Annotated in this window: 184 protein-coding genes, 2 tRNA genes and 1 pseudogene; 72 read left to right on the top strand and 115 right to left on the bottom strand. The window is 72.5% G+C overall.

Annotated features, from left to right (window positions below; translation table 11 throughout):
- The coding region (locus tag IRQ30_RS06705; protein ID WP_193612198.1) for a translation initiation factor IF-2 N-terminal domain-containing protein at positions 1-386 on the bottom strand (386 nt) is incomplete at its 3' end.
- Positions 387-510: 124 nt separating this feature from the next.
- Positions 511-819 (bottom strand): YlxR family protein, encoded by a 309-nt coding sequence (locus tag IRQ30_RS06710; RefSeq protein ID WP_338089596.1) that lies wholly within the window; start codon positions 817-819, stop codon positions 511-513.
- A 57-nt stretch (positions 820-876) separates the two neighbouring features.
- Between IRQ30_RS06710 and IRQ30_RS24140 the strand changes: the two genes are divergently transcribed.
- A complete protein-coding gene (locus tag IRQ30_RS24140) occupies positions 877-1,614 on the top strand; it encodes a family 16 glycosylhydrolase (protein WP_193612200.1) in 738 nt (245 codons plus the stop codon).
- 35 nt (positions 1,615-1,649) lie between these two features.
- Positions 1,650-2,249 carry a histidine phosphatase family protein gene (locus IRQ30_RS06720; RefSeq protein ID WP_193612201.1) on the top strand — a complete coding sequence of 200 codons (600 nt, stop codon included), beginning with the start codon at positions 1,650-1,652 and terminating at the stop codon, positions 2,247-2,249.
- A gap of 11 nt (positions 2,250-2,260) precedes the next feature.
- On the opposite strand, the gene nusA is transcribed toward IRQ30_RS06720, so the two are convergent.
- Together nusA and rimP are read right to left on the bottom strand one after the other, a co-directional pair.
- Complete coding sequence (nusA, locus tag IRQ30_RS06725; RefSeq protein ID WP_193609383.1) at positions 2,261-3,241, bottom strand: transcription termination factor NusA; 981 nt, start codon at positions 3,239-3,241, stop codon at positions 2,261-2,263.
- Positions 3,241-3,768, bottom strand: coding sequence for a ribosome maturation factor RimP (rimP, locus tag IRQ30_RS06730; RefSeq protein ID WP_193612202.1), 528 nt, complete (start codon positions 3,766-3,768; stop codon positions 3,241-3,243). Before rimP ends, nusA begins: the two co-directional genes overlap by 1 nt.
- A gap of 94 nt (positions 3,769-3,862) precedes the next feature.
- Between rimP and IRQ30_RS06735 the strand changes: the two genes are divergently transcribed.
- A complete protein-coding gene (locus IRQ30_RS06735; RefSeq protein WP_193612203.1) occupies positions 3,863-4,357 on the top strand; it encodes a hypothetical protein in 495 nt (164 codons plus the stop codon).
- On the top strand, positions 4,354-4,770 hold the full coding sequence (locus tag IRQ30_RS06740; RefSeq protein WP_193612204.1) for a ferritin-like domain-containing protein: 417 nt from the start codon (positions 4,354-4,356) through the stop codon (positions 4,768-4,770). Before IRQ30_RS06735 ends, IRQ30_RS06740 begins: the two co-directional genes overlap by 4 nt.
- A gap of 237 nt (positions 4,771-5,007) precedes the next feature.
- Here IRQ30_RS06740 and IRQ30_RS06745 read toward each other — a convergent pair whose 3' ends face one another.
- Complete coding sequence (locus tag IRQ30_RS06745; RefSeq protein ID WP_193612205.1) at positions 5,008-5,940, bottom strand: zinc metalloprotease; 933 nt, start codon at positions 5,938-5,940, stop codon at positions 5,008-5,010.
- Between the two features lie 150 nt (positions 5,941-6,090).
- Entirely contained in the window at positions 6,091-6,801 is a 711-nt protein-coding gene (locus IRQ30_RS06750; protein WP_193612206.1) for an HAD family hydrolase, read from the bottom strand.
- A 54-nt stretch (positions 6,802-6,855) separates the two neighbouring features.
- Here IRQ30_RS06750 and IRQ30_RS06755 point away from each other — a divergent pair, with 54 nt between their 5' ends.
- Positions 6,856-7,545, top strand: coding sequence for a DUF8091 domain-containing protein (locus IRQ30_RS06755; protein ID WP_193612207.1), 690 nt, complete (start codon positions 6,856-6,858; stop codon positions 7,543-7,545).
- Positions 7,546-8,409: 864 nt separating this feature from the next.
- Here the strand turns inward: IRQ30_RS06755 and IRQ30_RS06760 are convergent.
- On the bottom strand, positions 8,410-10,182 hold the full coding sequence (locus tag IRQ30_RS06760) for a proline--tRNA ligase (protein ID WP_193612208.1): 1,773 nt from the start codon (positions 10,180-10,182) through the stop codon (positions 8,410-8,412).
- 140 nt (positions 10,183-10,322) lie between these two features.
- Here IRQ30_RS06760 and IRQ30_RS06765 point away from each other — a divergent pair, with 140 nt between their 5' ends.
- Complete coding sequence (locus IRQ30_RS06765) at positions 10,323-11,294, top strand: hypothetical protein (RefSeq protein ID WP_193612209.1); 972 nt, start codon at positions 10,323-10,325, stop codon at positions 11,292-11,294.
- A gap of 26 nt (positions 11,295-11,320) precedes the next feature.
- On the opposite strand, the gene IRQ30_RS06770 is transcribed toward IRQ30_RS06765, so the two are convergent.
- On the bottom strand, positions 11,321-11,683 hold the full coding sequence (locus IRQ30_RS06770) for a DoxX family protein (protein WP_193612210.1): 363 nt from the start codon (positions 11,681-11,683) through the stop codon (positions 11,321-11,323).
- Between the two features lie 93 nt (positions 11,684-11,776).
- Between IRQ30_RS06770 and IRQ30_RS06775 the strand changes: the two genes are divergently transcribed.
- A complete protein-coding gene (locus tag IRQ30_RS06775) occupies positions 11,777-12,466 on the top strand; it encodes a DUF4328 domain-containing protein (RefSeq protein ID WP_193612211.1) in 690 nt (229 codons plus the stop codon).
- Here IRQ30_RS06775 and IRQ30_RS06780 read toward each other — a convergent pair.
- The 4 genes from IRQ30_RS06780 to IRQ30_RS06795 all read right to left on the bottom strand — a co-directional run bounded on the left by IRQ30_RS06780 (position 12,463) and on the right by IRQ30_RS06795 (position 17,878).
- Complete coding sequence (locus IRQ30_RS06780) at positions 12,463-13,311, bottom strand: GNAT family N-acetyltransferase (protein ID WP_338087835.1); 849 nt, start codon at positions 13,309-13,311, stop codon at positions 12,463-12,465. The genes IRQ30_RS06775 and IRQ30_RS06780 overlap by 4 nt on opposite strands.
- A gap of 52 nt (positions 13,312-13,363) precedes the next feature.
- Complete coding sequence (gene ispG, locus IRQ30_RS06785; RefSeq protein WP_193608389.1) at positions 13,364-14,515, bottom strand: flavodoxin-dependent (E)-4-hydroxy-3-methylbut-2-enyl-diphosphate synthase; 1,152 nt, start codon at positions 14,513-14,515, stop codon at positions 13,364-13,366.
- 901 nt (positions 14,516-15,416) lie between these two features.
- Complete coding sequence (locus tag IRQ30_RS06790) at positions 15,417-16,778, bottom strand: site-2 protease family protein (RefSeq protein WP_193612212.1); 1,362 nt, start codon at positions 16,776-16,778, stop codon at positions 15,417-15,419.
- Positions 16,775-17,878: a 1-deoxy-D-xylulose-5-phosphate reductoisomerase gene (locus tag IRQ30_RS06795; protein WP_193612213.1), complete on the bottom strand. Its 1,104-nt coding sequence runs from the start codon at positions 17,876-17,878 to the stop codon at positions 16,775-16,777. The genes IRQ30_RS06790 and IRQ30_RS06795 overlap by 4 nt, the downstream gene beginning before the upstream one ends.
- Positions 17,879-17,908: 30 nt before the next feature.
- Here IRQ30_RS06795 and gabT point away from each other — a divergent pair, with 30 nt between their 5' ends.
- The gene (gabT, locus tag IRQ30_RS06800) at positions 17,909-19,228 is read left to right on the top strand and encodes a 4-aminobutyrate--2-oxoglutarate transaminase (protein ID WP_193612214.1); all 1,320 of its coding nucleotides are present in this window, start codon (positions 17,909-17,911) and stop codon (positions 19,226-19,228) included.
- Between the two features lie 55 nt (positions 19,229-19,283).
- Here the strand turns inward: gabT and mctP are convergent, their stop codons facing one another.
- Positions 19,284-20,987, bottom strand: coding sequence for a monocarboxylate uptake permease MctP (gene mctP / locus IRQ30_RS06805; RefSeq protein WP_338089597.1), 1,704 nt, complete (start codon positions 20,985-20,987; stop codon positions 19,284-19,286).
- On the bottom strand, positions 20,984-21,262 hold the full coding sequence (locus IRQ30_RS06810) for a DUF3311 domain-containing protein (protein WP_193608393.1): 279 nt from the start codon (positions 21,260-21,262) through the stop codon (positions 20,984-20,986). Before IRQ30_RS06810 ends, mctP begins: the two co-directional genes overlap by 4 nt.
- Positions 21,263-21,331: 69 nt before the next feature.
- Here IRQ30_RS06810 and IRQ30_RS06815 point away from each other — a divergent pair, with 69 nt between their 5' ends.
- On the top strand, positions 21,332-23,152 hold the full coding sequence (locus IRQ30_RS06815) for an N-acyl-D-amino-acid deacylase family protein (protein ID WP_193612215.1): 1,821 nt from the start codon (positions 21,332-21,334) through the stop codon (positions 23,150-23,152).
- Positions 23,153-23,208: 56 nt separating this feature from the next.
- Positions 23,209-23,355, top strand: coding sequence for a hypothetical protein (locus IRQ30_RS06820; RefSeq protein WP_193612216.1), 147 nt, complete (start codon positions 23,209-23,211; stop codon positions 23,353-23,355).
- Positions 23,356-23,409: 54 nt separating this feature from the next.
- Here IRQ30_RS06820 and IRQ30_RS06825 read toward each other — a convergent pair whose 3' ends face one another.
- From IRQ30_RS06825 to IRQ30_RS06850, 6 genes are all read right to left on the bottom strand, one after another.
- A complete protein-coding gene (locus IRQ30_RS06825) occupies positions 23,410-24,387 on the bottom strand; it encodes a hypothetical protein (protein ID WP_193612217.1) in 978 nt (325 codons plus the stop codon).
- Positions 24,388-24,492: 105 nt separating this feature from the next.
- Positions 24,493-26,037, bottom strand: a complete 1,545-nt coding sequence (locus IRQ30_RS06830; RefSeq protein WP_193612218.1) for an ATP-binding cassette domain-containing protein — start codon at positions 26,035-26,037, stop codon at positions 24,493-24,495.
- Positions 26,034-27,068 (bottom strand): ABC transporter permease, encoded by a 1,035-nt coding sequence (locus tag IRQ30_RS06835; protein ID WP_193608397.1) that lies wholly within the window; start codon positions 27,066-27,068, stop codon positions 26,034-26,036. Before IRQ30_RS06835 ends, IRQ30_RS06830 begins: the two co-directional genes overlap by 4 nt.
- A gap of 35 nt (positions 27,069-27,103) precedes the next feature.
- Positions 27,104-28,258 carry a sugar ABC transporter substrate-binding protein gene (locus IRQ30_RS06840; RefSeq protein ID WP_193612219.1) on the bottom strand — a complete coding sequence of 385 codons (1,155 nt, stop codon included), beginning with the start codon at positions 28,256-28,258 and terminating at the stop codon, positions 27,104-27,106.
- 173 nt (positions 28,259-28,431) lie between these two features.
- Complete coding sequence (locus tag IRQ30_RS06845) at positions 28,432-29,319, bottom strand: SMP-30/gluconolactonase/LRE family protein (RefSeq protein ID WP_193612220.1); 888 nt, start codon at positions 29,317-29,319, stop codon at positions 28,432-28,434.
- A 118-nt stretch (positions 29,320-29,437) separates the two neighbouring features.
- Positions 29,438-30,724: a hydroxymethylglutaryl-CoA reductase, degradative gene (locus IRQ30_RS06850; protein ID WP_193612221.1), complete on the bottom strand. Its 1,287-nt coding sequence runs from the start codon at positions 30,722-30,724 to the stop codon at positions 29,438-29,440.
- Positions 30,725-30,932: 208 nt separating this feature from the next.
- Here IRQ30_RS06850 and IRQ30_RS06855 point away from each other — a divergent pair, with 208 nt between their 5' ends.
- Entirely contained in the window at positions 30,933-32,798 is a 1,866-nt protein-coding gene (locus tag IRQ30_RS06855) for a helix-turn-helix domain-containing protein (protein ID WP_193612222.1), read from the top strand.
- 53 nt (positions 32,799-32,851) lie between these two features.
- Here the strand turns inward: IRQ30_RS06855 and IRQ30_RS06860 are convergent, their stop codons facing one another.
- From IRQ30_RS06860 to IRQ30_RS06870, 3 genes are all read right to left on the bottom strand, one after another.
- On the bottom strand, positions 32,852-33,373 hold the full coding sequence (locus IRQ30_RS06860) for a Dps family protein (RefSeq protein WP_193612223.1): 522 nt from the start codon (positions 33,371-33,373) through the stop codon (positions 32,852-32,854).
- A 96-nt stretch (positions 33,374-33,469) separates the two neighbouring features.
- Positions 33,470-34,063, bottom strand: a complete 594-nt coding sequence (locus IRQ30_RS23970; protein ID WP_276592205.1) for a sugar O-acetyltransferase — start codon at positions 34,061-34,063, stop codon at positions 33,470-33,472.
- Positions 34,056-34,577, bottom strand: a complete 522-nt coding sequence (locus IRQ30_RS06870) for a cyclophilin-like fold protein (protein WP_338089598.1) — start codon at positions 34,575-34,577, stop codon at positions 34,056-34,058. The genes IRQ30_RS23970 and IRQ30_RS06870 overlap by 8 nt, the downstream gene beginning before the upstream one ends.
- Positions 34,578-34,745: 168 nt before the next feature.
- Between IRQ30_RS06870 and IRQ30_RS06875 the strand changes: the two genes are divergently transcribed.
- Entirely contained in the window at positions 34,746-35,621 is an 876-nt protein-coding gene (locus IRQ30_RS06875; protein ID WP_193612224.1) for an MmyB family transcriptional regulator, read from the top strand.
- 80 nt (positions 35,622-35,701) lie between these two features.
- Here IRQ30_RS06875 and IRQ30_RS06880 read toward each other — a convergent pair whose 3' ends face one another.
- Positions 35,702-36,310 (bottom strand): TetR family transcriptional regulator, encoded by a 609-nt coding sequence (locus IRQ30_RS06880; protein WP_193612225.1) that lies wholly within the window; start codon positions 36,308-36,310, stop codon positions 35,702-35,704.
- Between the two features lie 74 nt (positions 36,311-36,384).
- Here IRQ30_RS06880 and IRQ30_RS06885 point away from each other — a divergent pair, with 74 nt between their 5' ends.
- The gene (locus IRQ30_RS06885) at positions 36,385-37,788 is read left to right on the top strand and encodes a serine hydrolase domain-containing protein (RefSeq protein ID WP_193612226.1); all 1,404 of its coding nucleotides are present in this window, start codon (positions 36,385-36,387) and stop codon (positions 37,786-37,788) included.
- A 175-nt stretch (positions 37,789-37,963) separates the two neighbouring features.
- A complete protein-coding gene (locus IRQ30_RS06890) occupies positions 37,964-38,509 on the top strand; it encodes a M15 family metallopeptidase (RefSeq protein ID WP_338089599.1) in 546 nt (181 codons plus the stop codon).
- Between the two features lie 3 nt (positions 38,510-38,512).
- Here IRQ30_RS06890 and IRQ30_RS06895 read toward each other — a convergent pair whose 3' ends face one another.
- On the bottom strand, positions 38,513-39,691 hold the full coding sequence (locus tag IRQ30_RS06895) for an MFS transporter (RefSeq protein WP_338089600.1): 1,179 nt from the start codon (positions 39,689-39,691) through the stop codon (positions 38,513-38,515).
- A gap of 102 nt (positions 39,692-39,793) precedes the next feature.
- Here IRQ30_RS06895 and IRQ30_RS06900 point away from each other — a divergent pair, with 102 nt between their 5' ends.
- Positions 39,794-40,600: a hypothetical protein gene (locus IRQ30_RS06900; RefSeq protein ID WP_193612227.1), complete on the top strand. Its 807-nt coding sequence runs from the start codon at positions 39,794-39,796 to the stop codon at positions 40,598-40,600.
- On the opposite strand, the gene IRQ30_RS06905 is transcribed toward IRQ30_RS06900, so the two are convergent.
- Positions 40,591-41,391 (bottom strand): nucleoside phosphorylase, encoded by an 801-nt coding sequence (locus IRQ30_RS06905; RefSeq protein WP_338089601.1) that lies wholly within the window; start codon positions 41,389-41,391, stop codon positions 40,591-40,593. The two genes, IRQ30_RS06900 and IRQ30_RS06905, sit on opposite strands and share 10 nt — an antisense overlap.
- A gap of 155 nt (positions 41,392-41,546) precedes the next feature.
- Here IRQ30_RS06905 and IRQ30_RS06910 point away from each other — a divergent pair, with 155 nt between their 5' ends.
- Positions 41,547-41,843: a DUF4193 domain-containing protein gene (locus IRQ30_RS06910; RefSeq protein ID WP_193608409.1), complete on the top strand. Its 297-nt coding sequence runs from the start codon at positions 41,547-41,549 to the stop codon at positions 41,841-41,843.
- Positions 41,844-41,870: 27 nt separating this feature from the next.
- Here IRQ30_RS06910 and IRQ30_RS06915 read toward each other — a convergent pair whose 3' ends face one another.
- Both IRQ30_RS06915 and IRQ30_RS06920 read right to left on the bottom strand, forming a co-directional pair.
- A complete protein-coding gene (locus IRQ30_RS06915) occupies positions 41,871-42,245 on the bottom strand; it encodes a hotdog fold thioesterase (protein ID WP_193612228.1) in 375 nt (124 codons plus the stop codon).
- 43 nt (positions 42,246-42,288) lie between these two features.
- On the bottom strand, positions 42,289-43,587 hold the full coding sequence (locus IRQ30_RS06920; RefSeq protein WP_193612229.1) for an HNH endonuclease: 1,299 nt from the start codon (positions 43,585-43,587) through the stop codon (positions 42,289-42,291).
- A gap of 221 nt (positions 43,588-43,808) precedes the next feature.
- On the opposite strand from IRQ30_RS06920, the gene IRQ30_RS06925 reads away from it, so the two are divergent.
- Both IRQ30_RS06925 and IRQ30_RS06930 read left to right on the top strand, forming a co-directional pair.
- On the top strand, positions 43,809-45,617 hold the full coding sequence (locus IRQ30_RS06925; protein WP_193612230.1) for an AAA family ATPase: 1,809 nt from the start codon (positions 43,809-43,811) through the stop codon (positions 45,615-45,617).
- A gap of 563 nt (positions 45,618-46,180) precedes the next feature.
- Positions 46,181-46,885: an RtcB family protein gene (locus IRQ30_RS06930; protein ID WP_193612345.1), complete on the top strand. Its 705-nt coding sequence runs from the start codon at positions 46,181-46,183 to the stop codon at positions 46,883-46,885.
- A gap of 26 nt (positions 46,886-46,911) precedes the next feature.
- Here IRQ30_RS06930 and IRQ30_RS06935 read toward each other — a convergent pair whose 3' ends face one another.
- Positions 46,912-50,418 (bottom strand): ATP-binding cassette domain-containing protein, encoded by a 3,507-nt coding sequence (locus IRQ30_RS06935; protein WP_193612231.1) that lies wholly within the window; start codon positions 50,416-50,418, stop codon positions 46,912-46,914.
- Between the two features lie 169 nt (positions 50,419-50,587).
- On the opposite strand from IRQ30_RS06935, the gene IRQ30_RS06940 reads away from it, so the two are divergent.
- The 7 genes from IRQ30_RS06940 to IRQ30_RS06970 all read left to right on the top strand — a co-directional run bounded on the left by IRQ30_RS06940 (position 50,588) and on the right by IRQ30_RS06970 (position 59,340).
- Positions 50,588-51,235, top strand: a complete 648-nt coding sequence (locus IRQ30_RS06940; RefSeq protein ID WP_193612232.1) for a GntR family transcriptional regulator — start codon at positions 50,588-50,590, stop codon at positions 51,233-51,235.
- A gap of 74 nt (positions 51,236-51,309) precedes the next feature.
- The gene (locus IRQ30_RS06945; RefSeq protein ID WP_193608418.1) at positions 51,310-52,323 is read left to right on the top strand and encodes a 1-aminocyclopropane-1-carboxylate deaminase; all 1,014 of its coding nucleotides are present in this window, start codon (positions 51,310-51,312) and stop codon (positions 52,321-52,323) included.
- A complete protein-coding gene (locus IRQ30_RS06950; protein ID WP_193612233.1) occupies positions 52,323-54,674 on the top strand; it encodes a transketolase-like TK C-terminal-containing protein in 2,352 nt (783 codons plus the stop codon). The genes IRQ30_RS06945 and IRQ30_RS06950 overlap by 1 nt, the downstream gene beginning before the upstream one ends.
- Before the next feature lie 36 nt (positions 54,675-54,710).
- A complete protein-coding gene (locus IRQ30_RS06955) occupies positions 54,711-55,541 on the top strand; it encodes a class I SAM-dependent methyltransferase (protein WP_193612234.1) in 831 nt (276 codons plus the stop codon).
- Entirely contained in the window at positions 55,541-56,878 is a 1,338-nt protein-coding gene (locus tag IRQ30_RS06960) for an amidohydrolase family protein (RefSeq protein ID WP_193612235.1), read from the top strand. The genes IRQ30_RS06955 and IRQ30_RS06960 overlap by 1 nt, the downstream gene beginning before the upstream one ends.
- A gap of 146 nt (positions 56,879-57,024) precedes the next feature.
- Positions 57,025-57,591: a DUF308 domain-containing protein gene (locus IRQ30_RS06965; RefSeq protein ID WP_193612236.1), complete on the top strand. Its 567-nt coding sequence runs from the start codon at positions 57,025-57,027 to the stop codon at positions 57,589-57,591.
- Between the two features lie 9 nt (positions 57,592-57,600).
- On the top strand, positions 57,601-59,340 hold the full coding sequence (locus tag IRQ30_RS06970; protein ID WP_193612237.1) for an alpha/beta-hydrolase family protein: 1,740 nt from the start codon (positions 57,601-57,603) through the stop codon (positions 59,338-59,340).
- A 42-nt stretch (positions 59,341-59,382) separates the two neighbouring features.
- Here IRQ30_RS06970 and IRQ30_RS06975 read toward each other — a convergent pair whose 3' ends face one another.
- From IRQ30_RS06975 to IRQ30_RS06995, 5 genes are all read right to left on the bottom strand, one after another.
- Positions 59,383-59,799 carry a hypothetical protein gene (locus tag IRQ30_RS06975; RefSeq protein ID WP_193612238.1) on the bottom strand — a complete coding sequence of 139 codons (417 nt, stop codon included), beginning with the start codon at positions 59,797-59,799 and terminating at the stop codon, positions 59,383-59,385.
- 89 nt (positions 59,800-59,888) lie between these two features.
- Positions 59,889-61,358 (bottom strand): amidohydrolase family protein, encoded by a 1,470-nt coding sequence (locus tag IRQ30_RS06980; protein WP_193612239.1) that lies wholly within the window; start codon positions 61,356-61,358, stop codon positions 59,889-59,891.
- Positions 61,359-61,453: 95 nt separating this feature from the next.
- On the bottom strand, positions 61,454-62,677 hold the full coding sequence (locus IRQ30_RS06985; RefSeq protein ID WP_193612240.1) for a saccharopine dehydrogenase C-terminal domain-containing protein: 1,224 nt from the start codon (positions 62,675-62,677) through the stop codon (positions 61,454-61,456).
- 1 nt (position 62,678) lies between these two features.
- Positions 62,679-64,115 (bottom strand): gamma-aminobutyraldehyde dehydrogenase, encoded by a 1,437-nt coding sequence (locus IRQ30_RS06990; protein WP_193612241.1) that lies wholly within the window; start codon positions 64,113-64,115, stop codon positions 62,679-62,681.
- A gap of 70 nt (positions 64,116-64,185) precedes the next feature.
- A complete protein-coding gene (locus IRQ30_RS06995; protein WP_193612242.1) occupies positions 64,186-65,820 on the bottom strand; it encodes an amidohydrolase in 1,635 nt (544 codons plus the stop codon).
- 113 nt (positions 65,821-65,933) lie between these two features.
- On the opposite strand from IRQ30_RS06995, the gene IRQ30_RS07000 reads away from it, so the two are divergent.
- Together IRQ30_RS07000 and IRQ30_RS07005 are read left to right on the top strand one after the other, a co-directional pair.
- Positions 65,934-67,322: an aspartate aminotransferase family protein gene (locus tag IRQ30_RS07000; RefSeq protein WP_193612243.1), complete on the top strand. Its 1,389-nt coding sequence runs from the start codon at positions 65,934-65,936 to the stop codon at positions 67,320-67,322.
- Positions 67,323-67,353: 31 nt separating this feature from the next.
- Positions 67,354-68,139 (top strand): inositol monophosphatase family protein, encoded by a 786-nt coding sequence (locus tag IRQ30_RS07005; RefSeq protein WP_193612244.1) that lies wholly within the window; start codon positions 67,354-67,356, stop codon positions 68,137-68,139.
- Between the two features lie 124 nt (positions 68,140-68,263).
- On the opposite strand, the gene IRQ30_RS07010 is transcribed toward IRQ30_RS07005, so the two are convergent.
- From IRQ30_RS07010 to IRQ30_RS07035, 6 genes are read right to left on the bottom strand one after another with little or no spacing between them, the layout of a single operon-like run.
- Positions 68,264-69,775, bottom strand: a complete 1,512-nt coding sequence (locus IRQ30_RS07010; RefSeq protein ID WP_276592206.1) for a CoA-acylating methylmalonate-semialdehyde dehydrogenase — start codon at positions 69,773-69,775, stop codon at positions 68,264-68,266.
- Positions 69,772-71,175: an FAD-dependent oxidoreductase gene (locus IRQ30_RS07015; protein ID WP_193612245.1), complete on the bottom strand. Its 1,404-nt coding sequence runs from the start codon at positions 71,173-71,175 to the stop codon at positions 69,772-69,774. The genes IRQ30_RS07010 and IRQ30_RS07015 overlap by 4 nt, the downstream gene beginning before the upstream one ends.
- Entirely contained in the window at positions 71,172-71,963 is a 792-nt protein-coding gene (locus IRQ30_RS07020) for an ABC transporter permease (RefSeq protein ID WP_193608429.1), read from the bottom strand. Before IRQ30_RS07020 ends, IRQ30_RS07015 begins: the two co-directional genes overlap by 4 nt.
- Positions 71,963-72,823 carry an ABC transporter permease subunit gene (locus IRQ30_RS07025; RefSeq protein ID WP_193612246.1) on the bottom strand — a complete coding sequence of 287 codons (861 nt, stop codon included), beginning with the start codon at positions 72,821-72,823 and terminating at the stop codon, positions 71,963-71,965. The genes IRQ30_RS07020 and IRQ30_RS07025 overlap by 1 nt, the downstream gene beginning before the upstream one ends.
- On the bottom strand, positions 72,820-74,013 hold the full coding sequence (locus IRQ30_RS07030; RefSeq protein WP_193612247.1) for an ABC transporter ATP-binding protein: 1,194 nt from the start codon (positions 74,011-74,013) through the stop codon (positions 72,820-72,822). The genes IRQ30_RS07025 and IRQ30_RS07030 overlap by 4 nt, the downstream gene beginning before the upstream one ends.
- Positions 73,997-75,190 (bottom strand): polyamine ABC transporter substrate-binding protein, encoded by a 1,194-nt coding sequence (locus IRQ30_RS07035; protein WP_193608432.1) that lies wholly within the window; start codon positions 75,188-75,190, stop codon positions 73,997-73,999. The genes IRQ30_RS07030 and IRQ30_RS07035 overlap by 17 nt, the downstream gene beginning before the upstream one ends.
- A 161-nt stretch (positions 75,191-75,351) precedes the next feature.
- Between IRQ30_RS07035 and IRQ30_RS07040 the strand changes: the two genes are divergently transcribed.
- The 4 genes from IRQ30_RS07040 (at position 75,352) to IRQ30_RS07055 (ending at position 79,302) form a co-directional block, all read left to right on the top strand.
- A complete protein-coding gene (locus IRQ30_RS07040) occupies positions 75,352-75,825 on the top strand; it encodes an Lrp/AsnC family transcriptional regulator (RefSeq protein WP_193612248.1) in 474 nt (157 codons plus the stop codon).
- Entirely contained in the window at positions 75,810-77,195 is a 1,386-nt protein-coding gene (locus IRQ30_RS07045) for an NAD(P)/FAD-dependent oxidoreductase (protein ID WP_338089602.1), read from the top strand. The genes IRQ30_RS07040 and IRQ30_RS07045 overlap by 16 nt, the downstream gene beginning before the upstream one ends.
- Before the next feature lie 147 nt (positions 77,196-77,342).
- Positions 77,343-78,188, top strand: coding sequence for a serine protein kinase RIO (locus IRQ30_RS07050; protein ID WP_193612249.1), 846 nt, complete (start codon positions 77,343-77,345; stop codon positions 78,186-78,188).
- Between the two features lie 31 nt (positions 78,189-78,219).
- Positions 78,220-79,302 carry a Rossmann fold nucleotide-binding protein gene (locus tag IRQ30_RS07055; protein ID WP_193612250.1) on the top strand — a complete coding sequence of 361 codons (1,083 nt, stop codon included), beginning with the start codon at positions 78,220-78,222 and terminating at the stop codon, positions 79,300-79,302.
- Between the two features lie 4 nt (positions 79,303-79,306).
- Here IRQ30_RS07055 and IRQ30_RS07060 read toward each other — a convergent pair whose 3' ends face one another.
- A complete protein-coding gene (locus IRQ30_RS07060) occupies positions 79,307-80,467 on the bottom strand; it encodes a glycosyltransferase family 4 protein (protein ID WP_193612251.1) in 1,161 nt (386 codons plus the stop codon).
- 240 nt (positions 80,468-80,707) lie between these two features.
- On the opposite strand from IRQ30_RS07060, the gene IRQ30_RS07065 reads away from it, so the two are divergent.
- The gene (locus IRQ30_RS07065) at positions 80,708-81,349 is read left to right on the top strand and encodes a fasciclin domain-containing protein (protein WP_193612252.1); all 642 of its coding nucleotides are present in this window, start codon (positions 80,708-80,710) and stop codon (positions 81,347-81,349) included.
- A gap of 52 nt (positions 81,350-81,401) precedes the next feature.
- Here the strand turns inward: IRQ30_RS07065 and IRQ30_RS24145 are convergent, their stop codons facing one another.
- The 16 genes from IRQ30_RS24145 to IRQ30_RS07145 form a co-directional block, all read right to left on the bottom strand.
- Complete coding sequence (locus IRQ30_RS24145) at positions 81,402-82,178, bottom strand: GNAT family N-acetyltransferase (protein WP_193612253.1); 777 nt, start codon at positions 82,176-82,178, stop codon at positions 81,402-81,404.
- Positions 82,179-82,185: 7 nt separating this feature from the next.
- The gene (rlmN, locus tag IRQ30_RS07075; protein ID WP_193608439.1) at positions 82,186-83,313 is read right to left on the bottom strand and encodes a dual-specificity RNA methyltransferase RlmN; all 1,128 of its coding nucleotides are present in this window, start codon (positions 83,311-83,313) and stop codon (positions 82,186-82,188) included.
- A gap of 43 nt (positions 83,314-83,356) precedes the next feature.
- Positions 83,357-83,785: a hypothetical protein gene (locus tag IRQ30_RS07080; RefSeq protein ID WP_193612254.1), complete on the bottom strand. Its 429-nt coding sequence runs from the start codon at positions 83,783-83,785 to the stop codon at positions 83,357-83,359.
- Positions 83,782-84,255 carry a hypothetical protein gene (locus tag IRQ30_RS07085; RefSeq protein WP_193612255.1) on the bottom strand — a complete coding sequence of 158 codons (474 nt, stop codon included), beginning with the start codon at positions 84,253-84,255 and terminating at the stop codon, positions 83,782-83,784. Before IRQ30_RS07085 ends, IRQ30_RS07080 begins: the two co-directional genes overlap by 4 nt.
- A 36-nt stretch (positions 84,256-84,291) precedes the next feature.
- Positions 84,292-84,606 carry a hypothetical protein gene (locus IRQ30_RS07090; protein WP_227467131.1) on the bottom strand — a complete coding sequence of 105 codons (315 nt, stop codon included), beginning with the start codon at positions 84,604-84,606 and terminating at the stop codon, positions 84,292-84,294.
- Positions 84,603-86,186 (bottom strand): radical SAM protein, encoded by a 1,584-nt coding sequence (locus tag IRQ30_RS07095; RefSeq protein ID WP_338089603.1) that lies wholly within the window; start codon positions 86,184-86,186, stop codon positions 84,603-84,605. The genes IRQ30_RS07090 and IRQ30_RS07095 overlap by 4 nt, the downstream gene beginning before the upstream one ends.
- Positions 86,183-86,968: a prolipoprotein diacylglyceryl transferase family protein gene (locus IRQ30_RS07100; RefSeq protein WP_193612256.1), complete on the bottom strand. Its 786-nt coding sequence runs from the start codon at positions 86,966-86,968 to the stop codon at positions 86,183-86,185. The genes IRQ30_RS07095 and IRQ30_RS07100 overlap by 4 nt, the downstream gene beginning before the upstream one ends.
- A gap of 2 nt (positions 86,969-86,970) precedes the next feature.
- On the bottom strand, positions 86,971-87,285 hold the full coding sequence (locus IRQ30_RS07105; protein WP_193612257.1) for a hypothetical protein: 315 nt from the start codon (positions 87,283-87,285) through the stop codon (positions 86,971-86,973).
- A gap of 20 nt (positions 87,286-87,305) precedes the next feature.
- Positions 87,306-87,821, bottom strand: a complete 516-nt coding sequence (locus IRQ30_RS07110) for a TspO/MBR family protein (protein ID WP_193612258.1) — start codon at positions 87,819-87,821, stop codon at positions 87,306-87,308.
- On the bottom strand, positions 87,818-88,345 hold the full coding sequence (locus IRQ30_RS07115; protein ID WP_193612259.1) for a histidine phosphatase family protein: 528 nt from the start codon (positions 88,343-88,345) through the stop codon (positions 87,818-87,820). The genes IRQ30_RS07110 and IRQ30_RS07115 overlap by 4 nt, the downstream gene beginning before the upstream one ends.
- A complete protein-coding gene (locus tag IRQ30_RS07120; RefSeq protein ID WP_193612260.1) occupies positions 88,342-89,217 on the bottom strand; it encodes a phosphatidate cytidylyltransferase in 876 nt (291 codons plus the stop codon). Before IRQ30_RS07120 ends, IRQ30_RS07115 begins: the two co-directional genes overlap by 4 nt.
- A 21-nt stretch (positions 89,218-89,238) precedes the next feature.
- Positions 89,239-89,793: a ribosome recycling factor gene (gene frr / locus IRQ30_RS07125; protein WP_209021809.1), complete on the bottom strand. Its 555-nt coding sequence runs from the start codon at positions 89,791-89,793 to the stop codon at positions 89,239-89,241.
- Between the two features lie 45 nt (positions 89,794-89,838).
- The gene (gene pyrH / locus IRQ30_RS07130; protein ID WP_193612261.1) at positions 89,839-90,552 is read right to left on the bottom strand and encodes a UMP kinase; all 714 of its coding nucleotides are present in this window, start codon (positions 90,550-90,552) and stop codon (positions 89,839-89,841) included.
- A 116-nt stretch (positions 90,553-90,668) separates the two neighbouring features.
- A complete protein-coding gene (gene tsf / locus IRQ30_RS07135) occupies positions 90,669-91,481 on the bottom strand; it encodes a translation elongation factor Ts (RefSeq protein ID WP_134738618.1) in 813 nt (270 codons plus the stop codon).
- Positions 91,482-91,586: 105 nt separating this feature from the next.
- On the bottom strand, positions 91,587-92,633 hold the full coding sequence (gene rpsB, locus IRQ30_RS07140) for a 30S ribosomal protein S2 (RefSeq protein WP_193612262.1): 1,047 nt from the start codon (positions 92,631-92,633) through the stop codon (positions 91,587-91,589).
- Between the two features lie 271 nt (positions 92,634-92,904).
- Entirely contained in the window at positions 92,905-93,060 is a 156-nt protein-coding gene (locus IRQ30_RS07145; RefSeq protein WP_193612263.1) for a hypothetical protein, read from the bottom strand.
- A 153-nt stretch (positions 93,061-93,213) separates the two neighbouring features.
- Between IRQ30_RS07145 and IRQ30_RS07150 the strand changes: the two genes are divergently transcribed.
- The 7 genes from IRQ30_RS07150 to IRQ30_RS07180 all read left to right on the top strand — a co-directional run bounded on the left by IRQ30_RS07150 (position 93,214) and on the right by IRQ30_RS07180 (position 100,253).
- A complete protein-coding gene (locus tag IRQ30_RS07150; RefSeq protein WP_193612264.1) occupies positions 93,214-96,090 on the top strand; it encodes a Na+/H+ antiporter subunit A in 2,877 nt (958 codons plus the stop codon).
- Complete coding sequence (locus IRQ30_RS07155) at positions 96,087-96,581, top strand: Na(+)/H(+) antiporter subunit C (protein WP_193612265.1); 495 nt, start codon at positions 96,087-96,089, stop codon at positions 96,579-96,581. The genes IRQ30_RS07150 and IRQ30_RS07155 overlap by 4 nt, the downstream gene beginning before the upstream one ends.
- Positions 96,578-98,269: a Na+/H+ antiporter subunit D gene (locus tag IRQ30_RS07160; protein ID WP_193612266.1), complete on the top strand. Its 1,692-nt coding sequence runs from the start codon at positions 96,578-96,580 to the stop codon at positions 98,267-98,269. Before IRQ30_RS07155 ends, IRQ30_RS07160 begins: the two co-directional genes overlap by 4 nt.
- Entirely contained in the window at positions 98,266-98,826 is a 561-nt protein-coding gene (locus IRQ30_RS07165) for a Na+/H+ antiporter subunit E (RefSeq protein WP_193612267.1), read from the top strand. Before IRQ30_RS07160 ends, IRQ30_RS07165 begins: the two co-directional genes overlap by 4 nt.
- Positions 98,823-99,149 carry an MrpF/PhaF family protein gene (locus IRQ30_RS07170; protein ID WP_193612268.1) on the top strand — a complete coding sequence of 109 codons (327 nt, stop codon included), beginning with the start codon at positions 98,823-98,825 and terminating at the stop codon, positions 99,147-99,149. The genes IRQ30_RS07165 and IRQ30_RS07170 overlap by 4 nt, the downstream gene beginning before the upstream one ends.
- Positions 99,146-99,511: a monovalent cation/H(+) antiporter subunit G gene (gene mnhG / locus IRQ30_RS07175; RefSeq protein WP_193612269.1), complete on the top strand. Its 366-nt coding sequence runs from the start codon at positions 99,146-99,148 to the stop codon at positions 99,509-99,511. The genes IRQ30_RS07170 and mnhG overlap by 4 nt, the downstream gene beginning before the upstream one ends.
- A 136-nt stretch (positions 99,512-99,647) precedes the next feature.
- Positions 99,648-100,253, top strand: coding sequence for a M23 family metallopeptidase (locus IRQ30_RS07180; protein WP_193612270.1), 606 nt, complete (start codon positions 99,648-99,650; stop codon positions 100,251-100,253).
- Between the two features lie 11 nt (positions 100,254-100,264).
- Here the strand turns inward: IRQ30_RS07180 and IRQ30_RS07185 are convergent, their stop codons facing one another.
- Complete coding sequence (locus tag IRQ30_RS07185; protein ID WP_193612350.1) at positions 100,265-101,164, bottom strand: tyrosine recombinase XerC; 900 nt, start codon at positions 101,162-101,164, stop codon at positions 100,265-100,267.
- Positions 101,165-101,333: 169 nt separating this feature from the next.
- On the opposite strand from IRQ30_RS07185, the gene IRQ30_RS07190 reads away from it, so the two are divergent.
- A complete protein-coding gene (locus IRQ30_RS07190) occupies positions 101,334-102,572 on the top strand; it encodes a D-arabinono-1,4-lactone oxidase (RefSeq protein ID WP_338089604.1) in 1,239 nt (412 codons plus the stop codon).
- Positions 102,573-102,578: 6 nt separating this feature from the next.
- Here the strand turns inward: IRQ30_RS07190 and IRQ30_RS07195 are convergent, their stop codons facing one another.
- The 4 genes from IRQ30_RS07195 to IRQ30_RS07210 form a co-directional block, all read right to left on the bottom strand.
- On the bottom strand, positions 102,579-103,214 hold the full coding sequence (locus IRQ30_RS07195) for a hemerythrin domain-containing protein (RefSeq protein WP_193612272.1): 636 nt from the start codon (positions 103,212-103,214) through the stop codon (positions 102,579-102,581).
- A 70-nt stretch (positions 103,215-103,284) separates the two neighbouring features.
- Positions 103,285-104,418 (bottom strand): DNA-processing protein DprA, encoded by a 1,134-nt coding sequence (dprA, locus tag IRQ30_RS07200; RefSeq protein WP_193612273.1) that lies wholly within the window; start codon positions 104,416-104,418, stop codon positions 103,285-103,287.
- Positions 104,415-106,019 (bottom strand): YifB family Mg chelatase-like AAA ATPase, encoded by a 1,605-nt coding sequence (locus tag IRQ30_RS07205; RefSeq protein WP_193612274.1) that lies wholly within the window; start codon positions 106,017-106,019, stop codon positions 104,415-104,417. Before IRQ30_RS07205 ends, dprA begins: the two co-directional genes overlap by 4 nt.
- On the bottom strand, positions 106,019-106,387 hold the full coding sequence (locus tag IRQ30_RS07210; RefSeq protein WP_193612275.1) for a YraN family protein: 369 nt from the start codon (positions 106,385-106,387) through the stop codon (positions 106,019-106,021). Before IRQ30_RS07210 ends, IRQ30_RS07205 begins: the two co-directional genes overlap by 1 nt.
- Before the next feature lie 159 nt (positions 106,388-106,546).
- Here IRQ30_RS07210 and IRQ30_RS07215 point away from each other — a divergent pair, with 159 nt between their 5' ends.
- The gene (locus tag IRQ30_RS07215; protein WP_193612276.1) at positions 106,547-107,026 is read left to right on the top strand and encodes a DUF5956 family protein; all 480 of its coding nucleotides are present in this window, start codon (positions 106,547-106,549) and stop codon (positions 107,024-107,026) included.
- Here IRQ30_RS07215 and IRQ30_RS07220 read toward each other — a convergent pair.
- A complete protein-coding gene (locus tag IRQ30_RS07220; protein WP_134738610.1) occupies positions 107,023-107,331 on the bottom strand; it encodes a DUF2469 domain-containing protein in 309 nt (102 codons plus the stop codon). The genes IRQ30_RS07215 and IRQ30_RS07220 overlap by 4 nt on opposite strands.
- Before the next feature lie 69 nt (positions 107,332-107,400).
- Here IRQ30_RS07220 and IRQ30_RS07225 point away from each other — a divergent pair, with 69 nt between their 5' ends.
- Complete coding sequence (locus IRQ30_RS07225; RefSeq protein ID WP_338089605.1) at positions 107,401-108,177, top strand: YqjF family protein; 777 nt, start codon at positions 107,401-107,403, stop codon at positions 108,175-108,177.
- On the opposite strand, the gene IRQ30_RS07230 is transcribed toward IRQ30_RS07225, so the two are convergent.
- From IRQ30_RS07230 to rpsP, 8 genes and pseudogenes are all read right to left on the bottom strand, one after another.
- A complete protein-coding gene (locus IRQ30_RS07230) occupies positions 108,133-108,852 on the bottom strand; it encodes a ribonuclease HII (RefSeq protein ID WP_193612277.1) in 720 nt (239 codons plus the stop codon). The two genes, IRQ30_RS07225 and IRQ30_RS07230, sit on opposite strands and share 45 nt — an antisense overlap.
- Positions 108,853-108,856: 4 nt before the next feature.
- Entirely contained in the window at positions 108,857-109,696 is an 840-nt protein-coding gene (gene lepB / locus IRQ30_RS07235; protein ID WP_193612278.1) for a signal peptidase I, read from the bottom strand.
- Positions 109,697-109,735: 39 nt separating this feature from the next.
- Positions 109,736-110,086: a 50S ribosomal protein L19 gene (gene rplS / locus IRQ30_RS07240; protein ID WP_193608475.1), complete on the bottom strand. Its 351-nt coding sequence runs from the start codon at positions 110,084-110,086 to the stop codon at positions 109,736-109,738.
- Positions 110,087-110,319: 233 nt separating this feature from the next.
- On the bottom strand, positions 110,320-110,793 hold the full coding sequence (locus IRQ30_RS23280; protein ID WP_338089610.1) for a GNAT family N-acetyltransferase: 474 nt from the start codon (positions 110,791-110,793) through the stop codon (positions 110,320-110,322).
- Positions 110,794-110,811: 18 nt separating this feature from the next.
- Positions 110,812-111,489: pseudogene (trmD, locus tag IRQ30_RS23285) on the bottom strand (tRNA (guanosine(37)-N1)-methyltransferase TrmD); the annotation flags it as partial.
- Positions 111,486-112,034 carry a ribosome maturation factor RimM gene (rimM, locus tag IRQ30_RS07250; RefSeq protein ID WP_338089606.1) on the bottom strand — a complete coding sequence of 183 codons (549 nt, stop codon included), beginning with the start codon at positions 112,032-112,034 and terminating at the stop codon, positions 111,486-111,488. The pseudogene trmD and the gene rimM, both read right to left, overlap by 4 nt.
- Positions 112,035-112,103: 69 nt before the next feature.
- Complete coding sequence (locus IRQ30_RS07255; RefSeq protein ID WP_193608478.1) at positions 112,104-112,346, bottom strand: RNA-binding protein; 243 nt, start codon at positions 112,344-112,346, stop codon at positions 112,104-112,106.
- A gap of 5 nt (positions 112,347-112,351) precedes the next feature.
- Positions 112,352-112,864 (bottom strand): 30S ribosomal protein S16, encoded by a 513-nt coding sequence (rpsP, locus tag IRQ30_RS07260; protein ID WP_193612281.1) that lies wholly within the window; start codon positions 112,862-112,864, stop codon positions 112,352-112,354.
- Between the two features lie 298 nt (positions 112,865-113,162).
- Here rpsP and IRQ30_RS07265 point away from each other — a divergent pair, with 298 nt between their 5' ends.
- The gene (locus tag IRQ30_RS07265) at positions 113,163-113,609 is read left to right on the top strand and encodes a hypothetical protein (protein WP_193612282.1); all 447 of its coding nucleotides are present in this window, start codon (positions 113,163-113,165) and stop codon (positions 113,607-113,609) included.
- Positions 113,610-114,599: 990 nt separating this feature from the next.
- Here the strand turns inward: IRQ30_RS07265 and IRQ30_RS07270 are convergent.
- Both IRQ30_RS07270 and IRQ30_RS07275 read right to left on the bottom strand, forming a co-directional pair.
- Positions 114,600-115,670 (bottom strand): amidohydrolase family protein, encoded by a 1,071-nt coding sequence (locus tag IRQ30_RS07270; protein WP_193612283.1) that lies wholly within the window; start codon positions 115,668-115,670, stop codon positions 114,600-114,602.
- Between the two features lie 43 nt (positions 115,671-115,713).
- Positions 115,714-117,729 (bottom strand): glycoside hydrolase family 3 protein, encoded by a 2,016-nt coding sequence (locus IRQ30_RS07275; protein WP_227467134.1) that lies wholly within the window; start codon positions 117,727-117,729, stop codon positions 115,714-115,716.
- Positions 117,730-117,905: 176 nt separating this feature from the next.
- On the opposite strand from IRQ30_RS07275, the gene IRQ30_RS07280 reads away from it, so the two are divergent.
- Positions 117,906-119,075 carry an ROK family transcriptional regulator gene (locus tag IRQ30_RS07280; protein ID WP_193612285.1) on the top strand — a complete coding sequence of 390 codons (1,170 nt, stop codon included), beginning with the start codon at positions 117,906-117,908 and terminating at the stop codon, positions 119,073-119,075.
- 83 nt (positions 119,076-119,158) lie between these two features.
- Positions 119,159-121,180 carry a protein kinase domain-containing protein gene (locus IRQ30_RS07285; RefSeq protein WP_193612286.1) on the top strand — a complete coding sequence of 674 codons (2,022 nt, stop codon included), beginning with the start codon at positions 119,159-119,161 and terminating at the stop codon, positions 121,178-121,180.
- Positions 121,181-121,188: 8 nt separating this feature from the next.
- Here the strand turns inward: IRQ30_RS07285 and IRQ30_RS07290 are convergent, their stop codons facing one another.
- The 19 genes from IRQ30_RS07290 to IRQ30_RS07380 all read right to left on the bottom strand — a co-directional run bounded on the left by IRQ30_RS07290 (position 121,189) and on the right by IRQ30_RS07380 (position 141,391).
- Positions 121,189-121,557, bottom strand: a complete 369-nt coding sequence (locus IRQ30_RS07290; protein ID WP_193612287.1) for an NYN domain-containing protein — start codon at positions 121,555-121,557, stop codon at positions 121,189-121,191.
- 31 nt (positions 121,558-121,588) lie between these two features.
- Complete coding sequence (gene ffh, locus IRQ30_RS07295) at positions 121,589-123,175, bottom strand: signal recognition particle protein (protein ID WP_193612288.1); 1,587 nt, start codon at positions 123,173-123,175, stop codon at positions 121,589-121,591.
- A gap of 52 nt (positions 123,176-123,227) precedes the next feature.
- Positions 123,228-125,468, bottom strand: coding sequence for a [protein-PII] uridylyltransferase (locus IRQ30_RS07300; RefSeq protein ID WP_193612289.1), 2,241 nt, complete (start codon positions 125,466-125,468; stop codon positions 123,228-123,230).
- Positions 125,469-125,472: 4 nt separating this feature from the next.
- Complete coding sequence (locus IRQ30_RS07305) at positions 125,473-125,811, bottom strand: P-II family nitrogen regulator (RefSeq protein WP_193612290.1); 339 nt, start codon at positions 125,809-125,811, stop codon at positions 125,473-125,475.
- Between the two features lie 102 nt (positions 125,812-125,913).
- Positions 125,914-126,252 carry a P-II family nitrogen regulator gene (locus IRQ30_RS07310; protein WP_193610303.1) on the bottom strand — a complete coding sequence of 113 codons (339 nt, stop codon included), beginning with the start codon at positions 126,250-126,252 and terminating at the stop codon, positions 125,914-125,916.
- Positions 126,252-127,553, bottom strand: a complete 1,302-nt coding sequence (locus tag IRQ30_RS07315; protein ID WP_193610304.1) for an ammonium transporter — start codon at positions 127,551-127,553, stop codon at positions 126,252-126,254. The genes IRQ30_RS07310 and IRQ30_RS07315 overlap by 1 nt, the downstream gene beginning before the upstream one ends.
- A 209-nt stretch (positions 127,554-127,762) precedes the next feature.
- A complete protein-coding gene (ftsY, locus tag IRQ30_RS07320) occupies positions 127,763-128,911 on the bottom strand; it encodes a signal recognition particle-docking protein FtsY (protein ID WP_193612291.1) in 1,149 nt (382 codons plus the stop codon).
- Positions 128,912-128,954: 43 nt separating this feature from the next.
- A complete protein-coding gene (locus IRQ30_RS07325; protein ID WP_193612292.1) occupies positions 128,955-129,143 on the bottom strand; it encodes a hypothetical protein in 189 nt (62 codons plus the stop codon).
- Positions 129,144-129,222: 79 nt separating this feature from the next.
- On the bottom strand, positions 129,223-129,666 hold the full coding sequence (locus IRQ30_RS07330; RefSeq protein ID WP_193612293.1) for a thioesterase family protein: 444 nt from the start codon (positions 129,664-129,666) through the stop codon (positions 129,223-129,225).
- Complete coding sequence (gene smc, locus IRQ30_RS07335) at positions 129,663-133,211, bottom strand: chromosome segregation protein SMC (protein ID WP_193612294.1); 3,549 nt, start codon at positions 133,209-133,211, stop codon at positions 129,663-129,665. Before smc ends, IRQ30_RS07330 begins: the two co-directional genes overlap by 4 nt.
- Positions 133,212-133,500: 289 nt before the next feature.
- Entirely contained in the window at positions 133,501-133,707 is a 207-nt protein-coding gene (locus IRQ30_RS07340; protein ID WP_193612295.1) for a hypothetical protein, read from the bottom strand.
- A gap of 77 nt (positions 133,708-133,784) precedes the next feature.
- Complete coding sequence (mutM, locus tag IRQ30_RS07345) at positions 133,785-134,672, bottom strand: bifunctional DNA-formamidopyrimidine glycosylase/DNA-(apurinic or apyrimidinic site) lyase (protein WP_193612296.1); 888 nt, start codon at positions 134,670-134,672, stop codon at positions 133,785-133,787.
- A 1-nt stretch (position 134,673) separates the two neighbouring features.
- Positions 134,674-135,519, bottom strand: a complete 846-nt coding sequence (gene rnc / locus IRQ30_RS07350; protein WP_193612297.1) for a ribonuclease III — start codon at positions 135,517-135,519, stop codon at positions 134,674-134,676.
- Positions 135,440-135,625, bottom strand: coding sequence for a 50S ribosomal protein L32 (rpmF, locus tag IRQ30_RS07355; RefSeq protein WP_134738587.1), 186 nt, complete (start codon positions 135,623-135,625; stop codon positions 135,440-135,442). The genes rnc and rpmF overlap by 80 nt, the downstream gene beginning before the upstream one ends.
- 76 nt (positions 135,626-135,701) lie before the next feature.
- Complete coding sequence (locus IRQ30_RS07360) at positions 135,702-136,223, bottom strand: YceD family protein (RefSeq protein WP_338087998.1); 522 nt, start codon at positions 136,221-136,223, stop codon at positions 135,702-135,704.
- 135 nt (positions 136,224-136,358) lie between these two features.
- Complete coding sequence (gene coaD, locus IRQ30_RS07365; RefSeq protein WP_193612298.1) at positions 136,359-136,856, bottom strand: pantetheine-phosphate adenylyltransferase; 498 nt, start codon at positions 136,854-136,856, stop codon at positions 136,359-136,361.
- A gap of 9 nt (positions 136,857-136,865) precedes the next feature.
- Positions 136,866-137,459, bottom strand: coding sequence for a 16S rRNA (guanine(966)-N(2))-methyltransferase RsmD (gene rsmD / locus IRQ30_RS07370; RefSeq protein WP_193612299.1), 594 nt, complete (start codon positions 137,457-137,459; stop codon positions 136,866-136,868).
- Between the two features lie 7 nt (positions 137,460-137,466).
- Positions 137,467-139,710, bottom strand: a complete 2,244-nt coding sequence (locus tag IRQ30_RS07375) for a helicase-related protein (protein WP_193612300.1) — start codon at positions 139,708-139,710, stop codon at positions 137,467-137,469.
- A 10-nt stretch (positions 139,711-139,720) separates the two neighbouring features.
- Entirely contained in the window at positions 139,721-141,391 is a 1,671-nt protein-coding gene (locus IRQ30_RS07380) for a DAK2 domain-containing protein (protein ID WP_193612301.1), read from the bottom strand.
- Positions 141,392-141,541: 150 nt separating this feature from the next.
- Between IRQ30_RS07380 and rpmB the strand changes: the two genes are divergently transcribed.
- Positions 141,542-141,727 carry a 50S ribosomal protein L28 gene (gene rpmB, locus IRQ30_RS07385; RefSeq protein WP_134738582.1) on the top strand — a complete coding sequence of 62 codons (186 nt, stop codon included), beginning with the start codon at positions 141,542-141,544 and terminating at the stop codon, positions 141,725-141,727.
- A gap of 59 nt (positions 141,728-141,786) precedes the next feature.
- On the opposite strand, the gene IRQ30_RS07390 is transcribed toward rpmB, so the two are convergent.
- Positions 141,787-142,740 (bottom strand): thiamine-phosphate kinase, encoded by a 954-nt coding sequence (locus IRQ30_RS07390; RefSeq protein ID WP_193612302.1) that lies wholly within the window; start codon positions 142,738-142,740, stop codon positions 141,787-141,789.
- 116 nt (positions 142,741-142,856) lie between these two features.
- On the opposite strand from IRQ30_RS07390, the gene IRQ30_RS07395 reads away from it, so the two are divergent.
- A complete protein-coding gene (locus tag IRQ30_RS07395) occupies positions 142,857-143,093 on the top strand; it encodes an Lrp/AsnC family transcriptional regulator (protein WP_134738580.1) in 237 nt (78 codons plus the stop codon).
- 72 nt (positions 143,094-143,165) lie between these two features.
- Positions 143,166-143,651, top strand: a complete 486-nt coding sequence (locus IRQ30_RS07400; RefSeq protein ID WP_193612303.1) for a DUF3515 family protein — start codon at positions 143,166-143,168, stop codon at positions 143,649-143,651.
- Positions 143,652-143,661: 10 nt separating this feature from the next.
- Here IRQ30_RS07400 and IRQ30_RS07405 read toward each other — a convergent pair whose 3' ends face one another.
- Entirely contained in the window at positions 143,662-144,789 is a 1,128-nt protein-coding gene (locus IRQ30_RS07405) for a D-alanine--D-alanine ligase family protein (protein ID WP_193612304.1), read from the bottom strand.
- Between the two features lie 31 nt (positions 144,790-144,820).
- Between IRQ30_RS07405 and IRQ30_RS07410 the strand changes: the two genes are divergently transcribed.
- Complete coding sequence (locus tag IRQ30_RS07410) at positions 144,821-145,897, top strand: trans-sulfuration enzyme family protein (RefSeq protein WP_193612305.1); 1,077 nt, start codon at positions 144,821-144,823, stop codon at positions 145,895-145,897.
- 581 nt (positions 145,898-146,478) lie between these two features.
- On the opposite strand, the gene IRQ30_RS07415 is transcribed toward IRQ30_RS07410, so the two are convergent.
- On the bottom strand, positions 146,479-147,483 hold the full coding sequence (locus IRQ30_RS07415; protein WP_193612306.1) for an NAD(P)H-dependent glycerol-3-phosphate dehydrogenase: 1,005 nt from the start codon (positions 147,481-147,483) through the stop codon (positions 146,479-146,481).
- Entirely contained in the window at positions 147,480-148,244 is a 765-nt protein-coding gene (locus IRQ30_RS07420; protein ID WP_338089607.1) for a lysophospholipid acyltransferase family protein, read from the bottom strand. The genes IRQ30_RS07415 and IRQ30_RS07420 overlap by 4 nt, the downstream gene beginning before the upstream one ends.
- A gap of 71 nt (positions 148,245-148,315) precedes the next feature.
- On the opposite strand from IRQ30_RS07420, the gene cofC reads away from it, so the two are divergent.
- Positions 148,316-148,945, top strand: a complete 630-nt coding sequence (gene cofC / locus IRQ30_RS07425) for a 2-phospho-L-lactate guanylyltransferase (protein ID WP_193612307.1) — start codon at positions 148,316-148,318, stop codon at positions 148,943-148,945.
- Positions 148,946-149,000: 55 nt separating this feature from the next.
- Here cofC and IRQ30_RS07430 read toward each other — a convergent pair whose 3' ends face one another.
- From IRQ30_RS07430 to leuC, 4 genes are all read right to left on the bottom strand, one after another.
- The gene (locus IRQ30_RS07430; RefSeq protein ID WP_193612308.1) at positions 149,001-149,672 is read right to left on the bottom strand and encodes an HU family DNA-binding protein; all 672 of its coding nucleotides are present in this window, start codon (positions 149,670-149,672) and stop codon (positions 149,001-149,003) included.
- A gap of 240 nt (positions 149,673-149,912) precedes the next feature.
- Positions 149,913-150,734, bottom strand: coding sequence for an alpha/beta fold hydrolase (locus IRQ30_RS07435; RefSeq protein WP_193612309.1), 822 nt, complete (start codon positions 150,732-150,734; stop codon positions 149,913-149,915).
- A gap of 92 nt (positions 150,735-150,826) precedes the next feature.
- A complete protein-coding gene (gene leuD / locus IRQ30_RS07440) occupies positions 150,827-151,435 on the bottom strand; it encodes a 3-isopropylmalate dehydratase small subunit (RefSeq protein ID WP_193612310.1) in 609 nt (202 codons plus the stop codon).
- A gap of 1 nt (position 151,436) precedes the next feature.
- Positions 151,437-152,858: a 3-isopropylmalate dehydratase large subunit gene (leuC, locus tag IRQ30_RS07445; RefSeq protein ID WP_193612311.1), complete on the bottom strand. Its 1,422-nt coding sequence runs from the start codon at positions 152,856-152,858 to the stop codon at positions 151,437-151,439.
- A gap of 171 nt (positions 152,859-153,029) precedes the next feature.
- On the opposite strand from leuC, the gene IRQ30_RS07450 reads away from it, so the two are divergent.
- Positions 153,030-153,752: an IclR family transcriptional regulator gene (locus IRQ30_RS07450; protein ID WP_091021586.1), complete on the top strand. Its 723-nt coding sequence runs from the start codon at positions 153,030-153,032 to the stop codon at positions 153,750-153,752.
- Positions 153,753-153,756: 4 nt separating this feature from the next.
- Here the strand turns inward: IRQ30_RS07450 and IRQ30_RS07455 are convergent, their stop codons facing one another.
- A complete protein-coding gene (locus tag IRQ30_RS07455) occupies positions 153,757-154,236 on the bottom strand; it encodes a methylated-DNA--[protein]-cysteine S-methyltransferase (RefSeq protein ID WP_193612312.1) in 480 nt (159 codons plus the stop codon).
- 1 nt (position 154,237) lies between these two features.
- Positions 154,238-155,746: a DNA-3-methyladenine glycosylase 2 family protein gene (locus IRQ30_RS07460; protein WP_193612313.1), complete on the bottom strand. Its 1,509-nt coding sequence runs from the start codon at positions 155,744-155,746 to the stop codon at positions 154,238-154,240.
- A 127-nt stretch (positions 155,747-155,873) separates the two neighbouring features.
- Between IRQ30_RS07460 and IRQ30_RS07465 the strand changes: the two genes are divergently transcribed.
- Together IRQ30_RS07465 and IRQ30_RS07470 are read left to right on the top strand one after the other, a co-directional pair.
- The gene (locus tag IRQ30_RS07465) at positions 155,874-157,085 is read left to right on the top strand and encodes an LCP family glycopolymer transferase (RefSeq protein ID WP_193610631.1); all 1,212 of its coding nucleotides are present in this window, start codon (positions 155,874-155,876) and stop codon (positions 157,083-157,085) included.
- 46 nt (positions 157,086-157,131) lie between these two features.
- Positions 157,132-158,055, top strand: a complete 924-nt coding sequence (locus IRQ30_RS07470; protein WP_193610632.1) for an acyl-ACP desaturase — start codon at positions 157,132-157,134, stop codon at positions 158,053-158,055.
- Between the two features lie 64 nt (positions 158,056-158,119).
- On the opposite strand, the gene IRQ30_RS07475 is transcribed toward IRQ30_RS07470, so the two are convergent.
- The 5 genes from IRQ30_RS07475 to IRQ30_RS07495 all read right to left on the bottom strand — a co-directional run bounded on the left by IRQ30_RS07475 (position 158,120) and on the right by IRQ30_RS07495 (position 161,629).
- Positions 158,120-158,192 (bottom strand) — tRNA-Glu (locus IRQ30_RS07475).
- A 78-nt stretch (positions 158,193-158,270) separates the two neighbouring features.
- Positions 158,271-158,345, bottom strand: a tRNA-Gln gene (locus IRQ30_RS07480).
- A gap of 55 nt (positions 158,346-158,400) precedes the next feature.
- On the bottom strand, positions 158,401-159,342 hold the full coding sequence (locus tag IRQ30_RS07485; protein ID WP_193612314.1) for a CPBP family intramembrane glutamic endopeptidase: 942 nt from the start codon (positions 159,340-159,342) through the stop codon (positions 158,401-158,403).
- Positions 159,342-160,823: a glutamate--tRNA ligase gene (gene gltX / locus IRQ30_RS07490; protein ID WP_193612315.1), complete on the bottom strand. Its 1,482-nt coding sequence runs from the start codon at positions 160,821-160,823 to the stop codon at positions 159,342-159,344. Before gltX ends, IRQ30_RS07485 begins: the two co-directional genes overlap by 1 nt.
- Positions 160,820-161,629, bottom strand: coding sequence for a fumarylacetoacetate hydrolase family protein (locus IRQ30_RS07495; protein WP_193612316.1), 810 nt, complete (start codon positions 161,627-161,629; stop codon positions 160,820-160,822). Before IRQ30_RS07495 ends, gltX begins: the two co-directional genes overlap by 4 nt.
- Before the next feature lie 47 nt (positions 161,630-161,676).
- Between IRQ30_RS07495 and IRQ30_RS07500 the strand changes: the two genes are divergently transcribed.
- On the top strand, positions 161,677-162,546 hold the full coding sequence (locus tag IRQ30_RS07500; RefSeq protein WP_193612353.1) for a 3-methyladenine DNA glycosylase: 870 nt from the start codon (positions 161,677-161,679) through the stop codon (positions 162,544-162,546).
- The gene (locus tag IRQ30_RS07505; protein WP_193612317.1) at positions 162,536-162,745 is read left to right on the top strand and encodes a hypothetical protein; all 210 of its coding nucleotides are present in this window, start codon (positions 162,536-162,538) and stop codon (positions 162,743-162,745) included. The genes IRQ30_RS07500 and IRQ30_RS07505 overlap by 11 nt, the downstream gene beginning before the upstream one ends.
- 123 nt (positions 162,746-162,868) lie before the next feature.
- Here the strand turns inward: IRQ30_RS07505 and IRQ30_RS07510 are convergent, their stop codons facing one another.
- A complete protein-coding gene (locus IRQ30_RS07510) occupies positions 162,869-163,495 on the bottom strand; it encodes a TetR/AcrR family transcriptional regulator (RefSeq protein WP_193612318.1) in 627 nt (208 codons plus the stop codon).
- Positions 163,496-163,603: 108 nt separating this feature from the next.
- Here IRQ30_RS07510 and IRQ30_RS07515 point away from each other — a divergent pair, with 108 nt between their 5' ends.
- From IRQ30_RS07515 to IRQ30_RS07525, 3 genes are all read left to right on the top strand, one after another.
- Positions 163,604-164,383 (top strand): glucose 1-dehydrogenase, encoded by a 780-nt coding sequence (locus IRQ30_RS07515; RefSeq protein WP_193612319.1) that lies wholly within the window; start codon positions 163,604-163,606, stop codon positions 164,381-164,383.
- Positions 164,380-164,835, top strand: coding sequence for a nitroreductase/quinone reductase family protein (locus IRQ30_RS07520; RefSeq protein WP_193612320.1), 456 nt, complete (start codon positions 164,380-164,382; stop codon positions 164,833-164,835). Before IRQ30_RS07515 ends, IRQ30_RS07520 begins: the two co-directional genes overlap by 4 nt.
- Before the next feature lie 386 nt (positions 164,836-165,221).
- On the top strand, positions 165,222-166,535 hold the full coding sequence (locus IRQ30_RS07525) for a reverse transcriptase domain-containing protein (protein ID WP_193612321.1): 1,314 nt from the start codon (positions 165,222-165,224) through the stop codon (positions 166,533-166,535).
- A 104-nt stretch (positions 166,536-166,639) separates the two neighbouring features.
- On the opposite strand, the gene IRQ30_RS07530 is transcribed toward IRQ30_RS07525, so the two are convergent.
- Both IRQ30_RS07530 and IRQ30_RS07535 read right to left on the bottom strand, forming a co-directional pair.
- Positions 166,640-166,849 carry a hypothetical protein gene (locus IRQ30_RS07530; RefSeq protein WP_193612322.1) on the bottom strand — a complete coding sequence of 70 codons (210 nt, stop codon included), beginning with the start codon at positions 166,847-166,849 and terminating at the stop codon, positions 166,640-166,642.
- A 51-nt stretch (positions 166,850-166,900) separates the two neighbouring features.
- On the bottom strand, positions 166,901-167,479 hold the full coding sequence (locus IRQ30_RS07535) for a hypothetical protein (protein ID WP_193612323.1): 579 nt from the start codon (positions 167,477-167,479) through the stop codon (positions 166,901-166,903).
- A 227-nt stretch (positions 167,480-167,706) separates the two neighbouring features.
- On the opposite strand from IRQ30_RS07535, the gene IRQ30_RS07540 reads away from it, so the two are divergent.
- The 6 genes from IRQ30_RS07540 (at position 167,707) to mraY (ending at position 174,221) form a co-directional block, all read left to right on the top strand.
- Positions 167,707-169,173: a pyridoxal phosphate-dependent decarboxylase family protein gene (locus IRQ30_RS07540; RefSeq protein ID WP_338089608.1), complete on the top strand. Its 1,467-nt coding sequence runs from the start codon at positions 167,707-167,709 to the stop codon at positions 169,171-169,173.
- Positions 169,173-170,456, top strand: a complete 1,284-nt coding sequence (locus IRQ30_RS07545; protein WP_193612324.1) for a lysine N(6)-hydroxylase/L-ornithine N(5)-oxygenase family protein — start codon at positions 169,173-169,175, stop codon at positions 170,454-170,456. The genes IRQ30_RS07540 and IRQ30_RS07545 overlap by 1 nt, the downstream gene beginning before the upstream one ends.
- The gene (locus IRQ30_RS07550) at positions 170,453-170,992 is read left to right on the top strand and encodes a GNAT family N-acetyltransferase (protein WP_193612325.1); all 540 of its coding nucleotides are present in this window, start codon (positions 170,453-170,455) and stop codon (positions 170,990-170,992) included. The genes IRQ30_RS07545 and IRQ30_RS07550 overlap by 4 nt, the downstream gene beginning before the upstream one ends.
- Positions 170,989-172,770, top strand: a complete 1,782-nt coding sequence (locus IRQ30_RS07555; RefSeq protein WP_193612326.1) for an IucA/IucC family protein — start codon at positions 170,989-170,991, stop codon at positions 172,768-172,770. The genes IRQ30_RS07550 and IRQ30_RS07555 overlap by 4 nt, the downstream gene beginning before the upstream one ends.
- A gap of 10 nt (positions 172,771-172,780) precedes the next feature.
- Complete coding sequence (locus IRQ30_RS07560; protein WP_193610641.1) at positions 172,781-173,047, top strand: DUF2087 domain-containing protein; 267 nt, start codon at positions 172,781-172,783, stop codon at positions 173,045-173,047.
- Between the two features lie 88 nt (positions 173,048-173,135).
- Positions 173,136-174,221 carry a phospho-N-acetylmuramoyl-pentapeptide-transferase gene (gene mraY / locus IRQ30_RS07565; RefSeq protein ID WP_193612327.1) on the top strand — a complete coding sequence of 362 codons (1,086 nt, stop codon included), beginning with the start codon at positions 173,136-173,138 and terminating at the stop codon, positions 174,219-174,221.
- Positions 174,222-174,227: 6 nt separating this feature from the next.
- On the opposite strand, the gene IRQ30_RS07570 is transcribed toward mraY, so the two are convergent.
- The gene (locus IRQ30_RS07570) at positions 174,228-174,800 is read right to left on the bottom strand and encodes a TetR/AcrR family transcriptional regulator C-terminal domain-containing protein (RefSeq protein ID WP_193612328.1); all 573 of its coding nucleotides are present in this window, start codon (positions 174,798-174,800) and stop codon (positions 174,228-174,230) included.
- Between the two features lie 98 nt (positions 174,801-174,898).
- Here IRQ30_RS07570 and IRQ30_RS07575 point away from each other — a divergent pair, with 98 nt between their 5' ends.
- Genes IRQ30_RS07575 through IRQ30_RS07590 form a run of 4 tightly spaced genes read left to right on the top strand, consistent with a single transcriptional unit; the run spans position 174,899 to position 177,180 of the window.
- Positions 174,899-175,507: a biotin transporter BioY gene (locus IRQ30_RS07575; RefSeq protein WP_193612329.1), complete on the top strand. Its 609-nt coding sequence runs from the start codon at positions 174,899-174,901 to the stop codon at positions 175,505-175,507.
- Positions 175,508-175,535: 28 nt separating this feature from the next.
- The gene (locus tag IRQ30_RS07580) at positions 175,536-176,231 is read left to right on the top strand and encodes an energy-coupling factor ABC transporter ATP-binding protein (protein WP_193612330.1); all 696 of its coding nucleotides are present in this window, start codon (positions 175,536-175,538) and stop codon (positions 176,229-176,231) included.
- Positions 176,228-176,854 (top strand): CbiQ family ECF transporter T component, encoded by a 627-nt coding sequence (locus IRQ30_RS07585; RefSeq protein ID WP_193612331.1) that lies wholly within the window; start codon positions 176,228-176,230, stop codon positions 176,852-176,854. Before IRQ30_RS07580 ends, IRQ30_RS07585 begins: the two co-directional genes overlap by 4 nt.
- A 17-nt stretch (positions 176,855-176,871) precedes the next feature.
- A complete protein-coding gene (locus IRQ30_RS07590) occupies positions 176,872-177,180 on the top strand; it encodes a hypothetical protein (RefSeq protein ID WP_193612332.1) in 309 nt (102 codons plus the stop codon).
- Here the strand turns inward: IRQ30_RS07590 and IRQ30_RS07595 are convergent.
- Positions 177,171-177,437: a hypothetical protein gene (locus tag IRQ30_RS07595; protein WP_193610647.1), complete on the bottom strand. Its 267-nt coding sequence runs from the start codon at positions 177,435-177,437 to the stop codon at positions 177,171-177,173. The two genes, IRQ30_RS07590 and IRQ30_RS07595, sit on opposite strands and share 10 nt — an antisense overlap.
- Before the next feature lie 127 nt (positions 177,438-177,564).
- Between IRQ30_RS07595 and IRQ30_RS07600 the strand changes: the two genes are divergently transcribed.
- From IRQ30_RS07600 to IRQ30_RS07615, 4 genes are read left to right on the top strand one after another with little or no spacing between them, the layout of a single operon-like run.
- Positions 177,565-178,266, top strand: a complete 702-nt coding sequence (locus IRQ30_RS07600) for a response regulator transcription factor (protein ID WP_193612333.1) — start codon at positions 177,565-177,567, stop codon at positions 178,264-178,266.
- Positions 178,263-180,815: a DUF4153 domain-containing protein gene (locus tag IRQ30_RS07605; RefSeq protein ID WP_193612334.1), complete on the top strand. Its 2,553-nt coding sequence runs from the start codon at positions 178,263-178,265 to the stop codon at positions 180,813-180,815. Before IRQ30_RS07600 ends, IRQ30_RS07605 begins: the two co-directional genes overlap by 4 nt.
- 24 nt (positions 180,816-180,839) lie before the next feature.
- The gene (locus IRQ30_RS07610) at positions 180,840-181,163 is read left to right on the top strand and encodes a hypothetical protein (RefSeq protein ID WP_193612335.1); all 324 of its coding nucleotides are present in this window, start codon (positions 180,840-180,842) and stop codon (positions 181,161-181,163) included.
- Between the two features lie 60 nt (positions 181,164-181,223).
- A complete protein-coding gene (locus IRQ30_RS07615) occupies positions 181,224-181,439 on the top strand; it encodes a hypothetical protein (RefSeq protein ID WP_193612336.1) in 216 nt (71 codons plus the stop codon).
- Between the two features lie 23 nt (positions 181,440-181,462).
- Here IRQ30_RS07615 and IRQ30_RS07620 read toward each other — a convergent pair whose 3' ends face one another.
- Genes IRQ30_RS07620 through IRQ30_RS07630 form a run of 3 tightly spaced genes read right to left on the bottom strand, consistent with a single transcriptional unit; the run spans position 181,463 to position 183,690 of the window.
- Positions 181,463-181,792 carry a nucleoside triphosphate pyrophosphohydrolase family protein gene (locus IRQ30_RS07620; protein WP_193612337.1) on the bottom strand — a complete coding sequence of 110 codons (330 nt, stop codon included), beginning with the start codon at positions 181,790-181,792 and terminating at the stop codon, positions 181,463-181,465.
- Positions 181,793-181,807: 15 nt separating this feature from the next.
- Positions 181,808-182,422 carry a histidine phosphatase family protein gene (locus tag IRQ30_RS07625; RefSeq protein WP_227467142.1) on the bottom strand — a complete coding sequence of 205 codons (615 nt, stop codon included), beginning with the start codon at positions 182,420-182,422 and terminating at the stop codon, positions 181,808-181,810.
- A gap of 41 nt (positions 182,423-182,463) precedes the next feature.
- Complete coding sequence (locus tag IRQ30_RS07630; protein ID WP_193612339.1) at positions 182,464-183,690, bottom strand: HNH endonuclease signature motif containing protein; 1,227 nt, start codon at positions 183,688-183,690, stop codon at positions 182,464-182,466.
- Positions 183,691-183,764: the final 74 nt, after the last annotated feature.

Here is a 183,764-nt window from a genome sequence, read left to right on the forward strand (position 1 = left end):
GAGGGCGTCGCCGCAGCGGCGGGCGCCTCGGGCTGCGCGGGGGCGGCGGCCTCGACCGGGGCGGCCGGAGCGGCCTCCTCGACGACGGGCGCCGGCGTGGGCTCGGGGGTGGGCTCGGGAGCCTGCACCTCGGGCTCGGCGGCCTTCTTGGCCGGACCGGGCTTGCGCGGGGTCGGCTTCGGGGCGGCCTTCTCCTCGGCGGGAGCGGCGGGGGCGGCGGCCGCGAGGGTCGCGCCCACCTCCTTGCGGAAGCGCATCTCCGCGGGGAGCTCGACGGTCGAGCTCGCCGACTTCACGAACTCGCCCATCTCCTTGAACTTCTCGAGAACGAACTTGCTCTCGACGCCGAACTCTTTGGCGAGCTCGTGTACTCGGGTCTTAGCCACGTTTCTCCTTCTGGCCTCGACCCGCGTCATGCGGTGCTGCGAGACCTCTTAGTGGTGTTGCAAACTCATCGGGAGTTACTCATCGAGTGCTCATGAGCTGCTGCTCCAGTTTCTGGTCGGTTCGTCACTGTGGGTCTGCGCGTGAGGCGAGGTACTCCTCCACCGCGGCGGTGTACAGCACTCCCTCGTGCCGCAAGGCACGGGCGAACGCTCTGCGCCGCACGGCGAGCTCGTAGCACTCGACGGTGGGGTGCAGGTGCGCGCCCCGGCCGGGTGCGGTGGCGGTCGGATCGGGTACGACGGCCGGCTGGCCGTGCGCGTCCGAGCCGGCAGTCACCCGCAACAGCTCACGCTTGGCGGCCCGCTGGCGGCATCCCACGCACGTGCGGACAGGCTCTGTCGACATGAGGGGAGTGCTTCGGTGGACCACCATCGACAAGTCTAGCCAACTCCGGTCACATCACCGAACCGGGCGGGCTACGGTCGGGGCGTGGACCTCTCCACCTGGCACCCCCACTACCTCCCCGCCTGGTCCTCCCGGGCGGCCACCCGCGCCAGCCACCGGCTGGTCGACGGCGCGCTGGTGCTCGACATCCCGGTCGACCACCCACGGTGGTGCCCCGGCGACCACGAGCCGCCGCTGCGAGTCTCCGGGCTGCAGTCGGGCAGCTGGTCGGGCCCGGTGGGCAGCACCCTCGGCCAGCAGCGCTTCCGCGAGGGACAGACGGTGCAGGAGGAGCAGCCGCGCTTCGAGGGCTGGCTGCCCTCCGGCGGACGGGTGGCGATCCGGGCCTCCATGACGCTCTCGGCACGGTCCATGGCGGCGCTGTGGCTCAGCGGCCTCGAGGACGATCCCGACCAGCTGCGCTGCGGCGAGCTCTGCGTCTTCGAGGTCTTCGGCCACGCGGTCGAGGGTGGCGAGCACCCCTCGGCGGAGGTCGGGGTGGGCATCAAGGCCTTCCGCGACCCGGCTCTCACCCAGACCTTCGCGGCGCCCCGGCTGCCGATCGACGTCACCCGGCCCCACACCTACGCGGTGGACTGGGACGCCGACGAGGCGGTCTTCACCGTGGACGGCGAGGTCGTGCGCCGCTGCGCCGGCCCGCCGACGTACCCGATGCAGCTGATGCTGGCCGTCTTCGACTTCCCCGCGTGGTCGCGCGGCGACGACGACCACCTCGTGCCGGAGCTGGTGGTCGAGGACGTCGGGCCCACGGTCGGCGCCTGAGGGGCCACCGCCGGCGCGCGCGGCATGATCGGCGCATGTCCTCGCTGCAGTGTCCGACCACGCTCCTGCTCGTCCGCCACGGCGAGGCGGAGTACGAAGCCGACACCTGGGAGCGCGAGGGCGGGTCGCTGACGACGCTCGGCCGGCGCCAGGCCACGGAGCTCGGGGAGCGCCTGGCGGGGCGCCGCGTCGCCCACGTGTGGACCAGCACCCTGGCCCGCGCCGTGCAGACCGGTGAGATCGCGGCGGCCGCTTTGGGCGTCGCGGTCACGACCCGCGAGGGGCTCGTGGAGTTCGAGCCGGGCGACCTCGCCGGGACACCGCTGTCGGAGGACCCCTTCGCCGACACGTACGCCGCCTGGCTGGCCGGCGACCTGGAGCGGCGGGTCCCGGGGGGCGAGTCCGGCGCCGAGCTCGTCGCGCGGGTGCGTGGCGTGCTCGACGAGGTGGCCGACGCCCACCGCGGCGAGACCGTCCTCGTCGTCAGCCACGGCGGCGCGCTGCGGCTCGCCGTACCGCTGCTCGCCCGGATGGACTGCGACACCCACCGGATCGCCAACTGCGCGGTGATCGAGGTGGACGTCGACGACGACGGCCGGGTCTGCCGCGCGTGGGACCCCGCGCCGGAGGACTGACGCTCGGGGCGTCAGCGAGGCGCGGGGTCCTCCTCGTCACCGTGGATGTCGATCCGCCAGCCGGTCAGGCGCGCGGCGAGGCGGGCGTTCTGGCCCTCCTTGCCGATGGCGAGGGACAGCTGGAAGTCGGGGACGACGACGCGGGCGGAGCGCTCGGCGAGGTCGACGATCTCGACGGAGTTGACCCGCGCCGGGGACAGGGCGTTCGCGACCATCGCCGCCGGGTCGTCGGACCAGTCGACGATGTCGATCTTCTCGCCGTGCAGCTCCGACATCACGTTGCGCACGCGCTGGCCCATCGGACCGATGCAGGCGCCCTTCGGGTTGACGCCCTGGGCGTCGGTCGAGACCGCGATCTTGGTGCGGTGACCGGCCTCGCGGGCGATCGCCTTGATCTCCACGACGCCGCTGGCGATCTCGGGCACCTCGAGCGCGAAGAGCTTCTTCACCAGGTTGGGGTGCGAGCGGGACAGCGTGATCTGCGGGCCGCGCATGCCCTTGCGCACCGAGACGACCAGGCACTTGATGCGGGTGCCGTGCTGGTAGTCCTCGCCGGGCACGCGCTCGCCGACGGGCAGCAGCGCCTCGAGCTTGCCGAGGTCGACCATGACGTCGGCGGGGTTGCGGCCCTGCTGGATGACCCCCGAGATGATGTCGCCCTCCTTGCCGGAGAACTCGCCGAAGCGCACGTCGTCCTCGGCGTCGCGCAGCCGCTGCAGCATGATCTGCTTCGCGGTCGTGGCGGCGATGCGGCCGAAGCCGTCGGGGGTGTCCTCGAACTCCCCCACCACGGCGCCCTCGTCGTCGAGCTCGGCGGCCAGCACGGTCACGTGACCGGTCTTGCGGTCGAGGGTGACCCGCGCCTTCTCCTGCGCCCCGGGCGTCTTGTGGTACGCCGTGAGGAGTGCCTGCTCGATCGCCTCGACCAGCACGGAGAAGGAGATCTCCTTCTCTCGCTCCAGCATCCTCAGGATGCTCATGTCGATGTCCATCAGGCGTCCCCTTCCTCGTCCTCGTCGGTGATGTCGTCGACGTCGGCGACATCGGCGGTCTTCCTGCGGTTGAACTCGATCTGCACGAGCGCCTTCTCCACGTCGGCGTAGGCCACCTCGCGGTCCACACCCGACACCTCGACGGTCGCCCGGGTCTCGTCGGTGGAGCCGATGCGACCGGTGAAGTCGGTGCCGTCGGCGAGCGTGACCTTGACCAGCCGGTCGGCGTTGCGGCGCCAGTGGCGCGGCAGGGTCAGCGGCCGGTCGACCCCGCGCGAGGTCACCTCGAGCGTGTAGGGGTGCTCCCCCATCACGTCGGAGGCCTCGAGCACGGTGTCGATCAGGCGGGTGGCCTCGGCGACGTCGTCGAGGGTGACTCCCCCGTCCTTGTCGACGGCGACGCGCAGGACGCGTCGCTTGCCGGCGGGCGTGATCTCGACGGCCTCGACGTCGAGCGCGAGCTCGCGCAGGGGGTCGGCGATCTCCGCCTCGATACGGCCTTGGATCTCGGCCTGCTTGGCGCTCATGGTGCGCGACCTCCCTGTGCTGTTGTGGGTGCTGCTGGTGCCACGATAGCCGCTCGCGGCGAGGACCCGGACACCCCGGCGATAGGGTCGCCGGGTGCCCCACCGCCCCGCCGCCGCCACCCGCCGTACGGCGCTGGGCGTGGCGCTGGGCGGGCTCCTGGTCACCACCGCGTGCGACCTGGACGACCTCGACCCGCGCAGCGACCCGGCGCCCTCGGGCGCGCCCACGGCGCCGCCCGTCGACGCCGACACGGTCCTCGTGGCCGACGTGGTCGCCGCAATCGACGCCACCATCGCGGCACTGCCCGCCGCCCGCAGCCTGGGCGCCCTGCCGGCGCAGCTCACGGCGCTGCACCTCGCGCACCGCGCCGCGCTCAGCGACGAGCCCGCCCCCACGCCGGCGCCCACCGGCCGCAGGCTGGCGGCCGGTGCCGCGCAGGCGAGGGTGCGCCGGCTCGAACGGGCCCACCAGGCTCGCCTCGACGAGGCGTGCCTGGCGGCCGGCAGCGGGGCGCTGGCCGCCCTGCTGGCGTCGATGTCCGCGGCGGTGTCCCAGCGCCTGGCCTCGCTTCCCCGGGGTGCCGCATGACCGAGCTCACCGCGCTGCAGACGACGCTGGCCGCGGAGCACGCCTCGCTCTACGTCCTCGGGGTCCTCGGCGGGCAGACGTCGCAGTCGGCCAGCCCCACGCTGTTCGCCGCGATCACCGCCGCCTACGCCGAGCACCGGGGCCGCCGCGACCAGCTCGTGCGCTCGGTGACCGACCTGGGCGACACCCCGGTGGCGGCGGAGGTCGCCTACGACGTGCCGGCCGACCTGGGCACCCCGGGGGCCGTCGCCCGACGGGCGCTGCGGCTGGAGCGCGACTGCGCGGCGACGTACGCGTTCCTGGTGGCGAGCAGCACCGGTCAGCTCCGCACCTGGGCCCTCCGCGCGCTCCAGGCGAGCGCCGTGCGGGGGCTGGGGTTCGGCGGCACGCCCGAGGACTTCCCCGGGCGGTAGACGCCGAACGGTCCGCCCCCTCGGCGTCCGGGGAGCGCCCGAGATGCTCCCCGAACTACGAGGGTGCGGACCGTTGAGGCCTGGGACGAGGCCTTGAGGTGGGGTGTCGGAGGGGGCGACCACGAGATGGGTCAGGTAGACGCTCTCTCCGGGAAGATCATGCAACAGGCCCGGACGAGGCGGAACGGACCGCGAACACCACAAAGTTGCATTGCATGAACTTGCAAAATGCAGGGGTCAGGAGCGGTACGCCGTCCACATCTGCGACATCCGTGCGCTCTGCCCGGGGGTGAACTGGGTGTAGCAGCTGTCGTAGCTGTAGTCCATGTAGTTGTGGATGGGGTCCAGGCCCGGGCGCGAGCACGAGTCGCGGCCGGTGGGGCACCCGTTGGTGGCGCTCCCCTGGGCGGGGGTGTCGGCGACCTCGTCGTTCGTGGCCGTGCAGCCGCCCTGGAACGTGTGGTAGAGCCCGAGCCAGTGCCCCGCCTCGTGGGTGGCGGTCTCGCCGAGGTTGTAGTTGGCCGTGCTGCCACCCGGCAGCGAGGAGTACTGCACGCGGATGCCGTCGATGCCGGGGTTGCGGCTGTAGTCCCACGGGAAGGTCGCGACGCCGAGGTAGCTGAAGTCGACGAGCCAGATGTTGAGCGCGTTGGCGCCGCCCTTGCGGGTCTGCTTGCGGTACGTCGTGCTGGCGCCGTCGCGGTGCCAGGTGTCGTTGTAGAACCGGTCGGTCCCGGCCAGGGAGAACGTGAACCCCGTGTTGGCGGCTGCACCGGACTCCGCGCCGGCGTAGGTCCTGTTGAGCACCTGGATCTGCTGGGTGATCTGGCTGGCGGTGACGTCGCCGGCGCCGTTCCTCCCGGCCATGACGTGCATGTAGACCGGGATCGAGGCAGCCGCGGCGGCCGCCTTCGCCGACGTCGTGCCCTTCTTGGCCAGCAGCGCGCGGGTGCGGGCCGCGATGCGCTCCTGCTCCGCCGAGGAGACCTCGCGGGTGTCGGGACCGTGGCCGCCGCGGGCCGAGGCGCCGGAGTCGTGGTGGGCCTCCTGCTCCGCGCAGACGGGGCCGTGGTCGAGCGCGGGGGTCAGCGCGCTCGCGCCGACGGAGGTGATGCTGAGGGTGGCGACGCTGATGGTGCTCAGGGCCAGGAGCCGGATTCCGAGACGCATGGGGGGTGGTCCGTTTCGTCGGGCCGCCCGGCCGAGTCCGGGTGGCTACGCCGCCGACTCTGCGCCCGCGCGGCCGACCACGCCAGATCCCGCGGGTTGCGCAAACGCGCACTGCAGGAACTTGCAGAACTCATCCTGGCTGGGTAGACGTCAGCGCCACGCGGCGACGATGTCGGCCACGTCGGCCAGGTCGTGCGCCACCGCGTCGGGGTCCCCCTCGGTGTGACCGACCTGCTCGGGCGGGATGGCGCTGTGCGGGACGTGGACGGCCCGGAGGCCGGCGTTCTGGGCGCCCCAGATGTCGTCGAAGAGCCGGTCGCCGACGTAGACGCAGCGTGCGGGGTCGGTGGCGCCGACGGCGTCCATCGCCGCGCGGAAGGCGTGCGGCGACGGCTTGGTCCACGGGATCTCGCTGGAGTAGACGTCGCCGTCGAGGAGGTGGGCGACGCCGTCGCGCTCGAAGATCCGCTCGTGGAAGGCGCGCGGCCAGATGGTGTTGGAGAGCACCCCGACGCGCACGCCGTCGGCGCGCAGCGACTCCCACAGGGGCGCCACCGCGGGGTCGGTGAGGGTGTGCGGCTCCCAGAACTCGTAGTAGTGCCGCAGCAGCTCGGGATCGTGCTCGAGACCCGCCTCGGTGAACAGGTCGGCGACCGTCGAGCTCTGCTGGTGGTCGCGCGAGCGCCCCCAGATCGTGGCACCCGCCTCGTGCAGCCGGGCGCGCGACGCCTCCACGTCGTCGTGACCGACCACCGCCTGGGCGAGGGCCAGCGACTCCGCGTGGAAGTCGATGTCGTGCCACCGCGTCAGCGTGCCTCCCCAGTCGAAGATGACGGCGTCGACTCCCGGGGCTCCTGGCATGGCGGCATGCTAGCCAGCGGCGCCGACAGCGCGCCGACACCGTAGGTTCGGGGCGTGGCCGGGATCGGGGAGCTCGCGGAGGGACCCCTCCACGCGGCGCTCAAGCAGTGGCTGGCGCGCCCCGGCGACTCCTTCGAGGTCAAGGTCGACCGCTGGGTCGTCGACCTGGTGCGCGCCGACGGCGAGCTGGTCGAGGTGCAGACCGGCGGCTTCGGCCCGCTCGGCCCCAAGCTCGACGGTCTGCTCGACCAGCACCGGATGCGGATCGTGCACCCGGTGCCCGCCGTACGCCGGATCGTGCGGGTCGACGCCGACGGCGTGATCCTCTCCGAGCGCCGCTCCCCCAAGCGGGCTGGCGTGCTCGAGGTCTTCGACCGGCTCGTGGCGTTCCCGTCGCTGATCGGGCACCCGCACCTGGTCGTCGAGGTGCTCCTGTGCCGCGAGGACCACGTCCGCGCGCCGACGCCCACCCGCAGCCGCTCCGGACGGCGTACGCGCGACCCCGGGGTGCGCCACCTCGCCGAGGTCGTCGGCCGCCACGAGCTGCGCCGACCCGAGGACGCCCTCGACCTGCTCGGCGCCGACCTCCCGACCGAGCCCTTCACCACCGCCGAGCTCGCGACCCTCCTCGGCGTCCCTGCCGGCCTCGCCCAGCGCGTCGCCTACTGCCTGCGCCTCATGGAGCTCCTCGAGCCCGCCGGCCGCCGCGGCCCCGCCCCCCTGCACCAGGCCGTCGGTGGGTGACTGCCCGCCGGTGGTCGAGCAGCGAGGAGCGCCAGCGACGAGCGCCCGTCGAGACCCGGTGAGCCGAACGCCGAGCTGACCCCACGGTGGTTGAGGTGCGAGCGCAGCGAGCCTCGAAACCACCCCCACCGGTGGTCGAGCAGTGAGGAGCGCCAGCGACGAGCGCCCGTCGAGACCCGGAGAGCCGAGCGCTGAGCTGACCCCACGGTGGTTGAGGTGCGAGCGCAGCGAGCCTCGAAACCACCCCGTGTGCGGGGCTGGTGTTGGCCCGCGCGCTAGCAGCCCGGGTCTCGGCGTCAAGGAGCTTCGCCCGCTTCGCGGCGGCTTCGCCGTCCTTGACTCCGAGCCTCTCCCGGGCTGCTTTGGCGGCGCTCGGGCGGCGGCGGCTTCGCCGCGCCGCCCGCTAACAGCGCGGGCCCCGCCGATCGGTCACCAGCGTCGGCAGTTCGAGCTCAGGCCGTGCCTCTTCACGCTCGGCCGGGCACGGGCAGGGACCAACTGCCGACGCTGAGTGTCGGTTGTCGCACCACCAGTCACACCAGCCCCAACAAGGGTGCCGCGCATTGCGCGGGCGGCGCGGCGAAGCCGTGTCCGCCCCGTGCGCCGTCAAGCCGGTCGAGAGAGGCTCCGGGTCAAGGACGCCCGAAGGGTGCCGCGAAACGGGCGCCGAAGGCGATCCTTGAGGCGGAGACGCGACCGGCTAAGCGCGCGGCACCCCAGTCCGGCCCCGAGGAGACAACCAGAGGTGCAGGGGTCTCGACGGACGCTCGTCGCTGACGCTCCTCGCTGCTCGACCACCGGTGGAGTGCGGCGATGTGGTTTCGAGGCTCGCTGGCGCTCGCACCTCAACCACCGCAGGCGGCCTCAGGCGCGGACGAGGGCCACCAGGTGGTCGACGACGCGCTCGGCGGGGACTTCGACGCGCTCGCCGGTGGCGCGGTCGCGGACCTCGACGATGCCGGTCTCGGCGAGGCTCTTGCCGACGACGACGATGGTCGGGACGCCGATGAGCTCGGCGTCCTTGAACTTCACGCCGGGGCTGATCTTGCCGGCGCGGTCGTCGTAGAGGACCTGGACGCCGGCGGCGTCGAGCTCGTGGGCGATGCGGTCGGCGGCGGCGAAGACGTCGGCGTCCTTGCCGGCGGCCACGAGGTGGACGTCGGCGGGTGCGACGTTGCGGGGCCAGCACAGGCCGACGTCGTCGAGGGTGCCCTCGGCGATCGCGGCGACCGCGCGGGAGGGTCCGATGCCGTAGGAGCCCATCGTGACCGTGACGAGCTTGCCGTTCTCGTCGAGGACCTGCAGGTCCAGCGCGTCGGCGTACTTGCGACCGAGCTGGAAGATGTGGCCCATCTCGATGCCGCGGGCCGACTCGAGCGTGCCCTCGTCGCAGTTGGGGCAGGGGTCGCCGTCGCGTACGTCGGCGGCCTCGATCGTGCCGTCGGGGGTGAAGTCGCGACCGGCCACGAGGTCCAGGACATGGCTGCCCTCGACGTCGGCGCCGGTGACCCAGCGGGTGCCCTCGACGACGCGGGGGTCGACGAGGTAGCGGATCTCCGAGGCGCTCTTCTCCCCCAGGACGCCGGGGCCGATGTAGCCGCGGACCAGCGCGGGGTGCTTGCGGAGCTCGGCCTCGTCCATGGGCTCGACCTCGATCGGCTCGAGCTGGCCCTCGAGCCGCTTCTGGTCGACCTCGCGGTCTCCGGGCAGGCCGATGGCGAGGGGCTCGCGGGTGCCGTCGGGGTGCTTGAGCACCACGAGGACGTTCTTGAGGGTGTCGCCGGCGTGCCAGGGGCGGTCGTCGCGGGGGAACGTCGCGTTGAGGTGGTCGACCAGGGTCTGGATGGTGGGGGTCGCGGGCGTCTGCTCCGCGTGGGCCTCGGGAGCGTCGTCGTAGGGCACGGGTGCGGGAGGACGCACGCTGACGGCCTCGACGTTGGCGGCGTAGTCGCAGTGCGTGCAGCGGACGTAGGTGTCCTCGCCGACGGCGGCGCGGGCGAGGAACTCCTCGGACTTCGAGCCGCCCATCGCGCCGGCGGTCGCCTTGACGATGACGTACTCGAACCCGAGCCGGTCGAAGATCCGGATGTAGGCGTCGCGGTGGCGCTGATAGCTCGCCTCGAGGCCGGCGTCGTCGACGTCGAAGGAGTAGGAGTCCTTCATGATGAACTCGCGGCCGCGCAGCAGACCCGCGCGGGGTCGGGCCTCGTCGCGGTACTTGGTCTGGATCTGGTAGATCGACAGGGGCAGGTCCTTGTAGGACCGGTACATGTCCTTGACCACGAGGGTGAACATCTCCTCGTGCGTGGGGCCCAGGAGGTAGTCGTTGCCCTTGCGGTCCTGCAGCCGGAAGATGCCGTCGCCGTAGTCGGTCCAGCGGCCGGTCGCCTCGTAGGGCTCCTTGGGCAGCAGGGCGGGGAACGACAGCTCCTGGGCGCCGATCCCGTCCATCTCCTCGCGGATGATCGCCTCGATCTTGCGCAGCACGCGCAGGCCCAGGGGCAGCCAGGTGTAGATGCCGGGCGCGGCGCGCCGGATGTAGCCGGCGCGCACCAGCAGCCGGTGGCTCGGGACCTCGGCGTCCACGGGATCCTCACGCAGGGTCCGCACGAACAGGCTCGACATCCTCAGCATCATGCGGTCAGGCTACTTCCGGCCCGACCGGCGCCGCGAACCAGTTCCCCAACCCGTCACCGCGACCGGGCAACCTCAGGGGGGTCCGGGGCGTCTATGAGGTGTCACCGGGACGAGCCCGGTGCGTGGTCCCGGGAGCAGCGATGAAGAAGACCGTGAGCGTGCTGGTGGCGATGGCGGCCGGCGTGGCTGGAGTACTGGCGAGCGGAGCGCCCGCCCAGGCGGTGGACCGGCAGGTGCTCCGACCGGCGGACCTGCCGCGCGGCGCCGACGTGCGCCTGCCCCACCTCGAGGGACGCACCGTCGTCGACGGCGACGTGCGCGTGCGGGTGCGCGGCGGCGATCGGGTGGTGCTGCTGGGCCGCTCCGGCGCCGGGTACGCCGTGGGCGTGACCGCGCGCGACGACGGCCGCGGCTCGGTCCGGGTCGTCCGGCCCGGCGCGCCGGCCCGCGTCGTCCTCAAGGGCGTCCAGGTCTTCGAGATGCTGCTCTCCGCCGACGGCAAGCACCTGACGCGGGCCGCCGGCAGCACGGCGGAGAAGACCACGGTGACGGTCCACCGCACCAGCGACGGCGCGCTCGTGCGGCAGCGCACGTTCCCCGGCTCCGCCCAGATCCTCGACGTCGGCAACGACCGGATGGTCATCGGCTCGTGGACGCCCAACCGGACCCTGTCGTGGAACTTCGCCACGGGCACCGCCACGACGCTGGTCAAGCGCACCGGCTACGCCGCCAGCATCGAGGCCGACCGCCTGGCGACGTTCTCCCGCGACCCCTACGACGGCGGCTGCTCGATCGTGGGTCGGCTCGCGGCCCCGCAGACCCGACTGGGCCGCTCCTGCGACGAGCGGGTCACGGCGTTCTCCCCCCGCGGCGGGCGGATGGCGACCGTGGGCATCCTCAGCGACGGGCTCGGCCCCACGGAGGTGCGCCTGCGCCGGTCCAACGGACGGCTCGTCGCCCGCTACGCCGCGCGCTTCTTCGGCGCGGTCGTGTTCGAGAGCGAGCGCGCCCTGCTGCTCGACACCAACGGCACGAAGAAGGCCGCGGTCGTGCGCTGCACCGCCACCCGCTGCGTGCGGGCCTCGGCGCTGCGGCGGACCCAGACCTACTGAGTGCCTACTGGGCGCCTACGGGGCGTTCAGCCCTTGGTGGCGGCGTACGCCGCCTTGAGCATCGGCCACTGCAGGGGCAGCCGGCCGAACGCCGCCACCTTGATGCCCGTCCGCCGGCTGCGGGTGGAGTCCATCGCCATCTTCACGTTGCCCGGGTAGACGCCGAGCAGCAGCGCGATGCTCCCCCAGCCGGCGACGCGGCGGGTGGCCGGCATCAGCAGGCCGGCGGCTAGGGCGAGCTCGGCCGCGCCACTGCCGAGGATGACCTCGCGGTGCCGGGGCACCCAGCGCGGCATGAGGGGCTCGTAGACCTCGGGCCTGGCCAGGTGGACCGCGCCGCTCACGGCGAAGATGGCGGCCAGGGCACGGGTGCTGGGCGTGAGGCTCATCCGGCGATCGTAGGAGCGGCGTGGGCATAACGCCGCGCGGGGCCCGGCCCCCGGCATACCCTTCGCCGACCCTTCCCGGCTGAGGAGCCTTCGATGACCGGCTACGAGCCACCCGCGCAGCACCCCTACCCGTACGCCGGCGCGCCGCTGAAGTCCGACACCTCAGGATGGGCCGTCGCGGCGTTCTGTGCGGCCCTGCTCTACGCCGTGTGCGAGGTCACGGCGCTGCTCGCCTCGGTGCCGCTGGCGCGGGAGGTCCAGGTCTCGGGGACGCTCGACACCGTCTCGCCGATGGTGCTCCTGCTCAACGGCGGCGCCAGCCTCCTCGGCCTGGTGGCCGTCGTCGCGGCCTGGGTGCTGACGTGCGTGTGGCTGATGAAGGCGCGCGACAACGCCTTCCTGCTGAGCCCCGGCATCCGTCAGCGTCGCGGGACCGCCTGGCTCTGGCTCGGCTGGGTGGTGCCGTTCGCCAACTTCGTCGTGCCCTTCCACGTCGTGTCCGACGTCCTGCGCGGCTCCGAGCAGCGCAGCCGCGGCAACACCAGCGGGACGGCCCTCGTGGGCTGGTGGTGGGCCTGCTGGCTCGCCATCCTGATCGGCGGCCGGATCCACTCCCGGATGCTCGACGGGGTGGGGACCGCCGAGGGGTCCTCGGCCGACGCGGTGCGCAACGTCGCCGCCGTGCTCGTGCTGCTCACGGTGGCCGGCATCGTCCTGTGGGGACTGCTGGTACGCCGGGTGGTGGACAGCCAGGCCCGCGCCGAGGTGCCGGCGACGCGCTAGAACATCACCGTCGAGAAGCGCGCGCTCTCGCGGAAGCCGACCGTCTCGTAGGCGCGCCGGGCCGGGGTGTTCCACTCGTTGACGTAGAGCGAGACCGTCGGCGCGATCTCGTGCTGCACGAAGTCGACCACCGCCGCCATCCCGGCCACGGCGAGGCCCTCGCCGCGACGGTCGGGGGCCACCCACACGCCCTGGACCTGAGCGGCGTCCTCGGTGGCGCAGGCGACCTCGGCCTTGAACACGACCCGCCCCTCGTCGAACCGCGCGAACGACCAGCCGCGGCTGGTGAGCTGGGTGACCCGGGCGCGGTAGAGGTCGGCGCCGCCTCCGGCCTCCGGGGAGACCCCGACCTCCTCGGTGTACATCGCCACGCAGGCGGGGTACAGCGCCGCCATGTCCTGCCGCGTCGTACGGCGCACGCGGTGGTCGGCCGTGACGTGCGGCGGCTCGTCGAGCACGAGGTGCGGCTGTTGCCAGCGGCACTCGCGGGGCTTGCCCCAGGACTCGGCGACGTGGGTCCAGAACGACTCGACGGCCTCCTGCGGCCCGACGATCGTCGAGACGCTGCGGCTGCGGGTCAGGGCGCGCTCGGCGAACGCCCGGGCGTCGTCGGCGGAGGCCTGGATCGGGACCAGGTTGGCGCCGACGTGGCAGGCCGCGACCAGCTCGCCGTTGTCGAACCTGCCCCACACCTCACCGCCGAGCCAGCGCGGCTCGAGGCTGGTGGTGCGGGCGCGGTAGAGCGCGAAGACGTTGACCACCGGGTCCTGGCCGGCCAGCGCGAGGAACGCCTCGAGGTCGGCGGACCCCAGGGGACGTACGCCGTGGCGCGTGATGGTCGGCACGTGTGAAGCCTAGGCCGCGGCAGCGGTGAGGGGTACCGGTGTCCTGCGACGACTAGGAGACGGTCACCGAGGCCTCGGCCCCGTCGACGGACTCCATGCCCTCGGCGATGCGCATGGCCTCCTCGATGAGGGTCTCGACGATCTGCGACTCCGGGACGGTCTTGATGACCTCGCCCTTGACGAAGATCTGGCCCTTGCCGTTGCCCGACGCGACGCCGAGGTCGGCCTCACGGGCCTCGCCCGGTCCGTTGACGACGCAGCCCATGACCGCCACGCGCAGCGGCACCTCCATGCCCTCGAGGCCGGCGGTGACCTGCTCGGCCAGCGTGTAGACGTCGACCTGGGCGCGTCCGCAGCTGGGGCAGCTGACGATCTCGAGCTTGCGGGGCCGCAGGTTGAGCGACTGCAGGATCTGGATGCCCACCTTGACCTCCTCCACGGGAGGCGCGGACAGCGAGACCCGGATGGTGTCGCCGATGCCCTGGCTCAGCAGCGCACCGAAGGCGGTCGCCGACTTGATCGTGCCCTGGAACGCCGGCCCGGCCTCGGTCACCCCGAGGTGCAGCGGCCAGTCACCCTCGGCCGCGAGCAGCTCGTAGGCGCGCACCATGACGACGGGGTCGTTGTGCTTGACCGAGATCTTGAAGTCGCGGAAGCCGTGCTCCTCGAAGAGGCCGGCCTCCCACTTGGCCGACTCGACCAGGGCCTCGGGGGTCGCCTTGCCGTACTTCTCCAGCAGCCGCGGGTCCAGCGAGCCGGCGTTGACGCCGATGCGGATCGAGGTGCCCCGGTCCTGCGCGGCGCGGGCGATCTCCTTGACCTGGTCGTCGAACTTGCGGATGTTGCCGGGGTTGACCCGCACGGCCGCGCAGCCGGCGTCGATGGCCGCGAACACGTACTTCGGCTGGAAGTGGATGTCGGCGATGACCGGGATCTGGGAGTGCGTCGCGATCTCGGCCAGCGCGTCGGCGTCGTCCTGGCTCGGGCACGCGATGCGCACGATGTCGCACCCGGTCGCGGTCAGCTCGGCGATCTGCTGCAGGGTCGCGTTGACGTCGGAGGTCAGCGTCGTCGTCATCGACTGCACCGACACCGGGTGGTCGCTCCCGACCCCCACCTTGCCCACCTGGATCTGGCGGGTCTTGCGGCGCGGAGCGAGCACGGGAGGCGGAGCCTCCGGCATGCCGAGGCTGATGGCGGTCATGTTCCCAGGTTACTGGCCGGTGCGTCGGAACCCTCAGTCGCTGCGTGTGACCTCTCCCCCGGTGACCCGGTGGTTGCGGCGCGAGCGCCGGCGAGCCTCGGCCACGGTGCCGCACGCAACCGGTAGTCGAGCAGCGAGGAGCGCCAGCGACGAGCGGCCGTCGAGACCCGGTGAGCCAGGCGCCGACCTTCGGTGGTTGAGGTGCGAGCGCCAGCGAGCCTCGAAACCACCCGCCGCACCCACCGGTGGTCGAGCAGCGAGCGCAGCGAGCGGCCGTCGAGACCCCCGCACCTCTGGCTGTCTCCTCGGGGCCGGACTGGGGTGCCGCGCGCTTAGCCGGTCGCGTCTCCACCGGCTTGACGGCGCACGGGGCGACACGGGCTCCGCCCGCGCCGCCCGCGCAAAGCGCGGCACCCCTCCTCATGAGGCTGGTGTGACTGGTGGTGCGACGACCGACAGTCAGCGTCGGCAGTTGGTCACCCCAGCAGGCCGGCCGAGCGTGGAGAGCTCGGCGTCAGGCGCGAACTGCCGACATAGGTGACCAATAGGCAGGGCCCGCGCTGTTAGCGGGCGGCGCGGCGAAGCCGCCGCCGCCCGTGCGCCGCCACAGCAGCCCGGGAGAGGCTCGGAGTCAAGGACGCCCGAAGGGCGCCGCGAAGCGGGCGAAGCTCCTTGACGCCGAGACCCGGGCTGCTAGCGCGCGGGCCAACACCAGCCCCGCACACACGAGGTGGTTTCGAGGCTCGCTGGCGCTCGCACCTCAACCACCGTGGGGTCAGCTCGGCGGCCGGCTCACGGGGTCTCGACGGACGCTCGTCGCTGACGCTCCTCGCTGCTCGACCACCGGAGGGGTGGTTTTGAGGCTCGCTGGCGCTCGCACCTCGACCACCGGAGGCTCGGGTCAGGACTCCAGGTGGAGGGGGACGACGAGGTCGCCGACGATGAGGACGACGCCCATGACGAGCATGGCCGAGGCGACGACGTAGGCGACCGGGAGGAGCTTGGCGGCGTCGACGTAGCCGGGGTCGGGGCGGCCGCGCAGGCGAGCGAGGCGGCGGCGGGCCGCCTCCCACAGTGCGCTGGCGATGTGGCCGCCGTCGAGGGGCAGGAGCGGGATGAAGTTGAAGAGGCCGATGAAGAGGTTGAAGCCGGCGATCAGCATCAGCAGGAAGACGGCCTTCTCGGTGACCGGGAACTCCTCGTGGGAGACCGTCTCCCCCGCGATGCGCCCGCCGCCGACGATGCTGACCGGGCCCGTGGGGTCGCGCTCCTCGAGGCCGACGATGGCCTGGGCGACGTCCCACACCTTGACCGGGAGGGTGCCGAGGGCCTTGACGGTCTCGACCGTCATCGTGCCCATCTGGTCGAGGGTGTAGATGGGGCCACCGGTCTCGGTGACGATCCGGCTCTCGGGACTGACCCCGAGGAAGCCGACCTTGCGCAGGGTGTCGTCGGTCTCGGAGGTCGGCCGCGGCTGCACGGTGGTGCTGGTGGTGCCGGTGAGCGCCTGGCCGTCGCGGGTGTAGCCGATGACGGCGTCACCGTCGTCGTTGCCGCGGATCAGGTCGCGCAGCTGGTCCCAGCTGGTGACGGCGGTGCCGTTGAAGGTCGTGATCGTGTCGCCGGGACGCAGGCCCGCCTCGTACGCCGGGGCGGCGGGGTCCTCGGCCGTGCACTTCCTGCCCTCGTCCTCGAAGGCCAGCACGCAGCGGTTGACGCTGCTCACCACCGGCTGCCCGGGCTCCACCTCGACGGACTTCTGCCCGTAGGTCGCGAAGACGCCCCAGAAGATGAAGAACGCGATCAGCAGGTTGACGGTCGGCCCGCCCGCCATCACGACGACCTTCTTCCAGGACGCCATCTTGTAGAAGAGCCGGTCGTTGTCCTCGGGCTTGACCAGCTCCCACTCGGCCGCGCGGGCGTCGGAGATCAGCTGGGTGAACATGCCGGTGTTGGACTTGCGGACCCGGGTGACGGTGTTGCCGTCGGCGTCGACGCTCACCTCGTCGGCCAGCTGGTCGGCGCCGGGAGGCAGCATCCCGACGATCTTGACGTAGCCGCCGAGCGGGATCGCCTTCACGCCGTACTCGGTCTCGCCGACCTGCTTGCTCCAGACGGTGGGCCCGAAGCCGATGAAGTACTGGGTGACCTTCCCGCCGAAGCGCTTGGCGGGGATCATGTGGCCGAGCTCGTGCAGCCCGATCGAGACCAGGATGGCGGCGACGAAGAGGACGACGCCGAGCAGGTAGAAGAGGGCGGTCACGCAGGTCTCCCGATCAGGGTGCTGGTCTCGGTGCGGGCCCAGGCGTCGGCGGTCAGGATGTCGTCGACGCTCAGCCCGTCCTCCGAGGGTACGTCGTGACGTGCAAGCACCGCGTCCACCGTCGGCACGATGTCGGTGAACGCCAGGCGACCCGCCCGGAACTCCTCCACGCACACCTCGTTGGCCGCGTTGTAGACCGCCGGCGCGGTGGCACCCCGCTCCCCCGCCCGGCGGGCCAGCGAGACCGCCGGGAACGCCTCGTCGTCGAGCGGGAAGAACTCCCACGTCTCCGGGCGGCTCCAGTCGACCGGGGGCGCCGCGTCGGGCACCCGGTCCGGCCAGGAGAGTCCCAGGGCGATCGGGATCAACATGGTCGGCGGGCTGGCCTGCACCAGCGTGGAGCCGTCGACGAACTCCACCATCGAGTGCACGACCGACGTGGGGTGCACCACGACCTCGATCCGGTCGAAGGGGATCCCGAAGAGCAGGTGGGCCTCGATGACCTCCAGGCCCTTGTTGACGAGCGTCGCCGAGTTGATCGTGATGACCGGTCCCATGTCCCAGGTCGGGTGCGCCATCGCCTGCTCGGGGGTGACCTCCGTGAGCTCGTCGCGGGTCCGCCCGCGGAACGGCCCGCCGCTGGCGGTGAGCACCAGCCGGCGCACCTCCTCGGGGCTGCCGCCGCGCAGGCACTGGGCGAGCGCACTGTGCTCGGAGTCGACCGGCACCAGCTGGCCGGGCGCGGCGCGCTCCAGGACCAGCGGTCCGCCCATGATGAGCGACTCCTTGTTGGCCAGCGCCAGCGTGGTGCCGGCGTCGAGCGCGGCCAGGGTGGGGCGCAGGCCGACGGCGCCGGTGATGCCGTTGAGCACGACGTCGCACGGCCGCGAGGCAGCCTCGACGGAGGCGTCCTCCCCCAGTCCGGAGTAGAGGTCGGGGCACGTCGCCGCGAACTCCGACACCTGCTGCTCGAACAGCTCGGGGTTGGATCCGCCCGCCGTCAGGGCGACCACCCGGAAGCGGTCGGGGTTGGCGCGGACCAGGTCCAGGGCCTGGGTTCCGATGGAGCCGGTGCTGCCCAGGATCGCGACGTCTCTCACGCGGCCATCCTCCCGCACTAATGTCCAGCCATGGACATCGCGCAGGAACGCCGCCTCGTCACCGCCGTCCCCGGCCCGGAGTCGTTGCGGCGCCTCGAGCGCAAGCGGCAGCACGTCGCCGACGGCGTGGGCACGATGCTGCCGGTCTTCGTGGTGGCCGCCGGCGGTGGCGTGCTGCAGGACGTCGACGGCAACTCCCTGATCGACCTGGGCTCCGGCATCGCCGTGACCACGGTCGGCAACGCCGCGCCCCACGTCGTACGACGGGCGAGCGAGCAGCTGGCGGCGTTCACGCACACCTGCTTCATGATCACGCCGTACGACGGCTACGTCGACGTGTGCGCCGAGCTGGCCGAGCTGACGCCGGGCGACCACGCCAAGAAGTCGGCGCTGTTCAACTCCGGCGCGGAGGCCGTCGAGAACGCCGTCAAGGTCGCCCGCGTCGCCACCGGCAAGGACGCGGTCGCCGTCTTCGACCACGCCTACCACGGCCGCACGAACCTCACGATGGCCATGACGGCCAAGAACATGCCCTACAAGAACGGCTTCGGACCCTTCGCCGGCGAGGTCTACCGCGCCCCGATGTCCTACCCGTTCCGCGACGGGCTCTCCGGCGAGGAGGCCGCTGCCCGCGCCATCGACGTGCTCGAGAAGCAGGTCGGGGCGGCCAACCTCGCGTGCGTGGTCATCGAGCCGATCCAGGGCGAGGGCGGCTTCATCGTCCCGGCGCCGGGCTTCCTGCCCGCGATCGCGGCGTGGGCGCGCGAGAACGGCGTCGTCCTCGTCGCCGACGAGATCCAGTCGGGGTTCTGCCGCACCGGCGCCTGGTTCGCCAGCGACGACGAGGGGGTCGTGCCGGACCTCGTCGCCACCGCCAAGGGGATCGCCGGCGGACTGCCGCTGGCGGCGGTCACCGGGCGCGCCGAGCTCATGGACAGCGTGCACGCCGGCGGCCTCGGCGGCACCTACGGCGGCAACCCGGTGGCCTGCGCCGCCGCCCTGGGGGCGATCGAGGAGATGCGCGAGCACGACCTGCCCGCCCGCGCCCGCGAGATCGGCGCGACCATGGCCGGCCGGCTCGCCTCGCTGCAGGAGACCTACGCCGTGATCGGCGACGTGCGCGGTCGCGGCGCGATGATGGCCGTGGAGCTGTGCACCCCCGGCACCACCGACCCCGACCCCGTCCGCACGGCCGCCGTGGCGGCCCACTGCCACGCCCAGGGCGTCGTCGTCCTCACCTGCGGCACCTACGGCAACGTCTTCCGCTTCCTGCCGCCGCTCTCCATCCCCGACGCGCTGCTCGCCGAGGCGTTCGACGTCGTCGAGGAGGCCTTCGCCGCCACCGCGTAGCGGTGGGTGGTTTCGAGGCTCGCTGCGCTCGCACCTCCACCACCGTGCCGAGAGGTCAGGCCTTGGCCTCGGGCTCTCCGCGCCACGCGTCGTCGGAGTGGGCGAGGTCGGTCTGGACGCGCGGGTCGTCGGCGTCGGCGAAGTAGTCGCCGGGCTCGGTGGCGTCGCGGCCGTTGGAGACCTTGAGGGAGTTCAGGGCCAGCGAGAGCAGGACGGTGACGACGAGGTTGAGGGCGAACGCCGTCATCGCGATGTAGCCCATGTCGCCCAGGCCGGGGATCTCCCCCAGCGAGCCGCCGAAGTGCTTCCCGGTGGCGGGGTTGATGACCTGGTAGGCCTCGACCGTCCCGTAGACCATGCCGGCCGCCCAGCCCACGAGCATCGCCTTGCGGTGGAACCACCGCGTGTAGAGGCTGAACACGATGGCCGGGAAGGTCTGCAGGATCCAGATGCCGCCGAGCAGCTGGAAGTTGATGGCGTTCTGCTTGTCGAGCGTCAGCACGAAGACCAGCGCGAACGCCTTGACCACCAGCGACATCAGCTTGGAGACCTTGGCCTCCTGCTCGGGCGTCGCGTCCTTCTTCAGCCACTCCTTGTAGATGTTGCGGGAGAAGGTGTTGGCCGCCGCGATCGACATGATCGCGGCCGGCACCAGCGCGCCGATCGCGATGGCCGCGAACGCCACGCCGGCGAACCAGCTCGGGAAGAAGTCCTCGAACAGCTGCGGGATCACCAGCTGCGGGTTGATCTCGCCGTCGAGGCCGGTGGGGTCCGTGCCGGCGGCGATCGCGACCCAGCCGAGGAGGGCGAGCAGCCCCAGCACGAAGGAGTACGCCGGCAGCAGGGCCGCGTTGCGCCGCACGGTGTTGCGGCTGCCCGACGACAGGCTCGCGGTGATCGAGTGCGGGTACATGAACAGCGCGAGCGCCGACCCGAGGCCCAGCGTGGCGTAGGCCCACATCGCGCCGGTGCCCGGGATGAACGAGCCCTGCGGCTTGCCGGTGACCTCGTTGGTGGCGGCCATCTTCTCCTCGGCCGCGCCGAAGATGTTGTCCCAGCCGCCGACCTGCGAGGGGAGGTAGACGATCGCCACGATGATGACGACGTAGATGAGGATGTCCTTGACGAAGGCGATCACCGCGGGCGCGCGCAGCCCCGAGGAGTAGGTGTAGGCGGCCAGCACCGCGAAGGCCACCAGCAGCGGCGCGTCCTTGGCGATGATGTTGTCCGAGCCGCCGACGCCGGCCACCTCGAGCACCGCCTGGATGCCGACGAGCTGAAGCGCGATGTAGGGCATCGTCGCGATGAAGCCGGTCACCGCGACCGCGAGCGACAGTGAGCGGTCGTCGTAGCGCCCGCGCACGAAGTCGGCGGTCGTGACGTAGCCGTGGCGGTGGCTGACCGACCACAGCCGCGCCATGAAGATGAAGATGATCGGGTAGAGCACGATCGTGTAGGGCACCGCGAAGAAGCCGGCCACGGCCCCGGTGGCGAACATCGCGGCCGGCACGGCCACGAAGGTGTAGGCGGTGTAGAGGTCCCCGCCCAGCAGGAACCACGTGATCCAGGTGCCGAACTTGCGACCGCCCAGGCCCCACTCGTCCAGGGTGTCCAGGCTCTCGGCGCGCTTGAAGCGCGAGGCCATGAACCCCAGCACGGTCACGACCAGGAAGAGCGCGATCAGGACGACCAGGGCGACGGTGTTGACGCCGCCGCCGGTCACCATCGGGGTCACCACCCCGCCCACCGGCGCGCTCACCGGTCCTCACCCTTCGGCGTGCGCGGGGGGCGCGCCGACAGCGTGAGCCGGTAGGCGCCCCAGGTCATCCCGGAGCACAGGAAGACCCAGAGGAACTGGTACCAGAAGAAGAACGGGAAGCCGAAGAGCTTCGGATCCTCCCGCGCATAGCTGGACACCCACATCAGGGCGATGACCGGCAGGGCGAGCAGCACGCCGGCCGCCGCCATCTTGCGCTTGTCGGTGACCGGGACGTCGGGCGTGCCGGTGCGAGATGCGTCTTTCCCGAGACTCATGAGGCGGGAGGCTACCTGTGATCGGCGCCACCCCTTGACGCGTGTCAATCGGTCCGGTTCGATCCGAGGATGACCTTCGACACGATCATCACCGGCGGCCTGTGGTTCGACGGCACCGGTGCGGCCCCCGCGCGACGCGATCTCGGCATCCGCGACGGCCACGTGGTGGAGGTTTCGGTCGAGCCGCTCGACCCCACGGGCTGCCCCGAGGTGATCGACGCGGCGGGGCGGTGGGTGCTCCCCGGGATGGTCGACATCCACACCCACTACGACGTCGAGGTGCTCCAGGACCCCCACCTGCCGGAGTCGCTGCGCCACGGCGTCACCACGATCCTGCTCGGCTCGTGCTCGCTCTCCACGGTCCACGTCGGCGGCGTCGACGCCGGCGACCTCTTCGGCCGGGTGGAGGCCATCCCCCGCCAGCACGTCATCCGCTCCGTCGAGGAGGCCAAGACGTGGTCCTCGGCGCAGGAGTACGTCGCCGCGCTGGAGTCGCTGCCGCTCGGCCCGCACCTGGCGGCGTTCATCGGCCACTCCGACATGCGCACCGCCACCATGGGCCTGGACCGCGCCACCCGCAAGAACGTCAAGCCGTCGCGCGGCGAGCAGTCGCGCATGGAGTCGATGCTCACCGAGGCGCTCGACGCCGGCTTCGTCGGGATGTCGGCGCAGCAGCTGCTCTTCGACAAGCTCGACGGCGACGCGTGCCGCTCGCGCACCCTGCCGTCGACGTACGCGAAGTGGCGCGAGATGCGCGGCCTGCGCCGCATCCTGCGCTCGCGCGAGCGCGCCCTCCAGGCCGGCCCCGACGCCAGCCACCCGCACACGATCGTCACCCAGGCACTGGGCTCGATCGGCCTGGGCTCGATCGGGCTCGGGAAGAACAAGCCGCTCAAGACCAGCCTGCTCTCGGCCGCCGACATCAAGGCGATCCCGTTCATCATCCACCTGATGCGACTGCTGGCTGCGGTGGTCAACCGCGCCGGCGCCGACTTCCGCTGGCAGCACCTGCCCGTGCCGTTCGAGGTCTACGCCGACGGCATCGACCTGGTGATCTTCGAGGAGTTCGGCTCCGGCGCCGCCGCCCTGCACCTCCAGGAGAAGATGGCGCGCGACGAGCTGATGCGCGACGAGGACTACCGCCGCCGCTTCCGCAAGGACTACGACTCCAAGTACGGCCCCCGCGTCTGGCACCGCGACTTCTTCGACGCCGAGATCGTCGAGTGCCCCGACGCGTCGGTGATCGGCCAGTCCTTCGGGCAGGTCGGCGTCGAGCGCGGCGGCCTGCACCCGGTCGACGCCTACCTCGACCTGGTCCTCGAGCACGGCACCGCCCTGCGCTGGCGCACCACCATCTCCAACCACCGCCCCGAGATCCTGAAGAAGATGGCGAGGAGCCCCGGCGTGCAGATGGGCTTCTCCGACGCCGGCGCCCACCTGCGCAACATGGCCTTCTACAACTTCGGCCTGCGGCTGCTCAAGCACGTCCGCGACGCCGAGCAGGCGGGCCGCCCGTTCATGCCGATGGAGCGCGCCGTCCACCGCCTCACCGGCGAGCTGGCCGACTGGTACGGCATCGACGCCGGCCACCTGCGCCTCGGCGACCGCGCCGACCTGTTCCTGCTCGACCCGACCCGGCTCGACGACTCGCTGACCGAGTACGCCGAGGCGCCGGTCGCGCAGTACGACGGGCTCTCCCGCATGGTCAACCGCAACGACGCGACCGTGCCGCTGGTGATGGTCGGCGGACGGGTGGTCTGGCGCGACGGCGACGCGACCGACGTGCTCGGCAGGGAGCGGACGGGCCGCTTCCTGCGCGCCGGCGAGAAGGCGCCCGCCGTGCGCCCGAGCGCGCCCGCGGTCTCCCCCGCCGTGGCGACGGCGCCCTGAGCACGCCCCACGGGCGGAGCGCCCGTCTCGTCACGGCGGTCGTGGTCGGCGTGCTGATGGCAGTCACCGGCGTGCTGGCCGCAGGCTTCCTGCTCGTCTCCTCGTCCGACTACTCCTACTGGCCCTCGGACGCCGACTTCGTGGAGGGCCGCACCCACGAGATGACCGTCGACCCCGACGCGGACTTCCTGCTCTGGCGGTAGGCGTCCTACGACACCCCCGAGTGCTCGGTCACCGACCTCGCGACCGGTCCCTGATCAGCAGTCGTCCGGCGAGCGGACCACGCGGCGCGTCGTTCGCCACGCCAGGGCACCGAGAGCCAGCACGAGCAGCGTGGCCCCGACGTTGACGAGGTACGTCGTGGGGTTGCGGTCACCCTCGACCGGCACGACCAGGAACCCGCCGAGCGCCCGGGACAGGAGCACGCCGACCGCCAGCCCCGCCAGGTGGCGGTCCGTCCAGGCCGGACTCGCGCCCCAGTGCACCAGCGCGAGCGCCACGACGCCGAGTCCGGCGACCGTCACCACCAGGGCGGGCCACACCACGGACCAGCCGAGCGCTCCCTCCACGATCACGCCCAGCAGCACCAGCACCGCCGGCGTCGGCGGCCGCCAGGCGCGGGGCGGTGTCCGCCACGGGCGCAGCGCCCACCAGATCAGGATCGCCACGAGGGCGACCGCGCCCACCAGCTGCGTCGCGGACAGCTGCCAGCCCTCTGCGGAGAGGTGGTCCGCGTGGACCAACCCGGCCGCGCCGACGTACAGGACGCCGAGTGTCAGCGCGGACCCGCGACCGAGCCAGGGTCGCGCTCCGTCGCGGGAGGCGACCATGACGATCGCGAGCGGGGCGCCGAAGGAGGCCGACGTGTGACCGAGCACGAACGCCACCGCGGCGTAGGCCGAGAGGTCCAGGGCCGGCACGTAGGTCGGCTGCCAGAGCTCGCTCCAGCCGGCGAAGTCACGGTAGTCGGCGTTGACGACGCTCTGGTCGACGACGACGGCCTGCAGCACCCCCAGCGCGGTGACCAGGAGCAGCAGGCCCCGCCAGCCGAGACCGCGGCGTACGGCGAGCTCGCGCGCCAGCAGCGCCGGCGCGCCGTACAACGGGGCGAGCACGAGGAGCCCGCCGAGCAGCGTCAGCAGGCCGTCGGCCGAGACGTCGTACGCCGACAGGTACTCCGCACACACCGGCGACAGCAGGAGGACGCCGAGGACCGGGAGCCAGCGAGTACGCACGCCTCGAGTGCACCAGCCGGCTTGCGGCACCCACCAGGAGCGGAGGGCCACTGCCGGCCGACTTAGGTAGCGTCTGGACACCGACCCGCGACGCGAGGCTGTCGGTCAGAGGCAGGCGCGGTTGACCCGCTCGACCGTCATGGAGGGTCCGGCGAGCTCGGCCACGATCTCGCCGTCACGCATGACCAGGATCCGGTCGGTGGCCTCCACGAGCTCCTCGACGTCCGACGAGCTCACGAGCACGCCCTTGCCCTGGTCGGCCAGGCGTCGCAGCACGGCATGGATCTCGTTGCGCGCCCGGACGTCGACGCCCTCGCAGGGCTCGTCGAGCAGCACCACGTCCGAGGGCATCATCAGCCAGCGGGCCAGGACGACCTTCTGCGCGTTGCCGCCGGAGAGCGCGTGGATCGGCATGTCGACGGCTCGGTCGGGCTTGGTGTCCAGGTCGGCGAGCAGCGACGCCACCTCCTGACGCTCACGGCGTCGGTCCAGGAACGGTGTCGGCCCGAGCCGGCGGCGCCGCGACGTGGGGAGGGCGGCGTTCTCGCGCACCGTCATCCCGGGGATCAGCGACGTCCGCTGACGACCCTCCGGGATCAGCACGAGGCCGCGCGCCATGGCCCGCCTCGGCGAGGACGGCGTGAACGGCGTCTCCTCGACCGCCACCGACCCCTCCAGCACGGGCGCACCCGCGCCCCACAGGGCGTTCAGCAGCGTGCTCCGGCCGGCACCGACGAGGCCGGTGAGTCCCACGACCTCACCGGAGCGGATCGTGAACGTCGCCGCACCCGCCTTGGCGGCGGTGCGCAGCCCCGTCACCTCCAGCACCTTCCGGTCGCTCACCGGCGTCGCGTCCGCCGGGACGAACGTGACCTCGCCCTGCGCCTCCGGGGCGTGGGCGTCCGCACCGCCGGCGATGATGTCGGCGAGCTGGTCCGTGGTCAGGTCGGTCGTCGACAGCTGCGTGATGATGCGGCCCTGCGACATGCCCACCACGCGGTCGGCGATCGCGATGATCTCCTCCAGCCGGTGGGAGATGTAGATGATCGAGATCTGCTCCGCGGTGAGGTCGCGGATGATCGCGAACAGCCGCTCCGTCTCCGCGACCGAGAACGCGGCGGTGGGCTCGTCGAGGATCAGCAGCTTGGGCCTGCGCAGCAGGCTGCGACCGATCATGACCAGCCGCTGGGCCGCGGGCCCCAGCCGGTCGAGCCGCGTGTGCAGGGCACTCCGGAGCCCGACCCGCTCCGCCACCGCCTCGAGGTCGTGCGGGGCCGCGCCGAGTCCGAGACGGAGGTTCTGCTGCACCGTCATGGAGCCGATCACCGCGAGCTGCTGCGGCACCAGGGCGATCCCCTCGCCGAGGGCCTGCTTGGGCGAGCGGAGGTGCACGACGTCCCCGTCGATGCTGATCACCCCCGTGTCCGGGCGCTCGTAGCCCGAGATGATCTTGCTGAGCGTCGACTTGCCGGCACCGTTGTGCCCGACGAGCGCGACGATCTCCCCCGCACCCACCCGCAGCGTCGCGTCGTCGAGCGCGACCGCACCGCCGTACGTCTTGGTGGCACCGTCGACGCTCAGGCGTGCCGGGGCGGCGTCGAGGACCGCCGGCCCCCCGCTGCCGACGGCGCTGCTCGCCTCGCGGGTCACCGGCTGCGCCGCCCGCCGGCGACGATGCGGGCGAAGCCGACCGCGAGGATGAGGATCCCGCCCTGGAAGAAGTAGGTCGAGTAGCCGCTGACATCGGCGAGGAGCAGGCCGTTGGGGACCATCGAGGCCAGCACGGCCCCCACGACGGTGCCGGGGATGTTGAACTCACCGACCCGGAACATCGCCGCACCGATGAAGCAGGCGGAGAACGACGGCAGCAGCACCTGCAGTCCCGTCATCGGGTAGGCCTGGCCCGCACGTCCGGTGTAGAACATGCCGGCCATCGTGCAGACGAACGCCGTGATGACGAACCCGATCAGGATCGTCCGCCGCACGTTGACGCCCGCGAACAGCGCGGCCTCGCGGTTGGCGCCGATCGCCCGCAGCTCCCGTCCCAGTGCGGTGCGGTCCAGCACCGCCCACAGGACCGCCGCCACGAGCGGGGCGATGAGGACCAGGACGGGAACGCCGACCAGGTCGGACCTCACGAAGTCGACGAACGCCGGGTCGATGCCGGTCGAGATGGACTTGGAGTCGGAGACCAGGAACTCACCGCCGTTGAGCAGCGAGGCGGAGCCGATGGTGACCACGAGCGCGTTCAGGCCCTGGTAGGCGACCAGCCAGCCCGTGAGCGCGCCGATCGCCAGCCCGACAGCGAGCATGATCACGACCGCGGTGATGGTCGTGTAGTTCCAGTTGGCCATGAGGGCCGCGAAGGTCGTGGTCGCGAACCCCGCCACCGCCTGCACCGAGAGGTCGAACTCGCCCATGACCAGCACCACGGTCAGCGCACAGGCCACCATCGCGGGCAGCGCGGCCGACTCGAGGATCGTCCAGACGTTGTCGACGGTCAGGAAGGTGCTGTTCTGGGACTGGAACACCGCGACCATCAGCAGCATGATCACCGGCACCCCCCAGGGCCCGAAGCGCCGTCGCAGCACGACGCTGCGCGGCTCCGGGACGTCGTGCGTGTGCGCGTCCGCGGCAGCGGAGCGCGCCACGTCGTCGGCGCTGTTGGTCGTGGTCGACATGGTGCCTCGTTTCGTCGGGTCGGCGGGGTGCTCGGTCAGCACGGGAACTTGGAGCCCCAGGTGTCGACGAGGGGCTGCTTCCACAGCCCGTCCTGCGAGGTCCAGCCGATGCCGGCCGCGACTCCGGCCCCGGTGATCTCCTGAGCGGTGTCCTTGGTGAAGACCTTGAACGGCACCGGGTCCTGGTAGCCCTCGAGGCGGTCCGGCTCCTCGCCGGCGAAGTGCGTCAGCATCCCCTCGACGGAGTGGTAGGACTCGTAGTCGAAGTCCAGCCACGGCATGGCGGTCAGCGGGTTCTTCGGGTCCTTGAGGGCCGTGATGCCCTCGGACTGCGCGACGTGGGTGAAGACCTTGATGTCCTTGTCGGCGGCCAGGATCGACTGGGCCGCCGCGGGGCCCGCGACCGGGTAGTTCGTCCAGATCGCGTCGAGGTCCGGGTACTTCGCCATGAACCCGTCGACGATCCGCTTGGTCGAGCCCGAGATGTCGGTGAAGTCGATGTCGGCGCTGTCGACGAGCTGGACCCGCGGGTAGAGCTCCGCGAGGCTCCGGACGGCGGCGTTGCGGGCGGCGAGGATGTCCAGGTCGGTGTTGACCAGGGCGACCTCGATGTCGCCCTCCGGGTGCTCCAGGTACAGCGTGCTGAACATCTGCTGGGCCAGTGCGGAGGCGTCGGCCGCCGGGATCGGCGTGTAGTCCTGCACGAGCAGCGGGTCGAGCTCGGAGAACGACCACTGGCCGAAGACCGGGATCCCCGCGTCCTTGGCGTCCTCCAGCTGCGCCTGCAGGTCGCGGGTGTTGACCACCATGAGGAAGATCGCGTCGACCCCCTGGTTCACGAACGTGGAGACCGCCTGCTGCGACTTCTCCGCGCTCCCCTGCGAGTCGGCCTCCTTGAAGGTCCAGTCGAGGCCGGCGGCCGTCGACGCCTCCTTGAGGGCGGTGACGAGCGTCGCCTCGTTCTCGTCGGCGGTGGTGAGGTGGACGACGCCGATGGTCTTGTTCTTGTAGTCGCCGCAGATCTTGTCGGCGCCGGCGGCCGCGCTCACCGCGGGGGTGTTCGGAGCGGCCTGCTCGTCGTCGGCGGAGTCCTTGGTGCAGCCGGCGAGGGCGAGCCCGGTCGCAGTGACGGCGGCGATCGCGAGGCCCCGCTTGAGGGGACCGGGGTGGCGCGTGAGGCGTGCGTGCATGGCAGCGTTCCTTCGTGTCGAGGCGACCGTCGTCCGACGTGTCGCGGGTGGTGCGGTGTGAGCGGGCAGGGCTGCCGCACCCGAGCGGTGGCAGGGTCGAGCGCGCCGGGCTCCTGGCGAGCGCCGACGATCAGTGCGACGGTGCGACGGCGGGGGCCGACGGCACCGCCGGTTCAGGGCCCGGGGACCGTGACGGTGCAGACCTCCAGGCGCCCGGTCCGCCGGGTGCCGGCGACGTTCGGGTTGGAGGACTCGGCGGTGCAGCAGACGAGCTGGTCGCCGACCAGACCGACGGCGAAGCACGGCTGGCTGGTGGAGACCCTCTCGCGCACCTCGCCACCCGCGATGCGGACCGCCCCGCTGCCGGCAGGGTCCGAGACCCAGATCCCGTCCTCGGCGTCCACGCAGATGCCGTCCGGCAGCACGGCGGCGCCTCCCGGGCCGGCCGTGCGCAGGTCGGCGTACAGACGGCGGTTGATGAGGCGGTGCCCGTCGACGTCGAAGGCGGTGAGGCACTTGCCGACGGTCTCGGCGACCACCAGGCGGCCGTCGCTGAGCTCGACCATGCCGTTGGGGAACTGCAGGCCCTCCGCGGCTCGGGTGACGGTGCCGTCGGAGGTGACGAGCGCGATGGAGGCGGTCGGCGGGTCGGCGTCGGGACCGAAGAGGGGGTCCGCGTCGGGCTCGTCACGCAGCAGGCCGTAGAAGTCGAAGCCGAAGTCCCCCACCCAGGCCCGCCCCTGCTGGTCGACGTACATGTCGTTGGCGGAGCCGCGAGCGACGCCGGAGAGGTCGGCGTGGTCGTGCAGCGTCCCGTCGGGGTCGAGCCGGCGCAGGCGACGGTCGTTCATCGACACCACGAGCAGCGAGCCGTCGGCCAGCCACCCCAGACCCGAGGGCTGCTCCTCGACTGTCGCGACGACCGTGGTCGACCAGTCCGTCACGTCGACCCGGAGGACCTCGTGGGCGTAGAAGTCCGACAGGTACAGGTGGCCGTCGGGCCCCAGCGTCGGTGCCTCCGCGAAGTGCAGCCCGGTCAGGACGGTGGTGGTGTCAGTCATGGGTGCCTCGCGGGGTTCGGGTCGGACGGTCGTCGGTGGGTCGACGTGTCCACGGTAGGGAGGGGCTGTGATGGTCGCCATGTGTGAACCGCACACTTTGCCGACGCATGTAGGGCGATCACCTCACGCCGCCGCTCGGCGTCCGCATCTCGGCGAGCACCTGCTCGGCGTACTCGGCGCGGACGGCCTTGGCCTCGATCATCCGTGACACCACGGCGTCGACCTCCTCCTTCGCCGCCCCCGCCGAGACGGCGACGTTGCGTGCGTGGAGGGACATGTGACCGCGTTGGATCCCCTCCGTGGCGAGGGCGCGCACCGCGGCGGCGTTCTGCGCCAGACCGACGGCCAGGATGACGGCGGCCAGCTCGTCGGCGGTGGTCGCGCCGAGGAGGGCGACGTTCGCCTGGGCGACGGGGTGCACCTTCGTCGCCCCACCCACCAGGCCCACCGGCATCGGCAGCTCGAGCGTGCCCACCAGGTGTCCGTCGGCGTCCTTCTCGAAGCGCGACATCGAGGTGTAGCGGCCGTCCAGGCCGATGGCGTGCGAGTGGGCGCCCGCCTCGACCGCGCGGGTGTCGTTGCCCGTGGCGAGGACGACGGCGGTGATGCCGTTCATGATGCCCTTGTTGTGCGTGGCAGCACGGTAGGGGTCGACCACCGCGAACTCGGCGGCGTCGACCATGTTCTCGACCACCTCGACTCCCCCCAGGAGCTCCCGGTCGAACACCGCGCTGACGCGGGTGATGCGCAGGTCGGCCTTGTTGGTGAGGATCCGCAGCAGGGTGCGTCCCCCGGCGATCTCGGCGACCCTCGGCGCGATGGCCTCCGCCATGGTGTTGACCGCGTTGGCGCCCATGGCGTCGCGCACGTCCACGATCAGGTGCAGGACGACGTAGGTCTGGCGCGAGCTCGGGATGACCCGCACCGAGATGTCGCGCACCCCGCCGCCGAAGGCGACGAGGGCGGGGTCCTGGGCGTTGGCCAGCTCGATCAGCTCGGACGCGGCCGCCAGCAGCCGCATCCGGGCTCCCTCCGGGTCCACCACGTCGACGACCTGGACCTGCGCCTGCATGAGCGGCGCGGTGGAGGACGTCACGAAGCCTCCGTGCTCCCGCGTCATGCGAGCCAGGTTGCTCGCCGCCGCCACCACGGACGGCTCCTCTGTCGCCATGGGCACCAGGACGTCGCGTCCGTCCACGACGAAGTTGGTGGCGAGCCCCACGGGCACGCCGAGGACGCCGATCACGTTCTCGACCATGTGGTCGGCCTGGTCCAGGCTCAGGCCCCGGTCCGGGCTCAGCACGTCGAGGCGGTGCGGCTCCAGGCCCGCGGCGGCGACCGCGCGCTCCCGTCGCTCGTCGATCGACAGGTTCCTGAATCCGCTGATCCGGCTGGTGCTGGTCATGGGGGCTTCTTCCTCGTTCGGTGGCTGGCTGATCGCCCGCAGTCCTGGCACACCGGCACTCGTGGCGGCCGCTGCAGGGCGGTGGCGCCACGCTATGCACGCGATGCGGCGCGGGATATGGTCGAACCACACGGCCTTGGGTCCTTCTGGGTGGGTTCCACACATGACCGCGGTCTCGCTCGTCTCGGCCAGCACTCCGGAGGAACCCATGGCTCCGCAAGCCGACCCCCAGATCTCCGCCGCCTCCTCGGCGTCCCTGGCCGCCCTCCTGGACGGCCTGGTCGCCGAGCAGCCCGAGACCCTCGGGAGGGTGACGCAGCTGCGCGAGCTGATGCTCGCCCACGAGCGCCGGGAGGCCGAGCTGAGCGCGCTCTACGAGGCGGCACGCGACCTCACGAAGGTGCGGGACCTCGAGCACGCGCTCCAGGCGGTGACGGACCGCACCCGGCGGCTGCTCGCCTGCGACGTCGCCTACCTGTCGGCGCGGACCGACGACGTGGACCACTTCGCTGTACGCGCGTGGGCCGGGCAGCTCTCTCCGGCGTTCCTCGGCACCCGCGTCAGCGTCGGCAGCGGCGTCGGCGGGGAGGTCGCGAGCAGCCGGCGGCCGTTCCAGGTGGCGAACTACCAGGAGACCGACGCCTTCGCCCACAGCGAGTACCTCGACCGCCAGGTCTCCACCGAAGGCATCGTCGCCCTGCTGGGGGTGCCCCTCGAGGTGGACGGCAGGCTGCTCGGGATCCTCTTCGCGGCACGCCGTCGCAGCGAGCCGTTCACCGATCGCCAGGTCGACCTCGTGTCGTCGCTGGCGGCCCACGCGGCCGTGGCCCTCGACAACGCGTTCCTGTTCAACGCGCAGATGGAGGCGCTCTCGGAGCTCGAGGCGACGACGGTCACGCTGCGCGCGCACACGGCCGCGGTCGAGACCTCAGCCGAGGTGCACGGCAGGTTGACCGCCGTGCTGCTGCGCGGCGACGGCATCGACCGGATCGTCTCCGTCGTGGCCGAGGCCCTGGACGGCGCGGTCGCGATGGTCGACGACGCGGGGCTGGTCCTGGCGTCGTCCGGCGACGTGGCGCCGGTGCCGCCGTACCCCCTCGAGGTGACGCGCGCCCTCGAGGCGAGCCGCGAGGCGGGGCGCTCGGTCCACGTCGCGGCCTTCGACGGCCGGCAGTGGCACGTCTCGGCCGCCTCCGCGGGCAACCGCTACCTGGGCGCGGTCGTCCTCACGGTGCGGCGCGAGCTCACCGACGTGGACATCCGCACCCTGGAGCGCGCCACCCAGACCATCGCCCTGTCCCTACTCGCCGACGTGGCCGCGGTCGAGGCGGACATCCGCGCCGCCGGCGAGACGATGCGCATGCTGCTCGCCGAGCGACGGGCCGACCTCGAGACCGTGCAGCGCCTGGCGCGACGCCACGGGCTGCTGGGGCGCGAGGTGAGCGTCGTCGTCTCGGAGGTCAGCCACGACCGCCTCGCTCGGCAGCTGGCAGCCTGCGCCGCGTTGTGTCGCACGAGCGGAGGACTCTCGGCGCTGCACGACGACCACATCGTGGTGATCACCCCGATGGAGGCCGAGGAGGCGGCCGAGCGCCTCTGGCAGGCCATGCGGACCGCGACCGGGGAGGAGCTCACCGTGGCCGCCGCCGGCAACGTGCTGTCCCCCGACGAGCTCCACGGCAGCCACCGCGAGGCCACCCAGTGCCTGCGCCTGATGCGCCACCTCGGTCGAGCACACGAGTGGGCGACGTCGGCGGAGTTCGGGGTCTACTCGCTGCTGCTGACGCCCGGCGCCGGCGCCACGCTCGACCGGCTGATCCGGCGTACCGTCGGCTCCCTGCTGGAGTACGACGACCGCCACCACACCGACCTCGCCGCCACCGCGCTGGCCTACCTGGACTGCTCCACCAACGCGACCGCCGCCGCCGCCCACATCGGGGTGCACGTCAACACGGTCACCCAGCGCCTCGCCAGGATCGACCGCGTGCTCGGACCTACCTGGCGCGGGAGCCGTCAGCTGGACATCCACCACGCGCTCAGGCTGCACCGGCTGCGGCCGCTCGCCACCACCTGAGCCGTCACGCGAGGACGGTCGGCGGTGCCGCAGGCGGTGTCACTGGTGCATGGTCACTTGTGCATGGAGCGCGGGATGCTGTTGTTGGCGACGCGGTTCTCGGCGTCGATCATCCAGGCGAGCTGCTCGAGGCGCTCGAGGATGGTGTGCAGGATGTCGGCGGAGGTGGGGTCCTCGGCGTCGACGTCGTCGTGGATGCGGCGAGCCGTGCCGGCCGTCGCGTAGAGCGCGGCCACGATCGCGTCGACGGTGTCGGCGGTGTCGATCTCCTCGGTGGGGAGGTCGGGCAGGCTCGTGGTGGCCGCGACCGTCTTGGAGCGCGCGTCGGGGGTGATGTAGACGGCCCGCATGCGCTCGGCCACGACGTCGGAGAACTCGCGCGCGGCGTCGACGACCTCGTCGAGCACCAGGTGGGTGTCGCGGAAGTTCTTGCCGACGACGTTCCAGTGCAGCTGCTTGCCCTGCAGGTGCAGGTCGGTCAGGTCCACGAGGAGCTGCTGGAGGTGGCCGCCGAGCTGGGGCGTGGCCTGGAAGGCCGGGTGGGCGGTGTGCTGGGGGCTCATGGTCTGGGTCATGGATGACGCCTCTCGTCTCGACGAACGTGGTGCTGTCCGTCCATCAAAGCGGCTTTTCTGGAATGGTTCCAGTAAGGCGAGCCTAGGCTCAGCGGTCTACGCCGGCACCCGCCCGCCCCCGAACCCCGTCGCGCGCACCACCCTGGCGGGGACGCCGGCGACGATCGTGTGCGCGGGCACGTCCTTGGTGACCACCGCGCCGGCCCCGACGATCGCCCCGTCGCCGATCGTGACGCCCGGCACGACCGTGACGGCCGCTCCGAGCCAGACCTGGCGACCGATCACGATCGGCGCCGGCACCATGTCCGCGCGCCGATCGGGGTCGACCGCGTGGTTGAGGGTGGTCAGCGTGCTCCCGTGGCCGATCAACGATCCGTCGCCGATCGAGATGCCGCCCGTGTCCTGGAAGCGGCAGCCGAGGTTGACGAAGACGTTCCTGCCGAAGGTGAGGTTCTTGCCGAACTCGCTGTGGAAAGGCGGGAACACCGTCACCGACTCGTCCACCTCGGCGCCGGTCAGCTCGCTCATCAGGGCACGGACCTCCTCGGGGGTGCGGTAGCCGCTGTTGAGCTCGGCGACGGTCCGCAGGGCTTCCTGCGCGGCACCGTGCATGAAGCGGTGGAGGTCGGAGCCGCCCTCGATCACCGCTCCGAACCGGACGTGCGCCAGGAACTGCTCCAGATCAGTCATCGGAGGCCTCCACGGTGACGGTGACGGCGCCGCCCAGCTCCGCGATGCTCTCGGCGACTCCCCCGTCGAGCCTGCCCAGGACCACGATGCCCGGGAAGTAGGACTGGTCCCCGTAGTAGAGGACCAGGTCGTGGCCGGGCGCGTAGTAGCCGACGTCGCCGGGGTCGGGGTCCGACCCGTCGGGCTGACCGTCCGTGGAGAGTGGCGCCGGCAGCGGGCCGGTCTTCTCGACACCGCCGTGGTCGCTCATGTCGATGGTCACCGGCAGCTGGGCCAGCAGGTCGCGGGAGGCCGCGCTGTCGGTGAGCGTGGCCTCCAGGCGCTGGTCGCCGATCGTCAGGCGGATCCTCATGTCGGGCTCCTCGGGGGTCGTGGCCGGCTCGGTGGGCGTGGCCCGGTCGGTGGGAGAGGACGTGGCGGCGGGAGCCGACGTCGCACCGTCAGGGGCGTCCTCGTCACCCGACGAGCCCCCGCAGCCCGCGACCGCGCCGACGACGACCGACAGCACGGCCACGCCCACGCCCACGACGCATCGGGTCCGTCTCCGTCCTCCCACGTCTCGTCCTCGCACACCGCAAGCCAACCGGACCCGCGAGCCGGTTGGAAGGCACTGGCGAGGGGTGCACCAGCAGGGCACGTCTCGCCGCCACCGACGCCGCGCCGTCGGCCTAGGCTCGACGACGTGGACAACCGTCGTGACGTCAGCGAGTTCCTCACCACGCGTCGCGCCCGTCTGACCCCGGACCAGGTCGGGCTGCCGAGCACCGGCACGCGCCGGGTGCCGGGACTGCGCCGCAGCGAGGTCGCCACGCTGGCGGGGCTCAGCGTCGAGTACTACGCGCGGCTCGAGCGCGGCCAGGTCGCCGGCGCCTCTTCCGGCGTGCTCGAGGCGCTGGCCCGGGCGCTGCAGCTCGACGAGGCCGAGCGCGCCCACCTCCACGACCTGGCGCGCGCCGCCGACGGCGTCCCCACGTCCGGCCGGGCGCGCCGACGTACGCCGACGCGCGCGGTGTCGCGACCGAGCCTGCGCTGGGCCCTCGACGCCATCACCGACGGCGTGGCCTTCATCCGGGACGGGCACCAGAGCCTGCTCGCCACCAACGCCCTGGGCCGAGCGTTCTACTCGCCGGTGATCGGCGACGGCGGACGGGTTCCGAACCTCGCTCGCTTCCAGTTCCTCGACCCGGCCGCCCGCGACTTCTATCCCGACTGGGAGCTGTTCGCCGCGATGTGCGTCGCCAACATGCGGGCCGAGGCCGGCCGCGACCCGCACGACCGGGGGCTCCAGGACCTCGTCGGCGAGCTGTCCACCCTCAGCGACACGTTCCGCCGTCTGTGGGCCGACCACGACGTGCGCACCCACGGTGCCGGCAGGAAGCGCTTCGAGCACCCGGTCGTCGGCGAGCTGACCCTGGCCTACGAGGAGCTGGCGATCACCGCGGAGCCGGGACTGGCGCTCCTCGTCTACACCGCCGAGCCGGGCTCCCCCTCCGCCGAGCGCCTGCGGCTGCTCGCCTCGTGGACGGCGCCCGCCGACCTGCCGGGCGCGAACGCCTGACCGTGCAGCCACAGGCCCCAGTGCCGACTCCGGCCCGGCTCAGGCCCGCCGGCGCTGCGTCCTGGTGCGAGGGGAAGGTCTCACTGACCTAGCGCGGCGATCTGCGCGCGCAGGCCGGCCACCAGGGTCTCCAGGCTGAACGACCAGGCGAAGGTCGGGTCGTGGCCCTCGAGGGCGTGGAAGCGCGGGAAGGCCTCGGCCGGCAGCTCGTCCATCGCCGTCTCGAGCTGCTGACCGCGCGCCGCCATGCTGCGCTCGGTGCCGACCATGAGCCCGATGAAGGCGACCGACTTCACGGCGCCGTAGGCGTCCTGGGGCGAGAGGCCCGCCTCTGCGAACGCGCCCAGGGCCACCTCGAACGACGCCGCCGCTCGCGGGCCCTGGACCGGTCGGTGCGAGAACGCCGCGAAGGCACCCGGGTGTCGACCGGCCACGGAGTCCATGGCGTTGAAGAAGCTGCGGACCCACTCCTCCCACCCCAGCGGAGTGACGGGCAGGTGCGCCTCGTCCAGCAGGGTCTCGACGATGCCGTCGGTGATCGCGTCCCGCGTCTCCACGTGGTTGTAGAGCGAGGTCACGTGGACGCCCAGCTCTCCCGCGATGCGTCGCAGGGTCAGCGCGTCGAGCCCGTCGCGGTCGGCCATGGCCACCGCGCAGGCCAGGATCCGCTCTCGCGTCAGTGCCGCCACAGGCCGGAGCATAACCCCATTGACAGCCTTACCTACAGTGTAGGTAAGGTGCGACCTACAGTGTAGGTCCAGCGATGAGGGAGACCCCGATGTTCACGTCCCAGGAGCTCGAGCAGAAGCTCGCCGAGCTGATCGAGAAGTACGACGTCCCCGGCGCCCAGCTGGCCGTCCTCGACGGCGACGCCGTCACCGAGGTGGCCGCCGGCGTCCTGAGCCTGCGCACCCGGCAGCCGACGACCACCGACGCGCTCTTCCTGCCCGGCTCGATCGGGAAGCTCTACACCGCGACGCTGGTGATGATGCTGGTCGACGAGGGGAAGCTGGACCTCGACACCCCGATCCGCACCTACCTCCCGGACTTCGAGGTGGCCGACCACCGCGCCCGCGACACCGTCACGCCGCGCGACCTGCTGACGCACACCAGCGGCTTCGACGGCGACCACTTCACCGACACCGGCCGCGGCGACGACGCCCTCGAGCGCTACGTCGCCGGGTGCGCCGACCTGCCGCAGATCGCTCCCCCGGGGTTGATCTGGAGCTACAGCAACAGCGGCTTCTCGCTGCTCGGCCGGATCGTCGAGGTGCTCCTCGGGACGACGTTCGAGCAGGCGCTGCGCGACCGGATCTTCGCGCCCCTGGGCCTGGAGCACACGGTCTCCTTCGCGGACGAGGCGATCGTCCACCCGACCTCGGTCGGCCACGTGGCCGACCCCGACGACCCGTCGACGCTGGTCGTCAGCCCGACCTGGGGGCTCTGGCGCGCCTTCGGTCCGATGGGCTGCGCCGTGGTCGCGTCGGCCGGCGACGTCCTCACGTTCACGCGGCTCCACCTCGACGGTGGCGTGGCACCGGACGGCACCCGCCTGCTGGACGCCGGTCTCACCGCCAGCATGCTGGAGCAGCAGGTCGAGCTGGTCGACGACTCGGTGCTCGGCCAGGGGTGGGGCCTCGGCTGGATCCTCGACCACTGGGGCGACGTCGCCGTCGTCGGCCACGACGGCAACTCGATCGGGCAGAACGCGTTCATGCGGGTCGCTCCCGAGGAGCGGTTCGGCTTCTGCCTGCAGACCAACGTCGAGAGCGCGCTGAACCTCTACCGCGAGCTGGCCGACTGGCTCTTCGGCAGGCGCCTGGGCGTCGGCCCCCGCCCCGACCCCGCACTGCTCGAGGAGGTGGGGGTGGCCGAGCCCGAGCGCTACACCGGCACCTACCAGCGCGAGGGCCTCACCTTCGAGATCCGCGCTGACGACTCCGGGCGCCTGCTGACGACGGTCACGCCGTCCCACGGGATCGCCGAGGACCAGGGCTGGCCGCCGATGGTCGACCTGCCGCTGGTGCCGGTCGAGCGTGACGACTCGTTCATGCTCAAGCTCCCGATCGCCGACGCCGATCTGCTCGCCGCGTTCTTCAACCCCGAGGAGGTCGGCGCGCGTCCGACGTACCTCCACTTCGGGGGCCGCGCGCACCGCCGCCTCTGACCAGACCGGCGAGCCGCCCGGAGGAGGTGCGCGGCCCTCCGGGCGGACGGCCCGGACCCTGAGGGGGAGGTCCGGGACGGCTGTGGCTGACAGCGTTGCCGACGTGACCAGACATCGCTCCCTCCCCGCCCGCGTGGCTCGACGCCGCGCTCCCCTGACCGCGAGCCTCCTCGTCGTGGCCCTCGCGACCGTCGGGTGCGCCGGCACCGACTCGGACACGCAGGAGCCCGACCGCCGCTCCGAGGCTCGCGCCTCGGGGGGTGGCGATGCGCCCCTGCCCCCGCCCGACGAGATGCCGACCACCTCCGACTACACCGATCCGTTCGACGAGGCGAGCCCGGCCATCTCCCGCCTCGAGCCGGACCTGCTGGAGGCGCTCCAGTCCGCGGCCCGCGACGCCCGGGCCGACGGTCAGACCATGTTCGTGACCAGCGGCTGGCGCAGCCGCGAGCACCAGCAGCGACTGTACGACGAGGCGGTGCAGAGGTACGGCAGCGAGGAGGAGGCTCGGCGCTACGTCGCCCTGCCCGACGTCTCCGCCCACGTCACGGGCGAGGCCGTCGACATCGGCCCGACCGACGCACTGAGCTGGCTGAGCCAGCACGGCGACCGCTACGGGCTGTGCCAGACGTTCGCCAACGAGATGTGGCACTACGAGCTGGCCACCGAGCCCGGCGAGGACTGCCCCGAGATGCTGCCCGACGGCAGCGCACGGGGCTAGCGGCTAGCGGCGAGCCGGCGCCGGGCGGGCGAGCGCCGCGAGCACGACGGGGGCGGTCACGGCCACCACCGCGACCCCCACGAGCATCAGCTCCTCCGGCGACAGGTGCCGCAGGGCGAGGGTGCTGAGCAGCGGCGCGCCGAACCCGACGTACGTGAGGCTGTAGAAGACCGCGTTGAGGGCGCCCAGGTCGCCGGCGTCCGCCAGTCCCTCGACCGTGGTGAGTCCGCCGACCAGGATCAGGCCGTACGCCGTGCCGAGCAGCATCGCGGTGGGCAGCACCAGCCAGGCCTGACCGGTCGAGGCCAGCAGCAGGCCGGCCAGCAGCCCCGCGACGACGGCGGCCAGGCCGACGCCGATCACGAGCCGTGGGTCGCCGAGGCGCCGGCCGAGCGGCTGCACCGCGACGCCCGTCCAGAGCGTCAGGCCGCACAGGGCGCCGGTCACCGCGACGGGGGCGAGCCCGATGTCGACGAACGTCGGCACCGTGGCGAAGGCGGTCGCGGCGGCACCGAACACCCACGGTGCCGTCAAGGTGATCCCGAGCACGAACGGTCGCGAGCGCATCGCCTCCCAGACCCCCGAGCGGCGGCGGGCCTCGTCGTGGTGGCGCACCACCGTCGCCTCAGGCGCGTTCCACGCGACGGCGAGGACGAGGACCATCAGCAGGAGGTGAGGGACGTAGGGCAGCACCGTCGGCGCCGGGAGCCACTGGGCCACGACGCCCGCGACCAGCGGCCCCGACCCGAAGCCCGCCGACAGCGCCAGCGTCGCGCGGCGGGCGCCGGTGCCCGGAGGGCCGTCCGCGGACAGCTCCTTGACCCACGCCGTGCCGGGGGCGAACGCCGCACCCGACGCGACGCCCGCGGCGAGACGGCCGAGGAGCAGGACGGCCTGGTGGTCACCGCCGACCAGAAGGACGACCGTGGCGATCACCGACAGCACGAGGACCGGGCGCATGACCTTGCGCCGGCCGATCCGGTCCGAGATCGGGGCGACGACCAGCAGCGCGGGGATCAGGCCCAGGGCGTAGGCGCCGAAGAGCGCCGTGACGGCCTCGCTCGAGGCGCCGCTCTCCTCGCGGTAGACGAGCAGCATGGCGGCGAACTGGTTGGCGCCCCACCCCACGGCGAACAGCGCCGCGGCGACCCGCAGCCAGGCCGGAACCCGACTCGTCGCCACGCGCGCACTCTAGTGGCGTCGACGATGTCTCGGACAACGCGCCAGGCGGCGGAACGTAGGCTCGGGCACGCCCGTCCATCGCCAGCACCGCCAGGAGGCACCGTGCCCCACCCCGCAGCCCGTCTCCGGACGATCCTGCCCGGTCCGGGTCGCACCGCCCTCGGCGCCACGCTCGCCGGCGGCGTGATCACCGGCCTGGCCTCGGCGCCCGAGCGGATGGGGCGCCTGCTGCGTCGGCGCTTCCCGACCGTCGCCGTCACCGGCATGACCGGGGTAGGCAAGAGCCAGCTCGCCGACCGCCTCGCACGCCGCACGGGCGGGGAGGGCGTGGCCGAGGTCGGCTCGGCCGTGATGGAGCGACGCACCCGCCGCTCCCGCCGGCTGCAGGGCTTCCGGTTCCTGGTGGTGCCGGGCGACAACGCGGCGACCCGGCTCGGCGCCCTCGACGAGGTGTTCCACGACGAGCCGGTCGACGGGGTCATCCACGTCGTCGCCAACGGCTACGCCACCCCGCGTCGTACGGCGGGCACCACCGGCGCGGCCACGGCCACCCGCGAGCAGCAGCTCGCCGCCGAGCTCGACGACTGGGCGATCACCGCGCACCGGATCGCCTCGATGGCCGTGCGTCGCGACAGGCCGGTCTGGCTCGTCATCGCCGTGACGAAGGCCGACCTGTTCGTGGACGAGCTCGACGAGGTCGTGGAGTACTACTCCCCCGGCAGCGGCTCACCGTTCGGCGACAAGGTCGACGAGCTGCGGGCGCTGGCGGGCGGCGCCAAGCTGTCAGTCGACGTGCTCCCGGTCTCCAGCCAGGGCGGCGACCGCGGCTCGGCCGTCCCGGCCAAGAAGGCGGGCGCGATGGTGGACGCACTCGCCACCCGTCTGGCACAGCTCAGCGGTCACGTCTGAGCGAGGGCCAGGGCAGCCGTGGCGGCCAGGTCGAAGAGGTCGTCGCGGACGTCGGCGACGCTCTGCCACGAGCGGTGGTCCCACTCGGACCCGGACAGGTCGTCCCCGCAGTAGAGCACCTGGGCGAGCGAGACGCCGCGGAACCGCGCAACCGCCGCCAGCGCCGAAGCCTCCATCTCGACGGTGAGGCACCCCTCGTCACGCCGCGCCGCGACCTTGCCGGCGGTCTCGCGGTACGGCGCATCCGTGGTCCACGTCGGGCCTGAGACGAACGGCACGGACCGGCTCTCCAGGACCGCCTCGAGCGTGCGCCGCGCGTCGGGGTCGGCCTCGACCCAGCGCGCGGGAGGCAGGTAGTGGAACGAGGTGCCCTCGTCCCGGAGGGCTGCCGACACGACCACGACGTGGCCCAGGGTCAGCTCCCCGTGGAGGCTGCCGGCGCCCCCGCAGACGACGAAGTAGCGGCAGCCGGTGGCGATGACCTCCTCCAGGAGTCCCGCGGCGAGGGGCGCGCCGACACCGCAGCGCAGCACGGCCAGCCGTCGGCCCTCGTGCTCGACCTCCAGCAGGGGGTGCGGCCCGTCCTCCCAGCGGTTCTGGGCCAGGACCCGCGCCCCGCGACGTTCGACGAGACGGTCGACCACGTCGCCGAAGAAGGTGATGACGCACGCCTCGGGCACGTCGCGCCGCACGACGTGCGCGGAGGGCTCGATGAACGCTCGGGGTGCCGGGTCGTGCTCGCCGAGCGGGATGTCGGGGCGCCTGCCCGCCGCGTCCTCCAGGTGATCCACGCGTCCCTCCAGACGATCGTGCCGCACGTGCTGATCGGTGCCGTTCGGTGCTGATTGGACCACGGGCAGGCGGCGTACCGGCGTGGTGAGCACGGGTGATGAAGCGCGCGCCGAGGACCGGGACTACAGTTCGCGCTCCACTCGAGAGGACCCGCATGGCCACCGACTACGACGCATCACGCAAGACCGAGGACGAGCAGAAGGAGGAGAGCCTGGAGGCTCGACGCCTGACGTCCGGGGAGCAGGACAAGACCTCGGGGACCGTGGACGAGGACGAGGCGGTCGCCGCCGAGTCCTACGAGCTCCCCGGCGCCGACCTCTCCCACGAGACCCTGTCGGTGGAGGTCACTCCGGAGCAGGCCGACGAGTTCACCTGCACCGGGTGCTACCTCGTGCAGCACGGGTCGCGCCGGGAGTCCCCCGGCACCGACCTGTGCCGCGACTGCGCGTGACGCACCGGGCGTCGCGAGCGGGAGGGCTCAGCCCTCGACGAGCGCGAACGTCGCCAGGGCGTGCACCAGGGACTTCCCGTCCTGCTCCACGTCGGCCTCGCACACCGTGAGGCTCTCCCCGCGCTTGCGCACCGACGCGGTGACGACCAGCCGCCCCGGTCTGCCGGGGCGCAGGTAGGTCACCGAGAGCTGGCTGGTCGCCGCCCCCTCGCCGTCCGCGACGCTGCGGACCGCCGCCCCCATGGTCGTGTCGACCAGGGTGGCCAGGAGCCCCCCGTGCACGGCGCCGGCCGGGTTGAGGTGGTGGTCGTCGACCTCCATCTCCAGGCGCGCCTCACCGTCCTGGGTCGTGGGGGCGGGTGCGCCGACGAGGGCGGTGAAGCCGGGATCGCTGTGGGTCACGCGCGCTCGGTACCCACGGCCGAGGCGCGCACGCGGCCGGAGGTCAGGCGATGAGCTCGAGCACGAGTCGGTCGCCGTGGTGGTAGACGTCGAGATGGCCGGGCGGGGCCGGTGACCGCGACCGATGTCGGTGACCGGTCGGCGTGGTGGTCTCGACCTCGTGCCGCCGGGTCGTGACGACCTGGGCCGCGCGCCAGCCGGGTGCCTGCTTGGCGAGGTTGCAGCGCCGGCACAGGCCCTGGAGGTTGAACGACGCGGTCGCGCCGCCGTCCTCGTAGGCCTGCACGTGGTCGGACTCGCGGATCGGGGCACCACACCACGGGGTCCGGCACAGTCCCAGGTCACGCGTGGCCACGAAGTCGGCCAGCCCGGCCGGAGCACACCGCGCACGAGAGTCCATCGCGACCAGCTCACCGGTGCTCGGCACCACGTAGAGCCGTCGGACCCACAGCCGGGCCTGTGCGGCGGCCTCCTTGACGAACGCCCGCGCCCACGGCGCCGGCATCGGGCCGTGGCCCTCGACGTGAGCAGCGTCCTGGGAGGTGCCGAAGAAGGAGCTGTCGCTCATGACGAGCTTGACCTCGACCTTCGGTGCCGCCGTCGTGGACTCCCCGGTGACGCGCTCGACCAGGGCGTCGGCCATGAGCTGGCCCTGGGAGCGCGGGTCGCCCTGGGAGCGGGCGGTCTTGGCGATCGTGAGCAGGACCGCGTAGACCCGCACCGCCTGCTTGACCGGGAGCAGGACCCGGATCCAGCACATCGTGTCCGGCGCCGGGCGCAGCGAGACGTGCCGCTCGGCCTCCGCACGACGGGCCCGCTCGGCCACCCCGGCGGGGTCCAGCTCACACGCCAGCCTCTTCGCCGCGCGGGTCAGACCCAGGTCGCTCATCGTTTCGGCCTCGCCACCCGCACACAGCCGGGCGTCGACCTCGGCGCGGTGCTGCAGCGACAGGCATGCGGTCTCGCGGGCCAGGATCGTGGCCCGCCACTCCGACAGCCGGCCCTCCTGCATCAGACGCAGCGTGTGCGGCATCTCGGCAGTCAGGACCTTCCCCAGGCCCAGCAGCCGCGCCGCCTTGTGGGGCGACTCGCGACGCGCCAGACCGATCTGCTCCGCGATGCCCTCTCCCGCCCGACCAGCACGCACACCGGCCTCGACCTGCGCCGCACGCTGCGAGGCCTCCAGGTCGACGGCCAGCACCGCCTGCGCAGCCGACGCCGCGCACTTCAGGTCCTCCAGCTCACGCAGGAGATCGACCCGCTCGGCATCGCTCAACTCGCTCGTGCCGACCGCGAGCGCGGACCGCGCCTCCCGGGCCTGTCGCATGAGCAAGTCGAACATGTGTTCGATTCTAGTCTCGGCCGCCGACACCCGTCCAGCGCCGGCGTCCCTCCTGTGGACGACGGGTAATCTCGTTGACCGACAACCGCTCGTGCCGCAGGGTTGTGCGCGAGTTCTGCAGACGCGTATGCCGCCTTGTTTGCACGACGTTCTACTAACGCGTGGGGAGCCAGTCGCTCCGCTCAGGCCCGACGAGAGATCCCGTGCACTAGCGTCGGCTTATGGACTTGGTTGGCGAATCCGACGAGTGGGCCCCGCTGATCAGGGGAATCGGGTTCTCCGGGTATCGCTCCTTCGCTGCTGGGTGGCAACCCCTCGACCTGCGAAACAAGGTCACAGTGCTGGCCGGAATCAACAATTCTGGCAAGTCGAACGTGCTCCACTACCTCCAGCACGTGCTGCCGCACCTCAAAGGTGGGCGACATCAGCAGCGCCCCTCGCCAGTTTCCATTGAAGGTCTCGATGTGCCGAACGGGTTCCTAGAACGTTCGCACCACGTCGTGGGCGTGGCACTCGACGCGACCAAGGCCGTCGAGTACGTCGCAAAACTGCGCAGACCCCCTCAGCCCAGCAACGGAGTACAGGTCTACCCGGAGTACCTGATGGGCCGCTTAGCCAATGGAGACACCTACTGGTCGATCTTTGAGCTCGACGGCAACCAGTTCGTGATACCGGCCTCGCGCGTCGAAGAGGCCATCTCCTACCTACCGAACTGGGCCGTCGACTTCCGGTCCGTTCTCAATGCCATCGGAGGTGGACCCATCGACCCCGACGACGTGATGCGTCGCCTCCTTTCAAGCCTCGGCGGGTACGAGAATCTTCCTCCGGTTGCCACAATCGTGGCCTCCCGTCGAGTGGAACTCATCGAAGGTGACCCGGAGGGCGACCTGAGCTGGCTGTCCGGACGGGGAGTCATCAACGCGCTATCGAAACTACAGAACCCACCGCACTCCTCCTGGCAGGAGGCGCGCACTCGCTGGGATGCCATCAACCGCTTCATCCAAGTCGTGCTGAGCGATAGCACTGCCCGCATCAACATTCCGCACGACGCAGCGACCATCCAGGTCGAAACGCCGAGTCGTGTTCTGCCCTTGTCCAACCTTGGTAGCGGCATCGAACAGGTGATCGTCCTGGCTTCAGCAGCGACGGTCCTGCAGAGGACCCTCGTCTGCATCGAAGAGCCCGAGACCAACTTGCACCCCCTGTTGCAGAAGAAGTTGGTCCGCTACCTCACCGACGAGACTGACAACCAATACGTCATCGCTACCCACTCATCTCACCTGCTCGACGACGCAAGAGCGATGACCTACCACCTGCGACTGACGGGCACTGGCACCAGCGTCCGCCCCGCGCGAAAGCCCCACGAACTAGTCGCCATCTGTCACGACCTCGGATACCGCCCCTCAGACCTGTTGCAAGCGAATTGCATCATCTGGGTCGAAGGACCGTCGGACCGCGTCTACATCAGACGCTGGATGGAACTGATCGACCGTTCGCTGGCTGAGGGCATCGACTACTCGATCATGTTCTACGGAGGAAAACTCCTCTCTCACCTGACGGTGGACGCTGAAGCGTTGCAAGACTTCATCGACCTGCGGAAGTTAAGCCGTTCTAGCGCAGTCGTCATCGATTCAGACCGAACTGGCCCGCGAAGACGGATCAACGCAACGAAGCAACGCATCCAGCAAGAGTTCGAGGCCGAGGCAGACTCGCCAGGAATGGCCTGGGTGACAAAGGGCTACACCGTCGAGAACTACGTACCTCGTGATGTCCTCGCTGCCGCCGTCGAAGAAGTGCATCCCGGTCGGTCCATCACCGGTATGGACGAGCAGTGGGACAACCCCCTCAAAGGGTTCAAGGACGAACCAGCCTTCGATAAAATTGCCATCGCCCGAGCAGTAGAACCGCGGCTGACGGTCGCACACTTAGATCGTCTCGACCTGAAAGCGCGTCTGCACGAACTCGTCAATTTTGTATACACCGCCAACGGACCCGAGGCCCGTTCTTCGGCCCCGCCACTGGAACATTGATAGGTGGACGAGAATAAGCGAGGGTCTTCTTAGGCAAGGCGGCAGGGCTGCGGCGTGGGATATTGCGCGACCTCGGTGGCCCTCGCCGTGCCGCCCTGGGTCGCTCTACGATTAGTCAACCCAGATCTCGCTCGACTTCTCCGGCTGCCCATTTGCGGGCGACCCCGCGCCAACTCGATCAAGATGGCCTGCACCTTCTTACCGGTGTGCGACCGCCAGTTCTGATGCGAGCATGTGCAGCAGGGTCGCTACTGTCCAGGGAGCGACGCGACGCCTTACCTCGAACTCGCCGACCAGTGCCGGTTCACCTGAACCACGGGGTGATGGCGCTAGCACTATTTCACCTTTATTCAGGCGACCCATGCCAGGGCCCGTTTGAAAGGTAAATGGTCGTCTCTTGCTCACACGGACCATCGAGGCACACCGATGCGGACGAGGGCCCAGACCGCTCGGTCCGACCGTCACAAACCCTAAGTCGAGGCCGCCGAACGTTTCCTATGGACCTTCGGGTCGGTTGACAGTCCGGGTGTGGTTGACGTCCTCGAACCGCTAGATACCACTTCATCGAGGTCAGCCTCGACGAGGACGACCACGTGTGGCTCTTCCTGCACTCAGGCTCGCGCGGGGTGGGCAACAAGCTCGCGATGAAGCACATCCGGGTCGCCCAGCGGCAGTGCGAGGAGCGCTGGATCAGCCTGCCGGACAAGGACCTCGCCTACCTCGTCGAGGGCGAGCCGGAGTTCTGGGCCTACCTCGAGGCACTGCGGTGGGCTCAGCGGTTCGCGCTCCTCAACCGCGAGGAGATGATGCTCCGGGTCGTCGACTGCGTCGAGTCGTGGGCGGGTCCGGTCGAGCAGGTGGAGGAGATCAACTGCCACCACAACTACACCGTGCAGGAGACGCACTTCGGCAAGCAGGTGTGGCTGTCGCGGAAGGGCGCGATCGACGCTGCGGCAGGGGTGCGTGGTCTGATCCCGGGCTCGATGGGCGCGGCGTCGTACGTCGTGACCGGCAAGGGCAACCCGCTGGCACTGGACTCCGCGCCCCACGGCGCGGGCCGGAGCCGCTCCCGCACGGCCGCGCGGCGCGCGTTCACCCGTGCCGACCTCGACTCGCGGATGAGTGGGATCGAGTGGGGTCGCTCGGACGCCTTCCTCGACGAGCACCCGGACGCCTACAAGGACATCGACGTCGTGATGCAGGACGCCGCCGACCTCGTGAGCGTCGACCGCACCCTGCGCCAGATCGTCAACGTCAAGGGCGACTAGCGAAGGTGGCACCTGGCGGCCCGGCGCTACCCCGCCAGGTGCCCCCAGCGCGGGGCGAGCTCGGTCCACGGCCCGACGGCGGCGACGCGACCCTCGGTGAGCACGACGACCCGGTCGGCCTGCGCCAGGGCGGCGCGCTTGCTGGTGGCGCTGATGACCGTGGCGCCGCGCTCGCGCAGGGCCGCCCAGAGCTCGATCTCGGTGGCGGCGTCGAGCGCTGACGACACGTCGTCGGCGAGCAGCAGCTGGGAGTCGGCCGCCAGCCCGCGGGCGAGAGCGAGGCGCTGGACCTGACCGCCCGAGAGGCGGACGCCGCGGTGGCCGACGAGCGAGTCGGGTCCGCCCGCGGCCTCGACGTCGGGCATCATCCGCGACGCCTCGAGCGCCGGCAGGACCTCCCGGTCGGGGTGGTCGAGGCGGACGTTGTCGGCGAAGGTGCCGGACAGGACCCGCGGGACCTGGGCGACGTGGGCGACGCGGCCCGGTCGCAGGAAGGTCTCGGGGTCGTCGACGCGCACGCCGTTCCACCGGATCTCGCCGGTGCTGGTGACCAGTCCGGCGAGCGTCGACAGCAGGCTGGACTTGCCCGAGCCCACCTGACCGAGCAGCAGCACCAGCTCCTGGGCACCGACCGTGAGGTCGACGTCGCTGACGCCGATCGTGCCGTCGTCGTGGACTGCGGAGAGGCCGACCAGCTCGAGGGTGCGCAGCGGGTCGCGGTGGTCGGGCGGCGGGGCCGGTGAGGTGCCGTGCACCAGGTCGACGCCGGCGGGCAGGTGCATCAGGTCGCCACCGCCCGCGAGCCGGCTGGTGGTCTGCATCCAGGCGCGGGTGCCCGGCGCCTCGGTCACGACCGACCCGGCGACCCGCCCGAACCAGTCGAAGCCGTTGACGGCCCCGGCCACGAGCAGCGCCGTGGCGAGGCCCCAGCCGCCGGCCACCATGACGCCCCAGGCGGCGACGACGCCGCACTGCACCATGACGATGGGGACGCCGTCGAGGAGCGCCTGGACGCGGTGCTCGCGCACCGCGGCGTCGACCCGTCCGCCGTCGACCTCGCGCAGGTGGCGGTGGACGCTCGGGGTGGAGGCGGCCAGCTTGACGGTGCGCACCGAGTCGAGCGCCGAGACCAGCGAGCGCCCGAAGCCGGCACGCGCCGCGGCCGACGCGGCGGCCGACCGCCCCGCGAGAGGACGGCCCAGCGACGAGGCCAGGGCGGAGGCCACCATCACGGCGAGGAGCACGCCGCCGGCGAGCCAGCTCCGGGCCAGGACGGCGGTGACGGCGGCGATGGCGAGGCCGTTGACGAAGTCGACCCACCGGTCGGCGTAGCGCGCGATGCGGTCGGCGTCCATGGTGCGCGCGACGACCTCGCCGGGAGGGGTGCGGCGCAGCCGCCGCTGGTCGGTCTGCCCGGCCAGGACGGCCATGCGCACGCGCAGCATGACCGCGATCCACCAGCGCGGGTAGAGCCGGATCGCCTCGGCGAGCAGCAGCGGGGAGGCCACCAGCGACACCACGACGTAGAGGGTCAGCATCGTCGGCGTCTCGCCGCGCTGGAGGGCGACGACGAGGTGTCCCCAGATCCAGCCGGTGACCGCGCCGAAGGCGCCGCACAGGGCGGAGGCCAGGAAGATGAAGACGCTCAGGGCGCCCCACTGCGGCTCGACGACGAGCGCCGACCACGTGGCGCGCGTGAGGCTCGGCACCGGCTCCATCTCGGGCTGCGGCGGCGCCTCCCCCACCCGCCGGGCCGTGCCGACCTGGCTGGAGGACGGCGCCACGGGCGCGGCCCGGTCGTCGTCGGCGGAGGCGCGCAGCAGCGTGCGGAAGGGGCCGGGCGTCGTGGCGAGCTCGGCGCGAGCTCCGCGCTGCACCACGCGGCCGCCGTCGAGCACCGCGACCTGGTCGGCGCGCTCGGTGGTGGAGAGCCGGTGGGCGACGAGCAGGCCGGTGCGGCCCGAGAGCAGCCGGTCGGCGGCCCGGACGACCGCGGCCTCGGTGACGGGGTCCATGCGGGCGGTGGCCTCGTCGAGCACGACGACGCTGACGTCGCGCACCAGCAGCCGGGCGAACGCGACGAGCTGCTCCTCCCCCGCCGACAGCGTCGTGCCGCCGGGGCCGAGGAGGGTGTCGAGGCCGTCGGTCAGCCCGGCGACCCAGTCGTCGAGGCCGAGCTCGACGACGGCGGCCGTGATGCGCTCGCGCGACAGGTCCTCGAAGAGGGCGATGTTCTCGGCGAGCGTGCCGGCGAGGATCTCGGTGCGCTGGGTGACGACGCCGACGGCCGAGCGGAGCGACTGCAGCTCGAGGTCGAGGACGTCCACGCCGCCGAGGAGCACGGTGCCGCGCTCGGGCTCGACCGCCCGCGACAGCAGGGCGGCCAGCGTCGACTTGCCGGAGCCGGTGCGCCCCACCAGGGCGCAGGTGGTGCCGGCCGGCACGGCGAGCTCGACGTCCTGCAGGGCGAAGCGTCCCTCGGCGTAGGCGAAGTGCAGGCCCGAGAAGTGGACGTCGAGGCGGCTGCCGGGCACGGGCGCGCCGCCCTCGGGCTCGCGCTCGGCGCCGAGCAGGTCGCGCAGGCGGAGCACCGCACCGAAGCCGGCCTGGAGGTCGGGCAGGTGGCGGGCGAGCTGGTCGACCTGCCCGACGAACATCGTCGTGACCAGGAACAGGGTGACGAGCTCGGCGGTGCCGAGGTGGTCGGTGGTGACCAGGGCGACCCCGAGCACGGCGGTGGCGGCCAGCACGGCGTGCAGCATCGTGCCGGTGCGTCGGGTGACCGTGGCCTCGAGGCGCAGGACGACGTCGAAGAGCTCGTGCACGCGCGCGGCCAGCTCGGTGCACCGACGCAGCACGTGGGCCTGGCCCCCGCTGGCGCGCAGGTCGTCGCGACCCGCGATGCCCTCCTCGAGCGCGGCGGCGTGGTCGGTCCAGGCGGCCTCCTCGACGACCTTGCGCCTCGAGATCTCGGGCAGCAGGGGGCGGACGACGGCCAGCGCGGCCCACCCGGTGACCGGGAAGAGGAAGAAGGCCGGCCACCAGGTCACGCCCGCGACGATCCACAGCGGCCCGGCGCCCAGCGTCGTGCGGATCGCCATCCAGGCGCTCTGGCGCAGCAGGGTGCCGACCTCGTGGGTGTCGTCGTCGATCCGGTCGAGCACCTCCCCCACGGCCTGCTCGGTGAGCGCCGACAGGGGCTGGTGCATCGCGGCGTCGAGCAGGTCGGCACGCAGTCGTCCCTCGGCGCGGTCGATGACGCCGGCCCACAGCGTGCGCGCGGCGGTGTCGAGCACGGCGGCGCCCACCACGCAGAGGGCCAGGACGCCGATGAGCCGGCTCGACGCCTCCTCGGCGAGCATGCCGGCCACGAGCGAGCCGAGGGACGTGCCGACCGCGGCGACGCCGCAGGCGACCAGCGCGACCACGGCAACCGGTCCGCGCAGGCGTCGCCAGTCGACGGGGCTGCCGGAGCCCGGCGCGCGGTCGGTCGGCGTGCTCAGGGGGCGCTCGGTGACGAGGGTCGTGGTCATCGGGTACGACGCTACGGGTCGGCGCCCCCCGGCGTCGCCCCGATATCGGGCCGGGCGGCGGCCCCCATGTCGAGCCGCACCGTGCCGACGCAGGTCCCGCCGCACGGTGGACCTCCCACCACGGTCACTGACGGTGGCCGAAATGCGAAATATCGCATATGGTCGCCGCATGCCCGTCCCCGCCACCACCCCGCCGCCGCGCACCCTGCTGCGCGAGCGCGTGTTCACGACGCTGCGCACCGCGATCGTCGACGGCACGCTGGAGCCCGGTGAGCGCCTGGTCGACGCCGAGCTCTGCTCCTGGCTCGGCGTCAGCCGGACCCCGGTGCGCGAGGCCCTCTCGCGCCTGGAGCAGATCGGCCTCGTGCAGGTGCGCCCCGGCAGCTCCACCATCGTGAGCCCGCTCGACGTCCGCGCCGCCGTCGAGGCCCAGGTCGTGGCCGCCAGCCTGCACGAGCTGGCCGCCCGCGAGGCCGTGCCGCTGCTCAAGGAGCCCGACCTCGCCCGCATGGAGGCCGCCAACGACGCGTTCGCCGACGCCCTGCGCCGCGCCGACGTCGAGGCCGCCATCGCCGCCGACGACGACTTCCACGGCGTCCTCGTCGAGCTCTGCGCCAACCGCACGGTCATCTCCGTCCTCGACGACGTGACCCCGCTGCTGCGCCGCATGGAGCGCGTGCGCTTCGCGACCCTCGCCGGCCGCGCGTCGGTGGCCCAGCACCGCACGATCGTCGAGCACGCCCGCAGGGGCGACGCCGAGGCGGCCGCGCGCGAGACCCGCGCCAACTGGCTGACGCTCGTCCCCCCGGCCGGCTGACTCCCCCGACCTCCCCGCACCACCCGTCCACCGCACGGCACCTCACTGCACCGCACCCGACCCGAAGGACCACCATGTCGCTCGCAGGCCTCGACAAGTTCGACCGCTACCCGCTGCTGTTCGGACCCAGCCCGGTCCACCGGCTCGACCGGCTGACCCAGCACCTCGGCGGCGCCCAGGTCTGGGCCAAGCGCGAGGACTGCAACTCCGGCCTCGCCTACGGCGGCAACAAGACCCGCAAGCTCGAGTACATCGTCCCCGACGCGATCGCCAGCGGCGCCGACACGCTCGTCTCGATCGGCGGCTTCCAGTCCAACCACACCCGCCAGGTCGCGGCCGTGGCCGCCAAGATCGGCATGAAGGCCCGCCTCGTGCAGGAGAAGTGGGTCGACTGGCCCGACGCCGTCAACGACAAGGTCGGCAACATCCTGCTCTCGCGGATCATGGGCGCCGACGTGCGCCTGGACCAGAGCGGCTTCGACATCGGCATCCGCTCGTCGTGGGAGCAGGCGCTCGAGGACGTGCGCGCCGCCGGCGGTACGCCGTACGGCATCCCGGCGGGTGCCTCCGAGCACCGGCTCGGCGGTCTGGGCTTCGCCAACTGGGCCCGTGAGGTCGAGCAGCAGGAGGCCGAGCTCGGCGTCTTCTTCGACACCATCGTGGTCTGCACCGTCACGGGCTCCACGCATGCCGGCATGATCGCCGGCTTCGCCGGCCTGGAGCGTCCGCGCCGCGTCATCGGCATCGACGCCTCGGCGACGCTGGAGAAGACCCGGGCGCAGGTGGAGCGGATCGCCCGCCACACCGCCGACCTGATCGAGCTGGGCCGCGACCTGCGCGACGACGAGATCACCGTGCTCGAGGGCTGGGCCGGCGACGTCTACGGCATCCCCGTGCAGTCCACGATCGACGCCATCCGCCTCAGCGGCGAGCTCGAGGGCATGATCATCGACCCGGTCTACGAGGGGAAGTCGATGGCCGGCCTGGTCGACCTGGTCCGCAGCGGCGAGATCCCTGCGTCCTCGAACGTGCTCTACGCCCACCTCGGCGGGCAGCCCGCCCTGAACGCGTACTCCGGCATCTTCTGATGACGGCGACGACGAGCCCGGCGACCGCCACCCGGCCCGACGCGGCCGCGCTGCGGGAGATCTCCACCCGGGTGCTCTGGCTGGCGACGGCGATCGTCGACGCCGCCAACGCCGGGCGGCCCAACACCAGCGGCGTCAAGGTCGGGGGCCACCAGGCCTCCAGCGCCTCGATGGTCGACGTGATGGTGTCGCTGTGGTTCGCCGAGCTGGACCACACCGACCGGGTGTCGGTGAAGCCGCACGCCTCGCCGGTGCTGCACGCGATCAACTACCTGCTCGGCGACCTCGACGAGTCCTACCTCCCCCGCCTGCGCGAGCTCGGGGGTCTGCAGAGCTACCCGAGCCGCCTCAAGGACCCCGACACCGTGGACTTCTCCACGGGGTCGGTGGGCATCGGAGCCACCGCGCCCCTGTGGGCGGCGATGTCGCACCGCTACGTGCGCTCGCACTTCGACACCACGCCCGTGGCCGGCCGGTTCGTCAGCCTGATCGGCGACGCCGAGCTCGACGAGGGCGCGATCTGGGAGGCGGTCGCCGATCCGTCGACCGCCAAGCTGGGCGAGCTCCTGTGGATCGTGGACCTCAACCGGCAGTCGCTGGACCGCGTGGTGCCGGACGTGCAGATCGACCGGCTGCAGGGCATGTTCGCCGCGGCCGGCTGGCAGGTCGTCACCTTGAAGTGGGGACGCACCATCTCGGAGATCTTCGAGCGGGAGGGCGGAGCCGCTCTGCGCCGCCGCCTGGAGGCCATGCCCAACGAGGAGTACCAGCGCCTGCTGCGCGCCGACCTCGACGAGCTGGCCGACCGCGTCGTCGGCGAGGCACCCGACCCGGCCCTGGAGGCGCTGGTCCGCTCGATCCCCGACGCCGAGCTCGCGAGCGCCGTCCGCGACCTGGGCGGCCACGACCTGGGGCTCCTGCTGGACACCTACCGCGAGGTCGACGACCACCGCCCCACCGTCGTGTTCGCCTACACGGTCAAGGGCCGCGGGCTGCCCACCGAGGGCCACCCCGGCAACCACTCCGCGCTGCTGAGCGAGGAGCAGATGGGCTCGCTGGCCGCGGCCTGCGGCACCGACCCTGCCGACCCGTGGCGCACCTTCGAGGCGACGACTCCCGCCGCCGAGCTCTGCCGACGACGCGCCGAGGAGCTGGCGCGTCCCCCCGTCGTCGCGGGCCCGGCCCTGGACATCCCGCGGACGTTCGGGCGCAGCTACCGCTCCACGATCTCCACCCAGGCCGCGTTCGGCCGGTTCCTCACCGACTTCGGCCGCGCGGCACCGGAGGCCGCGGCGCGGGTGGTCACCACCAGCCCCGACGTCGCGACCTCGACGAACGTCGGCGGCTGGATCAACAAGACCGGCGTGTGGTCGGTCGAGGACCGCCGCGACTGGTTCGCCGACGACGCCGAGCGGGTGCTGCGGTGGTCGGAGGTCTCCACCGGCCAGCACATCGAGCTCGGCATCGCCGAGGTCAACCTCGTCGGCCTGCTCGGCGAGCTCGGCGCGACCTGGAGCCGCTGGGGCGAGCGGCTGATCCCGATCGCCACCATCTACGACCCGTTCGTGGCGCGCGCCCTGGAGCCCTGGTCCTACGGCATCTACGCCGGCGGCCAGTCGATCCTGGTCGGGACGCCCTCCGGCGTCACGCTCGCGCCCGAGGGCGGGGCGCACCAGTCGATCACCACGCCGTCCATCGGTCTCGAGCAGCCGGGCTGCGTCGCCTGGGAGCCGGCCTTCGCCCAGGACCTCGAGTGGTGCCTGCTCGAGGCCGCCCGCCACGTCGGCGTGCCGGCCGGCACGTCCGCCTACGTCCGTCTCACGACCCGACCCGTCGACCAACTCCTGGCGCGCGTTCCGGAGGACGCCACCGCCCTGGAGCGACGACGTCGCCACGCGGTGGCCGGCGGCTACCGGATCACCGACCTCGACCCGGCCACCGAGCAGGTGACGCTCGTGGGCGTGGGCGCGGTCATGCCCGAGGTGCTGGACGCCGCCGAGACCCTCGCGGACCGTGGGATCACGGCCGGCGTGGTGTGCCTGACCAGCCCCGACCTGGTCTACCGCTCCTTCCAGGCCCGCGGCGAGGTCGGCCGGACCGCTGCCAGCGGTCCGCCGCCGAGCGACATCGCGGACGCGCTCTTCCCGCGCGAGCACGGCACTCCGCTGGTCACCGTGCTCGACGGGCACCCGCACACGCTCGCGTTCCTCGCGGCGCTGCGCGGCGACCCCGTCCGATGCCTGGGGGTGCGCGAGTTCGGTCAGTCCAGCGACCTCGCGGACGCCTACGCCCTGCACGGCATCGACGCGGCCGCGATCGTCGACGCCGCGCTCGGCACGCTGGGTCGGTGACCTAGCGTCTCCCCCACCGAGCGCGAGGAGACGGTGATGTTCGACTACGACGCGGAGCTGAGCCGCTACCAGGACCGGCTGCGTGCCGCCGCGGGCGTGCAGCCGGACGACCACGTGCTCGACATCGGCTGCGGCACCGGGCTCACCACCCGGGACGCCGCGAGGTCGGCGCCCTCGGGCGGCGCGCTGGGCGTGGACCTGTCGGTCCCGATGCTCGAGGAGGCTCGCCGGCTGGCCGCCGACGAGGGGGTGGCCAACGTGCACTTCGAGCAGGCCGACGTGCAGGTGCACCCCTTCGCCGCCGAGGGCTTCAGCCTGGCGATCAGCCGGTTCGGCACGATGTTCTTCGACGACCCCCTCGCGGCGTTCAGCAACGTCGCGCGGTCGCTGCGGCCGGGGTCACGTCTGGTGCAGCTCGTCTGGGCCGCCTACGAGGACCAGGAGTGGTCGGGAGCCGTCCGGCGGGCGCTCGCGGGCTCCGACCCGCTGCCGGAGCCGGCGGGGCTGACCCGGGCGGCGTTCTCGCTGGCCGACCCGGCCGTCACGACGGGGCTCCTCGAGGCCGCGGGGCTCACCTCGGTCGAGCTGACCGACGTGCGCGAGCCCGTCCACTACGGCGCCGATGCCGACGCCGCGCTCGAGGCCCTCTCCCAGCTCGGGATGACCCGCGACCTCGTCGCCGACAAGGGCGAGGCGGAGCAGGCTCGCGCCCTCGACCGGCTGCGCGACGTGCTGGAGGCCCACGACACGGGCGAGGGCGTGTGGTTCGACGCCCGCGCCTGGCTGGTGACGGCCGTCCGCCCCGGGCCCGTGGCGCGCGTCCAGGCTCCCTGGACTCCCCCGGGAGGTCGGCCGATACTGCCGTGATGACGTCGGGAACAACCGTGGCCGAGCCGGTCGCCATCACCCATGCCACCCTCCTCCCCGGTGACCTCGCGGGCAGCGTCAGGCCCCGCACCACGGTCCTGGTCGACGCGCACGGCCTGATCAGCGCCGTCGGCCCGACCGATGAGATCGACGTGCCCCCCGGGACGAGGACGATCGATGCGACGCACCGGTTCGTGCTCCCCGGGCTCATCAATGCGCACGCCCACCTGTTCTCCGACGGCCGACCGCTGCCGGCGTTCCTGGTGAGCCCCCGGGTCGAGCGGCTGGCGCTCGCCTTCCTGCATAGCGCCCTGGGTCGTCGCTACCTGAGGGGCCGCACCAAGAGCGCGGCCATCACCCAGATGAACACCGGCGTCACGACGATCCGAAGCGTCGGCGACCCCGGCTACGAGGTGGTCGAGGTCGGTGGGGCCATCGAGCGCGGGCAGTACCTCGGTCCACGACTGATCGCGTCGGGCCCGCTCCTGGCCATCCCCGGGGGCCACGGAGCCCCCCAGATCGCACTCACGGCGACCGACGCCGAGTCGACCCGGACGAACGTGCGTCGCAACCTGCAGCACGGCGTGAAGGCGATCAAGATCTCGGCCACGGCAGGGGTCACCGACGCCAAGGAGATCGGCTACGCCGGCCGGCCCGAGATGAGCGAGGCGAACATGCGCATCATCTGCCACGAGGCCCACGAGGCCGGGGTCCTGGTCGCGGCGCACGCCCAGAGCGGGGAGGGGATCGTGTCCGCGCTGCGCGCCGGGGTGGACACCATCGAGCACGGAGCGGAGCTCTCGGACGAGGCGATCGCCCTCTTCCAGCACAACCCGGAGTCGCTGCGCGGCTTCTCCGCGCTGATCCCCACCCTGATGGCCTGCCTGCCCCTGGTGAAGCTCGACCGGAGCATCACCGGTGCCAACCCGGTGGCTCGGGCCAACGCAGAGTGGGTCCTCGACGGCATGCTCCGGGGCATCCGCCAGTGCCTCGACAACGACATCCCGCTCGGCATGGGGACCGACTCCGCGCTCACGTTCGTCACCCACTACAACACCTGGCGAGAGCTGGACTTCCTGATCCGCTACGGCGGTCTGTCGCCAGCCCGCGCGCTCCATGCCGCGACCCAGGGCAACGCCCACATCCTCGGCATCGAGCAGGTCACGGGTGCGATCGAGGAGGGACGTGCCGCCGACCTCCTGATCACCGACGCCGATCCGCTCGACGACATCAGGGCGCTCGCCCGTCCCTCGGCGGTCCTCGTGCGCGGTCGGGTGATCGACAGTCCCGTCGTCGAGGAGTTCCCCGAGATCGACCGGCTCCTCGACGACTTCTGAGCGCCGGCCGTCGCCAGGCCGTCGCACCGTCCGGTGCTCGCTCGCTGCACTAGCACATCGTCCTTCCCGAAAGCGAATCGGGGGGTGTAGCGTGCGGAGGCATCGGCCGGGGCGACGCCCTCGCGGCCGGAGGAAGGGAGCTCGCGGTGGCGCAGGCACTCCTGTCCCGCAACTGGCAGTACCTGGCGCTGCGCGGCGTCGTGGGCATCGTCTTCGGCGTCGTCGCCATGGCGGCTCCGCTCGAGACGGTCCTGGCACTCGCGCTGCTGTGGGGCCTCTGGGCCCTCGTCGACGGAGCGGGAGCCATCGCGCAGGCGTTCAAGGCCCGGCAGCCGGCGCCGCGATGGACGCTCGTCCTGACGGGCCTGGTGTCCTTCACCGCGGCCTTCCTGGCGATCGTCCGGCCCGGACTCACCGCGGTCGGCCTCACCTGGATCCTCGGCATCTGGCTGGTGGCACGCGGCGCGCTCGAGGTGGCCCTCGCGGCCGTCGACGACCGCGACTCGCGCTGGGGACTGGCAGCGAGCGGCGTGATCGACATCGTCCTCGGCGTCCTGTTCATGGCCAACCCCGGGCGGGCTGCGGTGAGCATCGCCCTGGTGCTCGGCCTCACGGCCCTGGTCTGGGGCATCGTGCTGTGCGGGCTCGCCGTCTGGGTGCGGCGCACGCCGGCGACGCACCGCGCCGAGGCCCGCGATCCGATGCCGACCTGACGCGTAGCCGTGACCAGCCTGGGCGAGGAGACGCCGGACACCAGCAGCGCGTCGACGGGGCGCGTGGTGCCGCCCTCGCCGCAACCGAGCGCTCGGCCCCTCGCGCTCTCGGCCCGCGCCGCGTTCCTTCGCCGCCACCTCCACCTGCTGCCGTCGGGGATCGCGTGCGCGCTCGGCTTCGTGTGGCTCTCGCTGACCCCCTCGCTGCTGCCCCGGCCGCCGCTGTTCCAAGGTCTCGTCAGCGGGTTCGCCGCCGCGGCGGGATACGGCGTCGGAGTCCTCGCCTCCTGGTGCTGGAGCGCGCTGCGCGACCGCCCCCGTCGGGCCTGGCCTCGCCCCGCGCACCTGATGCTGCTGGTGGGCGGCGTGGTGCTCAGCGTCTGCGCGCTGCTGCTGGGGGCACACTGGCAGAACGGCGCTCACCGGCTCGCCGAGAGCCAGGCGACCCCCGTGACCTACGTGCTGCTCGTGCCCCCGGTCGCGACGCTCGTGGCACTGCTGGTCCTGGCGACCGCTCGGGGGATCCGCGCGGCCACCAGGCGCCTCATCGCCTTGCTGCAGCGCTGGACGGGGCCCCGCGCAGCGCGCGCCATCGGGGTGCTCACGGTCGTTCTCGTCACCGTCACGACGGCCAGCGGCGTCCTGGCGGAGGCAGCCCTGGGCGCCCTCGATCGCTCCTTCGCCGTGCGCGACCTCACCACTCCCGGCTGGGCCGAGCAGCCCCGGTCCCCTGCCCGGTCGGGCAGCGAGGACTCTCTCGTGCCCTGGGACTCGATGGGCCGCGAGGGACGCGTGTTCGTCGCCGGGGGCCCGACGCCCGATGACATCGAGGAGGTCACGGGGGCTCCGGCGATGGAGCCGATCCGAGCGTACGCCGGACTCGGGAGCGCCGACGACGCCGAGGCCCGCGCGGCGCTCGCCGTGGAGGACCTCGAGCGAGCGGGCGGGTTCGACCGAGAGCACCTGCTGGTCGTGACCACGACCGGAACCGGCTGGGTGGAGCCCAGCGCGGCGTCCGGGTTCGAGTTCGTGGCAGGCGGCGACTCCGCGATCGTGTCGATGCAGTACTCCCACCTGCCCTCCTGGGTCTCCTTCATGGTCGACGCCCGCCGTGCTCGCGAGGCCGGTCGCTCGCTCTTCGACGCCGTCTACCGCCGGTGGACAGAGCTCCCGGCGGCCGATCGACCCGACCTGTACGTCTTCGGCGAGAGCCTCGGATCGTTCGGGGCGGAGGAGGCGTTCAGCGGCGAGTTCGACCTGGCCAACCGCACCACGGGGGCGCTCTTCGTCGGCCCACCCAACTTCAACGAGCTCTGGAGCGAGCTGGTGGAGGAGCGGGACCCCGGCTCCCCGGAGATCGAGCCGGTGTACCGGGACGGGCGCACGATCCGCCTCACGACGCGCGCGAGCAGCCCGCCGCCTAGCGGCCGCCCGTGGGAGGGGAGCCGGGTGCTGTACCTCCAGCACGCGTCGGACCCCGTCACCTGGTGGAGTCCGGACCTGCTGCTCCAGCGTCCTGACTGGCTCGAGGAGCAGCGCGGCGCGGACGTTCCCGGCAGCATGCACTGGGCGCCCCTGGTCACCTTCTTCCAGGTCTCCGCCGACCTGGCCATGGCCTTCTCGACCGAGCCCGGACACGGCCACAACTTCTCGGGGGAGCATGCCGCCGCGTGGGTCCAGCTCCTGCAACCGGCCGGCTGGACCGAGGACATGACCGACGAGCTGCGCCAGATGCTCCGACGCCCGTGACGCCCCTGCACCCACCCCTGCCTCCCCGTGGGTCCCGCAGCGTCACTCGATCGTGAGCTCGTCCGCGCCCGGACCGGCGCCGGAGCCCTCCACCGCCACCGTCAGCGGCACCCGACGCACCTTCACCCGGAACTTGCCGGTGCGCCCTGGCTCGACGGTGAGGTGGCGTGGTCGTGCCTTGCCGTCGCCCGACGGTCGCACGGTCAGCTCGTAGGTGTCCCGCAACCGACCGACGTTGCTCACGGAGAGGATGACGACGCTCCCGGGCTCTGCGGTCGACGGCCCGTTCAGCCGGGCGGAGAACTCGGCGGTGGGACGGCTGCCGCGTCGCGGCGACTCACTCGCGGACGGCGAGCCCCCGGAGTCGGTGCTGTCCTCGCCGCAGGCGACGAGGCACCCGGCCGACGCGAGGACCATGGCGCCGCAGGACGTCCTGGCAACGAAGGACTTGGTCGTCACGGGCTTCTCCCCTGAGAGCTGGTCCCCCCGCGGTGCGAACGCCCCTCAGCCACCCGAGCATAGCGCGCAACCACCTCCTCGTGAGGACCTCAGGCGCGGACCGGCCTTCCCGGGTACGCCGACGTGTCGAGCTCGCCGTCGCGGATGACGAGCCGCCCGTCGACGAGCAGGTGGCGCACACCCTCGGAGGTCAGCGTCGGGTCGGAGTACGTCGCCCGGTCCGTGACCCGCTCGGGGTCGAGCACCACCAGGTCGGCGTCGGCGCCGACCGCGAGGCGGCCCTTGCCGTGCACGGCGTCGGTGGTCTCGCCGAGCACCTGGGCGGGCAGGTAGGAGCAGCGACGGAACGCCTCCGGCCAGCTCCACGAGCCGTGCTCGCGCACCATCATCCGCAGCGCGCGCAGGAACGTGCCCGCGGTGCGCGGGTGCGTCGAGCCGCCCGGAGGCAGCGGCCACTCGCGGGTCTCGTGGGTGCCGTCGGGCCAGGAGACGGGCATGGCGTCGCTGGCGACCATCGCGTCCGGGTGCTCCATCGAGCGGCGCAGGACGGCCAGGTCGCGCGGGTCCGTCTCGTCGAGGAACTCGATGATGCACGGCTCCCCCGGCGAGGTCGCGCGCAGCTCGAGCAGGCGTCGCTCGTCGCGGATCCGCTCGCCGGTGCCGACCATGACGATGTTGGCGGGTCCGATGTCCCAGCGCCCCAGCAGCGACGGCTCCAGGAAAGCCGCGCCGACGGCGGTGCTGCCGGCGCCGTAGGGATAGGCCTCGACGGTGACCCGCGAGCCCTCGGCGCGGGAGCGCTCGAGCATGGCCAGCACCCGGTCGACGTGGCGGCGCGAGGTGCTGTTGACGTGGCAGTGGTGCATAGCGGCGCCCGTCTCGGCGGCCGCCCGCACGACCTCCTCGGAGCCGTCGATCGGCGTCGTCGGGTCGGCCTCGACGAGCTCGCGCACGTGCGTGTACGTCGGGACGCCCGCGGCCGCAGCCAGGCGGGCGACCGCGACGTACTCCGCCGGGTCGATCCTCGGGGCGTAGCCCAGCAGCACGCCGATGCCGAGCGCGCCCTCGCCGATCTCGCGCTCCATCAGGCCCAGGCTGTCGGCGAGCTCGCGCGGGCTCGACGACCGCTGCCAGCCGGGGTTGCCCAGGACCGCCAGGCTGCTCTCGAGCGTCGCGTCCGGCTGGATCCCCAGCAGGACCTGCGCGCGGGCCCCGGCCCAGGAGGCGGCGAAGCCGTAGTGGAGCGGGCGTCCCTCGGCGGCGGCCTCGGCGTAGGCCCTCGCAACCGGCATCAGGCCGGCCTCGAGGTCGAGCGCCGTCGTCACGCCGTCGAAGGCCTGCAGCCGCTGGCCCGCGACCGAGTGCACGTGGCTGTGCAGGTCGATGAAGCCCGGCCCGACGACCAGGCCCGCCACGTCGAGCACGACGGCGCCCTCGGGCGGCTGCAGGTCGCCGAGCGCGGCCACCCGGCCGTCCTGGACCAGCACGTCCTGGACGGTCGCCGTGGCGGCCTCGGGGTCGACGACGGTGCCACCGGTCAGCAGGACGGGGGTGCTCATCGCACCAACCTAGGTCCGGCGCGTGGGGCGTCGCTCGGGCCGGTCGGACGAACGAGCGGGCGCGGCTCTGTCGCCACGGACAGCCCCGCGGCGGCTCACATCTCCTGGATCCCCCACGGGCTGCCGTACTCGGTGAGCAGGTCCAGGAACGGCACCGCGTCGAAGGCCTCCGGGCCGAGCACGCCGGCGCCGCTCCAGGTGCCGCGGGCGAGGAGCTCGAGGGCGACCACGGGGTTGATGGCGGTCTGCCAGACCACGCACTGGTGACCGTAGTCGCGCATCGTCTCCTCGTTGTCGACCACGTGGTAGAGATACGTCGACCGCGGCTGCCCGTCCTTGCCCTTCCCGGTCACCCACAGGCCTGCACAGGTCTTGCCCTTCATCCGCGGCCCGACGGTCGCGGGGTCCGGCAGCACGGCGGCGACCACGTCACGCGGGCTGACCTCGACGCCCTTGACCCGGATCTTCTCGGTGCTGTCGAGGCCGAGGGTGTGCAGGACCTTGAGGATGTTGATGAACTCGTCGCCGAGGCCGTACTTGAACGTCGCGCGCTTGCAGTCGACCCAGCGCGGCATCAGGAGCACCTCCTCGTGCTCGACGTTGACGCACTCGACCGGCCCGATGCCCTCGGGGAAGTCGAAGACCTCCGGCTCGCTGAACGGCGCGGTCGTGTGCCAGTCGCCGCCGCCCTTGCCGTCGCCCGCCCAGATCACCGGCGGGTTCAGGCACTCCTCGATGGTGGTCCACATCGAGAACGACGGCGCGAAGACCTCGTGGCCGTCGTCGTCGGTGACGACGAGGTTGGCGCCGTCGCGAGTGCCGAGCTCGTCGATCTCGCTGAAGAGGTGGTCGGCGGCGTAGCGCGCGAACACGTCGGAGAGCCCCGGCTCGACGCCGATGCCCACGAGCGCCAGGCGCCCGGCCCGCTCCCAGGTGTCGGCCACCGCGAACTGCTCGTCGCCGAGCTTGACGCCGCACTGCTCGTACGGCGCCTCGGGATGCGGCTTGGAGAGCGACATGGCCATGTCGAGGTAGTCCGCGCCGGCCTCGAAGGCCCCCTCGAACACCGGCATGTCGAAGACCGGGTCGACGGCGTTCATCACGTGGGTGATGCGGTGCTCGCGACACAGGGCCGTCACCGAGGCCGCGTCGGAGGCGTCGATGCGCGCGGCGACGTAGCGGCCGTCGGTGGCGGCGGTGCGCTGCGCCTTCGCCTCGTCGTAGTCGGCGATGACGATCGTCTCGAAGAAGTCGCGCCGCGCGGCGATCGCGGTGAACGCCGCCCCGACGCCGCCGGCGCCGACCAGGAGGATCCGCACGTCAGTCCTGACCGATGTAGGACATCACGTGCTTGATGCGGGTGTAGTCCTCGAGGCCGTACATGGAGAGGTCCTTGCCGTAGCCGGAGTGCTTGAAGCCGCCGTGCGGCATCTCGGAGATGAAGGGGATGTGGGTGTTGATCCACACGACGCCGAAGTCCAGCCCCTTGGACATCCGCATCGCCCGGGCGTGGTCGCGGGTCCAGACGCTCGAGGACAGGCCGTACTCGACGCCGTTGGCCCAGCGCAGGGCCTCGGCCTCGTCGGTGAACTTCTGCACGGTCATGACCGGCCCGAAGATCTCTTGCTGGACCTGCTCGTCGTCCTGCCGCAGGCCGGAGACCACGGTCGGCTCGTAGAAGTAGCCCGCGCTGCCCTGGCGCGCGCCTCCTGTCTGCAGCGTCGCGTGGTCGGGCAGCCGGTCGACCATGCCGCTCACGCGGGCGAGCTGGTCGGCGTTGTTGAGCGGGCCGTAGTAGGTGTCCTCGGCGTCGGGCATCCCGGTCCTCATCCCGCGGGCGGCCTCGGCCAGCGCGGCGACGAACTCGTCGTGGATGCCCGGCGCGACCAGCACGCGGGTGGCGGCGGTGCAGTCCTGGCCGCCGTTGAAGAGGCCGGCGCCGGCGATGCCCTCGGCCGCCTTCGCGATGTCGGCGTCGTCGAAGACGATGCAGGGCGCCTTGCCACCGAGCTCGAGGTGGACGCGCTTGAGGTCCTTGGCCGCGGAGGCGGCGACCTCCATGCCGGCGCGCACCGAGCCGGTGATCGCGACCATCTGCGGGGTCTGGTGCTCGACCAGCAGCCGCCCGGTGTCGCGGTCGCCGCAGACCACGTTGAGCACGCCCGCCGGCAGGAACTCCTGGGCCAGCTCGGCCAGCAGCGTCGAGCTCGCGGGCGTGGTGTCGCTGGGCTTGAGGACGATCGTGTTGCCGCCGGCGAGGGCCGGCGCGATCTTCCAGATCATCATCAGCAGCGGGTAGTTCCAGGGCGTCACCTGGCCGACCACCCCGACCGGCTCGCGGCGGACCCACGAGGTGTGGTCGGCCATGTACTCGCCCGCCGAGCGGCCCTCGAGCACGCGGGCGGCCCCGGCGAAGAACTTGAAGTGGTCCGAGGCGTACGGCATCTCCTCGTCCATGGTCAGCCCCAGCGGCTTGCCGGTGTCCTTGCACTCGACGGCGTTGATCTCCTCCACCCGCTCCTCGATGGCGGTGGCGATCCTCAGCAGCGCGTTGGAGCGGTCCTGCGGCGTCGCGCCGCCCCAGCCGGGGAACGCCTCGGCGGCAGCGGCATAGGCACGGTCGACGTCCTCGGCGCCCGAGCGGGGCGCCTGCGCGTAGACCTCCCCCGTGGTCGGGTCGACGATGTCGTAGGTCTCCCCGGAGACGCTGTCGACGAGCTCGCCGTTGATGACATTGCGGAACGACTGGTCGGCCATGCGGGGAGCCTAGTGACAGAACAACGGAATCTGTAGGGGCACAGCACCCTTTCCCACGGATCTCGTCGACTCAGGCCTCGTAGACGGGTGTTCCGTCGATCCAGGTCGACACGACGCGAGCGGAGCCGATCTCGTCGGCCGGTCCGGCGAACGGGTCGCGGTCGAGCACGACCAGGTCGGCCACGGCCCCCGGTGCGAGCCGGCCGGCGTCGTCGCGGTGGTTCACCCAGGCGCTGCCGGAGGTGTAGGCGGCGAAGGCCGTCGCCAGGTCGAGCGCCTGGTGCGGCAGGAACGGCTCGTCGCCGGCGCGTCCGCTCTCGCCGTACGCCGTGCGCGTGACGGCCGTGTGGATCGCCTGGAGCGGGTCGGGCGTGCTCACCGGCCAGTCGCTGCCCGCGACCAGGCGGGCCCCGGCGCGGTGCAGGTCGCCGAACGGGTACTGCCACCCGGCGCGCTCCTCACCGAGGAACGGAAGCGTCAGCTCGACCATCTGCTCGTCCAGGCAGGCCCAGAGCGCCTGGATGTTGGCGGCCACGCCGAGCCGGCCGAAGCGCGGCACGTCGTCGGGGTGCACCAGCTGGAGGTGGGCGACCTGGTGGCGCCGGTCGTGGGCCGGGTCGAGCCCCTCGAAGGCGTCCAGCGCCTCACGGACCCCGCGGTCGCCGATGCCGTGGACGTGCACCTGGAAGCCCTCCGCATCGAGCCGGGCGACGTGGCGGCGCAGGGCGGCGGGGTCGACGAAGGAGTGGCCGGTGCTGTCGGTGGCGTGCCCGCAGCGGTCGAGGTACGGCGTGAGCAGCGCCGCCGTGCCATTCTCCGCGACGCCGTCCTGCATGACCTTGACGCTGGTCGCCCGGAAGCGTCCGTGGGTGTAGGCCTCGCGCCGGGCGACGAGGTCGGCCACCTGCTCCTCACCACGCTCGCGGTCCCACCACAGCGCCCCGACGACGTGGGCGGTCAGGTCGCCGCGCCGGGCGGCGCGCAGGTAGGTGGGACCGGGGTCGTCCATCCCGGCGTAGGAGCCGACGATCGCGTCCTGCCAGCCGGTGACGCCGAGGCTGTGCAGGTAGGACTGGCCGGCGAGCAGCGCGCGGTAGTACTCCTCCTCGCTCGTCGCCGGGGCGTGCTGCGCCACGGCGTGCATCGCGCCCTCGTGCAGGGTGCCGGTGGGCCGGCCGTCGGCGTCGCGCTCGAAGCGGCCGTGAGGCGGGTCGGGGGTCGAGGCGTCGACGCCGGCGAGCTGGAGCGCGCGGGAGTTGACCCAGGCGCCGTGGTGGTCGCGGTTGGGCAGGAACACCGGCCGGTCGGGCACGACCCGGTCGAGGTCGGCCGCGGTGGGGTTGCCGCCCGGGAATGCCGACATCGCCCAGCCGCCGCCGAGGATCCACGGCAGCTCGGGGTGCTCACGGGCGTAGGCGCCGATGTGGGCGAGGTAGGCGTCGCGGTCGTCGAGCTCGGAGAGGTCGCAGCGGATCCGCTCCAGCCCGCCCTGCACCGCGTGCACGTGGGCGTCGACGAACCCCGGCGCGAGCAGCCCGCCGGCCAGGTCGACCCGCGCGGCGCCGGGCACGTCCGGCACGTCGTCGCCCAGGACGACGTCGGCGACCCGGCCGTCCCGCACGACGACGGCGCCGCGACCGGCGTACCCGGTGCCGGTGGAGGTACCGGTGAAGAGGGCGCCGCCGTGCAGGACCGTCGTCGTCATGCGGCATGTCTAGCAGGCTCCAGGACGGCTCGGAGCAACGGATTCCGTCGAAATGAGCCCGCGTGACCCCGGATCCGCTTGCTCCTGGGGCGCGAGACGCGCACCATGGTCACATGAGCATGGACAACGAGCAGCTGCAGCGCGCCGCCAAGGACCACCTGTGGATGCACTTCACCCGGCACGGCTCCTACGCGGAGGCCGACGTCCCGGTGATCGTGCGCGGCGAGGGCGCCTACATCTGGGACAGCAACGGCAAGCGCTACCTCGACGCGCTGGCCGGCCTGTTCGTCTCGCAGCTGGGCCACGGTCGCACCGAGCTGGTCGAGGCGGCCGCCAAGCAGGCCCAGGAGCTGGCGTTCATGCCGCTGTGGTCCTACGCCCACCCCAGTGCCATCGAGCTCGCCGACAAGGTGGCGTCGTACGCACCGGGCGACCTCAACCGCGTCTTCTTCACCAGCGGCGGCGGCGAGGCCGTCGAGACCGCCTGGAAGCTCGCCAAGAACTACTTCAAGCTCACCGGCAAGCCGATGAAGCACAAGGTGATCAGCCGCTCCATCGCCTACCACGGCACCACCCAGGGCGCGCTCTCCATCACCGGCCTGCCGCTGCTCAAGCAGCAGTTCGAGCCGCTGGTGCCCTCGACGTTCCGGGTGCCCAACACCAACTCCTACCGCGCCGACGAGATCACCGGCGGCTTCCTCGACGGCAGCGACCCCGAGGCCTTCGGCCGGTGGGCCGCCGACCAGATCGCCGTGGCCATCGAGGCCGAGGGACCCGACACCGTCGCGGCCGTCTTCCTCGAGCCGGTGCAGAACGCCGGCGGCTGCTTCCCGCCGCCCCCGGGCTACTTCCAGCGGGTGCGCGAGATCTGCGACGAGTACGACGTCCTGCTGGTCTCCGACGAGGTCATCTGCGCCTTCGGGCGGCTGGGCCACATGTTCGGCTCGGAGCGCTACGGCTACCAGCCCGACATGATCACCTGCGCCAAGGGCCTCACCTCCGGCTACGCCCCCCTCGGCGCGATGATCGCATCGGACAGGCTGATGGAGCCCTTCCTGGAGCCCGGCGCGATGTTCGCCCACGGCTACACCTTCGGCGGCCACCCGGTCTCGACGGCGGTCGGCCTGCGCAACCTCGAGCTCTTCGAGGAGGAGAACGTCCTCGAGCACGTCCGCACGAACGAGCCGAGCTTCCGCGCGACGCTCGAGCGCCTCAAGGACCTGCCGATCGTGGGCGACGTCCGCGGCGACGGGTACTTCTACGGCATCGAGCTCGTCAAGGACAAGGACACCAAGGAGACCTTCACCGCCGAGGAGTGCGAGCGCCTGCTGTTCGGCTTCGTCTCCAAGACGCTCTACCACGAGGGCCTCTACTGCCGCGCCGACGACCGCGGCGACCCGGTCGTCCAGCTCGCTCCCCCGCTCATCGCCGACCAGTCGCACTTCGACGAGATGGAGCAGATCCTGCGCGTCGTCCTCGACAAGGCGTACACGCTGCTCTGAGCGTGGGGCGGTCTCGTGGTTCCATGACGCGGTGACCGGCGACCAGAGCGACCTCGACCTCGCGGTGGCTGCCGCGCGGGCGGGCGCCGACGTGCTGACGGCGATGTACGGCTCCGTGCTCGCGCGTGAGCAGAAGAGCGCCACCGACTTCGCCACCGCCGCCGACCTCGCGTCCGAGCGCGCCATCCTGGACGTCATCCGCGCGGCCCGGCCCGGGGACGGCTTCGTCGGCGAGGAGATGGGCGAGGTCGGAACCGGCGACGCCGAGCGGGTGTGGCTGGTGGACCCGTTGTGCGGCACGCTCAACTTCGCCGCGGTGACCCCGGCCTTCTCCGTCAACGTCGCCCTGTCCCACGCCGGTTCGACGACGACTGCCGCCGTCAGCCATCCGCCGAGCGGCGAGGTCTACTGGGCCGGTGACGGCTCCTTCGGGATGCTCGGTCGGGACGGCGGGCAGGACCCCGGCCGCAACCAGCTCGTCGACATCAACGCTGACGGACCGCTCGACCGCCCGTTCGTCGGCGCCCAGCTCGCCGCCGACCCGGGCTTCCGCTCCCGGTTCAGCCCGCGGGTCGAGTCGACGACGCTCGCGCTGGCCTGGGTCGCGGCGGGCCAGCGTCTCGGCTACGTCACCGACGGCCGGCACCGCGACAGCGTGCACTTCGCGGCGGGCATCGCCCTCTGCCAGGCGGCCGGCTGCGTGGTCACGGACTTCGACGGCGAGGCGGTCCACACCGGCCCCGGCATCATCGCCGCGGCCGACACCGCCACTCACGCGGCGCTCCTCGAGCTCGTCGCGCGGCACCGGCCGGCCTGAGGGCCGCCGTACCCGGTGGGCGCGGGCAGTTTCCCCAAGGTATGTCCCTGGAGCGTCACTTCCCTCGGTCTGCAGCCCCGGGGAAGTGACGCTTCGCCTGCATGCCTTGGTGAAACTGCCGGCGCTACGTGTGCTGCGGGAAGCCGAGGTCGACCCCGGGCCGCGGCGCGTCCGGGGACGGCCAGCGCGAGGTGACGACCTTGCCGCGCGTGAAGAAGTGGACGCCCTCGGTGCCGTGGGCGTGGGTGTCGCCGAAGAGCGAGGACTTCCAGCCGCCGAAGGAGTAGTAGGCCATCGGCACGGGGATCGGGACGTTGATGCCGACCATCCCCACCTCGACCTCGCGCTGGAAGCGCCGGGCCGCACCGCCGTCGTGGGTGAAGATCGCGGTGCCGTTGCCATAGGGGTTGGCGTTGACGAGCGCCAGCGCGTCGTCGTACGTCGCCACCCGCACGACCGACAGCACCGGGCCGAAGATCTCCTCGTCGTAGACCGCCATCCCGGGCTCGACCCGGTCGAAGAGCGTCGGCCCGAGCCAGAAGCCGCCGGGCTCGCCGGTCGGCACGACCTCGCGGCCGTCGACCACGAGCGACGCCCCGGCGGCGACGCCCGCCTCGACGTAGGAGGCCACCTTGTCGCGGTGCGCGCCGGTGACCAGTGGGCCCATGTCGCAGCCGCGGCGGCCGTCGCCGGTCACCAGCGCCGACATCCGCGAGGCGATGAGCGGCACCAGCGCGTCGGCCACCGGGTCGACGCAGACCAGCGCCGAGACGGCCATGCAGCGCTCACCGGCCGAGCCGAAGCCGGCGGAGACGGCCGCGTCGGCGGCGGACTCGAGGTCGGCGTCGGGGAGGACGACCATGTGGTTCTTGGCGCCGCCGAGGGCCTGGACGCGCTTGCCGTGCGCCGTGCCGGTCTCGTAGACGTAGCGCGCGACCGGCGTCGACCCGACGAACGACACCGCCTTGACGTCGGGGTGCGTGAGCAGGCCGTCGACCGCGACCTTGTCGCCCTGCAGCACGGAGAAGACGCCGGCGGGCAGTCCCGCCTCGGCCCACAGCTCGGCGAGCAGGAGCGAGGCCGAGGGGTCCTTCTCCGACGGCTTGAGCACCACGGCGTTGCCGCACGCGATCGCGACCGGCACGAACCACAGCGGCACCATCGCCGGGAAGTTGAACGGCGAGACGACCCCGACGACCCCCAGCGGCTGCCGGATCGAGTAGACGTCGACGCCGGTGGACACGCCGTCGCTGAAGCCGCCCTTGAGCAGGTGCGGCGCCCCGCACGCGAACTCCACCACCTCCAGCCCGCGCTGCACCTCCCCCAGCGCGTCGTCGAGCACCTTGCCGTGCTCGGCGGTGATCGCCTCCGCGACCTCGGAGCGACGTCGCGCCAGCACCTCGCGGAACGCGAAGAGGACCGACGTACGCCGCGACAGCGAGGCCGCCGCCCACTCCCGCCCGGCCTCGGCCGCGGCGGCCACGACCGACTCGACGTCCTCGGCCGAGGCCAGGGCGACCTGCCGGGCCACCTGCCCGGTGGCCGGGTCGTAGACGTCGCCGAGCCGCTCGCCGGTGCCGGCCCAGGGCTCGCCGGCCCGCCAGTGGGTGATCACGTCCATCGCTGTCTCCCTCATGAGTCGAATCCCAGCCCCGCCCTGTCGAGCCCGCGGAGCCACAGGTTGCGTCGTCCATCGTGACGGTCGGCCCGCTCCAGCGACCAGCGGGTCAGCTGCACGCCGGCATACCGCACCGGCTCCGGCGGGAACGGCAGCGGCCGCCGGCGCACCATCTCCAGCGACGTCCGCTCGGTCTCCTCGCCGGCCAGCAGGTCGAGCACGACGTCCGCCCCGAACCTCGTCGCCGCGACGCCGAGCCCGGTGTAGCCCAGCGCGTAGGCCACGCGCCCGCGACGGGCGGTGCCGAAGAACGCGGCGAAGCGGGTGCAGGTGTCGATCACGCCGCCCCAGCGGTGCGTGAACCGCAGGCCCTCGAGCTGGGGGAAGGCCTCGAAGAGCTGAGAGGCCAGCAGCGCGTGCGTGCGGTCGCTCTGCTCGAGCTCTCGCGCGATCCGGGAGCCGTAGTGGTAGACCGCGTCGTAGCCGCCCCACAGGATGCGGTCGTCGCGGGTGAGCCGGAAGTAGTGGAAGAGGTTGGCGCTGTCGCCGACTCCCTCGCGCCCGGCCCACCCGATCGAGGCGAGCTGCGCGGTGGACAGCGGCTCGGTCATCAGCACGTGGTCGTAGACCGGCACGGTCATCAGCCGGAGCCTGCGCAGCAGCGAGGGGAACGCGTTGGTCGCCAGCGCGACCTGCGCGGCGCGCACCGAGCCGCCGGGCGTGGTCAGCAGGACCCGCGCACCGTCGTCGTCGAGGCCGAGCGCACGGGTGCCCTCGAAGATCCGCACGCCCAGCTCGAGGCACACCCGGCGCAGCCCCCACGCGAGCCGCGCCGGCTCGACCAGCGCCGTGCCGTGGGGGTCGGCCAGCCCGCCGAGGTACGTCGGCGAGTCCAGCCGCGCTCGTACGGCGGTCCGGTCCAGCAGGGCGACCTCGTGACCCGCGGCCGTCATCGCATCGGCGAGCTCCTCGAGCTCGGCGAGCTGGTGGGGCGCGGCGGCCACCGAGAGCTCGCCGGTCTCCTCCCAATGGCAGTCGATGCCGTGGCGGGCGACGGTGTCGCCGATGTCGCGCAGGTTCTGGGCGCCCAGGCGGTCCAGCGTGGCCAGCTCAGCCGGCCAGCGCGCGAGCCCGTTGGCGAAGCCGTGGGTGAGGCTCGCGGAGGCGAAGCCCCCGTTGCGACCGCTGGCCTCCTGCCCACAGGCTCCTGCCTCCAGCACCACGACCGAGCGGCCGGGGTCGCGCTCGACGGCGCGCAGCGCGGTCCACAGGCCGGCGTACCCGCCCCCGACCACGACCAGGTCCGCCTCGACCCGCCCCGCCAGCGCCGGCAGCGGCTCCGGCCTCGCCGGGTCGTCGAGCCAGAAGACCGACCGCGCCGCGTGCGCCAGGGCCCGCGCGCCGACGTCGGGACTCACGCCGCGACGCGGCGCCGGTTGCGCAGCTCCATGCCGAGCACGATCGCGATGGACACCACGAACATCAGGGTCCCCACGACGTTGACCTGCATCGGCACGCCCACCCGCTCCTGGCCGTAGACGTACATCGGGAACGTCGTGGTGTTCCCGGAGTTGAGGTTGGTGACGATGAAGTCGTCGAAGGACAGCGAGAAGCTGAGCAGCGCCGCACCGAGGATGCCGGGCAGGACCAGCGGGAAGGTCACCCGCCGGAAGGTCTGCACGGGCGTGGCGTAGAGGTCCATCGCGGCCTGCTCGAGGTCGTCGTCCATGCCGGCCAGCCGCGCGCGGACGGTGACGACCACGAACGACAGGCAGAACATCACGTGCGCGATCAGGATCGTCCAGAAGCCCAGCTGCCCGGCGAACCCCGACGCCACGAAGAGCGCCAGCAGCGAGGACCCGAGCACGATCTCGGGCGCCGCCATCGGCAGGAAGATGAGCAGGTTGGACGCGGAGCGCCCGGCGAAGTCGTGGCGCACCAGCGCGAACGCCGCCAGCGTGCCGAGCACCGTGGCGACCAGGGTCGCCAGCAGGCTGATCTGGATGCTCGTGAGCAGCGTGCTGCACAGGTCGTCGGGCCCGCACGGGTCCTTCCAGTTGTCGAGCGTGAAGCTGCCGAACTGGTAGACGTTGCGCCCGCCGGGGTTGTTGAAGCTCATCCCCACGACCACGAAGATCGGCACGAACGTGTAGACGAGCACCAGCAGCCCGAGGATCAGGACCAGTCGCTCCCTCAACCAGCGCATCAGAGAAGCTCCTCGGTCCCGGCGCGCCGCACGTAGACCAGCACCATCGCCAGGATCAGCACCATCAGCAGCACCGACAGGGCGGAGGCGACCGGGTAGTTGTTGGCGTCGGTGAACTGCGACTGGATGACGTTGCCGATGACCCGCTCGTTGGTGCTGCCGAGGAACTGGGCGTTGATGTAGTCGCCCACCGCCGGGATGAACGTCAGCAGCGTCCCCGAGACCACGCCGGGCAGCGACAGCGGCCAGGTGACCTTGAAGAACCCGACGAACGGGTTGGCGTACAGGTCGCCGGACGCCTCGATGAGGCGGTGGTCGATCTTGTCGAGGCTGGCGTAGAGCGGCAGCACCATGAACGGCAGGAAGTTGTAGGTCAGCCCGGCCACGACCGCGACCGGCGTGGCCAGCAGCCGGCCGTCGTCGCCGAGGACCTGCAGCGCCTGCAGGGTGTTCACGACGAAGCCGTCGTCGGCGAGGATCAGCTTCCACGACAGGGTGCGCACCAGGAAGCTGGTGAAGAAGGGCGCGATGACGAGCACCAGCAGGAGGTTCTTCCAGCGCCCGGCCTTGAAGGCGATCGCGTAGGCGAGCACGTAGCCGAGCACGAGGCAGAACATCGTCGCCAGCGCGCCGTACAGGAGCGAGCGGCCCAGCGGGCCGGCATAGTCGCGCACGACGTCGACGTAGTTGCCGAACGCGTAGTCCATCTCGTAGCCGCGGAAGTCCGAGCCCGCCGGGTCGAACAGGCTCGTCGCGACCAGCGAGTAGAACGGCACGACGAAGAAGAGCAGCAGCCACGCCGCGGCCGGGAGCAGGAGCAGGTAGCCGATCCGGCCCTTGCGCCGCACGGTCTCGCTCACTGCCCGTCCCGTTGGGCGCCGGCGGACGCGTCCTGCGCCTGGTCCAGCAGGAACGCGTACTCCGGGCGCCAGGACAGCTCGACCCGCTCCCCCGTGCGGAACATCCGGGTGCGACCGGTGTTCTGCGAGAAGACCTGGAGCTCCTGGCCCCACGGCATCCGCACGAGGTACTGGGTGCTGACCCCGACGAAGCTCACGTCGCTGATCACCCCGCCCGGGATGGTGTTGCCCGGTGCGTCCAGCTCGGCGCCCTCCTCGCCGATGAGCACCTTCTCGGGCCGGATCCCCACCCAGCCACGGTCGCCGTCGACGTGCGTGCGCCCGCTCGGAACGGACACCTGGATGCCGTGCATGTCGACCGTGGTGACGTCGGAGCTGCGCGACACGACGGTGCCGGAGATCAGGTTGGACTGGCCCAGGAAGTTGGCGACGAAGGTGCTGCGGGGGTTCTCGTAGAGCTCGGCCGGCGCGCCCATCTGCTCGATGACGCCGGCGTTCATCACCGCGACGGTGTCGGCCATGGTCATGGCCTCCTCCTGGTCGTGGGTGACGTGGATGAAGGTCTGGCGCACCTCGGTCTGGATGCGCTTGATCTCGATCTGCATCGCGCGCCGCAGCTTGAGGTCGAGCGCACCCAGCGGCTCGTCGAGCAGCAGCACCTCGGGCTCGTTGATGAGCGCTCGGGCCAGGGCGACGCGCTGCTGCTGACCGCCGGAGAGCTGGGCCGGCTTCTTGCGCGCCTGGCTGGTCAGCTCGACCAGGTCCAGCATCGCCTCGACCTTCGCCTTGACCTCCTTGGCCCGGCGGCGGCGCAGCCCGAACGCGACGTTCTCGTAGATGTCGAGGTGCGGGAAGAGCGCGTAGCTCTGGAAGACCGTGTTGACCGGGCGCCGGTAGGGCTTGGCGAAGGTGATGTCCTGGCCCGACAGCGTGATCGAGCCGGACGTCGGCGTCTCCAGGCCCGCGACCATCCGCAGCGTCGTGGTCTTGCCGCAGCCCGAGGGGCCCAGCAGCGCGAAGAACGAGCCGCGCGGCACGTCCAGGTCGAGGGCGTCGACGGCGGTGAACCCGCTCCCGAACGACTTCGTCAGCCGCTGCAGCCGCAGCCCGTCGTACGACGGGTCGCTCGCGGCCGCGGTCGGCGCCTCGGCCGGCTCGCTGCTCGGGGCATCCTCAGCCAGCTGTGACATCGGCCCACTCCCTCTCGTACTGCGCGTTCTGGCGGTCGTCGAGATCCATGAAGTCGAAGGTGTTCGACAGGAAGTCGTCGTCGGGGAAGATCAGCGGGTTGTCCACGAGGGAGTCGTCGATCTTCTCCATCTCCTCGCGGGCGCCGGCGACGGGGCAGATGTAGTTGACCCACGAGGCGAGCTTCGCCGCGACCTCGGGGTCGTAGTAGTAGTCGATCCACCGCTCGGCGTTGGCCTGGTGGGTGGCCTGGTTGGGGACGAGCATGTTGTCGCTCCACAGCGACAGCCCCTCCTCCGGCACCACGAACTTGATGTCGGGGTTCTCGAACTGCGCCTGGATCACGTCACCCGACCAGGCCTCGCAGGCGACGACGTTGCCGCCGGAGAGCTCCTGCAGGTAGTTGTTGCCGGCGAAGCTGCGCAGCTGCTTGTCGGCGATCGCCTTCTTGAGCAGGTCCAGCGCGTCGTGCCACTGGTCCTCGGTGAAGTCGCCCGGGTCGGCCCCGGCCACCTTGAGCAGGAAGCCCATGGTGTCGCGCATCTCCGAGAGCAGCGTGATCTTGCCGTTGAGGTCGGGGCGGGTGATGAGCTCCTCGAAGCTCCTGATCTCGCCGGTGACCGCGGAGTTGTAGGCGATGCCCGTCAGGCCGCTCTGCCACGGCGCGTGGTGCTCCAGGCCGGGGTCCCAGGCCTTGTCGCGCAGCGAGTCGATGATGTTGGCGTGCAGGTTCGGGACGTTGGCCCGGTCGAGCGGCTGGATCCAGCCGAGCCCGATCATCCGGGCCGCCATCCAGTCGGTCATCACGATCAGGTCCCGGTCGATCGGGTCGCACGAGCCGAGCTGGTTCTTGACCTTGGCGTAGAACTCCGCGTTGTCGTTGACGTCGACGTTGTAGTCGACCTTGATGCCGGTGGCCGCCCGGAAGCCCTTCCAGGTCGACTCGGGGTCCTTGCGCGGGTCGATGTAGCCGGTCCAGTTGGAGATGACGAGCGCCAGCTCCTCCTCCGACACGTCACGGGCGCGGCAGGACGCGGGGTCCTGCTGGGCCCCGGGCACGGAGAAGAACGGCAGCTTCAGCGCGGCCACGCTCACGCCCGCGAACGCGACGGCTCCCCCGCCCTTGAGCACCCCCCGGCGCGACAGCGTCGACCTGCGAGCGGGAACGTCCTGCGGCATGCGACTCCCTCGTGCTGGCGTCATCAACGATCGGATCGTGCCATGGGAAGGGGGGTCCGACAAGCGATCCGGTGGACAAGAAACCTCCTGGCAACGAATTCCCTCGTCGGCGACGCACGCCGGAAACGTGTAGGTCGGAGCCCTCCGGGTACGGTCCCGCCATGACCCGCAAGCAGGAACGCCCCGCCGTCGTCCTGGACCAGGTGTCCAAGGCCATCGTCGAGCAGCTGCAGCAGGACGGCCGTCGCTCCTACGCCGCCATCGGCAAGGTCGTCGGCCTCTCCGAGGCCGCGGTCCGCCAGCGCGTGCAGCGCCTGGTCGAGGGCGGGGTGATGCAGGTGGTCGCGGTCACCGACCCGCTCCAGCTCGGCTTCGCGCGCCAGGCCATGATCGGCGTCAGCGTGCACGGACCGCTGGAGTCGGTGTCCGACGCGCTCGCCGAGCTCGACGAGGTCGACTACGTCGTGGTGACCGCCGGGCGCTACGACCTCCTGGTCGAGGTGGTCTGCGAGACCGACGAGCACCTGCTGGAGCTGATCTCCTCCAAGATCCGCTCCCTGGAGGGCGTGGTCTCCACCGAGACCTTCATGTACCTCAAGCTGCGCAAGCAGACCTACTCGTGGGGCGTGCGCTGAGCGGCTACGCCGGCCTGTCGCTCTGGCACGCCACCGCCGGGGGGTCCTGGGAGCCCCGCCCCCGGCTGGACGGCGACACCGAGGCCGACGTCGCGATCGTGGGCGCCGGCTTCACCGGTCTGTGGACGGCCTACTACCTCGCCGAGGCCGACCCCACGCTGCGGGTGGTGGTGCTCGAGAGCGAGGTCGCCGGCTTCGGCGCCTCGGGCCGCAACGGCGGCTGGTGCTCGGCGCTGTTCCCCGCCTCGCTCGCCTCGCTGACCCGGCTCGGCGGGCGCGACGCCGCCCTGTCCCAGCACGCGGCGATGCGCGCCACCGTCGACGAGGTCGTGCGGGTCGCGGCCGCCGAGGGCATCGACGCCGACGTCGCCAAGGGCGGCACCCTCACACTCGCCCGCACCGCCCCGCAGTGGGCCAGGGCCCGCGCCGAGGTGGCCGAGGCGCGCTCGTGGGGCCGCGACGAGGACGACGTCGCCCTGTGGGACGCCGACACCGCCACCGCCCGGCTGCGCGCCACGCGCGTGCACGGTGCGACGTACACGCCGGACTGCGCGGTGATCCACCCGGCCAAGCTGGTCCGCGGCCTCGCGGAGGCCTGCGAGCGCCGCGGTGTGCGCATCCACGAGCGCACCCGCGTGACCGCGATCGAGCCTGGCCGGGCGGTGACCGCCCGGGGCACGGTGCGGGCGCGCCACGTCGTGCGGGCGACCGAGGGCTTCACCGCGCAGCTGCCGGGCTCGGCACGGGCGGTAGCTCCGGTCTACTCGCTGATGATCGCGACCGAGCCGCTGCCCGAGACGGTGTGGGAGCGGATCGGCCTGCGTGAGCGGGAGACCTTCACCGACCACCGGCACCTGGTGATCTACGGCCAGCGCACCGCCGACGGCCGGCTGGCGTTCGGCGGGCGCGGGGCGCCGTACCACCTCGGCTCTCGGGTGCGCCCCGACTTCGACCGGGTGCCGCGGGTCCACGCCGCCCTTTACGCCACGCTGCTCGACCTCCTGCCGGTGCTGCGCGGCACCCGGGTCACGCACGCGTGGGGCGGGCCGCTCGCGATCCCCCGCGACTGGTGCGCGTCGGTCGGCGTCGACGCCACCACCGGCCTCGCGTGGGCGGGCGGCTACGTCGGCGACGGGGTCGGCACGTCCAACCTCGCGGGCCGCACCCTGCGCGACCTCCTGCTGCAGCGCGACACCCCACTCACCCGGCTCCCCTGGGTCGGGCACCGCTCGCGCCGCTGGGAGCCGGAGCCGCTGCGCTGGCTGGGCATCAACACCGGCCTGCGCGCCATGACCCTCGCCGACGCCGAGGAGCGCCTGACCGGCCGCCGGAGCGTCCTGGCCCGCGCGGTCTCGCCGCTCCTCGGCTAATTCGGTTGCCCGCCGGGGGCCGCCTCGGACACCCTGGTCCTGCCTGGCGACCCTGCCCGTGCCGTTCGAGAGGAGCTGACATGTCCACGACTGTCCTCGGCCTGTCCGCAGACCACTCCCCCTCGACGCATCGGAGCACCGACACCCATGTCCACCCAGGACGACTTCACCCCTGACCCCTCGTTCGTCATCGACTTCACGGCCTACGACGACCTCCACGACCCCGACAAGCGCTGGTCCACCTGGCTCTCGGTCGAGCCCTCGTGCCGCGGCCCGGAGCCCCGGCCCGACTGGCTGGTGACCTCGCAGGGCGCCGTCGACACCGACCTCGGCATCCTCAAGACCGGCAAGGAGGCCGACGTCTTCCTGCTGGAGCGCGCCGACCCCCACGATCCGGAGCGGGCGGTCGTGATGGCGGCCAAGCGCTACCGCGGCGAGGAGCACCGCACCTTCCACCGCTCGACGGCCTACCGGGAGGGCCGCCGGATGCGCAACACCCGCGACACCCGGGCGCTCGCGCGCAAGAGCGCGCACGGCCGGGCGGTGGCCGCCGGTCAGTGGGCGTGGGCGGAGTGGGAGGCGCTCGTGCGCTTCCACGGCCTCGGCGTCCCGGTGCCCTACCCGGTGCAGATCGACGGGACCGAGATCCTCATGGAGTGGGTCACGGTCGACGGCGAGACCGCCCCTCGGCTGGCCCAGACGCGGCCCGAGCCCGCCCTGCTGGAGTCCTACTACGACCAGCTGCGTGACGCGCTCGCGCTGATGGCGCAGCATGGGGTGGTGCACGGCGACCTCTCGCCGTACAACATCCTGGCGGCGGGCGAGCGGCTCGTGGTGATCGACCTGCCGCAGGTGGTCGACCTGGTCGCCAACCCGGCCGGCATGGACTTCCTGCTGCGCGACTGCACCAACGTCTGCACGTGGTTCCGCGCGCGCGGGCTGGCGGTGGACGAGCAGGACCTGTTCGGGGAGCTGATGGCGCACGCGTTCTGAGCGGGACGGACCGGCCGGATAGGTTCGTGCCGTGAAGCGCACCCGGGGCCGCGGCGTCCAGATCTCGTCGCTCGACGACCTCGACCGGCGCCTGGCCCGGGGTGCGCAGCGCCTCTCCGGGTGGCGGCTGCACGGCCTCGACCTCACCGGGCGCGGCCCGGACCTGCTGGCGCGGCGGCTGTCGGGAGCGACGTTCCTCGGCTGCACGTTCGCCGCCGGCGACGCCGCGCGCGTGGAGGCGGCCGGCGCGCTGGTGCTGCCCGCGATCGGCGGCGTGCCCGTCGACGTCTACCGCGGACGGCTCTACGACGCCGACGAGCTGTACGACGCCACGCCCTACGCCGCCAGCACCGATGCCCGCGCCTACGCGTGGTCGCAGCAGGACGCGGGTGCCGACGACCTGCTGGCCCAGTCGCTGCACGACCACGCCGTGGACGAGGCGCTGACCGCCTGGTCGCGGGGCCGTGCGCTGGTGGGCGTGATGGGCGGGCACGCGCTGGTGCGCGGCGAGCAGACCTACGCCGACGCCGCCCGGCTGGGCGCGGGGCTGGGGGCCACCCACGTCGTGGCGACGGGCGGGGGCCCGGGCGCGATGGAGGCGGCCAACCTCGGCGCCCGGCTCGCGCGCCGCACGCCCGACGAGCTGGCCGAGGCGCTCGCGGTGCTCGCGCGGGCGCCGTCGTACCACCCGTCGGTCGACGCCTGGGTGGACACCGCGCGCGAGGTGCGCGCGCGGTTCGACGACCCCGTCGAGAGCCTGAGCATCCCCACCTGGCACTACGGCCACGAGCCGGCCAACCTCTTCGCCACGGCGATCGCCAAGTACTTCCGCAACTCCACCCGAGAGGCGACCCTGCTCGAGGTGTGTGGCGCCGGCATCGTCTTCCTGCCCGGCGCCGCGGGCACCGTCCAGGAGGTCTTCCAGGACGCCTGCGAGAACTACTACGCCGACGAGAGCTCCGTGGCCCCCATGGTCCTGGTGGGCGTGCGCCACTGGACCGAGACGGTGCCGGCCTGGCCGCTGCTCGAGGCGCTCGCCCGCGGTCGCGCCATGGAGCCGCACGTCCACCTCGTCGACACCGTCGACGAGGCCGTCGCGCTGGTGAGGGGCTGAGCCCTCACCCGGCGAGGGCGGCCCCCGCGCGGGCGGCGACCACCTCGCGGTAGTGCGTCACCAGCGCCGCGTTGACCGACGGCCAGCCGCGGTCGCGCACGCTGCGACGGGCGGCCAGTCCCATCGTGCGGCGCAGGAGCCGGTGGCCGACCAGGCGGTCGACGTACCACGCCATGGCCCGCCCGTCGCCCGGCTCGTAGAGGAAGCCGGAGACGCCGTCGGCGACCACGTCGACCGGGCCGCCCGAGCGAGGGGCGACCACCGGCACGCCCGAGGCCAGCGCCTCCTGGGCGGCCTGGCAGTACGTCTCGTGGCGCCCGGTGTGCACGAAGACGTCGAGCGAGGCGTGCGCACGCCCCAGCTCCTCGCCGTGGAGGACGCCGAGGAAGGCGGCTCCCGGGAGCAGGGTGCGCAACCGCTGCTCCTCGGGGCCGCCCCCGACCACCACGAGGCGGACCCTCGGGTCGTCGGCGAGGTGGGTCAGCAGGTCGAGCTCCTTCTCGGCGGCCAGGCGGCCGACGTAGCCGACGAGGAGCCGGCCGTCGGGGGCGAGCTCGCGGCGCAGCCCGGCGTCGCGGTGCACCGGGTGGAAGGCCTGGAGGTCCACGCCGCGGGGCCACAGCTGCGTGCGCGGCACGCCGAGGTCGCGCAGCTGGGCGAGGCTGGCGGTGGACGGCGCCAGGGTGCGGTCGACGCGGGCGTGGACGCGCCGCGTGAGGGCGGCCATGGCCCGCGCGCTGCCCGGCACGTCGTAGCGCTCGGCGAAGCCGACCAGGTCGGTCTGGTAGACCGCCACGGTGGGGATGCCCAGGTCGGCTGCAGCCCTCGCGGCCTGGTGGCCCAGCGCCGCGGGCGAGGCGAGGTGCACGACGTCGGGGCGCACCTCGGACATGACCGCGCGCAGACGCCGTCGGGTGTCGAGCCCGATGCGGAAGTCCGGGTAGAGCCGTAGGTGCGTGCCGCGCGCGCGCCGCACCGGGAAGCCGGCGTACGTCGGCGGGCCGGTCGGCGCCACGAGCACCGCGTCGTGCCCCTCGGCGGCCAGGTGCTCCAGCACGCGGCGCACCGAGTTGGTGACGCCGTTGACCTGGGGCAGGAACGACTCGGACACCACCAGGACGCGCAGCCGGTCCTCGGTGCGGGGCAGCGGCAGCAGCTCGGCCATGGCGCCGACGCTAGGTGCTGCGGCGCAACGGCGGCACCCCTGGAGACCGGCGGGCAGGTGAACACCGGCCGTCGGTCTGCAGGCGGGCGGAAAATTCGTGGAGAAAGTTCCAAACCGCTCGGTCCGCGGCACCGAAGCACTCTGCGAGGGGTGCGGCTGGAGCAGGCCGCACCTCTCTCCGGGCCCCCGGGCCCGGGCCATCCACTCATCGACGCAGCACTCACCACAGGGAGCAAGATCATGAGGAAGCTCAACCGCGCCGCCGCCGGCCTCGTCGCCACCGTCGCCGCCATGGCCACCAGCACCACGATGCTCGCGGCGCCGTCCGAGGCCGCCCCGGCCGCCTCGGGCAACAAGAGCCTGGCGAAGGTGCTGGCCGCCGACGGGACGAAGTTCGACAAGAAGTGGGGTGACTTCGACATCACCGAGGCCGCCGTCCTGGCCGTGCTCAAGGCGAAGCCGGACAGCCCGGTCGCCCTGCTCACCAAGGGCCGTCAGCGCGCCACCGCGTTCATCCCCACCGACCGCGCCTTCCGTCGCCTCGTCGGCGACCTGACCGGCTCGCGCCCCGCGACCGAGCGGGCGACGTTCAAGGCCGTGGCCACCCTCGGGGTCGACACGATCGAGACCGTCCTGCTCTACCACGTCGTGCCGGGCCGCACGCTCGGCTCCAAGAAGGTCGTCGCCTCCGCCGGCAAGGACGTCAAGACCGCCGCGGGCGTCACGTTCAAGGTCGTCGTCAAGCGCGGCCAGGTGATCCTGGTCGACCAGGACCGCAACGACCGCGACGCGCGCGCGATCCCGAAGCTGCTCGACATCAACAAGGGCAACAAGCAGATCGGGCACGGCATCAACCAGGTGCTGCGCCCCGCCGACCTCTGACCGGCACCATCGGGGCGGCGGCGGACTCCTCTCCGCCGCCGCCCCGGCCTCGTCAGAGGCTCAGCACGAAGGACCGCTCCCGGCCGTACGTCGCGAAGCCGGCGCGCCGCAGGATCGGTCCGGAGGTCTCGACCCGCCCCTTGACCAGAGCCATCGTGGCCCCCTGCTCCACGCCGTAGCGCAGGCGCTCGTCGAGGACCGCCCGGTAGACGCCCCGACCGCGCTCCTGCTCCAGGACGCCGCCGCCCCAGAGGCGGGCCACGCCGTCGACGACGCTGAGCCCGCCGAAGCCGACGGGCCGCCCGTCGCGGTAGGCGACGACGATGCCGCCGTCGCCGCGGGCGACCGACACCCGGTCGCGCTCGGCCGACCGAGCGAGCTCGTCGTCGGGCGGCACCGACCCGCCGAAGACGCCCACCGAGACCTCCTCGGCGTCGCGCACGACGTCCAGCTCGGTGGTCCACCGCAGGACCAGGTCCGCGTCCGGCGGGGCGATCTCCGGTGGACCCGGGCGCAGGTCGAGCGCGAGCACGTCCAGCTCCTCGTCGGCGACTCCCCCGCGCTCCGTGACCAGCTCCTCGAGCGCCGGCGGGGTGCTCGCCCTCACCCACACCACGACGCGGTCGGCGCCGAGCTCGCGCGCGGTCCGAAGGACCTCGTCGAGCACCACGGCCGGCTCCCGCACGGGCTCGAAGCGCACCAGCGAGGCCGGGTGCTCGAACCACTCGGGGGAGCGGACGAGCAGGTACTCCTCGGTCTCCACCGGGGTGGCGGCCTCGTGCACCCAGACCCAGGCGTCGGCGGCCGCCGCGACCCGCTCCGGGCTCACGACGGCCTCAGACCTCGACGGCGGCCAGCTGCCCGCAGGCCCCGTCGATCTCGCTGCCGCGCGTGTCGCGGACGGTCGTCGGGATGCCCTTGGCCTCGAGGCGCCGCACGAACTCCCGCTCGTCGGCGGGGTCGGAGGCGGTCCACTTCGAGCCGGGCGTCGGGTTGAGCGGGATCAGGTTGACGTGCACCCAGCCCCAGTCGCCGTAGGAGTTGAGCACGTCGCCGAGCAGGTCGGCGCGGAAGGCCTGGTCGTTGATCCCACGCATCATGGCGTACTCGATGGACACGCGGCGCTTGGTGACGCGCGCGTAGTTCCAGGCGGCCTCGACGGTCTCGGCCACGGAGTAGCGGGTGTTGATCGGGACCAGCTCGTTGCGCAGCTCGTCGTCGGGGGCGTGCAGGCTCAGCGCGAGGGTGACCGGGATGCCCTCCTCGGTCAGCTGGTTGATGCGCGGCACGAGTCCCACGGTGGAGACGGTGACGCCGCGCGCGGACATCCCGAGCCCGTCGGGCGAGGGGTCCACGAGCCGGCGTACGGCGCCGATGACGGCCTTGTAGTTGGCGAGCGGCTCGCCCATGCCCATGAACACCACGTTGGAGACGCGGCCGGGACCGCCGGGCACCTCGTCGCGCGCGAGCGACCGTGCCCCCGCCACGACCTGCTCGACGATCTCGGCGGTCGACATGTTGCGCTGCAGGCCGCCCTGGCCGGTCGCGCAGAAGGGGCAGGCCATGCCGCAGCCGGCCTGGCTGGACACGCACATCGTGACCCGCCCGGGGTAGCGCATGAGCACCGACTCGACGAGCGCACCGTCGAAGAGGCGCCACAGCGTCTTGCGCGTGGTGCCCTTGTCGGCCTCCATGGTGCGCAGCGGCGTCATCAGCGTCGGCAGCAGGGCCTCGACGAGGTCGGCGCGCTGGCCGGCCGGGAGGTCGGTCATCTGCTCGGGGTCGTCGACCAGGCGGGAGAAGTAGTGCGTGGAGAGCTGCTTGGCGCGGAAGCCGGGCAGCCCCTTCTCCTCGAGCAGCGCCTTGCGCTCGGCGGCCGTGAGGTCGGCGAGGTGGCGCGGGGGCTTCTTGCGCCCGCGTGGCTCGTCGAAGACGAGAGGAAGGGTCTTGATCGGCTCGGACATCAGGTCACCAGTCTCCCACCGGGGCGGTGACCCGGCGAAAACGTCAGCCCTCGAGGCTCACCAGGAGCCACAGGACCAGCGCCGCGACGCCGCCCACCACGAGCAGCGTGGTGACGATGCCGAGCACCATGTAGCGCCCGAACCGACGCGTCCTCGGCGCCACGAGCAGGCCGAGCGGGACCGCCAGCGTCAGCACCACGAAGGGGAACAGGTCCTCGGCGGTGCCGGTGTCGAAGAACGCGCTGAGGAGCGCCGCGAAGGTCCCGGGCACCACGATGATGAAGGCCAGGCCGGTGAAGAAGCCCGACAGCGCCGTGAACGTCGGGTGGTCGCGGTGCCACCAGCTGGGCGCGGCACCCGGCTCCCCGTCGTCGGTGTGGTCGGGACCGACGTCGCCGTCGGCGTCCGGGGTGGCCTCGGGCTGCGGCTCGACCGGCTCGCGAGGGTCGTCGAGGGGGTGGCGGGCGGTCATGCGGAGCCTTCCGAGAGTCCGGTGAGGATCGCGGCGCAGACGCCGGCCAGGGTGATCGAGGTGACGGCGACCCCGATGATCAGGCCCACGCCCCAGAAGCGGGTCGGCCGGAAGAACAGCATCGGCACGGGGAACAGCATCGGCACCAGCACCGCGATCCAGAAGAGCGCCGTGCCGGACAGGTCGTCGTCCGAGCCCTGGCTGCCGACCACCACGAGCACCACGAGGACGAGCAGGGCGCCGCCGACGACGAGACCGATCCCGGCGCCCGACATCACCTGGGCCCAGACCGGGATGCCTCCGGGAGGGCGCGGGGGCAGCTGCTGACCGGGACCCCACGGCCCCGGCGGTCCCCACTGGCCCGGCGGCGTGCCGCCGTAGGGCGGGCCTCCGCCGTAGGGCGGGCCGCCCTGGGGCGGGCCGCCGTAGTCGGGACCGCCCGGAGGCGGCGGTGGGGGCTCCTGGCTCACCGTCTCACTCTAGGGCGGGAGCGCCGTGAAAGCCGGTCACCACACCCACCAGCCGAGCCCGATCCCGACACCGCCGGCGGCCGCCACGACCGCGAGGTAGACGAGCACCAGCCGGGTGTCGCCGAGCTTGCAGCGCGAGCGGAGGAGACCGCCGCGACGCGCCTGCCAGTAGCCGACGAAGCCGACCAGGGCGAACACCACGACCGCCACCGGGCCGAGCAGCCAGCCGAGCAGCGCGACGGTTGCGAAGACGCACAGCCGCAGCGGGTCGTACGGCCCCTCGTGGCTGCCGTGACTGCCGTGACCGGGCTGCACGCGCTGCGGCTCCACCAGCCGCGGGTCACGGCTCACGTGCGCCCGCCCGTGGCGGTCGAGATGCGGGTGCGGCTGAGCGGCGCCCAGGCCTGGACGGCGCAGAACGGGGCACACTGGTGGCCGCCGGTCTCCTCGTGCACCGTCGCGACGTGGACGCAGCACTGCGTCAGGCGCTCCTCGATCATCGTGTCCATGTCCATGAACGGCTTGACCGTCACCCGGAGCACCCGCTCCCCCAGCATCCGCCGCAGCCGCTGGTGCTGGCCGGGCAGCTTGCTGGACGCCAGTGCCGTGAGGGTGCCGATGCCGATGTCGCAGTTCTGGCAGATGTCGCGCCAGATGGTGCTCATCGAGGGGTGAGACAGCGACGACTGCTCGGAGAGCAGGTCGAGCAGGGAGCCCTTGACGATCTGACGCATCGCGTCGGGGATGGTGTCGTCGGCGATCCGGTTGGCGAGCAGGTCGGGCTCGAGGTCGAGCCACTCCTTGAGCCTGTCGTGGCCGATGAGCGCGGTCAGCGAGCGCCAGGAGCCGGAGTCGTCGCGCATCAGGTAGCCCACCGAGCAGCAGTGCGGGTGCGAGCACGGCAGGGCCGTCAGGTCGCGCCAGGTGACGACGCCGTTGGTCTGGGCCTCGAGCCGCGCCAGCACGCCGGTGTGGGTGAGCCGCTCCATGGGGTCGATGGCGCCGGAGCGACCGCTGCCGAAGACCGGCTGGATGGTGACCCCACCGACGTACGGCGTGTCGAGGGCGCGCTTGAGCACGAACCCGATCTCGTCGTCGTTGACGCCCAGCGCGGCCGTCATGGTCAGCGTCGTGAAGATGCCGGCAGCCGACAGCCGCTCGATGGCGCGGTCCTTGAAGCGCCGGATGTCGGCGCCGCGGTGGTACGTCGACGCCTCGGCCGACCCGCCGTCGTACTGGAGGTAGACCTCGACCCGCTCGCGGTGCCTGGTGAGCAGCGCCAGCAGGGCGTCGTCCTGGGCCACCATCAGGCCGTTGGTGTTGATCAGGATCCGGACGACCGGTCGCGCGACGACGGCCTCGAGCAGCTCGGCCAGCTGTGGGTAGAGGGTCGGCTCGCCGCCGGAGAGCATCAGCACGTCGATGCGGCCGTTCTCCCGCGACAGGCGCGCGTCGATGGAGGCCAGCACCTGCTCCAGCGGCGCGACCGACGCGAGCGCCGGGGACGACTCCGCGAAGCACGTCGGGCACTTCAGGTTGCAGTGGTCGAGGAGGTCCTCGAGCAGGATGCAGGTGTGCTGGGTCTGCATCTCCGGCAGCCCGTCCTCGTAGGCCGAGGGCACGGGCTTGAAGTTGCCGCGCAGGTCGGGCTCGTGGACCTTCGTCGGGGCGGTCCACTCCTCGAGGTAGCGCAGGATCTCGGGCGACTCGTCGTACATGGTGCGGACCAGGCCGTGGTCGGGGCAGCCGCGCTCGAGCCAGATCCGGTCGTCGCGCTCGACCAGCCAGCCGGACAGCCGTCGTACGTCGGCGAGCGCGCGGTCCGGCTTCTCTTCGTGGCACAGGGGGCAGAAGGCGTTGACGTAGCGGTGGATCCGGTCGCCGCGCAGCGGCATCCCGGGACCGCGCGTGACGCTGACGGGCGTGCTCACGTGGGGACCTGCTCTCGAGGGGCGGGGTGGAGGACGTGGCGGTAGGCGCCGCGACGCACCTGGACGACGATGCGGAGCAGGACGAGCGGGATGGTCGCCATCAGGAACAGCTGGGGCCGGGTCAGGCCCTCCCAGGCGACGTCGTTGCCGCGGACGAACTCCACCAGGAAGCGGAACACACCGTAGGCGCCGACGTACCAGACGAACGACTCCCCGGGCGGCAGCGAGCGGTGCCGCAGCCAGCACCACAGCAGGACGAACGCCACCAGGTGGAAGGCGATCTCGTAGACGAACGACGGGTGCAGGCCGACGCCGGCCGGCGCACCGGTGCGCGCGGCGGCGGCGGCGTCGAGGGTGATCCCCCACCCGCCGGAGGTGGGCGTGCCCGGCGACTCGGTGAGCAGGCACCCGATCCGGCCGACCGCCATGCCCAGCGCGACGGCGGGAGCGAACAGGTCGCCGGTGCGGACGCGGTAGCCGACGGCGCGCTTGGCGACGTGGACGCCGAGCCACGCGCCCACCAGCCCGCCGAGGATCGAGCGGTTGCCGTAGAGCCACTGCTCGGCCAGCGAGGCGTTGTCGCGCAGGTCGACGTGCTGCAGCCAGGTCCCGAGCCGCATGAAGACCGCGCCGCCGACGACGGCGCCCAGGATGACGAACGCGAGCCGCTCGTCTGTCTGGCCGCGGCGCCGGGCCTCCAGGGCGAACACGACGCCGGCGGCCACGACGCCGAGCAGCACGAACAGCTCGTGCGTCGGGACGCGCCCGAGGGTGGGGTACACGCTCAGATTCCCCCGAAGGCGCCGGGAACGAAGAGCGAGGCGCACACGCCGGCGCCCGCGATGAAGCCGATCGAGATGCCCATCAGGAACCCGGCGCCCACCTGGCGGGTGCGCGGACGGACCAGCAGCACGATGCCGACGACCACCGGCAGCGCCGCCAGCACGACGCCGAGGACGGCCGGGACGCCGGAGTCGTTGCCGTAGGCCACACCGAAGCCCACGATCAGCGAGAAGGCGATCCAGGCCCAGCACACCAGTGCGCCGAGGACGAGCCCGAGGACGATGAGGTGTCCGCGCAGCTGCCCCGGCTCCGTCATGGCCTCAGCATGTCACCTCGTCAGTCGTTACGGCGCGCGATCGAGGTGTTGAGGGCGGTCGCGAACCCGCACCACGCCGGATACGGCGCGAGCGCGGCGCCCAACGACGGATCGACCTGGCCGACACGACGGGTCAGCGCGGCCGAGTGCACGGCCAGCAGCCCGCACCAGGCGGCCGCCGCCCAGGGCCGGCGCCCCCGCCAGAACAGCACGCTCCAGCCGGTGTTGAGCACCAGGTTGGTGGCAAGCACCCAGCGCAGGTGTGCGGCCTCCTCGTCGCGGCCCTCCTGCTCCAGCACGGTCAGCGCCGCGGCCGTGGTGACCGCGATGTCGGCGTAGAGCGGGGTCCACACGAGCGGGAAGGCGATGCTGGGCGGGTCCCACGGGGGCTTCTCGAGGCCGCGGTACCAGCGGGTGTCGGGGGCCGTCGCGGCGGCGCCGAGGCCGGCGCTCGCGACGGCGGCGGCAGCCGTGGCCGCGAGGTTGCGCAGTCCGGCACGGGTGCGCAGGGACTGCCAGGGCGACGTGCGGCTCATGCCCCCAGCATGGCACCGGGCACCACGAGCACGTCCGGCATCGCCAGGCTCGCCCACCGGTCCAGGTCCGGGTCGGACCCGGTCAGCGCGGCGTCCACCAGGGTCCAGGCGGTGCCGTGCCCCACGAGCACGACGTCCTCCCCGCGGTGCACGTCGAGGATGCGGCGTACGGCGGGCAGGACGCGGTCGCGGCAGGCGGCCAGCGGCTCCCAGCCGAGGTGGGCCGACAGGTCCGGCTCGGCGAACGCCCGCCGTACGACGGCCCCGACGTCGTCGATCCAGTCGCCGCCGCGGACGTGCTCGCGCAGGTCGTCCAGGATGCCGACGTCGCCCTCGGTCAGCAGCTGGGCCGTGCCGACGGCCTTCGGCTCCGGCGAGCAGAACCACGCGGCACGCTCGGGCAGCCCGCCGGACTCCCGCAGCGCCCAGACGTCGTCGAAGCCGGCGGGGTCCAGCTCCCACTCGGCAGCCGGACGGCCCCGCTGCAGCAGCGGACGGCCGTGGCGGACCAGGAACAGGCTCACGTGAAGACGAGGTAGTGCAGCAGCAGCCAGATCGGGGCGATCGTGGCGAGCAGCGAGTCGAGCCGGTCCATGAGCCCGCCGTGGCCGGGGATGACCTGGCTCATGTCCTTGATGCCGAGGTCGCGCTTCATGACCGACTCGCACAGGTCGCCCAGCGTCGCCATGACCGCGACGATCACGCCGAGGCAGGCGCCCACCCACCAGTCGCCGTCGAGGAGGTAGACGACCAGGACGACGCCGGCGCCGGTCGTCGCCAGCACCGACCCGGCGAAGCCCTCCCAGGACTTCTTCGGCGAGATGACCGGCGCCATGGGGTGCTTGCCGAACAGCACGCCGGCGATGTAGCCGCCGGTGTCGGAGCAGACGGTGATCAGGATGAACGTGATGATGCCGGCGACGCCGTCGTCGTCGAGCCCCGCGCCGCCCAGACCGCCCTCGGAGAGCAGCAGCGCCACGAAGGAGCCGAGGAACGGCACGTAGACGAGGGTGAAGACCGACGCGCTGGCGTTCTTCACGTAGCCGTCGATGCCGCGCCGCAGCAGCCACAGCATCGTGACCAGGGCCGTCACCGCGGTCGCGGTGACCAGCGCCGGGGCGCCGTACAGGTAGGCGACGACGACCATCACGGCCCCGCCGACCATGAGGGGTTCCTCGGGGATGTCGATCCCCTTGGCCGAGAGGCCGCGTCGCAGCTCCCAGATCGCCACCACGACGGCGACCACCACGATCACCATGAACGCGGGCTTCCAGAAGGACAGCGACGCCGCGATCGCGCCCAGCAGCACCACGGCGGAGCCCACCGCGGCCTTCAGGTCACGACCGGCACGGCCGTGGTCCTTCTGCGGCGCGGGAGTGGGCGAGGTGGAGGTCATGGAGTGGGGGTGCGGGGGTCCTCAGACCTCGAGCAGCTCGGCTTCCTTGTTCTTGAGCATCTCGTCGATGGCGTCGGTGTGCTTCTTGGTCGCGCCGTCGAGCCGCTTCTCCGCACCGGTGACGTCGTCCTTGCCGACCTCGCCGTCCTTCTCGAGCTTCTCGAGGTTCTGCTTGGCCGTGCGCCGCAGGTTGCGGATCGCGACGCGCCCGTCCTCGGCCTTGGCCTTGGCGATCTTGATGTACTCCTTGCGGCGCTCCTCGGTGAGCTCGGGGAACACGCAGCGCAGCAGCTTGCCGTCGTTGGACGGGTTGACGCCGAGGTCGGAGTCGCGGATCGCCCGCTCGATGGCCGGCATCGCCCCGATGTCGAAGGGCTGGACCAGGATGATGCGCGCCTCGGGGGCCGTGAACGACGCCAGCTGCTGCAGCGGGGTCTGGGTGCCGTAGTAGTCGACGGTGATCTTGCTGAACATGCTGGGCTGCGCGCGGCCGGCCCGGATCGCGGCGAACTCCTCGCGCGTGGCCTCGACGGACTTGTCCATCTTGGAGTCCGCCTCGTTGAGGATGTCGTTGATCACGTGTTGCTCCCTAGCTGGTGGTGGATGCTGCGCGCGGTCGGCTCAGTCGCGCGAGACCGTGGTGCCGATCTTCTCACCGCTGACCGCGCGGCCGATGGTGCCGGGCGTGGAGAGGTTGAAGAAGACCATGTCGAGGTTGTTGTCGCGGGCCAGGCTCACCGACGTGGCGTCGGCGACCTTGAGGCCGCGCGCCAGGAACTCGTCGTAGGTGAGGGTGTCGAACTTGACCGCCGCGGGGTTCTGGTTCGGGTCGGAGTCGTAGACGCCGTCAACGCCCTGCTTGCCCATGAGGATGACCTCGCACCGGGTCTCGAGGGCGCGCTGGGCGGCCACGGTGTCGGTGGAGAAGAACGGCATGCCGGCGCCGGCGCCGAAGATCACGACGCGCCCCTTCTCGAGGTGGCGGATCGCGCGGCGCGGGATGTAGGGCTCGGCGACCTGGCCCATCGTGATGGCCGTCTGGACGCGGGTCTCGACGCCGTGCTGCTCGATCAGGTCCTGCAGGGCCAGGCAGTTCATGACGGTGCCGAGCATGCCCATGTAGTCGGCGCGGGCGCGCTCCATGCCCCGCTGCTGGAGCTCGGCGCCGCGGAAGAAGTTGCCCCCGCCGACGACGATCGCGACCTGGACCCCGGACCGGGCCACGTCGGCGATCTCCTTGGCGATGGCGTTGATGACGTCGAGGTCGAGCCCGACCTGCCCGCCGCCGAACACCTCGCCGGAGAGCTTGAGGAGGACACGCTGGTAGGCGGTCACGCGGGATCCCTTCGTGCGTCGCGGCTGGGGACGTGCGAGAAGGCCGGTCCGATGCTCCAGATCTGGGTCATCGAACCGGCCTCCTCGTCGAACACGTCAGGTATGAACCTACGTGGTCAGGCGCCGACCTCGAAGCGGGCGAACCGCTTCAGGGTGGTGCCGGACTCGTCGAGGACGGTCTTGACGTTCTTCTTGTTCTCGGTCACCGACGGCTGCTCCAGCAGGACGACGTCCTTGAAGAAGCCGTTGAGGCGGCCCTCGGTGATCTTGGCGATCGCCTGCTCGGGCTTGCCCTCCTCGCGGGAGGTCGCCTCGGCGATCTCGCGCTCCTTGGCGACGACGTCGGCGGGGACCTCGTCGCGGGTGAGGTACTGCGGGCGCATCGCGGCGACCTGCATGGCGGCCGCGCGAGCGGCGTCGGCGTCACCGTCGTACTCGACGAGCACGCCGACGGCCGGCGGGAGGTCGGCCGCACGCTTGTGCATGTAGACGACCGTGGGGCCCTCGAAGTAGGCCACGCGGCCGAGCTCGATCTTCTCGCCGATGGAGACGGCGAGCTCGTCGACGACCTCGCCGACGGTCTTGTCACCGAGCTGGACGGCCTTGAGGGCCTCCGCGTCGGCGGCCTTGGCGGCGTCGGCCGCGTCGGCGATCTGCTGGGCCGCCTCAACGAACTGGTCGCCCTTGGCGACGAAGTCGGTCTCGCAGCGCAGCTCGACCAGGGCACCACCGGAGGTGGCGACCAGGCCGTTGGAGGCCTCGCGCTCGGCGGCGCGCTCGGCCATCTTCTTGCCGCCCTTGATGCGGAGGATCTCGACGGCCTTGTCGAAGTCGCCGTCGGCCTCGGTGAGGGCCTTCTTGCAGTCCATCATGCCGGCGCCGGTGAGCTCGCGGAGCTTCTTGACGTCGGCGGCGGAGATGTTCGCCATGTGGGTCTCCCTCGGAGTGGCTCGGAACGTGTCAGGGGGTGGTGCGCGTCGCCGTCACCGGCGCGGTGGCGCGTACGTCGTACGCGCCACCGCGGTCGGGGACGATCAGGCCTTCGCCTCGTCGGTCGCCGGCTCGGCGTCCTTCTCGGCGGCGGCGGTGTCGACGGACTCCGCCTCGACGGCGGCGGCGTCGACGTCGGCAGCGACCTCGTCGGTCGTCGCGTCGGCACTGCCGACCTCGGGGGCGGCCTCGGGGGCCGGGGTGGCCTCGGTCGCGGCGTCCGCGACATCGGCGGCAGCGGCGCCCTCGGACGAGGCACCCGTCGCCTCGGAGGCCGGGGCCTCGGCGTCGGCGGCGGTGGCCTTCTCGGCCGCCTTCTCCGCGTCACCCGCCAGGAGCTCGCGCTCCCAGTCGGCGAGCGGCTCGGCCGCGCCGGGAGCGGTGCTCTCGGTCTTGGCGCCCGAGCGGGCGATGAGGCCCTCGGCGACGGCGTCGGCGACCACGCGGGTCAGCAGGCCGACCGCGCGGATGGCGTCGTCGTTGCCCGGGATCGGGAAGTCGACGACGTCGGGGTCGCAGTTGGAGTCCAGGATGCCGATGATCGGGATCTTCAGCTTGCGGGCCTCCTCGACGGCGAGGTGCTCCTTGTTGGTGTCGACGATCCACACCGCGTTGGGCGTGCGGCTCATCTCGCGGATGCCACCGAGCGACTTGTTCAGCTTGTCGCGCTCGCGACGCATCTGCAGCAGCTCCTTCTTGGTGCGGCTGCTGCCGGCGACGTCGTCGAAGTCGACCTCGTCGAGCTCCTTGAGACGGTTGATCCGCTGGTGCACGGTCTGGAAGTTGGTGAGCATGCCGCCCAGCCAGCGCTGGTTGACGTAGGGCATGCCGACGCGGGTCGCCTGCTCGGCGATCGCCTCCTGGGCCTGCTTCTTGGTGCCCACGAACATCACGGTGCCGCCGCGGGCGACGGTCTCCTTGACGAAGGCGAAGGAGCGGTCGATGTAGGCCAGCGACTGCTGCAGGTCGATGATGTAGATGCCGTTGCGCTCGGTCATGATGAAGCGCTTCATCTTGGGGTTCCAGCGACGGGTCTGGTGCCCGAAGTGGACGCCGCTCTCGAGGAGCTGGCGCATGGTGACAACTGCCATGGTGGTTCGTATCTCCTGGTGCGGAGCAGCGCCGTGCGCACACCCTTGAGTCAGGGCGTACCGGGGCCGGCTCCGATAGTTTTCAGTTTCCCCACGACCGGCGGGAGCCGCTCGTGCCTGACGCTCGCGCGCGGCCCCACCTGCTCGACCCGAGGGTCGTGCGGGACTGAGGACCGTCGCCCACGGGCGGTCGAGACCCGGAGGTCTCGTCGTGGTCGGCGAGCATGCGAATTTCGGACCGCGGTCGAGACCACGGGCCGATGGAAACAGACTAGTCGAGCGCGGCGGCACGCCGCGAATCGCCCGGACGGCGCCGTTCGCGCCGCACCCGCCGCAGGATCGCGCGGCGGTCGCGGCCCTGCCACACGTGCAGGGCGATCACGACCCACGCGGCGACGGTGAGCGCGACGGCGGCTGGTTCGTCCATGCCTCCAGCCAAGGAGGCGCCGGGCGCGGGCCCTATGGGGTCCACCACCCATCTTCGCCCGCAGGCCCCTCGGAGCGTGGGGTCCGCCCGCTCGGACTTGTAGGATCGGCGGAGACATTCGAGAACAGCGAGGACAGCGAGGGACCCCGACCAGTGCTGGTGCTCATCGCCGCCGTCCTCACCGCTGCGGTGCTGTCGCCCTGGGTCCTGCTCCGCGTCGGCCGTCGCGGCTTCCCGCTGGTCGCCCTCGTGCCGCTCGCCGGCACCGCCTGGGTCGCCGCCCAGGGCCCGGACGTGGTCGACGGCGACCCCCTCGTGGAGGTGCACCGCTGGGTCCCGAGCATCGACATGGAGCTCGCCTTCGCGATGGGCCCCCTCCAGTGGGTGATGGCCCTCATCGTGCTCGGCATCGGCGTGCTCGTGCTCGGCTACTGCGCGTGGTACTTCAGCGACGACGAGGCCGGCGTGCCGCGCTTCGCGGGCGTCCTCGTCGCCTTCATGGGGGCCATGCTCGGGCTGGTCCTGGCCGACGACCTGCTGGTCCTCTACGTGTTCTGGGAGCTGACCACGGTCTTCTCCTTCCTCCTCATCGGCCACGACCCCGGGCGCCGCGCCAGTCGCCGCGCGGCCGTCCAGGCGCTCGTCGTCACGACGCTCGGCGGTCTGGTCCTCCTGGTGGGGGTGCTCGTCGTGGGCGACCAGGCCGGGACCTACCGGATCTCCGAGATCCTGGCCGACCCGCCCACCGGCACCGCGGTGACGGTGGGGGTGCACCTGATGCTCGTCGGCGCCATCAGCAAGTCCGCGCTCCTGCCCTTCCACTTCTGGCTGCCCTCGGCCATGGCGGCCCCGACCCCCGTCAGCGCCTACCTGCACGCCGCCTCCATGGTGAAGGCGGGCGTCTACCTCGTGGCGCTGCTGGCCCCGGCCTTCGCCGGCGTGCCCGGGTGGCGGGCAGTGCTGCTCACCCTCGGCGTCGCGACGATGGTGCTCGGCGGTGTCCGGGCCCTTCGCCAGCACGACCTGAAGCTGCTCCTCGCCTACGGCACGGTGAGCCAGCTGGGCTTCCTCGTGCTCGTGCTCGGCGTGGGCACCCGCAGCGCCATGCTGGCCGGGCTCGCGCTCCTGGTCGCCCACGCGCTCTTCAAGGCGACCCTGTTCCTGACCGTGGGCGTCATCGACCACAGCACGGGCACCCGGGACCTGCGCCGGCTCACCGGGCTCGGCCGACGGATGCCGGTCCTGGCGGTCGCCGCCACCCTGGCCGCCGCCTCGATGGCCGGGCTGCCGCCGCTGCTGGGCTACGTCGCCAAGGAGAGCGTCCTGGTGGCGCTGCTCGACGTGGCCCGCGAGGGCGACGGCACCGGCCTGGCCGGGCTCGGCGGCTGGCTCCTCGTGGCCGGCGTCGTCCTCGGCTCGGTGCTGACGGCGGCGTACTCGGCACGCTTCGTGTGGGGCGCGTTCGCCGGCCGAGACGTGGCGGAGCCGCTCTCCGTGCACCGCCCGGCACCGGCGTTCGTCGCGGCGCCGGTCGTCCTGGCGGCCCTGTCGCTGGTGCTCGGGCTGACGGGCGGTCCGCTCACCAGCGTGCTCGGTGCGCACGCGGACACCCTGCCGCCCGGGGTCCACCACGCCGAGCTGACCCTCTGGCACGGCGTGGGGCTCCCGCTGCTGCTCACCGCCACGACGCTCGGCGTCGGCGCGCTCCTCTTCCTCCTGCGCGAGCCCGTGTCGCGCCTCCAGACGCGGCTGGCCCACGACTGGAGCCTCGAGCGGTCCTACCGCGCCGGGATGCGGCTGCTCGACCGGGTGGCCGTCGAGGTCACCGGTGTCGTGCAGCGCGGGTCCGCGGCGGCGTACCTCGGGGTCATCCTGCTGGTCGTGGTGCTGCTGCCCGGCGCGACGCTCCTGGACGGTCGCCACGACCTGCGGGTGCAGGCCTGGGACACCCCGGTGCAGGCGGTCGTCGGCGTCGTCACCGCGATCGCCGCGGTGATGACCGCCCGCTCGCGCCGCCGGATCCGTGCGGTGCTGCTCGTGGGGGTCACCGGCTACGGCACGGCGCTGCTGTTCGTCGTGCACGGCGCCCCGGACCTGGCGCTCACGCAGGTCCTGGTGGAGACGCTCACCGTGGTGGTCTTCGTCCTGGCGCTGCGTCGCCTGCCCGAGTACTTCACCGACCGGCCGCTGAGCCGGCAGCGCTACGTGCGCGCCGCGATCGGCCTCGCGGTCGGGGTCGTGACCGCCGGCTTCCTGCTGGTCGCAGGCGCCGCTCGCACGGCCGACCCGGTCTCGCTCGCGCTGCCGAAGGAGGCGCTCGACTACGGCGGCGGCGGCAACATCGTCAACGTGATCCTGGTCGACACCCGGGCGTGGGACACCCTCGGGGAGATCGCCGTGCTGGTCGCCGCCGCCACCGGGGTCGCCAGCCTGGTCTTCGTCCACGCCCGAGGCGCCGACATCCGTCGCGTGCACGACATCCCCTACCCGGCCGGCGTCCAGAAGATCGCGACGCGTCCGGGGCGCCGCGCCTGGCTCCCCGGCTCGCGCACCCTGTCCCCCGACAAGCGCTCGATCATCTTCGAGGTGATCGTGCGGCTGATCTTCCACACGCTGGTCGTCATCTCGATCTACCTCCTCCTCGCCGGCCACAACGCGCCCGGCGGCGGGTTCGCGGCGGGGATGACCACCGGGCTGGCGCTCGTCGTGCGCTACCTCGCCGGCGGCCGCTACGAGCTCGACGAGGCGGCGCCGGTGGACGCCGGTCGCCTGATCGGGTCCGGGCTCGCGATCGCCGCCCTGGCGGCCCTGCTCCCGATGGCCTTCGGCGGCGAGGTGCTGCAGTCGGCGGTGGTCGACGTGCCGCTGCTGTTCCTCGGCGAGCTGCACCTGGTGACCTCGGTGCTCTTCGACGTCGGCGTCTACCTCGTGGTCGTCGGGCTGGTGCTCGACCTGCTGCGCGCCCTCGGCTCCCACATCGACCGCGACATCCAGCGCGCACGGCGCCGGGCGGAGGCGCAGGCCACGTGAACGTCAACCTCACCCTCGTCCTCACCGCCGCCGTCCTGATGGGCTGTGGCGTCTACCTCCTGCTCGAGCGCAGCCTGTCCCGGGTCCTGGTCGGGCTGGTGATGATGGGCAACGGCGTCAGCCTGTCCTTCCTCGTCGCCGGCGGCCCCGCCGGGCGGGCGCCCATCGTCGACAAGGACGGCGACGTGACGGGGCTCTCCGACCCGCTGCCGCAGGCGATGGTCCTCACCGCCATCGTCATCACCCTGGCGACCACGGCGTTCGTGCTGGCGATGGCCTACCGCAGCTGGCAGCTCAACGGCCACGACGACGTCCAGGACGACGTCGAGGACGCCACGATCCGCAGGCTCGCGGTCAACGACGTCACGTCCGAGGCCTACGACGCGACCACCTCGCACTACCCCGGCGACGACTCCAGCGGCGACCCCGGCCAAGGGCCTGACGACGACCCGCTCGTGGCCGACGCGGCCGAGATCAGGGACCGCTCGTGAACGGCCTGGTCCCGCTCCCGGTCCTGCTCCCGATCCTCGGCGCGGGCGTATCGCTGGCGCTGCTGCACCACCCCCGGATCCAGCGCTGGCTGAGCCTCGCGGTCCTCGCCGCCGTGGTGGCGATCGCGGCCGTCCTCCTGGTGCAGGCCGACCGCCACGGGCCGCAGACGGTGTGGATCGGAGCGTGGCCCGAGACCCTCGGCATCGTGCTCGTCGCCGACCGGCTGGCCGCGCTGATGCTGCTCGTGAGCGCCCTGGTGACGCTGGCAGTGCTGGCGTACTCGGTCGGGCAGGGCATGACCGAGGACGAGGAGGGCGCGCCGATCTCGATCTACCACCCGACGTTCCTCGTGCTCGTGGCCGGCGTGGCCAACGCCTTCCTCGCCGGTGACCTGTTCAACCTCTTCGTCAGCTTCGAGATGCTGTTGTTCGCCAGCTACGTGCTGCTCACGCTCGGCGGCACTGCGACCCGGATCCGTGCAGGCACGATCTACGTGCTCGTCAACCTGCTCTCCTCGACGCTGTTCCTCATCAGCCTGGCCGTCACCTACGCCGCCACCGGCACGCTCACGCTGGCCCACCTGGCCGAGCGCCTGGCGGCGCTGCCTGACCACGTGTCGCTGATGATCCAGCTGCTGCTCCTCACCACCTTCGCCATCAAGGCGGCAGTGTTCCCGCTGTCGTTCTGGCTCCCCGACAGCTACCCGACCGCTCCGGCGCCGGTGACCGCGGTCTTCGCGGGCCTGCTGACCAAGGTGGGCGTCTACGCCATCCTGCGGATCCAGACGCTGCTCTTCCCGGACAGCCCGCTGACCGACCTCCTGCTGTGGGCGGCGCTGCTCACGATGGTCGTCGGCATCCTGGGCGCCGTCGCGCAGTCCGACATCAAGCGGATGCTCTCGTTCACGCTCGTGAGCCACATCGGCTACCTCGTGCTCGGCATCGCCCTCGACAGCCGGGCCGGCACCTCCGGGACGATCTTCTACGTCGTGCACCACATCACCATCCAGACGGCGCTGTTCCTCGTGCTCGGCCTCGTCGAGCGCCGCGCCGGCAGCACGGCGCTGCTGCGCATCGGCGGGCTGGCGCGGATCGCGCCGCTGCTGGCCGTGCTGTTCTTCGTGCCGGCGATGAACCTCGCCGGCATCCCGCCGTTCTCCGGCTTCATCGGCAAGGTGGGCCTCTTCCAGGCCGCCCAGCAGGACGGCGGCTGGCTGGCGTGGACGCTCGTCGGCGGCGGTGCCCTGACCAGCCTCCTGACCCTGTACGCCGTCGCCAAGACGTGGGCGGTCGCGTTCTGGCGCACCCCGCGGGAGGCCCACGAGGCGCTCGAGGCCATCGGCGGAGGAGGCGACCCGGTGCCGGGTCACGACACGGGCGTCGTCCACGAGCACCGTGGCCACGTGCACACCGGGGGCGGCGTCGTGTCCAAGCAGGACATCGAGGACGCCCGCCGGCTCGGTGACGACGACCTACCCGACCGCGACTTCTACTCCCTCATCCAGGCCGGCGAGGACAGCCGCCACTCCCCCGCCGGGATGCTGGTCCCGGCCGCGGGGCTGGTCACCCTCAGCGTGCTCCTGACCGTGGTCGCGGGCCCGCTCTTCGCGTTCAGCGACCGCGCCGCGAGCGACCTCCACGAGCGCGACCCCTACCTGTCCTCCGTCCTCACCGAGGACCGTCGATGAGCCCGGTGATGCGCACCCGGCGCGACGGCACGACGAAGCTCGCGCGTCACCGCGCCGTCCAGCCGTTCGCAGTCGTCTGGCTCACGCTGGTGTGGCTGGCGCTGTGGGGCGAGGTGACGCCGCTGCTGCTCGTGGGCGGCGTCCTGGTCGCGGTGCTGGTGTGCGTCGTCTTCCCGCTGCCGCCCATCGACCTCGTCTCGGGCGCCCGGCCGCTGCTCCTGCTGGCGGTGCTGGCGCGCTTCCTGGTCGACGTCGTCCGGGCGAGCGTCCAGGTCGCCGCGGTGGTGCTGCGTCGCCGCCCGGTGCGCAACGCCGTGGTCGCCGTCGACCTCGAGAGCTCCTCCGACTTCGTCCTCACCCTCGTCGCGGCGATGCTGTCGCTGATCCCGGGATCGGTCGTCGTCGAGGCCCGGCGCTCCACGCACACCCTGTACCTCCACGTCCTCGACGTGGAGGACGCCGAGGCGGCCGAGGCGTTCCGCCGTGACGCCCTCGCACTCGAGCAGCGGGTGCTCCGCGCGCTCCCCCCACGACCCGTCGAGGAGGACGCGACATGACCGTGGTGCTCGTGGTGGCAGGGCTGCTCCTGCTCCTGGCCGCGCTCCTGCTGGTGGTCCGCACGACCATCGGCCCGACGATCCTCGACCGCAGCGTCGCGCTCGACGTGCTGGTCGCGGTGACGGTCTGCGCCGTCGGGCTGCACACCGTCCACACCGGCGACACCTTCGCACTGCCGGCGCTCGTGGTGCTGGCCGGCTGCGGCTTCGTCGGCGCCGTCAGCGTCGCCCGCTACGCCAGCCGCAGCAGCGACCTTCGCGCCGACGGCGACGGCGAGGGCGGCACCGGGCGGGACGCCGGCGACCGGGACGGTGCCCGATGAGCTGGACCACCGTCGCCGACGTCGCCGCCGCGGTCTGCCTGCTGCTGGGCTCCGTGCTGGCGCTGCTCGCCGCGGTCGGGGTGCTGCGGATGCCCGACCTGCTCAGCCGGATGCACGCCGCCACCAAGCCGCAGGTGCTCGGGACCGTGCTCGTCATGGCCGGGGTGGGCCTGCGGCTGCGCGACCCCGGCATCGTCGGGCTGCTGATGCTGGTCGTGCTGCTGCAGATGGCCGCCAGCGTCGTCTCCAGCCACATGATCGGCCGCGCGTCGTTCCGCGCCGGACAGGTCCGCCACGACCTGCTGGTCGTCGACGAGCTCAGCGAGGTCCGCGAGCACGACGAGCCCCGCGGCGCCCCCTGACCTGACCGCCCCGCCCTGACCTGACCTGCCGATCCGCGGGCCACCTGTCGTCCACAGGACGCCCCGCGGCGCCCGTCCTCCCCAGGACGGGCCCGAGCCCGGCCCGGCCGTCCCCACGCCGGAGCAGTCTCGACGCATGGTCTCCGTCCTCCCGATCCGGGTCCCCGGGCTCGTCACCGTCGTCCTGGGCGTCGCGCTCTCCCTGCTGGGGGGCAGCGCGGCCTCCGGCGAGCCCGGGGACCCACTGCCCGTCGGCGTCTGGCCACTCCGGCCGACGCCCGAGGTCGTCGCCGACTTCGACCCGCCGGCCGACCCCTACGGGCCCGGACACCGCGGGGTCGACCTCGCCGGCAGCGTGGGTCAGCCGGTGCGCTCCGCCCTGCCCGGGCGCGTCCTCTACGCCGGTCCGCTGGCCGGCCGGGGCGTGGTCGTCGTCGGCCACGGACCCACCCGCACCACCTACGAGCCGGTCGTCGCCCAGGTGGGCGTCGGCGACGTGGTCGCCGCCGGCGACCGTCTCGGCAGCCTGCAGCTCCCGCGGTCCCACTGCTTCCCCCGGGCCTGCCTCCACTGGGGCTGGATCGAGGGCGAGACCTACCTCGACCCCCTCCTGCTCGTCGGGGGCGGCCCCGTGCGTCTGCTCCCGCTGTGGTCGCACTCCCCGGCGGTCACGCCGGCGCGGCCCACCACGGTCGGGCGGGCGGCCGGGCCGGGCGGCGACGCGATCGACCGGGGCCCGTGATGCGCTCGGCGTCAGGCGCGGGGGTGGGCCTGCTGGTAGGCCCGCCGCAGCCGGTCGGTCGTGACGTGCGTGTAGAGCTGGGTGGTCGCCAGCGACGCGTGCCCCAGCAGCTCCTGCACCGAGCGCAGGTCGGCGCCGCCCTCCAGCAGGTGCGTGGCCGCGGTGTGGCGCAGGCCGTGCGGCCCGATGTCGGGAGCGCCCGGCACCGCCGCGATCCGCTGGTGCACCAGGGTCCGCACCGCCCGGGGGTCGATCCGCCGACCGCGCGCGCCCAGGAAGAGCGCCGGCCCGGAGCCCGCCACGAGGAGCTGCGGGCGGCCCTGGCGCTGCCAGAAGTCCAGCGCCCGTGCCGCGGGCCTCCCGAACGGCACCGACCGCTCCTTGCGGCCCTTGCCGAACACCCGCACGACGTTGCGGTCGCGGTCGACGTCGTCCAGGTCGAGCCCCACGAGCTCGCCGACCCGGATGCCGGTGGCGTAGAGCAGCTCGAGCATCGCGACGTCGCGCAGCCCGACGGCGCTGCCGTCGTCGGCGATCGCGGCCGCGGCGGCGATGAGGTCCTCGGCCTCGTCGGCGCGCAGGACCGGGGGCAGCGACTTGTGCGGCTTCGGGGAGCCGAGCGAGGCACCCACGTCGGCCGGCGCGCGACCGGTGCGGGCCAGCCAGGCGGTGAACACCCGGGCGGCCGTCGCGCGGCGCGCCAGCGTCGTGCGCGACAGGCCCATGGTCTGCTGCTTGGCCAGCCAGCTGCGCAGGGTGCGGAGGTCGAGCTCGCCGACGCCGGTGCAGCCGAGGCGGGTGGCGTGCTCCAGGAGGCCTGCGATGTCGGCGGAGTAGGCCCGCACGGTGTGCGCGGTGAGGTCGCGCTCGGAGACCAGGTGCCGCTCGTACTCGCCCAGGACCCGCGCCATCTGCTCGGGCAGCAGCCCCGCGTCGGCGGCGGCGTCGGGGGTCTCGGGGCTCACCGTCCCAGCGTAGGAGCGCGCGCCCCGGGCGTCGGCGTCCCGCGCCGAGGCGGGCAGTGGCGGCGCCGTGGGAGGGCGCGCGGTCGGGGCTTTCCGCGGGAGGGATGATGTCCCGGTGCTGACGAACTGGTCCGGTAACCACCGCTTCGCGGCCGCGCGGGTCCACCGCCCCACCACCGTGGAGGAGCTGCAGGCGGTCGTCGCCGGCGCCGAGCGGGTCCACGCCCTCGGGTCGCGGCACTCCTTCACCGACGTCGCCGACACCGCCGGCGACCTGGTCGTGACGGCCGACCTGCCCGCGGAGATCGCCGTCGACGCCGAGCGCCGCCAGGTGCGGGTGTCGGGCGGGGTCACCTACGGGCGGCTGGCGGCCGAGCTGCACGCCCAGGGCTGGGCGCTGGCGACCATGGCCTCGCTCCCCCACATCTCGGTGGCGGGAGCCGTGGCCACCGGGACGCACGGCTCGGGCGACCGCATCGGCTCGCTCGCCGCGGCCGTCGCGGGGCTGGACCTGGTGAGCGCCGACGGGACCCTGCGGTCCGTCCGTCGCGGCGACCCCGACTTCGACGGGCACGTCGTCGCCCTCGGCGCCCTCGGCGTCGCGACCCACGTGACGCTCGACGTCGAGCCCACCTACGACGTGCGCCAGGACCTCTACACCGACCTGCCGTGGGGCGTCGCGCTGGAGCGCTTCGACGAGCTCACCGCCAGCGCCGGAAGCGTCAGCCTGTTCACCGACTGGGCCGGCGCCGACGTCGCCCAGGTGTGGCTCAAGAGCCGCGACACCACGCCGCCGACGGACCTGTTCGGCGCGCCGGCGGCGGTCGGCACGCTGCACATGCTCACGGGCGCCGACCTGGAGGCCGTCACCGACCAAGGGGGCGTCCCGGGCCCGTGGCACGAGCGGCTGCCGCACTTCCGGATGGCGTTCACCCCGAGCCGGGGCGAGGAGCTGCAGAGCGAGTACCTCGTGCCGCGCGCACGCGCCCTCGAGGCGGTCGCCGCGCTGCGCTCGCTGGCGGGCCGGTTCGGCCCGCTGCTGCAGGTCAGCGAGGTGCGCACCGTCGCCGCCGACCGGCTCTGGCTCAGCGGCGCCTACGACGTCGACGCCGTGGCGCTGCACTTCACCTGGGTCCGCGACGTGCCGGCCGTCTACGCCGTCCTGCCCGCGATCGAGGAGGCGTTGCTGCCGCTGGGCGCCCGGCCCCACTGGGGCAAGTGCTTCGTCGCGGGTGCCGACGAGCTGCGGCCCCTCTACCCGCGGTTCGAGGACTTCCGCGCGCTGGCCCAGCGGGTCGACCCGGACGGCGTGTTCCGCAGCGACTTCCTCGCTCGCACGCTCGACCTCGACTGACGCCCCTCAGGCGCGCCAGGTCGGCGCGACCTCCCGGCGGTAGCGGCGTCCGAGCACGCGGGTGAGCACGAAGGTCACCGGCCGCGGCACGCTCTGCCGCAGGAACGCGCGGTGCTCGGGCTCCATTCCGTCCTGCAGCCACGCGAAGAACTCCCCCGCCACCCGCGGCGGCGCGGAGCGCAGCTTCTTCTCCGTCTCGTGCCACTCGGGGGTGTCCAGGTAGGGCAGGAGCACCGGCTCCAGGTCGTTCTCCTCGTGGGTGAGGTGCTGGTCGATCACCTCGCGGGCGTCGGCGACACGCACCCGCGCCATGGCGGCCCGCTCCGCGCTGGGGTCGCCCGCGAGGGCGTCGACGGCCGTGGTCACCGACGTCAGGGACTCGGCCATCGCGTGGTGCTCGGACTCCATCGCGGACAGCAGCCCCGCGTCGACACCGAACCCGGCCAGCATCGGCCAGATGTGGGTGTCCTCGCCGACGTGGTGGTGGTGCAGCTGATGTCGGAGCTCGCCGTAGGCACGCTGCAGGGCCGCCGCCCGGGCCGCGTCCCCCGCCGGGAAGTCCGCCAGCGCCGACTCCAACCGGTCGAGGTCGCGCCGCACGGCCGCGTGGATCACACGGTTCATGGTCATCGTCGTGCCCATCTGGGGACACTAGGGCTCGCTTCGCCGCCCCGCCAGCCCGGTTCAGACCTGCCTCGGCCACCTCCCCCGTTCACGTCTGGGCCAGGGCGGCGAGGCGCCAGCCGTCGTCGTCCTGCACCACCAGTCCGGTCCTGAGGAGGTAGGACAGGGCCGAGCGCACCTCGACGACCCCGAGCCCGGCGGTGCGGGCGACCGAGTCGGTGGGGGCGGCGTGAGCGACCGGCACCGCGTCGAGCACCTGCCGGTGCCGCGAGCTCAGCCGGTCGCGGGCCCGGGTCTCCCCGCGCGGCTCGGCGGCCAGGCCGGCTCCCGACTCCCCGACCATCTCGAGCACCTCCTGCCCGGACGTGACCAGGCTCGCCGCTCCCTGCCGCAGCAGGTGGTGCACCCCCTGGGAGAGCGGGCTGGTCACCGGGCCGGGCACGCCGAGGACCAGCCGGTTGAGTCGAGCCGCCCAGCCGGCGGTGTTGAGCGCCCCGCTGCGCGCCGCCGCCTCCACCACGACCGTCCCTCGGGAGAGGGCCGCGATGAGCCGGTTGCGGGCGAGGAAGCGGATCCGCGTGGGCGCGCACCCCGGCGGCGCCTCGGACACGACCGCCCCGGTCGTGGCGATGTGCTCGATCAGCTGCTGGTGGGCGGCGGGGTAGACGCGGTCGGCGCCGCAGGCCAGGACCGCGACCGTCGGGGCGTCCATGGCGATCGCGCCGCGGTGGGCCGCCTGGTCGATCCCGAAAGCCGCCCCCGAGATGACGGGCCGACCCGAGCGCGCCGTCACCGCGGCCAGCTCGCCCGCGACCTGGGTGCCGTAGCCGGTGGCCGAGCGGGCGCCCACGATGGCCACCGAGCCGCGCAGCGAGTCGAGCCGGAGAGGGCCGCGCACCCAGAGCCCGATCGGCGGCCCGCCTCGTTCGTGCATCGTCCCGGCGAGGACGAGGTCGCCCACCTGGCCGGGCCACTCCTCGTCGGAGGGGATCACGAAGCGCAGCCCGAGCCGTCGCGCCCGGTCGAGCTCCCGCTCGGGGTCGCTGGAGGCCAGGCGGGCGGCGACGTCGGTGAGCATCCCGCCGGGGTCGCGCTCCCGCACCAGGAGCTCGTGCAGCCGGGGCGCGCCGAGCTCGGCGACGAGCCCGGTCAGGCGGGGGTCGCCCGGCTCGGCCAGCCGGCTCAGGGCGGCCCGGGCCAGCCGCTCGGCGTCGTCGCTCATCCCGCCCTCACCTCCAGCCGTCGGTGGGGCAACGGCTCGGCCGTCCGCAGGAGCAGCGCCGTCTGCACCTCCTCGACGCCGGGCGTCACCGCCTCACCGCTGCGGACGGCGGTCAGGTCGGCCACCGTCCACGCGACCCGGTGGACCCGGACGGCGCCGCGGCTGCTGAGCCGGCCGGAGAACAGCTCGTCGTCGAGCAGGCGCTGCGCCTCGGGCTCGAGCGGCCAGGCCTCGCGCAGCACCGGCCCGGGCGCGTGGGCGTTGAGCCGCCAGCTGCGCTCGGCGTAGCGCTCGGCCTGGAGCAGGCGCGCGGCCGCGACGCGCGCCCGCACCACCGCCGACGGCTCGACGATCGCGAACCGGTCGGCCTGCTCGTGCGGGGCCACGGGCTCGACGTGGCGCACGATGTCGATCCGGTCGGCCAAGGGGCCGGTGATCTTGGCGCGGTAGTCGCGACGGACGCGCTCCGCGCACGTGCAGCGGTTGTTGCTCGCCCGGGGGTGGTACTCCCCACAGGGACAGGGGTTGCTGGCCAGCACGAGCATCCCGCGCGCGGGCAGCGTCACCAGCTCCTCGCGCCGCGCGATGGTGACGTCGCCGCTCTCGAGGGGCTGGCGCAGCGCCTCGATGACGTCGGCCCGGAACAGCGGGAACTCGTCGAGGAACAGGACCCCGCAGTGGGCCCGGCTGATCTCGCCGGGGCGGATGTGGCCGCTGCCGCCGCCGATCAGCGCCGCCTTGCTCGCGTCGTGGTGGGGAGCGGCGTAGGGCGCTGCGGTGAGGAGCCCGTCGCCCGGGTCGAGGGTGCCGGCGAGCGAGTGGATCGCCGTCAGCTCGAGGGCCTCCTCGGTCGTGAGCGGCGGCAGGATCGTCGGGATCCGCTCGGCGATACTGGTCTTGCCGCTGCCCTTGGGGCCCGAGAGCAGCAGGTGGTGGCCGCCCGCCGCGGCCACCTCGACGGCGTACTTGGCGTCGGCCATCCCCCGCAGGTCGGCCAGGTCGACCTCCTCGAGCCGCTCGGCGCCGCGCCACGCGAGCAGCTGGCTGCCGGACATCGGCGGCACGGGCGGCGCCTCGGGGACGTCCTCGCCCTGGAGCTCCGCCACGACCTGGGCCAGCGAGCGCATCCCGAACACGTCCATGCCGGGGACCATGGAGGCCTCGCGGGCCAGCGGCTCGGGCACGAACACCCGCGCGATCCCCCGCTCCGCGGCCGCCAGCACCATCGGCAGCACCCCCGGCACGCAGCGCAGCCCGCCGTCGAGGGTCAGCTCGCCGATGAAGCCGGTGGCCTGCAGCTGCGCGACCGGCAGCCGGCCGTCGGCCGCCACCACCGCGACCGCGATGGCCAGGTCGAAGTGGCTCCCGCGCTTGAGCAGGTCGGCGGGCGAGAGCAGGATCGTGATCCGCTTGGTGCTCGGCCAGCCGAGCTCGCTGTTGATCACCGCCATCCGGCACCGGTCGCGGGCCTCGCTCAGCGAGGCGTCGGGCCGCCCCACCAGGGTCGTGCCGACCTGTCCGGGCGACACGTCGGCCTGGACGTCGACGAGGTGCCCCATCGCGCCGTGCAGGGACACGGTGTGCGTGGTCGCGAACGGCATCAGCCGATCCCCCGCACGTGCTCGACGAGCGCCGCCCCGCGCGGCGGCCGCAGCACCGCGACCAGGTCGATGCGGGTCTCCGGCGGCCGCACCCCGTGGTCGTCGGCCCACCGCTGCGCCAACCGGTGCAGCCGGTCGAGCTTGGCCCGCGAGATCGCCTCGTGCGGCGAGCCGCACACGTCGCTGGTGCGGGTCTTGACCTCGCACACCACCAGCACCGCGCCCTCCCGCAGCACCAGGTCGACCTCGCCCTCCTCGCACCGCCAGTTGCGGTCGAGCAGGCTCAACCCCGCCGCGACCAGGTGACGCGCGGCCACCGTCTCTCCGTAGGCACCCAGGGCCTGCTTGCTCGCTGCTGTCGTCGTCATCGCCGACCTCCTCGCAGGACAGCCTCGACCGGAGGCAGGACAGTCGGCCCCCGCGCGCTCGGGCCCTGGGGACGAACCCCACGGCAGGACCCGGCTGTGGACGGAAGGTGGCCCGGACGGGGTCTTCCCGGATCGGCGAGCGGCCGTCATCCTGGCCAGATGAGCGGAAGCAGTCCCTGGCAGGAGGTGCCGTTCCTCGAGCGCCCCCCCGACGCCGCCGCGCACGGGGAGGCCTGGCACGAGGTGGACGAGTACGGCCTCGCCGTCCTCGCGCTCTGGTGCCTGCGCCGCGACCGGGCCGCGAGCTCACCGGCCGGGGACCCGCCGCTGGCGCGGGTCACGCGGGAGCAGTCGGGGACGCAGGACACCTGGACCCGACCCCGCACACCGCAGGAGCAGGCGGACGTCGACGACGACCTGGACCACCTGCTCGCCGACGCCGGCGTGCCTGCCCGGCCGCGCGGCAGGCGCTGGTACCTGCGGCTGCCTCCAGGGCAGGGGCTCGAGGAGTCGGTCCGCGAGTGGTGGTGGGAGATCAACCAGCGGCTCGAGGGCACGGACCAGACGCCGGCCGACGAGCTCGGTGTCCTCGAGGAGATCCTCGCCCGGGAGGGCCTGCGGAGCCCGCGGAGCGGCTAGCCCTTGGGCGGGTCGATCTCCGAGGTGTTGAGCTCCTCGACGTTCACGTCCTTGAAGGTCAGGACCTTGACGTTCTTGGCGAAGCGGGCCGGGCGGTACATGTCCCAGACCCACGCGTCGGTCATCGAGACCTCGAAGAAGACGTCACCGGCCTCGGTGCGGGCCTTCACGTCGACCTGGTTGCACAGGTAGAAGCGGCGGTCGGTCTCGACGACGTACTTGAAGATGCCGACGACGTCGCGGTACTCGCGGTAGAGGGTGAGCTCCTGCTCGGTCTCGTACTTCTCGAGCTCCTCGGCGCTCATCTGCACTCCTGCGGGTCGTCGTCGGGTCGCGCGCGGTCCGGATGCCCACCGCACTGGCATCGTAGACGTGTGGCCACAGCCGGGAGCGACGGGACGCGGTCGACACCGCAGGAGATCGTCGACCAGGGGCCGCCGCTGCCGACGCGGCAGATCATGCACCAGTGGTGGCGCGACATCACGTTCCTGCACTGGAGGGCCGATCCGGCCGTCGTGGCGCCGCTGATGCCGCCGGGCGTGCGCCCGGACGTGCACGACGGCAGCACCTGGGTGGGGCTGATCCCGTTCCGCATGGTCGGGGCCGGACTGGGCGACACCCGGGCGGTGCCGTGGCTGGGCGACTTCCTCGAGACCAACGTCCGGCTGTACGGCGTCGACGACGCCGGGCGTCGCGGCGTGGTGTTCGCCTCGCTCGAGGCGGAGCGGGCCGTGGTGTCGGCGGCCGCCGTCGCGTCGTTCGGGGTGCCCTACAAGTGGGCTCGGATGTCGGGGACCCCCCTGCTCGCGGGCGACCCGACGGGCGCCTGGGTGTCCTACGAGTCGCGCCGGCGCACCGGACGTCGGCCGCGCACCCGCATCGAGGTCGTGGTGGGCGAGCCGGTGGCGGAGCCGACCGGGCTGCACCTCTTCCTGACCGCCCGGTTCGGGCTGCACACCCGTGCGCTCGGGCGCACCTGGTGGGTGCCCAACACCCACGGGCCGTGGCCCCTGCACCAGGCACGGCTGACCCACCTCGACGACCAGCTCGTCGCCGACGCCGGGCTGCCGGGCCTCACCGACGGACCGCCCGACTCGGTGCTGTTCTCACCCGGCGTGCGCACGACCTTCGGGCTGCCCCAGCGGATCTGAGAGGGGCTCCCCGAGGGCCGGCTCCAGGCCGGCCGCTCGCCGTACGTTGACGAAGCGCATCCGGTGGACCGGCGAGGGGCCGTGCTCCTCCAGGGCCGCGGAGTGCACCTCGGTGATGTAGCCCTTGTGGGTCTTGAAGTCGTAGGCCGGCCACTCGCGGTCGAGCTCGGTCATCAGCCGGTCGCGGGTCACCTTGGCCAGCACCGACGCCGCCGCGATGCAGGCCGCGACCTGGTCGCCCTTCCAGACCGCCAGGCCCGGCACGCCGAGTCCGTCGACGGGGAACCCGTCGGTCAGGACGTACGCCGGCGGCAGGTCCAGCAGCGCCACGGCCCGGCGCAGCGCCTCGACGTTCGCGACGTGCATGCCGAGCCGGTCGCACTCCTCGTGGCTGACCACGACGACCGCCCACGCGGACGCGCGACGTACGACCTGCTCGTAGCAGCGCTCGCGAGCCTTCTCGGTGAGCAGCTTGGAGTCGGCAAGGCCCGGGATGATGCCGGCCTTGCCGGCGGGCAGGATCGCCGCGCCGGCCACCAGCGGGCCCGCGCAGGCGCCACGACCGGCCTCGTCGACGCCCGCGATGGGCTCGATCCCGTGGCGGCGCAGCGCCCGCTCGTAGCCGTAGAGACCGGCGTCGCGACGGACCGTCAGGCCCCGTGGCAGCTGGCTCACGACGTCACTTCGTCGACGTGGTGGGCGCCGGGACGTCGGAGAAGGTCTCGGGCCGGTCGAGCCAGTCGAAGCGGTCGCGCGGCCACGCGAGCACGAAGACCTTGCCGACCACGAGGTCGGCGTCGACGTAGGGGTTGAGGGTGCAGTCGGTCATGCTGGCGGTGCACAGGTGGGCCGAGGAGTCGCTGGAGTGGTTGCGGTTGTCGCCCATCACGAACAGCTGCCCCTCGGGGATCGGGCCGACCTTCCAGTCGCACCCCGGCATGGGGCCGCGGCACTCGACGCCCTGCTCGGCCTGGACGTAGTCGTCCTCCTCGAGCGGCTTGCCGTTGAGCAGCAGCCGACCCTCGTCGTCGCAGCACTCGAGGGTGTCGCCGGCGACGCCGATGACCCGCTTCACGAGGTGGCCGCCGGAGGGGTACAGGCCGATCTTCTCCATGGCCTTGCCGACGACGTTGGTCGGGCCGGCGCTGTCGGCGGCGTCGAGCCAGCCGCCCGGATCCTCGAAGACGACGACGTCGCCGCGCGACGGGGAGCCTCCGAACCAGTAGGAGACCTTCTGGACCAGGATCCGGTCGTTCTCGACCAGGCCGGGCTCCATCGACTCCGACGGGATGTAGAACGCCTGGACGAACAGCGCCTTGATGACGATCGCGAGCACCACCGCGACGCCCAGCAGCAGGATGGTCTCCTGCCAGATGGGGAGCCGGCGACGGCGCTCGGGAGCCTCGGCGTCGCCGTGCGCGTCGTCGGCCTCGGAGAGGTCGTTCTCGCGCACGGCGACGCCATCGGTCCGGTCGTCGGGCCCGTCGAGGTCGAGGGGCTCGTCCCGGTCGTGGCTCACGCGCAGAGTCTAGAGAGGAGTTCCGAGAGGAACGCCGGCTCAGACGTCGCGGCGCTCCTTGATCTTGGCGGCCTTGCCGCGCAGGTTGCGCAGGTAGTAGAGCTTCGCGCGACGCACGTCACCGCGGGTGACGACCTCGACCTCCTCGAAGATCGGGGAGTGCAGCGGGAAGGTGCGCTCGACGCCGACGCCGAAGGAGACCTTGCGGACGGTGAAGGTGCGGCCGATGCCGGAGCCCTGGACGCGGATGACGACGCCCTGGAAGATCTGGACACGCGAGCGGCTGCCCTCGACGACCTTGACGTGGACCTTGATGGTGTCGCCGGCCCGGAAGGCGGGGACGTCGTCGCGCTTGCTGGCGTTGGCCAGGTCGGTGATGAGGTTGGTCATGATTCTCCTCGCGAGTGCCACAGGTCAGCCGCGGTATCGGATGGGTCGAACGGTGTGGTCAAGCCGTGCTGGCCGGCGGCGCGAGGCTCCCCCTGTGGCAGGAGCCCGACGCGGTCCCTCCGGGTGTGCTTCGGAGCGGACCTTCGGCCGACTTGGACCGAGGGTCGAGTCTGCCACAACGCCGGCCCGCGCTGGAAATCGGCCGGCCCTCACCGCAGCCCCCACCGGAGCCCTCAGCGCGGCCGCGGCCGTGGCTTGGTGAGCACCACCGCGAGCGGGGGCGCGGGGAGGTCGGTCCGCAGCCGGAACCCGGCCTTCTTGTACATCCGCAGGTTGACGGTGCTGCGGGCCCCGGTGAACAGCACGTACGACGTCGCCTCGGCCGGCGCGACCGCCTGGATGTGCTCCAGCAGCACCCGCCCGAGGCCGCGGCCCTGCAGGTCCGGAGCGACCATGACCCGCCCGATGTCCCAGGCGGCGCCCTCCATCCTCCCGCGCACGGCACCGACGAGGCGACCGCCCACGCGGACCACGAAGGTCGTCCACTCGGCGATGCCCGACACGACGTCGTCGTAGGACTCGTGCAGCGCCGGGATGCCGCTCACGCTCTCGTTGGCGACCGCCTCCTGCAGCCAGCAGGCGCGCTGCAGGGTCAGCAGCTCCCCCGCGTCGCCGCGGGTGGCCGGGACGATCTCCCACTCCCCCACGACCGTGCTCGGGCTGAGCAGGTCGGGCCGGCGCTGCGCCGTACGCCGCTCCGCCTGGTCCCGCCGCCAGCGGGCGATGCGCCCGTGGTCGCCGGACAGCAGGACGTCGGGGACGTCGAGGCCGCGCCAGGAGACGGGCTTGGTGTAGACGGGGTACTCCAGCAGGCCGTCCTCGTGGGACTCCTCGGTGAGCGACGCGGCGTTGCCCATGAAGCCCGGAAGCAGCCGCACCACCGCCTCGGTCACGGCCAGCGCGGCCACCTCGCCGCCGTTGAGGACGTAGTCGCCGACGGAGACCTCGCGCACCTCGACCCGGGTGGCGGCGTGGTCGAGCACCCGCTGGTCGATGCCCTCGTAGCGCCCGCACGCGAAGACCAAGCGCTCGCGTGTCGCGAGCTCGCGCGCCACCGCCTGGGTGAAGGGCGCGCCGGAGGGCGTGAGCACGACGAGCGTGACGCCGTCCGACCCGTCAAGGTCGAGAGCGTCGAGCGCCTCTCCCCAGGGCTCGGGCTTCATCACCATGCCGGCCCCGCCACCGTAGGGGGTGTCGTCGACGGTGTGGTGACGATCGTGCGCCCACTGCCGGAGGTCGTGGACGTGCACGTCGAGCAGGCCGCTGTCGCGTGCCTTGCCGGGCAGCGAGAGCGCCAGCGGGGCGAAGTAGTCGGGGAAGATCGTGAGGTAGTCGAGCCTCACGCGTCGTCCTCCAGGGGCGTCACGAGCCCGGGGCGGTCGGCGACGACCAGCCGGCCGGCCGCGATGTCGACCTCGGGCACCAGCGCCTTGACGAACGGCACCAGGCCCTCGTGGCCGTCGGGCGTGGTGACGGTCAGCAGGTCCTGCGCACCGCCGTGGGCGATCGCGGTGACGACGCCGAGCTCGCGCCCGTCGACGTCGTACGCCGCCAGGCCGACGATCTGGTGGTCGTAGTACTCGTCGGGGTCCTCGGGCGTCTCGTCCGGGTCGACGCTGGCCACGAGCATGACCCCGCGCGCCGCCTCGGCGTCGTTGCGGGTCGTGAGCTCCTCGAACGTCGCCAGCAGCCGGGTCTGGTGCCAGCGCGTGCGGGTCACCGTGAGCGTGCGGTGCGGGAACGCAGACCCCGTCGGCTTCTGCAGCTCGAGCGTGGCGCCCGCGGCGAAGCGTCGCTCCGGCTCGTCGGTGCGCAGGTCGAGGGTGACCTCACCGCGGATGCCGTGCGGCTTGCCGATGCGGCCGACGACGACGTCGATGGTGCTCACGAATCTCCTCCTGGACGCAGAACGGGTGCCGTCCCGGAGGACGGCACCCATTCAAGCGGTTCGAGCGGTTCAGCGACGCCGGTCGACGTCCACGAAGTCGATCCGCGCGCCGGCCTTGCCCGCGAGGGCGGAGACGACGGTGCGGAACGCGGACGCCGTACGACCGCCGCGGCCGATGACCTTGCCGAGGTCGTCGGGGTGCACCCGGACCTCGAGGATCGAGCCGCGACGCAGCTGCTTGTCGCGCACGGACACGTCGTCGGGGTTGTCGACGACACCCCGGACGAGGTGCTCGAGCGCGTCGGCGAGCATGGCGCTCAGGCCTTCGTCTCGGTGGCCTCGGCCTCAGCGGCCGCGCCCTCCGGGGTCTCAGCAGCGGGGGCCTCGTCGGCGGCAGGCGCCTCGGTGGTCTCCTCGGCCGGCTCGGCCTTCTTCTCGGACTTCTTCTCGGCCTTCTTCTTGGTGGTCGCCTCGGCCTTCGGCTCGTTGGCCGACTCCTTCAGCGCCTCGTTGAAGATCTCCTGCTTGTCCCGCTTGGGCTCGGCCACCTTGAGGGTGCCCTCGGTGCCGGAGATGCCCTTGTGGGACTGCCAGTCGCCGGTGATCTTGAGGATCTTGGCCACGGCCTCGGTCGGCTGCGCGCCGACACCCAGCCAGTACGCCGCCCGGTCGGACACGACGCTGATGTAGCTCGGGTCCTCCTTGGGGTGGTACTTGCCGATCTCCTCGATCACCTTGCCGTCGCGCTTCTTGCGCGAGTCGACGACGACGATGCGGTACTGCGGCACCCGGACCTTGCCCAGGCGCTTCAAACGGATCTTGACGGCCACGGTTGTGGTGTCTCCTTGAGGTTCGTGGTGGGTGAAGATGGCAGCTCCGGGTGGGGAACACACGGGGCCGCAGCTTCGAAGGGCTCTGCGGCGTCCGGGTGAGAGGGACCGGGCGCGCAGGACTCAGCGGCCGATTCTGCCAGAGGTGCGCGAGCCAGAGGAAATCGGGCAGGCTGAGCCGGTGACCCCGCCACCGCACCCACCGTACGGACCCGCGCCGGTGGCGCGCCGCCGACGCCCGAGCACATGGTGGTTCGTGGTCGGCGCCGCGCTCCTCGTCGCCGCTGTCGTGGCGGGCGTGAGCCTCTTCGTGTGGACCCTCGGCGGGTTCCTGGACTCCGACGCCACCGTGCGCGCCGACGGACGGACGGCCACCGTGAGCCTCGAGGGCGACGAGCGCCGGATGCTGTGGACCGACGACGCCTACGCCCAGGAGTGCGAGGTCGTCGACCCCGAGACGGGCGACGCCGTCCCCACCCGCCCCGTCACCGGCAACTTCACCCGCTCCGAGGGTGGAGACGACTGGACCGGCCAGGCCACCTTCGACGCCGGCTCCGGCACCGTCGAGGTCACCTGCACCGGCGACGGCACCGTCATCGTCGGCCCCGCCCCCGCCATCGACAGCTTCGTCCTCGGCCTCCTCGCCACCATCTTCGTCCCGCTCTTCCTCGGTGGCGGCGGCCTCGTCGTCCTCATCGTCACCACCGTCCTCTTCGCCTCCGGCCGCCCCCGCTCCGAGGCCTGACCTCCGTCGGGAGCCGGCGCCCCGAACGCCAAGCTCCGGTGGTTGAGGTGCGAGCGCAGCGAGCCTCGAAACCACCCAACCGGTGGTCGAGCAGCGAGGAGCGCGAGCGACGAGCGCCCGTCGAGACCCCCGCACCTCTGGCTATCTCCTCGGGGCCGGACCGGGGCTGGTGTGACTGGTGGTGCGACAACCGACACTCAGCGTCGGCAGTTGGTCACCAGCCCGGGCCAGCTGAGCGTGAAGACCTCCGCCCGGAGCTCGAACTGCCGACGTAGGTGACCGATTAGCGGGGCCCGCGCTGTTTGCGGGCGGCGCGGCGAAGCCGTCGCCGCCCGTGCGCCGTCCCAGCAGCCCGGGAGAGGCTCGGAGTCAAGGACGGCCGTAGGCCGCCGCGAAGCGGGCGCCGAAGGCGATCCTTGACGCCGAGACCCGGGCTGCTAGCGCGCGGGCCAACACCAGCCCCGCACACATCAGGTGGTTTCGAGGCTCGCTGCGCTCGCACCTCAACCACCGTGGGGTCGGCTCGGCGGTCGGGTCACGGGGTCTCGACGGGCGCTCGACCACCGGTGGTGTGGTTTCGAGGCTCGCTGCGCTCGCACCTCAACCACCGTGGGTCGCCGCTGGGCGTGCGGCTCACGGGGTCTCGACGGGCGCTCGTCGCTGGCGCTCCTCGCTGCTCGACCACCGGTTGGGCGGTTTCGAGGCTCGCTGCGCTCGCACCTCAACCACCGTGGGTCAGCTCGGCGGTCGGCTCACGGGGTCTCGACGGACGCTCGTCGCTGGCGCTCCTCACTGCTCGACCACCGGTTGGGCGGTTTCGAGGCTCGCTGCGCTCGCACCTCAACCACCGTAGGGTCGGTCCGCGGTCGGCTCACCGGGTCTCGACGGACGCTCGTCGCTGGCGCTCCTCGCTGCTCGACCACCGGAGGTGTGGTTTCGAGGCTCGCTGCGCTCGCACCTCAACCACCGGCGGTAGACCGGCGGAGGCTTCTAGGCGACGACGGTGCCGCGGAGCACGACGCGGTGGGGGTCGTGGAGGGCGGTGAGGTCGGTGAGGGGGTCGCGGTCGTAGACGACGAAGTCGGCCGACGCGCCCTCCTCGAGGCCGTCGAAGCCGAGCCACTCGCGTCCGCGCCAGGAGGCGGCGCCGAGGGCGTACTCCGCGGGGAGGCCGAGCTCGGCCATCGCCAGGACCTCGCCGGCGAGGTTGCCGTGGCGGGCCACGCCGCCACCGTCGGAGCCGGCGTAGAGGCTGACGCCGGCCTCGTAGGCGGTCATGATCGTGTCGCGGCGGCGGGCGAAGAGGTCGGTCATCGTCGCGGAGTAGTCGGGGAAGCGCTCGGCGCCGGCCTCGGCGTACTCCGGGAACTTGTCGAGCTGCATCACCGTCGGCACCAGCGCGATGCCGCGCTCGGCCATCGCCACCACGAGCTCGGTGGACAGGCCGGTGCCGTGCTCGATGCAGTCGATGCCGGCCTCGACCAGTCCCGGCAGCACGCCCTGCCCGAAGCAGTGCGCGGTCACCTTGGCGCCGTGCTCGTGCGCGGCGGCGATCGCCGCGGCGAAGGCCTCGGCCGGGAACGACGGCGCCAGGTCGCCCTCCTCGCGGGAGATCCAGTCGCCGACCAGCTTGACCCAGCCGTCGCCGCGCTTCGCCTCCCGCACGACGTACGCCGTGAGGTCCTCCGGCTCGACCTCGTGGGCGTAGTTGCGGATGTAGCGCCGCGTGCGGGCGATGTGGCGTCCGGCGCGGACCAGGCGGGGCAGGTCCTCGCGGCCGTGGATCCAGGCGGTGTCGGCCGCCGAGCCGCAGTCGCGGATCAGCAGGGCGCCGGCGTCGCGGTCGGCGACGGCCTGCTCCTCGGTGGTGGCCTCGCCGACGGCCCCGTGGTCGTCGAGGCCGAGGTGGCAGTGCGCGTCGACCAGTCCCGGGACGATCCAGCCCTCGGCCACGGTGTCGGCACCGGGGTGGGCCTCGTAGGTGATGCGGCCGTCGACCACGTACAGGTCGCGCGCCTCGCCGTCGGGCAGCACCGGACCCCGGAACCTCGTCACCGTCATGCCCCGGACGCTACCGGCGTCCGGGGCACGACGGGCAGGGACCTCAGCGACGCGTCCGCAGACCCCAGCCGAACGGGTAGAGCGGGTCGTAGTCGGCGTCCCCGACGTTGATCGGCTCCTGCGCTACCGACCGCGGCCAGGTGACGGGCAGCCTGCCGGTGAAGGGCTTGCGGCCGAAGAGCACGTCGGCGACGCCGCCGCCCTCTCCCCCGGGCAGCCACGACGCGACGAGCGCGTCGACCTGCGTGAGCAGCGGCCGCGGGATCACCATCGGGCGCCCGGACACCACCAGCACGGTGCAGCTCGCCGCCCGGGCGCAGACGGTGCGGATCGCCTTCTTGTCCGCCTTCGACAGGAGCATCGTCTGCTCCGGCCGCGGCACCCCGTTGTCGCCGGGGTCGTAGGCCCACTCGGGTCCCCCGACGTCGCCGAAGCCCTCGGCGTACGGCGTCTCGCCGACCACGACGACGCCCGCGGCGCCACGCGGCACCGGCCTCGACGCCGTCTCGCTGAAGCGGACGGGCGCGTCCGTGGCGTCCTGGATCCCCTCGAGGATCGTCTGCCCGGGGATCACGTTCGTCGAGCCGCCCTGCCAGGTGAGGGTCCAGCCGCCCGCCTGGTTGCCGATGTTGTCGGCGTTGCTGCCGGCGACGTAGACCGGCTGGCGGCGGGGCCTCAGCGGCAGCGTGCGCTGCTTGTTGCGCAGCAGCACCTGCGACTGCGCGACCGCCTGGCGTGCGACACGACGGTGCGCCGCGCTGCCGATCGTCCGGATGTTGGTGCGGTCCGTCATCGGCCTCTCGAAGAGCCCGAGCTCGAACTTCGCCGTCAGGATCCGCGAGACCGCGTCGTCGATGCGGCTCATCGGCACCGCACCGCTCTCCACGGCGGCGGTCAGCGTGGTGACGAACTGCTGGTAGCGACCGGGCTCCATGAACATGTCGACACCGGCGTTGACGGACGCCGCGACCTGCTCGGCGTAGGTGCCGGGGAGCTGGCCGATGGCCAGCCAGTCGGAGATCACCAGGCCGTCGAACCCGAGGTCGCCCTTGAGCACGTCGGTGAGGAGCTCGCGGTTGGCGTGCATCTTGACCGGGTTGCCGAGACCGTCCTCGGTCCAGTCGACCGAGGAGAACGACGGCATCACCGAGCCGACGTGGTGGCGCCGGACCGCCGGGCGGTACGGCGAGAGGGCGAGCCGGCGGAACTCCTGGCGCGACACGCGGTTGATGCCCTGGTCGAGGGTGTAGTCGCCCTCGCCGGTGTCCCAGTCGGTCAGCCCGTCGCCGGCGTAGTGCTTGGCGGTGGCGAGCACGCGGTCGCGCCGGTGCAGCTGACCGGGCCGCCCCTGCAGGCCGTCGATGACGGTCTCCAGGCGCTTGACCAGCCGCGGGTCCTCGCCGAACGACTCGTAGGTGCGGCCCCACCTGTCGTCGCGGGCCACGCACACGCAGGGCGCGAAGTTCCACTGCGGGCCGGACGCGCGGGTCTCGATCGCGGTGATGTGGCCGATCCTCTCCAGCAGCCGCGGGTTGCGTGTGGCGCCCAGCCCGATGTTGTGGGGGAAGACGGTGGCGCCCTGGAGGTTGCCGTGGCCGTGCACCGCGTCGACGCCGTAGAGCAGCGGGATGCCGAGCGGGGTGTCGAGCGCGGCGCGCTGCAGGGTGTCGACGGTGTCGGCCCACGCCTGCGGGGTGTTCTGCGCCGGCACCGAGCCGCCGCCGGACAGCACGCTGCCGAGCGCGTACGTCGTCACCAGGCTGGGGTCGGCGATCACGTCGGCGCGCTCGGCCTGGGTCATCTGGCCGACCTTCTCCGCGAGCGTCATCCGGCCGAGGAGGTCGGCCACGCGGCGCGGGGTGGACAGGCGGGGGTTCTGGTACGGCAGCCGCTCGGCGCCCGATGCGGACGGCGGTGCCGAGGACGGAACGGGTGCCTCGGCGTCGGCCGTCGGCGCCGACAGCAGCGAGGTGGTGACAGCGGCGGCGACCAGGGCGCCGCACGCGGCCCGGCGCCGCGGCGTACGGCGGGTGCGTGGTGGAGAGAGGTGCGTTGACATTCGATGCTCCTTGCCCGAGTTCAGGAGACCCGAGGGTCCCGAGACCCGCCGGGCGCGCCCCCGAGGGCGCATCGCCAACGTAGGAACGGGCAATCGGCCGAGTCAATGCGTAAAGATCGCGTAACAGTCGGTTTTTAGTGCGCTCTCCGGACGAAAGGTGCCTAGGCTCTTCCGGCATGACCGCCCCCAGCACCGGGTCGCTCGAGCGACTGCGCACGGCCAACCGCCGCGCGGTCACCTCGCTGCTCTCCGGGGGCCCGATGAGCCGCGCCGACCTGGCGCGCGGCACCGGCCTGTCGCGCACCACCGTCTCCAGCCTGGTGGCCGAGCTGATCGACGGCGGCCTGGTCACCGAGACCACCGACAAGGCGCGCCCGCACAAGGGCGGCAGCGGGCGGCCCCCGGTGCTGGTCACGCTGAGCGCCCCCAGCGGCGGCGTGGTCGGGGTCGACGTCGGCCACCGGCACGTGCGCGTGGCCGTGGCCAACCGCACCGGCCACGTCCTGGTCGAGGACTGCGCCGCCGTCGACGTCGACACCCACGGGGCCGACACGCTCGACCGCACGGCCGCGATGGTGCGCGCGGCGCTGCGCACCGCCGGCCTCGAGCGCTCGGAGGTGCACGCCGCCGGCATGTGCGTGCCGGCGCCGCTCGATCGTCGCTCGGCCCGGGTCAGCACCGGCATCCTGCCCGGCTGGCGCGAGCTCTCCCCCGGTGAGGAGCTGCAGCGCCGCCTCGGGCTGCCGGTCTACGTCGACAACGACGCCAACCTGGGCGCCCTCGCCGAGGTCGAGCGCGGCGCCGCCCGCGGGCTCGCCGACGTCCTCTACGTCAAGGTCGCGAGCGGTGTCGGCGCCGGCATCGTGCTGGGGGGCCGCCTCCACCGCGGCACCAGCGGCATCGCCGGCGAGCTCGGGCACGTGCAGGTCGGCGAGGACGGGCCGATCTGCCGCTGCGGCAACCGGGGCTGCCTCGAGACCCTCGTCTCCGCGCCGCGCCTGCTGCACGTGCTCCAGCCGGCGTACGACGAGGAGCTGGACGTCGAGCGCGTGCTGGAGCTCGACGACGACGGGGACGCCGGCGTACGCCGGGTGCTCAGCGACGCCGGCCGCACGGTCGGGCGCGCGCTGGCAGACCTGTGCAACGCCCTCAACCCGGAGATGGTGCTCCTCGGCGGCTCGCTCGGCACGTCGTCGTCGCTGGCGGTCGGGATCCGCGCCTCGATCGACCGCTACGCCCAGCCCGACACCGCCGCCGCGGTCCGCGTTGCCGCGGGGCGGCTCGGCGACCGCGCCGAGATCGTCGGCGCCGTCTCCCTGGCCATCGCCCGGGTCGCCGCGGGCTGAGCCGGGACGGCGGCCACGGCCGGCACAGCGCATGATGGACGGCTGGACCGCGACTCGGCGGTGGGGACGAGAGGGGGACGTCGGTGGAGCAGTCGATCGGCCGCTACCGGATCGACGCCGTCCTGGGCTCGGGTGCGATGGGCGTGGTCTACGCGGCGACCGACACGACGCTGGGTCGCGTCGTGGCCATGAAGGTGATGTCGGGAGCCCTGGCCGCCTCCCCCGAGTTCCGCGCCAGGTTCCGCCGGGAGGCCGAGGTGCTGGCTCGGCTGGACTCGCCGCACGTGGTCTCCATCTACGACCACGGCGAGTCCGACGGCCTCCCCTACCTGATCACCCAGCTCGTGGCCGGTGGCGACCTCGGCGTCCTGCTGAGCGCCCGAGGGCCCTTGCCGCCACGGCTGGCGCTCCGCGTCTGTGCCCAGGTGGCGGAGGCGCTCTCCGCGGCGCACGCGGTCGGTGTGGTGCACCGCGACGTCAAGCCGTCCAACGTGCTCCTGCGCGACCCCGACGCCGCCGACCTGCACGCCTACCTGTGTGACTTCGGGATCGCGCAGACCGACGCCGGCGACGCCACGGCGCTCACCCAGGCCGGCGGCGTGGCCGGCACCTGGGGCTACCTCGCCCCCGAGCGCGGTCGCGGCGCCCCGGCGACCCCCGCCAGCGACGTCTACGCGCTGGGCTGCGTGCTCTGGGCCGCCCTGAGCGGCGCTCCGCCGTACACCGGGTCCGACGTCGAGATCGCGCTGGCCCACGAGCGCGGACCGGTGCCGCGACTCGCGTCGGACTCCGCGCTCGCCCGCGGCCTGAACCGCCTCCTGGCCCGGGCGCTGGCCAAGGACCCGGCGCGGCGCCCGGACGCTGCCACGCTGCGCGCCGAGCTCCTGGCACTGGACGCCCTCGACGCACGGGACGGGCAGTCGACGGTCGTCGCGGACCATCGGCACCCGGCGCGACGCCGCCGTACGGTCGTGGCGGCGGGGGTCACCGGGCTGATCCTGGTCGCCGGCACGGCCACGGCCGTCGTGGTCGGCCGAGACCAGGACCCGTCGGCGGCACCCCGGGCCGCGGCCGGCGCACCCTCGGGCACGCCGTCGGGCCGGGAGGGGCCCGTGCGCGGCGACCTGGACGGCGACGGTCTGGGGGACGTGGCCGTGACCATGAACCGCTACGAGCCCGAGCCCGCGGTGCGCAGTCTCGAGATCCTTCGCTCCACCGGCACGTCCCTCGACGGTCCCGAGCAGTGGGGGCAGTCGCGCGAGGTCGACGACCTCAGCACGATCCTGACGGGTGACTTCGACGGCGACGGTGCCGACGAGGTCGTGGGCCTCGCCTCGTCCGGCGACTCCGAGAGCACCAGGCTCCTGTGGGCCGACGGGAGCCGTACCGAGACGCTGCCGCTGCTGGGTCTGCCGGTCGTGGGCGACTTCGACGGTGACGGACGCGACGACATCGCCTCCATCGGCGGCAGCGACGGCGACCTCGCGATCACGTTCCTCGGCTTCCGCGAGGGCTACGTGGCCGATCCCGAGACGTGGCTCACCGCCTCGGACTGGGACGACGACCAGGCCGTCGTCGCCGGCGACTTCGACGGAGACGGACGCGACGACCTCGTGTTCCAGAAGACCGGACCGCCCATGGCCGAGGCCACCCGGCGGGACTCCCGGCTACGGCTGGCGTTGTCGACCGGCAGCCGCTTCACCGCACCGGGCCGCCCTCAGCGCTATTCCGACGGCGGCGGCACCCACCCCCGGGCCGGCGACTTCGACGGCGACGGCGCCGACGAGGTCGCGCTCGTGCCCCAGTGGTACGACCGAGCCGTGCTCGTGGTGGACGTCGACGGGTCCCGGCTCGCCCCTCAGGCCCGTCCCGCGCCACCTCCGGAGAATCCCGACCTCAGCATGCTCCAGTCGCTGGGGGTCAGCGACGTCGACGGCGACGGCACGGACGACCTGGTGGTCCTGCTGCAGGACGCCGGAGGCCACGCCCCGCTCCGCGTCGCCCTCGGCAGCCCCGACGGACTCGCTGCGGACGAGGAGTGGGCAGACCTGCGAGGCAGCACCACCCTCTTCGAGATCGCGGACACCGTCCCCTTCGACCGGTGAGCCGGCGCTCAGAGGTGGTCGAGCAGCCAGGTCGGGCTGAGGATCATCGCGCCGTGGTGCTCGACGCGGCCCATCAGGATCCGGTCGGCCGTGACGACGGTGACCCGGTCGCCGCGCTCGGCAGCCCGCTTGGCCTCGGCCACGATCGCGTCGTCGCCGTTGCCCTTGGCGTGCACGGTGGTGACGTGGGCGTCGCGGCCGGCGCGCACGCCGCCCTTGGCCGCGCCCTCGAGCACCAGCACCACCCGGTCCTGAGGCACGTCGGCCACCATCAGCTGGGCGTGCAGCCGGGCCGCGGCTCCCGCGCGGTCCTTCCACCAGCCGTCGGGCCGGGCACCGACGACGTTGGCGCCGTCGACGACGAGGGTGGTCGTCACTCCCGCCACACCGCCTGTTCGACCCGGCCCGTCACTTCAGGAACTTGGAGAAGTCCTGGGGCAGGTTGAGGTTGGCGGCGGCCTGCTCGTAGTCGACGGGCTCGGCGTCGGGGTTGCCGAAGGGGTTGGCAGCCGCGGCGGCCGCCTTCTCCTTGGCGGCGGCGGCCTCCTGCGCGGCCTTGGCGGGGTTGCCGGAGCGCTTGGCGCCCTTGCCCTTCTTGGCCTGGGCCTTCTGCTTGCCGCGCTTGCCGCCCGCCCCGGGCAGGCCGGGCATCCCCGGCATGCCGGGCATCCCGCCACCGCGCGCCATCTGCATCATGACCTTGCGCGCCTCGAAGAAGCGGTCGACGAGCTGGTTGACGTCGGAGACCATGCGGCCCGAGCCCTTGGCGATGCGCGCGCGGCGCGAGCCGTCGATCATCTTCGGGTTGGCTCGCTCGGCCGGGGTCATCGACTGGATGATCGCCTGGATCCGGTCGATCTCGCGCTCGTCGAAGTTCTCGAGCTGCTCGCGGAACTGGCCCATCCCGGGGAGCATCCCCATGATCTTCGACATCGAGCCGAGCTTGCGGACCTGCTGCATCTGCTCGAGGAAGTCGTCGAGGGTGAACTCCCCGCCCTGGCCGCTCAGCTTGGCCGCGGCCTTCATGGCCTGCTCGGAGTCGAAGCTCTTCTCGGCCTGCTCGATCAGGGTGAGCATGTCGCCCATGTCGAGGATGCGCGAGGCCATGCGGTCGGGGTGGAACAGGTCGAAGTCGGTCAGCTTCTCGCCGTTGGAGGCGAACATGACCGGGCGCCCGGTGAGCGAGGCGATCGACAGCGCGGCACCACCGCGCGCGTCGCCGTCGAGCTTCGTGAGCACGACGCCGTCGTAGCCGACGCCGTCGAGGAACGCCTGGGCCGTGACCACCGCGTCCTGGCCGATCATCGCGTCGACGACGAAGAGCACCTCGTCGGGGCGCACGGCGTCGCGGATGTCGGAGGCCTGCTGCATGAGCTCGGCGTCCACGCCGAGGCGGCCGGCGGTGTCGACGATGACGACGTCGTAGAGCTTGCGCTTCGCCTCCTCGATCGACTCCCGGGCGACGCGCACGGGGTCGCCACCGTGCTCGACCCCTTGGGCGTTGCCGGGCTCGGGCGCGAAGACGGGGACGCCGGCGCGCTCGCCGTTGACCTGGAGCTGCTTGACGGCGTTGGGGCGCTGGAGGTCGCACGCGACCAGCACCGGGGACTTGCCCTGCTCCTTGAGCCACAGCGCCAGCTTGGCCGCGAGCGTGGTCTTGCCGGCGCCCTGGAGGCCCGCGAGCATGATGACCGTCGGGCCGGTCTTGGCGTAGCGCAGCCGCCGGGTCTCGCCGCCGAGGATCGCGACGAGCTCCTCGTTGACGATCTTGATGATCTGCTGGGCGGGGTTCAGCGCACCGCTGACCTCCTCGCCGCGTGCCCGCTCCTTGACGGCGCCCACGAACTCCTTGACGACCGGCAGCGCGACGTCGGCCTCGAGCAGCGCGATGCGGATCTCGCGCGCGGTGGCGTCGATGTCGGCTTCGGAGAGCCGGCCCTTGCCGCGGAGGTTCTTGAAGGTGTCGGCAAGCCGGTCGGAGAGGGTGGCAAACACAGGTGTGGCGTCCTTGGGCAGGCGAAGTAGGGGGGTTCTGGCGAGGTCCAGCCTAACCCGCGGGGGTCGCCCGACCCTCCGGCCCCGTGAGCGCAGCCCGTACGGCGTGAGCCGCGTCCGCCGCGCGGGTCTCCGACAGCGCGCCGGCCGACGGCTCGACCACGTAGAACACGTCCACCGCCTGCGGGCCGAGGGTGTCGACGTGGGCCGAGCGCACCTCGACGTCGAGCCGCGCCAGCGCGGCGCACACGAGGTAGACCACCCCGGGGCGATCGGCGGTGCGCACCTCCAGCACCGTGGCGTGCTCGCTCGCCTCGGGCCGCACCACCACCGTGGGGGCCAGCGGGCCGCTGCCCCCGGGCCGCAGCCGCGCGGACGGGTCGACCCGACCGTCGACGATCGCGTCGAACTTCTGCCGCAGGATCGCGGGCTCCAGGTCCTCCCCCGCGACCTCCCACACCGACACGCCGTACTCCCCCTGCGACCAGACGCGCGCAGCCCGCACCGGCGTGCGCTGCAGCGCGAACATCGCGGCGAAGTCGGCGAGGAGCCCGACCCGGTCGACAGCGATGACCGTGACCCGCGAGCCGTCGGGCACCGGCTCGACCGAGATGAACACCGCGTCGCCGCGCAGGCCGTCCGGCACGGGCACGTCGTCGCTGCTGATCGGGGGCAGCGCGGCGCCCGTGTCGAGCGCGGCGTGCGCCCGGCGGGCGAGGTCGAGGACCAGTCCGGAGCGCCACGACGACCACGCCTTGGGGGACGTGGCCTTGGCGTCGGCCTCGGTGAGCGCCCCGAGCAGGGCGACGGCCTCGACGGTGCGCAGCCGGGACGTGACCAGCTCGACGGTGGCCGGGTCGTCGGGGTCGCGGGTCGTGGCGGTCTGGGCGAGCAGCAGGTGCCAGCGCACCAGCAGCGCGACGAGGTCGACGCAGTCGGGGGCGAAGCCCATGCGGGTGGCGATCGCCCGGGCGATCGGCTCCCCCGCCACGCTGTGCTCGGTGAGCCCGCCCTTGCCGATGTCGTGCAGGAGCGCGGCCACCATCAGCACGTCGGGCCGCGCGACGCCGCGGATCAGCGTCGAGGCCTCGATGCAGGTCTCGATGACGTGCCGGTCGACGGTGAAGCGGTGGATGACCGAGGCGTGCGGCAGCGACCGCACCCGCTCCCACTCCGGGAGGAAGCCGCTGAGCGCCTGCGTCTCCTCCAGCGTCTCCCACACCCCGAGCAGGCTGCGGCCCGAGGCGAGCAGCCGCACCAGCAGCTGCCGGGCCTCGGCCGGCCACGGGTCGGGAAGCGGCGGACACTCGCGGACCAGCCGGGCGGCCGTGGCGGGCGCCAGGACGACGTCCCGCTCGGCGGCGGCCGTGGCCGCGCGCAGCAGCAGCGCCGGGTCGTCGGCCGGGCGGGCCCTGCGGTCCAGCACGATCTCCCCCGACGACAGCGCGACGCCCGGGGCCACGGGCTCCAGCGAAGGACGGCGCGCGCCCTTCACCGACACCGGCCGCGCCAGGACGGCGTCGACGCGACGCCACGCCAGCCGCGACAGGTGGGTGATCCGACGCCCGAGGTCGCGCACGTGCACCTGGGCCGCCAGGTCGTCCGCGAGCCCGAGCGCGGCGGCCAGGTCCGACCACGCCTCGGGCGTGATCCGGTCGGTGGCGCGACCCGCGTTGGCGTGCACCAGGTCGCGCACGTCGAGCAGCGCCTGACGGCTGCGCTCGAGGTCGACGTGCGGAACGTCCACGAGCCACGTGGCGACGAGCCCCCGCAGGACCGTGGCGTCGCGCAGGCCGCCCTCGGCCTCCTTCACGTCGGGCACCGACAGGTGCGCGAGCTCCCCCACCAGGTCGTGCCTGGCGCGCACCAGGTCGTGCAGCGCGGGCAGCCGCGCGCGGGCGCCGCGGCGCCACTCGGCGAGCATCGTGGTGCGCAGGCGCAGCGTGAGGTTGGGGTCGCCGGCCAGGTGGCGCAGGTCGAGCAGCCCTGAGGCCACGCGCAGGTCCGCGGCGGCCGCGGACAGCATCTCGGGCATCGAGCGCACGGAGTGGTCGAGCTTGCTGCCGCTGTCCCACAGCGGGTACCAGACCTTCTCGGCCAGCGGCCCGACGTCGACGCCCTCGTCGGAGACGAGCACGACGTCCAGGTCGGAGTACGGCGCCAGCTCGCCTCGGCCGTAGCCGCCGACCGCCACGAGGGCGGCGCCGGCCTCCAGGCCGCCGCAGTCCTCGTACGCGGAGACGCACAGGGCGTCGGCCGCGGCGGTCCGCTGGGCCCGTTCGCTGGCGGTCATCGGGTCAGATCGCCGCGTCGTCCCGGTCGCCGGTGCGCACGCGCAGCACGGAGTCGAGCGGGGAGACCCACACCTTGCCGTCGCCGATGCGGCCGGTGCTGGCGCTGGTCTGGATCGTGGAGACGATGGTCTCGACGTCCTCGTCCCCGACGACGACCTCGAGGCGGATCTTGGGCACCAGCGCGACGTCGTACTCCGCACCCCGGTAGACCTCGGTGTGGCCCTTCTGCCGGCCGTAGCCGCTGACCTCGGAGACCGTCATGCCGGTCACGCCCACGGACTCGAGGGCCATCCGGACGTCCTCCCACTTGTGCGGCTTGATGACCGCGGTGACGAGCTTCATGCGGTGGCTCCTGGGTTCGAGGGCTGGTGGGGCACCGATGATGCCCCACATGCGTGACGACGACCCGGCTGTCTCGGACAGCCGGGTCGCCGAGTCGTGCGGCTAGAGCGCCGCCCCGTCCTTGTCGCCGGTGCGGACCCGGATGACGGTGTCGACCGGGCTCACCCAGACCTTGCCGTCGCCGATCCGGCCGGTCTGCGCGGTCTTGACGATGATGCCGACGATGTCGTCCGCGTCGTCACCGTCCACCACGATCTCGATCCGGATCTTCGGGACCAGCGCGATGTCGTACTCCGCGCCCCGGTAGACCTCCGTGTGGCCCTTCTGCCGGCCGTAGCCGCTGACCTCGGAGACCGTCATGCCGGTCACCCCGAAGGTCTCGAGGGCCTCGCGGACGTCCTCCCACTTGTGCGGCTTGATGACCGCGGTCACGAGCTTCATCACCGTGCTCCTTCCGTGACGACGGGCTGGGTGCCGAGGACTCCGGTCTTGCCACCTCCGCCACCCCCCATCCCGGTGTGCAGGTCGTAGGCCGTCTCGCCGTGGGCGGCGAGGTCGATGCCCTCGACCTCGTCCTCCTCGTCGATCCGCAGGCCCATCGTGAACTTGATGGCCAGGGCGATGATCGCGGTGACCACGCCGGAGAACACCACGGCCACGAGGACGCCGAGCACCTGGTCGCCCAGGGATCCCGCACCGCCGCCGTAGAGGAGGCCGTCGATGCCGCCGGCGCCGTCGGAGGTCGAGAAGACCCCGATCAGGACGGTGCCGACGATGCCGCCGACGAGGTGGACGCCGACGACGTCGAGCGAGTCGTCGTAGCCCAGCTTGTACTTCAGGCCGACGGCCCAGGCGCAGACCGCACCGGCGATGACGCCGATCGCGACGGCGCCCTCGATGTCGACCGCACCGGCGGCCGGCGTGATGGCGACCAGGCCGGCGACGATGCCGGACGCGGCGCCGAGCGAGGTGGCCTTGCCGTGCATGAGGCGCTCGATGAGCAGCCAGCCGAGGATGGCGGCCATCGTGGCGAGCGTGGTGTTGGCGAAGGTGCGGCCGGTCTCGGAGAAGAACTGGGCGAGGTTCTCCTCGTCGGTGGTGCCGGTGAACACGATCGAGCCGACGTTGAAGCCGTACCAGCCGAACCACAGCAGGCCGGCGCCCAGCATGGTGAGCGTCAGGTTGTGCGGGCGCATCTGGTCCTTGGGCCAGCCGATGCGCTTGCCGAGCAGGAGCACGAGCACCAGCGCCGCGACACCGGCGTTGATGTGGACGGCCGTGCCGCCGGCGTAGTCCTGGGCGCCGATCCGGCCGCAGATGAGGGAGTCCTCGGTGCAGCTGAAGACCATGTGGGCCATCGGGAAGTAGCAGAGCAGCGCCCACAGGGGCACGAAGACGACCCAGGCGGAGAACTTCATCCGGTCCGCCACCGCGCCGCTGATCAGCGCCACGGTGATGATCGCGAACGTCATCTGGAACATCACGCTGACGTAGCCCTCAGTCGCGACGTCCTTCAGCCAAAGCATGTCGAATGGGCTGGCAAAGAAGGTGCCGCCACTGGCGACGTCGCCGCTCCAGCCCATCGACCAGCCGACGGCGACGTACAGGATGCCCACGATCGCCGCGGCGATGTAGGACATCATCATCATGTTCAGCACGGACTTCGACCGCGACATGCCGCCGTAGAAGAGCGCCAGTGCCGGCACCGTCATCATCAGGACAAGAGCTGTCGCGATGAGCATGAAGGCGTAATAGCCGTCCACAGAACCTCCAGGAAACTCACAACCGGGAGACGTGCCCCGCCAGCGACCGCGTTGTCGCCGCGAGGTCCCCACCTCATTGGTCAGAACCCTCGGACGCGCAGGTTTCGCGGTTCGCCGTCAGATGTTGCGCGCAGGCAACGAGTTCCCGGGCTGTGTTACTTCCCTGTTACGGGCGTGGCGGCTCCCGCTCAGCCGAGCAGGGCGTCGACGAAGGCGCCGGCGTCGAACGGCGCCAGGTCGTCGGGGCCCTCGCCGAGGCCCACGAGCTTGACCGGGACGCCCAGCTCGCGCTGGACGGCCACGACGATCCCGCCCTTGGCCGAGCCGTCGAGCTTGGTGAGCACGATGCCGGTGACGTCGACGACCTCGCTGAAGACGCGGGCCTGGATCATGCCGTTCTGGCCGGTGGTCGCGTCGAGCACGAGCAGCACCTCGGTGACCGGCGCGCGCTTCTCGATGACCCGCTTGACCTTGCCGAGCTCGTCCATGAGGCCCTGCTTGTTCTGCAGCCGGCCGGCGGTGTCGACGATGACGGTGTCGACGCCGTCGTCGGCGCCCTGGCGGACGGCCTCGAAGGCGACGCTCGCCGGGTCGGAGCCCTCGGCGCCGCGCACGACGTCGACGCCGACCCGCTCGCCCCAGGTGGCGAGCTGCTCGACGGCCGCCGCGCGGAAGGTGTCGGCCGCACCGAGCGTGACCCGCAGGTCCTCGGCGACCAGGATCCGGGCGATCTTGCCGACCGTGGTGGTCTTGCCGGCGCCGTTGACGCCGACGACGAGCACCACCCCGGGCTGGCCATCGGCGCCGGTGACCTGCAGGCGGCGGTCCATGTCGGGGTCGACGAGCGCGAGCAGCTCCTCGCGGAGCGCGGCCCTCGGGTCGGCACCGCCGTCGACGCGCATCCGGGTGCGGAGGTTCTCGACGAGCTGCTGGGTGGGCGCCACGCCGATGTCGGCGGTGAGCAGGGTGTCCTCGATCGACTCCCAGGTGTCCTCGTCGAGCCGGTCGCGGCTCAGCAGCGCGAGCAGGCCGCGACCCAGGCCGCCCTGCGAGCCGGCCAGCCGCTGGCGCAGCCGCACCAGGCGCGACGCGGTGCCCTCGGGACGCTCGAGGGTGGGCGCCTGCGGCTGGTCGGCGTCCGGCTCGATGGTGGCCGGTGGCGAGCTCAGCTCGACCGGCGCCTCCCCCTCGGCGGTGGGGACGCCGAGGACGTCGGTGTGCGTGTCGGGCAGCGGCTGCGGCCGACGGCGCCGCGTCACCACCAGCCCGGCGACGGTCCCGACGAGGGCGAGGCCGAGCACGGCGATGAGGAGGATCACGAGAGCCAGGACATCCATGGCTCAATCCAAGCAGCCCGGCCCCAGGACCGGGAGGGGTGGGTCAGCGGCGACGAGCCTGGTCGGCGGCCTCTTCGTCGAGGGTCGGCACGGCGTCGACGGCCCTGGACATGGCGTCCCCGAGCCAGGGCGCGGCCGGGACCTGCGCTCCCCGGTGGGGGAAGGCGACGTAGGTCAGGACCAGGCCGCACAGGACCAGGATCGCCGCCATGATGATGACGAGGGTGAGCACGACAGTGACCTTCCGAGATGTGAGCGGTGGGGCCGGTGGTACCCCGGTGACCACCGTGGCACACCCCTGGTCGCGGACGTCAGTCGGCGGGGCGGAGCAGGGGTGTGACTGCGACGCGGATCTCGTCGGGCAGGGGCGCGACCGGGCGCGAGCGGTCGGTGTTGTCGACGTAGACGTGCACGAACCGACCCTCGGCCGCAGCCTCGTCGCTCTCGCCCTGGAACAGCCCGATCCGGTAGATCACCGAGGACGTGCCGACCTTGTCGACGACCAGCCCGGTCTCGATCGGACGGGGGAAGCCGAGCTCGCGGTAGTAGCGGCACGAGGTCTCGGCCACCACCCCGATCCGTGGCAGCGAGCGGACGTCGAGGCCGGTCGACTCGTAGAGGAAGGCGTTGACGGCCGTGTCGAACAGCTCGTAGTAGGTGGCGTTGTTGAGGTGGCCGTAGGCGTCGTCGTCGCGCCAGCGCGTCGTGATCGTGCGCCACGCGACGTAGTCGGCGCGGGTGGGACGTCGGCTCACGCGGGCTGGTCCCTCAGTCGCTGGCTGATGACCGCGGAGACCCCGTCGCCGCGCATGGTGACGCCGTAGAGCGCGTCGCCGACCTCCATCGTGCGCTTCTGGTGAGTGATCACGAGGAGCTGGGAGTTCTCGCGGAGCTCCTCGTAGATCTCCAGGAGCCGCCCGAGGTTGGTGTCGTCGAGCGCCGCCTCGACCTCGTCGAGGATGTAGAAGGGCGAGGGCCGGGCCTTGAAGAGCGCCACCAGGAACGCGACCGCGACCAGCGAGCGCTCCCCGCCGGAGAGCAGCGAGAGCCGCTTGACCTTCTTGCCCGCCGGGCGGGCCTCGACCTCGATGCCGGTGTTGAGCATGTCGCCGGGCTCGGTGAGCACCAGGCGGCCCTCGCCGCCGGGGAAGAGTCGCGCGAACGTCGAGTCGAACGCCGTGCTGACGTCGGCGTAGGCCTCGGTGAAGACCGCCTCCACGCGGGCGTCGACCTCGCGGACGATGTCGAGCAGGTCCTTGCGGGTGCGCTTGAGGTCCTCGAGCTGCTCGGTGAGGAACTTGTGGCGCTCCTCCATCGCGGAGAACTCCTCGAGCGCGAGCGGGTTCACCTTGCCGAGCGTCGTCAGCTCCCGCTCTGCGGTGCGCAGCCGCTTCTGCTGCTCCTCGCGGACGTACGGAACGGGGTCGGCGAAGGTGCCCTCCGCGTCGGGCGTCGTGGGCGGCACCAGCTGCAGCGGGCCGTAGTCGGCGGCGAGGCCGTCGGCGTCGAGGCCGAGCTCCTCGAGCGCCTTCTCCTCGATCTGCTCGATCCGCATGCGCTGCTGGGTGCGGGCCATCTCGTCGCGGTGGACGGAGTTGACGAGCTCGTCGTGCTCCTTGGTGAGCTGACGCAGCGTGCCGCGCATCGCGAGCAGCTCCTGCTCACGCCCGCTGCGGGCCTGCTCGACCTGCTGGCGGGCGACGGTGGCCTGGTGGATGGAGACCTCGAGGCGGGACAGCACGTACGACGTCGCGATGCCCACCGCCTCCGCGGCCCGACCCTCGCGCAGCAGCCGCTCGCGACGCTCGGCCGCCTTGGCGCGGGCCTCGCGCTCGGAGCGGGCGGCGCGCAGCAGGTTGTCGGCACGGCCGTGCAGGGCGCGCGAGCGCTCCTCGTGGGTGCGCAGCGCGAGGCGGGCGTCGGTCTCGGCCTGGCGCGCGGCCTTGGCCGCCTCGCGCAGCCGCTCCCGCTCGGAGGTGTCGGGCTCCTCGTCGGGGGCGTCCTCGGCCGTCGCGAGGCGCGACTCCAGGTCGGCGAGGCCGGCCAGGTCCTGGTCGCGGGCGCTCGCGGCCTTCTCGATGGCCTGCGTCAGGCGGTCGGCCTCGCCCCGCGCCGAGCGCGCCTGCGAGCCGTACTGGCCGAGCTCCTCGGCCACGGCGGCCAGGGTGGCGTCGGACTCGTGGAGCTTGGCGAGGGCGACGTCGGCGCGCTTCTGCGCCTCCAGCCGCTCGCTCTCGAGGCGCGAGAGGTCGAAGGTGAGCCGCTCGGCGGAGGCGATGGCCTCGCCGAGCATCGCGCCCGCCTCGTCGACGGCGGCCTGGATCTCGATCAGGCTCGGCTGGCTGGAGGAGCCGCCCGCGGCGAAGTGCGCGCCGAGGACGTCGCCCTCGCGGGTGACCGCGGTGACGTCGGGCAGGTCCGCCACCAGCGACTGGGCGGTGCCGAGGTCGTCGACGACGGCGACCTTGAACAGCAGCCGGGTCAGGGCCGGGCGCAGCGTGTCGGGGCACTCGACCACGTCGACGGCGTACGACGCGTGGCCGGGCAGGTCGGGCCAGGGCCGGTCGTCGGTCTCGGCGAGGCCGCCCAGGAGCATGCCCGCGCGGCCCAGGTCGTCGCCCTTGAGGTGACCGATCGCGGCGACCGCGGCCCCCGCGTCGGTGACCGCCACGGCGTCGGCCGCGGAGCCGAGGGCGCTGGCCACGGCGGTCTCGTAGCCGCTGCGCACGGTGAGGAGCGCGGCGACCGAGCCCATCAGGCCCGAGACCGACTCGGTCGCGGCCAGCAGCGCCCCGGCGCCGTCCTTGCGGTTGAGGCCCATCTCGAGCGCGTCCTTGCGGGCGGCGAGCGTGGAGCGGTCGCGGTCGGCCTGCTGGGCCTCCTCACGGGTCTTGGCGAGGCGCTCCTCGACGTCGGACAGGGCGTCGGTGGCGGCCTCGTGCTCGGCGTCGAGCCCCTCCTCCCCCGCGTCGAGCCCGGCGACCCTGGTCTCGAGCGAGGTGAAGTCGCGCTGGGCGCGGTCGGCGCGGGCAGTGGCCTCCTCGCGGGCGAGGCTGAGCCGGCCGATCTCGTCGTCGGCGGCGGCGGCGCGCGAGCGCAGCGCGTTGACCTGGCCGTGCAGGCGGGCCAGCCCCTCGCGGCGGTCGGCCGCGGCGCGGACCAGCCCCGCGACCCGGCGCTCCTCCTCGGCCGCGGCGTCCTCCGCCGTACGGCGTGCGGTCACGGCCTGCTCGAGGCCGGTGCGGGCGACCTCGACCTCCTGACCGATCTGCTGCTCCTGGGCGCGGACGCGCTGAGCCTCGGCCTCGAGCTCGTCGGGGTCGCGGCCCTGCTGGGACTCGGCGTCGGCGACGCCGGCGGCGTTGCGCACGCGCTCGGCGGCCAGTGACTGGGTGCCGCGCAGGCGCTCGCGCAGCCCGTTGAGGGCGTACTGGACGTCCTGGGCCCGCTGCAGCGCCGGCAGGTCCTCGCGCAGGGCGGCCTCGAGCCCGGCCTCGGCCCCGCGGCCCTGGGCCAGCTGGGCCTCCACCTGCTCGCGCCGCTCGACCAGGATGGTCTCGTCGGCCATCTCCTGCTCCAGCGCGGTGCGCGCGGTGACCAGGTCGTCGGCCATCAGGCGGGCGCGGGCGTCGCGGGCGTCGGCCTGCACCCCGGCGGCGCGGCGGGCGACCTCGGCCTGGCGGCCCAACGGCTTGAGCTGGCGGCGGATCTCGCTGAGGAGGTCGTGGAGGCGGTTGAGGTTGCCGTCGGTGGAGTCGAGCTTGCGGAGCGCCTTCTCCTTGCGCTTGCGGTGCTTCAGGACGCCCGCGGCCTCCTCGATGAAGCCGCGCCGGTCCTCCGGCGTCGCGTGCAGGATCTGGTCGAGCTGGCCCTGGCCGACGATGACGTGCATCTCGCGGCCGATGCCGGAGTCGGACAGCAGCTCCTGGACGTCGAGCAGCCGGCAGGAGGTGCCGTTGATGGCGTAGTCGGACCCGCCGCTGCGGAACATCGTGCGGCTGATCGTCACCTCGGCGTACTCGATCGGCAGCGCGCCGTCGCTGTTGTCGATCGTCAGCAGCACCTCGGCGCGGCCCAGGGGCGGGCGTCCGGAGGTGCCGGCGAAGATGACGTCGTCCATCTTGCCGCCGCGCAGCGACTTCGCGCTGGCCTCGCCCATCACCCATGCGAGCGCGTCGACGACGTTCGACTTGCCGGAGCCGTTGGGGCCCACGATGCAGGTGATGCCCGGCTCGAGCTGGAGCGTGGTCGAGGAGGCGAAGGACTTGAACCCCTTGAGGGTCAGGCTCTTCAGGTACAACGCGAGACTCCATCAGTGGTCGGCGGGCGTCTTCGTCACTGAAACGCGGGTGCGGGGGCGCCCGCCGCGGGGGAAGCTCAGCGCGCCTCACCCTACCTGCCAGCCGCCCCCATCCGCGGAACCGCGGCTCCGTGGGGCCGGACGTGCCGGTGGGGGTGTCCCGGGGGTCACTCGCGTCACAGGATTCACCGGTCGACCGGCGTTTCTCACGCTTCCGGCGCGAAACTTCGCACGGGAAGCAGGAGTTTCGCCGGTCGACCGGCGAAACTCACGCGCACGACGCGCCGACTCAGGCCGGCTGCATCTCCTGCAGGGTCGCGGACTCGAGGTCGAGCAGCGCGGCGGCGCGGGACGCGACCAGCCGATCGTTCTCCTCGGCGAGGCGTCGCACGAGGTCCTCGAGCTCTCCCACGCGTGCACGCAGCCGAGCGTTCTCGGCGGCCAGGCGGGGGTCTCGCAGGTCGCTGTTCAGGTAGCCGATCAGCGCCTTGGCCATGGAAGGAGCCTTCCCGTTCGAGAGGTGGACGGCCCGATGAGGGCCGTCTTCAAGAGTCCCACCACAACCCCGCGGGGTCAATCTGCGAGCGGCACCACAGGCGCGACCTGGCGGCGCCGGCGCGGGGCGGGCTGGCAGGCCGGGCAGAAGTACGACGAGCGGTTCATGAAGGCGATCCGGCGGATGGGCGTGCCGCAGCGCTCGCACGGCTCCCCCTCGCGCCCGTAGGCGTGCAGTGAGCGGTCGAAGTAGCCCGACTCGCCGTTGACGTTGACGTAGAGCGCGTCGAACGACGTTCCGCCCTGGCCGAGCGCCTCGGACATGACCACGCGGGCGTGCTCGAGCAGGCCGCGCAGCTGCGGCCCGGTGAGCCGGTCGCCGGGCCGGTCGCCGTGGAGGCGCGCTCGCCAGAGAGCCTCGTCGGCGTAGATGTTGCCCACGCCGGAGATGAGTCCCTGGTCCAGCAGCAGCCGCTTGACGCCCGCGGCGCGGCGACGGGACCGCCGTACGAACTCGTCGTCGTCGAAGGCCGGGTCGAGCGGGTCGCGGGCGATGTGGGCGATCTCGCGGGGCAGGTCGGCTCCCCCGTCGGAGACCGACAGCCCGCCGAACATCCGCTGGTCGACGAAGCGCAGCTCGCGGCCCTCGTCGGCACCGTCGAGCGCGAGGCGGACGCGGAGGTGGCGCTCGTCGGGCAGCGCGGGCGGCTGCACGAGGAGCTGGCCGCTCATGCCGAGGTGGCCGAGCAGGGCGTCGCCGTTGTCGAGCGGCAGCCAGAGGTACTTGCCGCGTCGTCGCGCGGCCTCGATGCGGCGACCCGTCAGCGCCTCGGCGAAGCCCGAGGGGCCGCGCGGGTCGCGGCGCACGGGACGCTCGTGCAGGACGTCGACCCGGGTGATGGTGGCTCCGAGGACGTGGCGCTCGAGGCCGGCGCGGACGACCTCGACCTCGGGCAGCTCGGGCACGTCAGTCGGTGCCGACGGCGGGCTCGGCGCCGCTCGCGGCGTCGGAGACGCCGACGGTGACCGTGAGGGCGCGCATGATCTCGCCGTAGGCGGTCTCCGCGCAGGCCTGCTCGGCCTCCTTCTTGGAGCGCCCGATGCCGTTGCCGTAGATCTCCTCGCCCACGCGGACGCGGGCGGTGAAGGTCTTCATGTGGTCGGGGCCGTCGTCCTCGATGAGGTACTCCGGGACGCCCAGGGCGTGCTCGGCGGTGAGCTCCTGCAGGGAGGTCTTCCAGTCCAGGCCGGCGCCCATGGCGGAGGCCGCCTCGATGAGCGGGTCGAAGAGGCGGTGCACGACCTCCGCGGAGGTGACGATGCCGCCGCCGCTCTGGTGGATCGCCCCGATGACCGCCTCGACGGTGTCGGAGAGGATCGACGCCTTGTTTCGCCCGCCCGTGGCCTCCTCGCCGCGACCGAGCTTGACGTACTCGCCCAGCCCGATCGTGCGGCCGACCTCGGCGAGAGCGCGCGCGTTGACCACCGCGGCCCTCAGCTTGGCCAGCCGGCCCTCGGAGAGGTCCGGGTGGGTGACGTAGAGGGTCTCGGTGACCACGACGCCGAGCACCGAGTCGCCCAGGAACTCCAGGCGCTCGTTGGTGGGCAGGCCACCGTTCTCGTACGCGTACGACCGGTGCGTCAGGGCGCGCTCGAGCAGCTCGGGATCCAGGATCGGGTCACCGAGCGCTGCTCGCAGCTCGCCGTAGTTGCTCAGCGGTCTGGTCGGGTCCTCAGAGGACCTGACGGCGCTCGGCCTTCGCGCCGTACTGGCCGCAGGTGCCGCACGCGCGGTGGGGCAGGTGCTTGGCACCGCAGGCGGGGTTGGCGCAGGTCACCAGGGTCGGCGCGACGGCCTTCCACTGCGAGCGACGGTGGCGCGTGTTGCTGCGCGACATCTTCCGCTTCGGGACAGCCACTGTTTTCTCCTCATACGTCGACCGGGGGCCCGGTCAGGCTCTGCCAGAACTAGGAACGGCTCAGGGTAGTCGCTGGTCAGTCTTCATCGTGCTTCAGCGCGGTCAGGCCCGCCCAACGCGGGTCGATCGCAGCTTCGTGCGTGTGATCGGGATCATCCTTCAGTCGCGCGCCGCACTCGACGCACAGTCCCGGACAGTCCTCCTCGCACAGCGGCTGGAACGGTAGTGCGAGCACCACCGCGTCCCGCAGCAGGGGCTCGAGGTCGAGCAGGTCGTCCTCGAGCATGCTGACCCCGTCGTCCTCCGGGTCCTCCCCGGGGGCGACCTGGTCGTCGTAGAGGAACAGCTCCTGGAACCGCACGTCGATCTCGTCGTCGATCGGCTCCAGGCACCGCACGCACTCGCCCTCGAGAGCGGCTCGCGCCTCACCCGTGACCAGGACACCCTCCATGACCGCCTCGATGCGCAGGTCAAGCTCGACCGGTGCACCTTCGGGGACATGGAGGACTTCGATGCCGAGATCTGCCGGCGCCGGTACGGATCGTGACACCTCGCGCTGGGACCCCGGGCGGCGGCCGAGCTCGCGAGTGTCGAGCACGAGCGGCGCTCTCGGGTCCAGGTTGCTCAGTGGTTCACTTTCCGGTTCCGGGCACAGACAGATCAGAGAGGATCGTATCCGGCCGGTCGCAAGCGGGGCAAAACGCGCCCCGCGGGACGCCCCCGCGGCCCGCCCTCAGGCCTCCCCCGCCTTCCGGCGCGCGGCGAGGCGCTCGAGGAGCGCGGTGTGGACGAAGTCGGGGACGAAGGCGGAGACGTCGCCGCCGAAGGTCGCGACCTCCTTGACCAGGCTCGAGGAGACGAACGAGAACTCGGGGCTGGTCGGGAGGAACACGGTGTCGACGCCGGTCAGCGAGTCGTTCATCTGGGCCATCTGCAGCTCGTAGTCGAAGTCGCTGACGGCGCGCAGGCCCTTCACGATCGCCTGGACGTCGTGCTCGGCGCAGTAGGTCGTCAGCAGGCCGGTGAAGCCGTCGACGCGGACGTTGTCGAAGGGCGCGCAGGCGCGCTCGAGCATCGCGATCCGCTCGTCGGGCTCGAAGAGCCGGCTCTTGGACTTGTTGACGCCGATCGCGACGACGACCTCGTCGAAGAGCCGCGAGGCGCGGCGCACGATGTCGAGGTGGCCGTGGGTGACGGGGTCGAAGGACCCCGGGCAGACGGCTCGACTCACGGCGACTCCTCAGCTGTCGGGGTGGTCCGGGACCGGGTCGTCCTGGGCTGCGTGACCGTACCAAAGCACGGTCTCGCCGTAGCGCTTCGACCGGTCGCCGACGAGCCCGTCGGGCCAGGTCGGCTCCGTGCTGCGCTTGGCCCGCTCGACGACCACCAGCGCGTCGGGTGCGAGCCAGCCGTGCTCGACCAGTCCGGCCAGGTCGGCGGCGACCGCCTCGTCGCTCAGCGGGTAGGGCGGGTCGAGGAACACCACGTCGTAGGGGGCGGTCGGGGGCTGGCGCAGCGTCGCGGCGACCGAGGCGGCGCGTACGTCGGCCTGCGCGAAGCCGATGGTGCGCGCGTTGTCGCTCACCAGCGCGGCCGTACGGCGGTCCTGCTCGACGAGCGTGACCGCCTCGGCGCCGCGCGACCAGGCCTCGAGGCCGACCGCTCCGCTGCCGGCGTACAGGTCGAGGACGCGCAGGCCGTGCAGCGACCCGCACCACGACTCGACGGCGGAGAACAGCGCCTCGCGCACGCGGTCGCTCGTCGGTCGGGTGGCGTCGCCCCGGGGCGTCGCGAGCCGGCGGCCCTTGGCGCGTCCGGCGATCACTCGGGTCATGGTGGGCTCACGACTTCTCGATGAACTGGCCCTGGTGGCTCAGCTCCAGGTCGGCGACGGCGATGGCGAGCGCGGGCGCGTCGAGCAGGTCGGGGTCGCGGTCGAGGAGCGCCTCGGCGGCCGCGCGCGCCTCGAGGATCGTCTCCTCGTCGCGCAGGACGCGGAGGTTCTGCAGCCCGGAGCGCCCGCCGGCCTGCGACCGGCCGAGGACGTCGCCCTCGCGGCGCAGCTCGAGGTCGACCCGGCTGAGCTCGAACCCGTCGTTGGTCGACGCCACGGCCGCGAGGCGCTCGGCGGCGGTGGGCTGCAGGGTCGGCGACAGGTCGGTCACGAGCAGGCACAGCCCGGGGTGACCGCCTCGGCCGACCCGCCCGCGCAGCTGGTGCAGCTGGGAGACCCCGAACCGGTCGGCGTCGAGCAGCACCATCGTGGTCGCGTTGGGCACGTCGACCCCGACCTCGATGACGGTCGTCGACACGAGCACGTCGATCTCACCGGCCGCGAAGGCGCGCATGGTGGCGTCCTTCTCGTCCGGGGCCATGCGGCCGTGGAGGCGGGCCACCCGCAGGCCGTTGAGCGCCCCGAGCTGGAGCTCCACCACGATCTCCTCGACCGCGGCGAGGGGAGGCCGCAGCGGCTGCGGCGGGATCGGGAGCCCGTCCTCGTCGACCTCGAGCTGGTCGGTCTCGCCCTCCTCGGGCTCGTCGCCCTCGATGCGCGCGCACACGACGTAGGCCTGGTGCCCCTGGGCGACCTCCTCACGGACCCGCTGCCAGACGCGCTCGATCCAGGCCGGGTGCTCCTGGGTGTTGACGACGTTGGTCTGGATGGGGGCACGTCCGGCGGGCAGCTCGGTCAGCACCGACGTCTCGAGGTCGCCGAACACCGTCATCGCGACCGTGCGCGGGATCGGCGTGGCCGTCATGACCAGCACGTGCGGAGGCATCACGGCCTTGCCGGTCAGCGCCGCGCGCTGCTCGACGCCGAAGCGGTGCTGCTCGTCGACCACGACCAGGCCGAGGTCGGCGAACATGACGTTGTCCTCGAGCAGCGCGTGGGTGCCGATCACGATGCCGGACTCGCCGCTGGCCAGGCGCGACATCGGCGCGGTGCGCTGCGACTTGGTCATCGACCCGGTGAGGAGCTCGACCGCCGTGCCCTCCGCCGGGCCCCCGAGCATCCCGCCGTGGGCGAGGTCGCCGAGCATGGCGGTGATGGAGCGGTAGTGCTGCTGGGCGAGGACCTCGGTCGGGGCGATCAGGGCCGCCTGTCCCCCCGAGTCGACCGTGCGCAGCATCGCGCGCAGCGCCACCAGGGTCTTGCCGGAGCCGACCTCGCCCTGCAGGAGGCGGTTCATCGGGTGCGGCTGTGCGAGGTCGGCCTCGATCTGGGCGCCCACCTCTCGCTGGCCGTCGGTGAGCGTGAACGGCAGCCGCGCGTCGAACGCCGCCAGCAGCGCGCCGTCGCCGCCGGTGCGCTCGTGGGCCCCGAGCGCCGCCACCGCGCGGCGCCGCCGGCCCAGCACCAGCTGGGTCACCAGCGCCTCCTCGAAGCGGTAGCGGCGCTGGGCGCGCGCCACCTGCTCGAGCTCGTCGGGGCCGTGGATCCACTCCAGTGCCGTGCCGGCGTCGATGACGTCGTAGTCGCGCAGGACGTCGTCGGGCAGCAGCTCGACCGGCGGCTCCACGACGCTGAGGGCGAAGGAGATCGCGCGCTGGAAGTCCCAGTGGTCGACGCCCTTGGTGAGGGGGTAGAGCGGGTAGAGGCCGCGTAGCTGCTCGGGGCGGATCATCTCCTCGTCGTCGTCCGGGCCGCCGAAGAGCACCATGGTCGGGTTCGTGAGCTGCCACTGGTTGTTGAACTGGCCGGCCTGCCCGATGAACAGGCCCTTGCGGCCCACCGGCAGACGGCGCTGCTGCCACTCCGAGACGTGCTTGGACTTGGCGAAGAAGGTCATCTTCAGCCGCGGGCCGTCGGTGCGCAGCACCGTCTCCAGGCGGAACGCCGGCTTGCCCGAGCGGCGGTCGGTGTAGGCGTGCATGCGGCTGTCGGAGATCTCCCCCACCACCGTGAGCATCTGCCCGACCTGCAGGTCGTCCACGCGGGTGAGCTCGCCGGTCTTGATGTAGCGGCGGGGGAAGTGGGCCAGCAGGTCGCGGACCGTCTCGATGTGCAGGTTCTTGACGATCTTGTCGCGCTTGTTCTTGGCGTCGCCGAAGACGGCGGCGACCGGGGAGTCGGGGCTGATCACGCGCGACCTCTCACTCGACGGACAGCAGGAGCGGGTAGCGCTCCTGCCCACCGTCGTACACCACGACGTCGACATGGGGGTGGTGCCGGTCGACCCAGGCGGCCGCGCGCTCGGCCAGCCCGTCGGCGCTCTCCCCCGACACCAGCGTCACCAGCTCGCCGCCGCCGGCCAGCAGCCTGCCCAGCACGCTGCCGGCGACCTCGTCGAGGTCCTGGCCGACGACCGCGAAGTCACCGGCGATGACGCCGAGCACGTCGCCGGGCTCGCAGGGGCCGGCCATCGTCATCGCCTGCCGGGCCGCGATCGTGACCGCTCCGTGGCGGGCGTGGCGCGAGGTCGCGGTCATCTCCAGGACGTCCTGCTCGAAGGTGCGGGCGGGCTCGTGCACCGCGATCGCCGCCAGGCCCTGCACCTGCGCCTGCGTCGGGATCACCGCGACGCGCACCTGACCGTCCAGGTCAGGGTCGTTCTCGACCATCTGACCGGCGATCTGGGCGACCCGCACGGAGTCGGCGTCGTTGGGCAGGACGACGACCTCGCTGGCACCGCAGGCGGTGATGGCCTCCAGGACCTGGCCGGTCGACGGTCGGCGGCCGGGGCCCCCGTCGACCACCACCGCGCCGGCCTCCTCGAAGAGCGCCCGCAGGCCCGGACCCGCGGCGACCGCGACGATCCGGCGTCCGTCGCGCTGGCGGCCGCGTCCGTGACGAGCCTCGGCCACCTGCTCGGCGAAGTGGGTGACCCGCACCCGGTGCGGGCGGCCCGCCTCGATCCCGGCCTCGATCGCGGCACCCACGTCGTCCACGTGGACGTGGACGTTCCACAGGCCGTCGCCGCCGACGACGACCAGGGAGTCGCCCAGCCCGTCCAGGGTGGTGCGCAGCGCCGGGATCGCCGCCTCGGTGGCGTCGAGGAGGTACATCACCTCGTAGGCGGGGCCGTCGGGGCTGAGGTCGTGCTCGGGCACGGCGCCGGCGTGCGGGATCGGGATCGCGTGGCGCCCCAGCGGGCTGGTCACCGGCACCGGGCGACGACCGGTGAGCGCCGTCTCGGCGGCGTCGAGGATCACGCTCAGGCCGCGGCCGCCGGCGTCGACGACCCCGGCGTCCTTGAGGACCTGGAGCTGCTCCGGCGTGCGCGCGAGCGCCTCGCGGGCGGCGCGTGCGGCTGCGGTGAACACGTCGCGGGCGCGCACCGAGGGGTCGGCCGCCAGCGCCACCGCCGCCTCCGAGGCCGCCCGGGCGACGGTCAGCATCGTCCCCTCGACCGGACGTCCCACCGCGGCGTAGCTGGCCTCGGTGGCGCGACGCAGCGCCTCGGCCATGACCTGCGCGTTGCGCTCCTCGGGCGTCGCGGCGGAGATCCGACGCGCGATCGCGCCCAGCATCTCGCTCAGGATGACCCCGGAGTTGCCCCGGGCGCCCAGCAGCGCGCCCCGGCCGAACGCCGCCAGCGCGACGTCGCGGTCGCCGTTCGGGGAACCGTCGGCGGCCTCCCGGATCGCGTCGCGTGCGGCCGACACGGTGAGGTACATGTTCGTGCCGGTGTCGCCGTCGGGCACCGGGTAGACGTTGAGGGCGTCGATCTCCTCGCGGGCCTGCGCCAGCGCGTCCGTGGCGATGTCGACGAACCGGAGCACGACCGCGAGCTCGATGATGCCGCTGCGCGGGGTCTCTTCCATCGCCTGCCTAGGGTCACGGGGGTGGGTGGCCGAAGCCACAGAGTAGTGGGACCGGCACGATTTTCGGCTCGGGCGGGGTTCGGATACTCTTGTGCGGTTGCCCGCCGAGCGGGCCCTTCGTCTATCACCACTACTCAGGAGTCAATCACCGTGGCTGCCGTCTGTGACATCTGCGCCAAGAAGCCTGGCTTCGGCAACAACCGGCCGTGGTCGCGCAAGATCACCAAGCGCCGCTTCGACCCCAACATCCAGCGGGTCCGTGCCAAGATCAACGGCACGCCGCAGCGGCTCAACGTGTGCACCGGCTGCCTCAAGGCCGGCAAGGTCAGCCGCTGACCTGAGCTCTTCCACGCACGGCCGTCACCCTCCGGGTGGCGGCCGTTCGTGCGTTCGGCCTAGAAGTGGGTCCAGCCGGTGGGGCCGTCGTAGGCGCCGCCGTCGACGGTGACCCCGGGGTCGCCCTCGAGCACGTCCCCGATGACGTGCCAGCCCTCGGGCACCGCGGCCGCGTCGGGGAACGTCGCCAGGAGCGCGTGGTCGTCGCCGCCTCCGAGGATGAACGACAGCGGGTCCGCGCCGGTCGCGGCGCCGACGGCGACGAGCGGCTCGGGCACCTCGAAGGCGTCACGGCGCACGTCGATGGCCACGCCGGAGTCGTCGGCCAGGTGACCGGCGTCGGCCAGCAGCCCGTCGGAGACGTCGATCATCGAGGTGGCGCCCGCCGCGGCGGCGACCGCGCCGGCGTCGTACGGCGGCTCGGGGCGGCGGTAGGCCTCCACCAGGACGCGCGGTGAGCGGAAGCCGCGCCCCAGGACCGCGAGGCCCCCGGCGGCCCAGCCCTGGCGGCCGGTGATGGCCAGGACGTCGCCGGGCTCGGCGCCGGAGCGTACGACGGGCGCCTGCAGGCAGGCGCCGATCACCGTGACGGCGATGACGACCTCGTCGGCGCGGGTGACGTCTCCCCCGACCACGCTGGCGCCCACGAGCCCGCACTCGGCGGCGAAGCCCGCCGCGAACTCCAGCGCCCACTGCGCCGGCAGGTCGGGCGGCGCGGCGATGCCGACCGTCAGCGAGTGGGCGCGGCCGCCCATCGCGTTGAGGTCGGAGAGGTTCTGGGCGGCGGCGCGGTGGCCGACGTCCTCCGCGCTGGACCAGTCGCGGCGGAAGTGGCGGCCCTCGACCATGAGGTCGGTGGAGACGACCACGTGGCCGGTGCGCACCCGCAGCACGGCCGCGTCGTCGCCGGGGCCGACCAGCACGTGCTCCCCCTGCGGGAAGAGCCCGACGAGCTCGGAGATGAGGCCGAACTCACCGGCGTCGGCCAGGGTCGCGTCGGGCGGGAACGTCATGCAGGCATCCCACCAGATGCTGGGATCCATGCGGCTATGGACACTCACGCGGGGCGCGATAGGTTGACCGTCACACCGCTGTCACACCGTCGTCACCGAGATTGAGGGAGACCCCCATGGTCGTCCAGGCGTACATCCTGATCCAGACCGATGTCGGCAAGGCCGCCGAGGTCGCCAAGTCCATCGCGGCGGTCAAGGGCGTGACGCTGGCCGAGGACGTCACCGGTCCCTACGACGTCATCGTGCGCGCCGAGGCCCGCAACGTCGACGAGCTGGGCAAGCTCGTCGTGGCCAAGGTCCAGACGCTCGACGGGATCACGCGCACGCTGACGTGCCCCGTCGTCCACATCTGAGGCGCTGAGCTGAGCCGCCTCCCCCGACACCCCGCACGACGCCCCGGGTCCCGCTGGGTCCGGGGCGTCGTCGTGTCCGCCTGCGCCGCCGTCCTGGTGATCACCCTCGCGGGCTGCGGCGGGCCGACGGAGATCGACTCGGTCGACCTCGACGAGGCCGACGCGGCGGCGTGCCGCGACTTCGTCGACGGGCTGCCCGAGAGCCTGGCCGGCCTGGACCGCGCCGACGTGGCGCCCGACGACGCCCTCGGCGCGGCGTGGGGCGACCCTGCCGTCGTCGTGACCTGCGGCGCGGCGGAGCCGAAGGACTTCGACGAGGTCACCTGGGCGTGCCAGGAGGTGGGCGGCGTGGGGTGGTTCGGCGACCCCTCGCTCATCGAGGCCGGCAACCAGGACGAGGACATCACCGTCTGGGCGCTGACCCACTCCCCGCTGGTCTCGATCGCGATCCCGTCCGACTACCGGCCCGACAGCGTGCCGGCCACGCTCGCGGCCGTGGCGACGCCGTTGGCTGACAGCCTGGAGCTCGTCGAGCCCTGCCTCGACCCGCCCGAGTGAGCCGTGTCGGTCAGCGCAGGCCGGTGTCGCGCGCGAGCGCCAGCCGGATCAGCCGGTCGACCAGCGCGGAGTAGTCCAGGCCGCTGGCGGCCCACATCCGCGGGAACATCGACAGCGGGGTGAAGCCCGGCATCGTGTTGAGCTCGTTGACGACCAGCGAGCCGTCGGGGTGCACGAAGAAGTCGACGCGGGCCAGCCCCTCGCAGCCCACCGCGGTGAACGCCTGGGCCGCGAGATCCCGCAGCCGGATCGCGACGTCGTCGGGCAGGTCGGCCGGGACGTCGAGCTCGGTGTGCTCCTCCGGGAGGTACTTCGCGGCGAAGTCGTAGAACTCGTGCTCGCCGGTGATCCGGATCTCGGCCGGCACGCTGGTGTCGGTGCCGCCGTCGAAGCGCTCCAGGACGCCGCACTCCACCTCGCGGGCGCCCTCGGCGGCCACCTCGACGAGGACCTTGGGGTCGTGGACGAGCGCGTCCTCGATCGCCTGGGCGAGCTCGCTCTCGTCGTGGATCTTGGAGATGCCGATGCTGGAGCCGCCGCGCGCCGGCTTGGCGAACAGCGGGTAGCCCAGCTCCGCCGCCCGGTGGCGCACGGCGGACGGCGCCGCCGCCCACTCGCGCGCGGTGACGGTGATGCTGGGCATCAGCGGCAGGCCGGCGGCGCCCAGGACGACCTTCATGTAGGCCTTGTCCATGCTCACCGCGGAGGCGAGCACGCCGGCGCCGACGTAGCGCACGCCGGCCATCTCGAGCATCCCCTGGAGGGTGCCGTCCTCGCCCCACGGACCGTGCAGGAGCGGGAAGACGACGTCGACCTCGCCGAGGGTGCGGGGCGGGCTCGAGGGCTCGGAGACGACGAGGTCCGTGGCACCGGCGGCGCGCGACAGGGCGACCGGCGCGCGGTCGCCGTCGACGCTCGGCAGCTGGTCGGCACCCTGGATGCGCAGCCTCTCCGGGTCGCCGCTCTCGAGGACCCAGCGACCGTCGGGGGCGATGCCGACCGGAACGACGTCGTAGACGTCGCGGTCGATCGCGGAGAGCACGCTGCCGGCCGTCACGCAGGAGATCGCGTGCTCGCTGGAGCGGCCGCCGAACACGACGGCGACGCGGGGCTTGCGCTCGGGGGTGGGGGCGTTCATCGCGACGACCCTAGTCTCCTACGCTTTCGCCATGCCCGAGGACTCGCCCGACCTGCAGCCAGCCACGATCGCGGTCACGGCCGGACGGCCGCCGCACGACCCCGACCAGCCGCTCAACACCCCGATCACGATGACGTCGACGTACGTCGCCGGCGGGCAGCTGGAGTACGGCCGCTACGGCAACCCCACCTGGGCGGCGTTCGAGGAGGCGCTGGGCGCCCTGGAGGGCGGGCGCTGCCTGGCCTTCTCCAGCGGTCTCGCGGCCGTCAGCACGGTGCTCGACCTGGTGACCCAGGGCGGCAAGGTCGTCGCCCCCGCCCACTCCTACACCGGCACCCTCCTGCAGCTGGCCGACCTGGAGGCCCGCGGACGCATCACCACCGAGCTCGTCGACATCACCGACACGGCCGCGGTCGCGGCTGCCTGCGTCGACGCGGCCCTCGTGTGGTTCGAGTCGCCGACCAACCCGGCCCTCGAGATCGCCGACATCGCGGCGATCGCCACTGCCGCCCACGAGCAGGGCGCCTACGTCGTCGTCGACAACACCTTCGCCACCCCCCTGCTGCAGCAGCCGCTCGCCCTCGGCGCGGACGTGGTGGTGCACTCGGCGACCAAGTACCTCGCGGGCCACAGCGACGTGCTGATGGGTGCCGTCGCCACCGCCGACGACGAGCTGTTCGCCGTCCTCAAGGGCCGCCGCGACCTCCTGGGCGCCGTCCCCGGCACGTTCGAGACCTGGCTGGCCCTGCGCGGCCTGCGCACCCTCCACCTGCGCGTCGAGCGCGCCCAGTCGAACGCCACCGAGCTGGTCAGCCGTCTGCGCGAGCACCCCGCCGTCGCCGAGGCCCGCTACCCCGGCTTCGGCGGCATCGTCTCCATCGTGCTGGCCGGCGAGGCGCTCGCCGCCGACCTGCTGGTCCAGAAGACCCGGCTCTGGGTGCACGCCACCAGCCTGGGCGGTGTCGAGTCGACGTTCGAGCGCCGCCGCCGCTGGAAGGCAGAGCCCGTCACCATCCCCGACGGCCTGGTCCGGCTCTCCGTCGGCGTCGAGGACGTCGAGGACCTGTGGCGCGACCTGGCCCAGGCCCTGGACACGCTGACCGTCTGATCGCGGCGCTCGGGGCTGGTGTTGGCCCGCGCGCTAGCAGCCCGGGTCTCGGCGTCAAGGAGCTTCGCCCGCTTCGCGGCGGCCTTCGGCCGTCCTTGACTCCGAGCCTCTCCCGGGCTGCTGGGGCGGCGCACGGGCGGCGGCGGCTTCGCCGCGCCGCCCGCAAACAGCGCGGACCCCGCCTATCGGTCACCAACGTCGGCAGTTCGAGCCTGACGCCGAGCCCGCCACGCTCGGCCGGCCCGGGTTGGTGACCAACTGCCGACGCTGAGTGTCGGTAGACGCACCACCAGTCACACCAGCCCCACCAGAGGGGTGCCGCGCCTTGCGCGGGCGGCGCGGGCGAAGCCCGTGTCGCCCCGTGCGCCGTCAAGCCGGTCGAGAGAGGCTCCGGGTCAAGGACGGCGAAGCCGCCGCGAAGCGGGCGCCGAAGGCGATCCTTGACGCGGAGACGCGACCGGCTACGCGCGCGGCACCCCAGTCCGGCCCCGAGGAGACAGCCAGAGGTGCAGGGGTCTCGACGGGCGCTCGTCGCTGACGCTCCTCGCTGCTCGACCACCGGAGACGCGAGGTGGCCGAGCTCAGTCGGTCTCGGCCTTGGTGTCGCGGGCGATGAAGGCGTCGACCATGTCCTTGGCGGTCATGGCGCCGGCGACGACGGCGTCCACGTGGTGGGCGACGGGGGCGTCGACACCGGAGCGCTCGGCGAGGGCCAGCAGCGACCGACAGGACTTGGCGCCCTCGGCCACCTGACGGGTGGAGGCGACGATCTCCTCGGTGGTGAGGCCCTGGCCGAGCTTCTCGCCGAAGGTGCGGTTGCGCGAGAGCGGGGAGGAGCAGGTCGCCACGAGGTCGCCCAGGCCGGCCAATCCCATCAGCGTCAGGGGGTTGGCACCCAGCTTCATGGCCAGGCGCGCGGTCTCGGCCAGCCCGCGCGTGATCACCGAGGCGGTGGTGTTGTCGCCGAAGCCCAGGCCCACCGCCATGCCGACCGACAGCGCGACGACGTTCTTGTAGGCGCCGCCCAGCTCGCAGCCGAGCACGTCGACGCTGGTGTAGGGGCGGAACGCCGCGGAGTGCACGCGCTTCTGCAGCATCTGCGCGACGTCCTCGTCCTCGCAGGCGACGACCGAGGCGGCGGGCTCGCGGCGCGCGATCTCCTTGGCGAGGTTGGGTCCGCTGATGACCGCGATGCGCTCCGGGCCGGCCCCGGTCACCTCGGCGACCACCTCGCTCATCCGCTTGAGGGTGCCGAGCTCGACACCCTTCATGAGCGAGACCATGACGGCGTCCTTGCCGACGTACGGCGCCCACTCGACGAGGTTGTCGCGCAGCGACTGCGAGGGGACCGCCAGCACGACGACGTCGGCGTCGGCCAGCGCCCGCTCGGGGTCGTGGGTGGCCGAGACGCTGGGCGGCAGCTGGATGCCGGGGAGGTAGTCGACGTTCTCGTGCTGCTCGTTGATGCTGGCGCAGACCTCCTCGCGGCGGCCCCAGATGGTCACGTCGTTGCCGCCGTCGGCGAGGACGATGGAGAAGGCGGTGCCCCAGGACCCCGCACCGAGGATCGCTACCTTGTTGCTCACGCGTCGTCCTTCTTCCGGGGGTTGCCGGTCGGCCTGATGCCGGCCCTGCGCATGTCGAACCGCTCGGCGGGCGCTCGTCCGCCGCGGACATCCTCGACCAGGGCGGTGATGGCCGCCATGATCCGGTCCGTGGCCTGCTGGATGACGTGCTGCTCGCGCGGGAGCCCCAGCAGGTCGGTGAGGTCGACCGGGTCCCCCACCTTCATGGTGATCCGCTTGCGCGGGAACAGGTCGGGCTTCTTGGCGTACGGGTAGAGGATCTCGTGGGCGCCCCACTGGCCGACCGGGATCACCGGGCAGCCGGTCTCGAGCGCGATGCGTGCCGCACCGGACTTGCCTGTCATCGGCCAGAGGTCGGGGTCGCGGGTGAGCGTGCCCTCGGGGTAGACGACCACGCACTGGCCGTCGCGCACCGCGGCCACCGCCGCGTCGAAGGCGCCCGCCGCGTTGCGGCTCATCCGCTCCACGGGGATCTGGCCGGCGGAGCGCAGGAACGCCCCGAGCGCGCGGTTCTTGAAGAGCCCCGACTTGGCGAGGTAGTGCGGGATCCGGCCGTGGTCGTAGACGAGATGGGCCGCCGTCAGGGGGTCGAGGTGTGAGACGTGGTTGAGCACCAGCACGCAGCCACCCGACTCCGGCAGCTTGTGGCCGTCGATCCACTCGTGGGTGGTGGTCGCCAGCAGGGTGGGCTTGACGATGAGCACCGCGAAGCCGAACGCCCAGCCCCGCCTCTCCTGCAGCTTGCGCACACGAACCTTCACGGGAGCACGCTACTCGCCGCAGTGACGAGGACCACGTGTCGTCCCACGGTGTCGCCTGACAGGATCGTCGCGTGCTCCCGTCGTACGCCGTCGTCGTGCCGGTGAAGCCACCCGCCCTCGGCAAGTCGCGCATCGTGGGTCTCGACGACCACCAGCGCCGCGACCTGGCACGGGCGTTCGCCCTCGACACCGTCGAGGCCTGCCTGGCCTGCGAGCACGTGGCCCAGGTGCTGGTCGCGACCGACGACGCGGCGTTCTCTCGCGAGTTCGCCGCGCTCGGCTGCGCGACCGTCCCGGACGGCGACACCAGCGACCTCAACGCGGCGCTGCGGCAGGCCGTCGCGGAGGCCCGCCGCCGCTGGCCGGGGCTGCTGCCGGCGGCGCTGCTCGCCGACCTGCCGGCGCTGAGGTCCCGCGAGCTCGACGAGGCCCTGGCGTCCTTCGTGCCCGACGGCCCGTCGTTCGTGGCCGACACGGAGCGCACGGGCACCACGCTCTACACAGCGCCGTACGACGAGTTCGACCCGCAGTTCGGACTCGACTCGCGCCACGCTCACCTGGTGACGGGCGCCCTCGAGCTGGGGCTGGAGCTGGCCTCGTTGCGCCGCGACGTCGACGACCTCGACGACCTGCGTGAGGCCCTGGCTCTCGGCGTGGGCGCCCACACCGCCCGCGTGGCCGCGGAGCTCGGCCTGGCATGACGACGGGCCGCCCTCCCGAAGGAGGACGGCCCGGTCGGGGTGGTGCGTCAGTGCGTCAGGACTTCTTGGCCGCGGCCTTCTTGGCCGGAGCCTTCTTGGCCGCGGTCTTCTTGGCGGGAGCCGTCTTCTTGGCGGGAGCCGCCTTCTTGGCCGGAGCCGCCTTCTTCGCGGTGGTCGTCTTCTTGGCCGGAGCGGCCTTCTTGGCGGGAGCCGCCTTCTTGGCCGGAGCCGCCTTCTTCGCGGCGGTGGTCTTCTTGGCCGGAGCGGCCTTCTTGGCGGGAGCCGCCTTCTTGGCCGGAGCCGCCTTCTTCGCGGCGGTGGTCTTCTTCGCCGGAGCGGCCTTCTTGGCGGGAGCCGCCTTCTTGGCCGGCGTGGCCGCCTTCTTGGCCGTGGCCGCTGCCTTCTTGGCGGGAGCGGTGGTCGCGGCGACCGTCAGCTTGGGCAGCTTCTTGGCGCCCGAGACGACGTTCTTCAGGTCCGCGCCGGCGCTGAACTTCGGAACCGCGGTCTTCTTGGCCTTGATGCGCGCGCCGGTCTGCGGGTTACGGACCCACCGAGCCTCGCGGATCCTCTTCTCGAAGGAGCCGAAGCCCGTGATGGCGACCTTCTCGCCCTTGGCGACCTCACGGGTGATCGTGTCCAGGACGGACTCGAGCGCGTGCGAGGCAGCCTTGCGGTTGCCCTCGTAGCGAGTGGCGAGTGCGTCGATGAGCTGTGACTTGTTCACTAGCTTCCCTTCCAATGAACTGGTGTCGAGACATTTGCTCGACTTTCATCAACGCACGCTAGGCATCGGTGAGCGCTCCCACAATCACCACGCCGACGAATCGCCCACCTATTTTTCGGGCCCTTTTCCGCGGTCGAGGGCATTTCCCCTTCAGCTGACAAGGAAACGCCCTCGACGCATTGCAGCAACGAACGACTTATCCCTTACCTGCTTGGGATATCGCGCATTCTGATCGGGTGCTTACTTCTCCAGGAAGGCCAGCAGGTGTCGGTTGAACTCCTCGGAGTGACTGACGTTGAATCCGTGAGGTCCGTCCTCGACGATGACGAGCTCCGCACCCGAAACACTGTCAGCGGTGCGCTTTCCGGAGACCTCGACGGGCACGATCGCGTCGGAGTCGCCGTGGATGACCAGGGTCGGCACGGTGATCGTGGCGAGGTCCGCCCGGAAGTCCGTCGTGCCGAAGGCGGTGATGCAGCCCACGAGCCCGGCGTCCCCGGCCTTGCCCGCCAGGGCGAGTGCCTGCTGGCGCTGCTCCTCGGTCACCTTGAGCTCACCGCCGGCCGAGAAGAAGTCGGTGGTGAACCCGTCGAGGAACGCCTCGCGGTCCGTGGCCGCTCCCTGGAGCATGCCCTGGACGTCCTTCTCCTCCAGGCCGCCGTCGGGGTTGTCCTCGGTCTTGAGCAGGTACGGCGGGACGGCGCCGGCGAACACCGCGGAGTGGATGCGCGCGTCACCGTGCTTGCCGAGGTAGCGCGCGACCTCGCCCCCTCCCATCGAGAACCCGACGAGGGTCACGTCGCTCAGGTCGAGACCGTCGAGCACGCCGGCCAGGTCCGCGGCGAACGTGTCGTAGTCGTAGCCCGTCTCGGGCTTGTCGGAGTCGCCGAAGCCGCGGCGGTCGTAGGTGACGACGCGGTAGCCGGCGCCGGTGAGCGCCGGGACCTGCTCGCTCCAGGAGGCGCCGCTGAGGGGCCAGCCGTGGATGAGCACGACCGGGCGGCCGTCACCCCCGGAGTCGGTGTAGCTGAGGGAGATGCCGTGGGAGTCGATGTCGGGCACGGTGACGCCTTTCGTCCGAAGGAGGTGCTTCCTCGGACGATTCGACACCCGCGAGCCAAACGGATGTCGGCTGTGAGGGTGAACGTGCGGTGTCAGCTCGCGTGGATCGTGGCGGGCTTGAAGCTCGGTCGCCGCTCCTCGTAGGAGGAGATGTCATCGGCGTGCGACAGCGTGATGCCGACGTCGTCCAGGCCCTCGAGCAGGCGCCAGCGCGTGTAGTCGTCGATGTCGAAGGAGTCCTCGATCGCGTCCGGCCCCTCGCCGGCACGCACCGTGCGCGACTCGAGGTCGACGGTGACGACGGCTCCGGGGTTCTCCTCGAGGTGGTCCCACAGCCGCTGGACGACCTTCTCGTCGACCTGTGCCGCGAGCAGCCCGGCCTTGCCGGAGTTGCCGCGGAAGATGTCGGCGAAGCGCGGGGAGATGACGGCCTTGAACCCGTAGTTCTGCAGGGCCCAGACGGCGTGCTCGCGCGAGGAGCCGGTGCCGAAGTCGGGGCCGGCCACCAGCACGGAGCCCTGGGCGTAGGCCTCGTTGTTGAGGACGAAGCCCGGGTCGTTGCGCCAGGCGCTGAAGAGCCCGTCCTCGAAGCCGTCGCGCGTCACGCGCTTGAGGTAGACGGCCGGGATGATCTGGTCGGTGTCGACGTTGCTGCGACGCAGCGGGACGCCCACGCCGGTGTGGCTCGAGAACTTCTCCATGTCAGTTGCTCCCTACGGCGACGGGTGCGAGGTCGGCGGGCGAGGACAGCGTGCCGCGCACGGCGGTCGCGGCGGCGACCGGCACCGACACGAGGTGGGTGCGGCCGCCCTTGCCCTGGCGCCCCTCGAAGTTGCGGTTGGACGTGGACGCGCTGCGCTCACCGGGCGCCAGCGTGTCGGGGTTCATGCCGAGGCACATCGAGCATCCGGCCCCGCGCCACTCCGCGCCGGCGTCCTTGAAGATCGTGTCCAGGCCCTCGGCCTCGGCCTGGAGCCGTACGCGCACGGAGCCGGGCACGACGAGCAGCCGGGTGTCGGCGGCGACCGTGTAGCCCTGGATGATCTCGGCGGCCAGGCGCAGGTCCTCGATGCGGCCGTTGGTGCAGGAGCCGACGAAGACGGTGTCGACCTTGACCTCGCGCATGGGGGTGCCGGCCTCGAGGGCCATGTACTGCAGGGCCTTCTCAGCTGCGACGCGGTCCTGGTCGTCCTCGAAGTCCTCGGGGCGCGGCACGGTGGAGCCGAGCGGAACGCCCTGGCCGGGGTTGGTGCCCCAGGTGACGAAAGGCGTCATCTCGCTGGCGTCGAGGACGATCTCCTCGTCGAACTCCGCGTCCGCGTCGGTGACGAGCGTCTTCCAGTGAGCGACGGCGGCGTCCCAGTCGGCGCCCTTCGGCGCCTCGGGGCGACCCTCGATGTAGTCGAAGGTCGTCTGGTCGGGAGCGATCATCCCGGCCTTGGCGCCCCACTCGATGCTCATGTTGCACACGGTCATCCGGCCCTCCATCGAGAGCTCCTCGATGGCCTGGCCGCGGTACTCGACGATGTAGCCCTGGCCTCCGCCGGTGCCCGTGTGGGCGATCAGCGTCAGCACCATGTCCTTGGCCGTGACGCCGGCGGGCAGGCTGCCGTTGATCGTGACCGCCATCGTCTTGGGCTTGGCCTGCATCAGGGTCTGCGTGGCGAGCACGTGCTCCACCTCGGACGTCCCGATGCCGAAGGCGATCGCACCGAAGGCCCCGTGGGTGCTGGTGTGGCTGTCGCCGCAGACGATGGTCATGCCCGGCTGCGACAGGCCCAGCTGCGGGCCGATGATGTGGACGATGCCCTGCTCGACGTCGCCCAGCGGGTGCAGCCGGACGCCGAACTCCTCGGCGTTCCTGCGCAGCGTCTCGACCTGGGTGCGGGAGACGGGATCGGCGATCGGCTTGTCCCAGTCGATCGTGGGGACGTTGTGGTCCTCGGTCGCGAGCGTCAGGTCGGGACGACGGACCCCACGGCCGGCGAGCCGGAGACCGTCGAAGGCCTGCGGGCTGGTCACCTCGTGGATCAGGTGGAGGTCGATGTAGAGGAGGTCGGGCTCGCCCGCCCTCGACCGGACGACGTGCTCGTCCCACACCTTCTCGGACAATGTCCTGCCCATGGCTTCCACTCCTTCGTGACCGCTGATCCGTGCGCGCTCCACGCTACGTCGTCGTCCCATGATCTGAGACTGCGATCTCAGCATACGGATCGACGCCGAGCCGGCCAAGTCGAGCCCCACGGTCGGCACCGCGGACTTGCATCCCATGATCTGAGACGGCAATATTGCCATATGGACAACTCCAGCGGGGTCGGCGTTCTCGACAAGGCAGCGCTGGTCCTGACCGCGCTCGAGTCGGGGCCGGCGACGCTCGCCGGGCTGGTGGCCGGCACGGGCCTCGCCCGCCCCACCGCCCACCGGCTGGCCGTCGCGCTCGAGCACCACCGGCTCGTCGCCCGCGACATGCAGGGACGCTTCGTCCTCGGACCGCGCCTGGCCGAGCTGTCGGCCGCCGCAGGCGAGGACCGCCTGCTCGCCACCGCCGGACCGGTGCTGGCGAGGCTGCGCGACATCACCGGCGAGTCCGCGCAGCTCTGGCGGCGCCAGGGCGAGCACCGCGTCTGCGTGGCCGCCGCCGAGCGCCCCTCCGGCCTGCGCGACACGATCCCCGTCGGCTCGCAGCTGACCATGCGCGCGGGCTCCGCGGCGCAGGTGCTGCTGGCCTGGGAGGACCCCGAGCGCATGCACCGCGGCCTGCAGAACGCCGCCTTCTCCGCCGCCGCCCTCTCCGGCATCCGGCGCCGTGGCTGGGCGCAGTCCGTCGGCGAGCGCGAGCAGGGCGTCGCCTCGGTGTCGGCCCCGGTCCGCTCCCCCGGCGGCAAGATCATCGCGGCCGTGTCGGTGTCCGGCCCGCTGGAGCGGCTCTCCCGCCAGCCCGGCCGCATGCACGCTCCCGCCGTGCTCGCCGCCGCGGAGCGGCTCTCCGAGTCGCTACGCCGCGCCGCGGCGGAATAGTCCCTCAGAACAAGGCATCCTGCTCGAGCTCGAGCAGGGTCTGCTTGCGGGCGATGCCGCCGGCGTAGCCGGTGAGCGTGCCGTTGGCGCCGATGACGCGGTGGCACGGGATGACGATCGGGATCGGGTTGCTGCCGTTGGCCAGGCCGACCGCACGCGACGCGGCGTTGGTGCGGCCGAGCTGCGCGGCGATCTGCCCGTAGGACGCGGTCTGGCCGTAGGGGATGCCCGTCAGCTGCTGCCACACCAGCTGCTGGAAGGCCGTGCCCACCGGCGAGAGCGGCAGGTCGAACTCCTTGAGGTCGCGCTCGAAGTACGCCGTGAGCTGGCGCACGGTCTCGACGAGCACGGGGTGCGCGTCGTCGCGCGGGCCGCGCACGCGCCCGTCCGCGGAGGCGAACGGCGAGAACTCGATCGCCGTGACCGCGCCGGCCTGCTCGACGATCCGCAGCTCGCCGATGGGTGAGTCCATGGTCGTCCACATGTCAGTTCTCCTCGTTCGGGTCGGTCGTGGGAGCCGGAGCGACGGCCGGCATCAGGGTGTTCCACAGGTGCATGAGGGCGTAGGAGCGCCAGGGCCGCCACGCGTCGGTGGCCGCCACGACGGCGACCGGGTCGTGACCCAGTCCCCGCAGGGCGTTGCGCACGCCGAGGTCGGTCGGCAGGAAGACGTCGGGGTGGCCGAGCGCGCGCATCGCGACGTAGTCGGCGGTCCAGGGGCCGATGCCCGGCAGGGCGAGCAGCGCGTCGCGCACGGTGTCGCGGTCGGGCCCGCGGTCCAGCGCCACCCTGCCCTCGGCGAGAGCACCGGCCAGGCCGACGAGGGCGCGGCCCCGCGCCCGCGGCATCGGCAGGGTCTCCGGATCCACCCCGGCCAGCGTCGCGGCGTCGGGGAACAGGTGCGTCAGCCCCGAGATGTCGGAGTCGACCGTCCGACCGTGGGCCGCCACCATCCGCCCGGCCACGGTGCACGCGCCGACGACGCTGACCTGCTGGCCGATCACGGTGCGGACGGCGACCTCGTCGCCGTCGACCTGCCCGGGCACCCGGAGCCCGGGCAGCGCGGCCACCAGCGGGCCGACCACGGGGTCGTCGTCGAAGTGGGCGCCCACCGCCAGCGGGTCGCAGTCGGCGTCGACGAGCCGACGGGCACGCTCCACCGCGGCTGCGGTGTCGCGCAGGTCGTGCAGCGCGAACGTCGCCGTGACGAACGCCGTCTCCCCCGGCTCCAGCGCGTCGTCGACGTCGAGACGCACCGTGCCGGGGCCGTGCGGCAGGTCGAGCGTCCGCGCGTACCAGCCCGGTCCGGCGACCTCGACGCCCGGCACCAGGTGGTAGGCCAGGAAGGCGAGCAGCGCCCGGCCCGCGAACGGCGTGCGGACCGCCAGCCGCATCGTGACGGTGCCGGTCGTCGATCGACCGCCGCGCCGGCCACGCAGGTCTGTGGGTGAGCCGGCGTAGACCTCGCGCACGGTCTCGTTGAACTGACGGACGCTGGAGAAGCCGGCGGCGAACGCGATGTCGGCGTAGGAGAGGTCCGTGGTCTCGATGAGCACTCGCGCGGTCTGGGCGCGCTTGGCCCGCGCGAGCGCCAGGGGCCCGGCTCCCAGCTCGGCGACGAGCAGCCGCGACAGGTGCCGCGGCGTGTAGCCGACGCGGCGGGCAAGCCCCTCGACGCCCTCGCGGTCGACCACGCCGTCGGCGATCAGGCGCATGGCGCGACCCGCGGCGGTGGCCGCGATGTCCCAGTCGGGGCTGCCCGGTGTCGCGTCCGGGAGGCAGCGCTTGCAGGCGCGGAAGCCCGCGGCCTGTGCCGCGGCGGGGCTGGGGTGGAAGGTCACGTTGACGAAGGCCGGCGTCCGCGCCGGACACGACGGGCGGCAGTAGATGCCGGTCGTGCGCACGGCGGTGTAGAAGATGCCGTCGAAGCGACGGTCGCGCGACCTCACGGCGCGGTAGCAGGACTCCGCGTCCCATCGCTCCCTCGTCTGCATGCGTCCATCATGACCCACGCGCACGGCCGTGACTGGCGGGAATCGGACACCAGGACGACGCACCTCCGGTCGCGACGACTTGCGGCGTTCGTCCGCGCGCCAACCAGGGGTTTGGGAGGATGGACGGGTGGCCGACGACCGAACGCCGCCGGCCGACGAGCCGGTGACCCCGACGACGCATCGGACGATGCATCGCACCCACCGACGCACGGTCGTCCGGGTGGTCCTGGTGACGCACCTCGTCCTCGCGCTGCTCACCGGCGTCGGCGTCGCGGTGGCCTACCACCAGCTCAACGGCAACATCGAGGCGCTGCCCGCGATCCCCGAGGAGGTCGACCGACCCGACGCCGTCGAGGTGGAGGGTCCCAAGCAGCCCATCAACATCCTGGTCATGGGGTCCGACACCCGCAGCGGCGCCGGCAACCAGATCGACGGCGAGTCGGGCGCGGAGGGCTCGGACACCACGATCCTGCTGCACATCTCGGCGGATCGTCAGGACGCGTACGGCGTGAGCCTGCCCCGCGACGCCCTGGTCGACCGCCCCGAGTGCGTGATGCCCGGAGGCAAGAAGGTCGCGGGCGAGAAGCTCGCGATGTTCAACGAGGCGTTCACGGTGGGCGGACCCCTGTGCACGGTGCAGATGGTCGAGAAGCTCACCGACGTCCGCATCGACCACCAGGTCGTCGTCGACTTCAACGGCTTCAAGGGCATGGTCGACGCGGTCAACGGCGTCGAGGTCTGCATCCCCAAGGACGTCGACGACGACGAGCACGACATCCACTTCGACGCCGGCACCCAGACGCTGACCGGCCGCCAGGCCCTCAACTACGTCCGGGAGCGCTACGTCCTGTCCGTCACCGGCGACGTCGGACGCATGAAGCGCCAGCAGGCCTTCATCGCCTCGATGATCAACAAGGTCGTCTCGGGTGGCACGCTCTCGCGGCCCGACCGCGTCTACAACTTCCTGGACGCGGCTACCGGATCGCTCCAGCTCGACGAGGAGCTGGCCAACCTGCCCGCACTCGTCGACCTCGCGATGGACCTGCGCTCGACCGGGCTCGACGACATCAAGTTCGTGACCGTGCCGTTCGCGGAGTACGAGCCCGATCCCAACCGGCTCGTGTGGACCGACAAGGCCGACGACCTGTGGAAGCGGATCCGCAACGACCGCCCGCTGGGTCGCGAGTTCGACGGCGGCAGCGTCAGCGCCAGCGACCCCGTCGGGACCCCGAGCGGCACGCCGTCGCAGCCGAGCACGGACGCCCCCTCCACGCCGGAGCAGACCGAGCGGGCCGAGGCCGAGGCCGAGGCTCGAGTCCAGGCCGGGCTCTGCGCGTGAGCGCCTGACCCTTCCGCCGGGCCCCACGCGTGTGGTAGGCCGAGACATGGACACCGCCACGCTTCTCCGTGAGCTCGAGCCGACCGTCGAGGCCAACCTCAACCGGCACCTGGGGGTGGCCCAGGAGTGGATGCCCCACGAGTACGTGCCGTGGGCGGAGGGTCGCAACTTCGCGCTCCTCGACGGCGATCCGTGGTCGGTGGAGCAGTCGACGCTCTCGCCCATCGCGCGCACGGCGTTGGAGGTCAACCTCCTCACCGAGGACAACCTGCCCAGCTACCACCGGGAGGTCGAGCGCGCCTTCGGCCGCGAGAGCGCCTGGGGCGAGTGGGTCAACCGCTGGACCGCCGAGGAGGGACGCCACGCGTTCTGCATCCGCGACTACCTGCTCGTCACCCGCGGCGTCGATCCCGACGAGCTGGAGCGAGCGCGCATGCAGACGATGGAGGCCGGCTTCGACTCGGGCGAGAAGGCGCTGCTCAACGTGTGCGCCTACGTGTCGTTCCAGGAGCTCGCCACCCGGGTCTCGCACCGCAACACCGGCCGGGTGACCCAGGACCCGGTCGCGGAGCGGCTCCTGACCCGCGTGGCCAAGGACGAGAACCTCCACATGGTCTTCTACCGCAACATCGTCGAGGCCGCGCTGCAGCTGGCGCCCGGCCCCACGATGCGGGCGATCACCGACGAGGTCGTCGGCTTCCAGATGCCCGGCTCGGTCATCCCCGGCTTCGCCCGCAAGGCCGTCCAGATGGCGCGTGCGGGCATCTACGACCTGCGCATCCACCACGACGACATCGTCATGCCGCTGGTGCGCCAGTGGGGCCTGCTCGACCTGGAGGGGCTGGACGAGGAGGGCGAGCGCGCGCGGGAGGAGCTCGTCGGCGCGATCGCGGCCCTCGACGAGCAGGCCACCCGGTTCGTCGAGCAGCGCGAGGCCGCCGCCGCCAAGCGCGCGGCACGACAGGGCTGACCGCCGAACGACACGGGGAAATGAGCAGAGGCCCCGCCCTGCTGGGCGGAGCCTCTGCCTGCTGTACCCCCGACCGGATTCGAACCGGCGCTACCGCCGTGAGAGGGCGGCGTGCTAGGCCGCTACACAACGGGGGCCAACGTGGTGCTGATCGTGCTGCGCCAGACTATCCAAAGCTGATCTGCCGCACAAAATCCCGGTCTCCACCAGGATCTTGGCTGGGATACTAGGACTCGAACCTAGAATAACTGGACCAGAACCAGTCGTGTTGCCAATTACACCATATCCCATGGTTTTACTACGGTTCGGCTCCTTCGTTCCTGCTTCAGGAGCCGACGAGAAACCTTACACGCGAGGCTCGACGGGTTCCAAAACGCCCTGCTCCCGCACCGTCCTGACCCCCATCGCGCGGGACACCCAGACGGCCAGACCGAGGTAGACGAGCGACTGCGTCAGGGTCGTGGGAAGGCTCCACCACGTGCCGCCGGTGGGGTTGAGCGCCGAGGTCATGTCGCCGTAGGCCAGGGCCACGCCGAACGCCAGCCAGTTGTTGAGCACGTGCATCGCGATGCCCGCCTCGAGCCCGCCGGTGAGGATCACCAGAGCCCCGGCCACGAGCCCGAACGCCAGCCGGTCGACGAAGATCGGCGGGTCCTGGACGCCGTGCGCCAGCGCGAACAGCAGCGCCGGCACGACGACTGCGACCGCCATCGCCAGCCGCGGGTCGCGGAAGACCCCGCCGAGGGCCTGGGTGAGGTAGCCGCGGAACGCGTACTCCTCCCCCGCCGCCTGGAGCGGCGTGAGCAGCAGGATCACCAGGAGGAAGTCGCGGGTCTGGCGGGTGAAGTCGTTGAGCTCACCGCTGGTCTCGACGGCCGGCGCCGGCACGACCGTGCCGACGACGACGGTGGCCACCAGCGCCAGCATGGCCAGGGCGAAGCAGACGGCCAGCCAGCCCCAGCGGATGCGGCCGACGACCGATGCCAGCCAGCCGGGGCTCATGCGGTGCACGAGCCACGCCACGAGCCAGACCGCCGGGATCGTCACCGCCCAGCCGAGGTTGATGACGGCGAGGTACGACGGCAGCACCGGGCCGACGCCCGAGAGCTGGTCGAACACGTCCTCGGCCGGGGTGCCGCGGGTGACGATGACGAGGACCGCCACCGCGACCGTGACGATCACCTGGAGCACGAGGACCAGCGCGAGCACCGCGACGACGCCCACCAGCGGGCGCCACCAGGACCAGCGGGCGCCCCGCTGGAGCTGGTGGTAGGCCAGCGAGGACATCAGGCCAGCGCGCCCTGCAGGCGGGCCAGGCTGCGCTCCCGCCCCAGCAGCTCCATCGACTCGAAGAGCGGCGGCGAGACCCGGCGACCGGTGACGGCCACGCGCACGGGACCGAAGGCCACCCGCGGCTTGAGCGCCAGCCCCTCGATCAGCGCCGACTGCAGGGCCTCCTGGATCGACGCGGTCGACCACTCGCGGAGCTCGACGACCGCGTCGTACGACGCCTGGACGATGCGCCGACCGTCGTCGTCGAGCAGCTTCGCGGCGTCGGCGGGGTCGCGGGTGAAGTCGGCCTCGTCGACGAAGAGGAAGCCGAGCATGTCCACGGCCTCGGTGAGCTTGTTGATGCGCTCGGCCACCAGCGGCATCGCCAGCTCGAGCAGCTGGGCGTCGGCGTCGGAGACCGGGTCGGAGACGACGCCGGCGGACTTGAGGAACGGCAGCGCACGGTGGGTGACGTCCTCCACCGACAGCAGGCGCATGTGGGAGGCGTTGATCGCGTCGGCCTTCTTGAGGTCGAAGCGCGCGGGGTTGGGGTTGACGTCGCCGATGTCGAACGCCGCCACCATCTCCTCGAGCGTGAAGACGTCGCGGTCGCCGGAGATCGCCCATCCGAGCAGGGCGACGTAGTTGAGCAGCCCCTCGGGCAGGAAGCCGGCGTCGCGGTAACCCAGGGCGTTGGCCTCGGGGTCGCGCTTCGAGAGCTTCTTGTTGCCCTGGCCCATGACGTAGGGCAGGTGACCGAACTGCGGGGCGCCGATGCCGATGCCGACGTCCTGGAGGGCGGCGTAGAGCGGGATCTGTCGCGGCGTGCTGGACAGCAGGTCCTCACCGCGCAGGACGTGCGTGATCTCCATCAACGCATCGTCCACAGGGTTGACCAGCGTGTAGAGCGGGTCGCCGTTGGCGCGGGCCAGCGCGTAGTCGGGCACGTGGTCGGAGTGGAAGGAGATCCGGCCACGCACCAGGTCGTCGAAGGCGACCTCGCCGTCCGGCATCCGGAAGCGCACGACGGCCGCACGCCCCTCGGCCTCGAACGCCGCGACCTGCTCGGCGTCGAGGTCGCGGCAGAACCCGTCGTAGCCCATCAGCTTGGAGCCGGACGCCTTGCGGCGCGCCTCGACCTCGTCGTTGGTGCAGAAGCAGCGGTAGGTGTGGCCGGCGGCGGTCAGCCGCTCGAGGGCGTCGCGGTAGAGGTGGCTCCGCTCGGACTGGCGGTAGGGCCCGTGGGGGCCGCCGACGACCGGGCCCTCGTCCCAGTCGAGGCCCAGCCACGCGAAGAGGTCGAGCAGGGCGTCGTAGGACTCCTGGGTGTTGCGCGCGACGTCGGTGTCCTCGATGCGGAAGACGAACGTGCCGCCGTGGTGGCGCGCGAAGGCCCAGTTGTAGAGGGCGGTGCGGACCAGGCCGACGTGGGGGCTGCCGGTCGGCGAGGGCGCCATCCGGACGCGGACGGCGGAGGGGGCGGGAGTCTCGGTCATCGGGTGGCCACCTTGTTCGTGAGGGTGCCGAGGCCGGCGATCGAGATCTCGACCTCGTCGTCGACCTGCATGGGACCGACGCCCTCGGGGGTGCCGGTGAGGATGACGTCGCCGGGCAGCAGCGTCATGACGCTGGAGACGTGGGCGATCAGCGCCGGGATGTCGAAGATCATGTCGGCGGTCGAGCCGTCCTGCACGACCTCGCCGTTGAGGTGCGTCTGCACGCGGACCCCGTCGATGAAGTGCTGAGGGTCCAGGTCGGTCTCGATCCACGGGCCCAGCGGGCAGAACGAGTCGAAGCCCTTGGCCCGGGTGAACTGACCGTCGGAGCGCTGCAGGTCGCGGGCGGTCACGTCGTTGGCGATCGTGTAGCCGTGGATGACGTCGGTCGCCTGCTCGGGCGGAACGTCGCGGCAGATCCGTCCGATCACGACGGCGAGCTCGCCCTCGTAGTGCAGGTCCTGCGTCTGGCGCGGGTAGTAGATCGGGTCGCCCGGCCCCACCACGCTGGTGTTGGGCTTGAGGAACATCAACGGCTCGCTGGGCACGTCGTTGCCCATCTCGGCCGCGTGCGCCGCGTAGTTGCGCCCGATGCCGACGACCTTGCTGCGCGGCAGCACGGGCGCCAGCAGGCGCACGTCGGAGAGCCGGTGCTCCTGGTCGAGCAGCTTGATGCCGACGTACAGCGGGTCGCCGGCGATCGCCACGACGACGCTGTCCTCGGCGGGCTGGCCGAACTCGTCGACCTCGCCCGTGACCACGCCGTAGGACGGCTCCGAACCGGTGGTGAACCTCGCGATACGCACGTCCCGACCCTAGCCGCCGTGCGTGACAGACCTACCCTTGGTGCGTGATGACCGACGTGCTCGACGAGGCGACGTGGCGCGCCCGGGCGGTCGCCCACGCCGAGCGGGTCGACGCGTTCGTGCGGCCGCACCTCGAGCGTCGCGGAGCCAGCGTCAAGCACCCGGTGCACGACTTCCTCTTCACCTACTACTCCCAGCGCCCCGCCCAGCTGCGCCGCTGGCACCCGGGCTTCGGTGTAGGGCTGGCGGACGCGCCGGAGTACGACGGCCTCAAGGGCTACGCCGACGGCACGGTCACCGCCGAGCACGTCGTCTCCCAGCGACCGCTGGTCGAGTCGATCCACGCGCTGCTCACCGCGACGGCGGGCCGCCCGGCCAACTTCGGGTGCTTCGGCATGCACGAGTGGGCGATGGTCTACCGCCTGGCCGAGGACGAGACCCGTCACGCCGACTGGCCGCTGCGACTCGGGGCCGAGGGCACCGACCGCGTCGTGGAGTCGCACAAGGTGGCGTGCTCGCACTTCGACGCGTTCCGCTTCTTCACGCCGCGGGCCCGTCCGCTGAACACCCTCTCCCCCGGCCGCGACGACCGCCCGTCGTTCGAGCAGCCGGCCTGCCTGCACGCCGGCATGGACCTCTACAAGCACGCCTTCCGACTGACTCCGATGATCAGCTCCGACCTGGTCGCCGACTGCTTCGAGCTGGCCCGCGACATCCGCGAGCTCGACATGCGCGCCGCGCCGTACGACCTCGCCGACCTGGGCTTCGAGCCCGTCCGCATCGAGACCCCCGAAGGCAAGGCCGCCTACGTCGAGGCGCAGCGCCGCTTCGCCGAGCGCGGGGCGCCGCTGCGCGCGCGGCTCGGCGACGCGTGCGAGGGACTGCTGGTCGCAGAGGATCGCCTCCATGCCCGTTGACCCGAGCGCCCAGCCCACGGCGGGGCAGGCCCTGTTCGGCGTCGCCGTCTGGCTCGCCCTCGCCGTCTTCTTCGTCACGGCGATGGCGGGCGAGCCGACCGGCAACCGCGTCTTCCTCGTCATCTCAGCCGTTGTGTGCGTCGGCTTCGCTACCTGGCGAAGCGTCTGGTGGGCGCGGGTGGTCCGGCAGCGCCGGTGATCGAGCAGCGAAGGGCCGTCAAGGACTAGGCGCCCTGGCCCTGCCTCCCTCACCGGGTCTCGACGGGCGTTCGTCGCTGGCGCTCCTCTCTGCTCGACCACCGAGGCTCGTCGCTGGCGCTCCTCACTGCTCGACCGGGGCGTAGCGCACGGCGATGGTGCGGACGGCCTCGTCGACCACCTCGGCCACGCGTGCCGGCGCGACGTCCCAGCCCGGCACGAGGAGCGTCGGCCAGAAGACGTAGTTGGAGATCATGCCCAGGAAGTGCGTGGCGGCGAGGTCGACGTCGTCAACCTGCAGGTTCCCCGCGTCGCGCTCGCTCTGCAGGTAGCGGCGCACGGACTCGAAGTACGGCATCTTCCCGTGCGAGAACTGCGCCTGCGCCAGTTCCGGGAAGCGCGGCAGCTCGGCGATCACGATCCGGAAGAGGTCGGTCATCTGGGGCCGGTCCAGCAGCTCGGCGTAGCGGCGCCCGAGCGTGCCCAGTCCCTCGACGACGTTCCCCGCCGGGGGCGGATCGCCCTCGTCGGCGACCGACCACGACTCGGTCACGATGGCGTCGAACAGGGCGGCCTTGGTCGGGAACTGCTTGAAGAGCGTGGCCCGCGAGACCCCCGAGCGCTCCGCGATCCTCGCCAGCGACGTGCGGTCGTAGCCCAGCTCCAGGAAGAGCGCGGTGGCCGCCGCGACGATCACCGCCCGCTTCTCCTCGGCGACGCGCTGGTGGTACGCCGACGGCACGGGAGTCATGGCCCGGAGCATACGAGGTGAGTGGCTTGACTCACCACGCGCAGCAACCTACGGTCAGGTGGTGAGTCGCCCGACTCACCATCAGACTCGATCCAACGGACCACCTTCATGACCCGCTTCGAAGGCCAGACCGTGCTCGTCACCGGAGGTACCGGCGGCCAGGGCTCCAGCCACGTCCGCGCATTCCACGCCGAGGGCGCCCAGGTCGTGATCGGCGACATCGACGCCGCCAGCGGCGCCGCCCTCGCCGACGAGCTCGGCGTCCGCGCTCGGTTCGTCCGGCTCGACGTGACCGATGAGAGCTCCTGGGCCTCGGCCGTCGCCGCAGCGGAGAGCACCTTCGGCAGGCTCGACGTGCTCGTCAACAACGCCGGCGTCCAGAACCCCCCGGCGCCGATCGAGAGCACCGACCAAGCCACGTGGTCGCGCATCCTCGACATCAACCTCACCGGCACGTTCCTCGGCATCAAGACCGCCACGCCTGCCCTCCGCCGCGCGGCGGGGGGCGCCATCGTCAACATCTCCTCCACGATGGGCCTGGGCGGCACCGCCCACTACGCGCCGTACGTCGCCAGCAAGTGGGCCGTGCGGGGACTCACCCAGACCGCGGCGCTCGAGCTCGGCCGGGACCGTATCCGCGTCAACACCATCCACCCCGGCGTGATCGCGACCCCCTTCATCTCGGAGCCGGCCGCCGGCGCCAGCGCCGCCATCGCGGACTTCTACTCCCCCGAGCCCTTCGCCATCCCCCGGCTCGGAGAGCCGGACGACGTCACCCGACTGCTGCTGTTCCTCACGTCGGCGGAGGCGTCCTTCATCACGGGCGCGGAGTACGTCGTGGACGGCGGGCTCCTCCTGGGCCCCGCCCTCCAGGCGCCAGCGGCATGAGCACGTCGCACCTGCCCGACAGCATCCGGCGAGCCCTCGAGATCACCCCGGCCGCGGGCACGAGGGAGCGGATCGTCGACATCACGACGCGAGGACGTCGTACGGGCCGGCCGAGACGCCTCGAGATCTTCTTCTACCGCGCTGGGGGCGAGATCTACCTGTGCAGCGGGGCGGGCGGGGCCGCGACCGACTGGCACGCGAACCTGCTGACGAACCCCGACTTCACCTTCCACCTCAAGAACGGGATCCGCGCGGACCTGCCCGCCCGCGCGACGCCGGTCACCGACGCCCGGGAGCGCGAGGCCGTGCTGGCCGACATCGTCGCCGACCTCAACCAACCGCACGACCCGGGCACGATCCGGCCGACGCGGCTCGAGGACTGGGCGCAGAGCCGGCTGATGCGCGTCAGCTTCGATGCCGGCGACGGAGAGGCAAGGGCCGGAAGGGCCTGAGCGATCGTCGAGATCCCCGGGGTCCTGCCTCCCTCACCGGGTCTCGACGGACGCTCGTCGCTGACGCTCCTCACTGCTCGACCACCGGCTGCCGTGCCGACGCTCCTCACTGCTCGACCACCGGCTGCCGTGCCGACGCTCCTCACTGGTCGACCACCGGGGGGTGCTTGCGGCTACTGTGCGCGGGTGCGGCAGCGTTCTCTCGAGACGGCGAACCGGTGCGTGACACCGGCAAGCCTCCCCGGGGCTACCCCGGGGGCCACCGGAATGTTCGGGCACGGCACCGCGCGCGCATCGCTGCGCTCCGCTGCAGGTCGGCGCGCGCACGACGGGACAGGTCGAGCAGCGCTGCCGCACACCCCCACGTCCACCGTCCACCCCATGCCGTGAGGAGCGACCTGGCCCGGGCGCTCGCAGCCGGGTTCCTGGGGGGCGAGTGGACGCCGACCGGGCTCGTCGCGAGCGGAGCGGCCGTGCTCGGCCGCAAGCCCCGGTGGCTGAAGCCGCTGGCCAACCAGACGCTGGCGCTCTACCCGCGGCCGCCGTACGACCGGCCGCGCGAGCTGGCGACCAACGTCCGCACCCGCCCCGCGGCGAAGAAGGCGCTGGCCGCCCACCCCGTCGTCGTGCAGCCGATGCCCGGCACCCGCATGCTCAGCAACCGCTGGCGGCTGCCCGAGCTCCACGACCCCGCCGACCTTGCCGAGCTCGTGGGCATCACGACCTCCGAGCTCGACTGGTTCGCGGACCCGCGGCGGCTGGCGCGCTCCGCCGGCGACGTGCCGCTCCAGCACTACCGGGTCAGCCACCGGACGGCGGCGAGTGGTGGGATCCGCGTGCTCGAGGCCCCGAAGCCACGACTGCGGCGGATCCAGCGACAGCTCCTGGACGAGGTCGCGTCCCTCATCCCGCCGCACGACGCCGCGCGTGGCTTCCGGCCGGGCGGCTCGGTGCGGTCCTACGCCGCACCGCACGCGGGGCGGCCCGTGGTCATCCGGCTGGACCTGGAGGCGTTCTTCGCCAGCGTCACGGTGTCGCGGGTCTACGGGATCTGGCGCTCGGCGGGCTACCCCGAGCCGGTCGCCCACCTCCTGGCCGGGCTCGTCACCAGCGTCCTGCCGCGGTCCGCGTGGCGAGCGGTCCCGCGCCCGGCCGACGAGTGGCTCCTGGACGCCCACTGGCGGCTGGGCCGGCGACTGGCCGCCCCCCACCTCCCGCAGGGCGCACCCACCTCCCCCGCGATGGCCAACCTGGCGGCGTTCGGGCTGGACGTGAGACTGACCGCGCTCGCCCGTTCCTGGGGCGGTCGCTACACCAGGTACGCCGACGACCTGGCGTTCTCGGGCGCCGCCGGCTGGGGCAGCGGCACGTCGCGGCTCCTCGACGCCGTCGAGACGATCGTGCGCGACGAAGGCTTCACGCTCAACGCGCGCAAGACCGGGGTGATGCCGCGCGGCGGCCGCCAGACGCTCGGGGGGCTCGTCGTCAACGAGCGACCGCGGGTCTCGCGCCACGACGTGGACCTCCTGCGCGCCATCCTCCACAACTGCCACCGCCACGGACCCAGCACGCAGAACCGCCACGACGTCCCCGCCTTCGAGGAGCACCTGCGCGGCCGCATCGCGTGGGTCGCCCAGCACGACCCGGTGCGCGGCGCGCGCCTGCTGGCCGTGCACGAGTCCGTCGACTGGAGCCGCTAAAAGGTTGCACTCGTTGGTTGAGGAGGTTGCGCAGCAACCGCCTCGAAACCACCGACGTCCGAGCATCGAGCTCGTCACTGCTCGGCCAGCGAAGGGGCTGGTAGTCAGTAGCGGGCGTGCCGGCCGGGACGCGTCGGTCCGGTGAGAGGGCGGCGTAGTGGGTCGACGAGTCCGGTGACGATGCAGAGGACAGCGACGCCGACGAGGGCCCACCAGGCCGATGCGCCCCTCCGGTACGACGAAGAGTCGCCCCACTCGTCGAGGTACTGCGCCGCGACGACCGCCACCAGGCCGACGCCCACGACGACGTACATGCCGATCTTCTGCAAGCGTCGCCGGTCGGCGCAGCGTTGAAGCGGATCCATCTAGGGCTGGACCGCTTCCATGACGAGCTCCACCGTGAGGAACTCACTCCCGACCCGCCATCCATAGTCGTAGCTGACGGTGGTCCCCTTGATGGTGATGGCGCCCGGCCGCGTCGGCGTCACCGCCATGACGAGCTGCTGTCGGGGCGTGGCATTGAGCGTCATGCGCTGACCCTGGGCCGGGACGAGCTCGCTGCACTGCTCCTCGATGTCACTCTTCCTGACGGATCCGACGCCTCCCACCCCGCTGCTGGGGTCGACGGTGCAGAGGAGGTACTCCACACGCACTGCTGCTTCATCCTTGAGGATGTCTGCTTCGATCTCACGGATCTCGATGTCGCCGCGGAGGTCCGTCTCCTCCTCGGCGACGCCGAGGTAGATGGCCTCACCGACCGGCCAGTCATCGTCCACCGCGCTTCCGCCGCCGGCCACGAACACGTCCGCGCCAGTGCGCCAGTGCCACAGTCCCGCCACCAGGCCGCAGGTCAGGACCAACGCCACGCCGGCCACCACGGCGCGCGTAGCCCCTCGTCGCTGAGGCATCGGAGTCACGGGCGCGGCGTCCGTCTGCAGGGTCATGGCGCGAACACTGTCACCGCTCGTCTGTCGGCGTGGGCATTCGTCTGATCGTGTGTGCGCGACCTCGAGCTCGACAGGCCCGGGACCTTGACCGGAGAACGCAGAGGTCGTCGGGGTTTCGAGACAGGCGCCAGCGCGCCTTCCTCAACCCACGGTGGTGCTGGTTGCGCATCTCTTCCAGAGAAGTAAGGTGAGCCTTACCTAATCTTCTCTCGGAAGGATGACCGGTGGCCGTGTCCGCTGTGCACCCGCTCTCCCACCTGTTCCACCCGCGGAACGTCGACGCCTACGCCGACACCATGCGCCGGGGCGTCGACCACCTCGCCGCCACCATGGGCGGGCTGACCGGCCCGTCGACGGGCACCTCGCCCGAGCGCGCCGCCAAGGCGGTGGCCGACGTCGACCTGGACCGGCCGCTCGAGGACCCCGAGCTGGCGCTGGCGGAGATGAGCCGGCTCTACCTCGACGACGCGGTGTGGTTCCACGACCCGACGTACGCCGCGCACCTCAACTGCCCGGTCGTGATCCCCGCGCTGCTGGCCGAGGTGTTCGTCTCCGCGGTCAACTCCAGCCTCGACACCTTCGACCAGTCTGTGGGCGGGACGTTCGTCGAGCGGCACCTCGTCGACTGGACCAACGGCCGGATCGGGTTCGGACCGCAGGCCGACGGGATCTTCACCAGCGGGGGCTCGCAGTCGAACCTGCAGGCGCTCCTGCTCGCCCGCGACCGGGCGCTCGCGGCGACCGGCGCCGACCCACGCACGCTGCGGGTCTTCGCGTCCACCGACGGGCACTTCAGCGTGCAGAAGGCCGCACGGATCCTGGGCCTCGGTGACGACGCGGTCGTCACGATCCCGGTCGACGGCGAGCGCCGGATGGACGCCGGAGCCCTCGGCAAGGCGCTGGCCGACGCCAGCGGTGCGGGGCTGGTGCCGATGGCGGTGGTCGCCACCGCCGGCACGACCGACTTCGGCGCGATCGACCCGCTGCGCACGGTCGCCGCCCTCTGCGAGCTGTACGGCGCCTGGTGCCACGTCGACGCGGCGTACGGCGGAGGGCTGCTCGCCTCGACCACCCGGCGGCACCTGCTCGACGGCATCGACCAGGCCGACTCGGTGACCGTCGACTTCCACAAGACGTGGTTCCAGCCGGTGTCCTCGAGCGCGCTGCTCGTGCGCGACGGCGCGCACCTGGGCCACGTGACGTGGCACGCCGACTACCTCAACCCGAAGGACGCCGAGCACCCCAACCAGGTCGACAAGAGCCTCCAGACGACGCGGCGCTTCGACGCGCTCAAGCTGTGGCTGACGCTGCGGGTGATGGGTCCCGACCAGATCGGCGAGTACGTCGACACGGTGGTCGACCTGGCGCGGGAGGTCGCCGTGCGCATCGACGCCGACCCGTCGCTCGAGGTCGCGGCGACGCCCCAGCTGAGCACGGTGGTGTTCCGCTACCGCCCCGACGGGCTCTCGGAGGACCGGGCCGACCTGCTCGCGCCGCGCATCCGCACCGCGCTCTACGAGAGCGGCGCCGCGATGGTCGCCGCGACCAAGGTGTCCGGCCGCGCGTGGCTCAAGCTCACCCTGCTCAACCCGATGGCCACGCCCGAGCAGGTGCTGGGCATCTGCGCGCGCATCGTCGCCGTCGGTGACGAGCTCGCCCGCGATCAGGCGGCCGCAGTGGTGGTGGCGTGATGCGCGACCTCATCGGCATCGGCGTCGGCCCCTTCAACCTCGGGCTCGCCTGCCTCACCGACCCCCTCGGCCTCGACACGCTCTTCCTCGAGGCGCGCGACGAGCTGGCATGGCACCCCGGGATGATGCTGGACGACGCGACGCTGCAGGTGCCGTTCCTCGCCGACCTGGTGACGATGGCCGACCCGACGTCGCGCTGGTCGTTCCTCAGCTACCTCAAGGAGACCGGTAACCTCTACCCCTTCTACATCCGCGAGTCCTTCTACCCGCTGCGCCGCGAGTACGACGACTACTGCCGCTGGGCCGCCGAGCGGCTGCCCAGCGTGCGGTTCGGGCAGTCGGTCGTGGGCGTCGAGCACGTCGAGGACGACCGCGGGTCGTCGTACGTCGTCACCACCAGCACCGGCGAGGAGCACCGTGGGCGGCGGCTGGTGCTCGGCACGGGCACGCAGCCGCGGGTGCTGGAGTGCGTGCGCGGGGCCGGCGGACCCTTCACGCACTCGGCCGACTATCTGTCGCGCAAGGCGGAGCTGCAGGCGCTGGAGTCGATCGCCATCGTGGGCAGCGGCCAGAGCGCGGCGGAGATCTACCTCGACCTGCTCACCGAGGCTCCCGAGCACGACTACGCCCTGACCTGGCTGACGCGCAGCCCGCGCTTCTTCCCGATGGAGTACACCAAGCTGACGCTGGAGATGACGTCGCCGGAGTACACCGCCTACTTCCAGGACCTGCCCGAGCTCACCCGCGCGCGGCTGCTGCGCGAGCAGCGATCGCTCTACAAGGGGATCAGCGGCGACCTGGTCGACGCGATCTTCGACCTGCACTACCAGCAGCGCGTCACCGGCGACGGGCCCCGCACGACGCTGGTCACCAACACCGAGGTGACCGGCGCGGCCTGGGACGGCACGGCGTACGAGCTCGACCTGCACCACCACGAGACCGACGAGGACTTCGGCCTGCGCACGCAGGGACTCGTGCTCGCGACCGGCTACGGCGCGCGGGTGCCGGCGTTCCTGGACGGCGTGCGCGACCGGATCCGGTGGGATGCTGACGGTCGCTACGTCGCCGACGCGTCGTACGCCGTCGACCACGCCGGTCAGGAGATCTTCGTGCAGAACGCCGAGGAGCACACCCACGGCTTCGTGGCGCCCGACCTCGGCATGGGCGCCTACCGCAACTCGGTCATCGTCGCGGCCGTCACCGGCCGCGAGGTCTACCCCGTCGAGAAGCGGATCGCCGTGCAGAGCTTCGGCGTCCCCGACCACCTGAGGAGGGCACGATGACCATCACGATCGAGCCGCTCGAGCTCGAGCCGCACCTCGCCCGGCTGCACGCGTGGATCACGCACCCCGGCTCCGTCTACTGGGAGATGCCCGACGCGAGCATCGAGGACGTCGCGCGGGAGTACGCCGAGATCCGCGACAACCCGCACCACCGCGCGTGGCTGGGCCGCGTCGACGGCGACCCTGCCTTCCTCGCCGAGACCTACGACCCCGCCCACTCGCTGCTCGCGGACCTGCCCGAGCTGCGCGACGGCGACCTCGGGATGCACGTGCTCGTCGCCCCCACGGACACACCGGTGCCGGGCTTCACGCGGCGGGTCTTCCGCGCGGTGATGGAGCACTGCTTCGCCGACCCCGGCGTGCGTCGCGTGGTCGTCGACCCCGACGTGCGCAACGACAAGATCAAGGTGCTCAACGCGGTGGCGGGCTTCGAGGTCGAGCGCGCGATCACCCTGCCCAGCAAGGACGCCGCGCTGTCCTTCTGCACACGCGCGGCGTTCCTCGCCTCGGAGCTGCTCCGCGAGGTGCCCGCGTGATCGCCGCCGACCACCTGAACCCCGACACGCTCGTCGCCGCCCAGCGGCACCTGGTCGCCAAGGCCATCGCGGAGCTCTCGCACGAGCGGCTGCTCGCGCCGGAGGCGGTCTCCCCCAGGGACTACGTGCTGACGGCGCCGTCGCGCACGGCGACGTACACCTTCCGCGCGCAGCGGCTGGCGCTCGACCACTGGGCCGTGGACGCGGCCAGCCTCGAGCGGCACGTCGACGGGGCGCCGGCGGAGCTCGACGTGCAGGCGTTCGTCGTGGAGGTGGCCGAGCTCCTCGGCATCCCCGACCAGCTGCTGCCGACGTACCTCGAGGAGCTCGCCGCCACCCTCGCGAGCGCCGCCTGGAAGCGGCACCACCACACCGCGACCGCCGCCGACCTGGTCGAGGCCGACTACCAGGAGATCGAGGCGGCGATGACGGAGGGGCACCCGTCCTTCATCGCCAACAACGGCCGTGTCGGCTACGGGCTCGACGACTTCGAGGCCTACGCCCCCGAGACCGGCTCTCGGCTCCGGCTCGTCTGGGTGGCCGCGCGTCGCGCGCACACGCGGCTCTCGCTCGGCGCCGGGCTCACCGAGGAGACGCTGTACGGCGCGGAGCTCGCGGCCGAGACGCGCGAGGCGTTCGGGCGGAGGCTGGCCGACCTCGGGCTCGACCCGGCCGACTACCTCTACCTGCCGCTGCACCCGTGGCAGTGGACCAACAAGGTCGCCGTGACGTTCGCGCCCGACGTCGCGCGGCGCGACCTGGTGCCGCTCGGTGAGGGGCCCGACGACTACCGCGCGCAGCAGTCGATCCGCACGTTCTTCAACGTGAGCGACCCGAGGCGCAGCTACGTCAAGACCGCGCTCGCGATCCAGAACATGGGCTTCCTGCGCGGCCTCTCGCCCGGCTACATGGGCCCCACGCCCGCGATCAACGACTGGGTCGCCTCGGTGGTCGAGGCCGACGACACGCTACGGGAATGCGGCTTCGCCGTGCTCCGCGAGCACGCCGCGATCGGCTACACCGGGGACGCGTTCCACGAGCTGGCGCACACCCACGGCGTCCGCTCGCCGTACCAGAAGATGCTGGCGGCCCTGTGGCGCGAGAGCCCGCTCCCCCGTCTGGGCGAGGGCGAGCGGCTCGCGACGATGGCCTCGCTGCTGCACCGCGACGGCGACGGGCGCTCGCTGGCGGCGGCGCTCGTCGAGGCGTCCGGGCTGGACGCGGCCACGTGGGTCCGGTCCTACCTGCGGGCCTACGTCCGCCCGATCGTGCACTGCCTGCTGGCGCACGACCTGGCGTTCATGCCGCACGGCGAGAACCTCGTCCTGGTCCTGCGCGACGCCGTGCCGGTGCGTGCGCTGATGAAGGACATCGGCGAGGAGGTCGCGGTGATGGGCGACCAGCCGCTGCCGCCCGACGTGGAGCGGGTCCGCGCCAAGGTCACCGACGACGTCAAGGCACTGGCACTGCTCACCGACGTGTTCGACGGCGTGCTGCGCCACCTGGCGGCGATCCTGCACACCGACGGCGTGCTCGACCAGGACGACTTCTGGGCCGAGGTCGCGCGCTGCGTCGCGGACCACGCGGCCGAGCACCCCGAGCTGGCCGAGGCCGGGGCGACGTACGACCTGTTCCGGGCGGAGTTCGACCACAGCTGCCTCAACCGGCTGCAGCTGCGCAACACCCTGGAGATGGTCGATCTCGCCGACCAGGCGCAGTCGCTGATGTACGCCGGCACGCTGGAGAATCCGATCGCGCGCTGGCGTCCGGACGTGTGACAGTGGTGACGTGGACTCCCGAGTGCTCGCCAACTTCCTGGACGCCGACGGTCGGCTGCGCACGATCCCCAGCAAGCAGGCCAAGCTGCGGGTCGTGCTCGACCACCTCGCCCAGTCCTTCGAGATCGGTCGCCGCTACCCCGAGGCCGAGGTCAACGAGGTCCTGAACCGCTTCCACCCCGACCACGCGGCCCTGCGCCGCTACCTCGTCGAGGGCGACTTCCTCACCCGCGAGGGCGGCGTCTACTGGCGCAGCGGCGGGCGCGTCGAGGTCTGAGCCGGCACCTCCGGGGGCGCACAATGTGCGCTGGCAGCCGAGCGGGTGACCGCCGGCGATCGAGGACGCGGAAGGCCGGTGGGGACGTATGCGGGCGATCCTGCTCGGCGGCGCCGTGGCGATGGTCTGCTCGCTGCTCGGGACCCGGGTGGCGATCGGGTGGTTCGCCCGGCACGGCTTCGGGCAGCCCATCCGCGCGGACGGGCCGACCTCGCACCACGTCAAGAGGGGCACGCCCACCATGGGCGGTCTCGTGGTGCTGCTCAGCGCGATCGTCGGCTACCTCCTGGCGACGCTCGTCACCGGAGGCCGCCCGAGCGCCAGCGTCTGGCTCCTGCTGTTGCTGTTCCTCGGCTGCGGGCTCGTCGGCTTCCTCGACGACTTCATCAAGGTCTACACGCAGGACAACCGGGGTCTCAGCAGCCGCGCGAAGATGGCCGGGCAGACGACGGTCGCACTCGCGTTCGGCGTCCTGGCGACGCGCTTCTTCGCCGACGAGCGAGGCGTCATGCCCGCCTCCCAGCACCTCTCCGCCACGCACGACTGGGGCGTCAAGCTGCCCCTGGTGGCGGTCCTGCTCGTCATCTGGTTCATCGTGACGGCCACCTCCAACGGCGCCAACCTCGCCGACGGCGCCGACGGGCTGCTGGCCGGCACGTCGGCGATGATCTTCGGCGCCTACGCGGTCGTGACCTTCTGGCAGAACAACCACCAGTGCCGGTCGGCCGCCCCCTCCCTTCCGGGGTCCGAGTGCTACGTCGCGCGGGACCCTCTCGACCTCGCCGTCTTCTCGGCCGCGGTCGCGACCGCCTGCGTCGGGTTCCTCTGGTGGAACGCCAAGCCGGCGCGGATCATCATGGGCGACGTCGGCTCGCTGGCCATCGGCGGTGCGCTGGCCGGCCTCGCGATCATGTCGAGGACCGAGCTCCTGATGGCCGTCATCGCCGGGCTCTTCGTGCTCGAGACCGTCTCCGTGCTGCTGCAGATGAGCTGGTTCAAGATCACGCGGCGCCTGACCGGCACCGGGCGCCGCATCTTCCGGATCGCGCCCATCCACCACCACTTCGAGCACCTCGGGTGGGAGGAGGTCACCGTGGTCATCCGCTTCTGGATCATCGCCGGCCTGTGCGTCGTGACCGGCCTCGGCATCTTCTACGCCGACTGGCTGAGCTGAGCCCCCCTAGAGAGGCTGGTGCAGGTCCGTGGGCTGGCGCAGCCGGATGCCGTCCACCACGAGCGCGAGCCCGAGGTCGAAGTCGGAGGCGTCGCGCGGCTCGTCGTCGATGGCGCCGGCGCTGCCCGCCTGCAGGTGGGTCTGCTCGTCGATGGCGTGGCCGAAGACGAAGTGCAGCAGGGTGCGCGCGGCGGTGCGGGACAGGTCGGCGGGGAAGCCGCCGTCGGCCAGCGCGGCCAGCAGGGCGTCGTACGGCGCGGAGGCGCCGAGCCCGAACGCGTGCACGGTGGCCACCAGGTCGGCGCCGTCGCGGTAGGCGAGCATCGCGTCGCGCAGCTGCGTGCAGACCGCGACGACCCGCGCGTCCCAGCGGCGCTCCGCCGCGGGGCGGGTCCCACGCTCCAGGATCTCGTCGGCGACGGCCGCGAGCAGGCTCTGCTTGTTGGCGAAGTGGTGGTAGAGCGCGCTGGGCTGGACGCCGAGCTCGGCGCCGAGTCGCCGCATCGTCAGGTCGGAGAGGCCGTAGCGGTCGAGGACGTCGATCGCCCGGTCGACCACGTCCTGGCGGTGGTGTCGCACGTCGCGGGCCCCTCTCGTTGACGGCATCGGCACCCGCACCCTAACCTGAACGCCGTTCACCTGACCACCGTTCAGGTGCGGACCGCGAGGACGCAGGCATGACCATGACCGACACCCCGGACACCGGCACGGAGCGACGACCGCGCTTCAGCACCACCGACCTCGCGCTCGTCGCCGCGTTCGCGGCCCTCACCTCGGCCTGCGCCTACGTCGGCGCGGTGCCGGTCGGCGGCTCAGGCGTCCCGATCACCCTCCAGAGCCTGGCGATCATGCTCGGCGGCTGCCTGCTGGGGCCGGTGCGCGGCTTCCTCGCCGCCGCCCTCTACCTCGGCCTCGGCGCCATCGGCCTGCCCGTCTTCGCGGAGCACTCCTCGGGCCTCGGCGTCTTCACCGGCGCCAGCGCGGGCTACCTGTGGTCCTTCCCGGTCGCCGCCGCTCTCGCGGGGTTCCTCGTCAAGTACGTCGCCGGGCGCGAGCGCAAGACCCGCGCGGTCTTCGTCTTCCTGTGCTCGCTGGCGGGCAGCGTCCTGGTCATCCACCCGGCCGGCATCGCCGGCATGAAGCTGTTCTTCGACGTGCCGTGGTCCGACGCGCTCGCCTACGACACGCCGTTCTGGCTGGGCGACGTGGTGAAGACGACGCTGGTGGCGCTGATCGCCGCCGAGGTGCACCGCGCCTTCCCGCAGCTGCTGCACCCCCGCCGCTAGTCCTCGGCTGCCCGGGCACTCGCGACGCATGGCCACCATCGAGCTGGACGCTGCCGCGGTCACCGTCGACGTCCCCGACGGCGAGCGCGTCATCCTCTCCCCCACGACGCTGACGCTGACCGAGCGCCGCGTCGGCGTCGTCGGCGCCAACGGGTCGGGCAAGTCGACGCTCGCCCGCCTCCTCAACGGGCTGGTCTCCCCCACGGCGGGCCGGGTGCTGGTCGACGGGCTCGACGTCGCGCGCCGCGGGTCCGCCGTACGCCGGCGGGTGGGGTTCGTCTTCACCGACCCGGCGGCACAGCTGGTGATGCCGACGTGCGTCGAGGACGTCGAGCTGTCGCTGCGCACGAGGGAGCGCGACGCCGGTCGCCGACGGGAGCTGGCGCTCGCGGTGCTGGAGCGCTTCGGGCTCGCGGACCACGCCCACGTCAGCGTGCACGCGCTCTCGGGTGGGCAGAAGCAGCTGCTGGCCCTCGCCGGCGTGCTCGCGACCGACCCGTCGGTGCTGGTGGCCGACGAGCCGACGACGCTGCTCGACCTGGCCAACACGCGTCGGGTCGCCGAGCTGCTGTTCGGGCTGGAGCAGCAGCTGGTGCTGGTCACCCACGACCTCGAGCAGGCGCGCCGCTGCGACCGCGTGCTGGTGGTCGACGGCGCCCGGGTCGTCTTCGACGGTGAGGCCGCGGCGGCCGTCGACCACTACGTCGCCTCGGTCACCGAGTGAGCAGCTCCATCCTGGTCGGGGTCTACCAACCCGGCGAGACCCTGCTGCACCGTCTTCCGGTGGGCGTCAAGGTGCTCGGCCTCGGCGCGTTCAGCCTGACCGTCGTGCTGGTGCGCGACGCGCGGGCGTCGTGGGTCTTCCTCGCCGTCGCGCTCGCGGTCGCGCTGCTCGCCCGGACCAGGCTGGCCGTGCTCGCGCGCGCGACCCGGGTGGTGCTGCTCTTCGCCGCGTTCGTCGGGGCCCTGCAGTGGTGGCTCTACGGACGGGACAAGGCCGTCGAGACCCTCGTCGACCTCGTCGCCCTGGCGCTGGCCGCCGTCGTCGTCTCCGCGACCACGCCGGTCAACGCGATGCTCGACGCGCTCGTGCGTTGGGTCCGCCCGCTGCGCCGGGTCGGCGTCGACCCCGACCGCGTGGCCCTCACGTTCGCGCTGGCGATCCAGTCGCTGCCCGGCACCGTCGCGCTGGCCCTCGAGACCCGCGACGCCGCCCGGGCGCGCGGCCTCGGGCGGCACCCGCGCGCCTACCTCACGCCGTTCGTCATCCGCGTCGTCGCCCGGGCGCACGAGACCGGGGACGCCCTGCACGCCCGCGGCATCGGCGACGGCGACGACCAGGCGTGACGCCCTAGCCTGGAGCCATGACCACCGACGACCCCACCCTGGCCGCCGACGTCTACACCCGCGCCCTGGAGCCGCACCGGCGTGGCCGGCTGCGGCGTACGGCGGTCGTCGCGGCCGACATCGTCGCGTCGTCGCTCGGGGGGCTGCTCGAGCTCTCCTCGGCCGGCGAGGTCGTCGTACGACGGCGCGCCGACGACCGCGAGGTGCTGCGCGTGCCGGCCGGACCCCCGGAGGAGGCGGCCCAGCTCGTGGCGCACGTCGAGGAGCAGCTCACGTCGATGAGCCCCGCGGAGTTCCGCGAGGCCTGGGGCATCGCTCAGGAGTAGCGGTGGCTCTTGGCCGCGTGGCCGGCCTCGCGGGTGCAGGTGCGCCCGGACATGTTGCGGTGCCCGCACAGCTCGTCGGTCACGGCGTCGACCGGTCCGGGGTCCGAGGCCAGCGCCTTGGCGGCCGCGGCCGCCTTGGAGGTCGGCTTGTCCGGCGCGACCTTGGGCCGCGCGGCGGGCTTCGCCCCCGACTTGGCCTTCTGCGCCGCGGCGTACTTGGCCTCGCGCATCGCGCGCAGGCCGTCCATCTTGCTCATCGTCCACTCACGAGGACGAGCCTATGCTGTGGCGCCGACAGCCCCGACGCCGCCGCGACGAAGACCTGCACACAACCTTCACGAGTCGTCCCCGTCTCCCGGCCCCCGGCGCTCCTAGGCTCGCCCCATGCCCGTCACCGCGCCCCGGATCCTCGTCGTCGAGGACGAGCCCGTCATCAACCAGGCGGTGACCGACCGGCTCCAGGGGTCGGGGTACGACGTCGTGCAGGCCTGGGACGGGCCCGGCGCGGTGGCGCTGTGCGCCGAGACCTCGCCCGACCTGGTCGTGCTGGACGTGATGCTGCCCGGCTTCGACGGCCACGAGGTGTGCCGGCGGATCCAGGCGCAGCGCCCCGTCCCCGTGCTGATGCTGACCGCGCGCGACGACGAGGCCGACATCCTGGTCGGGCTCGGCGTCGGCGCGGACGACTACCTCACCAAGCCCTTCCGGATGCGCGAGCTCGTGGCGCGCGTGGCGGCGCTGCTGCGTCGCGTCGAGCGGGCGGCCGAGCTCGCGCAGCGCTCCCCCGAGCCGGTCGGCGACCTCGGTGACCTGCACGTCGACGCCGCCTCCCGGCGCGTGCGCGTGGGCGACGACGAGGTGCACCTGACGCCGACCGAGTTCGACCTGCTGCTGTGCCTGGCCAGCAGCCCCGGCACGGTCCTGACCCGCGAGCACCTCTACGCCGAGGTCTGGGGCTGGTCCGGCGCCTCCGGCACCCGCACCGTCGACAGCCACGTGAAGGCGCTGCGCGCCAAGATCGGCGCCGAGCGGGTGCGCACGGTGCATGGCGTCGGCTACGCCCTCGAGCCGAGGCCCCGCGCATGAGCGGACCGCTGCTCGACCAGGTCACCTCGGTCAAGGTCAAGCTCGGCGTGCTGGTCGCGGTGAGCGTCACCGTGGCCGCCGTCGTCGCGGCCGTCGGCGCCTCCAGCGACGTCCCCTTCTGGCTCAGCATCCCGGTGACCGTCGCGCTGGCGCTGGGCGTGACGCAGCTGCTCGCCGTGGGCATGACCTCCCCGTTGCGCGAGATGACCGCTGCGGCCCGCGACATGGCGCGCGGCGACTACTCCGGCCGGGTCACGGCCACCTCCAACGACGAGGTCGGCGAGCTGGCCCGCGCGTTCAACCGCATGGCCGAGGACCTCGCGGCCGTGGACCGGCAGCGCCGCGAGCTCGTGGCCAACGTGAGCCACGAGCTGCGGACCCCGCTCGCCGCACTGTGCGCCGTACTGGAGAACCTCGTGGACGGCGTCGCCGAGCCCGACCCGGTGGCGCTGCGGACCGCCCTCGACCAGGCCGAGCGGCTGTCGGCGCTCGCCTCCGACCTGCTCGACCTCGCCCGGGTCGACGCCGGGGAGGCGCCGCTGGCCACGGCGACCGTGCCCGTGCGCGAGCTGCTGGACCGGGGCGTGGCCGAGGCGCGGGTGACCGGCCGAGAGGTGACGTACGACGTACAGGTCGCGCCCGACGCGCTCACCGCCGAGGCCGACCCCGCGCGGCTGCACCAGCTGGTCGCCAACCTCCTCGACAACGCCTCGCGCCACAGCCCTCCGGGAGGCCGGGTCACCGTGGTGGCCGCGTCCACGCCGACGGGCTGGCGGCTCGAGGTCGCCGACGACGGGCCGGGTGTCCCGGCCGCCGACCGAGACCGGGTCTTCGAGCGCTTCGGCACGCTGTCCGACGCCGAGGGCGGAGGAGGCACGGGGCTCGGCCTCGCGATCGCCCGGTGGGTCAGCGACCTGCACGGCGGGTCCATCCACTTCGTCGATCCGGAGCCGTCGCGCAACGGCGCCCGCGTGCGGGTGGACCTCCCCCGCGACCCCCGTCGTCCCAGCCCCACCACCCCGCCGCAGGAGCCTGTCGTGACCCACCCCGTCCCCGCCCCGCCCGTGCGGGAGCTGACGCCCGCTCCGGTGGCGTCCGTCGCGCCCCACCCGTCGGCCCTGGACCTGATGTTCGGCCGGTTCTGGCCGGACGCGGTGCCGGGCAACCTGCGCGTCGTGCTCGCGAGCCTCGCGGTGGGCCTGCTCGCCGCCGTCGCGCTCCCCTACCGCGACAGCGGCGTGGGCACGGCGGCCGTGCTCCTCGCCGCCGGGGGCGTGGTGCTCGGGTTCAGCGTCCACCGCCGCTCGCCGTTCACGCTGGCCTGCGCGGCACTCTGTGCCCTGCTGGCGCTGACGGTCGTGATGCGCGACGCCGACTGGATCGTGCTGCTCTGCCTGCTCGCGGGCGGCGCCGTGTGCATGGCCGGGGTGGTCCACGGCCGCACCGTGCCGGCGTTCGTCATCGCGGGCATCGCCTGGCCGCTCTCCGGGCTGCGCGGGCTGCCGTGGCTCGGTCGCTCGCTGCGCCGGGTCGGCGCCCTCAACGCCAGCGCGGCCGCCCTGCGCACCGTCGTGTGGTCGCTGCTCGCGCTCCTGGTCTTCGGCCTCCTCTTCGCCTCCGCGGACGCCGTCTTCGCCGAGTGGGCCGGCGCGGTCGTGCCCGACCTCGAGCTCGAGTCCTTCGTGCTCCGATCCTTCGTCACGGTCGCGGTGGGCGGGATGGTCCTCGCGGCGGCGTACCTCGCGCTCAACCCGCCCGACGTCGACACCGAGACCACCCCCGCCCGCCCCGTGGCCCACCGCTACGAGTGGCTCGCGCCGGTCCTGCTCGTCGACGCCGTCTTCGTGGTCTTCCTCGTCGCGCAGGCCACCGTCATCTTCGGCGGCCACGACTACCTCGAGCGCACGACCGGCCTGACCTACGCCGAGTACGTCCACCAGGGCTTCGGGCAGCTCACCGTCGCGACCGGGCTCACCCTCCTGGTGGTGTGGGCCGCGGCCCGCAAGGCGCCGCGGACGACGGCCGCCGACCTGGCGTGGCTCCGGGGCGCGCTCGGACTGCTCTGCGCCCTCACGCTCGTCGTCGTGGTCTCCGCGCTGCACCGGATGCACGTCTACCAGGAGGCCTACGGCTTCACCCGCCTGCGCCTGCTCGTCGACGTCTTCGAGGGCTGGCTGGGGCTGCTGGTGCTGGCCGTCATGGCCACCGGTGTGACGCTGCGGGCCGCCTGGCTCCCCCGTGCCGCGCTGCTGAGCGGCGCCGGCCTCCTGCTCGCCCTCGCCGCGATCAACCCGGACGCCTGGATCGCCCAGCACAACGTCGACCGCTACGCCGAGACCGGCAAGGTCGACTGGTACTACCTGCGCGGCCTCTCCGACGACGCCGTCCCCGTGCTTGCCGGCCTCCCCGCCGACGACGCCACCTGCGCCCTCGCCGGCCGTCGGACGGCGGACGACGACTGGCTGGCCTGGAACCTCGGCCGGCACCGCGCAGCCGACCACCTGGGTGAGGTGGGCCAGCCGGACCCCCGCTGTTTCCAGGACTCCTGAGGTCCTGGGGTGAGAGCATCGGCTGTGCCCGAGCCCCGAGAGAGCGTCCTCGCGCGTCGGCTCCGCCGGCGTCCGGTCGTCGTGCCCCAGCACGCGCTCGACGTCGTACCCGCCGGCGGGCCTCGTCCCCCTCGTCGCCCTCGTGCGCCTCGTCCGGCTCGATCGAGGCGCGAGTGGCTGCAGCTCGGCTACCACACCGTCCTGCTCGGGGCCTTCCTGATGGACGGCTACCTGTTCCTCTTCACCGCGAACGAGCTGCCGTGGAGCGCGATCGGCACCGTGGCGTCGATGGCCCTGCTGGTGGAGTTCCTGCTGTCCTTGAGGTCGAAGCCGGCACCGTTGGAGTGATCCTCTGGACCATCGCGCAAGCGCCGGCGGACCGCTCCTGGAGCGCCTACACTCCCCGCCATGGAGAAGGCCATGAGCGACGCGTCGGACCAGCGTGGATGGGCGCACGCGCTCGGAGGGCTGCTCGCCGCCCTACTCGGCGTCAGCCTCATCGCCCAGGCGGGCGGCAGCGACCGCGAGCTCTTCCTGACCATCGGGATGGCGCTGGGCGCCGTGGGGCTCCTCGGGATCGTGATCGGCGGCGTCGCGATCGGCATCCAGCTGGCACGCGAGTAGCTCAAGCTGCGAGCGGTGACGCGTCAGCGGTTGTCCCCCGATCCTCCGAGGACCGCGCGGCGCTGCCGGTCGGCGAGCTTGTCGACGTTGCGCTGAGCGACGTCGCTCAGCGAGAGGTCGAGGAAGTCGGCCAGGACGGCGGCGTACCAGAGGACGTCGCCGAGCTCGGCGGCCATGTCGTCGCGATCCAGGCGGGCCAGGTCGCTGTTCTCGTCGCGCACCAGCTTCTTGACCTTCTCGGCCACCTCGCCCGCCTCACCCACCAGGCCCAGGACCAGGTGCATGAACTCGTCGGGGGCATCCTTGTCACGGGCGGTGCGCATCGCGGCGCGCTGGTAGTCATCGAGGTCCATGGCGGCACGCTAGCGTCAGAGCCGCAGGTGCTCCGGGAAGCCCGTCCACTGATGCTCCGGCGCCAGGTGCGACATGTCGTTGAAGACCGCGACGGCCGGCGGTCGATCGGCGAAGCAGCGGATCACCGTCAGCGCGGCGTGGCAGCTGTCGATCCCCAGCCACCGCCACGGCGCAGCGCCGTAGACCTCGCGAACGAGCCACCCGATGGTGAAGGCGTGCGTCACCACGAGCTGGTGGCTGTCCTCCTCCGTCTGCTCCGGCGGGGTCAGCAGCCGGATGGCCTCCGAAGCATGCTTCGCCCCCACGACTGCCTCCTCCGCCGACACCTCCGAGAGGAACGCCATCACACCGGAGCGGAACGCCGGATCGACCTCGTCCGGGGACGGCAGGTGCGGTACGTAGTCGCCCGCAGCGTCGAGCTCGGACAGGGGCAGCTGATGGTCGAGCTGGCCGGCCACGAGCCGCGCGGTCTCCGTCGCTCGAGGCAGGGGTCCGTGCAGCACGGATCCCAACGGCACCTGCGACAGCCGGTGCCCGAGCGCGATGGCCTGCTGGACGCCTCGCTCCGTCAGGCTCCCGTGGTGGTCCGGCTCGGCGTGCCTGGCCAGGTAGAGGTGTCGTGCCGACATGGCTGGCATCCAACCACCAGCCGAGTTGACGGGGAGACGTCTCACTCCCGCTTGTGGAAGGAGACCTTGCCGCCCTCGTGGTGGGTGACTCCGTAGCCGGGGTGGTGGATCAGCGTGTGGTGGCGGGCGCAGAGCATCGCGCCACGCTCGACCGAGGTCTCGCCACCCTGAGACCAAGGGTCCAGGTGATGCGCGTGGCACCAGGCGGAGGGCCGGTCACAGCCGAGCGCGATGCAGCCTCCGTCGCGTACGGCCATGGCGATGCGTTGGGCCTTGGTGTGGAAGCGTCGCTTGCGGCCCACGTCGAGGACCTGGGACCTGCCACCGAGGACGACCGGGATCACGCCGGCCTCGCAGGCCATGCGCCTCGCGAGGCTGGGGCTGATGCGGGTGCCGGTGTCGAGCTGCGCGGCCTTGAGCCCACCCATGAGGGTCTCGAGAGTCATGGTCACCACGACGGTGGCATCCATCCCGGCGGCCTTCGGAAGCTTCTCGACGGGGTAGCGGTCGACGTACTCGATGAACGCCAACCCCATGCCGTGCGGCGTCGATCCCTCACCACCGGCCTTGGGAGAGGCCAACGCCTGGAGGGGCTTGCGGAGCTTGTCGGCCTCGTGGGTCGGCATCGAGAACCGGCCATAGGTGGTGCCGTGGCCGTCGTCGTGCATCGTGAACCGCGCCTTCGCGCGGGCCTGGCGCTCCTGCGCCTCCAACTGCCTAGCCTCTTCTGCTTCGCCCACCTCGGGTGCCACGACGTCGAGGACCTGCTTGCCCAGGATCCGCAGGCGGATGGCGTCGAAGTGCTCGGCCTCGGCGAGGAGGTGGTCACGCGCCTGGGTCTTGATCGCGGTGCCGACGTCGTCGGGCAGCGCGTCGACGGCCTCGACGATTACCTTCGCCTGGTCGGCCAGGACGTCACCGCGACTGAGTGCGTCCTCGACCGGTGGGTGTGCTTCGAGGGCTTTGCCGAGCTTGGTGAGGGCCGCGGCGTCGCGTCGGGTCATGTGCGTCTCGTGGGCCAACCACGCGGCCGCAGAGGTCGCGCCTTGGGCGGCGCCGACCTCGGTCCGCTCGGCCTGCACGGCGGTCTTGAGGGTGAGCGCGGCGAGGCGGGCGTTGAGGCGGGTCTCCTCGACCAGCGCCTGGGCTGCTTCCTCTTTCGTCAGGGACCACAGGGGCTGGTCGGCGACGGTGTCGAGCTCGGCGTGAGCGTGTGCCATGGCGACGAGCAGGGGGTGGCTCGGCGGGTGGGTGGCGGGGCTGCTCATGGGACCTACTCAAGCAGCCGCCACCGACAGTGGTGCCTGGTCAGGAGGCGGTTGTCCACAGGGTGTGGAGCATT

The sequence above is a fragment of the Nocardioides lijunqiniae genome (genome assembly GCF_015024225.1).
In the GTDB taxonomy this organism is placed as follows: Bacteria; Actinomycetota; Actinomycetes; order Propionibacteriales; family Nocardioidaceae; genus Nocardioides; species Nocardioides lijunqiniae.

What these genes read in the sequence shown, in the direction of transcription:
- IRQ30_RS06710 (WP_338089596.1), bottom strand. Translation starts at nt 819, where the DNA reads ATGGTGGTCCACCGAAGCACTCCCCTCATGTCGACAGAGCCTGTCCGC.
- IRQ30_RS06720 (WP_193612201.1), top strand. Translation starts at nt 1,650, where the DNA reads ATGTCCTCGCTGCAGTGTCCGACCACGCTCCTGCTCGTCCGCCACGGC.
- nusA (WP_193609383.1), bottom strand. Translation starts at nt 3,241, where the DNA reads ATGGACATCGACATGAGCATCCTGAGGATGCTGGAGCGAGAGAAGGAG.
- rimP (WP_193612202.1), bottom strand. Translation starts at nt 3,768, where the DNA reads ATGAGCGCCAAGCAGGCCGAGATCCAAGGCCGTATCGAGGCGGAGATC.
- IRQ30_RS06740 (WP_193612204.1), top strand. Translation starts at nt 4,354, where the DNA reads ATGACCGAGCTCACCGCGCTGCAGACGACGCTGGCCGCGGAGCACGCC.
- IRQ30_RS06745 (WP_193612205.1), bottom strand. Translation starts at nt 5,940, where the DNA reads ATGCGTCTCGGAATCCGGCTCCTGGCCCTGAGCACCATCAGCGTCGCC.
- IRQ30_RS06750 (WP_193612206.1), bottom strand. Translation starts at nt 6,801, where the DNA reads ATGCCAGGAGCCCCGGGAGTCGACGCCGTCATCTTCGACTGGGGAGGC.
- IRQ30_RS06760 (WP_193612208.1), bottom strand. Translation starts at nt 10,182, where the DNA reads ATGATGCTGAGGATGTCGAGCCTGTTCGTGCGGACCCTGCGTGAGGAT.
- IRQ30_RS06765 (WP_193612209.1), top strand. Translation starts at nt 10,323, where the DNA reads ATGAAGAAGACCGTGAGCGTGCTGGTGGCGATGGCGGCCGGCGTGGCT.
- IRQ30_RS06770 (WP_193612210.1), bottom strand. Translation starts at nt 11,683, where the DNA reads ATGAGCCTCACGCCCAGCACCCGTGCCCTGGCCGCCATCTTCGCCGTG.
- IRQ30_RS06775 (WP_193612211.1), top strand. Translation starts at nt 11,777, where the DNA reads ATGACCGGCTACGAGCCACCCGCGCAGCACCCCTACCCGTACGCCGGC.
- ispG (WP_193608389.1), bottom strand. Translation starts at nt 14,515, where the DNA reads ATGACCGCCATCAGCCTCGGCATGCCGGAGGCTCCGCCTCCCGTGCTC.
- gabT (WP_193612214.1), top strand. Translation starts at nt 17,909, where the DNA reads ATGGACATCGCGCAGGAACGCCGCCTCGTCACCGCCGTCCCCGGCCCG.
- IRQ30_RS06810 (WP_193608393.1), bottom strand. Translation starts at nt 21,262, where the DNA reads ATGAGTCTCGGGAAAGACGCATCTCGCACCGGCACGCCCGACGTCCCG.
- IRQ30_RS06815 (WP_193612215.1), top strand. Translation starts at nt 21,332, where the DNA reads ATGACCTTCGACACGATCATCACCGGCGGCCTGTGGTTCGACGGCACC.
- IRQ30_RS06820 (WP_193612216.1), top strand. Translation starts at nt 23,209, where the DNA reads ATGGCAGTCACCGGCGTGCTGGCCGCAGGCTTCCTGCTCGTCTCCTCG.
- IRQ30_RS06835 (WP_193608397.1), bottom strand. Translation starts at nt 27,068, where the DNA reads ATGTCGACCACGACCAACAGCGCCGACGACGTGGCGCGCTCCGCTGCC.
- IRQ30_RS06840 (WP_193612219.1), bottom strand. Translation starts at nt 28,258, where the DNA reads ATGCACGCACGCCTCACGCGCCACCCCGGTCCCCTCAAGCGGGGCCTC.
- IRQ30_RS06845 (WP_193612220.1), bottom strand. Translation starts at nt 29,319, where the DNA reads ATGACTGACACCACCACCGTCCTGACCGGGCTGCACTTCGCGGAGGCA.
- IRQ30_RS06850 (WP_193612221.1), bottom strand. Translation starts at nt 30,724, where the DNA reads ATGACCAGCACCAGCCGGATCAGCGGATTCAGGAACCTGTCGATCGAC.
- IRQ30_RS06855 (WP_193612222.1), top strand. Translation starts at nt 30,933, where the DNA reads ATGGCTCCGCAAGCCGACCCCCAGATCTCCGCCGCCTCCTCGGCGTCC.
- IRQ30_RS06860 (WP_193612223.1), bottom strand. Translation starts at nt 33,373, where the DNA reads ATGACCCAGACCATGAGCCCCCAGCACACCGCCCACCCGGCCTTCCAG.
- IRQ30_RS23970 (WP_276592205.1), bottom strand. Translation starts at nt 34,063, where the DNA reads ATGACTGATCTGGAGCAGTTCCTGGCGCACGTCCGGTTCGGAGCGGTG.
- IRQ30_RS06885 (WP_193612226.1), top strand. Translation starts at nt 36,385, where the DNA reads ATGAGGGAGACCCCGATGTTCACGTCCCAGGAGCTCGAGCAGAAGCTC.
- IRQ30_RS06910 (WP_193608409.1), top strand. Translation starts at nt 41,547, where the DNA reads ATGGCCACCGACTACGACGCATCACGCAAGACCGAGGACGAGCAGAAG.
- IRQ30_RS06920 (WP_193612229.1), bottom strand. Translation starts at nt 43,587, where the DNA reads ATGTTCGACTTGCTCATGCGACAGGCCCGGGAGGCGCGGTCCGCGCTC.
- IRQ30_RS06925 (WP_193612230.1), top strand. Translation starts at nt 43,809, where the DNA reads ATGGACTTGGTTGGCGAATCCGACGAGTGGGCCCCGCTGATCAGGGGA.
- IRQ30_RS06935 (WP_193612231.1), bottom strand. Translation starts at nt 50,418, where the DNA reads ATGACCACGACCCTCGTCACCGAGCGCCCCCTGAGCACGCCGACCGAC.
- IRQ30_RS06940 (WP_193612232.1), top strand. Translation starts at nt 50,588, where the DNA reads ATGCCCGTCCCCGCCACCACCCCGCCGCCGCGCACCCTGCTGCGCGAG.
- IRQ30_RS06945 (WP_193608418.1), top strand. Translation starts at nt 51,310, where the DNA reads ATGTCGCTCGCAGGCCTCGACAAGTTCGACCGCTACCCGCTGCTGTTC.
- IRQ30_RS06950 (WP_193612233.1), top strand. Translation starts at nt 52,323, where the DNA reads ATGACGGCGACGACGAGCCCGGCGACCGCCACCCGGCCCGACGCGGCC.
- IRQ30_RS06955 (WP_193612234.1), top strand. Translation starts at nt 54,711, where the DNA reads ATGTTCGACTACGACGCGGAGCTGAGCCGCTACCAGGACCGGCTGCGT.
- IRQ30_RS06960 (WP_193612235.1), top strand. Translation starts at nt 55,541, where the DNA reads ATGACGTCGGGAACAACCGTGGCCGAGCCGGTCGCCATCACCCATGCC.
- IRQ30_RS06980 (WP_193612239.1), bottom strand. Translation starts at nt 61,358, where the DNA reads ATGAGCACCCCCGTCCTGCTGACCGGTGGCACCGTCGTCGACCCCGAG.
- IRQ30_RS06990 (WP_193612241.1), bottom strand. Translation starts at nt 64,115, where the DNA reads ATGGCCGACCAGTCGTTCCGCAATGTCATCAACGGCGAGCTCGTCGAC.
- IRQ30_RS06995 (WP_193612242.1), bottom strand. Translation starts at nt 65,820, where the DNA reads ATGACGACGACGGTCCTGCACGGCGGCGCCCTCTTCACCGGTACCTCC.
- IRQ30_RS07000 (WP_193612243.1), top strand. Translation starts at nt 65,934, where the DNA reads ATGAGCATGGACAACGAGCAGCTGCAGCGCGCCGCCAAGGACCACCTG.
- IRQ30_RS07010 (WP_276592206.1), bottom strand. Translation starts at nt 69,775, where the DNA reads ATGAGGGAGACAGCGATGGACGTGATCACCCACTGGCGGGCCGGCGAG.
- IRQ30_RS07020 (WP_193608429.1), bottom strand. Translation starts at nt 71,963, where the DNA reads ATGCGCTGGTTGAGGGAGCGACTGGTCCTGATCCTCGGGCTGCTGGTG.
- IRQ30_RS07030 (WP_193612247.1), bottom strand. Translation starts at nt 74,013, where the DNA reads ATGTCACAGCTGGCTGAGGATGCCCCGAGCAGCGAGCCGGCCGAGGCG.
- IRQ30_RS07035 (WP_193608432.1), bottom strand. Translation starts at nt 75,190, where the DNA reads ATGCCGCAGGACGTTCCCGCTCGCAGGTCGACGCTGTCGCGCCGGGGG.
- IRQ30_RS07040 (WP_193612248.1), top strand. Translation starts at nt 75,352, where the DNA reads ATGACCCGCAAGCAGGAACGCCCCGCCGTCGTCCTGGACCAGGTGTCC.
- IRQ30_RS07050 (WP_193612249.1), top strand. Translation starts at nt 77,343, where the DNA reads ATGTCCACCCAGGACGACTTCACCCCTGACCCCTCGTTCGTCATCGAC.
- IRQ30_RS07060 (WP_193612251.1), bottom strand. Translation starts at nt 80,467, where the DNA reads ATGGCCGAGCTGCTGCCGCTGCCCCGCACCGAGGACCGGCTGCGCGTC.
- IRQ30_RS07065 (WP_193612252.1), top strand. Translation starts at nt 80,708, where the DNA reads ATGAGGAAGCTCAACCGCGCCGCCGCCGGCCTCGTCGCCACCGTCGCC.
- rlmN (WP_193608439.1), bottom strand. Translation starts at nt 83,313, where the DNA reads ATGTCCGAGCCGATCAAGACCCTTCCTCTCGTCTTCGACGAGCCACGC.
- IRQ30_RS07080 (WP_193612254.1), bottom strand. Translation starts at nt 83,785, where the DNA reads ATGACCGCCCGCCACCCCCTCGACGACCCTCGCGAGCCGGTCGAGCCG.
- IRQ30_RS07105 (WP_193612257.1), bottom strand. Translation starts at nt 87,285, where the DNA reads ATGACGGAGCCGGGGCAGCTGCGCGGACACCTCATCGTCCTCGGGCTC.
- IRQ30_RS07110 (WP_193612258.1), bottom strand. Translation starts at nt 87,821, where the DNA reads ATGAGCCGCACGTCGCCCTGGCAGTCCCTGCGCACCCGTGCCGGACTG.
- IRQ30_RS07120 (WP_193612260.1), bottom strand. Translation starts at nt 89,217, where the DNA reads ATGACCTCCACCTCGCCCACTCCCGCGCCGCAGAAGGACCACGGCCGT.
- tsf (WP_134738618.1), bottom strand. Translation starts at nt 91,481, where the DNA reads ATGGCGAACATCTCCGCCGCCGACGTCAAGAAGCTCCGCGAGCTCACC.
- rpsB (WP_193612262.1), bottom strand. Translation starts at nt 92,633, where the DNA reads ATGGCAGTTGTCACCATGCGCCAGCTCCTCGAGAGCGGCGTCCACTTC.
- IRQ30_RS07145 (WP_193612263.1), bottom strand. Translation starts at nt 93,060, where the DNA reads ATGGACGAACCAGCCGCCGTCGCGCTCACCGTCGCCGCGTGGGTCGTG.
- IRQ30_RS07165 (WP_193612267.1), top strand. Translation starts at nt 98,266, where the DNA reads ATGAGCCCGGTGATGCGCACCCGGCGCGACGGCACGACGAAGCTCGCG.
- IRQ30_RS07170 (WP_193612268.1), top strand. Translation starts at nt 98,823, where the DNA reads ATGACCGTGGTGCTCGTGGTGGCAGGGCTGCTCCTGCTCCTGGCCGCG.
- mnhG (WP_193612269.1), top strand. Translation starts at nt 99,146, where the DNA reads ATGAGCTGGACCACCGTCGCCGACGTCGCCGCCGCGGTCTGCCTGCTG.
- IRQ30_RS07180 (WP_193612270.1), top strand. Translation starts at nt 99,648, where the DNA reads ATGGTCTCCGTCCTCCCGATCCGGGTCCCCGGGCTCGTCACCGTCGTC.
- IRQ30_RS07185 (WP_193612350.1), bottom strand. Translation starts at nt 101,164, where the DNA reads ATGGCGCGGGTCCTGGGCGAGTACGAGCGGCACCTGGTCTCCGAGCGC.
- IRQ30_RS07195 (WP_193612272.1), bottom strand. Translation starts at nt 103,214, where the DNA reads ATGGGCACGACGATGACCATGAACCGTGTGATCCACGCGGCCGTGCGG.
- dprA (WP_193612273.1), bottom strand. Translation starts at nt 104,418, where the DNA reads ATGAGCGACGACGCCGAGCGGCTGGCCCGGGCCGCCCTGAGCCGGCTG.
- IRQ30_RS07205 (WP_193612274.1), bottom strand. Translation starts at nt 106,019, where the DNA reads ATGCCGTTCGCGACCACGCACACCGTGTCCCTGCACGGCGCGATGGGG.
- IRQ30_RS07210 (WP_193612275.1), bottom strand. Translation starts at nt 106,387, where the DNA reads ATGACGACGACAGCAGCGAGCAAGCAGGCCCTGGGTGCCTACGGAGAG.
- IRQ30_RS07215 (WP_193612276.1), top strand. Translation starts at nt 106,547, where the DNA reads ATGAGCGGAAGCAGTCCCTGGCAGGAGGTGCCGTTCCTCGAGCGCCCC.
- IRQ30_RS07220 (WP_134738610.1), bottom strand. Translation starts at nt 107,331, where the DNA reads ATGAGCGCCGAGGAGCTCGAGAAGTACGAGACCGAGCAGGAGCTCACC.
- rplS (WP_193608475.1), bottom strand. Translation starts at nt 110,086, where the DNA reads ATGACCAACCTCATCACCGACCTGGCCAACGCCAGCAAGCGCGACGAC.
- IRQ30_RS07255 (WP_193608478.1), bottom strand. Translation starts at nt 112,346, where the DNA reads ATGCTCGCCGACGCGCTCGAGCACCTCGTCCGGGGTGTCGTCGACAAC.
- IRQ30_RS07270 (WP_193612283.1), bottom strand. Translation starts at nt 115,670, where the DNA reads ATGACGGTGACGAGGTTCCGGGGTCCGGTGCTGCCCGACGGCGAGGCG.
- IRQ30_RS07275 (WP_227467134.1), bottom strand. Translation starts at nt 117,729, where the DNA reads ATGTCAACGCACCTCTCTCCACCACGCACCCGCCGTACGCCGCGGCGC.
- IRQ30_RS07280 (WP_193612285.1), top strand. Translation starts at nt 117,906, where the DNA reads ATGACCGCCCCCAGCACCGGGTCGCTCGAGCGACTGCGCACGGCCAAC.
- IRQ30_RS07300 (WP_193612289.1), bottom strand. Translation starts at nt 125,468, where the DNA reads ATGACCGCCAGCGAACGGGCCCAGCGGACCGCCGCGGCCGACGCCCTG.
- IRQ30_RS07305 (WP_193612290.1), bottom strand. Translation starts at nt 125,811, where the DNA reads ATGAAGCTCGTCACCGCGGTCATCAAGCCGCACAAGTGGGAGGACGTC.
- IRQ30_RS07310 (WP_193610303.1), bottom strand. Translation starts at nt 126,252, where the DNA reads ATGAAGCTCGTGACCGCGGTCATCAAGCCGCACAAGTGGGAGGACGTC.
- IRQ30_RS07315 (WP_193610304.1), bottom strand. Translation starts at nt 127,553, where the DNA reads ATGCTCATCGCGACAGCTCTTGTCCTGATGATGACGGTGCCGGCACTG.
- ftsY (WP_193612291.1), bottom strand. Translation starts at nt 128,911, where the DNA reads ATGGATGTCCTGGCTCTCGTGATCCTCCTCATCGCCGTGCTCGGCCTC.
- IRQ30_RS07340 (WP_193612295.1), bottom strand. Translation starts at nt 133,707, where the DNA reads ATGGCCAAGGCGCTGATCGGCTACCTGAACAGCGACCTGCGAGACCCC.
- rsmD (WP_193612299.1), bottom strand. Translation starts at nt 137,459, where the DNA reads ATGACCCGAGTGATCGCCGGACGCGCCAAGGGCCGCCGGCTCGCGACG.
- IRQ30_RS07380 (WP_193612301.1), bottom strand. Translation starts at nt 141,391, where the DNA reads ATGGAAGAGACCCCGCGCAGCGGCATCATCGAGCTCGCGGTCGTGCTC.
- IRQ30_RS07390 (WP_193612302.1), bottom strand. Translation starts at nt 142,740, where the DNA reads ATGACGTTCCCGCCCGACGCGACCCTGGCCGACGCCGGTGAGTTCGGC.
- IRQ30_RS07395 (WP_134738580.1), top strand. Translation starts at nt 142,857, where the DNA reads ATGGTCGTCCAGGCGTACATCCTGATCCAGACCGATGTCGGCAAGGCC.
- IRQ30_RS07405 (WP_193612304.1), bottom strand. Translation starts at nt 144,789, where the DNA reads ATGAACGCCCCCACCCCCGAGCGCAAGCCCCGCGTCGCCGTCGTGTTC.
- IRQ30_RS07410 (WP_193612305.1), top strand. Translation starts at nt 144,821, where the DNA reads ATGCCCGAGGACTCGCCCGACCTGCAGCCAGCCACGATCGCGGTCACG.
- leuD (WP_193612310.1), bottom strand. Translation starts at nt 151,435, where the DNA reads ATGGAGAAGTTCTCGAGCCACACCGGCGTGGGCGTCCCGCTGCGTCGC.
- leuC (WP_193612311.1), bottom strand. Translation starts at nt 152,858, where the DNA reads ATGGGCAGGACATTGTCCGAGAAGGTGTGGGACGAGCACGTCGTCCGG.
- IRQ30_RS07450 (WP_091021586.1), top strand. Translation starts at nt 153,030, where the DNA reads ATGGACAACTCCAGCGGGGTCGGCGTTCTCGACAAGGCAGCGCTGGTC.
- IRQ30_RS07455 (WP_193612312.1), bottom strand. Translation starts at nt 154,236, where the DNA reads ATGTGGACGACCATGGACTCACCCATCGGCGAGCTGCGGATCGTCGAG.
- IRQ30_RS07460 (WP_193612313.1), bottom strand. Translation starts at nt 155,746, where the DNA reads ATGCAGACGAGGGAGCGATGGGACGCGGAGTCCTGCTACCGCGCCGTG.
- IRQ30_RS07470 (WP_193610632.1), top strand. Translation starts at nt 157,132, where the DNA reads ATGGACACCGCCACGCTTCTCCGTGAGCTCGAGCCGACCGTCGAGGCC.
- IRQ30_RS07485 (WP_193612314.1), bottom strand. Translation starts at nt 159,342, where the DNA reads ATGTCCTCGCTGGCCTACCACCAGCTCCAGCGGGGCGCCCGCTGGTCC.
- gltX (WP_193612315.1), bottom strand. Translation starts at nt 160,823, where the DNA reads ATGACCGAGACTCCCGCCCCCTCCGCCGTCCGCGTCCGGATGGCGCCC.
- IRQ30_RS07500 (WP_193612353.1), top strand. Translation starts at nt 161,677, where the DNA reads ATGACCGACGTGCTCGACGAGGCGACGTGGCGCGCCCGGGCGGTCGCC.
- IRQ30_RS07505 (WP_193612317.1), top strand. Translation starts at nt 162,536, where the DNA reads ATGCCCGTTGACCCGAGCGCCCAGCCCACGGCGGGGCAGGCCCTGTTC.
- IRQ30_RS07510 (WP_193612318.1), bottom strand. Translation starts at nt 163,495, where the DNA reads ATGACTCCCGTGCCGTCGGCGTACCACCAGCGCGTCGCCGAGGAGAAG.
- IRQ30_RS07515 (WP_193612319.1), top strand. Translation starts at nt 163,604, where the DNA reads ATGACCCGCTTCGAAGGCCAGACCGTGCTCGTCACCGGAGGTACCGGC.
- IRQ30_RS07520 (WP_193612320.1), top strand. Translation starts at nt 164,380, where the DNA reads ATGAGCACGTCGCACCTGCCCGACAGCATCCGGCGAGCCCTCGAGATC.
- IRQ30_RS07530 (WP_193612322.1), bottom strand. Translation starts at nt 166,849, where the DNA reads ATGTACGTCGTCGTGGGCGTCGGCCTGGTGGCGGTCGTCGCGGCGCAG.
- IRQ30_RS07535 (WP_193612323.1), bottom strand. Translation starts at nt 167,479, where the DNA reads ATGACCCTGCAGACGGACGCCGCGCCCGTGACTCCGATGCCTCAGCGA.
- IRQ30_RS07545 (WP_193612324.1), top strand. Translation starts at nt 169,173, where the DNA reads ATGCGCGACCTCATCGGCATCGGCGTCGGCCCCTTCAACCTCGGGCTC.
- IRQ30_RS07550 (WP_193612325.1), top strand. Translation starts at nt 170,453, where the DNA reads ATGACCATCACGATCGAGCCGCTCGAGCTCGAGCCGCACCTCGCCCGG.
- mraY (WP_193612327.1), top strand. Translation starts at nt 173,136, where the DNA reads ATGCGGGCGATCCTGCTCGGCGGCGCCGTGGCGATGGTCTGCTCGCTG.
- IRQ30_RS07575 (WP_193612329.1), top strand. Translation starts at nt 174,899, where the DNA reads ATGACCATGACCGACACCCCGGACACCGGCACGGAGCGACGACCGCGC.
- IRQ30_RS07580 (WP_193612330.1), top strand. Translation starts at nt 175,536, where the DNA reads ATGGCCACCATCGAGCTGGACGCTGCCGCGGTCACCGTCGACGTCCCC.
- IRQ30_RS07590 (WP_193612332.1), top strand. Translation starts at nt 176,872, where the DNA reads ATGACCACCGACGACCCCACCCTGGCCGCCGACGTCTACACCCGCGCC.
- IRQ30_RS07595 (WP_193610647.1), bottom strand. Translation starts at nt 177,437, where the DNA reads ATGAGCAAGATGGACGGCCTGCGCGCGATGCGCGAGGCCAAGTACGCC.
- IRQ30_RS07600 (WP_193612333.1), top strand. Translation starts at nt 177,565, where the DNA reads ATGCCCGTCACCGCGCCCCGGATCCTCGTCGTCGAGGACGAGCCCGTC.
- IRQ30_RS07605 (WP_193612334.1), top strand. Translation starts at nt 178,263, where the DNA reads ATGAGCGGACCGCTGCTCGACCAGGTCACCTCGGTCAAGGTCAAGCTC.
- IRQ30_RS07615 (WP_193612336.1), top strand. Translation starts at nt 181,224, where the DNA reads ATGGAGAAGGCCATGAGCGACGCGTCGGACCAGCGTGGATGGGCGCAC.
- IRQ30_RS07620 (WP_193612337.1), bottom strand. Translation starts at nt 181,792, where the DNA reads ATGGACCTCGATGACTACCAGCGCGCCGCGATGCGCACCGCCCGTGAC.
- IRQ30_RS07625 (WP_227467142.1), bottom strand. Translation starts at nt 182,422, where the DNA reads ATGTCGGCACGACACCTCTACCTGGCCAGGCACGCCGAGCCGGACCAC.
- IRQ30_RS07630 (WP_193612339.1), bottom strand. Translation starts at nt 183,690, where the DNA reads ATGAGCAGCCCCGCCACCCACCCGCCGAGCCACCCCCTGCTCGTCGCC.